Source organism: Pseudomonas sp. HC1(2025) (assembly GCF_058742075.1).
This window is the reverse complement of the sequence record NZ_CP196017.1, coordinates 1,838,665-2,063,769: the sequence shown is the minus strand read 5'-3', so window position 1 is coordinate 2,063,769 and position 225,105 is coordinate 1,838,665. Positions and strand designations below refer to the sequence as shown.

General features: G+C 61.8%; 206 protein-coding genes, 9 tRNA genes and 2 pseudogenes (1 of these 217 only partly in view). 85 read left to right on the top strand and 132 right to left on the bottom strand.

The features are described from left to right. Nucleotides 1-188: 188 nt before the first annotated feature. The 10 genes from ACSSVH_RS09220 to ACSSVH_RS09175 form a co-directional block, all read right to left on the bottom strand. Nucleotides 189-1,019 (bottom strand): hypothetical protein, encoded by an 831-nt coding sequence (locus ACSSVH_RS09220; protein ID WP_262380943.1) that lies wholly within the window; start codon nt 1,017-1,019, stop codon nt 189-191. A gap of 204 nt (nt 1,020-1,223) precedes the next feature. Continuing rightward, nucleotides 1,224-3,629, bottom strand: a complete 2,406-nt coding sequence (locus tag ACSSVH_RS09215; protein ID WP_492634396.1) for a TonB-dependent siderophore receptor — start codon at nt 3,627-3,629, stop codon at nt 1,224-1,226. An 84-nt stretch (nt 3,630-3,713) separates the two neighbouring features. After that, nucleotides 3,714-4,682: a FecR family protein gene (locus ACSSVH_RS09210; protein ID WP_492634707.1), complete on the bottom strand. Its 969-nt coding sequence runs from the start codon at nt 4,680-4,682 to the stop codon at nt 3,714-3,716. A 32-nt stretch (nt 4,683-4,714) separates the two neighbouring features. Further along, a complete protein-coding gene (locus ACSSVH_RS09205; RefSeq protein ID WP_169957014.1) occupies nt 4,715-5,215 on the bottom strand; it encodes a sigma-70 family RNA polymerase sigma factor in 501 nt (166 codons plus the stop codon). 186 nt (nt 5,216-5,401) lie between these two features. Then, nucleotides 5,402-6,268 carry a lipase family protein gene (locus ACSSVH_RS09200; RefSeq protein ID WP_169957013.1) on the bottom strand — a complete coding sequence of 289 codons (867 nt, stop codon included), beginning with the start codon at nt 6,266-6,268 and terminating at the stop codon, nt 5,402-5,404. After that, the gene (locus tag ACSSVH_RS09195) at nt 6,265-7,947 is read right to left on the bottom strand and encodes a caspase family protein (RefSeq protein WP_169957012.1); all 1,683 of its coding nucleotides are present in this window, start codon (nt 7,945-7,947) and stop codon (nt 6,265-6,267) included. Before ACSSVH_RS09195 ends, ACSSVH_RS09200 begins: the two co-directional genes overlap by 4 nt. Nucleotides 7,948-7,998: 51 nt before the next feature. After that, nucleotides 7,999-9,354 (bottom strand): MATE family efflux transporter, encoded by a 1,356-nt coding sequence (locus ACSSVH_RS09190; RefSeq protein WP_492634395.1) that lies wholly within the window; start codon nt 9,352-9,354, stop codon nt 7,999-8,001. Between the two features lie 86 nt (nt 9,355-9,440). After that, nucleotides 9,441-10,736: an NAD(P)/FAD-dependent oxidoreductase gene (locus ACSSVH_RS09185; protein ID WP_492634394.1), complete on the bottom strand. Its 1,296-nt coding sequence runs from the start codon at nt 10,734-10,736 to the stop codon at nt 9,441-9,443. After that, nucleotides 10,733-11,821 carry a polyamine ABC transporter substrate-binding protein gene (locus tag ACSSVH_RS09180; protein WP_492634393.1) on the bottom strand — a complete coding sequence of 363 codons (1,089 nt, stop codon included), beginning with the start codon at nt 11,819-11,821 and terminating at the stop codon, nt 10,733-10,735. The genes ACSSVH_RS09185 and ACSSVH_RS09180 overlap by 4 nt, the downstream gene beginning before the upstream one ends. Before the next feature lie 31 nt (nt 11,822-11,852). Continuing rightward, a complete protein-coding gene (locus ACSSVH_RS09175; protein ID WP_169957335.1) occupies nt 11,853-13,211 on the bottom strand; it encodes a glutamine synthetase family protein in 1,359 nt (452 codons plus the stop codon). Nucleotides 13,212-13,349: 138 nt separating this feature from the next. Here ACSSVH_RS09175 and ACSSVH_RS09170 point away from each other — a divergent pair, with 138 nt between their 5' ends. Then, entirely contained in the window at nt 13,350-14,246 is an 897-nt protein-coding gene (locus tag ACSSVH_RS09170) for a helix-turn-helix domain-containing protein (RefSeq protein ID WP_172314251.1), read from the top strand. A 114-nt stretch (nt 14,247-14,360) separates the two neighbouring features. On the opposite strand, the gene ACSSVH_RS09165 is transcribed toward ACSSVH_RS09170, so the two are convergent. The 3 genes from ACSSVH_RS09165 to ACSSVH_RS09155 are packed head-to-tail and all read right to left on the bottom strand — an operon-like array spanning nt 14,361 to nt 17,484. Further along, the gene (locus tag ACSSVH_RS09165) at nt 14,361-15,464 is read right to left on the bottom strand and encodes an acetoin dehydrogenase dihydrolipoyllysine-residue acetyltransferase subunit (protein ID WP_169957331.1); all 1,104 of its coding nucleotides are present in this window, start codon (nt 15,462-15,464) and stop codon (nt 14,361-14,363) included. After that, nucleotides 15,461-16,480, bottom strand: coding sequence for an alpha-ketoacid dehydrogenase subunit beta (locus ACSSVH_RS09160; RefSeq protein WP_169957330.1), 1,020 nt, complete (start codon nt 16,478-16,480; stop codon nt 15,461-15,463). Before ACSSVH_RS09160 ends, ACSSVH_RS09165 begins: the two co-directional genes overlap by 4 nt. 23 nt (nt 16,481-16,503) lie before the next feature. Next, nucleotides 16,504-17,484, bottom strand: a complete 981-nt coding sequence (locus ACSSVH_RS09155; RefSeq protein WP_057445001.1) for a thiamine pyrophosphate-dependent dehydrogenase E1 component subunit alpha — start codon at nt 17,482-17,484, stop codon at nt 16,504-16,506. Between the two features lie 309 nt (nt 17,485-17,793). On the opposite strand from ACSSVH_RS09155, the gene ACSSVH_RS09150 reads away from it, so the two are divergent. Further along, nucleotides 17,794-19,656: a sigma-54-dependent Fis family transcriptional regulator gene (locus tag ACSSVH_RS09150; protein WP_492634392.1), complete on the top strand. Its 1,863-nt coding sequence runs from the start codon at nt 17,794-17,796 to the stop codon at nt 19,654-19,656. Nucleotides 19,657-20,591: 935 nt separating this feature from the next. On the opposite strand, the gene ACSSVH_RS09145 is transcribed toward ACSSVH_RS09150, so the two are convergent. Then, nucleotides 20,592-21,371, bottom strand: a complete 780-nt coding sequence (locus tag ACSSVH_RS09145; protein WP_492634391.1) for an acetoin reductase — start codon at nt 21,369-21,371, stop codon at nt 20,592-20,594. Nucleotides 21,372-21,563: 192 nt separating this feature from the next. Here ACSSVH_RS09145 and ACSSVH_RS09140 point away from each other — a divergent pair, with 192 nt between their 5' ends. Further along, entirely contained in the window at nt 21,564-23,726 is a 2,163-nt protein-coding gene (locus tag ACSSVH_RS09140) for a TonB-dependent siderophore receptor (RefSeq protein WP_492634390.1), read from the top strand. A gap of 157 nt (nt 23,727-23,883) precedes the next feature. Here ACSSVH_RS09140 and ACSSVH_RS09135 read toward each other — a convergent pair whose 3' ends face one another. The 3 genes from ACSSVH_RS09135 to ACSSVH_RS09125 form a co-directional block, all read right to left on the bottom strand. Then, nucleotides 23,884-24,321 carry a carboxymuconolactone decarboxylase family protein gene (locus tag ACSSVH_RS09135; RefSeq protein ID WP_172314687.1) on the bottom strand — a complete coding sequence of 146 codons (438 nt, stop codon included), beginning with the start codon at nt 24,319-24,321 and terminating at the stop codon, nt 23,884-23,886. A gap of 104 nt (nt 24,322-24,425) precedes the next feature. Beyond that, nucleotides 24,426-25,868: a mechanosensitive ion channel family protein gene (locus tag ACSSVH_RS09130; protein ID WP_169957182.1), complete on the bottom strand. Its 1,443-nt coding sequence runs from the start codon at nt 25,866-25,868 to the stop codon at nt 24,426-24,428. 70 nt (nt 25,869-25,938) lie between these two features. After that, entirely contained in the window at nt 25,939-26,814 is an 876-nt protein-coding gene (locus ACSSVH_RS09125) for a pirin family protein (RefSeq protein ID WP_492634389.1), read from the bottom strand. A 179-nt stretch (nt 26,815-26,993) separates the two neighbouring features. Here ACSSVH_RS09125 and ACSSVH_RS09120 point away from each other — a divergent pair, with 179 nt between their 5' ends. Next, the gene (locus tag ACSSVH_RS09120) at nt 26,994-27,731 is read left to right on the top strand and encodes a response regulator (RefSeq protein ID WP_169957178.1); all 738 of its coding nucleotides are present in this window, start codon (nt 26,994-26,996) and stop codon (nt 27,729-27,731) included. 29 nt (nt 27,732-27,760) lie between these two features. After that, a complete protein-coding gene (locus ACSSVH_RS09115) occupies nt 27,761-29,077 on the top strand; it encodes an ATP-binding protein (RefSeq protein ID WP_492634706.1) in 1,317 nt (438 codons plus the stop codon). On the opposite strand, the gene ACSSVH_RS09110 is transcribed toward ACSSVH_RS09115, so the two are convergent. Further along, nucleotides 29,074-31,014 carry a TonB-dependent receptor domain-containing protein gene (locus ACSSVH_RS09110; RefSeq protein ID WP_492634388.1) on the bottom strand — a complete coding sequence of 647 codons (1,941 nt, stop codon included), beginning with the start codon at nt 31,012-31,014 and terminating at the stop codon, nt 29,074-29,076. The two genes, ACSSVH_RS09115 and ACSSVH_RS09110, sit on opposite strands and share 4 nt — an antisense overlap. Before the next feature lie 287 nt (nt 31,015-31,301). Between ACSSVH_RS09110 and ACSSVH_RS09105 the strand changes: the two genes are divergently transcribed. Both ACSSVH_RS09105 and ACSSVH_RS09100 read left to right on the top strand, forming a co-directional pair. After that, a complete protein-coding gene (locus ACSSVH_RS09105; protein WP_170043531.1) occupies nt 31,302-32,414 on the top strand; it encodes an efflux RND transporter periplasmic adaptor subunit in 1,113 nt (370 codons plus the stop codon). Nucleotides 32,415-32,416: 2 nt separating this feature from the next. Then, nucleotides 32,417-35,479, top strand: coding sequence for an efflux RND transporter permease subunit (locus ACSSVH_RS09100; protein ID WP_492634387.1), 3,063 nt, complete (start codon nt 32,417-32,419; stop codon nt 35,477-35,479). Between the two features lie 61 nt (nt 35,480-35,540). Here ACSSVH_RS09100 and ACSSVH_RS09095 read toward each other — a convergent pair whose 3' ends face one another. Both ACSSVH_RS09095 and ACSSVH_RS09090 read right to left on the bottom strand, forming a co-directional pair. Next, a complete protein-coding gene (locus tag ACSSVH_RS09095) occupies nt 35,541-36,599 on the bottom strand; it encodes a diguanylate cyclase (protein ID WP_169957172.1) in 1,059 nt (352 codons plus the stop codon). 118 nt (nt 36,600-36,717) lie between these two features. Next, entirely contained in the window at nt 36,718-37,353 is a 636-nt protein-coding gene (locus ACSSVH_RS09090; RefSeq protein WP_169957171.1) for a LysE family translocator, read from the bottom strand. A gap of 131 nt (nt 37,354-37,484) precedes the next feature. Here ACSSVH_RS09090 and ACSSVH_RS09085 point away from each other — a divergent pair, with 131 nt between their 5' ends. The 6 genes and pseudogenes from ACSSVH_RS09085 (at nt 37,485) to ACSSVH_RS09060 (ending at nt 45,395) form a co-directional block, all read left to right on the top strand. Continuing rightward, on the top strand, nt 37,485-38,879 hold the full coding sequence (locus tag ACSSVH_RS09085) for an aminotransferase-like domain-containing protein (protein ID WP_492634386.1): 1,395 nt from the start codon (nt 37,485-37,487) through the stop codon (nt 38,877-38,879). 1,302 nt (nt 38,880-40,181) lie between these two features. Further along, on the top strand, nt 40,182-41,570 hold the full coding sequence (locus tag ACSSVH_RS09080) for an amidase (RefSeq protein ID WP_492634385.1): 1,389 nt from the start codon (nt 40,182-40,184) through the stop codon (nt 41,568-41,570). Nucleotides 41,571-41,665: 95 nt separating this feature from the next. After that, the gene (locus ACSSVH_RS09075; RefSeq protein WP_262380942.1) at nt 41,666-43,018 is read left to right on the top strand and encodes a citrate-proton symporter; all 1,353 of its coding nucleotides are present in this window, start codon (nt 41,666-41,668) and stop codon (nt 43,016-43,018) included. Nucleotides 43,019-43,052: 34 nt separating this feature from the next. Further along, nucleotides 43,053-43,142 (top strand): annotated as a pseudogene (locus ACSSVH_RS09070) (outer membrane lipoprotein carrier protein LolA); the annotation flags it as partial. Nucleotides 43,143-43,165: 23 nt separating this feature from the next. Continuing rightward, nucleotides 43,166-44,512 (top strand): OprD family outer membrane porin, encoded by a 1,347-nt coding sequence (locus tag ACSSVH_RS09065; RefSeq protein ID WP_170057882.1) that lies wholly within the window; start codon nt 43,166-43,168, stop codon nt 44,510-44,512. Between the two features lie 187 nt (nt 44,513-44,699). After that, on the top strand, nt 44,700-45,395 hold the full coding sequence (locus ACSSVH_RS09060) for an alpha/beta fold hydrolase (RefSeq protein WP_169956850.1): 696 nt from the start codon (nt 44,700-44,702) through the stop codon (nt 45,393-45,395). On the opposite strand, the gene ACSSVH_RS09055 is transcribed toward ACSSVH_RS09060, so the two are convergent. Continuing rightward, nucleotides 45,392-46,297, bottom strand: a complete 906-nt coding sequence (locus ACSSVH_RS09055; protein ID WP_169956851.1) for a LysR family transcriptional regulator — start codon at nt 46,295-46,297, stop codon at nt 45,392-45,394. The two genes, ACSSVH_RS09060 and ACSSVH_RS09055, sit on opposite strands and share 4 nt — an antisense overlap. Nucleotides 46,298-46,606: 309 nt before the next feature. On the opposite strand from ACSSVH_RS09055, the gene ACSSVH_RS09050 reads away from it, so the two are divergent. The 10 genes from ACSSVH_RS09050 (at nt 46,607) to ACSSVH_RS09005 (ending at nt 57,735) form a co-directional block, all read left to right on the top strand. Next, nucleotides 46,607-47,374, top strand: coding sequence for a FadR/GntR family transcriptional regulator (locus ACSSVH_RS09050; protein WP_057441603.1), 768 nt, complete (start codon nt 46,607-46,609; stop codon nt 47,372-47,374). 207 nt (nt 47,375-47,581) lie between these two features. Continuing rightward, nucleotides 47,582-48,784, top strand: a complete 1,203-nt coding sequence (locus tag ACSSVH_RS09045) for an ABC transporter substrate-binding protein (RefSeq protein ID WP_169956852.1) — start codon at nt 47,582-47,584, stop codon at nt 48,782-48,784. Between the two features lie 68 nt (nt 48,785-48,852). Beyond that, entirely contained in the window at nt 48,853-49,713 is an 861-nt protein-coding gene (locus ACSSVH_RS09040) for a branched-chain amino acid ABC transporter permease (protein WP_169956854.1), read from the top strand. Between the two features lies 1 nt (nt 49,714). Further along, nucleotides 49,715-50,725 (top strand): branched-chain amino acid ABC transporter permease, encoded by a 1,011-nt coding sequence (locus tag ACSSVH_RS09035; protein ID WP_169956855.1) that lies wholly within the window; start codon nt 49,715-49,717, stop codon nt 50,723-50,725. Next, nucleotides 50,722-51,471, top strand: coding sequence for an ABC transporter ATP-binding protein (locus ACSSVH_RS09030; protein ID WP_169956856.1), 750 nt, complete (start codon nt 50,722-50,724; stop codon nt 51,469-51,471). The genes ACSSVH_RS09035 and ACSSVH_RS09030 overlap by 4 nt, the downstream gene beginning before the upstream one ends. Continuing rightward, complete coding sequence (locus tag ACSSVH_RS09025) at nt 51,471-52,166, top strand: ABC transporter ATP-binding protein (protein ID WP_169956857.1); 696 nt, start codon at nt 51,471-51,473, stop codon at nt 52,164-52,166. The genes ACSSVH_RS09030 and ACSSVH_RS09025 overlap by 1 nt, the downstream gene beginning before the upstream one ends. 13 nt (nt 52,167-52,179) lie before the next feature. Beyond that, complete coding sequence (locus tag ACSSVH_RS09020) at nt 52,180-53,451, top strand: Zn-dependent hydrolase (protein WP_492634384.1); 1,272 nt, start codon at nt 52,180-52,182, stop codon at nt 53,449-53,451. Further along, nucleotides 53,448-54,851: an amidase gene (locus ACSSVH_RS09015; RefSeq protein WP_170057878.1), complete on the top strand. Its 1,404-nt coding sequence runs from the start codon at nt 53,448-53,450 to the stop codon at nt 54,849-54,851. Before ACSSVH_RS09020 ends, ACSSVH_RS09015 begins: the two co-directional genes overlap by 4 nt. Before the next feature lie 965 nt (nt 54,852-55,816). Next, nucleotides 55,817-56,680 (top strand): LysR family transcriptional regulator, encoded by an 864-nt coding sequence (locus tag ACSSVH_RS09010; protein ID WP_170043524.1) that lies wholly within the window; start codon nt 55,817-55,819, stop codon nt 56,678-56,680. Nucleotides 56,681-56,730: 50 nt separating this feature from the next. Then, nucleotides 56,731-57,735, top strand: coding sequence for a LacI family DNA-binding transcriptional regulator (locus ACSSVH_RS09005; RefSeq protein ID WP_169956861.1), 1,005 nt, complete (start codon nt 56,731-56,733; stop codon nt 57,733-57,735). On the opposite strand, the gene ACSSVH_RS09000 is transcribed toward ACSSVH_RS09005, so the two are convergent. The 6 genes from ACSSVH_RS09000 to ACSSVH_RS08975 form a co-directional block, all read right to left on the bottom strand. Continuing rightward, on the bottom strand, nt 57,732-58,457 hold the full coding sequence (locus tag ACSSVH_RS09000; protein ID WP_170043523.1) for an SDR family oxidoreductase: 726 nt from the start codon (nt 58,455-58,457) through the stop codon (nt 57,732-57,734). The genes ACSSVH_RS09005 and ACSSVH_RS09000 overlap by 4 nt on opposite strands. Before the next feature lie 137 nt (nt 58,458-58,594). Continuing rightward, complete coding sequence (locus tag ACSSVH_RS08995; protein WP_492634705.1) at nt 58,595-60,127, bottom strand: FGGY-family carbohydrate kinase; 1,533 nt, start codon at nt 60,125-60,127, stop codon at nt 58,595-58,597. A gap of 2 nt (nt 60,128-60,129) precedes the next feature. Continuing rightward, on the bottom strand, nt 60,130-61,209 hold the full coding sequence (locus tag ACSSVH_RS08990; RefSeq protein WP_492634383.1) for an alcohol dehydrogenase catalytic domain-containing protein: 1,080 nt from the start codon (nt 61,207-61,209) through the stop codon (nt 60,130-60,132). Nucleotides 61,210-61,282: 73 nt separating this feature from the next. After that, nucleotides 61,283-62,275, bottom strand: coding sequence for an ABC transporter permease (locus ACSSVH_RS08985; RefSeq protein WP_169956864.1), 993 nt, complete (start codon nt 62,273-62,275; stop codon nt 61,283-61,285). Continuing rightward, nucleotides 62,241-63,749 carry a sugar ABC transporter ATP-binding protein gene (locus tag ACSSVH_RS08980; protein WP_169956865.1) on the bottom strand — a complete coding sequence of 503 codons (1,509 nt, stop codon included), beginning with the start codon at nt 63,747-63,749 and terminating at the stop codon, nt 62,241-62,243. The genes ACSSVH_RS08985 and ACSSVH_RS08980 overlap by 35 nt, the downstream gene beginning before the upstream one ends. A 63-nt stretch (nt 63,750-63,812) precedes the next feature. Beyond that, nucleotides 63,813-64,727, bottom strand: coding sequence for a substrate-binding domain-containing protein (locus ACSSVH_RS08975; RefSeq protein ID WP_169956866.1), 915 nt, complete (start codon nt 64,725-64,727; stop codon nt 63,813-63,815). Nucleotides 64,728-65,012: 285 nt separating this feature from the next. Between ACSSVH_RS08975 and ACSSVH_RS08970 the strand changes: the two genes are divergently transcribed. Both ACSSVH_RS08970 and ACSSVH_RS08965 read left to right on the top strand, forming a co-directional pair. Beyond that, nucleotides 65,013-65,699 (top strand): sterol desaturase family protein, encoded by a 687-nt coding sequence (locus ACSSVH_RS08970; RefSeq protein WP_492634382.1) that lies wholly within the window; start codon nt 65,013-65,015, stop codon nt 65,697-65,699. Next, entirely contained in the window at nt 65,696-66,778 is a 1,083-nt protein-coding gene (locus tag ACSSVH_RS08965) for an SMP-30/gluconolactonase/LRE family protein (RefSeq protein WP_170057862.1), read from the top strand. Before ACSSVH_RS08970 ends, ACSSVH_RS08965 begins: the two co-directional genes overlap by 4 nt. A gap of 40 nt (nt 66,779-66,818) precedes the next feature. Here ACSSVH_RS08965 and ACSSVH_RS08960 read toward each other — a convergent pair whose 3' ends face one another. Further along, the gene (locus ACSSVH_RS08960) at nt 66,819-68,282 is read right to left on the bottom strand and encodes a hypothetical protein (RefSeq protein ID WP_492634381.1); all 1,464 of its coding nucleotides are present in this window, start codon (nt 68,280-68,282) and stop codon (nt 66,819-66,821) included. A 245-nt stretch (nt 68,283-68,527) separates the two neighbouring features. Between ACSSVH_RS08960 and pmrG the strand changes: the two genes are divergently transcribed. Beyond that, complete coding sequence (gene pmrG / locus ACSSVH_RS08955) at nt 68,528-69,178, top strand: lipopolysaccharide core heptose(II)-phosphate phosphatase PmrG (RefSeq protein ID WP_492634704.1); 651 nt, start codon at nt 68,528-68,530, stop codon at nt 69,176-69,178. 3 nt (nt 69,179-69,181) lie between these two features. Here the strand turns inward: pmrG and ACSSVH_RS08950 are convergent, their stop codons facing one another. Continuing rightward, nucleotides 69,182-70,597: a M10 family metallopeptidase C-terminal domain-containing protein gene (locus ACSSVH_RS08950; protein ID WP_492634380.1), complete on the bottom strand. Its 1,416-nt coding sequence runs from the start codon at nt 70,595-70,597 to the stop codon at nt 69,182-69,184. A gap of 161 nt (nt 70,598-70,758) precedes the next feature. Beyond that, a complete protein-coding gene (locus ACSSVH_RS08945) occupies nt 70,759-71,229 on the bottom strand; it encodes an Lrp/AsnC family transcriptional regulator (protein ID WP_169956871.1) in 471 nt (156 codons plus the stop codon). A 123-nt stretch (nt 71,230-71,352) separates the two neighbouring features. Between ACSSVH_RS08945 and ACSSVH_RS08940 the strand changes: the two genes are divergently transcribed. Then, nucleotides 71,353-72,591: a methionine gamma-lyase gene (locus tag ACSSVH_RS08940; RefSeq protein WP_492634379.1), complete on the top strand. Its 1,239-nt coding sequence runs from the start codon at nt 71,353-71,355 to the stop codon at nt 72,589-72,591. 9 nt (nt 72,592-72,600) lie between these two features. Here the strand turns inward: ACSSVH_RS08940 and ACSSVH_RS08935 are convergent, their stop codons facing one another. Both ACSSVH_RS08935 and hpaR (ACSSVH_RS08930) read right to left on the bottom strand, forming a co-directional pair. Continuing rightward, complete coding sequence (locus ACSSVH_RS08935; RefSeq protein WP_432755400.1) at nt 72,601-73,611, bottom strand: GlxA family transcriptional regulator; 1,011 nt, start codon at nt 73,609-73,611, stop codon at nt 72,601-72,603. 52 nt (nt 73,612-73,663) lie between these two features. Then, the gene (gene hpaR, locus ACSSVH_RS08930; protein ID WP_169956874.1) at nt 73,664-74,086 is read right to left on the bottom strand and encodes a homoprotocatechuate degradation operon regulator HpaR; all 423 of its coding nucleotides are present in this window, start codon (nt 74,084-74,086) and stop codon (nt 73,664-73,666) included. A gap of 213 nt (nt 74,087-74,299) precedes the next feature. On the opposite strand from hpaR (ACSSVH_RS08930), the gene ACSSVH_RS08925 reads away from it, so the two are divergent. Beyond that, nucleotides 74,300-75,556 (top strand): OprD family porin, encoded by a 1,257-nt coding sequence (locus ACSSVH_RS08925; protein ID WP_492634378.1) that lies wholly within the window; start codon nt 74,300-74,302, stop codon nt 75,554-75,556. On the opposite strand, the gene hpaA is transcribed toward ACSSVH_RS08925, so the two are convergent. Then, a complete protein-coding gene (gene hpaA, locus ACSSVH_RS08920; RefSeq protein WP_492634377.1) occupies nt 75,557-76,450 on the bottom strand; it encodes a 4-hydroxyphenylacetate catabolism regulatory protein HpaA in 894 nt (297 codons plus the stop codon). A gap of 127 nt (nt 76,451-76,577) precedes the next feature. Between hpaA and ACSSVH_RS08915 the strand changes: the two genes are divergently transcribed. The 8 genes from ACSSVH_RS08915 to hpaI all read left to right on the top strand — a co-directional run bounded on the left by ACSSVH_RS08915 (nt 76,578) and on the right by hpaI (nt 83,960). After that, a complete protein-coding gene (locus ACSSVH_RS08915) occupies nt 76,578-77,243 on the top strand; it encodes a fumarylacetoacetate hydrolase family protein (RefSeq protein WP_169956878.1) in 666 nt (221 codons plus the stop codon). After that, entirely contained in the window at nt 77,240-78,010 is a 771-nt protein-coding gene (locus ACSSVH_RS08910) for a fumarylacetoacetate hydrolase family protein (protein ID WP_492634376.1), read from the top strand. The genes ACSSVH_RS08915 and ACSSVH_RS08910 overlap by 4 nt, the downstream gene beginning before the upstream one ends. A gap of 5 nt (nt 78,011-78,015) precedes the next feature. Continuing rightward, complete coding sequence (hpaE, locus tag ACSSVH_RS08905; RefSeq protein WP_169956881.1) at nt 78,016-79,476, top strand: 5-carboxymethyl-2-hydroxymuconate semialdehyde dehydrogenase; 1,461 nt, start codon at nt 78,016-78,018, stop codon at nt 79,474-79,476. A gap of 147 nt (nt 79,477-79,623) precedes the next feature. Then, on the top strand, nt 79,624-80,481 hold the full coding sequence (gene hpaD / locus ACSSVH_RS08900; RefSeq protein WP_169956882.1) for a 3,4-dihydroxyphenylacetate 2,3-dioxygenase: 858 nt from the start codon (nt 79,624-79,626) through the stop codon (nt 80,479-80,481). Between the two features lie 103 nt (nt 80,482-80,584). Then, nucleotides 80,585-80,977, top strand: coding sequence for a tautomerase family protein (locus ACSSVH_RS08895; protein WP_170043547.1), 393 nt, complete (start codon nt 80,585-80,587; stop codon nt 80,975-80,977). A 43-nt stretch (nt 80,978-81,020) separates the two neighbouring features. After that, nucleotides 81,021-82,325, top strand: a complete 1,305-nt coding sequence (locus ACSSVH_RS08890) for an MFS transporter (RefSeq protein ID WP_432755398.1) — start codon at nt 81,021-81,023, stop codon at nt 82,323-82,325. A 12-nt stretch (nt 82,326-82,337) separates the two neighbouring features. Continuing rightward, a complete protein-coding gene (gene hpaH, locus ACSSVH_RS08885; RefSeq protein WP_169864354.1) occupies nt 82,338-83,141 on the top strand; it encodes a 2-oxo-hept-4-ene-1,7-dioate hydratase in 804 nt (267 codons plus the stop codon). A gap of 18 nt (nt 83,142-83,159) precedes the next feature. Then, entirely contained in the window at nt 83,160-83,960 is an 801-nt protein-coding gene (gene hpaI / locus ACSSVH_RS08880; protein WP_169956107.1) for a 4-hydroxy-2-oxoheptanedioate aldolase, read from the top strand. A gap of 148 nt (nt 83,961-84,108) precedes the next feature. Here hpaI and hpaR (ACSSVH_RS08875) read toward each other — a convergent pair whose 3' ends face one another. Next, nucleotides 84,109-84,531 (bottom strand): homoprotocatechuate degradation operon regulator HpaR, encoded by a 423-nt coding sequence (gene hpaR / locus ACSSVH_RS08875; protein WP_057441661.1) that lies wholly within the window; start codon nt 84,529-84,531, stop codon nt 84,109-84,111. Between the two features lie 206 nt (nt 84,532-84,737). Here hpaR (ACSSVH_RS08875) and ACSSVH_RS08870 point away from each other — a divergent pair, with 206 nt between their 5' ends. From ACSSVH_RS08870 to ACSSVH_RS08850, 5 genes are read left to right on the top strand one after another with little or no spacing between them, the layout of a single operon-like run. Then, complete coding sequence (locus ACSSVH_RS08870) at nt 84,738-86,036, top strand: NAD(P)/FAD-dependent oxidoreductase (protein WP_492634375.1); 1,299 nt, start codon at nt 84,738-84,740, stop codon at nt 86,034-86,036. Nucleotides 86,037-86,066: 30 nt separating this feature from the next. After that, nucleotides 86,067-86,432: a cupin domain-containing protein gene (locus ACSSVH_RS08865; RefSeq protein WP_170057854.1), complete on the top strand. Its 366-nt coding sequence runs from the start codon at nt 86,067-86,069 to the stop codon at nt 86,430-86,432. Between the two features lie 13 nt (nt 86,433-86,445). After that, nucleotides 86,446-87,267, top strand: a complete 822-nt coding sequence (locus ACSSVH_RS08860; protein WP_492634374.1) for a molybdenum cofactor biosynthesis F family protein — start codon at nt 86,446-86,448, stop codon at nt 87,265-87,267. Next, a complete protein-coding gene (locus ACSSVH_RS08855; RefSeq protein ID WP_492634373.1) occupies nt 87,260-88,063 on the top strand; it encodes an SDR family NAD(P)-dependent oxidoreductase in 804 nt (267 codons plus the stop codon). Before ACSSVH_RS08860 ends, ACSSVH_RS08855 begins: the two co-directional genes overlap by 8 nt. Then, nucleotides 88,053-88,808 carry an SDR family oxidoreductase gene (locus tag ACSSVH_RS08850; protein WP_169956097.1) on the top strand — a complete coding sequence of 252 codons (756 nt, stop codon included), beginning with the start codon at nt 88,053-88,055 and terminating at the stop codon, nt 88,806-88,808. Before ACSSVH_RS08855 ends, ACSSVH_RS08850 begins: the two co-directional genes overlap by 11 nt. An 87-nt stretch (nt 88,809-88,895) precedes the next feature. Here the strand turns inward: ACSSVH_RS08850 and feaR are convergent, their stop codons facing one another. The 3 genes from feaR to ACSSVH_RS08835 form a co-directional block, all read right to left on the bottom strand. Next, nucleotides 88,896-89,831, bottom strand: coding sequence for a transcriptional regulator FeaR (gene feaR / locus ACSSVH_RS08845; protein ID WP_172314725.1), 936 nt, complete (start codon nt 89,829-89,831; stop codon nt 88,896-88,898). Between the two features lie 108 nt (nt 89,832-89,939). Next, nucleotides 89,940-90,560: a DUF3156 family protein gene (locus ACSSVH_RS08840; protein ID WP_170043510.1), complete on the bottom strand. Its 621-nt coding sequence runs from the start codon at nt 90,558-90,560 to the stop codon at nt 89,940-89,942. Then, a complete protein-coding gene (locus tag ACSSVH_RS08835; RefSeq protein ID WP_170043509.1) occupies nt 90,505-92,004 on the bottom strand; it encodes an APC family permease in 1,500 nt (499 codons plus the stop codon). The genes ACSSVH_RS08840 and ACSSVH_RS08835 overlap by 56 nt, the downstream gene beginning before the upstream one ends. Between ACSSVH_RS08835 and ACSSVH_RS08830 the strand changes: the two genes are divergently transcribed. From ACSSVH_RS08830 to ACSSVH_RS08820, 3 genes are all read left to right on the top strand, one after another. Then, nucleotides 91,982-92,185 (top strand): hypothetical protein, encoded by a 204-nt coding sequence (locus ACSSVH_RS08830; RefSeq protein ID WP_346266499.1) that lies wholly within the window; start codon nt 91,982-91,984, stop codon nt 92,183-92,185. The two genes, ACSSVH_RS08835 and ACSSVH_RS08830, sit on opposite strands and share 23 nt — an antisense overlap. A 34-nt stretch (nt 92,186-92,219) precedes the next feature. Next, nucleotides 92,220-93,548 carry an alginate export family protein gene (locus ACSSVH_RS08825; RefSeq protein ID WP_169956088.1) on the top strand — a complete coding sequence of 443 codons (1,329 nt, stop codon included), beginning with the start codon at nt 92,220-92,222 and terminating at the stop codon, nt 93,546-93,548. Nucleotides 93,549-93,821: 273 nt separating this feature from the next. Continuing rightward, complete coding sequence (locus tag ACSSVH_RS08820) at nt 93,822-95,309, top strand: aldehyde dehydrogenase family protein (protein ID WP_492634372.1); 1,488 nt, start codon at nt 93,822-93,824, stop codon at nt 95,307-95,309. Here ACSSVH_RS08820 and ACSSVH_RS08815 read toward each other — a convergent pair whose 3' ends face one another. The 5 genes from ACSSVH_RS08815 to ACSSVH_RS08795 all read right to left on the bottom strand — a co-directional run bounded on the left by ACSSVH_RS08815 (nt 95,310) and on the right by ACSSVH_RS08795 (nt 101,234). Further along, complete coding sequence (locus ACSSVH_RS08815; RefSeq protein ID WP_169956084.1) at nt 95,310-95,711, bottom strand: RidA family protein; 402 nt, start codon at nt 95,709-95,711, stop codon at nt 95,310-95,312. A 238-nt stretch (nt 95,712-95,949) separates the two neighbouring features. Next, the gene (locus tag ACSSVH_RS08810; RefSeq protein ID WP_492634371.1) at nt 95,950-96,837 is read right to left on the bottom strand and encodes an alpha/beta hydrolase; all 888 of its coding nucleotides are present in this window, start codon (nt 96,835-96,837) and stop codon (nt 95,950-95,952) included. Then, nucleotides 96,837-99,068 (bottom strand): TonB-dependent siderophore receptor, encoded by a 2,232-nt coding sequence (locus tag ACSSVH_RS08805; protein WP_492634370.1) that lies wholly within the window; start codon nt 99,066-99,068, stop codon nt 96,837-96,839. Before ACSSVH_RS08805 ends, ACSSVH_RS08810 begins: the two co-directional genes overlap by 1 nt. Before the next feature lie 97 nt (nt 99,069-99,165). Then, a complete protein-coding gene (locus ACSSVH_RS08800; protein WP_169956078.1) occupies nt 99,166-100,509 on the bottom strand; it encodes a HAMP domain-containing sensor histidine kinase in 1,344 nt (447 codons plus the stop codon). Continuing rightward, nucleotides 100,509-101,234, bottom strand: a complete 726-nt coding sequence (locus ACSSVH_RS08795; protein ID WP_407073437.1) for a response regulator transcription factor — start codon at nt 101,232-101,234, stop codon at nt 100,509-100,511. Before ACSSVH_RS08795 ends, ACSSVH_RS08800 begins: the two co-directional genes overlap by 1 nt. A 275-nt stretch (nt 101,235-101,509) precedes the next feature. On the opposite strand from ACSSVH_RS08795, the gene ACSSVH_RS08790 reads away from it, so the two are divergent. Continuing rightward, on the top strand, nt 101,510-102,583 hold the full coding sequence (locus ACSSVH_RS08790; protein ID WP_492634369.1) for an L-dopachrome tautomerase-related protein: 1,074 nt from the start codon (nt 101,510-101,512) through the stop codon (nt 102,581-102,583). Between the two features lie 13 nt (nt 102,584-102,596). Here ACSSVH_RS08790 and ACSSVH_RS08785 read toward each other — a convergent pair whose 3' ends face one another. The 11 genes from ACSSVH_RS08785 to ACSSVH_RS08735 all read right to left on the bottom strand — a co-directional run bounded on the left by ACSSVH_RS08785 (nt 102,597) and on the right by ACSSVH_RS08735 (nt 116,479). Continuing rightward, complete coding sequence (locus ACSSVH_RS08785; RefSeq protein ID WP_492634739.1) at nt 102,597-102,956, bottom strand: hypothetical protein; 360 nt, start codon at nt 102,954-102,956, stop codon at nt 102,597-102,599. A gap of 106 nt (nt 102,957-103,062) precedes the next feature. Then, entirely contained in the window at nt 103,063-103,392 is a 330-nt protein-coding gene (locus ACSSVH_RS08780; RefSeq protein WP_492634368.1) for a DUF2388 domain-containing protein, read from the bottom strand. Nucleotides 103,393-103,511: 119 nt separating this feature from the next. After that, on the bottom strand, nt 103,512-104,585 hold the full coding sequence (locus ACSSVH_RS08775) for a class I SAM-dependent methyltransferase (RefSeq protein WP_169956070.1): 1,074 nt from the start codon (nt 104,583-104,585) through the stop codon (nt 103,512-103,514). A gap of 45 nt (nt 104,586-104,630) precedes the next feature. Beyond that, a complete protein-coding gene (locus tag ACSSVH_RS08770) occupies nt 104,631-106,079 on the bottom strand; it encodes a class-II fumarase/aspartase family protein (RefSeq protein ID WP_492634367.1) in 1,449 nt (482 codons plus the stop codon). Beyond that, nucleotides 106,079-107,512 (bottom strand): adenylosuccinate lyase, encoded by a 1,434-nt coding sequence (purB, locus tag ACSSVH_RS08765; protein ID WP_170043471.1) that lies wholly within the window; start codon nt 107,510-107,512, stop codon nt 106,079-106,081. Before purB ends, ACSSVH_RS08770 begins: the two co-directional genes overlap by 1 nt. Nucleotides 107,513-107,541: 29 nt before the next feature. Next, the gene (locus tag ACSSVH_RS08760) at nt 107,542-108,528 is read right to left on the bottom strand and encodes an HOASN domain-containing protein (RefSeq protein WP_492634366.1); all 987 of its coding nucleotides are present in this window, start codon (nt 108,526-108,528) and stop codon (nt 107,542-107,544) included. 39 nt (nt 108,529-108,567) lie between these two features. Next, on the bottom strand, nt 108,568-109,563 hold the full coding sequence (locus ACSSVH_RS08755) for an HOASN domain-containing protein (RefSeq protein ID WP_169956062.1): 996 nt from the start codon (nt 109,561-109,563) through the stop codon (nt 108,568-108,570). A gap of 178 nt (nt 109,564-109,741) precedes the next feature. Next, nucleotides 109,742-110,584: a DUF8832 domain-containing protein gene (locus tag ACSSVH_RS08750; protein WP_169956060.1), complete on the bottom strand. Its 843-nt coding sequence runs from the start codon at nt 110,582-110,584 to the stop codon at nt 109,742-109,744. A gap of 107 nt (nt 110,585-110,691) precedes the next feature. Continuing rightward, nucleotides 110,692-112,143 (bottom strand): efflux transporter outer membrane subunit, encoded by a 1,452-nt coding sequence (locus ACSSVH_RS08745; RefSeq protein WP_170043469.1) that lies wholly within the window; start codon nt 112,141-112,143, stop codon nt 110,692-110,694. Beyond that, on the bottom strand, nt 112,140-115,316 hold the full coding sequence (locus ACSSVH_RS08740) for an efflux RND transporter permease subunit (protein ID WP_492634365.1): 3,177 nt from the start codon (nt 115,314-115,316) through the stop codon (nt 112,140-112,142). Before ACSSVH_RS08740 ends, ACSSVH_RS08745 begins: the two co-directional genes overlap by 4 nt. Then, nucleotides 115,313-116,479 carry an efflux RND transporter periplasmic adaptor subunit gene (locus ACSSVH_RS08735; RefSeq protein WP_170057835.1) on the bottom strand — a complete coding sequence of 389 codons (1,167 nt, stop codon included), beginning with the start codon at nt 116,477-116,479 and terminating at the stop codon, nt 115,313-115,315. The genes ACSSVH_RS08740 and ACSSVH_RS08735 overlap by 4 nt, the downstream gene beginning before the upstream one ends. A 670-nt stretch (nt 116,480-117,149) precedes the next feature. Between ACSSVH_RS08735 and ACSSVH_RS08730 the strand changes: the two genes are divergently transcribed. The 3 genes from ACSSVH_RS08730 (at nt 117,150) to ACSSVH_RS08720 (ending at nt 120,139) form a co-directional block, all read left to right on the top strand. Continuing rightward, nucleotides 117,150-118,775 carry a hypothetical protein gene (locus tag ACSSVH_RS08730; protein ID WP_492634364.1) on the top strand — a complete coding sequence of 542 codons (1,626 nt, stop codon included), beginning with the start codon at nt 117,150-117,152 and terminating at the stop codon, nt 118,773-118,775. Between the two features lie 216 nt (nt 118,776-118,991). Beyond that, nucleotides 118,992-119,573, top strand: coding sequence for an acyltransferase family protein (locus ACSSVH_RS08725; protein WP_492634703.1), 582 nt, complete (start codon nt 118,992-118,994; stop codon nt 119,571-119,573). Next, the gene (locus ACSSVH_RS08720) at nt 119,486-120,139 is read left to right on the top strand and encodes an acyltransferase family protein (protein ID WP_492634363.1); all 654 of its coding nucleotides are present in this window, start codon (nt 119,486-119,488) and stop codon (nt 120,137-120,139) included. Before ACSSVH_RS08725 ends, ACSSVH_RS08720 begins: the two co-directional genes overlap by 88 nt. A gap of 84 nt (nt 120,140-120,223) precedes the next feature. Here ACSSVH_RS08720 and ACSSVH_RS08715 read toward each other — a convergent pair whose 3' ends face one another. Together ACSSVH_RS08715 and ACSSVH_RS08710 are read right to left on the bottom strand one after the other, a co-directional pair. After that, nucleotides 120,224-120,418: a hypothetical protein gene (locus ACSSVH_RS08715; protein WP_492634362.1), complete on the bottom strand. Its 195-nt coding sequence runs from the start codon at nt 120,416-120,418 to the stop codon at nt 120,224-120,226. 49 nt (nt 120,419-120,467) lie between these two features. After that, nucleotides 120,468-120,824 carry a helix-turn-helix domain-containing protein gene (locus tag ACSSVH_RS08710; RefSeq protein ID WP_492634361.1) on the bottom strand — a complete coding sequence of 119 codons (357 nt, stop codon included), beginning with the start codon at nt 120,822-120,824 and terminating at the stop codon, nt 120,468-120,470. A 287-nt stretch (nt 120,825-121,111) separates the two neighbouring features. Between ACSSVH_RS08710 and ACSSVH_RS08705 the strand changes: the two genes are divergently transcribed. From ACSSVH_RS08705 to ACSSVH_RS08695, 3 genes and pseudogenes are all read left to right on the top strand, one after another. Further along, a complete protein-coding gene (locus ACSSVH_RS08705) occupies nt 121,112-121,435 on the top strand; it encodes a hypothetical protein (RefSeq protein WP_492634360.1) in 324 nt (107 codons plus the stop codon). A 592-nt stretch (nt 121,436-122,027) separates the two neighbouring features. After that, nucleotides 122,028-122,429 (top strand): hypothetical protein, encoded by a 402-nt coding sequence (locus ACSSVH_RS08700; protein WP_492634359.1) that lies wholly within the window; start codon nt 122,028-122,030, stop codon nt 122,427-122,429. Then, nucleotides 122,315-123,427, top strand: a pseudogene (locus tag ACSSVH_RS08695) (tyrosine-type recombinase/integrase). Before ACSSVH_RS08700 ends, ACSSVH_RS08695 begins: the two are co-directional and overlap by 115 nt. Nucleotides 123,428-123,496: 69 nt before the next feature. Here the strand turns inward: ACSSVH_RS08695 and ACSSVH_RS08690 are convergent. The 9 genes from ACSSVH_RS08690 to thrS form a co-directional block, all read right to left on the bottom strand. After that, nucleotides 123,497-123,573, bottom strand: a tRNA-Pro gene (locus tag ACSSVH_RS08690). Between the two features lie 90 nt (nt 123,574-123,663). After that, entirely contained in the window at nt 123,664-124,020 is a 357-nt protein-coding gene (locus ACSSVH_RS08685) for a MerR family transcriptional regulator (RefSeq protein WP_003174972.1), read from the bottom strand. Continuing rightward, nucleotides 124,001-124,303, bottom strand: coding sequence for an integration host factor subunit alpha (gene ihfA, locus ACSSVH_RS08680; RefSeq protein WP_002553164.1), 303 nt, complete (start codon nt 124,301-124,303; stop codon nt 124,001-124,003). Before ihfA ends, ACSSVH_RS08685 begins: the two co-directional genes overlap by 20 nt. Before the next feature lie 3 nt (nt 124,304-124,306). Further along, nucleotides 124,307-126,685 (bottom strand): phenylalanine--tRNA ligase subunit beta, encoded by a 2,379-nt coding sequence (gene pheT, locus ACSSVH_RS08675; RefSeq protein ID WP_492634358.1) that lies wholly within the window; start codon nt 126,683-126,685, stop codon nt 124,307-124,309. 26 nt (nt 126,686-126,711) lie between these two features. Continuing rightward, nucleotides 126,712-127,728, bottom strand: a complete 1,017-nt coding sequence (pheS, locus tag ACSSVH_RS08670) for a phenylalanine--tRNA ligase subunit alpha (protein ID WP_169953514.1) — start codon at nt 127,726-127,728, stop codon at nt 126,712-126,714. Nucleotides 127,729-127,836: 108 nt separating this feature from the next. After that, entirely contained in the window at nt 127,837-128,193 is a 357-nt protein-coding gene (rplT, locus tag ACSSVH_RS08665; protein WP_003174975.1) for a 50S ribosomal protein L20, read from the bottom strand. 29 nt (nt 128,194-128,222) lie between these two features. After that, nucleotides 128,223-128,417, bottom strand: coding sequence for a 50S ribosomal protein L35 (rpmI, locus tag ACSSVH_RS08660; protein WP_002553160.1), 195 nt, complete (start codon nt 128,415-128,417; stop codon nt 128,223-128,225). Between the two features lie 60 nt (nt 128,418-128,477). Further along, nucleotides 128,478-129,029, bottom strand: a complete 552-nt coding sequence (gene infC, locus ACSSVH_RS08655) for a translation initiation factor IF-3 (RefSeq protein WP_169851780.1) — start codon at nt 129,027-129,029, stop codon at nt 128,478-128,480. Continuing rightward, complete coding sequence (gene thrS / locus ACSSVH_RS08650) at nt 129,029-130,951, bottom strand: threonine--tRNA ligase (RefSeq protein ID WP_169953513.1); 1,923 nt, start codon at nt 130,949-130,951, stop codon at nt 129,029-129,031. Before thrS ends, infC begins: the two co-directional genes overlap by 1 nt. Before the next feature lie 350 nt (nt 130,952-131,301). On the opposite strand from thrS, the gene ACSSVH_RS08645 reads away from it, so the two are divergent. Both ACSSVH_RS08645 and ACSSVH_RS08640 read left to right on the top strand, forming a co-directional pair. Continuing rightward, nucleotides 131,302-131,613, top strand: coding sequence for a hypothetical protein (locus ACSSVH_RS08645; RefSeq protein WP_169953512.1), 312 nt, complete (start codon nt 131,302-131,304; stop codon nt 131,611-131,613). A gap of 289 nt (nt 131,614-131,902) precedes the next feature. Beyond that, a complete protein-coding gene (locus ACSSVH_RS08640; protein WP_003234260.1) occupies nt 131,903-132,115 on the top strand; it encodes a cold-shock protein in 213 nt (70 codons plus the stop codon). A 71-nt stretch (nt 132,116-132,186) separates the two neighbouring features. On the opposite strand, the gene ACSSVH_RS08635 is transcribed toward ACSSVH_RS08640, so the two are convergent. Together ACSSVH_RS08635 and ACSSVH_RS08630 are read right to left on the bottom strand one after the other, a co-directional pair. Then, nucleotides 132,187-132,501 (bottom strand): I78 family peptidase inhibitor, encoded by a 315-nt coding sequence (locus ACSSVH_RS08635; RefSeq protein WP_169953511.1) that lies wholly within the window; start codon nt 132,499-132,501, stop codon nt 132,187-132,189. A gap of 147 nt (nt 132,502-132,648) precedes the next feature. Beyond that, nucleotides 132,649-132,954, bottom strand: coding sequence for a hypothetical protein (locus ACSSVH_RS08630; protein ID WP_169953510.1), 306 nt, complete (start codon nt 132,952-132,954; stop codon nt 132,649-132,651). Between the two features lie 135 nt (nt 132,955-133,089). Here ACSSVH_RS08630 and ACSSVH_RS08625 point away from each other — a divergent pair, with 135 nt between their 5' ends. Continuing rightward, a complete protein-coding gene (locus ACSSVH_RS08625) occupies nt 133,090-133,302 on the top strand; it encodes a hypothetical protein (protein WP_169953509.1) in 213 nt (70 codons plus the stop codon). Between the two features lie 19 nt (nt 133,303-133,321). On the opposite strand, the gene ACSSVH_RS08620 is transcribed toward ACSSVH_RS08625, so the two are convergent. The 7 genes from ACSSVH_RS08620 to ACSSVH_RS08590 are packed head-to-tail and all read right to left on the bottom strand — an operon-like array spanning nt 133,322 to nt 140,288. Then, entirely contained in the window at nt 133,322-134,350 is a 1,029-nt protein-coding gene (locus ACSSVH_RS08620) for a nucleoside hydrolase (RefSeq protein WP_172314743.1), read from the bottom strand. Nucleotides 134,351-134,378: 28 nt separating this feature from the next. Then, the gene (gene rbsD, locus ACSSVH_RS08615) at nt 134,379-134,780 is read right to left on the bottom strand and encodes a D-ribose pyranase (protein WP_492634357.1); all 402 of its coding nucleotides are present in this window, start codon (nt 134,778-134,780) and stop codon (nt 134,379-134,381) included. Continuing rightward, complete coding sequence (rbsK, locus tag ACSSVH_RS08610; RefSeq protein ID WP_169953504.1) at nt 134,777-135,694, bottom strand: ribokinase; 918 nt, start codon at nt 135,692-135,694, stop codon at nt 134,777-134,779. The genes rbsD and rbsK overlap by 4 nt, the downstream gene beginning before the upstream one ends. Nucleotides 135,695-135,716: 22 nt before the next feature. Then, the gene (locus ACSSVH_RS08605) at nt 135,717-136,739 is read right to left on the bottom strand and encodes a LacI family DNA-binding transcriptional regulator (RefSeq protein ID WP_492634356.1); all 1,023 of its coding nucleotides are present in this window, start codon (nt 136,737-136,739) and stop codon (nt 135,717-135,719) included. 3 nt (nt 136,740-136,742) lie between these two features. Beyond that, the gene (locus ACSSVH_RS08600; protein WP_169953500.1) at nt 136,743-137,720 is read right to left on the bottom strand and encodes an ABC transporter permease; all 978 of its coding nucleotides are present in this window, start codon (nt 137,718-137,720) and stop codon (nt 136,743-136,745) included. Further along, nucleotides 137,717-139,270: a sugar ABC transporter ATP-binding protein gene (locus ACSSVH_RS08595; protein WP_169953498.1), complete on the bottom strand. Its 1,554-nt coding sequence runs from the start codon at nt 139,268-139,270 to the stop codon at nt 137,717-137,719. The genes ACSSVH_RS08600 and ACSSVH_RS08595 overlap by 4 nt, the downstream gene beginning before the upstream one ends. A 58-nt stretch (nt 139,271-139,328) precedes the next feature. After that, on the bottom strand, nt 139,329-140,288 hold the full coding sequence (locus ACSSVH_RS08590) for a sugar ABC transporter substrate-binding protein (protein ID WP_492634355.1): 960 nt from the start codon (nt 140,286-140,288) through the stop codon (nt 139,329-139,331). A 516-nt stretch (nt 140,289-140,804) separates the two neighbouring features. On the opposite strand from ACSSVH_RS08590, the gene ACSSVH_RS08585 reads away from it, so the two are divergent. The 3 genes from ACSSVH_RS08585 to ACSSVH_RS08575 all read left to right on the top strand — a co-directional run bounded on the left by ACSSVH_RS08585 (nt 140,805) and on the right by ACSSVH_RS08575 (nt 143,033). Next, the gene (locus tag ACSSVH_RS08585) at nt 140,805-141,893 is read left to right on the top strand and encodes an asparaginase (RefSeq protein WP_057438625.1); all 1,089 of its coding nucleotides are present in this window, start codon (nt 140,805-140,807) and stop codon (nt 141,891-141,893) included. A gap of 194 nt (nt 141,894-142,087) precedes the next feature. Further along, on the top strand, nt 142,088-142,339 hold the full coding sequence (locus tag ACSSVH_RS08580) for a DUF1654 domain-containing protein (protein ID WP_057438624.1): 252 nt from the start codon (nt 142,088-142,090) through the stop codon (nt 142,337-142,339). Between the two features lie 4 nt (nt 142,340-142,343). Then, a complete protein-coding gene (locus ACSSVH_RS08575) occupies nt 142,344-143,033 on the top strand; it encodes an endonuclease (protein WP_432755309.1) in 690 nt (229 codons plus the stop codon). A 37-nt stretch (nt 143,034-143,070) separates the two neighbouring features. On the opposite strand, the gene ACSSVH_RS08570 is transcribed toward ACSSVH_RS08575, so the two are convergent. Further along, nucleotides 143,071-143,445, bottom strand: a complete 375-nt coding sequence (locus ACSSVH_RS08570) for an SPOR domain-containing protein (RefSeq protein WP_346266867.1) — start codon at nt 143,443-143,445, stop codon at nt 143,071-143,073. Nucleotides 143,446-143,692: 247 nt separating this feature from the next. Here ACSSVH_RS08570 and csrA point away from each other — a divergent pair, with 247 nt between their 5' ends. The 3 genes from csrA (at nt 143,693) to ACSSVH_RS08555 (ending at nt 144,705) form a co-directional block, all read left to right on the top strand. Next, on the top strand, nt 143,693-143,887 hold the full coding sequence (gene csrA, locus ACSSVH_RS08565) for a carbon storage regulator CsrA (protein WP_007920550.1): 195 nt from the start codon (nt 143,693-143,695) through the stop codon (nt 143,885-143,887). Between the two features lie 209 nt (nt 143,888-144,096). Further along, nucleotides 144,097-144,363 carry a hypothetical protein gene (locus ACSSVH_RS08560; protein ID WP_432755308.1) on the top strand — a complete coding sequence of 89 codons (267 nt, stop codon included), beginning with the start codon at nt 144,097-144,099 and terminating at the stop codon, nt 144,361-144,363. Between the two features lie 90 nt (nt 144,364-144,453). Continuing rightward, on the top strand, nt 144,454-144,705 hold the full coding sequence (locus ACSSVH_RS08555; protein ID WP_169953490.1) for a hypothetical protein: 252 nt from the start codon (nt 144,454-144,456) through the stop codon (nt 144,703-144,705). On the opposite strand, the gene ACSSVH_RS08550 is transcribed toward ACSSVH_RS08555, so the two are convergent. From ACSSVH_RS08550 to ACSSVH_RS08510, 9 genes are all read right to left on the bottom strand, one after another. Further along, nucleotides 144,692-145,372 carry an HAD family hydrolase gene (locus ACSSVH_RS08550; RefSeq protein WP_492634354.1) on the bottom strand — a complete coding sequence of 227 codons (681 nt, stop codon included), beginning with the start codon at nt 145,370-145,372 and terminating at the stop codon, nt 144,692-144,694. The two genes, ACSSVH_RS08555 and ACSSVH_RS08550, sit on opposite strands and share 14 nt — an antisense overlap. Nucleotides 145,373-145,465: 93 nt before the next feature. Continuing rightward, complete coding sequence (gene pcp / locus ACSSVH_RS08545; RefSeq protein WP_170043457.1) at nt 145,466-146,104, bottom strand: pyroglutamyl-peptidase I; 639 nt, start codon at nt 146,102-146,104, stop codon at nt 145,466-145,468. 7 nt (nt 146,105-146,111) lie between these two features. After that, nucleotides 146,112-147,062, bottom strand: coding sequence for a DUF979 domain-containing protein (locus ACSSVH_RS08540; protein WP_170043456.1), 951 nt, complete (start codon nt 147,060-147,062; stop codon nt 146,112-146,114). After that, nucleotides 147,059-147,784, bottom strand: a complete 726-nt coding sequence (locus tag ACSSVH_RS08535) for a DUF969 domain-containing protein (protein WP_492634353.1) — start codon at nt 147,782-147,784, stop codon at nt 147,059-147,061. Before ACSSVH_RS08535 ends, ACSSVH_RS08540 begins: the two co-directional genes overlap by 4 nt. Nucleotides 147,785-148,045: 261 nt before the next feature. Further along, nucleotides 148,046-148,882 (bottom strand): 5'-nucleotidase, lipoprotein e(P4) family, encoded by an 837-nt coding sequence (locus tag ACSSVH_RS08530; RefSeq protein ID WP_169953546.1) that lies wholly within the window; start codon nt 148,880-148,882, stop codon nt 148,046-148,048. Nucleotides 148,883-149,021: 139 nt separating this feature from the next. Further along, nucleotides 149,022-151,469, bottom strand: a complete 2,448-nt coding sequence (locus ACSSVH_RS08525) for a TonB-dependent receptor (RefSeq protein WP_492634352.1) — start codon at nt 151,467-151,469, stop codon at nt 149,022-149,024. Nucleotides 151,470-151,545: 76 nt separating this feature from the next. Then, nucleotides 151,546-152,388, bottom strand: a complete 843-nt coding sequence (locus tag ACSSVH_RS08520; protein ID WP_492634351.1) for a FecR family protein — start codon at nt 152,386-152,388, stop codon at nt 151,546-151,548. Further along, the gene (locus ACSSVH_RS08515; protein ID WP_169953477.1) at nt 152,385-152,906 is read right to left on the bottom strand and encodes a sigma-70 family RNA polymerase sigma factor; all 522 of its coding nucleotides are present in this window, start codon (nt 152,904-152,906) and stop codon (nt 152,385-152,387) included. Before ACSSVH_RS08515 ends, ACSSVH_RS08520 begins: the two co-directional genes overlap by 4 nt. A gap of 328 nt (nt 152,907-153,234) precedes the next feature. Then, nucleotides 153,235-153,311 (bottom strand) — tRNA-Val (locus ACSSVH_RS08510). Between the two features lie 184 nt (nt 153,312-153,495). Here ACSSVH_RS08510 and ACSSVH_RS08505 point away from each other — a divergent pair. Then, a complete protein-coding gene (locus tag ACSSVH_RS08505; RefSeq protein WP_492634350.1) occupies nt 153,496-154,779 on the top strand; it encodes an NAD(P)/FAD-dependent oxidoreductase in 1,284 nt (427 codons plus the stop codon). Nucleotides 154,780-154,943: 164 nt separating this feature from the next. Here the strand turns inward: ACSSVH_RS08505 and ACSSVH_RS08500 are convergent. The 19 genes from ACSSVH_RS08500 to leuC form a co-directional block, all read right to left on the bottom strand. Next, a tRNA-Asp gene (locus tag ACSSVH_RS08500) sits at nt 154,944-155,020 on the bottom strand. A 105-nt stretch (nt 155,021-155,125) separates the two neighbouring features. Continuing rightward, nucleotides 155,126-155,202, bottom strand: a tRNA-Asp gene (locus tag ACSSVH_RS08495). Nucleotides 155,203-155,257: 55 nt separating this feature from the next. Then, a tRNA-Val gene (locus ACSSVH_RS08490) sits at nt 155,258-155,333 on the bottom strand. 107 nt (nt 155,334-155,440) lie between these two features. Beyond that, a complete protein-coding gene (locus ACSSVH_RS08485; RefSeq protein ID WP_170043540.1) occupies nt 155,441-156,205 on the bottom strand; it encodes an SDR family oxidoreductase in 765 nt (254 codons plus the stop codon). Between the two features lie 11 nt (nt 156,206-156,216). Beyond that, nucleotides 156,217-157,428: an O-succinylhomoserine sulfhydrylase gene (locus ACSSVH_RS08480; RefSeq protein WP_169953475.1), complete on the bottom strand. Its 1,212-nt coding sequence runs from the start codon at nt 157,426-157,428 to the stop codon at nt 156,217-156,219. A gap of 66 nt (nt 157,429-157,494) precedes the next feature. Further along, the gene (gene purF / locus ACSSVH_RS08475) at nt 157,495-159,000 is read right to left on the bottom strand and encodes an amidophosphoribosyltransferase (protein WP_169953473.1); all 1,506 of its coding nucleotides are present in this window, start codon (nt 158,998-159,000) and stop codon (nt 157,495-157,497) included. A 41-nt stretch (nt 159,001-159,041) separates the two neighbouring features. Then, nucleotides 159,042-159,599, bottom strand: coding sequence for a CvpA family protein (locus tag ACSSVH_RS08470; protein WP_169953471.1), 558 nt, complete (start codon nt 159,597-159,599; stop codon nt 159,042-159,044). Between the two features lie 249 nt (nt 159,600-159,848). After that, complete coding sequence (locus tag ACSSVH_RS08465) at nt 159,849-160,508, bottom strand: SPOR domain-containing protein (protein ID WP_492634349.1); 660 nt, start codon at nt 160,506-160,508, stop codon at nt 159,849-159,851. Continuing rightward, nucleotides 160,492-161,799, bottom strand: coding sequence for a bifunctional tetrahydrofolate synthase/dihydrofolate synthase (gene folC / locus ACSSVH_RS08460; RefSeq protein ID WP_170057808.1), 1,308 nt, complete (start codon nt 161,797-161,799; stop codon nt 160,492-160,494). Before folC ends, ACSSVH_RS08465 begins: the two co-directional genes overlap by 17 nt. Further along, a complete protein-coding gene (accD, locus tag ACSSVH_RS08455) occupies nt 161,796-162,716 on the bottom strand; it encodes an acetyl-CoA carboxylase, carboxyltransferase subunit beta (RefSeq protein WP_172313046.1) in 921 nt (306 codons plus the stop codon). Before accD ends, folC begins: the two co-directional genes overlap by 4 nt. 244 nt (nt 162,717-162,960) lie before the next feature. Then, nucleotides 162,961-163,593: a phosphoribosylanthranilate isomerase gene (locus tag ACSSVH_RS08450; RefSeq protein WP_170043449.1), complete on the bottom strand. Its 633-nt coding sequence runs from the start codon at nt 163,591-163,593 to the stop codon at nt 162,961-162,963. A gap of 64 nt (nt 163,594-163,657) precedes the next feature. Further along, nucleotides 163,658-164,482: a tRNA pseudouridine(38-40) synthase TruA gene (gene truA / locus ACSSVH_RS08445; protein ID WP_492634702.1), complete on the bottom strand. Its 825-nt coding sequence runs from the start codon at nt 164,480-164,482 to the stop codon at nt 163,658-163,660. A 238-nt stretch (nt 164,483-164,720) separates the two neighbouring features. Next, nucleotides 164,721-167,258: a FimV family protein gene (locus ACSSVH_RS08440; RefSeq protein ID WP_170057806.1), complete on the bottom strand. Its 2,538-nt coding sequence runs from the start codon at nt 167,256-167,258 to the stop codon at nt 164,721-164,723. A gap of 162 nt (nt 167,259-167,420) precedes the next feature. Then, a complete protein-coding gene (locus ACSSVH_RS08435) occupies nt 167,421-168,431 on the bottom strand; it encodes an aspartate-semialdehyde dehydrogenase (protein WP_169953461.1) in 1,011 nt (336 codons plus the stop codon). A gap of 239 nt (nt 168,432-168,670) precedes the next feature. Then, nucleotides 168,671-169,783, bottom strand: coding sequence for an aspartate-semialdehyde dehydrogenase (gene asd, locus ACSSVH_RS08430; RefSeq protein WP_169953460.1), 1,113 nt, complete (start codon nt 169,781-169,783; stop codon nt 168,671-168,673). Nucleotides 169,784-169,847: 64 nt separating this feature from the next. Continuing rightward, nucleotides 169,848-170,930 (bottom strand): 3-isopropylmalate dehydrogenase, encoded by a 1,083-nt coding sequence (gene leuB, locus ACSSVH_RS08425; RefSeq protein ID WP_169953458.1) that lies wholly within the window; start codon nt 170,928-170,930, stop codon nt 169,848-169,850. A 51-nt stretch (nt 170,931-170,981) separates the two neighbouring features. After that, the gene (locus ACSSVH_RS08420) at nt 170,982-171,746 is read right to left on the bottom strand and encodes a class I SAM-dependent methyltransferase (protein WP_492634348.1); all 765 of its coding nucleotides are present in this window, start codon (nt 171,744-171,746) and stop codon (nt 170,982-170,984) included. 146 nt (nt 171,747-171,892) lie between these two features. Next, the gene (gene leuD / locus ACSSVH_RS08415) at nt 171,893-172,537 is read right to left on the bottom strand and encodes a 3-isopropylmalate dehydratase small subunit (protein WP_169953454.1); all 645 of its coding nucleotides are present in this window, start codon (nt 172,535-172,537) and stop codon (nt 171,893-171,895) included. A 10-nt stretch (nt 172,538-172,547) separates the two neighbouring features. Further along, nucleotides 172,548-173,966 carry a 3-isopropylmalate dehydratase large subunit gene (gene leuC / locus ACSSVH_RS08410; protein ID WP_169953452.1) on the bottom strand — a complete coding sequence of 473 codons (1,419 nt, stop codon included), beginning with the start codon at nt 173,964-173,966 and terminating at the stop codon, nt 172,548-172,550. A gap of 146 nt (nt 173,967-174,112) precedes the next feature. On the opposite strand from leuC, the gene ACSSVH_RS08405 reads away from it, so the two are divergent. Together ACSSVH_RS08405 and ACSSVH_RS08400 are read left to right on the top strand one after the other, a co-directional pair. Continuing rightward, complete coding sequence (locus ACSSVH_RS08405; RefSeq protein ID WP_169953450.1) at nt 174,113-175,003, top strand: LysR family transcriptional regulator; 891 nt, start codon at nt 174,113-174,115, stop codon at nt 175,001-175,003. Nucleotides 175,004-175,066: 63 nt separating this feature from the next. Then, nucleotides 175,067-178,360, top strand: coding sequence for an EAL domain-containing protein (locus ACSSVH_RS08400; protein WP_169953448.1), 3,294 nt, complete (start codon nt 175,067-175,069; stop codon nt 178,358-178,360). A 28-nt stretch (nt 178,361-178,388) separates the two neighbouring features. Here the strand turns inward: ACSSVH_RS08400 and ACSSVH_RS08395 are convergent, their stop codons facing one another. The 13 genes from ACSSVH_RS08395 to gltX form a co-directional block, all read right to left on the bottom strand. Next, a complete protein-coding gene (locus tag ACSSVH_RS08395) occupies nt 178,389-179,708 on the bottom strand; it encodes a hypothetical protein (protein ID WP_492634347.1) in 1,320 nt (439 codons plus the stop codon). A gap of 169 nt (nt 179,709-179,877) precedes the next feature. Next, a complete protein-coding gene (locus tag ACSSVH_RS08390) occupies nt 179,878-180,630 on the bottom strand; it encodes a beta/alpha barrel domain-containing protein (RefSeq protein ID WP_346266497.1) in 753 nt (250 codons plus the stop codon). 279 nt (nt 180,631-180,909) lie between these two features. Then, complete coding sequence (locus ACSSVH_RS08385) at nt 180,910-182,253, bottom strand: hypothetical protein (RefSeq protein WP_492634346.1); 1,344 nt, start codon at nt 182,251-182,253, stop codon at nt 180,910-180,912. Nucleotides 182,254-182,849: 596 nt separating this feature from the next. Beyond that, the gene (locus ACSSVH_RS08380; protein ID WP_169953444.1) at nt 182,850-183,299 is read right to left on the bottom strand and encodes an Hsp20 family protein; all 450 of its coding nucleotides are present in this window, start codon (nt 183,297-183,299) and stop codon (nt 182,850-182,852) included. A gap of 118 nt (nt 183,300-183,417) precedes the next feature. Next, nucleotides 183,418-184,377, bottom strand: coding sequence for a tRNA dihydrouridine synthase (locus tag ACSSVH_RS08375; protein WP_169953442.1), 960 nt, complete (start codon nt 184,375-184,377; stop codon nt 183,418-183,420). Between the two features lie 67 nt (nt 184,378-184,444). Then, nucleotides 184,445-184,876, bottom strand: coding sequence for an acyl-CoA thioesterase (locus ACSSVH_RS08370; protein ID WP_169953440.1), 432 nt, complete (start codon nt 184,874-184,876; stop codon nt 184,445-184,447). A 55-nt stretch (nt 184,877-184,931) separates the two neighbouring features. Then, nucleotides 184,932-185,765, bottom strand: coding sequence for an alpha/beta hydrolase (locus tag ACSSVH_RS08365; protein ID WP_169953439.1), 834 nt, complete (start codon nt 185,763-185,765; stop codon nt 184,932-184,934). 30 nt (nt 185,766-185,795) lie between these two features. Then, the gene (locus tag ACSSVH_RS08360) at nt 185,796-186,335 is read right to left on the bottom strand and encodes a TetR/AcrR family transcriptional regulator (protein ID WP_169953437.1); all 540 of its coding nucleotides are present in this window, start codon (nt 186,333-186,335) and stop codon (nt 185,796-185,798) included. A 183-nt stretch (nt 186,336-186,518) separates the two neighbouring features. Further along, nucleotides 186,519-186,594 (bottom strand) — tRNA-Glu (locus ACSSVH_RS08355). 78 nt (nt 186,595-186,672) lie between these two features. Then, a tRNA-Ala gene (locus ACSSVH_RS08350) sits at nt 186,673-186,748 on the bottom strand. A gap of 49 nt (nt 186,749-186,797) precedes the next feature. Beyond that, nucleotides 186,798-186,873: transfer RNA gene (locus ACSSVH_RS08345), tRNA-Glu, on the bottom strand. Between the two features lie 77 nt (nt 186,874-186,950). Continuing rightward, nucleotides 186,951-187,026, bottom strand: a tRNA-Ala gene (locus ACSSVH_RS08340). 147 nt (nt 187,027-187,173) lie between these two features. Next, the gene (gene gltX, locus ACSSVH_RS08335; protein WP_492634345.1) at nt 187,174-188,655 is read right to left on the bottom strand and encodes a glutamate--tRNA ligase; all 1,482 of its coding nucleotides are present in this window, start codon (nt 188,653-188,655) and stop codon (nt 187,174-187,176) included. A 198-nt stretch (nt 188,656-188,853) separates the two neighbouring features. Here gltX and ACSSVH_RS08330 point away from each other — a divergent pair, with 198 nt between their 5' ends. After that, complete coding sequence (locus ACSSVH_RS08330) at nt 188,854-189,900, top strand: HlyD family secretion protein (protein ID WP_169953433.1); 1,047 nt, start codon at nt 188,854-188,856, stop codon at nt 189,898-189,900. Beyond that, nucleotides 189,890-191,440 carry an MDR family MFS transporter gene (locus ACSSVH_RS08325; RefSeq protein WP_170057800.1) on the top strand — a complete coding sequence of 517 codons (1,551 nt, stop codon included), beginning with the start codon at nt 189,890-189,892 and terminating at the stop codon, nt 191,438-191,440. Before ACSSVH_RS08330 ends, ACSSVH_RS08325 begins: the two co-directional genes overlap by 11 nt. Before the next feature lie 120 nt (nt 191,441-191,560). Here the strand turns inward: ACSSVH_RS08325 and uvrB are convergent, their stop codons facing one another. After that, entirely contained in the window at nt 191,561-193,576 is a 2,016-nt protein-coding gene (gene uvrB / locus ACSSVH_RS08320) for an excinuclease ABC subunit UvrB (RefSeq protein ID WP_170057799.1), read from the bottom strand. Nucleotides 193,577-193,919: 343 nt separating this feature from the next. Between uvrB and ACSSVH_RS08315 the strand changes: the two genes are divergently transcribed. Then, complete coding sequence (locus ACSSVH_RS08315; RefSeq protein ID WP_170057798.1) at nt 193,920-195,116, top strand: amino acid aminotransferase; 1,197 nt, start codon at nt 193,920-193,922, stop codon at nt 195,114-195,116. Nucleotides 195,117-195,231: 115 nt separating this feature from the next. Continuing rightward, nucleotides 195,232-195,441 carry a hypothetical protein gene (locus ACSSVH_RS08310; protein ID WP_169953425.1) on the top strand — a complete coding sequence of 70 codons (210 nt, stop codon included), beginning with the start codon at nt 195,232-195,234 and terminating at the stop codon, nt 195,439-195,441. Here ACSSVH_RS08310 and ptrR read toward each other — a convergent pair. After that, complete coding sequence (gene ptrR / locus ACSSVH_RS08305; RefSeq protein ID WP_492634344.1) at nt 195,438-196,319, bottom strand: putrescine utilization regulator PtrR; 882 nt, start codon at nt 196,317-196,319, stop codon at nt 195,438-195,440. The two genes, ACSSVH_RS08310 and ptrR, sit on opposite strands and share 4 nt — an antisense overlap. 104 nt (nt 196,320-196,423) lie before the next feature. Here ptrR and ACSSVH_RS08300 point away from each other — a divergent pair, with 104 nt between their 5' ends. Further along, complete coding sequence (locus ACSSVH_RS08300; protein WP_492634343.1) at nt 196,424-197,815, top strand: aldehyde dehydrogenase family protein; 1,392 nt, start codon at nt 196,424-196,426, stop codon at nt 197,813-197,815. Between the two features lie 82 nt (nt 197,816-197,897). Continuing rightward, nucleotides 197,898-198,761, top strand: a complete 864-nt coding sequence (locus tag ACSSVH_RS08295; protein WP_492634342.1) for a diguanylate cyclase domain-containing protein — start codon at nt 197,898-197,900, stop codon at nt 198,759-198,761. Between the two features lie 37 nt (nt 198,762-198,798). Here the strand turns inward: ACSSVH_RS08295 and tspO are convergent, their stop codons facing one another. Together tspO and ACSSVH_RS08285 are read right to left on the bottom strand one after the other, a co-directional pair. Then, nucleotides 198,799-199,239, bottom strand: a complete 441-nt coding sequence (tspO, locus tag ACSSVH_RS08290) for a tryptophan-rich sensory protein TspO (RefSeq protein WP_170043436.1) — start codon at nt 199,237-199,239, stop codon at nt 198,799-198,801. Nucleotides 199,240-199,354: 115 nt separating this feature from the next. Next, on the bottom strand, nt 199,355-199,588 hold the full coding sequence (locus ACSSVH_RS08285; protein WP_170043435.1) for a hypothetical protein: 234 nt from the start codon (nt 199,586-199,588) through the stop codon (nt 199,355-199,357). Nucleotides 199,589-199,804: 216 nt separating this feature from the next. On the opposite strand from ACSSVH_RS08285, the gene ACSSVH_RS08280 reads away from it, so the two are divergent. Further along, a complete protein-coding gene (locus ACSSVH_RS08280; RefSeq protein WP_492634341.1) occupies nt 199,805-200,851 on the top strand; it encodes an NAD(P)/FAD-dependent oxidoreductase in 1,047 nt (348 codons plus the stop codon). A 12-nt stretch (nt 200,852-200,863) separates the two neighbouring features. Here the strand turns inward: ACSSVH_RS08280 and ACSSVH_RS08275 are convergent, their stop codons facing one another. The 3 genes from ACSSVH_RS08275 to ACSSVH_RS08265 are packed head-to-tail and all read right to left on the bottom strand — an operon-like array spanning nt 200,864 to nt 201,610. Then, nucleotides 200,864-201,079, bottom strand: coding sequence for a cytoplasmic protein (locus ACSSVH_RS08275; protein WP_346266496.1), 216 nt, complete (start codon nt 201,077-201,079; stop codon nt 200,864-200,866). A gap of 14 nt (nt 201,080-201,093) precedes the next feature. Next, nucleotides 201,094-201,363, bottom strand: a complete 270-nt coding sequence (locus ACSSVH_RS08270; protein ID WP_492634340.1) for a Rho-binding antiterminator — start codon at nt 201,361-201,363, stop codon at nt 201,094-201,096. A 16-nt stretch (nt 201,364-201,379) separates the two neighbouring features. Further along, a complete protein-coding gene (locus ACSSVH_RS08265) occupies nt 201,380-201,610 on the bottom strand; it encodes a thioredoxin family protein (protein ID WP_169953408.1) in 231 nt (76 codons plus the stop codon). A 115-nt stretch (nt 201,611-201,725) separates the two neighbouring features. Between ACSSVH_RS08265 and ACSSVH_RS08260 the strand changes: the two genes are divergently transcribed. From ACSSVH_RS08260 to ACSSVH_RS08235, 6 genes are all read left to right on the top strand, one after another. Beyond that, complete coding sequence (locus ACSSVH_RS08260) at nt 201,726-202,295, top strand: MarR family winged helix-turn-helix transcriptional regulator (protein WP_492634339.1); 570 nt, start codon at nt 201,726-201,728, stop codon at nt 202,293-202,295. After that, entirely contained in the window at nt 202,292-202,978 is a 687-nt protein-coding gene (locus ACSSVH_RS08255) for an MOSC domain-containing protein (RefSeq protein WP_492634338.1), read from the top strand. The genes ACSSVH_RS08260 and ACSSVH_RS08255 overlap by 4 nt, the downstream gene beginning before the upstream one ends. Before the next feature lie 141 nt (nt 202,979-203,119). Next, nucleotides 203,120-203,287, top strand: a complete 168-nt coding sequence (locus tag ACSSVH_RS08250; protein ID WP_492634337.1) for a DUF2986 domain-containing protein — start codon at nt 203,120-203,122, stop codon at nt 203,285-203,287. 69 nt (nt 203,288-203,356) lie between these two features. Beyond that, the gene (locus ACSSVH_RS08245) at nt 203,357-203,983 is read left to right on the top strand and encodes a glutathione S-transferase family protein (RefSeq protein ID WP_169953401.1); all 627 of its coding nucleotides are present in this window, start codon (nt 203,357-203,359) and stop codon (nt 203,981-203,983) included. Nucleotides 203,984-204,048: 65 nt separating this feature from the next. Beyond that, entirely contained in the window at nt 204,049-204,579 is a 531-nt protein-coding gene (locus ACSSVH_RS08240) for a P-loop NTPase family protein (protein WP_273866837.1), read from the top strand. A 37-nt stretch (nt 204,580-204,616) separates the two neighbouring features. Then, complete coding sequence (locus ACSSVH_RS08235) at nt 204,617-205,237, top strand: LysE family translocator (protein ID WP_492634336.1); 621 nt, start codon at nt 204,617-204,619, stop codon at nt 205,235-205,237. Nucleotides 205,238-205,277: 40 nt separating this feature from the next. On the opposite strand, the gene ACSSVH_RS08230 is transcribed toward ACSSVH_RS08235, so the two are convergent. Genes ACSSVH_RS08230 through ACSSVH_RS08210 form a run of 5 tightly spaced genes read right to left on the bottom strand, consistent with a single transcriptional unit; the run spans nt 205,278 to nt 211,985 of the window. After that, on the bottom strand, nt 205,278-205,574 hold the full coding sequence (locus tag ACSSVH_RS08230) for a DUF3144 domain-containing protein (RefSeq protein WP_170043428.1): 297 nt from the start codon (nt 205,572-205,574) through the stop codon (nt 205,278-205,280). A 57-nt stretch (nt 205,575-205,631) separates the two neighbouring features. Next, nucleotides 205,632-206,342 carry a tRNA (adenine(22)-N(1))-methyltransferase TrmK gene (locus ACSSVH_RS08225; RefSeq protein ID WP_170057786.1) on the bottom strand — a complete coding sequence of 237 codons (711 nt, stop codon included), beginning with the start codon at nt 206,340-206,342 and terminating at the stop codon, nt 205,632-205,634. Further along, the gene (locus tag ACSSVH_RS08220) at nt 206,339-207,796 is read right to left on the bottom strand and encodes an efflux transporter outer membrane subunit (protein WP_492634335.1); all 1,458 of its coding nucleotides are present in this window, start codon (nt 207,794-207,796) and stop codon (nt 206,339-206,341) included. Before ACSSVH_RS08220 ends, ACSSVH_RS08225 begins: the two co-directional genes overlap by 4 nt. Next, the gene (locus ACSSVH_RS08215) at nt 207,793-210,894 is read right to left on the bottom strand and encodes a MexW/MexI family multidrug efflux RND transporter permease subunit (protein WP_492634334.1); all 3,102 of its coding nucleotides are present in this window, start codon (nt 210,892-210,894) and stop codon (nt 207,793-207,795) included. The genes ACSSVH_RS08220 and ACSSVH_RS08215 overlap by 4 nt, the downstream gene beginning before the upstream one ends. After that, a complete protein-coding gene (locus ACSSVH_RS08210) occupies nt 210,891-211,985 on the bottom strand; it encodes an efflux RND transporter periplasmic adaptor subunit (RefSeq protein WP_492634333.1) in 1,095 nt (364 codons plus the stop codon). The genes ACSSVH_RS08215 and ACSSVH_RS08210 overlap by 4 nt, the downstream gene beginning before the upstream one ends. 119 nt (nt 211,986-212,104) lie before the next feature. Here ACSSVH_RS08210 and soxR point away from each other — a divergent pair, with 119 nt between their 5' ends. The 4 genes from soxR (at nt 212,105) to ACSSVH_RS08190 (ending at nt 217,065) form a co-directional block, all read left to right on the top strand. Then, a complete protein-coding gene (gene soxR, locus ACSSVH_RS08205) occupies nt 212,105-212,599 on the top strand; it encodes a redox-sensitive transcriptional activator SoxR (protein WP_492634332.1) in 495 nt (164 codons plus the stop codon). 224 nt (nt 212,600-212,823) lie between these two features. Next, on the top strand, nt 212,824-214,122 hold the full coding sequence (locus tag ACSSVH_RS08200; RefSeq protein ID WP_492634331.1) for an MFS transporter: 1,299 nt from the start codon (nt 212,824-212,826) through the stop codon (nt 214,120-214,122). A 77-nt stretch (nt 214,123-214,199) separates the two neighbouring features. Further along, complete coding sequence (locus ACSSVH_RS08195) at nt 214,200-215,093, top strand: bestrophin family protein (protein WP_170057782.1); 894 nt, start codon at nt 214,200-214,202, stop codon at nt 215,091-215,093. A 112-nt stretch (nt 215,094-215,205) separates the two neighbouring features. Next, a complete protein-coding gene (locus tag ACSSVH_RS08190) occupies nt 215,206-217,065 on the top strand; it encodes a DUF3857 domain-containing transglutaminase family protein (protein WP_172313102.1) in 1,860 nt (619 codons plus the stop codon). Here ACSSVH_RS08190 and ACSSVH_RS08185 read toward each other — a convergent pair. Further along, entirely contained in the window at nt 217,046-217,546 is a 501-nt protein-coding gene (locus tag ACSSVH_RS08185; RefSeq protein ID WP_346266495.1) for a DUF2938 domain-containing protein, read from the bottom strand. The genes ACSSVH_RS08190 and ACSSVH_RS08185 overlap by 20 nt on opposite strands. Nucleotides 217,547-217,657: 111 nt before the next feature. On the opposite strand from ACSSVH_RS08185, the gene ACSSVH_RS08180 reads away from it, so the two are divergent. Beyond that, nucleotides 217,658-218,320 (top strand): ArsR/SmtB family transcription factor, encoded by a 663-nt coding sequence (locus ACSSVH_RS08180; protein ID WP_169953377.1) that lies wholly within the window; start codon nt 217,658-217,660, stop codon nt 218,318-218,320. A gap of 20 nt (nt 218,321-218,340) precedes the next feature. Beyond that, nucleotides 218,341-218,778 carry an N-acetyltransferase gene (locus ACSSVH_RS08175; protein ID WP_172313105.1) on the top strand — a complete coding sequence of 146 codons (438 nt, stop codon included), beginning with the start codon at nt 218,341-218,343 and terminating at the stop codon, nt 218,776-218,778. Here the strand turns inward: ACSSVH_RS08175 and ACSSVH_RS08170 are convergent. Further along, nucleotides 218,772-219,389: a helix-turn-helix domain-containing protein gene (locus ACSSVH_RS08170; RefSeq protein ID WP_172313107.1), complete on the bottom strand. Its 618-nt coding sequence runs from the start codon at nt 219,387-219,389 to the stop codon at nt 218,772-218,774. The genes ACSSVH_RS08175 and ACSSVH_RS08170 overlap by 7 nt on opposite strands. A gap of 142 nt (nt 219,390-219,531) precedes the next feature. Here ACSSVH_RS08170 and ACSSVH_RS08165 point away from each other — a divergent pair, with 142 nt between their 5' ends. From ACSSVH_RS08165 to ACSSVH_RS08155, 3 genes are all read left to right on the top strand, one after another. Further along, nucleotides 219,532-220,668: an NAD(P)/FAD-dependent oxidoreductase gene (locus ACSSVH_RS08165; RefSeq protein ID WP_169953371.1), complete on the top strand. Its 1,137-nt coding sequence runs from the start codon at nt 219,532-219,534 to the stop codon at nt 220,666-220,668. Nucleotides 220,669-220,695: 27 nt separating this feature from the next. Next, nucleotides 220,696-221,082, top strand: a complete 387-nt coding sequence (locus tag ACSSVH_RS08160) for a RidA family protein (RefSeq protein ID WP_170057777.1) — start codon at nt 220,696-220,698, stop codon at nt 221,080-221,082. Between the two features lie 116 nt (nt 221,083-221,198). Next, a complete protein-coding gene (locus ACSSVH_RS08155) occupies nt 221,199-222,260 on the top strand; it encodes a YkvI family membrane protein (protein ID WP_492634330.1) in 1,062 nt (353 codons plus the stop codon). On the opposite strand, the gene ACSSVH_RS08150 is transcribed toward ACSSVH_RS08155, so the two are convergent. The 3 genes in view from ACSSVH_RS08150 to aguB are tightly spaced (at most 20 nt apart) and all read right to left on the bottom strand, a layout consistent with a single transcriptional unit that may run on beyond the window. Then, on the bottom strand, nt 222,257-223,366 hold the full coding sequence (locus tag ACSSVH_RS08150; protein ID WP_492634329.1) for an agmatine deiminase family protein: 1,110 nt from the start codon (nt 223,364-223,366) through the stop codon (nt 222,257-222,259). The genes ACSSVH_RS08155 and ACSSVH_RS08150 overlap by 4 nt on opposite strands. Before the next feature lie 20 nt (nt 223,367-223,386). Beyond that, nucleotides 223,387-224,472, bottom strand: a complete 1,086-nt coding sequence (locus ACSSVH_RS08145) for an extracellular solute-binding protein (RefSeq protein WP_169953363.1) — start codon at nt 224,470-224,472, stop codon at nt 223,387-223,389. Nucleotide 224,473: 1 nt separating this feature from the next. Then, nucleotides 224,474-225,105, bottom strand: the 3' portion of a protein-coding gene (gene aguB / locus ACSSVH_RS08140) for an N-carbamoylputrescine amidase (protein WP_432755283.1). 277 nt of this gene lie beyond the right edge of the window; only the last 632 of its 909 coding nucleotides appear in the window; its start codon lies beyond the right edge, outside the window — the gene reads right to left on this strand; the stop codon is at nt 224,474-224,476.

Sequence of the window (225,105 nt, the reverse complement as noted above, 5' to 3'; positions counted from 1 at the left end):
ATAAAGGCCGTCAGTTACAAGCTATGTGGCAGACCGCTGAAAACAGTTCCTGTTCATTGAAGTGGCAGGCGATGAGCGGACGCTGGCACTTTCAGCCAGCCCTGCCATCGTTAATGGCCGAACCGGGAAACACCGCGTAATACTCGCGGCCCATCCCGGTTCTATGCTTGCGCTGCAATACCCGCGGCTTAACGGGACAACTTCTTCAAGGCTTGTCTGCTGATCCTGCCGTCATAATCGGGGCTGGCCGTATTGTCCATTTGTTGGCGCAGGTTCGAGCGGTTATTGACCTCCCTGGCCAGTTGGGTGAGTTGGTCCCGGTACGGGTCACCCGTCAGCGGGCGCTGGGCCTTGGCATCGAGATCGGCGAACTTGATGTCTTTGTTCCAGAAATTTCCTTTCAACTGATTGAAGTTATTCAGCATGTCCTTGGCCAGCTGTGCGTCGTCCTTGAACTTCAACGGGTTGTCCGAGCGTATGACGTCATAAATGTTTTGTCGGGTGAGTTGGGCATCCAGCGCCCCCGTACGACCGTCACGGTCTAGCGCCTTGAGCAGGTCCGGACGTTTCAGGATCTCCCTGGCCAGCCGGGTGTCCTGATCCTTGCTCGAGTAGCCGGTCAGGGGCATCTGTGCCTTGTCTTTCAGACCTTGGGGCGTGATGTAGGACGGGTTGCTCGGATCCTTGAACGACTGGAAGTTATCCAGCAGTTGCTGGGCCAACTGATCATGGCTGCGTTTTGAGTAGATAGGATCGGGCTTCTGCGCAACAGGCCTTGGCGGCGGCCCCCCATAGGACGCAGGCGCAGCCCCCCGAGCTGCATCGCCCTGTGCCATCGGCTGCGGTGCTGCGAACACCGGCCCCGACTGACTCTGCGGCCCGCTGAAACTGGGCCCCTTGGAGGCTGCCCCGGCGGCCGGCGCCGCAGCGCCCGAGGTGCTGGCCTTTGCCTCAGCCCCTTGCGGTGTGGCGTCATTCGGTAGTTTGACGACAGGCTGATTGAATGCAGTTACCGACATAATGTTCTCCAGTGCGGCTTGTTGACACAGTTCACCTCACGGTCCCAGGCACCCAGACAATGGGTGCCCGCACACGATGAGCTGAAGGTGTGTGGCAGGCCTACGGAGTTCGGTTCCGCAAAGTGCAGAAAATCACAAAATAAAGGTAGGAAACGCGTCCCTACGACCCTTCGCTTTCGTCAGAAGGATCGTAGGAAGCACGCGTCAGAACCCCACGCTCGCCTGCACAAAGAACGTACGGGGCTCACCCAGGTAGATCCCGGAGTTGTTATCGCTGGACCGGGTGTAGTGCTGCTGGTCGAACACGTTTTTCACCCCCACGCCCAGCTTCAGGTTCGACAGTTGCGCGCCAAAGTCATAGCCACTGCGCACGTTGACCGACACATACCCCGGGATATCACCGTACTGGCCGTCCGCAGTCGGCTGGGTGATATAGGTGCTGGTGGTACCTGGCGCCCGCTGCCCGGACTGGGCATACGCATCCAGGTTATGGGTCCAGCGGTTGACCGCATAACGCAGGCCCAGGGTTGCCACTTGCCGCGAGTACAACGGCAGGTCACGACCCTTAAAGGCCACATCACCTTCGGAGGTCGCCTTGGTGTAGGTAAAGCCGGCATTTGCGCTCAGGCCATCCAGGCGCGGGTCAAGGTTGGCCAGGTCGTAGCGGGCAGAGGCTTCGATACCCGCATGCTTGGTGGCGCCCAGGTTGGTCCAGCCCACGTCATTGCTGACGTACTGCAATTCGTCGGAGAAGTCGATGTAGAACAACGTCACTTCGCCGCCCCACACATTGTCGTTGTAGCGGGTGCCGACCTCGTAGGTCTTGGCTTTTTCCGGTTGCAGGCCATTGGCCGTCTGGTCGCCATTACCGCCCTGGCCCAGCTGGAAATACTGCAGGCTGCCGAAGGACGTTTCGTAGTTGGCGAACAGTTTCCAGGCATCGGAGACGTGGTACATCACGCTCAGTGCCGGCAGCGGTTCGTTGTTCTTGATCTCGCGGCGCTTCTCCTGGACGGGAGTGCCATTGAGTGCCAGCACCGGGCGGTCATGCCATTGGGTGCGGATGCTTTCAAAGCGGATACCGGGGGTAATCGTCCATTTGCCCACATCGATCTTGTCATCGATATAGAACGCGTTGGCTTCGGTGCCACCGGTGCGGTCCTGGTACACATGGCCATCACTCTGCGGCCCCGGCGTAGGGACGTTATTGGTCAGGTTCAGGCGTGTGGCCTGTTCGTGCATGCCTTCTTTCAAGTAGCGGTAGCCCACGCTGACTTCCTGGCTGGTGGGCCCCAGGTCAAAGACATGGGACACCTGTGGCTCGATACCGAAGGTGTAGTAGGTACGCGGATAGGAACCGATAGTAGCCAGGTCACGGTTGGCGATGTTGCTGCCACGGAAGCTGTCGGAATAGTAGGTCAGCACTTGCGCCTGGGTACGGTCGTCGATCTGACGGATGTACTTGAACGAAACATCCTTGCGCCGGCCGCTGAAGTTGTCCCAGTCGCGCACCGACTGGTAAGGGTTGGCGTCGAACTGCTTCTGGGTCAGGCCGCCGGGCATGTCGGCAGTGGCGTCGTAGTAATGGAAGTTGAGGGTGAAATCGTCCTGATCGGTCGGCGCCCAGTGGGTCTTGAGGATCACATCGTCGATGTCGTTCCCATTGTTGCTGTCGCGATAACCGTTGCCATTGACCCCGGAATACAGGAGCGCCATGCCAATGCCATTGTCTGCGGTGCCACCGATGAAGGCGTTGTCGACATGTTTCCAGCCACCGTGGGAAGAGGTTTGCAGGGTGGTGCCGACCTCACCGGAAAAGGTCTCGGGGATCGCCCGGGTCACGAAGTTGATCACGCCGCCGACGTTCTGCGGTCCATAACGCACGGAGCCGGCGCCGCGTACCACGTCGATGCTCTCCAGGTTGCCGGCGGAAATCGGTGCCATCGACAACTGGGGCTGGCCATAGGGCGCGAACGCCGCAGGAATACCGTCGATCAGGACCGTGGAGCGTGGCGACAGGCGCGACGTCAGGCCACGTACACCGACGTTGAGGGAAATATCGCTGCCGCCGGTACCGTTGGACTCCTGCACCTGCACCCCGGGAACCCGGCGCAACACGTCGCCGACATTCATCGCGCCCTGCTCCACCATGGCTTCACGCCGGATCACCGTACGCGCGCCGGGATGGTTCTGCACCACTTCGGCATTGGCATCGCCCAGCCAATCACCCACGACCTTGATCGAGGTCGCGCCAAGCTCCAGGGGCGAGCCGGCTTCACCAGTGCCCGTGGCGGCCGGATGCAATGTCACCGAGCCCGAATCGATCTGGTACTCCAGGCCGCTGCCTTGCAGCAACTGGCGCAAGGCCTGTTCCGGCGACAGGTTGCCATCGACGGCCGGGGCTTGTTTGCCTGCCACCATCTGCGGGCTGAAAAACACTTGCAGCGAGGTTTGCTGGCCCAATTGGCTCAGCGCCGCGCCCAAAGGCTGGGCATTGATATGGATGGCATCGTCGGCATAGGCCGCAGGCAGTGCGGCATTGATCGCCAATGCCAGGGCCAGGGGCGCCCAGCGCCAGGTTTTATTGTTGTTCGCAGCGAGTTTTTTCACGTCGTAATCCCAGGAAAGCGCGGCTGTTAATGCAAACCAGTTGCAGTTGGACAAGAAGACGAAGAACTCGGAAAAAACCTGAATCTAACGTGAAATTATTTCCTGGCTGCCGTCCGGCAGCGTGCGCAGAGCCACCGGCAGGATGTGCGGCAAGGCCTTGAGCAAGGCATCGGTGTCGTTGGATTTGAACACGCTGGTCAGGCGCAACTCGCTGGCCGCGGTGCTGACCCGCAAGGGTTTTTCGCGGTAGCGCGAGACTTCCCGCGCCACCTCGGCCAGGCTGACGTCGTTGAACACCAGCTTGCCGGTCTGCCAGGCCAGCAGTGCCTGGGCGTTGACCGGGCGGGCCGCCGCGACCTCGCCCTGGTTGTCGATGGATGTCCCCAGGCCCGCCGTCAGTGTGACCACCGGCTGCGCGGCATGCCCTTGCACCTTGACCGTTCCCGCCTCGACCACCACGCGGGTCTGGTCATCGTCGCGGCGTACATCAAACCGCGTGCCGGTAACCGTCACCTGCCCGGCCCCGGCCCGCACCACAAAAGGCCGGCTGGTGTCGTGCTCGACGCTGAACAGCGCCTGGCCCTGCTTGAGCTCTATCCCACGCCGGCCCTTTTCGTAGTGCACCGCCACCACGCTGCGGCTGTTGAGGTCCATCAGCGAGCCGTCGGGCAACGCCACTTGGCGACGCTCACCCAACACCGTGCTGAACTGCGCGTCGTACACCGCCGGATGATCCAGGCCGCTGAACAGCCCAAGACCCACGGCCACCGCCAGCACACTAGCCGCCATGGCATAGCGCACTGCTCCACGCCGCTTGCGCGGCACAGGCGTATCGACCAGGGCCTGCAAACGGCGCTTGGGCAGCAGGTCGGCGGCGCTCCACAGCCCTTGCAGCACCTCGAATTCGTACTGGTGCGCGGGATGCTCCCCACACCATGTGTCGAAAAGACACTGGTCCGCATCGCTCAGGGGCTGATCCTGCAAACGCACGAACCACAGCGCCGCCTCGTCACGCACCGCTGCGCTGCCACAGGCACACTCACGGGTATCCATCATGGAAGATCCTGTTTCAAAGCGGGCATAGGTCATGGGGCCAGCGCGTCCAGGCGCTCGCGCAGATGCCGCAGGGTGCGGATCATATACTTTTCCACCATGTTTTTAGACAACCCCAGGCGCTCGGCGATTTCCTGTTGGGTCAGGCCCTCGACCTTTTGCCAAATGAAAATCTTGCGGCAATTGAGGGGCAATTCGGCCAGGGCCCGCTCGATGGAGTCCGCCAACTGCACTGCATGCATGAAATGCTCCGGGTCGCCACTTGGCGGCGCACTCTGGTCAAGGCCTTGCAGCTCCATTGCTTCACGCCGGTCGGCACGGCGATAGGCATCCACCGCAATATTGCGCGCCGTCTGGTGCAAATAGGCACGCGGCTGCTCGACCAGCGCCGCCTTGGACTCCAATACCCGCACGAATGTATCGTGGGCCAGGTCCTCGGCCTGCTGGCGATTGCGCAAGCGACGCGTCCAGGTCCCGACCAACTCCTCGTAGTACGCGAAAAAGCCTGGTCTGCGGGGCGGCTGAGGAGTCATCGAGGATGCACTGGGTAGGCGGGGCGTGAATAGTAATGCTTCCTATTAATGGGAGCAATTACTGACCGTCGCCCTGGCTGCGATTGCCGCCAATGTCGATCAGTTATGGTGAGAATCCAACAGACACCGGTAAACCCGGTGGGAGCTGTCGAGCCCCTTGGATTTTCACGAACGTTGACATTGCGCTCACTTAACTAACCGTTGATGCATCCACGTTGCGACGGTTACATCATCAAGGTAGCCCGCAATACCATGCCGATTGGCCATATGGTTACTCACGCCGTTGAAATTCTCGATGCCGGGTGTGATGTTCCAGCGGGTAGCGTCCAGTGGATACAACGCCACCGCATCGCCCGGATCATAGGCATTGAACCACTGCTGCACACCCGCAGGCATCGACAATGCAGGGGGGGTGAGCATCTCGCGTACCGTATTCAGGCCCAGGGGCGAGCCAACCGTCACCAGCCCCACCACGTTGGCTCGACGCCCGAGCTGTTGCAACGCGCGGTACGCAACAATCGATCCCAAGGAGTGGGCCACTATCACACAGGGCTCATCGCCAATGGCCGCCTCTACGATGGCGGTAATGCGGTCCGAGACTACGGGGTAAGCCAGATAGAGATAGACATCACGAGTGAAGCGATCAAGAGCGGCTTCACCCAGGGCGGTGCGCTGATCCACTGCACGTAAAAGCGCCTGAATCCAGGGCGAACTGCCAAGGCCTTTCTCGGTGCTGTCCTCATCGAGAAAAGCCTGGATCTGCGCATCGGTCACGCCATTGGCGGTCGCGATGTCCTGCAAAAATTTTCCACGAAAATCATCCTGCGCCTGTTCATCGCCACGCAGGCGCACCCCACGCGCCAGCGGGGTGCTGAGGGCCCGGGTCAGCTCATCCAGTACGTCGGCGTAAAACGCCATCGTCACAGACAGCCCTTCGGGGAGTGGAAGACCGGACTCCCCCCAGCCGATATACAGCGAGTCCAGCCATAATTTTTCCAGGGCTTCCCGGGTGCTTTCCTGTTGATCTCGCCCGTGGATGAATACCAGTTTCATGGGAAACCCCTACTGAAATATCGTTCTAGAATCGCCGACCCCTTACCGGAGAATGTCGTCCACAGTGACGGCTCCAGATAACGCCCAGCCTCCAGCAACTGCTTGGGCATTGTCTCAGTCAGATTCCCCAGCAACGACCACCCCTGCGCCAGCATGGGCACACCGGGCATGCACTTATGCACGGCCTGCTCCTGATCGGTGCCCGCCCACGCAAGCATTGCCACATCGAAAGGAATGGGTTGCAGGCCATCTGCCATATGCTGGTAAATCCCTCTGACACTCTGCTGATCGCCTGCCTGGTGATAGGCATACGCGGCATAAATGCCCAGCGTTGGGTCCATGCGCCTGAAGAAACGCAGATAACTGGGCAACACAGCTGTTGTATCAGGCAAGTGGAAGCTGCCTTGACGCGCAGCCACCGCGACAAAAGAACGTCGCATATCCAGATAGTGATAGTTACGCATAGGAATACCGGCGGCCGACGGCGTGTAATTGACCGTAGCAATACGCCCATCCTCAATAATCACGGTGCCGATAAATCCGGGAATAACTGACAGCAAGCTACTGGTGCCATTTTTGAAACGCAGGTAAAGCGCCCCTGGCTCCAAACCGCTGATCAGGATGCTCGGCCCATTGCCGCGAAAGGTGATCTGGTTCTGTTTGATTACGTAAATAGCCTCGACTTCGTCGCCCTTGATGTGAAACCCCGTGTGCATGTCCGTCTGTTGGTCATCCATCGCCGCCATTAATCGCTCCATCTCGGCATCCAAAGCCTCGCGGGGCAGCGGTCGACCAGGTTTGGGGATCAGCAGCACCTTCCGATACCACTGCATGCTCCCTCGATCAGGCTCGGGCTCAGTCAGGGCTGTCTTAGCGACATCAATCGCTCGCTCGGCACCGGCATCAATCGTTGCCAGAAACTTGGGCAACGCCGACTCCACCCGCGAGTCCGGGCGCTGGAACAGCGCCACAGACACCGCCGCTGCCGCTCGGGGAATAGCGTCCTCAAGGTGCAGTTTAAGCGGACGTGATGCAACCACATGCTTTTGCACGCCGTCGTCGCTTTTCACGGTTTCGATCACAGTTTCAATATCGCCCCGCAAAGCGGTCAGCATGCAATCGGTCAGCAGCCCATAGTGACGCTTGTCCGCATCGTCAGCCGAGACCTCCAATGCCGGATCTCCCGGCAGCGCTGCATAAAACACATCCACTTCGGGTGCTTTGCCGCTCGAGCGATGAGCAGGAAATATCCGGTAGCCGTCGACCATGCTCACCTGAAGGGTTCCCGCCAGGGACCGGCATGCATCCGAAATGATCACAACGTGTTCGATACCGCACTGACGCGCCAGGCTGATCGAGCCATTGACGTTGATGGCATGGTTGGGATTCCTGCCCACCTCGGACAATAGCCACAACTCACAATCCGGGGCTCTCAATACACCATGGCCGGAAAAGAACACCACCAGTTGAGAGCACGTCCTGCTCTCCACGATCTTACTGATCGCCTCGAATATCTCCTCAGGCCCCACGACCTTGCCGTCAGCATCGGAAAAAACTGTGGTCTCGAAACCTTGTTCCCTGCCCCATTCCCCCACCTGCTCAGCCCCAGAGGCCGCGCCACGCAGTACAGGAAAATGGCCGGCGCGGTCGACGCCGATTGCGATTAATGCTTTTTTCATAGGTCTCTCTCCATGATGACACTATGCCATCCAGCCCCTCGCTGCCTCAACTCACACCAACCGCTTGATCTGCTTATGCCGCCACACCAACCGGTAATAAGCCGTCTGCAACCCCAACATCACCAGATAAGTCACCGGGAACGCCATCCACACCCCTTCCAGGCCAAAGTGTGCATTGAGCAGGTACGCCATCGGCAGCTCCACACCCAGCACGCAGAAGATCGAGATCGCCACCGGCATCAGCACCACGCCGCTGGCGCGCATGATGCCGCCAATCACCGCCTGGAAGCCGAACACCAGAATGCTCCAGAGCATGATGTGCAGCAGGTGTTCGGCCTGGACCCGCGCCTGGTCATCGGTGATGAACAGGCCCAGTAGCCAGTGGGACAACACGTAGCCAAGCACGATCAGGCTCCCGGTCAGGCACAGGTTGATGGCAAGGCCGGTGCGCAGGATCGGCCCGATGCGTTCCAGGCGCCCGGCGCCAATGGCCTGGGCGCCGAGGATCGAGGCGGTGATGGCAATCGACAGCGCCGGGAATTGCACATAGTTGACGATCTGCGTCACCGCGCCATACGCCGCCGTGGCCTGGGAGCCGTGGCCGTTGACCAGTGCCAGGATCACCAGCTCCGACAACGACAGCACCACCATCTGCAAGCCGGTGGGCAGGCCAATGCGCAGGACTTTGCCGAGGATCGCCCGGTCCAGGCGCAAGGCCGCCAACAATGCGCGATCCGGCGCCATCACATGGTTTTTATGGCGCAGGCGCAGCACCAGAAACAGCATGGCCACGGCGTTGGCCACGAGGCCAGCATAGGCCGCGCTCTGGATGCCCATGGGCGCCAGCCCCAGCCAGCCGCGGATCAGGGCCGGGGTCAGCAACAGGCCAACCACCGTCGAGACCATCAGCGCCAGCAGCGGCGACACCGTATCGCTCACGCCCCGCAGCAGTTGGGTGTAGAGGATGAACACCAGCAGCAGCGGCATGATCAGCATCATCACCTGGGCATAGCCGACGGCGTCGTCCAGCACATCCAGCGGCGTGCCCAATGCCTGCATGGCCGGGCGCGCGAACAGGCTGCCGAGCACGGCGGCGAGGATCCCGATCAACGCGCCCAAAGTCAGGGTCGCGCCAGTGATGACTTTGACCAGCGCCGTTTCCCCCGCGCCCCAGGCCTGGCCGATCAGCACCGAAGCGCCCGCCCCCAGGCCGATCACCAGGGCGATAAAAAAGAACACGATGGGAAACATCCCCGACACGGCCGCCAGCGCCTGGGTGCCAAGCATTTGCCCGACATAGATGCCGTTGAGGGTGCCGGAAAAACTCTGGAGGAAGTTGGACAGCACCATCGGCGCAAGAAAGAACAGGTACACCTGCCACAGCGGGCGTTGCAAAGGGTTCTGCATGAAAAGCGGGGCCTCGGAATGACACAGCGACCGAGGGGTTATAGCGTATTGGATCCGATCCTGCTGTGTTTTAAACCGCTACCCACCTATCCCAGCATTTCCCGAAGCCGATACCACAACATGCCCAGCGCCAGTAACGGCGAGCGTAAAGCCTTGCCGCCGGGAAAGGTCATGTGCGGCACCCGGCTAAAGGTGTCCAGGCCCTGGCTGACACCTGCGTGGATCCCCTCGGCCAGCAACCGCGCGCACCAGTGCGTGACATTGAGCCCATGCCCCGAATAACCCTGGGCGTAAAACACGTTGGGGTACTGCTGCAACCGTCCAACCTGGGGGAAACGATTGGCGGTAATCCCGATTTTGCCGCCCCATTGGAAGTCGATGGCGGTGTTGGCCAGTTGCGGGAATACCTTGAGCATCTTCGGCCGCATATACGCAGCGATATCCACCGGATCACGCCCCGAATAATGACAGGCGCCGCCGAACAACAGCCGACGGTCCGCCGAAAGCCGGTAGTAGTCCAGGCCGACTTTCTGGTCGCACAGCGCCAGGTTCTGTGGGATCAACTCGTCGGCGAGCGCAGCCGGCAACGGCTCGGTGGCGATGATATAGCTGCCGGCCGGCAGCACCTTGCCACTCAGGCGTGGCTCCAGTTCGTCGAGGTGTGCATTGCACGCCAACACCAGGCTGCCGGCCCGTACGGTGCCACCGGCGCAGCGCACCTGCACGGTGTCGCCATGGCTCAGTTGCAACGCCGGGCTGTGCTCGAAAATCCGCACGCCCAGCGCCTCGGCCACGCGGGCTTCGCCCAACACCAGGTTCAGCGGATGCAAGTGGCCCGAGCCCATGTCCACCAAACCACCGGCGTACAGGGTTGAGCCGACCACCTGCGCCATGTCCTGCGCCGCCACCAGCCGGGTTTGCGCCATGTAACCCAGGGTGGCCAGGCTGTCCAGCTCGCCCTGGAACGCGGCGAATTGCGCCGGCGTGTTGGCCAACTCGCAAAAGCCCCAGCGCAGGTCGCAGTCGATCCCGTGCTCACGGATGCGCTCACCCACCAAGGCCACCGAATCGATCCCGGCCCGTTGCAGGTAACGCACGCCCTCCTCGCCCACGTACCGGGTAAAACCCGAAACGTCATGGCCAATACCCCGGATCAACTGCCCGCCATTGCGCCCGCTGGCACCCCAGCCAATGCGCCGGGCTTCCAGAAGGATCACCGACAGGCCGCGCTGGGCCAGTTCGATGGCGGTGTTGACGCCGGTAAAGCCGCCGCCGATCACACACACATCGGCACTCAGGTCCGCAGCCAGTGCCGCGCGCTGGGGCATGGCATTGGCCGACGCCAGGTAATAGGAACGGGCATGGTCTTGGGACTGGTTCATCGGTTGGACTTCACTTTGCTCCAGGCCCGGGTCATCACACGCATGATGGCGGGGCTGGGGGTGGTGGAAATGTACAGTTTGTCGAGCACGTCCTGGGGCGGGTACACCTCGGGATTGTTCACCAACTCCGGCGCCATGAAGGCCTTCGCCGCCAGGTTGGGGTTGGCGTAGCCGACGTAGGTACTGACCTTGGCAATCACCTCGGGGTCCAGCAGGTCGTTGATAAACGCGTGGGCCTGTTGCGGGTTGGTGGCGTCTACGGGAATCGCCAGCAAATCGAACCACAGGTTGCTGCCCTCCTTGGGAATCGCATAGGCGATGTTCACGCCGTTCTTGGCTTCCCTGGCGCGGTTGGCCGCCTGGAACACATCGCCGGAGTAACCGAAGGCCACACAGATATCACCGTTGGCCAGGTCCGAGATGTACTTGGAAGAATGGAAATAGGTGATGTATGGGCGCAGCGTCAGCAACTTGGCTTCGGCCTTTTCATAATCGCTGACCTTCTCGCTGCGCGGGTCCATGCCCATATAGTTGAGGATCGCCGGGAATGCTTCATCCGCCGAGTCCAGGAATGCCACGCCGCATTGCTGCAGCTTCTTCAGGTTCTCGGGCTCGAACATCACCGCCCACGAATCAATGTGGTCGATGCCCAGCACTTGCTTGACCTTGTCGACGTTATAGCCAATGCCATTGGTGCCCCACAGGTACGGCACCGCATGGGCATTGCCGGGGTCGTTCTGCTCCAGCAGCTTGAGCAGCTTGGGGTCCAGGTTCGGGTAGTTGGGCAATTGCGCGCGGTCCAATTCAAGAAACGCGCCGGCCTTTACCTGACGCCCCAGAAAGTGATTGGACGGCACCACCACGTCATACCCGGTGCGCCCCGCCAGCAGCTTGCCCTCCAGGGTTTCATTGGAGTCGAACACGTCGTAGACCACCTTGATCCCCGTCTTGGCCTGGAAGTCGGCCAGGGTGGTCTCGCCGATGTAATCGGTCCAGTTGTAGACACTGACCGTCGGCGCGGCATGGCTGGCGCTGCTGAACACCGCAGCCAGGGCCAGTGGGAGAAGCTGTTTGACGAGACGCATATCGACACCTTTTTTATGGTTGATGGTGGAGTCAGACACTCAGCAGCAGGAACTCACGCTCCCAGGAGCTGATCACCCGCTTGAAGTTTTCATGTTCGGCACGCTTCACCGCGACATAGCCCCGCACGAACTTGTCCCCCAAGTACTGCTTGACCGTATCGCAGGCCTCCATGCGCGCCAGGGCATCTTCGATGGTGATCGGCAGGCGCAGGTTGCGGCGCTCATAGGCACGGCCTTCGACCGGGGCGCTCGGTTCGATCTTTTCGATCATCCCCAGGTAGCCGCACAGCAGGCTGGCGGCGATGGCCAGGTAGGGGTTGGCATCGGCCCCCGGCAGACGGTTTTCGACGCGCATCGCCTCGGCGCTGGAGGTCGGCACACGCAGGCCGACGGTGCGGTTTTCTTCGCCCCACTCCACGTTGACCGGGGCCGAGGTGTCGGGCAGGAAGCGGCGGAACGAGTTGACGTTGGGCGCGAACATCGGCAGCAGCATCGGGATGTATTTCTGCAGGCCGCCAATATGATGCAAGAACAGCGGGCTCTTCTGCCCGTCGGCATCGACAAACACCGGCTTGCCCGTGGCGATCTCCACCACGCTCTGGTGCAGGTGCATGGCGCTGCCCGGCTCGTCGGCCACCGGTTTGGCCATGAAGGTCGCGGCCACATTGTGCTTGAGCGCCGCTTCGCGCAGGGTGCGCTTGAACACGGTGATCTGGTCGGCCAGGTCGAGGGCGTCGCCGTGGCGGAAGTTGATTTCCATCTGCGCCGGGCCGTCTTCGTGGATCAGCGTGTCGAGGTCCAGGCCCTGGGCTTCGCACCAGTCATAGACATCTTCAAACAGCGGGTCGAACTCGTTGGCCGCGTCGATGGAGAACGACTGGCGCCCGGTTTCGGCACGCCCGGAACGGCCCACCGGGGTTTTCAACGGCAGGTCCGGGTCTTCGCAGCGCTGGGTCAGGTAAAACTCCATTTCCGGCGCGACAATCGGCTGCCAGCCCTGGTCGGTATACAGTTGCAGGACTTTTTTCAGCACATTGCGCGGCGACAACTCGATGGGGTTGCCCTGCTTGTCGAAGGTGTCGTGGATCACGATGGCGGTGGGTTCGATGGCCCAAGGCACCACGTAGGTGGCGTTGGCCACCGGGCGGCAGATCATGTCGATATCGGCCGGGTCCAGCAGGTCGTAATAGATGTCGTCGTCGACAAAATCCCCAGTTACCGTTTGCAGCAACACACTTTCCGGCAGGCGCATGCCACGCTCATGCAAGAACTTGTTGGTGGGCGCAATCTTGCCGCGGGCAATGCCCGTCAGGTCGCTGATCACGCATTCGACTTCGGTAATCTTGTGTTCTTTCAGCCAGGTGGACAGCTGATCGAAAGGGGCATTCATAAAGACCTCGGCATGGGTTGGGTGCTGCGCCGGCTTGTACTTGCGGCGCATTGAGGTCTATCTTGGGCCAGCCTTACCCAGGCATCTATCCACTTTGCACGACCCACAACGCACCAATAGAGTGCGCACGGATCACCCATGACACAGGCAACCGCTTTGCGCGTACAGGCCTTCACCACCGGTGATGTGGCCGCCCAATGCAGTGCGACACCCGGTTGGGTGCAGCAGTACCAGCAGATGTCCCCGGGGCATTTTGCCGGGCAGATCCGCTACCTCGACCTGCAGGGGGTGCAGGTGTACGAAGAGTGCATGAACACCCGCGTCGAGCAGCACTTCAACGCGCCGCCAGGCGCCCTGGCCTTCTGTTTCGACGGCAGCGACAACGCGCTGTACCTGCTCAATGGCGAAAGCCGCAACACCTGGATCACCCCGGAAAACTACCGGGAAGTGGCGGTGGTGTTCGGCCCGCAGTTCGTGCAACGCCATGGCCTGGATGTGGCCAGGCTCGAAGGCCTGTTCATGGCGCCGTTGACCTGCCAACAGAACGCGCTGTTCAGCCGCTGGCTCAGTGGCACCCTGACGCGCTTGTCCTGCGAGATCGACCCGATCAGCCGCGACGCCCTCACCCGGCAACTGCTCGACGATTGCCTGTTTATCCTCGACAACGCCTGTGTGTGCCTGGACCGCCACTCATTGCAGCGCCGCAGCGAAGAACGCCGGTTGATGGCGCGCATTGGCGCGTGGGCGGCGGATGCGCCGGATGAAACCGTCAACCTGCTGCAACTGGCGCAGATCGCCGGCGTGCCGCTGCGCCAGTTGCAGCAGGGCTTCAAGACCTACACCGGGATGAGCCCGGCGCAGTGGTTGCGCCTGCGCCGGTTGAACGGCGCGCGGCGCGAGTTGTTGAGCTCAGCGGGTTCCACCGTGGCGCAGGTCGCGATGAACTGGTCGTTCTGGCACCTGGGGCGGTTTTCCAACAGCTACCGCGCGTTGTTCAAGGAACTGCCCAGCGAAACCCTCAAGCGTCATGGTTGATACACGCTCAACCCTGTAGGAGCGGGCTTGCTCGCGAAAGCGGTGTGTCAGGCAATGAATGTCTGACTGACCCACCGTATTCGCGGGCAAGCCCGCTCCCACATTTGATTGCTATCAGGCTGGAGATTTGAGGAAGAGGCTCAGCAACTGATTCACCTGCTCCGCCGCCTCCAACTGCACCATATGCCCCTGCCCCGGCAAGATCTCAACCTGGGCCTGCAACCCCTGGGCATGCCGCACCGGAATGATCGCATCGTCACTACCCCAGATCACCAGGCTGGGTTGCTGCCCCACCACTGCACGCAGGTCAAGCATCTGCCGACCGCCATCAAACAGCTTGGCATTGAGTTGCCGCAACGCCTGGTCCACCCCCTCCAGGCGCTTGAACTTGAGCATGTCCTCCAGCATCTGCCGCGTGACCAACGCCGGGTCGCTGAACAGTTGCACCAGTTGCGGCTTGAGCGCGTTGCGGTTGTTGGCTTCGGTGAAGCCTTGCAAGTAGTCACCGTTGATATCCGCACCCAGGCCGGCGCTGGCGATCAATACCAGCGAGGCAACCCGCTGCGGTGCCTGGCGCGCCACCGTCAACGAAACCAATCCGCCCATGGAATGCCCTGCGAGGTGCACGCGTTCAAGCTTGAGGTGATCGAGCAACGCCAGTACCGCCAGGCTCAACTCCTCGGCATCGCCACTGTGCAAGTGCTTGCCCGACTCGCCATGCCCCGGCAGGTCCAGGGCGATCACCCGGCGCTCGGCAGCCAGGGCCGGATGGTTGAACAGCCAGTTGTTCAAGTCGCCACCAAACCCGTGGATCAGCACCAGCGGTATGCCGCCCTCGCCAAGGTCGAGATAACGCAGCAGGCGCCCGCCCAACTCGACTTTCTGCGCACTCGGCCCCGACGCCTGCGCCTCGGCGCTGCTGGAGACAAAGCCGGCATTGAAGCGGTCGATCACCGTATCAATCTCTGCGTCGGTGGCTTCGCCCTCCACCACAATCGCTAGCAATGCGCCGACCGGCAACGTCTCGTCGCTCAGGGCCAAAACCCGGCGCAACACCCCACTGAACGGCGCCTCGACACTGCTGGAGATCTTGTCGGTCTCCACGTCGAGCACTTCCTCGCCCTTCTCTACCCGGTCGCCCGGCTGCTTGAGCCAGACATCGACCCGGCCTTCGGTCATCGACAGCCCCCACTTGGGCATGGTCAAGGTATGGATCATGCCGCAGTCCTCTTGTCAGCGATCTTGCGCACCGCGGCCTCGATCTTCGCCGCGTCGGGGATGTACAGGTCTTCCAGGGCATCGGAAAACGGCACCGGCGTGTGCGGCGCGGTGACCATCTCGATTGGCGCGCGCAGGCAGGAAAATCCGCGCTGGGCCACCAGGGCGCTGATATCCGTGGCGATGGAGCAGCGCGGGTTGGACTCGTCGATCACCACCAGGCGCCCAGTTTTCTCCACGCTCTCGAGGATGCTGTCTTCATCCAGCGGGCTGGTGGTGCGCAGGTCCAGCACTTCGCAGTCGATACCCTGGCGCGCCAGGTTGGCCGCAGCCTCCAGGGCGATATGCACCATGCGCCCGTAGGTCACCAGGGTCACATCGTTGCCTTCGCGCACAAAGTTGGCCTCGCCGAAGGGCACGGTGTACAGCTCCTCCGGCACTTCGCCTTGCAGGCTGTAGAGCATCTTGTGTTCGAGGAAAATCACCGGGTCGTTGTCGCGGATCGCCTGGATCAGCATGCCCTTGGCGTCATAGGGCGTGGCCGGGCACACCACCTTCAAGCCCGGGATGTGCGTCCACATCGAGGTGAGCATCTGCGAATGCTGGGCCGCTGCGCGCAGGCCGGCGCCGTACATGGCGCGTACCACCAACGGCGTGGTGGTCTTGCCGCCGAACATGTAGCGAAACTTGGCGGCCTGGTTGAGCAACTGGTCGAGGCAGCAGCCGATAAAGTCGACGAACATCAACTCGCACACCGGGCGCATGCCCCGGGTGGCGGCGCCGACGGCCATGCCCACGTAACCGACTTCGGACAGCGGCGCATCCAGCACGCGGTCAGGGAACTGCGGGTACAGGCCCTTGGTCACCCCCAGTACGCCGCCCCAGGCATCCTGCTCGCCAGGGGCGCCGGTGCCGCCGGACACGTCCTGGCCGATGATAAAGACACTCTGGTCGCGTCGCATTTCCTGGGCCAGGGCTTCGTTGATTGCCTGCTGATAACTGATTTTACGAGCCATGAAATTCTCTCCGGGTCTTGTTGTTATGAGCGGTAGGCGACGTAGACATCGCTGAGCAGGTCGGCGGCCTGGGGCTTGGGATCGGACTTGGCCAGGCGCACGGCGTCGTCGATCAACTGCGCGACTTCGGCGTCGATGCGCTCGAACTGCGCCGCCTGCAACCAGCCTTCGGCGCTGCAGCGCTGGCGGAACAGCGCCAGGCAATCCTGGGTTTCGCGCAGGTTTTTCACCTCGTCACGGCCGCGATAGGTTTGCGCATCGCCTTCAAAGTGGCCGTAGAAGCGGTGCAACTTGACCTCGACCAGGGTCGGCCCCTCGCCCTGGCGCGCCCGCGCCACCGCCACGCCCAGCGCCGCGTGGACGGCAAAAAAATCATTGCCATCGACAATCACCCCCGGCATGCCAAAACCTACGGCGCGCTCGGCAATGTCCTTGCACGCCACCGACCAGCCGGAACCGGTAGCTTCGGCATAACCGTTGTTCTCGGCGACGAACAGGCATGGCAGCTTCATGATCGCGGCCAGGTTCATCGCCTCGAACACCGCGCCTTCGTTGGAACCGCCGTCGCCAAAAAATGCCACGGCCACGCCCTGGCTGCCCTTGAGCTTGGATGCCAGGGCCGCGCCCGCCGCCAGCGGTGCACCGGCGCCGACAATGCCGTTGGCGCCGAGCATGCCCTTCTCCTGGTCGGCAATGTGCATGGAGCCGCCCTTGCCGCCGCAGACCCCGGTTTTCTTGCCGTAGATCTCGGCCATCATACCGAACACATCCACGCCCTTGGCGATGCAATGGCCGTGGCCACGGTGGTTGGAGGCGATGCAATCTTCATCGTTGAGATGGGCCATGACTCCGGCGGCGCAGGCTTCCTGGCCGGCATACAGGTGCACGAAACCGGGGATCTCGCCGGTGGCGAATTCCACGTGCAGGCGCTCTTCGAAATCACGGATGGTGCGCATCACGGTGTAGGCATGCAGCAGTTGATCGGTGGACAGGTGAGTGGACATCTTGTTGTTCTCCAGGTTGCCTCGACACACAAAAGGCTGGCTGCGGCCAGCTGCAACCTGTTCAGCACAGCCTGTGCCAAGGCGCGGCAAAACCTGGCAAAGCCTTGATCCAGAGCAGTGCCGTGCGGTTGTGCCGGTGCGGCATGCCACCGCACAATGAGACGGCGCATTGCAGCGTGCAGGCTGCGTCTCAGGCAGGATGAGACGTTGCGTCTCAAGGCGGGCAGTTGGTCAGGCCGCCCTTGTCCCCCTGCGCCCGCGGGCGCTTAATGGCGGGCATAACAACAAAGATCGAGAACCGGAGGCCTTATGCTCGCCGCGAACTCCAGAGAGCACGTCGACTGCGTCAGTCGCGTGGTCCGCAATGCCGACCGCCTGCCCCAGGCACCGGTGCCGTCGCTGATTTTCGATTCATGGCGCCGCTCCATGGAACAACACCACCTGGACCCCGGTTCCCTGCAGGGCCCGCGGATCCTCAGCGAGCCGCTGCTCAAGGAATGCCGCGAGCGCGCCGAACTGTTCATGCGCATTGCCAGCGAGCAAGTCAGCCAACTGCACCACCGCGTGCGCCACGCCGACTACTGCGTGATGCTCACCGACGCCCAGGGCCAGACCATCGACCACCGCGTAGACGCGGCCATCCGCAGCGACTGCCGCAAGGCCGGCCTGTACCTGGGCACCTGCTGGTCGGAAGCCGAAGAAGGCACCTGCGGCGTGGCCACGGTGCTGACCAGCAAGGCAGCGGTGACGGTGCACAAACGCGACCACTTCCGCGCCGCCTTTATCAACCTGACCTGCTCCGCCGCGCCGATCTTCGACCCCCAGGGCAACCTGCTGGGGGTGATGGATGCCTCGGCGCTGCAATCCCCGGATGACCGTCGCAGCCAGCACCTGGTGCGGCAGATGGTGGCGCAGAGCGCCCAGGCCATCGAAAACGCCTTCTTCATGCACAGCGCCGCCAAGCACTGGGTGCTTCAGGCCCACAGCACACCAGGTTATGTCGACAGCCAACCCGACCTGCTGCTGGCCTGGGACCACGACGGGCGCCTGCAAGCCTTGAACAGCAAGGCCCGCCAGGCACTGCGCCGGCGTTTTGGCCAGGTGCCGGTGCATATCGGCGAGGTGTTCGACCTCGATGCCCTGCGCGCAATGACCGATCAGTCGGTCCAGCAACTGCAGTGGCTGGGAGAACCTGGGGTGCTGCAAGTGCGCGTCAACACCCCGCGACGCCAACCGGCGCGGGCGCTGCCGAGCTCCCAGGTCGACCCACGCGTGGAAGAACACCTGCGCCTGGCCGTGCGGGTCAAGGATCGCAACCTGCCGGTGCTGGTGCAGGGTGAGACCGGGGCCGGCAAGGAAGTCTTCGCCCGCCAACTGCACGCCCGCAGCGCGCGCCGCGACGGGCCATTCGTGGCGGTGAACTGTGCGGCGATCCCGGAGAACCTGATCGAAAGCGAGTTGTTCGGCTATGTCGCCGGCGCGTTTACCGGGGCGTCCAGCAAGGGCATGACCGGGCTGTTGCAGCAGGCCCACGGCGGCACGCTATTTCTCGATGAAATCGGCGATATGCCCCTGGCCCTGCAAACACGCTTGCTACGGGTGATGGCCGAAGGTGAAGTGGCCCCGCTGGGCGCGGCAAAAACCCGCGCGGTGGATATCCAGGTGATCTGCGCCAGCCACCGCGACCTGGCGACCCTGGTCAGTGACGGGCGTTTCCGTGAAGACCTGTACTTTCGCCTGGGCTGCGCCCGCGTCACCCTGCCGCCCCTGCGCGAGCGCACCGACAAACTGGCGTTGATCAACCGGCTGCTGGAACAGGAGGCCCGCAGCAGCGGGGTCACGGTCGGCATCGGCCAGGCTGCGCTGGAGTTGCTGCTGGGCTATGCCTGGCCGGGCAATGTGCGGCAACTGCGCCATGTGCTGGCGTATGCCTGTGCGGTGTGTGAAGGCGGCACGATCCAACTGGCGGACTTGCCGGTGGAGGTGCGTGGTGAGCGGCTGGAGCTCGAGCTTGAGCAAAGTATGAGCCCGGAGCGGCAAGTGGTGCTGGATGCCCTGGTACGCCATCGCTGGAAGCCATTGCCGGCGGCGCAGGCGCTGGGAATTTCCCGCGCGACCCTGTATCGCCGGGTCAAGCAGCTGGGCATTGATATGCCGGGTAAACACCCCTGACCCAATGCAATCCAAATGTGGCTTGCCAGCGATAGCGGTGGGTCAGCCAACTTCCATCCCAGCAATGCCGCCGCCATCGCAGCCTCGCCAAGGCTCGACAGCTCCTACATTGATCCTCAGGGGTTGGAAGATTGCATTTCACTGCCACCGCAGGATGCATACGGCACTCAATGTACTGAAGATCCAATGTAGGAGCTGGCTTGCCAGCGATAGCGGCGGGTCAGCCAACATCAACTCCAACAATGCCGCCGCCATCGCAGCCTCGCCAAGGCTCGACAGCTCCTACATTGATCCTCAGGGGTTGGAAGATTGCATTTCACTGCCACCGCAGGATGCATACGGTACTCCATGTACTGAAGATCCAATGTAGGAGCTGGCTTGCCAGCGATAGCGGTGGGTCAGCCAACATCAATCCCAGCAATGCCGCCGCCATCGCAGCCTCGCCAAGGCTCGACAGCTCCTACATTGATCCTCAGGGGTTGGAAGATTGCATTTCACTGCCACCGCAGGATGCATACGGTACTCAATGTACGACGATCCAATGTAGGAGCTGGCTTGCCAGCGATAGCGGTGGGTCAGCCAACATCAATCCCAGCAATGCCGCCGCCATCGCAGCCTCGCCAAGGCTCGACAGCTCCTACATTGATCTTCAGGGTCTGGAAGATTGCATTTCAGCTGCCAGTGCAGGATGCATACGGCACTCAATGTACGACGATCCAATGTAGGAGCTGGCTTGCCAGCGATAGCGGTGGGTCAGCCAGCATCAATCCCAGCAATGCCGCCGCTATCGCAGCCTCGCCAAGGCTCGACAGCTCCTACATTGATCCTCAGGGTTTGGAAGATTGCATTTCACTGCCACCGCAGGATGCACACGGTGCTCAATATACGAAGATCCAAGCCCGCTCCCAGATTTTTTACCGAGTCGAGTCTGGGGGTTAGCGGTACACGAGGCCACCGTCGATCAACGGCGCCTGCCCGGTCATGTAGTCCGAATCCGGGCCGGCCAGGTAAGCCACCAGCCCCGCCACATCCTCCGGCGTTTCTGCACGGCCCAGGGCAATCCCATCCACGTACTTCTTGTACGTCGCCCTCACTGGCGCGCCGGTAATCTCGGCCATGCGCTTGTCGATCTCGACCCACATATCGGTGCCCACCACGCCCGGGCAATAAGCATTCACCGTCACCCCCGCGCTTGCCAGTTCCTTGGCCGCCGCCTGGGTCAGGGCGCGCACGGCAAACTTGGTCGCCGAGTACACGCCCAGCAGGGCAAAGCCTTCATGCCCGGCAATCGAGCAGGCATTGATGATCTTGCCCTTCTGCTTGAGCGCCTTGAACTTATTGCCGGCAGCCTGGATGCCCCACAACACGCCCTGCACGTTGATGCCCAGGGTGCGTTCGACCTGTTCCGGAGTCACGTCCAGCAGCGAATCGATCTGCGCCACCCCGGCGTTGTTGACGATGATGTCAAAGCCACCCAGGGTCTGGTGCGCATGCTCGACCGCCGCGACCACCTGTTCACGCTTGGACACGTCGGCGATGAACACCGAGGCCTTGCGCCCAAGTGCCACCACCTCGGCCGCCACGGCTTCGAGCTTGGCGCCATTGATGTCGACCAGCGCGATATCCGCCCCGTCCCGCGCCAGGCGCAGGGCGATGGCCCGGCCAATGCCTTGCCCGGCACCGGTCACCAGTGCAACTTTTCCAGCGATACCCATGATGATCTCCTGCAACGATAAGCGAAGCCTTGTCTATCGCAGGTGTGGGGTCACGCTGTCGAGGCCCGGACGGATTGGCGTGGGGCTTGAGACGCAACGTCTCAAACAGCCAGGCCAAGGCGAGTACTTGTAAAGACGCGCACTTATGCCTAGCTTATGCGCCCCCGCCCCGCGCTTTAAGGCCTTGCCCCCATGGTTTTGCGTTTTCGCCCCGTCGTCACCTCACATTTGGCCTTCGGCCTGCTGCTCAGCGGCGGCATTGGCAACAGCCTGGCGGCTGAGCTGGAACTGCCGGCGCTGAACATCCAGGGCCAGGATGAGTCCGGTTATCGTGCGCAAAGCGCGTCGGTCGGCGGCTTCGATGAGGCGCCGCTGCTCGACACCCCGGCCTCGATCACCGTGATCAATGCCGCGCTGATCAAGGACCAGCAGGCACGCCTGCTCAGCGAAGTGCTGCGCAACGACGCCTCGGTGGGCGAAAGCTACGCACCGATTGGCTACTACGAAAATTTCGTGGTCCGGGGCTTTTCCCTGAATGCCGCCAGCAGCTACAAGATCAACGGCCGCACCATCACCGGCGAGCAGAACGTGGCCCTGGAAAACAAGCAGCGGGTGGAGTTGCTCAAGGGCCTGGCGGGCCTGCAAAGCGGGATTTCCGAGCCCAGCGGCGTGATCAACTACGTGACCAAGCGCCCGGAAGACGTGCGCTCGGTCACGGTGTCCACCGATGATCGCGGCAGCGGCTATATCGCCACCGACGTCGGCGGCTGGTTTGGCAGCGAGCAGCAATTTGGCTTGCGCGCCAACGTCGCCCATGAAGACCTCAATTCCTATGTCGAGCACGCCAATGGCCAGCGGGACTTTGTATCCCTGGCCTTCGACTGGAACATCAGCCCCGACGCCGTGCTGCAACTGGATGCCGAATACCAGGACAAACAACAGCGCTCGGTGCCCGGCTACCAGTTGCTCGGCGGCACCGAAGTGCCCCACGACGCCTCACCGAAAAAACTGCTCGGCCACCAGAGCGGCGCCAAGCAGGTGGGGATCGACTCGCTGAACCTCAACGGCAAGTTCGAGTACCGCTTCAGTGACCAGTGGAAAGGCAGCGTCAGCGCGGCCCGCAGCAAGGTGGTGATTGATGACTACAGTTCGTTTGCCTGGGGTTGCTACGGCTCCCCAAGCTGCGAAGGCGTCAAAGTGCCGAACTACTTCAGCCCGGAAGGCAACTACGATATCGCTGACTACCGCAGCCCTGACGACACCCGGCGCAATGATGAAGTCCAGGCGGCCATGACCGGCCTGTTCAGCACGGCCGGCCTGAGCCATGAACTGACCTTCGGCACCAGCGCTTTTCGCCGGGTGATCGACAAGCGCAAGTCAGTCAATGAATACGTCGGCAGCGGCAATATCGATCAGGACCCGGAAACCTTCCCGCCCACCGACAAGCCCCTGCACGACAGCCACCGGCGCCTCGACAGCCGCCAGTACGGGTTGTTCGTTACCGACCGCATCAGTTTCAACGAGCAATGGCAAACCGTGCTCGGTGGCCGCGAAGTGCGCCTGGATGAAAAAGCCTTCGATCGATATGGCGTGCAGGAGCGTCACACCCAGCAGTACGAGTTCCTGCCCAACGCTGCGCTGATCTACAAGCCAGTGGAAAACATCTCGCTGTACACCAGCTACAGCAAGGGCCTGTCACTGGGCGGTGAGGCACCGTGGTATGCGAGCAACGATGGGGAAATCCTCGCCCCGACCGTCTCGCGGCAGATCGAAGCCGGGGTGAAATACGACTGGCGCCGCATCAGCTTCGCCGCCGCAGTGTTCCAGACGCGCCAGGCCTACCAGTACGCCAAGCCAGACAGCGCCGGCGAATTCACCTACGTGCAGCAGGGCCAGCAGAAGAACACCGGGCTGGAACTGTCCGCCAACGGCTGGGCCACCGAGCGTCTGCAGATCGCCACCAGCGTGGCGGCGATTCGGGCACGGGTGAACGGTAGCGGCACCCCGCAGTACGAAGATCACCAGACAATCAACGTGCCCAAGCTGCGCGCCAGTGTGTACGCCGACTACGCCCTGCCCTGGGTCAACGGCCTGGCAGTGCTCGGCGGCGTGCAATACAGCGCCAGCAAGAACGCCAACCGCACCGGCAATGTGGAAGTGGGGGATTATGCGCTGGTCAACATCGGCAGCCGCTACACCACCAAAGTCGATGGCTATGAAACGGTGTTGCGCCTGAGCGTCGACAACCTGTTCGACAAGCGCTACTGGCGTGATGCGGGCGAATACATGGGCGATGACTACCTGTTCCAGGGTGCACCATTGACGGCGCGCCTGAGTGCTTCCATCAACTTCTAACCCCGATCCAATGGGAAACCTGGCTTATGTGGGAGCTGGCTTGCCAGCGATGGCATCACCTCGGTGCATCTGTAAGACCTAGGCGCCTGCATCGCAGGCAAGCCAGCTCCCACACAAGCCAGCTCCTACATTGGCCAGCGCCTACCCTTGAATGTCGTTACTTGGGCATCTTGCGAAAGCCCACCGCCAGGCGGTTCCAGCTGTTGATGGTGGCGATGGCCACGCTCAGGTCAACCTGCTCGGCGGCGCTGAACTCGGCATTGAGCAACGCATAATCTTCATCCGCCGCGTGGGTCTGGCTGATCAGCGTCAAGCTTTCGGCCCAGGCCAGGGCGGCACGCTCGCGCGGGGTGAAGAACGGCGTTTCGCGCCAGGCCGAGAGGGTGTACAGGCGCCGTTCGGTCTCGCCGCCCTTGCGTGCATCGGCGGTGTGCATGTCCAGGCAGAAGGCGCAGCCGTTGATCTGGGAGACGCGCAGGCGCACCAGTTCGAGCAGCGGCAGTTCAATGGACAGTTTGCCGACGGCGGCTTCCAGGGCGAGCATGGCTTTCATGGCGTCAGGGGACGCGGTGTAGAAATCGGTGCGGGCGTGCATTGTGTGACTCCTGGACAGTGGGAATTGGCGCCCAGCTTAATCACCCCACTGCCTCGCACAAATAGCCAATCCTGACGAAGAACAGGTAGCCAATGCCAGGCGCTTCAGGCCCGGCTGCGCAGCCAATGCAAGAAGCCCTTTTTCACCGGCACGATGGGTGCGTCCTGGGTCAGGTGCTGGGCGGCGTGCAGGCGGAAATCCAGGAGGTTCTGCATGGCCTCGCTGATGTCGTGGCGCGCGTCCAGGCACGGCTTGAGGTATTCCTTTTCGATGCGATAGAGGGTGCAGTAGGTCTTGGCCACAAAGTCCGCGGGCACGCTTTGCTCCCCCAGAATCCCCGCTTCGCCAATCACCTCGCCCGGCCCCATGCGCCCGGCTTCGAATTTGTGCCCGGCCTTGACCAGCATCACCGAAACCACCCCGGACTCAATGATAAACAGGTGATCGCTGACCTCCCCGGTCGGCAGGATCATCTCGCCGGCGCGGAAGGTGTGCAGGGTCATGTTCTGGCTGAAGGTTTCCTTCTCTTCCTGGCGCAGGGTCGAGAAGATATTCGAGCTTTCCAGCAGTGCACGTGCGGGCGTGGTGGCCGGCGAGGTCGGGCTTTCGGCGCTGGACAACAGGCTTACGCCGGCCGCCTGCAAATGCCGGTAGGCCAGGTCATAAAGCTGGTTGCGCACCTCGCGCTTGAGGGCCATGGCCGGCACAAAGCCGCTGATTTCATATTCCACGCCCCCCCCGGTGGAGGTCTTGAACGCCACACTCGGCGCCGGCTTGGCCAGCAATTGCCGGCAACCTTGCATGGCCCGTTCCAGGGCTTCCAATACCGTTTGCGGGCGCGCGTGAGGGCTGACTTGCAGGCTCACCGCCAGGCCGAACATGTCGGCCGGGCGCGAGAAGTTGATGATCTTGGCCTTGGCCGCCAGCGAGTTGGGGATCACCGCCATGCTGCCCTGGGAGGTTTGCAGGCGCGTGGCGCGCCAGTCGATATCCGTCACCCGGCCTTCGGTGCCGTCGATGGAGATCCAGTCATCGAGTTGGTAGGGCTTGGTGGTGTTGAGCACAATCCCGGAGAACACGTCGCTCAAAGTACTTTGCAACGCCAGGCCGACGATGATCGCCACCGCGCCGGAGGTGGCCAGCACGCCCTTGACCGGCAGGTCGAGCACGTAGGCCATGGCCGCGATGATCGCGATCAGGAAGATCACCGCGCCCATCAGGTCTTGCAGCAAGCGCCCGGTGTGGCCGACCCGCTGCATCATCAAGGCCCCGAGCAACACCGTCAGGGTGCGCGCGGCGAACAACCACCAGCCGATCTGCAAGGCGGTGGCGGCCAGGTGCAGTGGGGTGTTGTCGGCATAGGGCGCCAGTTGCATGGGGTTCATGCCGTCGTTGAACAGCACGGCACTGAACACGGCGAAGATGCCCAGGCGCGCGATCAGTTTCCAGTTGCCGGAACTGGCTGAAAACAGACGCCAGACGACGATATCGATAAGGATCAGCGCCAGGGCGCACAGCATCGGGTGAGCGGAGATGAAAGACAGCATCCAGGCGACTCCAGGGCGAATGCCCTGAAGATCGCATGAAATGGCGTTGGCGGGTATAGGACACCCCCAATCAGCGGGAGGCGCCGTGCATTTGGCCGAACTGGCCAGACTGGAAGTCGGCGAAGGCCTGGTGAATCTCTTGCTCGGTGTTCATCACGAACGGGCCGTGACCGACGATGGGCTCGTCGATGGGTTCACCACTGAGCAGCAGCACCATGGCGTCGGCGTTGGACTCCAGGCTGATCTGCGCGCCATCACGCTCGAACAGCACCAATTGCCCTTCGCGTGCCAGTTCCTGACCGTTGACTTGCACGGTGCCTTTGAGCACCACCAGCGCGGTATTGCGCCCGGCGTGCAGGTCCAGGGTCACGGCCTTGCCGCCGTTGAGGCGCAGGTCCCACACGTCAATCGGCGTGAAGGTGCGCGCCGGCCCTGTGCGGCCCGCGAACTCACCGGCGATCAGGCGCAGGCTGCCGGCGCCATTGGCCAGGGGCAACGACGGGATATCGCCGTCGAGGATGGTCTGGTAGCCGGCCTCGCTCATTTTGTCCTTGGCCGGCAGGTTGACCCACAGTTGCACCATTTCCAGGGCCCCGCCCCGTTTGGCGAAGGCTTGGGAATGGAACTCCTCGTGCAGGATCCCTTTGGCCGCAGTCATCCACTGCACATCGCCCGGGCCGATGGTACCGCCGGCGCCGGTGGAATCACGGTGCTCGACTTCGCCTTCGTAGACGATGGTCACGGTTTCAAAGCCGCGATGGGGATGCTGGCCTACGCCACGCCGCTGGTTGGTGGGGGTGAAATCCGCCGGGCCGGCGTGGTCCAGCAGCAGGAACGGGCTGATGTGCTTGCCCATGGTGTCGTAGGAAAACAGCGTGCGAACCGGGAAACCGTCGCCTACCCAGTGGCTGCGTGGGCTGGTGTAGATACCGATGATGTTTTTCATGAGGGTCCTCCAATGTGCATACACCTTAAATCCAATACCAATAAGGCGGTAGACAGCGGATTTGGCTCGCATCGTTCCATACATGGGACGACTTGATGGCGGCGTGTCATAAAATACGTGAATGATAATGACTCGTAGTAATATCCCCGCTCTCCCGCTCAACTCCCCCGAGGGCCGCCATGCCATTTGCCCCTGCGCCTGTAGCGCCGCGCGTCCTGGTGGTGGACGACCACCGCAAGATCCGCGAGCCGCTGGCCATCTATTTGCGTCGCCACACCTTCGAGGTGCGCACCGCTGAAGATGCAGCGGGCATGTGGCAACTGCTCAAGACCCAGGCCTTCGATGTGATCGTGCTGGATGTGCTGCTACCCGATGGCGACGGTTTTGAGCTGTGCAACCAACTGCATCGGCGCAGCAACACCCCGGTGATCCTGTTGACCGCCCGCGACGCCGCCGCCGACCGCATTCGCGGCCTGGACCTGGGCGCCGACGACTACATCACCAAGCCCTTCGAACCCCGTGAACTGGTGGCGCGCATCCACAGCGTGCTGCGCCGCCAGGGCCGCAGCCAGGCCCCCATGGCGCCGGCCAGCCGCAGCTACGGCTTCGCCGGCTGGCACTTCAGCGCCATCAGCGCACTGCTGACCCGCGCAGGCTGCCCGCCGATCCAACTGAGCACCGCCGAAAGCCGGCTGCTGCAAGTGTTCCTCGAGCATCCCAACACCCTGTTGCCCCGCGAGCGCCTGATCGACCTGACCGCCGCCGCCGACAGTGATGTCAGTGACCGCACCATCGACCGCCAGGTCAGCCGCCTGCGCCGCAAACTGGCCCACGACGGCGCGGCGGCGGACCTGTTGCGCACCATCTGGGGCGGCGGCTACCTGCTGGCGGCCGACGTCACCCCGTGCGCCGCTTGAACCGCTGGCGCCGCCTATGGCCGCGCACCCTGGTGCAGCAACTGAGCCTGTTGTTGCTGCTGGCGCTGCTGGCCTCCAACGCCATCGCCATGCTGTTCCTGCAACGCACCGGCAGCCTGATCCACCCGCTGTCGCGCAGTTTCAGCCTGGAACGCCTGGTGATCGCACACCATGCCGCCGGCCTGGGCGGCGAAGAGCCGGCGCACCTGTTGGCCGCGATGAACACCGAGAACGCACGTTTCTGGATCGCCCCCCGGGCCGAAGTCGAGCCGTTTGAACTGCGCCCCGAAGAACGGCGCCTGGCCAACGAACTGCGCCAACACCTGCAACTGCCGCCAGACGTGCCCATCGGCATGCAATTGGAACGCATCAGTGGTGCCAACGCCCGCACCCATGTGTTCAGCCCCGCCGGCTGGGCGCCCTTGCGGTTGCGCAGCAGCATCGCCCTGCCGGACGGCCAGTACCTGAATGCGCTGCAGCATCCCGCCGGGGCGTATGAATGGGGCCGCGTATTGGCCTACAGCCTGCCGGTGACCACGGTGCCGGTGCTGCTGATCGTGATGTTTTTCATCGCGCGGGTGGTGCGCCCGGTGAAAACCCTGGCCCAGGCCACCGAACGGGTCAGCCGGGGCGAATGGATCGCACCGCTGCCCTTGAGCGGCCCCCAGGAAGCCCGTGACTTGACCACCGCCTTCAACACCATGCAGGCCAACCTGGCGCGGCATGTCGAAGGGCGCACGCGGATGTTGGCGGCGATCAGTCACGACCTCAACACCCCGCTCACCGAACTGCGCTTGCAGGTTGAGTTGCTGGAGCCAGGCCCTGAGCGGGACGACATGCTCGACAGCCTCGGCGAGCTGAGCGCCATGGTGCGCGAAACCCTGAACTTCGTGCGCGACGACGCCGTGCAGGAAGCCACCCGCCGAACCTCGTTGAGCGCATTACTGGATGACCTGGCCAAGCGTTACCGGCGCCTGCAACAACCAGTGACCTGGCTGGGCGCCCCGCCGCTGCTGCTCGATTGCCGGCCGCTGGCGCTCAAGCGCGCCCTGGCCAACCTGATCGACAACGCGGTCAAACATGGCGGCGATGCCTGTATCAGCCTCAAGCGCGAGGATACGGGGGTGCTGTGCGTGGAGATTCTCGACCATGGCAGCGGCCTGCCCCAGGACTGGCTGAACAAGGTGTTCGAACCCTTCGTACAGCTGGGCGCCAGCGGCGGTGGCCTGGGGTTGGGCCTGGCGATTGCACGGTCGTGCATCCAGGCCCATGGCGGCGAACTGCTCCTGGAGAACCGCCCACCGGCAGGTCTCTGCGCGGTGGTGCGGTTGCCTGCAGCGCCTTAGAAGTTGAGCGTGGCCCCCATCCACAAGGTGCGCCCGTAGTTCACGGTGCCGTAGGTCTCGTCGTCCAGGCGCTTGTTGGCCAGGTTATTGAGGGAGGCATTGAGGGTCAGGGATTCGGTCGCATCAAAGGAGCCGCCCAGGTCGGCGGTGGTGTAGCCCGGCGCCGGTTTTTCACTGGTGATGGTGTTACCGGTTTCCTCACCGTAATAGCTCAACGAAGCCCAGGCCTGGGCGCGGTCGTTGATACTCCATTCGCTACGCACATTGGCCTTTTGCTTGGGGGTCAAGGCCAGGGGCGCGCCAGCGTTGGCACCGGTTTTCTGTTCGGAATCGGTGTAGGTGTAGTTGGCCTTGAGCAGCACGCTGGGGTTGATATCCCATTGGCCGTTGAGCTCCACGCCCTGGATGATCGCCTTATCGACGTTGACCCGCTCCATGATGGTGTAGCCGTTCCAGCGCTGGTCGGTGGTGACGGTGGACAGCTTGTCCTGGAAGTCGTTGTAGAACAGGGTCGCGCCCGCCGACAGATCGTCACGGTTGCTCCACAGCGCCGAGACTTCGTAGTTGGTGCTGGTTTCCGGCTTGAGGTCGGGGTTGCCGAACATCACGAAACGGTTGCGCCGCAGGTAGGCGTAGTCCGCCACCACCGCGCGGATCTCCGGGGCCTTGAAGCCACGGGCGATGCCGCCCTTGAACGTCCACTGCTCGCTGGCGCGCCACACCCCATACAGCCGTGGGCTGACATGGGCACCGTATTCTTCGTGATGATCCAGGCGCAGGCCGGTGGTCAGGGCGAAGCTATCGGTGACCGACCATTCGTTCTCGGCAAACAGGGCTTTTTGCACCACCGAGAACTCGTAGTCCACACGGTCGCCCAGGCCCTGGTTCCAGTCGGTCAGCTGGCTTTCGTTCCACTGCATGCCCACGGTGCTGACGTTATGGGCCGTGGGCACCACCAACTTGGCGTCGAACACACTGTTCTTGACCTCGGGCTTGCGTCCGAAAATATCGGTTTGGGCCGGCGTGGCGCGGCCTTCGCGGGTGGAAGTTTCCTGGGCAAAGGCAATGTCCGAGGTGGCCCAGCCCCAGCGGCCCTGGTGCGACAGCGACCAGTGATCGCGGTTGTTTTCCTGCTCGCGGGTGGCCCAGTTGGCGCTGATCCCATCGCCGTTTTTCAGGCGCGTGGCGCCGGCTTCAAGAAGAATGTCGTGGTCGATGCCCGGGGTGAAGGCCAGGCGCGCGGTGAGGTCGCGGTGATCGGCTTTACTGAAGCCATTGGTCTGCTCAATATCGTCATCGGCCTGGCGGTCGAGGTAACGGCCCCACACCTGTAAGCCGAGCAGGTCTTCCTTGAGCGGGCCGCTGAGGTAGAACTGGGTCTGGCGCGCATTGCCCTGGTCGCTGTGCTGGCGGGCCGAGTAGTCATAGCCAATGGAGCCGCCCCACTGCGGCGACACCTTGCGCGTGATCACGTTGATCACCCCGCCGATGGCATCGGAACCGTACAGCGACGACATCGGCCCGCGCACCACTTCGATGCGCTCGATGGCGGCCGCCGGCGGCACAAAGCTCTGCTCGTAGCCACTGTTGCCATTGACCCGCGACTCCCGGGCGCTCTGGCGTTTGCCGTCGACCATGATCAGCGTGTAGTCGGCGGGCATGCCACGGATCGAGATGTCGGTTTCATTGGCCCCGCCATTCACCGTGACGCCCTCGACATCCCGCACCGCATCGCCCAGGTCGCGGTACGACTTGCGGCGCAAGGCCTCGCCATCGATCACCGTGACCGAGGCCGGCGCGTCTTCGACATTCTGTGCAAAGCCCGAGGCGGTCACCACCACCTCATTGAGTTGCAGTGACGCAGGCTCATCGGCGTGAGCGTTGAGACTGCCAGCCACCAGCAGGGCCAGCGGCGCAAAACGAAAAGCAGGAAGCATGGGCGTAGACCTTCAGGATTCATCTCAAAAGAGAATCGTAATCATCTACGCCCGGATAACTTGGACAAAGTGTGACAACTGCACCGGCATGCGCTTTTGTAGGCGCTGGCTTGCCAGCGATGGCGGCAGGCCCGCCAATGGATTTATCGACTGATACACCGCGATCGCCGGCAAGCCGGCTCGTACAAAACCTGATCGAGGGCTGGCTTAAATAATATTTCGGTCGTAATATTCATGGAAATATTACGACCGTAATTTTATTCGCCCAGCGCCACCAGGAGCCTGAAATGAGCCCACGCCCTCCCCTTCACCGCCTTTTCCCGCCCCTGGCGCTGTTGATCCTGCTCAGCGGCTGCAACAGCCAGGCCGACCCCAGCGCCAACGCCGCCCCTGCGCGCCCGGTGCTGGCGGCCAAAGTCGAAGCCGCCGCCAGCCAGCAGAATGCCTATACCGGGGTGGTCGCGGCGCGTACCGAAAGTGACCTGGGTTTTCGGGTCAGCGGCAAGGTGATCGAACGCAAGGTCGATCCCGGCCAGCATGTGTCCCGGGGCGACACCCTGCTGGTCCTGGATATCGGCGACTTCGAGCTGGCACTGCGCTCGGCAAAAAACCGCGTCAACGCCGCCCAGGCGCAACTGCGCCAGCGCCGCGATGACGCCAACCGCTATCAACGCCTGGCCAGTACCGGCGCGGTATCACGGCAGATCTTCGACCAGGCCGCGACTAACCTGCAGGTCGCTCAAGCGCAGCTCGCCGCCGCCCAGTCGGATGCCAGCCAGATCGAAAACCGTCGCACCTACTCGGTGCTGCGGGCCGATGGCGATGGGGTGATCACCGATGTGCGGGTGGAACGCGGACAGGTGGTGGCCGAAGGGCAGATCGTCGCGCGCCTGGCCCACGACGGCGCACGGGAAGCGATCATCCACCTGCCGGAAAACCTGCGCGACCGCGCCTCGCAAAAAGCCCTGGCCCTGCCGTTCGGCGCGCCGGACCAGGCTGTCAACGCCACCCTGCGCGAACTGTCGGCCAGCGCCGATCCCGTCACCCGCACTTACCGCGCGCGCTATGTGCTGCACGGCAGGGTTGAGCGTTTCGCCCTCGGTTCCACCATCACCCTGCGCCTGCAAGGCAACGGCCAGCCGCCACACACCCGCGTGCCGATCGGCGCCCTGCACGATGCGGGTAACGGAACCGGCGTGTGGCTGATTGGCGCGGATGACAAAGTCAGCTTCGCCCCGGTCACGGTGGCCAGCCTGGGCCAGGAAGACGCCCTGCTTTGCGGCGGGGTCAGCCCCGACCAACTGATCGTCGCCCTCGGTGCGCACCTGCTGCACCCAGGGGACAGCGTACGCCTGTTGCCCGCCCAGGCACTGACCCTCAATCGCCGCCAGGAACCTTGAGCATGCATGGCCTCAACCTTTCCGCCCTGGCGGTCAAATACCGCGCCGTCACGTTGTTCCTGATCCTGGCGATCCTCGCCGCGGGGATATTTTCCTTCGCCAAGCTGGGGCGCGCCGAAGACCCGCTGTTCACCGTCAAGGTCATGACCATCACCGCTGCCTGGCCCGGCGCCACGGCCCAGGAGATGCAGGAACAAGTGGCCGACCGCCTGGAAAAGCGCCTGCAGGAGCTGGACTACTACGATCGTGTGGAAACCATCGCCCAACCGGGGTTTGTGTCGATGCGCATGACCTTCCTCGAGTCCACGCGCCCCAATGAAATCCAGGACCTATTCTACCAGACCCGCAAAAAACTCAGCGACGAGGCTGCCAAACTGCCCAAGGGCGTGATCGGGCCGTTCTTCAACGATGAATATTCCGATGTGTACTTCGCCCTGTACGCCCTGGAAGCCGAACACCTGCCCCATCGCCAGCAGGTGCAGATGGCCGAAACGATGCGCCAGGACTTCCTCAGGCTGCCAGGGGTGAAGAAGGTCAATATTCTCGGCGAACAGGCGCAGCGGGTGTTTGTCGAGTTTTCCTATGAGCGCCTGGCGACCCTGGGGATCAAGCCCGAGCAGATCTTCACCGCCCTCGCCGCGCAAAACGCCGTGGCGCCGTCGGGGTTTGTCGAAACCGCCGGCCCCCGCGCCTATATCCGTATCGACGGCGCCTTCGACAGCCTGGCGCTGATCGAGAACGTGCCGCTGCCGGTGGACGGCAAAGTGTTGCGCATCGCCGATGTCGCCACCGTCAGCCGTGGCTACGAAGACCCGCCCAGCTACCGTATCCGGCACCAGGGCGACCCGGCCTTGATGCTGGGCATCATCATGGAGAAACACTGGAACGGCCTGGACCTGGACAAGAGCCTCAAGGCCCAGGAGGGCAAAATCCAGGCGGACCTGCCCTTGGGTGTCAACTTCGCAAAAGTCTCCGACCAGGCGAAAAACATCAGCCTGGCGGTCGATGAGTTCATGCTCAAATTCTTCGTCGCCCTGGCCGTGGTGATGGTCATCAGCCTGCTGGCCCTGGGCTTTCGTGTCGGTTTGGTGGTGGCGGCAGCCGTGCCGCTGACCCTGTCCATGGTGTTTGTGATCATGCTGCTGACCGGCCGCGAATTTGACCGCATCACCCTCGGTGCGCTGATCATTTCCCTGGGCCTGCTGGTGGACGACGCGATCATTGCCATTGAGATGATGGTGGTCAAACTCGAAGAAGGTTTCGACCGCATCCATGCTGCCACCTTCGCCTGGAGCTCCACCGCCGCACCGATGCTGACCGGTACCCTGGTGACGATCATCGGCTTTCTGCCGGTGGGTTTTGCCCGTTCGGGCGCGGGCGAGTATGCCGGCAATATCTTCTGGATCGTCGGTTTTGCCCTGATCGCCTCCTGGTTGGTGGCGGTGGTGTTTACCCCGTACCTGGGGGTCAAGCTGCTGCCCAATATCAAGCCGGTGCCCGGCGGCCACGACGCGATTTACGCCGGCCCCTGGTACCAGAAACTGCGCCACCTGGTGCAAACCTGCGTGCGCCGGCGCTGGCTGGTGACCGGGCTGGTGGTGTCGGCCTTTGTACTGTGCGGCTTGGGCCTGGGCGTGGTGAAGAAGCAGTTCTTCCCCAACTCCGACCGCTCCGAGCTGATTCTGGAGGTGTACATGCCGCCGGGCAGTGCCTTCAAAAGCACCGAGGCGGTGGCGGCGCAGTTGGAAAAGGCGCTGCTGCAAGAGCCGCAGACCCGCATGGTCGATACCTATGTGGGCGGCGGTGCACCACGGTTTTTCCTGTCGCTGAACCCCGAGTTACCCGACCCGGCGTTCGCCAAGCTGATCGTACAAACCCCCGACGCCCATGCCCGGGACGCCTTGAAACTGCGTATGCGCGAGCGTATCGCCAGCGGCGAATTCCCCGCCGCGCGGGTGCGGGTCACGCAATTGCTGTTCGGCCCGCCGGTGCCCTTCCCGGTGGTGTTTCGCGTGTCTGGCCCCGACGTGAACGTGTTGCGCAGCCTGTCCGAGGAAGTACGCCAGGTGGTTGCCGCCAACCGCCTGACCAAGGACGCGTTCCTCGACTGGGGCGAGCGCAGCAGCGGTTATCGCCTGGTGCTGGACCAGGATCGCCTGCGCCTGCTGGGTTTCACCCCCAACGAAGTGAAATCCCAGCTCAACGCCCTGCTCAGCGGCAACCCCATCACTGAAGTGCGCGAAGGCAACCGCACCGTGTCGGTGGTGGCCCGCGCCCAGGGCAGCCAGCGTGAAGACCTCGGCAACCTCGACAACATGACCCTGACCAACAGCGCCGGGGTATCGGTGCCCCTGGCCCAGGTCGGGCATTTCCAGGCGGTGATGGAAGAGCCGATCCTCAAGCGTCGCAACCGCGCGAGCACCGTCGAAGTGCGCGCCGACATCATCGACGGCGTGCAACCGCCCGACGTGGAGATGGCGGTCTACAAAGACCTGCAACCCCTGATCGCGCGGCTACCGGCCGGCTATCGCCTGGACATCGGCGGCCCGGTGGAAGAAAGCGCCAAGGCCAACGTGGCCCTGGCGGCACTGTTCCCGATCATGATCCTGCTGACCCTCACGGTGATCATGTTCCAGGTGCGCTCGTTCGGCGTGATGTTGATGGTCTTCGCCACCGCCCCGCTGGGCTTGATCGGCGCGGTGCCGACCTTGCTGCTGTTCAACCAGCCGTTTGGCTTCAATGCGATCCTGGGCCTGATCGGGATTGGCGGGATCCTGATGCGCAACACCCTGATCTTCACCGACCAGATCCGCCAGAACCAGGAACAGGGCATGGCAAGTGGCGAAGCGATCGTCGAAGCCACCGTACGCCGCGCGCGGCCGGTGATCTTGACCGCGCTGGCGGCAGCGTTGGCGTTTATTCCGCTGACCTTGTCGGTGTTCTGGTCGTCCCTGGCGTATGTGCTGATTGGCGGGGTGTTGGTGGGGACGTTATTGACGCTGCTGTTCTTGCCGGCGCTGTGCAGTTTAGTGTTGGGGCGCACGAAAATCCTGCACACATCATAAAAACCCCTGGGTGCGGGCGGGCCGCCGCTGGCGCGCTGAGCGCGGATTCAGTTCCGGCAGTTCAAACCGACCGCACCCACCCGCCCTGCACCGAACGCACCCGATTGCGCCCGCTACTCTTGGCCTCATACAACGCCTGGTCGGCATCATTCAACCAACTGGTCGCATCACCGTGGGACGCTTGATACGGCGCCAGGCCAATGCTCAGGCTGGCGCGCAAGGTCGGATCCTGGGCGTAGCCCAGGGAGCTGAAGCGGTCGCGTAGTGCGTCCATCACTTCGGTGGCGTGGCCCAGGGGCATGTCCGGCAGGATCACGCAGAATTCGTCGCCGCCGTAGCGCCCGGCCAGATCGGTGGCGCGCAGGTTCTGGCGCAGGATCTTGCTCAGTTGGCGCAGCACGATGTCGCCGGTGACGTGACCGTAGGTGTCGTTGATGATCTTGAAATGGTCGATATCGATCAGGGCAATCGCAGCGCCCTGCTGGCCGCCCCGGCAGCGTTCGAACTCGATTTCCAGGTGGTCTTTCCAGGCGCCATGGTTGAGCAGGCCGGACAGGCTGTCGGTGCGGCTCAGGGCCAGTAGTTCACGCTTGTGCCGGGCCAGCGTGATGGCCTGGCGATAACAGATCCAGCCCAGGGCCAGCGGATAGAGCATCAGGATCGGCAAGCAGGCGTAAAGCTGGGCGGGCGTGGTCAGGGCGATGTAAGCCGGGGCGAACAGCAGCAGCGCCACCCCGATGCCCAGTGCCTGGGCCACCCAGCCCATCAACATGAACCGCAGCCCACCGATGGCGACGTTGTTCATGGTCATCATCGACAGCGTGGTGACGCTGGGCAGCGGGTTGAAGTGCATGGCACCGACCCAGAAGCCGCCACAAAACGAGTCCACCAATAGATGACGGCGTTCGGCGCGCAGGGAGTTTTCGGCGCGGCGTGCCAGTTGGTAGGCCAGGTGCGGCCAGGCGAAGGCGTTGAGCAGCATCCAGGCCCAGACCCAGCCTGGCGGATCCAGCGGGTACATGCCGGCCAATACACAGACGAAACCGAGCGTGAGCCCCAGGGTCCGCGATTTGTACAGGCGTCTGGCGAGCGGAAGTCCTTTTCCTCCTGCGGCTGGCATGATCTGGCTGATCCTGGATGAATGCTGGAAGTCTATCAGGGGACCGGCAAATAGCCACTACCGCTCAGAGGGTTATCCCAGGCGCCCATCACCTTGCCAAACCCTTGACGCCAGGCGCCTAGCTGGAGAATCCACGGGCCAGTAACATCGCCACGGCCAGCAGCAACACCGCCGTGACCTTCTGCAACAGCACCCGCTTGCGCGGCGACTCGAGCACATGCTTGATGCGCTGGCCGAAGTAGCAATACAGGCAGCCGCTGGCGAACTGCAGGACCAGGAAGGTCAGGCCGAGGATCGCGATGTCGCCGGCGGCGCTGTCCTGCCCCACGGCTGCAAACTGCGGGAACACTGCGCTGAACAGAATGATCGCCTTGGGGTTGGACAGGCCGGTCAGCAAGCCCTTGCCGAACAGGCCACGGGGCGTCTCTGGCCCTTGCCCGCTGGTGTTGATCTGCACGCCGCTGCTGGTCCACTGTTTGTAGGCCAGGTACAGAATGTAAGCCACGCCCACCAGTTGGATGCCCTGGGTAATCAGCGGGTAGCCCTTGATCAGCTCGGAAAAGCCCACGGCAAAGATCAGGATCGAAATCAGGTACGACACACTGGCCCCGAACTGTGCCGGCAAGGAGTGGCGCAGGCCGTCCTTGAGCCCCAGGCTCAGCAGCAGCAGGGTCATGGGGCCGGGGCTGAAGGCCAGGGTGCTGCACAACACCAGGAAATACAGGAACGAAGACAGCGTAAGGGCAGTGACCATGGTGGGTAATTTCACGGCGGCAAGGAATGTTGCGCAGTCTAGGGCGCAGATCCGGCGCCGGGCAGGTAAACTCGGCGGTTATTCATGCAGGCTTTACCGGTAAAGTGACCGGCAAACTTCAGGACATCGCGATGGCCCTTCCGCAGATCCACTTTCATGAGCGCGCCCCCAAGGTCCAGCAGATCGTCGAGGCGTTCGCCCGTGCCATCGAACAAGGCGAATTGGCCGCTGGCAGCAAACTGCCGTCGGTGCGTGAGCTGGGGCAACAGTTGGGTGTCGGAAAATTCACCGTCAATGAGGCCCTGGACCGCCTGCGCGGCCAACACCTGCTGACCTCGCGCCAGGGCCGCGGGCACTTTGTGGCCCAGCGCCAGACGCAGCCATCGTCCAGCAACTGGGTGGACCTGCTGCCCCAGGATTTGCTCAGTGTGCTGCGCCGGCCGATGCTGACCGGCCAGGGCGAACTGCGCCCCGGTGGCGGCCACCTGCCCGAAGACTGGCTCGATTCCGAGACCATGCGCCAGGCCCTGCGCAGTGTGGTACGGGCCCCGTCCCTGCGGGTTGCCGGCATGGGCACGCCGGCGGGTTTCCTGCCGCTGCGCCAGGCCCTGCAACAAAAACTCCTGGGCGATGGGCTGGCGGTGCCGGTGGAACAGATCATCACCACCCCCAGTACCCTGCAAGGCCTGGACATGTTGATGCGCCTGCTGGCCCGCCCCGGTGACACGGTGCTGCTGGATGCGCCGTGCTATTTCAACTTCCACGCCAACCTGGCGTTGCATGGGGTCAAGGTGGTGACACTGCCGCGCGGCCCGGATGGTTTCGACCTGGCGGCCCTGGAGCAGTTGCTCAGCGAGGAACGGCCCAGCCTGTATGTGACCACCAGCATCCTGCACAACCCCACCGGCCATTCCTTCAGCGCGGCCCAGGCCTTTGGGCTGCTGCAACTGATGCGCCAGTATCACTGCCATATCATCGAGGACGACCTCTACGGCGACCTGCACCCCAACCCGCCGCCCCGCCTGGCGGCACTCGCCGGGCTGGAGCAGGTGACCTATCTGTCGGGCTTCTCGAAAACCCTCAGCGCCAATACCCGGGTCAGCTATGTGGTGGCGGCGCCGCAACTGGCGGCCAACCTGACCAATATGAAGTTGATGAGCGGCGGCGTGACCTCGGAGTTGTTCGAGCAACTGGTCTACCGCCTGCTCAGCGAAGGCAGCTATGCGCGGCACCGCAAGCGCATGGTCCAGCGCCTGCTGGAAGCCGGTGCGCGGGTGGAACAGTGGTTGCGCCGCTGTGGCTGTGAGCTGCCCATGGGGTATGAAGCGGGGATGTTTATCTGGGCGCGCCTGCCGGCCGGGGTCGAGGGTGAACAACTGGCCGAGGCCGGGCTCAAGCGCGGCATGGTGTTGGCGCCGGGGGCACTGTTTGGGTATGAGCCGGGGCTGCATGATTTTATGCGCTTCAATGTGGCGCATTGTGATGATCCACGGGTGTGCAAAGCCATCGAGCAATTGTTGCGCTGATCCAGTGTGGGAGCGGGCTTGCCGTAATGCCGATCAGTCAAGCGAACGCAATGCTCAACGCAGTGAAGATCAAATGTGGGAGCGGGCTTGCTCGCGAAGACGTCGGCCCAGCAAACATTGATGTTGACTGACCCACCGCTTTCGCGAGCATGCCCGCTCCCACAAGGGATCTGCGTCGGGGCAAAAGCTTGGGCCACACCACAAATCAAAGGTAGGAGCTGGCTTGCCTGCGATGACGGTATACCAGCCGCCAAAAACAGTGGCTGAACCACTGCTTTCGCGAGCAAGCCCGCTCCCACAGGGGATGTGCGTCGGGGCAAAAGCTTGGGCCACACCACAAATCAAAGGTAGGAGCTGGCTTGCCTGCGATGGCGGTATACCAGCCGCCACAAATAGTGGCCGAACCGCCGCTTTCGCGAGCAAGCCCGCTCCCACAGGGGATGTGCGTCGGGGCAGTAGTTTGGGCCACACCACAAATCAAAGGTAGGAGCTGGCTTGCCTGCGATGACGGTATACCAGCCGCCACAAATAGTGGCTGAACCACCGCTTTCGCGAGCAAGCCCGCTCCCACAGGGGATGTGCGTCGGGGCAGAAGCTTGGGCCACACCACAAATCAAAGGTAGGAGCTGGCTTGCCTGCGATGGCGGTATACCAGCCGCCACAAATAGTGGCCGAACCGCCGCTTTCGCGAGCAAGCCCGCTCCCACAGGGGATGTGCGTCGGGGCAAAAGCTTGGGCCACACCACAAATCAAAGGTAGGAGCTGGCTTGCCTGCGATGGCGGTATACCAGCCGCCAAAAATAATGGCTGAACCGCCGCTATCGCGGGCAAGCCCGCTCCTACAGGGGATGTGCGTCGGGGCAGTAGTTTGGGCCACACCACAAATCAAAGGTAGGAGCTGGCTTGCCTGCGATGGCGGTATACCGGCCGCCACAAATAGTGGCCGAACCACCGCTTTCGCGAGCAAGCCCGCTCCCACAGGGGATGTGCGTCGGGGCAGTAGTTTGGGCCACACCACAAATCAAAGGTAGGAGCTGGCTTGCCTGCGATGACGGTATACCAGCCGCCACAAATAGTGGCCGAACCGCCGCTATCGCGGGCAAGCCCGCTCCCACAGGGGATCTGCGCTTGACTGACTGGTATTAGGGATTGCCGGCGCCCAGAGTCGTGACAATTGAGTGCACACAAAAACGCAACACTGCACCGCTTCGAATGTGATGGTCGCTGCTGCCCAGGGTTTATATAGTCGGGTCCAACAGCCACCCGCCATGAGCCCCAGGGCCCATCACCAGGAAGCGCTCAATGACCGATCTTCACGACCTCACGGCCACGCAATTGCTGGCGCAGTTCGCCAGCCGCCAGCTCTCCCCCATCGACTACTACGACCACCTGCTGGGCCATATCGACCGCTGGGAGCCGCAGATCCGCGCGCTGTACGCCTTCGATCCACAGCAGTTACGCCGGCAAGCCCAGGCCGCCACCGAGCGCTGGAACAAAGGCCAGCCCAACGGCGTGCTCGATGGTGTGCCCGTGACCATCAAGGAACTGATAGCCACCGAAGGCACGCCGATTCCCCTCGGCAGCGCCGCCACCCGCCTGACCCCGGCCCTCAGGGACGCCCCGCCCGCCGCGCGGATGCGCGAAGCCGGGGCGATTGTGCTGGCCAAGACCACTGTCCCGGATTTCGGCATGCTCTCCTCCGGCTTGTCGAGCTTCCATGGCATCACCCGCAACCCGTGGAACACCGCCAACAACACCGGCGGTTCCAGCTCGGGGGCTGGCGCGGCGGCCGCCGCCGGTTACGGGCCGTTGCATATCGGCACCGATATCGGCGGCTCGGTGCGCCTGCCCGCCGCCTGGTGTGGCCTGGTGGGGTTCAAGCCGACCCTGGGGCGCATCCCGATCGACCCGTACTACACCGGCCGCACCGCCGGGCCCATGACCCGCACGGTGGACGACTGCGTCTTGATGATGCAGCACCTGGCCCGCCCCGATACCCGCGACGCCACCAGCCTGCCGCCGCTCACCAGCGAGTGGAGCAACCAGCCGCTGTCGGTCAGGGGCCTGCGGGTCGGGCTGATGCTCGAGCCAGGTGCCGGCCTGCAACCGGAAGGTTTCGTGTGTGAGGCGGTGGAGCACGCCGCACGCCTGTTCGAAGCCCATGGCGCCAGGGTCACGCTGATCCCGCCGATCATGGACCGCGCCCAGCTCGACGGCCTCGACCAGTTCTGGCGCGCCCGGCAATGGGGCGACTTGTCGGCCTTGAGCAGCGAGCAGTTCGATAAAGTCTTGCCGTACATCCGCGACTGGGCCGCCCCTGGTGCCGACATCAGCGGCGTACAGGCGGTGCAGGGGTTCAACCAGACCTTCGAGATGCGCCGCCGCGCCGCCCAGGCCTTCAGCGACCTGGACCTGATCCTGTCGCCCACCAACCAGGTCAACGCGTTCCCCGCCCAATGGCCATCGCCGAGCAATGACCCGCAATTGCCGTTCGAACACATCGTGTTCACCGTGCCCTGGAACATGGGCGAGCAACCGGCGCTGTCGATCAACTGTGGTTTCGCCGCCGATGGCATGCCCATCGGCCTGCAGATGATCGCCCCCCGCTTTGCCGATATCTGGCTGCTGCAAATCGCAAAAACCTATGAGAGCTGGCGTGGCGCAATCCACCAATGGCCGAACCCGAGCTGACCTTGACGCTGTAACTGAACTGCCCACCCACACGCCCGCTCCCCGGCCACAAGGCCGGGGCCTGGGCGACCTATAACTAAAACCGAGGGGCTGGTATGCACACTGAACAATTGACTCGCGAGGGTCCCGAGCACACACCCGAAACGCCATCGCCGGACGCCGGCCGCAAGAGCATCTTCGCCGTGGTGCTGGGCAATGCCGTGGAGTTTTTCGACTTTGGGGTCTACGCGACCTTCGCGGTGATGATCGGCCACACGTTTTTCCCGTCCGACAGCGCTTTCGTCAGCTTGATGCTCTCGGTCACCGCCTTTGGCATCGGCTTTATCGTGCGGCCCCTGGGCGCGGTGCTGATTGGCGCCTACGCCGACCGCGTCGGACGCAAGCCGGCGATGTTGCTGACCCTGGTGATGATGGCGGTGGGCACCGGCAGTATTGCGATATTGCCCGGCTACGAGACCATCGGGATTGCCGCGCCGATCCTGCTGGTGGTCACCCGCATGATCCAGGGCCTGGCCTGGGGCGGTGAAGCCGGGCCCGCCACCACCTATATCCTGGAAGCCGCGCCAGCGCACAAACGCGGCACCTATGCCTGTTGGCAAGTGGTGGCCCAGGGTGTCGCCGCCATGGCCGCAGGGCTGGTGGGTTATACCCTGACCAAAGTGATGTCCCCCGAAGACCTCAACAGCTGGGGCTGGCGCGTGCCGTTCGTGTTTGGCCTGCTGGTGTTGCCGATTGGGATCTATATCCGCCGTAACCTGGCCGAGACCTTCCACGGCCAGGGCGAAACCACCAGCACCGGCGATCTGGTGCGCGAAGTCTGCGGCAAGCATCGGCGCGCGCTGGTCCTGGGTTTGCTGATCCTCTCGGGCAGCACCATCACCCAGTACTTCCTCAACTACATGACCACCTTTGCCCTGACAGAGCTGAAGTTGCCCACCAGTATTTCCATGCTCTCGACCCTGGTGGCCGGCGCGGCCATGGCAGTGTGCGCGGTGGCCGGCGGCATGTTGTGCGACCGTTTCGGGCGCCGGGTGATCCTGATGACGCCCCGGGTGGTGCTGTTGCTGATCCTGTTCCCGGCCTTGCAATTGATGACCGAACACCCCAGCCCGTCGACCTTCCTCCTGACCCTGGCAGTGCTCTCGGGCCTGCATGGCATGAGCGGCGCGGCGTTGATCGTGCTGTTGGTGGAGAGCTTCCCCAAATCCGTGCGCTCCACCGGTTTCTCCATCGTCTACGCGTTTGGTGTGGCGGCGTTTGGCGGCACTGCGCAGATCATCATCACCTGGTTGATCGGCACCACGGGCGACCCGATGTCACCGGTGTGGTACCTGCTGATCGCCAACCTGGTGTGCCTCACCGCTGCCTGGTTCGCCAAGGAAACCCGGCCCGTGCTGCCCGGCACCCCGGCCCGCGAAACCCGGCTCACAGAAGCCCCGGTTCGCTGAACAGCGCGTATGCACCCTTCATGTAGGAGCGAGCTTGCTCGCGAAGACCGTCAACGATAACGCGCGCATTCTGGATGCACGCGGCGGTCTCCGGCTTTTCGCGAGCAAGCTCGCTCCTACAGTTTCTTCTTTGTGTGGGGATGAACCATGTATCCACGTCTTTTCCTGGCCGCCACCCTGGCGACCGGCACCCAGGCTTATGCGCAAGAAAACGCCCAGGCCAGTGCCCCCGGCTTTATCGAGGGCAGCAGCCTGGACCTGAACCTGCGTCACTACTATTCCAACCAGCACACCCAGCGCAGCACCTACCTGAGCATCAAGAAACCCGGTGGCATCGAACGCACCCGCGTGCGCGAAACCTGGGTGCAGACCGCCATGCTCAAATACAGCTCCGGCTACACCCAGGGTGTGATTGGCGTGGGGGTGGATATCGGCGTATTCAGTGCGGTCAACCTGCAGCGCGGGCATGGCAAGGTGGCCAATGGCGGCGACCGCGTGCTGGTGGACAGCGACGGCGATGCGATCCCGACCTGGAGCCGGCTGGGGGTGGGCGATGTGCGGTTGCGCCTGTCCAATACCGAGCTCAAGGCCGGGCGCCTGATGACCGACAACCCGATCCTGCGCTACAAGGACAACCGCGCCCTGCCCTCCAGCTTCCAGGGCGTGGGCCTGTACAGCAACGAACTGGAATGGCTGTCGATCCAGGGCGGCAGTTTCGACCGGGCCATCCCGCGCACCGGCACCGGCGCCGAGCGCCTGACCACCACCTTCGGCAACCGCGCCTACAGCGGCGCGCGCATCAGTTACCTGGGGGCCACGCTCAAGCCGGGCTACGGCCTGGAAGCCAGCCTCTACGGCTCGCGCTTCGAGGACATGTGGGACCAGTACTACCTGGGGCTGACCCATCGCATCGGCGACAAAAACACACTCGCCCTCAAGACCGCCCTGCACTACTACCACACCGAGGACTCCGGCCAGCAGCGCCTGGGCTACATCGACAACGACGCCGCCAGCCTGGCCGTGACTGCCAACCACCAGGCCCACAGCCTGACCCTGGCCTGGCAACAGGTGTTCGGCAACGAGTACTTCGACTATGTGTGGGAGTCCACCGGCAACTACATGGCCAACTCGCTGTACTCGGACTACAACGGCCCCAACGAAAAATCCTGGCAACTGCGCTACGACCTTGACCTGGCCGCCTACGGCGTGCCCGGCCTGACCGCCAGCCTGTGGCACGCCAAGGGCTGGGGCATCGACGGCACGCACTACGAGGGTGATCGCAACGGCCACAACACCGGCTACAACGTGCGCGGGCTGGACAACGCCAAGCACAACGAAAACGGCTTGATGCTGGCGTATGTGGTGCAATCGGGGAAGTTGAAAAACTCGGTCTTGCGCACCATCGTCTACAACCACCGCGCCAGTGGCGGGCAGATTGACGGCAGCTATGACGAATTCAGGATCGTCGGCAATTTCCCCATCAACCTGTTCTGACACCCGCCCGTCGGCATCAGCAGTTGCCGACGGGTAAAATTCAGAATTCTTACACCCTACATGCGACTGCTCCGGCATTGGCTCGCCGCCGCCCTTGGTAAAAAGCCTGTTCCCTATGGACGGTTACCCAGGAACGCGGATGAAACCTTTGAAAGCAGCAGCGCTTTGCCTCATCAGTGGATGGATGATGCTCTTGAGTTCTCCCGGCCATGCCGCGGCGCCCGGTATCGAATGGTTGGTGGATTGCCCGCGCCTGCCCGGGCGGGCGCTTGACCAGGAGGTGGTGGCGCGTACCCAGTGCGGCATTGTCACCGTGCCGCTGGACCACCAGGCCCCTGACGCACGCACCTACCGCCTGACCCTCACCCGGGTCGGTGCCCAGCAGCCCCTGGAGCGCCGGGGCGTGATCTTCGCGCGACCGGCCACGGCCCAGGCGAATTTGCATGGGGTGTTCGCGGTGCATCTGGCAACCGTCTGGAAGTACTACAACACCGAGGCATACCGCACGCTGACGCGCCTCTACGACGTCGTTGAACTAAGCCCGCGCAAGGGCGTGGCCAATGAACAATCGGCGTGGGACATGGAGTTCGTGCGCCAGCAACTGGGGGAGCAACGCGTCAGCTTCCTGGGCATCGCCCAGGGCAATCTGTTGGGTGCCGAGTACGCCCAATTGTTTGCCGACCGTGTCGAGCGCATGGTGCTGATCGAGCCCGACGCAAGCACCGCCCAGGCATCCGACACGCTGCCCGCCACCCTGCGGCTCAAGGGCCCCTATCTACAGAGCACCACCACCGATGCCAGCCAGTGCGTGAACCGCTGGGCCGGCATCTACCTGGCCCAGGGCAGACAGCCGCCGTCGTCGACCCGTTGCCTGGCCGATTAGTCCACCAGCGCGCAACGCTGCATGGCGCTGGCCAGCATGTCCTGGCATTTGAGGACCGCCACCGAGCGCGGTCGGTTGCGGTAGCCGCACAGGTCAATGCGAATCCGCCCCAGGTGCTCATCGGCAATCGGCACCGCCACCAGGCCATCACCCAGGTCGCGGGCATCGGCATCCACCTGGGGCAGGATCAAGACCGCCGCCCGTTGCCGGGCCAGGCTTTTCTGCACTTCCAGGGAGCTGGTGGTAAACACCGGCTGGATCGTCACCCCACGCTTTTTCGCCGCCGCCTCCAAGGCCTGGCGCACGCCGTACGCCGAGTCGGGAATGGCCAGGGGCTGGCCTTCAAGCTCGCGCAACTCAATGCTGTCGCGCTGGGCAAACGGGTGTTCGGCGCTGACCAGTACGCGGTGCCACAACTCGCATTGCGCGGTGACTTCCACATCGGCCCGCTCCTGCAGATAGAACGCCAGGCCCAGGTCGGCCTCGCCACTGCACAGTGCATCCAGAGTGGCCGAGGCGCTGGCGATCACGATATTGAACGTGACCTTGGGGTGCGCCCGGTAGAACGCCGCGAGTACCGGCGCCAATACCGTGGAAACGATACTTTCTGACACATGAATGCTGATGTTACCCGCCACCTGGCTTTGCCGGCTGGCGATCACATCGCGCACCTGATCGAGGCCGCGCAGGGTACTGGTGACCTGCTCGGCCAGGCACTCGCCCTCTACCGTCAGGCGGATACCGCGCGGGCCGCGCTCAATCAGCGCGGCGCCAAAGAAGTGCTCCAGGTGTTCGATCTGCCGGCTGACGGCAGTGGGCGTGACGTACAAACGCTCGGCCGCCTTACGCAACGAGGCGCAGCGCGCCACCTCGTGAAAATACCGCAAGGCTCGTAATTGCATGCTCGGGTGCTCCTGCACAAAGACTGGAGCACCAAGGCACGCAATTACTGCGCCAGGCTCAATCTGCCTAACTGCACAACTCAACTGTAGGAGCTGGCTTGCCTGCGATAACGGTGGCTCAGGCAATATTTTCTCAGTTGATAAACCGCTATCGCAGGCAAGCCAGCTCCCACAGTTGATTTGAGTTGGCCTGCTAGTCCAAAGGTGGTTTACGACCTGTTTTACCTGAAAACGACCCCCGCCGTTGACGCCCCGTCCCAACCCCTATTAAGTGCTATTTATCCGCATTAATACGATAAATAGAAAACCATGCTCAGCCGCCCCCTGCGACGCAAACGCCAGAAGCTTTCCGATGTGATTGTCGAGTCGGTCAAGCGCTCGATCGTCACCGATGCCTTGAAACCCGGCGACCGCTTGCCCACCGAGCGCGAGCTGATGGAGAGCTTCCAGTGCTCCAAGGGCTCGGCCCGCGAAGCGCTCAAGGCCCTGGAGGTCGAAGGCCTGGTCAGCACCCGCACCGGCCCAACCGGTGGCGCGTACCTGAACCAGGCCGGCACGGAGCCGGCCAGCCGTGCCTTGCGCAACTACCTGCACTTCCAGCACCTGGATGGCGAGCAGGTGTACCAGTTGCGCAAAGTGATCGAGGTGGAGCTGGCCGTGTCGGTGCTGGGACGCCTGAGCGAAGACGACTATCGCGCCCTGCAAGACAACGTGGACTTTTGCAGCGCCCCGGAAGACAGCGAAGCCGGCCAGCGTGAGCAACGCCTGGCGGAACTGGAGTTCCACAATTTGCTGGCCAGGGCCTGCCCCAACCCGCTGCTGAGTTTCATGGCGCAGTTCCTCAACGACCTGCTGCGCGACCTGGTGGTGCTGAAAAAGGCCTACAAGCCCAAGCGCAAGCAGTTCGACGCGGCCAACCTGGACTATCACAAGCAACTGTTGAGCGCGTTTCGTGCCAACGATGAAGCGGCCGTGCGCAGCCTGATGCATGAACACATGTGCGACGCCGAACACCACATGACCGCGCTGGAAGGCCAGGTCAGCCCGCATTTTTTGCTGGAGTTCGACCACTCCTGAACACACCACAAATCCCTGTAGGAGCTGGCTTGCCTGCGATAGCGGTCGGTCAGGCAAATTTTCTCAACTGATCAACCGCTATCGCAGGCAAGCCAGCTCCTACAGTTTCAACCGTGTTTGACTTCAATAAAAAGGCCTGCCCACAGGCCGTGCTCCACCGTATCGCCATTGCCACTCCTGCCAATAACTAAACCAGGGAGTCACCCCATGCAGCGTCGTACGTTGTTGAAAGCCAGCCTCACCGCCGCCGCCGCGCTCAGCCTTCCGCTGAGCGTGCGCGGGGCATTCGCCGCCGAACCGTTTACCTTTTACGGCCTCAAGTCCATGTCTGGCGCCTTTGCCAGCTATGGCAAGTTTGCCGACATGGGTTCACGCCTGGCCGTGGCGCAGTACCCCGAGCTCCTCGGGCGCCCACTGAACTACAAGGTGATCGACACCGAAGGCAACGCCGGCAAGGCGGTGCGCAAGGTCCAGGAGGCGATTGGCCAGGACGGCGCGCGGTTCTTCCAGGGCTGCACCCTGTCGTCCTCGGCGCTGGCGGTGGCCAAGGAAGTCGATAAGGTTGGCGGGGTGTTCATGACCCCGGTAGGCGCCGATGAAGTCACCGGCAAGGACTGCAACGGCGCGACCTTCCGCTGGTCGGTGCCCACCTATGGCGCGATCCGCGAAACCCTGGTGCCGCTGATCAAGCTGCTGCCCGAGGCCAAGCGCTGGTACACCATCACCCCCCAATACGTGTTCGGCGAAGCGTTGCTCGAAGGCGCCAAGAGCGTGCTGGCCGAAAGCGGCCTGGAGCACGTGGGCAACAGCTATCACTCATTGCAGGAACAGGAATTTTCCGGCTACCTGACCAACGCCATCGCCGCCCGGCCCGATGTGCTGGTGTTGCTGAATTTCGGCAGCCAGTCCTCCAACACCCTGCGCCAGGCCGTCAACTTCGGCATCAAGGAGCGCATGAAAGTGCTGTTGGTGTGGTCCGCAGGCCTCGACCAGTTCCAGGAACTGGGCAGCGATGTGCTCGAAGGCGTGTACCTCGGCGCGCAGTACTGGCACCAGGTCGACACCCCGCTCAACCGCGAACTGGTCAAGCTGACCCAGGCCAAGTACGGGATCAACCCCACCTACCCGCTGGCCGCCGACTACATCAGCACCAAGGTCATGCTCGACACCATCAAGGCCACCGGCAGCTTCGACGGCCCCACCGTGGCCAAGGCCATGCAGGGCCTGAGCTACGACGGCCCGACCGGCAAGGAAACGATCCGCGCCGGCGACCACCAGGTGATCAAGGATTACTACCTGCTGGTGGGCAAGGCCACGGGCGACATGGCCGACAAGGATGACCTGGCCAAAGTCCTCAGCGCCGGCCAGTCGTTCCCACCGGTAGAAGCCACGGGCTGCAAGCTCGGCTGATCCGCCCACTTTCACCGGTAACACACGACAGGGCCGTTGACCGCGGCCGCCTGTTGGAGGATTCCTGCATGCTCAATCTTTACCTGTTCCAGATTCTCAACGGCCTGGGCCTGGGGATGATCTACTTTCTGATTGCGGTCGGGCTGACGATCATTTTCGGCCTGTTGAACTTCGTCAACTTCGCCCACGGCGCGTTCTTTTTGCTGGGCGCGTACATCTGCTACACCGTCGTCAGCCTCACCGAAAGCTTCTGGCTGGCCCTGCTGATCGCGCCGCTGGTGGTGGCCGCACTGGCGTGGCTGATCGAGCGATTATTGATCCAGCGCATCTACCACCTGCCGCACATGTTCCAGATCCTCGTGACCCTGGGCATTGCGTTGATCATCCAGGAAGCCAGCGTGATGATCTGGGGCCCGGTGGGCAAGAGCGTCGCCGTGCCGGAACTGCTGCGCGGGGTACTGGTGGTCGGCGACTTCGTGTACCCCTACTACCGCCTGTTTTTGATTGTGTTCTCGGGGCTGGTGGGCCTGGGCCTGTGGCTGCTGCTGGAGCGCACGCGCTTTGGCGCCCTGGTGCGGGCCGGCAGTGAAAGCACCGAGACGGTATCCCTGCTGGGCACCAATATTTTCCGCCTGTTCTCCATGACCTTCGCCCTTGGCGTGGCCCTGGCCGGGATCGCCGGGGTGCTGTTTGCCCCGTTGCGCGGTGCCCAGCCCTTTGTCGGCCCGGAGATCCTCGGCATCGCCTTCGTGGTGGTGGTGATCGGCGGCATGGGTTCGTTCGGCGGCGCCCTGGTGGGCGGCCTGCTGGTGGGCGTGGTGCAGAGCCTGATGACCACCCTGTGGCCCCAAGGCGCGAGCCTGATGATCTACGGCGCCATGGCCGTGGTGATTCTGGTACGCCCTTATGGCCTGTTCGGGAGAGCTTGAGATGAGTGAGAAAAACCCCCTGCCGTTCGCCAAGACCCAATCCAGGGCCATGTTGCTGTGGGTGCTGGCGGTGTTGATCGGCCTGCCGTTGATCCTGCCCTCGGCGACCCTGGCCACCGAGATCCTGATCTTTGCCCTCGCCGCCCTGGCCTGCAACCTGTTGCTGGGCTACACCGGGCTGCTGTCGTTCGGCCAAGGCATCTTCTTCGGCGCCGGTGCCTATTGCGCCGCCTTGCTGATGATCCACCTGCAACTGGGCCTGTTCAGCGCGCTGCTCGGCGCGGCCCTGGTCGGCGGGTTCCTGGCCTTCCTGGTGGGCGCCCTGGCGATCCGCCGCACCGGCATCTACTTCGTGATGCTGACCTTGGCCTTCAGCCAGATGGCCTACTTCCTGGCCTACACCCTGAGCGACTGGACCGGCGGCGACAACGGCCTGCTCAGTGTGCCGCGCCCGGAAATCCGCATCGGTGACACGGTGCTGCTGTCCCTGGCCGACGCCCGGGTGTTCTACGGGTTCGTCGCGGTGCTGTTCCTGCTGATCTTTATCGGCGCACGCCGGGTCATCGCGTCACCGTTCGGCAGCACGCTGATGGCGATCCGCGAAAACGAAACCCGCGCCTCGGCCATCGGCTACGACACGCGCCACTTCAAGATCCTGGTGTTTGTGCTGTCTGGCGCGGTCACCGGGATTGCCGGGGCGCTGTACGCCATGCTCCTGCACTTTGTGCCGCTGTCCAATATCGACCTGGTGATGTCGGAGAACATCCTGATCATGACCATCGTCGGCGGCACCGGCTCGCTGTTCGGCTCATTGCTGGGCGCCGGCTCCATTGTGCTGCTGGGGGACTTTCTCTCCGACCTGTGGCCACGCTGGCTGATGCTGCTGGGGGTGATCCTGATCCTGGTGGTGATCTTTATGCGCGGAGGCTTGTGGGGCGGCCTGTCGGCGCTGTTCGAACGTGTGCGTGGCAGCCGCAAGGCCGCCGCCGTGACCAAGGAGGAGCTGCTATGAGCATCCTGTTGGAAACCAAAGACCTGGAACTGGCCTACGGCGCCTTCCATGCCGTCAACGGCGTCAATCTCAAGGTCGAGGCCGGTACCATCCACACCATCATCGGCCCCAACGGTGCCGGCAAGACCAGCCTGTTTCACTGCCTGACCGGCGAGCGCCAGGCCACCGCAGGCGCAATCCACTTCGACGGCCAGAACCTGATGCGCAAACCGGCCCACGGCCGTGTGGGCCTGGGCATGGCCCGTTCGTTCCAGCTCACCAGCCTGTTCCAGAACCTCAGCGTGCGCGAAAACCTGCGCCTGGCCGCCCAGGGCCGTGACGGCGCACGGGCCCTGAACTTCTGGCGGCGGGTGGATAGCCAGCGCGAACACCTGGAGATGGCCGACCAGGTCCTGGAGCGCCTGCAACTCACCGCCCGCGCCGAGACCCTGGCCGGTGAACTGTCCCACGGCCAGCAACGAGTGCTGGAGGTGGGCATGTCGATCTGCTCCAAGCCCAAGCTGTTGATGCTCGACGAGCCCACGTCGGGCATGGGCATCGATGACATCCCGATCATGACCCAACTGATCAGCGACCTGGGCCGTGACCATACGGTGCTGCTGATCGAGCACAACATGAGCATCGTCATGTCCATCAGCCAACGCATCACGGTGATGAGCCACGGGCAGATCCTGGTCGAAGGCACACCGGAGTTCGTGCGCGCCGACGAACGCGTACGCACTGCTTACCTGGGAGAGGCCGCCTGATGCTGACCGTCGACAATATCCATTCCTACTACGACAAGAGCCACGTCCTGGAGGGCGTGTCCCTGACCGTCAACCCCGGCGAACTGGTGACCCTGCTCGGCCGTAACGGCGCCGGCAAGACCACCACCCTGCGCAGCATCCTGGGGATTATCTGCCCGCGCCAGGGGCAGATTCACTTCAACGGCAAACCGCTGGTGGGGCAGAAAATCTTTGAAATTGCCCGCCAGGGATTAGCGCTGGTGCCGGAGAACCGCGGGATCTTCCGCCTGCTCACGGTGGAAGAAAACCTGCGCATCGCCGTGCGCAAGACCAGCCGTTGGCAAATGGAGGACGTGTACGCGATGTTCCCGCGCCTCAAGGAGCGGCGCAAAAACGCCGGCCATGCGTTGTCCGGGGGCGAACAACAGATGCTGGCCATCGCCCGCGCCCTGCTCAACGATCCCAAGCTGCTGATCCTCGACGAACCCACCGAAGGCCTGGCCCCGGTGATCGTCGACGAACTGGTGAAGATCCTGCGCAAGATCAAGGAGGACGGCCTGCCGGTGTTGCTGGTGGAGCAGAACCTGTTGGTCTGCGACAAGCTTGCCGACCGCCACTACGTGCTCGAACAGGGCCGCGTGGTCTACGAAGGCAGCGCCGAGGCCTTTCGCGCCGACCCCACGATCAAGAACCGCTACCTGGCCCTGAGTGCCTGACCGGAGACTGCTGATGAATAGTTTTGCGCAACCGCTCAAGAGCAACGCCCCGCTGATCAACCGCGACCGCCTGTGGCAGTCGCTGATGGACCTGGCCCAACTCGGCGTCACGGCCAAGGGCGGCGTGTGCCGCCTGGCCCTGACCGACCTCGACCGCCAGGCCCGCGACCTGTTTGTGCAGTGGTGTACGGCGGCCGGGTGCAGCGTCACTGTGGATGCGATCGGCAATATTTTTGCCCGCCGCGCCGGACTTAACCCGGACCTGCCACCGGTGATGACCGGCAGCCATATCGACACCCAGCCCACCGGCGGCAAGTTCGACGGCTGCTATGGGGTGATGGCCGGCCTGGAAGTGATCCGCACCCTGAATGACTTGCAGATCCAGACCCAAGCGCCGATTGAAGTGGTGGTGTGGACCAACGAAGAAGGCTCGCGCTTCCCGCCGTGCATGATGGGTTCGGGAGTGTTTGCCGGCAAATTCGACCTCCAGGAGACCCTCGACAAGCAGGACGAGCAAGGCCTGTCGGTGGGCGCCGAGTTGCAGCGCATTGGCTACGCCGGCCCGCGCGCGGTACTCGGGCACCCGGTGGGCGCCTATTTCGAGGCGCATATCGAGCAGGGCCCGGTGCTGGAAGATCAGGCCATCACCCTTGGCGTGGTCATGGGCTGCCTGGGCCAGAAGTGGTTCGACCTGACGCTCACCGGCGTCGAGGCCCACGCCGGCCCCACGCCCATGCGCCTGCGCAAGGATGCTTTGGTGGGTGCCGCGCAGGTGGTCAGCGCGGTCAACCGCATTGCCCATCAACAGCAACCTCACGCCTGCGGCACGGTCGGCTGCCTGACCCTGCATCCGGGCTCGCGCAACGTGATCCCAGGCCAAGTGCAGATGACCATCGACCTGCGCCACCTGCATGCCGACAAGCTGCAGGCCATGGTCGATGAAGTGCGCCAGGTGATCGAGGCCACAGCCCAGCAGCATGGCTTGAGCTATGAACTGACGCCCACCGCCGACTTCCCACCGCTGGACTTTCATCCCACCTGCGTCAACGCCGTGCGCGATGCCGCCCAGGTGCTGGGCCTGAGCCACATGGACATTGTCAGCGGCGCCGGGCACGACGCAATTTTTGTCGCTGAACTGGGCCCGGCCGGGATGATTTTTGTGCCGTGCGAAGGCGGCATCAGCCACAACGAAATCGAAAATGCCGCGCCGGATGATTTGGCCGCCGGCTGCGCGGTGTTACTGCGGGCCATGGTCAACGCAGCCCAGGGAGGTCCCGCGGCATGACTGATATCGCCAACCTGACGGCCGTGCAACTGCTGGCACGCTACCGCGATAAAAGCCTGTCGCCGGTGGAAGTGACCGAAGACACGTTGCTGCGTATCGAGCGCTACAACCCGGTGGTCAACGCGTACTGCCACGTCGACCCCGAGGGCGCCTTGAACGCCGCACGGGCCTCGGAACAGCGCTGGTTCAAGGGCCAACCCTGCGGTGCGCTGGACGGAGTGCCGGCGTCGATCAAGGATTTGACCCTGACGGCCGGCATGCCCACGCGCAAGGGCTCACGCACCTCATCCGCCACCGGGCCGTGGGACGTCGATGCGCCTTTTTCGGCGTTTATGCGCAAGGCCGGTGCAGTGTTGCTGGGCAAGACCACCACCCCGGAATTCGGCTGGAAAGGCGTGACCGACAACCCGCTGTACGGCATCACCCGCAACCCCTGGGACACGCGCACCACGGCCGGTGGTTCGTCCGGCGGCGCGGGCGCGGCGGCGGCGCTGAACCTTGGCGTATTGCACCAGGGCAGCGATGCCGGCGGCTCGATCCGCATTCCCTGCGCCTTTACCGGCACCTTCGGCATCAAGCCGACCTTTGGCTACGTGCCGCAATGGCCGGCCAGCTCGATGACGATCCTCTCGCACCTGGGACCGATGACCCGCACCGTGGAAGATGCCGTGCTGATGCTACAAACCGTGGCCCAACCGGATGCCCGGGACGGCCTGATCGGCGCCCCGCGCAGCACGCCGTGGCTCACGCCGGGCACGGACCTCAAGGGCCTGCGCATCGCCTACAGCCCTGATTTTGGCTACGTGGACGTCGATCCGCAGGTGGCCAAGGTGGTCGCGCAGGCAGTCGCGGGCCTGGTGCAACTCGGGGCGCATGTGGAACAGATCGACCCGGGGTTCAGCGACCCGCTGGAGGTGTTCAACACCCTGTGGTTCGCCGGCGCGGCGCGCCTGACCGGGCAGTTGAGCGGCGCCCAGTGCGACCTGCTCGACCCCGGCCTGCTGCGCATTGCGCAACAGGGCGAACGCCTCAGCCTGGGCGACTTCAACGCGGCCCTGGAAGCCCGGGCGGCATTGGTGGCGCGCATGGCGGCGTTTCATGAGCACTACGACCTACTGGTCTCGCCGATGCTGCCGATCACCGCCTTTGATGCCGGGCATAACGTGCCACCGGGCTCTGGGCTGGGCGAATGGATGGAGTGGACGCCGTTCAGCTATCCGTTCAACCTCACCCAGCAGCCGGCGGCCTCGGTGCCGTGCGGGTTGGCGGCCAATGGATTGCCGGTGGGCTTGCATGTGGTGGGTGCGCGGTTTGCCGATGAGCAGGTGTTGCGGGTGTGCCAGGTATACGCCCAGGCATTCCCGACCCAGCACTTGCAGGCGCCGAAAGACTTGGGCTGACTCCCAAGCAAATGGGGGGGCTGGCTTGGCTGCGATGCGCATGGGTATCTACACAATTTTTTGATGGTTCTTGGGGTTGTGTACATATCCGTTGCTGCGGTCACGGCCACTTAGGGTTCCGCTCTTACAGCGGCTCACTTTTGAAGAGCGCAAAAGTAAGCAAAACGCTCTTGCCCCACCACTCGGTGCCTCGCCTAGGCTCGGCATGCCCGCAGTCAGGCATTGCTCCGTGGGCCCGCCGCGATCGGCCATCCATGGCCGTGTCGCGGCTACCCCGGCATCCTGCCGGGGTGCCCACTGCGCAATACCTGCCTGCGGCCATCGTGGTTTGACGGGGCGCCTGAGATCAAAAGCCAGATCAAAAGCAGGGCAACAGCAAAGCCAGAGCGCGAAGCTGCATTCCCCTGTAGGAGCGGGCTTGCCTGCGATGACGGCAGGTCAGCCAACAGATTCATCGACTGATACACCGCCATCGCAGGCAAGCCAGCTCCTACAGGGTACGCGTACGCTTCGACGATCAGGTCGGCTGTCAGGCCGCCTCGCGTTGCTTGTGATTTTGATCTTAGGCGCCCCGTCAAACCACGCTGGCCGTCATCCGATATTGATTTGGGGGGTAAACCGGCAGGACGCCGGTTTAGCCGCGCTGGGCCATGGATGGCCCATCGCGGCGGCCCCCCAAATCAATGTCGGATGACGGGCACACCGAGCCTAGGCGAGGTGCCGAGTGGTGGGGCAAGAGCCCTTTGCTTACTTTGGGGCTTTTCCAAAGTGAGCCGCCGTAAGGGCGGAACCCTAAGTGGCCATGACCGCAGCAACGGATATGTACACACACCCAAAAGTGCGAGCGGCGTAGAGACTCATGCCCATCGCAGCCAAGCCAAACCAGCTCCCACATTGAAGCGCATTTCACAGACCGATATGCGATTGTCACACTACAATGCCCCTCCACCCCCTCCGGAGCCGACATGGACATCGAACTGGCACGCACTTTCCTCGAAATCACCCGCTGCGGCAGCCTGGCCGCAGCCGCCGAGAAGCTGCACGTCACCCAGACCGCCATCACCGCTCGCGTGCAAAAGCTCGAAAGCCAGCTCGACAGCACCCTGTTTGTGCGCAACCGCGCCGGGGCGCGGTTGACGGCCGATGGCGAGGCGTTTGTGGTGTATGCCAATCAACTGGTGCAAACCTGGGAAGCGGCGCGCCGTGACCTGCCGTTGCCCGAGGGTTATCGCAATGTGCTGCATATCGGCGGCGAAGTCAGCCTGTGCAACCCGTTGATGCTCGGTTGGGCCAAGGCCCTGCGCGAACACATCCCCAGCCATGCGCTGCGCACCGAAGTGCGTGACGGTGAATACCTGTTGCGCCAGCTGGAGTTGGGCGTGCTGGACGCCGCGCTGGTGTTCCAGCCGCAGTACTGGCCGGGGTTGCAGGTGGAGCAGGTGCTGGAGGAAAAACTGATCCTGGTGCGCCTGGCCAGCCGTACCGATCCCTATGTGTATATCGACTGGGGCCCGGGCTTTCGCCAGCAACACGACGCCGCCCTACCGGACAAGGCCCGTGCCGCCGTGAGTTTCAACCTCGGGCCGCTGGCCTTGCAGTACATCCTGGAGAATGGCGGCAGCGGTTATTTCCGCACGCGGGTGGTGCAGAGTTACCTTGAAAGCGGGGTGATGGAACGCGTGCCCAAGGCCCCGGAGTTCAGTTTCCCGACTTACCTTGTGTACTCGCGCGAGCGTGATTCGGCGATCCTGCAACAGGCCCTGGTGCTGCTGCGCGGGGTGGTCAAGGCCGAGAGCGATTGGTCACAGCGTTGGGATCCGGTGCTTTGAACCGGTGCCCATGTTAGCCTCCTGATGTTTTCTCCTGGTCCCACCTGCCGATGAACAAGAAAAAATCCGTCACCATCAGCGACATCGCCAAACGGGTCAACATGACCACCATCACGGTGTCGCGGGCGTTGAGCAAACCCGACCTGGTCAAGCCCGCCACCCTGGCGCGGATCCTTGAGGTGGCGCGCGAGCTGGACTACGTGCCCAACGCCTTCGCCCGCGGTCTCAAGCGCAGTGAAAGCCTGATCATCGGGGTGATCACCGCGTCAGTGGACAACCCGTTCTACAGCGAAATGATCAAGGCGATTTCCCGCGAGGCGAAAAAGCACGGCTACACCATCATGCTGGTGGACACCGACGAGCTGGAGGAATTGGAAAGCAAGGCCGTGGACACCCTGCTCGGTTATCGCGTGGCGGGGATCATCCTCTCGCCGGTCTCCGACGAGCCCGACTACCAGCCCGATTACCTGGAGCGCCTGGGCAACGGCAAGACCCCGGTGGTGCTGCTCGACCGCACGATCCACGACAGCCCGTTCAGCCGCGTGGTGCTGGACAACTACCACAGCGGGATCGAGGCCGCGCAGTACCTGTTGCGCCACAACCCCGCGCTCAAGCGCCTGCTGGTGCTGACCGGGCCCGAGCATTCGCGCATCACCGTAGAGCGCCTCAAGGGCCTGCGCGAAGTGCTCGCCGAGCATCCCCAGGTGCAGGTCCAAGTGTGCGCCGGCGACTACACCTTGATGCCCTCCTACCTGCACACCCTCGACTACCTGGCCGCCCACTGCGCGCCGGATGCGATCATGGGCTTCAACCAGTTGATCACCCTGGGCGCCCTGCGCGCCTTGCGCATGCACAATATCCCCCACGACAGCCTGACCATCTGCGGCATCGACCGCCTGCCGTTTGCCGATATCTTCGGCGTGCCGATTGCCTGCGTGGCCCACGATGCGTCGCTGGCCGGCAGCAGTGCGGTGCGCCTGTTGCTCGACCGCCTGCAAGACCCGTACAAACCCCGGGACAAGGTGGTGATCGCCGGCAAGCTGGAGAACGGCTAGCGGCTGGTGTAGCCGCCATCGATCGGCAGGCTGACCCCGCTGATCATGCTCGCCGCGTCACTCAACAAAAACAGCACCGGTAACGCCACTTCCCGGGGTTGGGCAAAGCGCCCCAGGGGAATCGCCGCCAGGGCCGGGTCGCGCTTGGCCGGGTCGGCCCAGGCCTGTTGCGCCATGGGCGTGAGGGTCACGGTGGGGTTGACGCTGTTGACCCGGATCCCGAAACGCCCCCATTCGGCACATTGCACACGGGTGATCGCATCCAGGGCGGCCTTGGACGCGCAATAGCCCAGATGATCGTCCAGCGCCACCAGCGAGGCCTGGCTGGAGACGTTGACGATACTGCCGGCGATGCCTGCCGCGATCATCGCCGCCGCCACCCGGCTGGCGACTTGCGCGGCGGCGCGGGCGTTGACGTTCATCACGTGGTCGAAGGCGGCGCTGCTGATCGCCGCTGCCGGTTCCAGGCGCGAGATCCCGGCGCAATTGACCAGGCCGTGCATCGGCGGCAGGTCCTTGAGGGCCAGGTCCAGGGCGGCGCTGTTGGCGATGTCCAGGCACAGGGTTTCACAGCCCAATAGGGACAGGGCCTGGGCGTCACGGCCGATGGCGCAGACCTGGGCGCCGCTGGCGATCAGTTGCAGGGCGATTTCCCGGCCAATGCCGCTGGTGGCGCCCGTGACGAGGATGCGTTGGTGGGTGAAATCGAAGGTGGTGGTCATCAATGAATATCCCAAAGCAATAGAGAGCCCATGTGGGAGCTGGCTTGCCGGCGATGGCGGCGTGTGCGCCAACACATTGGTGACCGATACACCGCTATCGCAGGCAAGCCAGCTCTCACATTTTGGTCCGTGTTCACTTAACTCGTTTGCAGGCTGTGCATCACCGGCTTGAGTGCCGGATACAGCTTCAGGTAGTCCGCAAACGCCCGGTCATACGCCTGTACATTCTCAGCCCCAGGCTCAGCCCGCAGCTCCAACTGCACCCACCCCTGCGCCATCTGCCCCTCGTCCACCAACCCCACCGCATGCGCCGCCAACAACGCCGCGCCCAGCGCCGCCTCCACTTCCTGGACGATGGTGTACACCGGGTAACGGGTGACATCCGCGATAATCTGCATCCACAAATCCGAATGGCTCGCGCCACCCACCACGATCAGCCGAGGGTCCAGTGAATGGGCGCCGCGCATGCCCGCCTCGATGTTGTGCCGCAGGGCAAAACTCACGCCTTCGAGCACCGCGCGGTACAGGTGGATGCGGCTGTGATACAGGTTCAGGCCGACAAAACTGCCGCTGGCCTGGTCATCCCACACCGGGCTGCGCTCACCCATCAGGTACGGCAAAAACAACAGCCCTTCACTGCCCGCCGGGATCTGGCGCGCGCTCTGTTCCAGCAGCCACAGGCTGTCCTGGCCGGTGTCCCGCGCCTGTTGCTCCTCGGCCTGGCAGAACTGCTCGCGAAACCAGCTCACCGAGGCCCCGGCGGTAATCGCGCCGCCAAAGATGTACAGGTCCTGCTGGCCGTTGTAGACATGGGGCATGCTCACCAGGCCATGCCGGGCATCCACCTGCTGGTTGAGGTAGCCCCAGCACATGCTGGTGCCGATCATCGCCACGTGGTTGCCCGGCTGGGTGACACCGGCCGCCAGGGTCGCCATGGCCGCATCGACGCCCCCGGCCAGCACCGGCATGCCCGCCGCCAGGCCCAGGCGTTGTGCCCATTCCGGCAGCAGGCCGCCCACCACTTCGCCCGAATACAGCAGGTGCTCGGGCATCATCGCCAACGGGATATCCAGCGCCGCCAGCATCTCGGCCGACCAGCCGCGCGCGGCCACATCGTAGACCCCACCGATATTGCCGGCGCTGCTGTGATCCACCGCCACCTCACCGGTCAGGCAGTAATTGATGTAGCTGTTGGGCGGCAACAGGTAGCGGGTGTTGGCCCAGACCTCGGGCTGGTGCTGCTTGAGCCAGAGCATTTTGGTGAAACCGTAGTAGCTGTCCAGCGAGTTGCCGGTGACCGCGAACAGGCGCTCCAGGTCGACCTGCTCGCGCACCCAGGCCACCTGATCGCCGGCGCGGCGGTCCATCCAGATCAGGCAGGGGTGCAACGGTTTCATGGCGCCATCCACGGCTATCCCCGAGCCGCCGTACAGGCTGCTGATGCACAGCGCCTTGACCTGTTCTTTGGCGACCCCGGACTTGCCCATGCACTCGGCCACGCAGACCTGCACCGCGTCCAGCCAGACCTGTGGCCATTGCTCGGCCCAGCGCACTTTTGGCGTGTCCACGCGATAGCCCTGGCTGTGCTGGGCGATGATCCGCCCCTCGCCATCCACTAACAGCGCCTTGGTGCTCTGGGTGCCAATGTCCACGCCAATCACGTATTTCATACTCATTGCCCCGGCTTGAGCAGCACCTTGATCGACTTCACCGAGTTGGCCAGGTCGAACGCTTCGGCCCAGTTATCCAGGGGGAAGTCATGGGTGACGATGCCCTTGGACGTCACCAGGCCACGCTCGAACAGGTCGATGGCCACCGGGTAGCAATACGGCCCCAGGTGCGCGCCGCGTACGTCCAGTTCCTTGCGGTCGCCAATGATTGACCAGTCGGCACTGGTCTCGGCGCCGAACACGCTGAACTCGACAAAACGCCCCAGCTTGCGGATCAACTCCAGGCCCTGGGTCACGCCGGCCGGCACGCCGGTGGTCTCGATATACACGTCGCAGCCGTAGTTGTCGGTCAGGCCATTGATGATCGCGCGGGCGTCGTCCCGGGCGGGGTTGATCACTACATCGGCGCCGTATTTTTTCGCCAACTCCAGGCGTTCGTCGACCATGTCGATCACTACCAGTTTTTTCGGGGTCTTCAGCGCGGCCACCTGCACCATGCACAGGCCCAGGGTGCCGGCGCCGGCGATCACCACCACGTCATCGAGTTGCAGGTCGCCACGGTTGACCGTATGGATCGCGCAGGCCATGGGCTCGATCAACGCCGAATCCTCCAGGGACACCGCCTCGGGAATCTTGTGCACGATGGCGGTCTTGGGGATGCGCATGTACTGGGCCATGCCGCCTTCGGCCACTTCGCGCTGGAAGCCGAAGATGTTGTGCACCTCGCACATCCAGTACTTGCCGGACTTGCAGAAGCGGCACTTGCCACAGGGCACGATCTGCTCGGCGATCACCTTGTCGCCGACCTTGACCTCGAAGTGTTCCTCGGCGCCCTCGCCCACTTGCTCCACATAGCCGAAAAACTCGTGCCCCGGCACCACCGGCGCCTTGACCCACGGGTTGTCGCCGCCCCAGAACATCGCCGCGCCCGAGTGGCATTTGCAGTCACTGGCGCAGATCCCGCAGGCGGCAATGCGGATCACCAGTTCATTGGGCCGCGCCTGGGGTTTGCTGATGCGCTCCAGGCGGTAGTCTTTGGGGCCGTGGCAGACGACGGCTTGCATTTGGCTGTGCTTTTCCATGAGGTACTGACCTTTATTGAAGATGAGAGAGCCCGTCGCGGCCACGGCGGCCGCGTTGAGGTACTGCGTTTTTTTACTTGTGGCGCTGACGGCTGATAAAGATCGCCAGCAAAATAATTGCGCCCTTGATCACGCTCTGCACATAGGGCGAGACCCCGAGCATGTTCAGGCCATTGTTCAACACGCCCAGCAGCATGGCGCCAAGCAAGGTGCCGACAATCACCCCGCGCCCACCGGCAATCGAGGCACCGCCCAGGACCACCGCGGCAATCGCATCCAGCTCAAAACCGATGCCGGCGTTGGGCTGGCCGCTCATCAGGCGTGAGGTCAGCACCAGCCCGGCAATCGCTGCGGTCAAGCCGCTGATGCCATACACCAGCAATTTGAAACGCGCCGCGCGCACCCCGGACAGGCGCACCGCTTCTTCGTTGCCGCCAATGGCGTAGATGTAGCGACCGATGCGCGTGTGTTGCAGCAGCACATAGGCCACGAGGTAGGTGACCAGCATGATCAGGATCGGCACCTGGATCCCCAGCAGGCTGGCGCGACCAAAGAAGCCGAACCACTCCGGCAGCCCGGAAATCGGGTAGCCATCGGTGTACATCAGGCCAAAACCCCGGGCGATGCCCATGGTCGCCAGGGTGACGATGATCGGCGGCATATGCAGGTACGCCACGAACAACCCGTTGCCGATACCAAACGCCACGCCAATCAGCAGCCCGGCGCCAATCGCCAGGCCCGGCGGCAGGCCCGCGACCATCAGCCCGGCGGTCAAGGTGCCGGACAAGGCCATCACCGGCCCCACCGACAAGTCGATGCCACCGGTGAGGATCACGCAGGTCATGCCCACCGCGATGATCGCGTTGATCGACACCTGGCGGGCGATGTTGGACAGGTTGCTGGCGGTGAGGAAGTTGTCGCTGGCCACGATCATCACCGCCGTGACCAGCAACAGCCCGATAAACGGATAAAACGCCGGCGAGCGCACCAGCCGCGCCAGGTTCGGGCGTAGCCCCTGGGTGCCTGCGCGGTTAATGGACGTATTCACTTGAGCCCCCTGTTGCATGGCGCATGACCTCTTGTGGGTTGACGGCAGACGCTTCCAGTACCTTGACGATGGCGCCCTTGTGGAACACGGCGACGCGGTCGCACATGCCGATGATTTCCGGCAGTTCGGAGGAAATCATGATGATTGCGTAGCCTTGCTCGGTGAGTTTGCGCATCAGCGCGTAGATCTGCGCCTTGGCGCCGACGTCGATGCCACGGGTGGGTTCGTCGAACACCAGCACGTCGCAGTGATGGTTGATCCAGCGCGCGATCACCACTTTTTGCTGGTTGCCGCCACTGAGGTTGAATACCCGGCTTTCGCCGCTCGGCGCCTTGATCGACAGCTGCTGCATCAGCTCATCGACACTGGCGCACTCCTTGCCCTTGTCGATCAGGCCGCTGGCGCCCTGGTACTTGTGCAGGTTGTTGATGGAGATGTTTTCACGAATGCTGAAATCGGTGATCAGGCCCTCGCTCTTGCGGCTTTCCGGCAACAGGCCGATCCCATGGGCCAGGGCCTGGGCCGGGTCGTCGAGGCTGACCTTTACCCCGCGCAGCCAGACGTCCTTGGTCACCGACGCCAGCGCGCCCATCATGCCCAGGGCCAGCTCGGTGCGGCCCGAGCCGACCAGCCCGGCAAAACCGAGGATCTCGCCCTGGTGCAGTTGGAAGCTATTGTGCGGGCCATTGCGCTTGAGCTGGATGTCCTTGACCTCCAGCAGCAATGGCCCGCGCTCGGTGCTGGGTTTGGCTGGGAAACTGCACTCCAGGCGCCGGCCGACCATCATTTCCACCAAGCGGTCGATGTCGCTGTCGGCCACGTCGGTGACGCCGGCATTGCCGCCGTCGCGCAACACGCTGATGCGGTCGCACACCTGGAAAATTTCTTCCAGGTGATGGGAGATGAAAATCACCGCCACACCCTGGCGCTTGAGTTCGCGCATGATCTCGAACAGCAGTTCGGCCTCGCTTGGCGTGAGGGTCGCGGTGGGTTCATCGAGCACCAGCAGCCGCGCATCCAGGGCCAGGGCCTTGGCGATCTCGACAAACTGCTGCTCGGCCACGCTCAGGTGCTTGACCGGGCATTGCAGGTCGATGCTCACCCCAAGCCGTTGGAACAGTGCCTGGGCGGCTTGCTGCATATCGCGCTTGCGCAGCAGGCCGAAGCGGTTGTTCAGTTCATGGCCGAGGAAGATGTTTTCTACCGCCGTGAGGTAGGGAATCAGGCTGAACTCCTGGAACACAATGCCGATGCCGGCGGCAATCGCATCACGATAGGTCGCGAACTGCTGCGCCTGGCCATCGATCAGGATGCGCCCTTCGTCCTGGTGCTCGACCCCGCCGAGGATTTTCATCAGGGTCGATTTACCCGCGCCATTTTCCCCGAGCAAGGCATGAATCTCGCCACGCTCCACTTGCAGGTTGATGGACTTGAGGGCCTGCACCCCGGGGTAGCGTTTACAGATGTTTTCCAGTTGCAAAAGACTGCTCATGCCGCCGACCTCTCGTTCAGAAGGGAGCCCCGCGCCCCACGATTGACGCGGGGCGTGGACGGTTTACCAGCTGAAGTCCTTGGCCTTGGCCTGGTCGATCAGGGCGATATCCACCGGGATACTGGCGGGCACGTGTGAGCCCCACTTCTTGGCCAGGGCAATGCCCAGGGCCAGGCGGATCTGGTCGCGCGGGTACTGCGCCGAGGTGGCGATGAACTTGCTGCCCGGCTTGAGGATGGCCTTGATCGCTTCCGGCGCACCATCGACGCTGACCAGCTTGACGTCCATGCCGCTGGCCTCGATGGCCGACAGTGCGCCGAGGGAGCCGTTGTCATTGACGCTGAAAATCCCCTTGAGGGTGGGCTGGGCCTGGAGCATGTTTTCGGTGACGGTCAGCGCCTGGTCACGCTCTTGCTTGCCGTTCTGGATGCTGACGATCTTGATATCCGGATGCTTGGCCACGGCCTCCTTGCAGCCGCGGACCCGCTCCAGGATCGGCACCACGGCAATGCCGTCGAGGATCGCGATATTGCCTTTGTCACCGATGTTCTTGGCCAGGTATTCACAGGCCTGGAAACCGGCGTCGAAGTTCTTTGAGCCGACGAAGGAATCCAGCGGGCCATCGGCCTGGGCATCCACCGCCACCACCACGACACCTGCTGCGTGGGCCGACTTGACGGCGGACTGCACGCCAACCGAATCCGTGGGGTTGATCAGCAGGATGTCGATGCCCTTTTGCAGCATGTCCTCGACGTCACTGACTTGCTTGGACACATCGTGGCGGGCATCGGTGATGATCAATTGCGCACCGATGGTCGCCGCCGCTTCTTGCAGGGCGTCTTTCATGGTGACGAAGTACGGGTTGTTGATTTCCTGGAAGGATGCGCCGATGCGCATGGGGGCAGGTTTGGTGTCGGCCAGGGCGACGGTGGAGATGCTTAAAGCCAACAAACACAGGGTTTTGCGAAGCATTTTCATGGCGTGGGTCTCTGTTTTGTTTTTATTTTTAGAGCAAATGTTATCGTTAACATTTTGCCAGAAGCTAACAAGGAAATGAGGCTGGCGCAAGCCCCTTGCGCTTTCCCTGTAGGAGCCGGCTTGCCGGCGATGGTCTTTCACGATGACGGGGCATTATTTGACGTTGTGGGTGTTCTGGCTGGCGCCATCGCCGGCAAGCCGACTCCTACAGGGGCAAGCTCAGTTCGCAAAATCGGCAGGCCGGGCTAAGCTCACTCACCAATAAAAAATATAACAGGCTGCGCCATGACCCATCCCACCGAGGCCTTTCGCCACCGCTACCGTGCCGCGGTCCACCCGCGCTACAACCCGTGGCTGCATGCCGGTTTTGTGCTGATCTACGGTTTGTCCTGCATCCTCCTGGCCTGGGGCAGCACCCAGCACATCCAGGCCTGGGAATGGCTGACCATTCCCCTGACACTGGTGTTTTTCAATCTGTGCATCTACCTCGTCCACCGTCACCTCGGCCATCATAAACACGGCCTCGCCAAGCTGTTCTATGCGCGCCATACCGGCGACCACCACAGCTTTTTCACCCCAAGCCATATGACCTATGGCAGCCCCAGGGACTGGCGGGTGATCCTGTTTCCGGCCTGGTTGATCGTCCTCCACAGCCTGGCCATCACCCTCCCCGCCTGGTGGCTGCTCAAGCAGTTCAACCCCAACGTCGCCGGGTTGTTCGCCGGGTGCATGATCCTCGGTTACCTGCTCTACGAAACCTTCCACGCCTGCGAGCACCTGCCTGCCGCGCATCCCCTGGCCCGCTTGCCGTGGATCCGGCACATGCACCAGCTGCACGCACTGCATCACCGCCGTGAGTTGATGCAAGGGCGCAACTTCAACATCGTGCTGCCGCTGATGGACTATCTGTTCGGCACGTTGCACTGGGAGCCCGCCACACCCTCCTCCAAAGACCCGCGGGAAGCACCATGAGCCAAACAATCCGTCATCTGCTGTTGCTGGTGTTGATCCTTGTCGCCGCCTTTTTGCTGCTGATGCCCACCGAGGTGCAGCCAGTCAATTGGGCTGCGCCCAAGGCGCCATCCATGCGGGATGGGCCCTACAGCGAAAACCAGCGCCTGAAGGATGTCCAGCGGGTTGGCGCCCAGGGCATCGCCGGGCCCGAGGCGTTGCTGGTGGATGCCCAGGGTTTACTGGTCACCGGCCTGCATGACGGGCGAATCATCCGCACCGCGCCAGACAGCAACACCCTGGACGTGCTGGTCAACACCGGCGGCCGCCCGCTGGGCCTGGCGCAACACCCGGACGGGCGCCTGATCATTGCCGATGGGGTCAAGGGCCTGCTGGCATTGGACGGCCAGCGCCAACTGAGCACCCTGAGCACCAGTGCCAATGGCCTGCCCTTCGGCTTTACCGATGATGTAACGGTGGATGCTGCCGGGCGCTACGCCTACTTCAGCGACGCGTCGAGCCGCTGGGGCTATGGCCAGGATGGTGAAGCGGTGATCGAGCATGGTGGCGATGGCCGGTTGTTGCGTTATGACTTCAGCAACGGCCAGACCGAGGTGCTGCTGGACCACCTGCAATTTGCCAACGGCGTGGCGCTGGGGCCAGATGAAAGCTATGTGCTGGTCAATGAAACCGGGGCCTATCGCATCAGCCGCTTTTGGCTCAAGGGCGACAAGGCTGGCACCCACGATCTGTTTATCGACAACCTGCCGGGGCTGCCGGACAACCTCACCTTCAACGGCCGGGATCGGTTCTGGGTGGCGCTGTATTCGCCGCGTAACCCCCTGCTCGACGGCTTGGCCGGTTACCCCGCGATACGCAAGATGATGGTGCGGGCGCTGATGGTGGTGCCCAAGCCCATCGAGCGCAAAGCCTTTGTGCTGGGGTTGGATGTGCATGGCCAGGTGGTCGCCAACCTGCAGGATGGCAGCGCGGGCAACTACTCACCCATTACCAGCGCCCGCGAACACGGCGAATGGCTGTACCTGGGCTCACTGAAGAACACCAGCATGGCCCGCTTGCCGCTGAAACTGGCCCTGTAGAAGCTGGCTTGCCGGCGGGCGCCGGCAAGCCGCTTTCTGGTTAGCGCACGATGGTCTGGCTGCAGATATGCCCCAGGCTTACGTACTGCGTGATATTGCCGCCTACACCAACACCCGGGAACTCCTTGAGCTCGATGCGCCAGCCGCCCATGTTGAACCAGGTCCGCCAGTTGTACGTCTGGCCGGACGAGCTGTCCGGGTAGACCACATTCAGATCGCCGGAGCAGGTGCCCAGGTCGACGTTGCCGGAAGCCGCGCCGGTGATACCGGTCTTGGCCTCGTAGTCGACCCAGTGGTAGTTGATGGTGTTATCGAAGCGTTTGTCGACCCGCAGCACCGGGGTCACGCCGCGCAGCGGCTCACCGGTGCTGTCCGACCATTGGGTGCTCCAGCTCAGGCTACGGGAGGCCTGGGTGGCCAGTTGCATGATCGAACTGGGAATGCGCACCACGTTGTCGCCATTCACATTGTTCTGGTTCAGTCGTGGTGCCGAGCCAAAGGACAAGATGTATCGCGCCTGCGGGTTGAGCGCCACTGCCGGGTTGGCCCGTACCCGCACCTTGACGGTGTAGCCAGGCGTGAGGTTGGGGTACGTGGAGGTGTTGTTTGGCTGGATCACCACCCAGTTATTGCCATCGAAGCGCTCGAAAATCCACTGGTTGCGGGTGCCCGCACCGTCATCGCCAAGGAACATGCCCACGCCCTGGCCGCGCAGCGCGGTGAAGTCGAAGTAATCGACATCGTTGACGCTGTCGAGGTTGCCGGCCACCTGGTTCAGCGCATCTGGCAAGGCGAACGCGGTTTGCGCGGTGTCGTTGGGCTCGAAGGCGTCGATGTTGCTGTCCACCGCCACGCCAAAACTGAACTGCGAATTGCTCGCGGTGTTGGCCACCATGTACCAGTAGTAATCGCCGGCAGGCATCACGCCGTTGAGGTATTCATCGGCGCTGCCGGCGTTATCAGAGGTGCCCGCCAGCGTCAGGTTACCCTGGCCGTCGTCATGGAACAGGCTCAACGACATATCGGTACCAGCGCTCTGGTTCAGCAGCTGAACCTGGATGCGCGCGCTTTGCGCGAGGTTGAAGTGGTAGGCCACTTGCGCCCCGGTTTCCACACCGCTGACGGTGTACAGGGTGTTGATATCCAGGGTTGGGAACAAGGGAGTGAAAGCGGCAATCGCTGCACCTTGCAACTGCTTCTCGCCAGGTTTTTTCAGCTCATCAACCCGCGTGTCCACCGGCACGCTGCTGGCTGCGGCCTTGCTTGCCAGCGCCTTGGCCTTACCCGCCTTGGCCGCCTTGAGTTTTTGCGTAAGTTCGGCCGAAAGCTTCGAGGACTCAACCTTGCCCCCCACTTTAAGCGCCTGGTCCACCGCTTGCTTGACCGCCTGGGCGGACAGTTTGGCGGGGGCTTGCGAAGGGTACTGCTCGGCCAGGGCAAAGGCCGAAACGAAGCAGGAGGCCGCCATGGCCGCGCCCAGCATAAAGGCTTTTTTCGATTTCATTTTTTATCCATCCATAGTTAAAAAATTGTGGCGTCGGTGCGCGGTGAAATCCGTTCACCTGGGATGGACTGTAGGATATGACTGTATATTTGTACAGTATTTTTTAAGATGAATGTGCGAAAGACCGTCACCGCCAAGGCAATTTTTTCACATCGATTTCACTGGCCGACCACGCCCCTGCCCCTACATTGCCCGGCAACACAAACAGCTGTACCTCAGGTGCCAGGGTGAAGAGCGTGGTTGAAATGAATTGCCCGGATGAACGCCGGGCGAAAACCCTCAAGCAGTCAGGGCTGCGTTTCGGTGCGCTGATCGCCCTGAGCCTTGTGGTGATGGGCGCCATGCTCTGGCCCACCACGCCGCAGAACCTGGGCGTCGACAATCGCCTGGTCACTTCCGGGGCCCTGGCAGCCTGGCGCAGTGGCAACCTGATCGTGCTGGTGCGCCATGAAGAACGCTGCGACCGCTCCAGCAACCCGTGCCTGGGCCCTGTCGATGGCTTGACCCGCCCCGGCAGTGTCTCGGCAGTGGCGGTGGGTAGCGCATTCCATACCCTGGGCATGTCCCACAGCGATGTGTTGAGCAGCCCCACCACGCGTACCGTGCAAACTTCGCAGTTCATGTTCGGCGACGTCCACGTGTTACCCGACCGCTTGACCTTGTGTGGCACCGCCCTCGCGCATGACCTGCCGGCACGCAAGATTGCCGGGCGCAACCTTTTGCTGGTCACCCATAGCGAATGCATCGGCGACCTGGAGCGGGTGCTGGGCTACCCCCACGCCGACGGTGCCGAATACGGCAGCTCGCTGTTTGTCCGGGTCGGCACCAACGGCAAGCTCAAGGTACTGGGCGTCTTGAACAGCCAGGACTGGGCCGCCGCCCTTGGCCACCTCTAGCGGTCAGCTCACAATATCGCTGCGCCGCAACTCTCCCTGCACCTGCAGCATGAAGGGCGCCTCGCTGGGCTTTCCAGCAATCTGCAACGTGCTCATGTTCGACTGGCGGTCATAACTGACGATGGCTTCGCCGCTCGCCCCAGAAAACCTGCTGACAAACTGCAACGGTCTGCCGCCCAACTGCGCGGTGATCCCTGACACATCGACTTTGTCCTGGCCACTGACAAAGTCCTGGACCCGGTCCGGTGCCGCAGCATTGGACTCGTTGATTTTTCCATAGACGAAGGTGTCGTTGCCCTTGCCGCCCCACAGCGTGTCGGCACCTTCAGCGCCGTAGAGCACATCGTTCCCGTCACCACCGCGCAACTGGTTATTCGCTGCGTTGCCCACCAGCCAATCGTTGCCTTTGCCACCCGTGGCATGCTCGATCGTGACGCCATAAGCAATGCAAACGTTGCCTTTAAGGCCACCCACATCGGAAAACGTCCCCGCCTTGAGGCTGATTTTCTGGTCCTGCTCATAACCCGAAAAGTCCAGCGTGTCGGTCCCGCCGCCATCCCAAATAGCAGCGACCATCTTGTCGTTCTTGCTGTGGATACTCAGGAAGTCACGCTGGGTATTGGAGTTGAAACCGTAGGTGGTGTCGTCATTGCGCGTCTTGAGATTGGCGCCATATCGGGACTGGTAAGCCGTTATATCGTCCAATTGTGGCGCCGATGAACGAAAGCCGTCATGCCGCATGTAGGCGGTGCGCTCGCCCCTGTAGCTCATGCCGGTGTGGCTTTGCGAATCTTCGTGGGAGTCGAGTTGGTTGCGCGTGAAGCTGCCGTCATAGCGCCCAGGATGCTGTAACCCCATCGCATGCCCCAGTTCATGGACAATCGTGTGCCGGCCGGCATCGCCAAGGGCTGCGTTGGCAACGCTGTGCTCCTCAGGCGTGCTTACAAACCACACCTCACCCCCACGGCCACTGCCCGGCAGCACCGCATGGGGGTTACCGCTCTGGGAACGGCCGTTGCGGTCGACCTTTTGCCCATAGTTGCCAATGCTGATATGCCCTTCGCTTTTTGCCGTCCTGGGCCCTTCGCTGAACTTCACGTTCGCCACATCTGCAATCGACTCAAGGCTGCGCCGGGTCTGCTGCCTCTGGTTCTCGAGGATATGGCTGAACCCGGTCTTGTTCTGCCAAACCTGCTTGGGGTCGGCGGGCGGGGCGCGGAACTCGTAGGAAACCAAGCGCGTGCCATCAGCGTTCGTGTCCGGCCAGCCCGAACTGGAACGCCACAGCGACTTGGCCGCATCCCCCGTGGTCTTGGACGCCAGCCCATTGTGCTGGATGCCATTGCCACGATCATCGCGATGGCGAAACTGATCAATCGTCTGGAACAGTGGACTTCCTTGCATTGCGGGGGTCGACATGGCTCTGGCTCCTGGGTCGTTTCAGATCCGAGAGGCACCGTTGCGTGCGCTCTACCGGCCGAACCTTGAAGGAGCCTGGCTGGCTGCGGTATCACGAAAAGTCTGCATTTGTTATGGGAAACAGCGACGCGCAGGCTGGTTGTTTCAAACAAAGACCGTCGTCACCCCGGCAACGGAATCACCCGCAACGGCCTGACCGACTTGTAGGAAAAGCTCGAATAGATTTCCTTCACACACGGCAATGTCTGCAACACCTCCCGGGCAAATTCGCCGAAGGACTCCAGGTCCTTGGCCACCACTTCCAGCAAAAAATCATAGCGCCCGGACACGTTATGGCAGGCGACGATTTCCGGGATGTCCAGCAACCGCTGTTCAAACGCCCGGGCGATTTCCTTGGAGTGGGTGTCCATCATGATGCTGACAAACGCCGTGACCCCATAGCCCAGGGCCTTGGGCGAGAGAATCGCCTGGTAGCCGCCGATCACGCCGCTGTCTTCCAGGTTCTTGATCCGGCGCCAGCACGGCGAGGTGGTCAGGGAAACGCGCTCGGCCAGTTCGGCAACGGTCAGGCGCGCGTTGCCTTGCAGGGCGTTTAACAGGGCTTTGTCGGTACGGTCCAGGCTGCTGGGCATGTCTTGCCTCAAATTGTTATTTTTATGGGACTTCATCCTTCGCCAGCGGTTTTTCTCGGCAAAGTAGGCAACGTTCGGCCTCGGTTATGAGCATAGCATTGTAGGAAATAAGGAGCGTCCGACATGCACAATAAACACAATACATTCGGCTTTTCTACCCGCGCCATTCACTACGGCTACGATGCGCAAGACCATCACGGGGCCCTGGTGCCGCCGATCTACCTGTCGGCGACCTTTGCCTTCCCGACCGCCGAATACGGCGCGGGGTGTTTTGCCGGTGAAGAAAGCGGGCACTTCTACACGCGCATTTCCAACCCGACCCTGGCGCTGCTGGAGTCACGCATGGCCACCCTGGAGGGCGGCGAGGCAGCAGTGGCATTCAGTTCCGGCATGGGCGCGATTGCCGCGACCTTCTGGACCCTGCTGCGCCCCGGCGATGAGGTGATCGTCAGCCAGACCTTGTACGGCTGCACTTTCTCCCTGCTGCACCATGGCATCGGCCAGTTCGGCGTCAAGGTGCGCCATGTCGACCTGTCGGACCTCGACGCCCTGCGCGCCGCACTCTCCCCCGCGACCCGCATGATCTACTGCGAAACCCCGGCCAACCCCAACCTGCAATTGATCGACATTGCCGCCGTGGCCAAGATCGCTCACCAGCAACCCAACATTACTGTGGTCATCGATAACACCTACTGCACCCCGTACCTGCAACGCCCGCTGGAAATGGGCGCCGATGTGGTGGTGCATTCGGCCACCAAGTACCTCAGCGGGCATGGCGATATCACCGCCGGGATCGCCGTCAGCCGCCATGACCTGGCACAACGCATCCGCCTGCAAGGCTTGAAGGACCTGACCGGTGCCGTCCTGTCGCCCCAGGACGCCTTTTTATTGATGCGCGGCCTCAAGACCCTGGCCCTGCGCATGGATCGCCATTGCAGCAATGCCCAGGCCGTGGCCGAAGCCTTGCAGGCGCACCCGGCGGTCGCGTCGGTAACCTACCCCAGCCTGCGCTCCTTCCCACAATACGAGTTGGCGGCGCGGCAGATGAAACTCTCGGGTGGCATGATTGCCTTTGAACTCAAGGGCGGCATCGCCACCGGCAAGCGCTTCATGAACGCGCTCAAGCTGTTCAGCCGCGCGGTCAGCCTGGGCGACGCCGAATCCCTGGCCCAGCACCCGGCGAGCATGACCCATTCCACCTACACCCCAGAGGAACGTGCCCAACACGGAATTGCCGAAGGGCTGGTGCGCTTGTCGGTAGGGCTGGAGGATATTGCAGACCTGCTGGCCGATATCCAGCAGGCGCTGGCGCATTGCGTCAAGCGTGCGCCGGCGAGCAAACCGGCGACCCATTCTGTGTAGGAATGGGGGTCACTTCACCAGCCGGGTTTCCTTCGAAGGCCGGTAGCCGAAGTAGGCGCTGTAGCATTTGCTGAAGTGGCTGGGCGACACGAACCCGCAGGCCACCAGCACATCGACCTGGGACAGTTCGGTGTGCTGCAGCAGGCGCCGGGCCTCGGTGATGCGCAACTCCATGTAATAGCGCTGCGGTGTGGTGCCCAACTGCTCGCGAAACAGGCGCTCCAGCTGGCGCCGCGAACGCCCGGCATACACCGCCAGTTGCTCCAGGGCCAGGGGTTCTTCGAGGTTGGCATCCATCAGGCGCACCACCTCGCGCAGCGGCGCACTGACGCAGATATTTTCAGCGGGCTTGATCCGCCGGTAACGCGACTCCTCGAACGCCAGGATATCTTCGATACCTTCCACCAGCGCCTTGTCGTGCAGGCTCTTGATCCAGTCCAGGGCCATATGGAACGCACCGGATGGGCTGGATGCGCTGAGACGGTCACGATCGATCACATAGGGCTCGCTGCTGACTTCGGTGGCCTTGGCGATTTCCGTCAGGGCCGGGCGATGCTCCGGGTGGATGGCACAGCGATAGCCATCCAGCACCCCGGCCTTGCCCAGGAACCACGCCCCGTTCCATAGCCCGGCGAGGATCACGCCCTGCTGCGCGGCGGCCTTGAGCAGTTCGATAAAGCTTTCACCGGCCTTGAGCTGGGTCCGATAGCCACCGCAGATCACCAGCAGGTCGAGCTCAGCCAGCGCGCTGTGCTCAAGGCGCGCGTCCGGGCGAATCACCAGGCCCAGGTCGCTGATCACCTCCTGCTCGTCCAGGCCGAAGGTGCGCGAGGTGAACAGCCCAGGACGCAGCAGGTTGGCGGTGATCAGAGTGTCCAGCGCCTGGGTGAAGGCCGGCAGGGAAAAATGTTCCAACAGCACAAACCCCGCGCGAACCAGGCGTGGGGCCTGGCCCGGGGTTTCGTTCAGGTAGCGCAGGTTCTTGCCTTTCATCCCGCCGCTAAATTGCCGTCTTTCCATGAGTGTTCAACCTGTCTGCGGCGCTGTATGAGGCGCCATCGCCGGCAACAGCTTAGGGCTTGATGTTTTTCAACTGGTTGAGCAATTCGAGCAGTTGCTGCAATTGCTCTTCGCCGAACTGTTCCTGGATCTTCTGGTAGTTGCTTTCCATCCCCGCGCTCATCTCGACGAAGCACTGTTGCCCCTGCTCGGTGAGGTTCACGAACACGCGGCGCTGGTCTTCGCTGGACTTGCGTCGGCGCACGATGCCGTCGCGTTCCAGGCGCGTCAGCACGCCCGTCATGCTCGGCTTGAGGATGCAGGCCAGGTGCGCCAGTTGATGGCTCTCCAGTTCGCCTTGCTGGCGCAGGATCCGAATCACCCGCCACTGCTGTTCGGTCAATTGATGTTCATTGAGCAACGGGCGGAAAAACGCCATGGCGGCTTCACGGGCCTGCAGCAGGGTCAGCGTCAGGGAAGGTCTGGGAGTGGACATGGCTCACGCGCATAAGAGATCGAAGCGTCGAAGCTTAGGGTCGGCTCCACGGGCATGCAAGCCGGCCGCCGTACAAACTCGTTAATCTCGATACGAATTATTTTATGACGACGCAAATTGTCTACCCAGAATAAATATAACATGTTAACAATATGCCACTCCCTTCAGTGATCCGAAGGGCGATACCTACAAAAACAACAAAAGGAATCTGTCATGCATTTGCGCCTCCTTCCCCTGGCGGCCAGCGCGGGCCTGTGCGCTACGTTCAGCCCCCTGAGCGCCTACGCCGAGTTTATCCAGGACAGCAAGGCCAGCCTCGACCTGCGCAATTTCTATATGAACCGCGACTTTCGCCAGACAAACGCGCCGCAGAACAAGGCCGATGAGTGGGCCCAGGGCTTTGTGCTGCGCCTGGAGTCGGGCTACACCGAAGGCCGGGTGGGCTTTGGCGTGGATGCCCTGGGTGAACTGGGGGTCAAGCTCGATTCCAGCCGTGACCGTCGTGGCACCGGCCTGCTGCCGTATGGCGCCAGCCAACAGCCCGTCGACAACTACAGTGAACTGGGCCTGACGGCCAAGGTGCGAGTGTCGAAAACCGTGCTCAAGGCCGGCACCCTGCAGCCGCAGCTGCCGGTGGCCGCCTACAACGACACCCGGCTCCTGCCCTCGACCTATACCGGCGAGTTGCTCACCTCCCAGGACATCGCCGGCCTGACCCTGAACCTGGGCCGCCTGGAAAAACAAAACCTGCGCGATTCTTCCAGCAACGACCAGATGAGCTACGCCGGCGTCGACAGCAGCCACCTGGACCTGGCCGGCGGCACCTATGCAATCACCCCGCAGTTGGCGACGACTTACTACTACGCACAGATGCAGGACATCTACCGCCAGCACTTCATCGGCCTGGTGCACGACCTGCCGCTGGGCAACGGCATGAGCCTGCGCAGCGACCTGCGTTACTTCGATACCCACGAGCAAGGCAGCCATGATTTGCGCGGGGCATCGCGAGTGGACGGCGGGCGCATCGACAACCGGTTCTTCAACGGCATGCTGAGCCTGTCGGCGGGGGCCCACAAGTTTGGCCTGGGCTATCAGAACCTCTCGGGCGACGGCGATTTCGCCTACCCCGGCATGGACCCCTATTCGGTCAACCTGGTAACCATCAACGTCTTCACCAAGGCCCAGACCGATGCCTGGCAGGCGCGTTACGACTACAACTTCGCCGCCCTCGGCCTGCCGGGGCTGACCTTCATGACCCGCTATGTGGATGGCAGCCACGTGCAGACCGCCAGCGTGCGTAATGGCCGCGAATGGGAGCGCGATACCGACCTGACCTACACCGTGCAGAGTGGGCCACTGAAAAACGTCAACGTCAGGCTGCGTAACGCGACCCTGCGTTCGAGCAACGGCCTGACCAGCGATATCGACGAAAGCCGCATCATCGTCGGCTACAGCCTGGCGCTGTGGTGATCAACGCAGGCCTGCCTGGCGCAGGCGGTACTCCCCCGGTGTCATGTGCGCATAGCGCTGGAAGAACCGGCTGAAATAAGCCGGGTCCTTGAACCCCAACTGATAGCAGATTTCATTGGCTGAACCGCCGGTAAACAGCAGCAGGCGCTTGGCTTCCTGCATCAGCCGTTCAAGCACCAGGCGCTTGGACGGCAGGTCGGCAATGCGCCGGCATACGTCGTTGAGCCGCGCCTCGGTCACGCCGATTTGTTCGGCGTACGCCGACAGCGGCCAATGCCGCAAATAGTGGTCTTCGATCAGCTCATTGAAGCGGTGGAAGATGCGCAGGTCTTCATGGCGCGCCGGGCGTGCTTGCAGGGAGTTGGCGCACAGGCGCAGCAGGCTGATCATGATCAACCGCGTCAGGCTTTCCAGGGCCGCCGCCCGCCCCGCGCCGGTGCTGTTGATCTCGCCGCTCAACTCGTCGAACAGCCAGTCCAGCCGCTTGATCTCGGGCTCAAACACAGGTGCCAGGCGGGCCAGCGCCACGCAGGCGGGTGGGATCTGTGGGCCTGGCGCCAGGCTCGGGTCGGCATCGACCAGCGCCCGCACCCACTGCTGGCGCACGGTCAGTACGTGGCCATCGGCGTCGGCTTCAGTGACAAAGGCATGGGCCACCGTGGGCGGCGTGAGGAAAAACATCGGCCCCGATTCCAGGTACTGCTGATCGTCGAGGTAGACCCGCACGGCGCCGCTCTTGACGTAATGCACCTGGAAGAACCGGTCATGCCGATGCACGGGCATGTTGCGCCCGAAAAAACCCGCCAGGTTGCCGAGCCGATCGTAATGCACGTCGGCATCGCTGTAGCGCTGGTCGTAGACCTGGCCGATGTTGATGTTGGGGATCGGTTTCACAGGCTTCTCTTTATTGTTTTTTGCACCCGATGATTTTGCCACGCTTGACGGTAGTTAACATATTAATTATAACGTTAACACATTAACGAACTGCCTCCAGAGCAGTCGCCATCGCCAGGAGAAATCCATGAGCCGTACCCTGCATGATGTTGCCAGCGGCACCCTGTTCGGCGTCGCGCTGAACTACCAGGGCTTGCTGAACCAGCGTCTCGCCGAATTCGAGCAGCCGCCGTACCAGAAGCCCCCGGTCAAGCCGGTGCTGTTTATCAAGACCCCCAACACCCGCAACAGCCATGACGGCATCGTGCACCAGCCCCACGGCGAGCGCCTGCAACCGGGCCCGGCCCTGGGCGTGGTGATCGGCAAAAGCGCCAGCCGCGTCAGCGTGGAAAATGCCCTGGAGCATGTGGCGGGCTATGTCATCGTCAATGAGTTCAGCCTGCCGGAAGACAGCTACTACCGCCCCGCCGTCAAAGCCAAGTGCCGCGACGGGTTCTGCGCCCTGGGCCCTGAACTGGTGGCCCGCGAACAGATCGCCAACCCCCATCAGTTGAGCCTCAAGCTGTTGGTCAACGGCGAGTTGCGCCAGCAGAACACCACGGCCAATTTTGTCCGCGACATTCCCCGGCTGATCGCCGAAATCAGCGAATTCATGACCCTGCATGCAGGCGATGTGCTGATCACCGGCACGCCCGAAGGCCGGGTGGATGTGCAGCCCGGCGACACCGTCGAAGTCCAGATCAGCGGCCTGGGCCGCCTGGTCAACCACATCCAGGCCGAGGAACAGCCATGAAGCACGCGCGTATCCGTTTTGAAGGCCAGATCCATCAGGTCCACGTCGAAGAGTTCAATGCTGTGCGCCTGGCCGATGGTCGGTTGCTGGCCGAAGACCAGGTGCAGTGGCTGCCACCGGCCACCGGCAATATGTTCGCCCTGGGCCTGAACTACGCCGACCATGCCGCCGAACTTGCCTTCGCCCCGCCGACCGAGCCGCTGGCATTCATCAAGTCGCCGGGCACCTACACCGGGCACAACCAAATCACCTGGCGCCCGGACAACATCGCCTACATGCACTACGAGTGCGAGTTGGTGGCGGTGATCGGCAAGCCGGCGCGCAACGTCAAGCGCGAGGACGCCCTGGAGTACCTGGCCGGCTACACCGTGTGCAACGACTACGCGATCCGCGACTACCTGGAAAACTACTACCGCCCCAACCTGCGGGTGAAAAACCGCGACGCCACGACCCCGGTCGGCCCGTGGATCGTCGACGTGGCCGATGTGCCGGACCCAGGCAACCTGACCCTGCGCACCTGGATCAACGGTGAGTTGCGCCAGGAAGGCAGCACCCGCGACATGATTTTCGATATCCCCTACCTGATCGAATACCTGTCCAGCTTCATGACCCTGCAACCCGGCGACATGATCGCCACCGGCACCCCCGAAGGCCTGGCCGACGTGGTGCCAGGGGATGAAGTGGTGGTGGAAGTGCAAGGCGTCGGCCGCCTGGTCAACCGAATTGTCAGCGAGGCGGACTTTTTCGCCGCCCGGAAAGAGGCTTGAACCCCATGATCAAACACTGGATCAACGGCCGTGAGGTCGAAAGCAAAGACACCTTCATCAACTACAACCCCGCCACCGGCGAGGCGATTGGCGAAGTGGCCAGCGGTGGCGCCGAAGAAGTCGCCCAGGCCGTGGCTGCGGCCAAGGAAGCCTTCCCCAAGTGGGCCAACACCCCGGCCAAGGAGCGCGCGCGCCTGATGCGCAAGCTCGGTGAGCTGATCGAGCAGAACGTGCCGCACCTGGCCGAACTGGAAACCCTGGACACCGGCCTGCCGATCCACCAGACCAAGAACGTGCTGATCCCACGGGCTTCGCACAACTTCGATTTCTTCGCCGAAGTCTGCACGCGCATGGACGGCCACAGCTACCCGGTGGACGACCAGATGCTCAACTACACCCTGTACCAACCGGTGGGTGTGTGCGCGCTGGTATCGCCGTGGAACGTGCCGTTCATGACCGCCACCTGGAAGACCGCACCGTGCCTGGCCCTGGGCAACACGGCGGTACTGAAGATGTCCGAGCTGTCGCCTTTGACTGCCAACGAACTGGGGCGCCTGGCCCTGGAAGCGGGGATTCCCAAGGGCGTGCTCAACGTGATCCAGGGCTACGGCGCCACCGCCGGCGATGCCCTGGTGCGTCACCCGGATGTGCGGGCGATTTCCTTTACCGGCGGCACCGCCACCGGCAAGAAAATCATGCAGACCGCCGGCCTGAAAAAGTACTCCATGGAGCTGGGCGGCAAGTCACCGGTGCTGATTTTTGAAGACGCCGACCTCGAACGGGCCCTGGATGCCGCGCTGTTCACCATCTTCTCGCTGAACGGCGAGCGCTGCACCGCCGGCAGCCGGGTGTTCATCCAGCAGAGCGTGTACCCGCAGTTCGTCGCCGAGTTCGCCGCCCGCGCCAAACGCCTGATAGTCGGTGACCCGCAAGACCCGAACACCCAGGTGGGCTCGATGATCACACAAGCCCACTATGACAAAGTCACCGGTTACATCAAGATTGGCCTCGAAGAAGGCGCCAACCTGGTGGCAGGCGGCCTGGAGCGGCCGGCTAACCTGCCGGCGCACCTGGCACGCGGGCAGTTTATCCAGCCGACCGTGTTCGCCGACGTCAACAACAACATGCGCATCGCCCAGGAAGAAATTTTCGGCCCGGTGGTGTGCCTGATTCCCTTCAAGGACGAAGCCGAGGCCCTGCAACTGGCCAACGATACCGAATATGGCCTGGCGTCCTACATCTGGACCCAGGACATCGGCAAGGCTCATCGCCTGGCCCGTGGCATCGAGGCCGGCATGGTGTTTATCAACAGCCAGAACGTGCGCGACCTGCGTCAGCCGTTCGGCGGGGTAAAGGGCTCGGGGACCGGTCGCGAAGGCGGCCAGTACAGCTTCGAAGTGTTCGCAGAAATCAAGAACGTGTGCATCTCCATGGGCAGCCATCACATCCCGCGCTGGGGCGTGTAACTGTGGAAGCGGGCTTGCCCGCGATGCTCGTCAACGATAACGCTGACTTTCAGGGTTAACGCGCTGACCTTGGGTTTTTCGCGAGCAAGCTCGCTCCTACACAGTCCGTAGCGCACCAACAAGAATAATGAAATCAGGAGAATGATCATGGGTGAAGTAGTCCTGGCGGCGAAAATCTGCCACGTGCCTTCCATGTACCTGTCGGAACTGCCGGGCAAGCACCACGGTTGCCGCGCAGCAGCGATTGCCGGGCACAAGGAAATCGGGCGCCGCGCCCGTGAACTGGGGGCCGACACCGCCGTGGTATTCGACGTGCACTGGCTGGTCAACAGCGGTTACCACGTCAACAGTGGCGAGCGATTCCAGGGCACCTACACCAGCAACGAACTGCCGCACTTCATCAAGAACATGGAGTACGCCTACCCCGGCTGCCCGCAGCTGGGCGAGCTGATTGCCGCCGAGGCCAACCTGGCCGGGGTGCGCACCATGGCCCACAACATCCCGAGCCTGGAGCTGGAATACGGCACCCTAGTGCCCATGCGCTATATGCACATGGACGTGCCCCAGGAGCAGAAATTCAAGGTGATCTCCATCGCCGCCTGGTGCGCCTGGCATCGCCTGGAAGACAGCTTTGCCTTCGGTGCCGCCGTGCGCCGGGCCATCGAGAAGAGTGATCGCAAGGTGCTGGTGCTGGCCTCCGGCTCCCTGTCGCACCGCTTCTCCGACGACCGCGAAGCCGAAGCCAACATCCACAACTGGACCCGCGAGTTCGACAAGCAAGTGGACATGCACGTGGTGCAGATGTGGCGCGAAGGCCGCTTCAAGGAGTTCTGCGCGATGCTCCCGGACTACGCCGAACACTGCTTTGGCGAGGGCAAGATGCACGACACCGCGATGCTCCTGGGCTTGCTCGGCGGGCCTGAGTACAACCGCCCGGCAGAGATCATCACCGAGCCGTTCGGCAGCTCCGGCACTGGCCAGATCAACGCCATTTTCCCGATTTAACACGGTAGGAGCCGGCTTGCCGGCGATCGCGGTGTGCCTGGCACCCACGCGCCTGCAGTCCGGCCGCCATCGCCGGCAAGCCGGCTCCTACAAGGAGAGCAAAATGCCGCATTTCATCGCCGAATACACCGACAACCTCGAACACCAGGCCGACCTGCCGGGGCTGTTTGCAAAGGTCCACCAGGTGCTGGGAGACAGTGGCGTGTTCCCTCTCGGCGGCATCCGCAGCCGCGCGGTGCGCCTGGACACCTGGCGCATGGCCGATGGCAAGCACGACTACGCCTTCGTCCACATGACCCTCAAGGTCGGCCACGGTCGCGACCTGCCTACCCGTCAGGCGGTGGCTGAAACCCTGTTCAGGGTGATCACCGAGCACTTCGCCACCCTGCAGGCACAACGGCTGCTGGCCCTGTCCTTCGAGATGGTCGAGCTGCACCCGCAGTTGAATTTCAAACAGAACAACGTCCACGCGTTTTTAAGCAACCAGGCGGGTTGACCCCGCCTCCCCCAACGGCCTCTCAGACAAAAAGTACAACATCATGAGCACAGCCAATACCGCCCACAGCGTCACCCTTGCCGAGCATGATCGCACCCACAGCACCGTCACCTGGCGCCTGATGCCGTTGCTGCTGATCTGTTACCTGTTTGCCCACCTGGACCGGATCAACATCGGGTTCGCCAAGATGCAGATGAGCAGCGACCTGCACTTCAGCGACACGGTGTATGGCTTCGGTGCCGGCCTGTTCTTTATCGCCTACGCGCTGTTCGGCGTGCCCAGCAATATCGCCCTGGACCGCGTCGGGCCACGGCGCTGGATCGCCTGCCTGATGGTGGTGTGGGGCATCCTGTCCACCAGCATGCTGTGGATCGAAAGTTCCACCGGCTTCTATGTCCTGCGTTTTTTGCTGGGCGTGGCCGAGGCGGGTTTCTTCCCGGGGATCCTGGTGTTTCTCAACCGCTGGTACCCGGCGCGCCGACGCGCGCAGATCACCGCCCTGTTCGCCATCGCCGTGCCCATGGCCGGGGTGATTGGCGGGCCGCTCTCGGGGGCGATCCTGGAAAACTTCCACGACTTTGGCGGCATGCGCGGCTGGCAGTGGATGTTCCTCATCGAAGGCGCCCCCGTGGTGCTGCTGGGCCTGGTGGTGCTCAAGTACCTGCCGGACAGTTTTGAAACGGTGAAGTGGCTGGAACCTGCGCAAAAGCAACAATTGCGCGAGCAACTGAGCACCGAGGAACAGCGCAAGTCCATCACCTCCTTCGGCGGCATCCTGCGCGACCCGCAAGTGTGGCTGCTGGTGGCGATTTACTTTGCGGTGATGCTGGCGGTCAACACCCTGGCGTTCTGGATGCCCACCCTGATCCATGGCGCCGGCATCGGCCGCGACAGCCAGGTCGGCCTGCTGAGCGCCGTGCCGTATCTGGCCGGCTGCTTCTTCATGATCGGCTGCGGGCGCTCTTCGGACCGCAACCGCGAACGCCGCTGGCACTTGTGCGTGCCGCTGCTGATGGCCGCCGCCGGGATTGCCGTGGCTGGCCTGGCACCGGGCAACTCGCTGGTGGTGATGGGCGGCCTGATCGTCGCCGGCATGGGCGCCAGCGCCGCGCTGCCGATGTTCTGGCAACTGCCGCCGGCCTTCCTGTCCAACTGCACCCAGGCGGCCGGGATCGCCATGATCAGCTCGTTTGGCAGCATCGCCTCGTTCCTTGCGCCCTACCTGATCGGCTGGATGCGCGACACCACCCAAAGCGCCAGCCTCGCCCTGTACGTGCTGGCGCTGTTTATCGCCCTTGGCGGCCTGCTGGTGTTGCGCACCAACGCCGCCATCGTCAACCCTCAGTAAGAGACCCTTGTCATGCTCGATCCACAGCTCATCCTGCAAGCCGCTGCCCAACTGGACCATGCCGAACGCAGCCGCGAACAGGTACGCCAGTTTTCCCTCGATCATCCGGCGATCACGATCGAGGACGCCTACGCCATCCAGCGCGCCTGGGTCGCCCAGAAGATCAAGGGCGGGCGCAAGTTGGTCGGGCACAAGATCGGCCTGACCTCGCGGGCGATGCAGGTGTCGTCGAACATCACCGAACCGGACTACGGTGCGCTGCTCGATGACATGCTGTTTGAGGAAGGCACCGACATTCCGTTCGAGCGCTTTATCGTGCCGCGGGTCGAGGTCGAACTGGCCTTCATCCTCGGCAAGCCGCTCAAGGGCCCCAACTGCACGATTTTCGATGTGCTCGACGCCACCGAGTGGGTGATCCCGGCCCTGGAGATCATCGACGCGCGCATCCAGCAGGTCGACCCGCACACCAAGGCCACGCGCAAGGTGTTCGACACCATCTCCGACAACGCCGCGAATGCCGGCGTGGTCATGGGCGGCCGCGCGGTGCGGCCAACCGAGATCGACCTGCGCAAAGTGCCGGCGGTGCTGTACCGCAACGGCGTGATCGAAGAGTCCGGGGTCTCGGCCGCCGTGCTCAACCACCCGGCCAAGGGCGTGGCGTGGCTGGCGAACAAGCTGGCGCCCTACGACGTCACCTTGCTGCCAGGGCAGATCATCCTCGGCGGCTCGTTTACCCGGCCGGTGGCCGCCAGCCCGGGCGATACCTTCCATGTCGACTACGACATGCTCGGCTCGATTTCCTGCCGCTTCGTCTGACACCTGGAGAACTGATTCATGGACATGCCTGTCAACCGCTTCAAACAGCGGCTCACCTGCGGGGAGCCGCAGATCGGCCTGTGGCTGGGCCTGGCGCACGCGTACTGCGCGGAACTGGCGGCCAATGCCGGTTTCGATTGGCTGCTGATCGACGGTGAACACGCCCCCAACGACTTGCGCGGCATGCTCGGCCAATTGCAGGCCGTGGCGCCCTACGCCAGCGAGGCGGTGATTCGTCCGGTCATTGGCGACACCGCATTGATCAAGCAGGTGCTGGATATCGGCGCGCAAACCTTGTTGGTGCCGATGGTCGAAAGCGCCGCCCAGGCCCGGGAACTGGTGCGCGCCATGCGCTATCCACCCCAGGGCATCCGCGGCGTGGGCAGCGCCCTGGCGCGGGCTTCACGCTGGAACAGCATCGACGGCTACCTGGACCAGGCCGACGCACAGATGTGCCTGCTGGTGCAGATCGAAAGCTTGCAAGGGCTGGCCAACCTCGACGCGATAGCGGCTGTCGAAGGCGTGGATGGCGTGTTTATCGGCCCGGCGGACTTGAGTGCATCCATGGGCCACCGGGGCAATCCGGGGCACCCTGACGTGCAAGCGGCAATCGAAGATGCCATTGCGCGGATCCGCCAGGCGGGCAAGGCGGCGGGGATTCTCAGTGCCGATGAGAAACTCGCCCGGCGGTACATCGAGCTGGGCGCGGGGTTTGTCGCAGTGGGGGTGGATACCACGGTGCTGATGCGTGGGTTGCAGGGGTTGGTGGGCAAGTTCAAAGACAAACCCGCGCCAGCGAGCACTGGCGGCGTGTACTAATCACCTTCAAACGCCGCAGGACCCAATGTGGGAGCGGGCTTGCTCGCGAAAGCGGTGTGTCAGTCAATATATTCGGTGACTGAACCACTGCTTTCGCGAGCAAGCCCGCTCCCACATTTTGGATGTGTGGTGTTTGAGAGATCGTGTTTCAGCGCCTGATGTTTTTCAGCTCATCGAGCAACCCCAGCAAGGTCTGCAACTTCTCCTCCCCCAACTGCTCCTGCAAACGCTGGTAGTTGGCCTCCATGCACTGGCTCATGGACGCAAAACTCGCCCGGCCCTTGTCCGCCAGGGTCACCAGTACCCGTCGCTGATCCTGCTCGGCCTTGCGCCGATGGATCATCCCCGCCGCTTCCATGCGTACCAGCACGCCAGTCATGCTCGGCTTGAGGATGCAGGCCAGTTCCGCCAGTTGGTAAATCTCCAGTTCGTCGTGTTGATTGAGGATGCGGATCACCCGCCATTGCTGCTCGGTCAGGCCGTGTTCGTTCAGCGAGGGGCGGAAAAAACTCATGGCCGCTTCGCGGGCCTGTAACAGGGTGAGGGTCAGGGACTGCCGGGGTTTGAGCATAGAGTCAGGGTCACGTGATATTTAGTTAATGTTTTAACGAAACTCTAACATCCCCGCTCCACGCTCGCGCTATAACTTAAGGGTCGCGCACGTCCATGGCGCGCTGAATCAAAAGCCCCGGCAGGCAGGATCAAGACATTGATCGCGCCAAGGCCCCTAATGAAGACATCTGCTTTAGAGCCTTCCTTCACTTTTCAGGCTGCGCCATGATCACTATTGAAACCCCCACGTATTACACCGCTACCAAGAAGTACAACCTGAGCTTTCCCACCCTGGAACAGGACATCGAGGCCGACGTCGTGGTAATTGGCGGCGGCTTTTCCGGGATCAACACGGCTCTGGAACTGGCAGAAAAGGGCATCACCAATATCGTCGTACTGGAGGCGCGCTACCTGGGTTTTGGCGGCACCGGGCGCAATGGCGGGCAGATCATGGCCGGCATTGGCCACGACCTCGAGAAGATCAAGCAAGACGTCGGCAAGGACGGCCTGCGCCAGGTGTTCGAGATCAGCGACCTGGGCGCCGACATCATCAAAGACCGGATCGCCAAGTACAACATCGATGCCGACTTTTGCCACGGCTACGGCTATATGGGCTTCAACGCCCGCCAGGAAAAAACCCTGCGGGCCTGGGAAAAAGACTTCAAGTCGATCAACAGCAAGCACGAAATCCGCTTCCTCGGCGGCTCCGACGTGAAGCAGATCATCGGCTCCGACGCCTACGGCAGCGCCCTGTTGCACATGGGCGGCGGGCATGTGCATTCGCTGAACCTGCTGCTGGGCGAAGCCACCGCCCTGGCCGGCCATGGCGTGCGGATCTTCGAGAACAGCCCGGCGCTGGAAGTCCGCTATGGCGAGCGCATCACCGTGCGCACCGGGCGCGGCTCGGTCAAGGCCAGCAAGCTGTTGTGGGCGTGTGACAGTTTTCTCAACAAGCTGGAGCCGGAGCTGCATCGCTCGACCATCAACACCTACGCGTTCCAGATGATGACCGAGCCGTTGAGCGAAGAGCTGATCCAGCGGATAAGCCCGATTCGCGGGGCCTACAGCGATATCCGCCCGGTGATCGACTACTATCGCGTGACCAATGAAAACCGCCTGCTGTTCGGCGCCGCCACGCCATTGGTCGAGCACATTCCCGGCGATTTGAAAGCCTGGAACCGCAAGCTGATGCTGAAGATTTTCCCCTACCTCAAGGACGTGAAGATCGACCTCGCCTGGGGCGGCCCGATGGCCTGCAGCCCCAACCTGTTCCCACAGATCGGCACCTTGCCGGGGCGCAGCAATGCGTTCTTTGTCCAGGGTTACTCGGGCTTTGGCGTCACCCCCAGCCACATCATCTGCAAGGTCCTGGCCGAAGGCATGAGCGAAGGCTCGGCGCGCTATGACCTGGTCAGTTCGATCCACCGTCCGACGATCATCGGCAAGGACGCAATCCGCCCCTTGCTGCTGACCGCCGGCAAATCCTGGCACCAACTGTCCGGTTACTGGAATGGTCGCCGCTAACCCCGTTTTTATCCCTATGGAGCAACTGCCATGACCCTCGTCACCCTCAAGAAAGATATCCAACTGTCTGAACTCGATGCCTGGGGCACCGTTGCCGATCTCGGCAGCGAAATCCTCGCCGGCGAACTCAAGGCCTTCGGCAAAATGACCTTCGGCGCGCCGACCGACCCGGTCAGCAGCGCCTACTTCGGCACCACCCAGGGCACGTTCCGCATGGTCTACCCCTTTAACGAACAGGCCACCGTGGTCACCGGCGAGGTGCGCCTGACCGACGAGTCCAGCGGCCAAACCACCACCTATAAGGCGGGCGACAGCTGGTTCGTGACCAAGGGCACGCCAGTGCTGTGGGAAGTGCTCAGCGCAAGTTTCGTCAAACACTACTTCGCGGTCGTATGAACGGAGGCCGGTGATGACTCACCCATCTGACTGGATCACCGTCGGCGCCCTCGCCGACGGCTTTGCCCCCCAGGCCTTTATCCTCCCCAACCTGGCAGACCTGGACGGCAAGATGTTCACCCTGCACTTCGCCAATGGCTGGCAGATAGCGCATCATTTCGCTCAGCAGAGCCTGTCCTGGAGCGCCCTGGACGGGCACTCCAGCGGCACGGCGCCCTACCGTGCCACGTCGATCCGCCCCGGCCTGTACCTGGTGGACTTCATCAAGCATGAAGGCGGGCAGGACTGGTCCATCAGCCTGGTGCTCGACACCCACAGTGCCTCGTTCACCGCCGTCATCGGCCGCCTGCCCTCCCCGGCAGACACCGCCGAGGGCCTGTACAGCCGCGCCCTGGCGGGCAAGCCGTTAACCGCGGTGGCCGTGGACTTCCTGCATGGCAGCCTCGACCGCCCGTGGCAGGAAGGCTTGTGCCCCCACACGCCGACACGCGAGTTGGTGGGCCTGCGCAACCAATACCGCTACAGCCCGAGCGAGGTCTACGAGCACCTCTACCTCAACGACCAGTTCTATGCCTGGCAGTGCCTCAAGGGTGTCGAGCAAGGCCTGTGCGACACCGATCGCTGCCATTACTACAAGATTGCCGATGAGCTGTACCTATTTGTCTGGCGCGAAAAAATCATTCCCACCCTGGGCCTGGTGCTGATTGACCTGCAACAGCACCGCAGCGACGGCAAGATCTTCGGCTACGCCGGTTCCTCGTTCGATGCGCTGTCGAACTTCCCCATCAGTTCCTATTGCCAGGTGCTCAACCGCACGGAGTATGCCGATGACTGAGCCACGCACGGTGCTGATCACCGGGGCCGGCACCGGTATCGGCGCCGCGTGTGCCCGGCTGTATGCGGGCGAAAAGGCACAACTGGTACTGATCGGCCGGCGTCGCGAACCGCTGGAGCAGGTGGCCGCAGACACCGGCGGGCTGATCCTGGTGGGCGACGCGGCCTGCCCCGTGACCTGGGAAGGGTTCATCACGCAGATCCGCCAGCGCTATGGGCGTCTCGATGTGCTGCTGGCCTGCGCCGGCGGCCATGGCGTGGGCAGTGCCACGCAAACCCCACCGGCCACCTGGGAAACAGCGTTGCGCAGCAATCTCGACAGCGCCTTCTACAGCGCGCGGGCCTGCCTGCCGCTGTTGCTGGAAAGCGCCGGCAATATTGTGCTGATCGGCTCCATCGCCTCACTAGCGGCAGGCCCCGAGGTGTGCGGCTACACCACCGCCAAACATGCGCTGCTGGGGCTCAACCGCTCGTTGGCCCGGGATTACGGGCCGCGCGGGGTGCGGGTCAATGCGGTGTGTCCGGGCTGGGTGCGCACGCCCATGGCGGATCAGGAAATGCAGCCGTTGATGCAGGCCTATGACGAGAGCCTGCAGCAAGCCTATGCCCGCGTGTGCGCCGATGTACCGCTGCGCCGCCCGGCCAGTGCCGACGAGATCGCCAAGGTCTGTCGCTTCCTGGCATCGGCTGACGCGTCGATCATCACCGGCGCAGCCCTGGTGGCCGACGGCGGTTCAAGCATTGTCGATGTGCCGACACTGGCCTTCGCCCATCTGGAGCCCACTCATGCCCCATGACCTGGACTTCAGCGGCCAAGTGGTTCTGGTCACTGGCGGCGCCCAGGGCATCGGTCGTGGGATTGTCGAAGGGTTTGCCAGGCGCGGCGCCCAGGTGCTGATTGCCGACCGTCAAGTCGCCACGGCCCAGGCCCTGGCTGACGAACTTATAGCCCATGGTTGCCAAGTCGCGGCCGTTGGTATCGACCTGGCGGATGCCAGCGCGGTGTTCGCGCTGATGCAACGCCAGGAACGACTCGACGTACTGGTCCACAACGCCGGGTACTTCCCGCTGACCTGCTTTGAGGACATCACCCCGGCCATTCTCGAACGCACCCTGGCGGTGAATCTCTCGGCCCTGTTCTGGCTGACCCAAGGCGCCCTGCCGATGTTCCGCCGCCAGGGCCACGGCTGCGTACTGGTGACTTCATCAGTGACCGGCCCCAGGGTGGCGTACCCCGGGCTGAGCCACTATGCGGCGTCCAAGGCCGGGGTCAACGGCTTCATTCGCAATGCTGCGCTGGAACTGGCGGGGTTGAATGTACGGGTCAACGGGGTTGAACCGGGCATGATCGCGACACCGGCAATGAGCAACCTGGGAGATGGCCAACTCAACGCCAGTATTGCCAGCCGCGTGCCGTTGGGACGCTTGGGCAGCGCCGCCGATATCGCCGGGGCCATGCTGTTTCTGGCTTCGGGGCTGGCCACCTATATCACCGGGCAAACGCTGGTGGTAGATGGCGGCTCAACCCTGCCGGAAGTCTGAAACCCAACCTGTAGGAGCCGGCTTGCCGGTGATGGCAGTCTGTCAGCCGGCTCCTACGTTCAATCTACTGGGCGGGTCAGATCCTGTTCAGGCCATTCGGCTGGATCGAAACGCCTTGGGTGACTGCTCGAACTGCTTCTTGAACGAGCGGCTGAAATGCGCCGAATCGGTAAAACCCCACTTATAGGCAATCGAGGTAATCGATTCGCTACGCAGGAACGGGTTGGTCAAGTCATCGGCGCTGCGCTTGAGCCTTGCGCGCTGGATGTAGCGGCAGACGCTATCGTCCTGTTCTTCGAACAGCCGGTACAAATGGCGTACCGAGATGTTCAAGCGGCTGGCCAGGCCGACGGGGCTCAGGCCAGGCTGGCTGAGGGACTCATCAATGACCTTCTGCACGTAGCTGCGCAGGTTGTTACCTTGCAACGCGCCGGTGTCATCGCGCGCGTCGTCGTCCTGCTCCAGGGCTGAGCCCAGCAGCGACACAAAGGCACACTGCAACGCCTCGACCTCATCCTCGGCACCTTCGCCGCCCTTGCACAATTGGTCCATCAACACATGCAGCATGCGCCCACAGGCTTTGCTGGAGGAAATCTTGCCAAAGGTTTTTGCTTGGCTGCCCATCTGCTTGCACACCTGGGCGCGCGGCAACGACAGCGAGATATGTTCGATCAAGCCGAACGGGGTGATTTCAATGGAGCCCACCGAGTCCATCAGCAGCAGTTCGCCAGGGGCCAGTTGTACGCGCTGGCCGTTCTGCACGACCTGCGAATAGCCGCTGCGCTGGCTGACCAAAAAGCAATCCTGGTCATTGTCATGGTCGGGGTTGCTGACCTGGCGCTTGATCAGGCCGGCGTTGGTACGCAGGCTGGCCAGGGGCAACCCGCCGTTTGAAAGCATGGAAAACTCGCCGATAAACAGCGAACGGTTAAAGGCCAGTTCGGTGTCGAAGTGGCCGCACATCGCACGCAAGTCGCGGTTCCAGGTGTCGAGCCCCTGTTGTGCACTCTGTTGGATACCCATGGGTGTCTCCACAATGGCTTATTGTTTTTGTCGGGCAATAGTTAACATGTTATCTATATGCGCGCAACAAGTACCTGTCCACCCTTGTGTTTGCACTAATGATGCCAATCAGAGCGTGCGCAATACGCGCTGCAAGCCGAGCAGCGCTGCCAGCAGCACGTCCCGCTGTTCGCGGCTCAGGGCGATGTAGCGGCGAAAGGCAGGCATGCGGTTGACCACCTCGCTGCCGCCCATGTGTTCCAGGCGCACGTGCCAGTGCCGGGCGTGCAATTCAATGTGCAGGCGCTTGAAATCCAGGGGCATCAATGCCTGGTGCAAGGCACTGTCCTGTTGCAAGCGCACCTGCAGCTGCCCCAGCAATGCACCCTCGCCCGAGCGTTGCCGGCAGCGGATCCCGGTACGTCGAACGGCCCCGCCATGGTGCAATTCAAAGCGTGCCGCGCCCTCTGTCGAGGCGGGCAGGCACAAGCTGAACTCGGTCATGACCAGGTGCATCAACAGCTGCGATTCGGTGCGCTCGCGGATTTCCAGGTGCAGGCTGCCGTCGTCCAGGGCAGCCCGCGCCAAGGTCGGCGACACCTGCTCGAAACGCGCCAGCCCCAAATTGCGCCGCAGTTGCCCCAGGGTGCGCCCCGGCTGATAGCCCGCTGGCGCCCGTTGTGCGCTGAACAGCTCAGACAGCTTTTGCCGCAGTGCTGACATAGCCGTTGTGAGAGTGACCCGGTTCATTGGCAAACTCCTTGGCCAGCACGTCTTCCACCGACGCCGGCGTGAATGGATTGACCTTCTGCACCACCAGGGTCCAGAACAGCGCATACACCGCAGTGCCGCCCAGCATCACGCCGAACGGGACATAAATATCCGCCGGGTCCATCCCCGGCGGTGTGATAAACCACATCCCCAGCAGGATGCCGGCGCTGGACAGCAGCTGCGGCAGCGGGAACCACGGCGAGCGGTAGGCCCGTGGCAAGTCGGGACGGCGAATGCGCAGGATCACCACCGACACCGTGACCAACAGGTAAGCGAAGCTCCACGCACACACCGCCGCCAGCACCAGGTGCATGATGTTGTCGGTGTTGCCGCCCAGGTACAGCGCGTGCAGGCAGGGAATCAGCATCGCCACCAGGATGCACAGCACCGGGGTCTTGAAGCGTGGGTGCAGGTAGGTGAATACCTTGGGCAACGCGCCATCCACCGCCATGCCGTAGAGAATCCTTGGCACGCCGGCCATCAAGGTATTGATGGTGGCGGCGCCGGCAAACAGAAAGCCGATCCCCAGCCACAGCGGCCCGACCTGCCCCATCACCTGCTCGGCAAAGCGTGGAATGGCCATGGGCGTATCCAGCAAATGCACGCCGCTGGCCGCGTCCAGCACTACGTTTTGCACCTGGCGCTTCATGGCCGCGCCGTAGATGAACATGCACGTCGCCACCCCCATCAGGCCGAGCATCATCGCCCGCGGCATGACCTTGGCCGACTGGCGCAGGTCCGGGGCCAGCGGGGTGACGAATTCGCAGCCGACAAACATGAACATCGCCATGCCCACCAGGGACAACACCGTCACCAGGTCGCTGCCCACCATGGACTGGCCAAACCAGCCGTCCAGTTGTACCGCTGGCGCGGCGATCAGGCCGAGCACGCCAAACACCATCAAGGTGGTCCACATGCCGAAAGTGAGGATGATCTCGGCGCGGCCAAAGGCACTGACGCCAAACACATTGAGCAGGCCGAACACCAGCACGAAGCCCACCCCCAGCAACCAGGAGCCACCGGCGGATTCGGCCAGGGTATTGAGGTGTTCAAAGTTCACCAGGGCCATGACCCCGGCCAGGATGGTTTCGGCGGTGCCGGCAAACACGTGCACGATCAAATAGGCCGACAAGGTGCCGGTGATCGCAAAAAAACGCCCCATGCCGCAATTGATGTAGTCGTACACCGAGCCGGTGGTGGGCAGTATCGAGGCGGCCTCGGCGAAGGTCGTGGCCTGGGCCAGCATCATCACCACGGCAATCAGCATGGCCAGCGCAAACGCGCTGCCGCCGATGCCAAAGCCCATGGTCGCGGTAAGGATCACCGGGCTTGCCATGATCAGGCCAATGGTGCTGGCCAATGCGGTGGGGAAACCCACCGTACCCCGGTTCAGGTGCGCGGTGAGTCTGTCATTGATCGACATGGTGCAGATCCTCGAAAGGGATTTTTTAGAAGTGTTTGCACTGTGCGCCCCGCCCAACCTGATCGTCTTGCCCCTGGCTGCCGCCGGTTTTGTTGCTCCCTGCCAAGGCCTGCGGCCTGGCGGCCAGGATCAATTGCCTGGCACGCAGGTGAAAGACTTGCGCCGCCGACGCTCGCCCTAATGCGCCCTCAACTTAACCCTTGGGGACTATAACAATGGAGCACACACTAAAAACCCGCCACCTGCGCCCGGCTGTCGGCCTGGGTCTTGCGCTGTTGATCGGCCAACCGGCGGCCCAGGCGATTGAACTGTATGCCGACGACGACACCACCGTCACCGGCAACTTCCTGGCCGTTTACGGCATGTTCAATAGCCGCAAGAACTACGAAGGCAGCCAGGGCGGTTCGACCTGGCGTGAAGGCTTCATCAAGTACGGCTTGAGCATCGACCAGACCCTGGCTGGCCTGGGCAGTGTGTACGGCACCGCCAACCTGGTGAGCTCCGGCACCTGGGGCGATGGCGATGCCTCCCGCGTGACCGACGGCAGCGAGCGCACCACCAAGTTCGAGGAAGCCTTTGCCGGCTGGCGCTCCGGGGACCTGTTGCCAGCACTGGGCAAGGATGGCCTGGACCTGTCGTACGGGCGCCAGATCATTACCGTGGGCGACGGTTTTATCATCAACGACGACGGCCCGAACCTGGGCAATGGCGTGGCCGACGGTCAGTTCGACCGTGGCGGTGCCTATTACATCGCGGCCCGGCATGCCTTCGACAAGGCAGCCGTGGTACGCCTGGGCGGCAAGGACGGCCTGCATGGCAGCCTGATGTGGATCGAGTCCGACAACCGCGCCCAGGCCCTGACCGAAATGGCCATCGGCACCCTGGAGTACAGCGCTGCGCCAGGCACCCTGGGCCTGACCTACCTGCATGGCATCGATGTGGATGAGCGCTTTGCCAACGACCTGCAAAAGCAACGCAAGGGCATGAATCTCTACAGCCTGCGCGGCACCGGCAACGCCGGGATCGACAACGCGCACTTCTCGTTCGAGTACGCCTGGCAAGACAAGGACCCCGGCCCGGAAAAAGCCTGGTACGCCGAGGCCGGCTATACCTTCGCCGACCTGCCCTGGTCGCCGGACCTGACCTACCGTTATGCGCGCTACTCGAAAAACTGGGACGCGCTGTTCGCTGGCTTCAATCGAGGGTTTGGCACCTGGGTCCAGGGCGAAGTGGCGGGCAACTACTCCGGGCCCTACAACAGCAACACCTCGGTGCAGCACGTGGCGCTCAAGGTCAAGCCGCTGGACAACCTGACCCTCGGCGCGCTGTTCTTCGACTACCAGACCGTCAGCAAGCGCAACATGCTCGACCTCGATGGCCGCGAGCTGGACCTGTATGCCGAATGGGCGGTGAACGAGCACCTGATCATCACGCCATTGATTGGCCTGTACCAACCGGACAAGGACCAGGACACCGGCGGCAACCAGGTCGGTGGCAACGGCACCAACGTCTATAGCCAGTTGGTGGTGGCGGTGCCGTTCTAAGACGTGGGTTGCCCCTGAACCACCGCACTTCCCCTGTAGGAGCGGGCTTGCCCGCGATAGCGGTAGTTCATCCGCCGAATGTATCGACTGACACTCAGCCATCGCGGGCAAGCCCGCTCCTACAGGGGATCCGCGCTTAACTGAATGGCATAAGGCCAGCCCGCTCCCACAGGGGCATGGCAGCCACAGACATACGCCCCGGCAGGCACAGTCAAGCTCTAGCTACCCGCGTTGGTTAGCCTCGGGTTTTCCTTTCTGATCAGGAACACCCCCATGAGCGATATCGCGCTGCTGCCCACCGTCGAAGCCTTCTTGCGTCGAGACCACGGCCTGTTTATCGACGGTGGCTACGTCCCCAGCCAGTCCAGCCAGACCCTGGAGGTGATCAACCCAGCCACCGGCCAGGCCATCGCCACGGTCGCCGATGCGCAAGCCAGTGATTTCGAGCGGGCCGTGGCCTCGGCGCGGCGCGGCTTCAAACAGTGGTCGCAGACCGCTCCGGCGGTCCGTGGCAATGTGCTGCTCAAACTCGCCGACCTGCTGGAGCGCAACCGCGAGGAACTGGCGCAGATCGAGACCTGCCAGTCAGGCAAGATCATCCAGATTTCCCGCGCCTTTGAAGTGGACCAGGCCGCGCATTTTTTGCGTTATTACGCGGGCTGGGCAACCAAGATCAGCGGCCAGACCCTCACCCCGTCACTGCCCTCGTTTGCCGGCGAGCGCTACAGCGCCTTCACCCTGCGCGAACCGGTGGGCGTGGTGGTGGGCATCGTGCCGTGGAATTTCTCGACCATGATCGCCATCTGGAAACTCGCCTCGGCCCTGGTGACCGGTTGCAGCATCATCATCAAGCCCAGCGAATTCACGCCGCTGACCCTGCTGCGCATTGCCGAACTGGCGGTGCAAGCCGGCCTGCCCGCTGGGGTACTGAACGTGCTGACCGGCGGCGGCCAGGTGGGCAAGGGGCTGATCGAACACCCAGGCACTGACAAGGTGTCGTTCACCGGCTCGGTGCCCACCGGCATTGCGGTCGGCCGCGCGGCCATGGGCGCCGGCCTGACGCGCGCGACCCTGGAGTTGGGTGGCAAGAACGCGGCGGCGTTCCTGCGCGATGTGAAGCTGGAAACCGCCGTCAACGGCATTATCGAAGCGGGTTTCCTGCACTCGGGGCAAATCTGCGCGGCGGCCGAGCGGTTTTTCGTCCACCGCTCGCAGATCAACCCGGTCATGGAAGCCCTGGCCCAGCGTTTGAGCCGCCTGAATATCGGCTCGCCACTGGATGAGCGCACCGAGTTTGGCCCGGTTACCCATCGCCAGCACCAATTGAAGCTGGAAGGTTTTTTTGCCACCGCCCGCGCCGAAAACAACACGATCATCCACGGCGGCCAACCGATGGAGCGGCCCGGTTGCTATGTGCAACCCACGATCATTCTCGCCAACAGCATCAACGACACGCTGCTCACCGAAGAAACCTTCGGCCCCATCGCCACGTTCCTGCCCTACGACGACGAGGACGAGTTGCTGGCGTTGATGAACCACACCGCCAGCGGCCTCAGCGCCAGCCTGTGGACCAACGACCTGGGCAAGGCCCTGCGCATGGTCCCGGCGATCAACGCCGGCACGGTGTGGGTGAACATGCACACCCTGCTCGACCCCGCCGTGCCGTTCGGTGGCAACAAGTCCTCGGGGATTGGCCGGGAGTTCGGCAGCGCCTTTATCGAGGACTACACCGAGCTCAAGTCGGTGATGATGCGTTACTGATCACTGCGGGATCAGCGCCTCCGCCTCGATCTCGATCAACCATTCAGGCAGTGACAAGCCGCTGACGATGATCCACGACGAGGGCGGCGGGTTTTCGGGAAACCGCTCGCGCAATGCGGCAGCGATAGGCTCCTGCTGATCGCGGGCGGACTCGACGATATACAGGCGCAGCATGATCACATGGGACAGATCGCCCTCGGCCGCCGCCAGGACTTTTTCGATATTGTCCAGGGCGGTCGCGGTCTGTTCGGCGATGCCAGGGCCGACGGTGCGCTCGTCAGCGTCCACGCCCACCTGGCCGGACAGCAGAATCCGCCGACCATCGCGCACTTCCATGGCCTGGCTGAAACCGTATTGCAGGGAGTTGAAGACGGTCGGAGGGTTGAGGGTTTTTCGCTGCATGACGACTCCTTGTTATCTGTAGGAAACAAGGCTACCCCAAGGGTTTTGCCAACTCCTGGAGAAACTGCACATTTCAACATCCAGAAACAGAACGCCTTGCAATCAACCGTGCAAGGGCCGCGCCCAGGACATGCCTGCAGACCTCATCACCACGACTCCCAACCTTAAAGCGCGCAAGGTTTGTGCAAGCAGGTCGTGCCCGGCCACTTGCTGACGCGGGCGTGCCAACCTGGCGAGGCTAACGCCCCTGGCTGAGCATCTGCAGGGTATAGCGCAAGGACGCCGGCAACATCAGCCCATGCCCCAACCCGGCAAAGGTCAGGTGGCGCACCTGTAGCCCATCCACCTGATGCAGTGTGCCCAGCAGCGCCTTGAATGCCGTGTCACTGGCCTCTTTGGCCGGCGCCGCGGCGGCCGGGCTGGCCGGTTCCTGGTCGCCACGCATCAGCAGCAAGCGGGGCTGGCTGCCCCGCAGGCGTTGCGCCAGGCCGTGGGCCTCTGCCGTCACCACCCCTCGGTTCCACCACAACGAAGGGCTCGCCGCCGCGTAGTCATCAAAGGCATGCGGGCGTGTCATCAACGCATGCAGCACCAGCAAACCGCCGTAGGAGTGGCCCCACAGCAATTGCCGCTGCGGGGTGATGCCCAGGCGCTGATTGACCAGCGGGCGAATGTTCTGCGTGAGCAAGTCAAGAAACACATCCGCACCGCCACTGGGCACCGCAGTCAACGGGTCCCGTTGTTCCACGGCGCTGCCGACGCTTGGCGTGTAGTCAAAGGTGCGCGCCGTGCGCTCGATCCGCAGTGGCGTGGCATAGCCCACGGCAACCAGCACCGGCGGCGCCACACTGTGCGCCAGTTGCTCCAGGCCCTGGTGGTCCAGCGCGGCTATCGCGGCGTTGCCATCGAGCAAGTACGCCACCGGGGTGGCCGCACTCACGGCAGGCGGCTGCCCCAGCCAGATCCGGTAATGGCGCGCGCCATCGGCCGAATCCAGCTCCAGGGTGCTGAAGCTATAGGCGCTGGCTTCGCGCAACACCTTCGCATCCATCAACTGGTCCGGCGCAGGCCGGGCGACGGCGGCCTGGGCGATCAACAGCAGCGCCAGGCTGATTAAGCGCCCCATCAGAAGGATGCCGTCAGGCTGGTGTACAAGGTACGGCCGGACTGGTTATAGGTCGCGGCCCCCGCCCCTTCGATATTGGCCACGCCCTGGGCGTTGCCTTCACGCCACAGGCGTTTGTCGAATAGGTTATCGACGCCGGCCGTCAGGCTCAGGTTCTTGCTCAAAGCGTACGTTCCGCTGACGCCGGCGATGGCATAGGGCGACAGCTGGTTATTGCCCGAACCCGTCACGCGGTTGCCGTGGTAATCGTATTTTTTCGGGGTTTGCTTGCCGTACCAGGCCACGCTCATTTGCAAGGACAGGTCATCTGTGGCCTGCCAGTCGAGCATCGAGTTCAGGGTGTACTTGGGCGCGACGGACAGCACATCGCCGGTCTGCTTGTTTTTCGATTGCAGCATGTAGGTGAAGTTGTTGGTCCAGTTCAGCTGCTCGGTCAGTGGCAGGGCCAGGGTGCCTTCCAGCCCTTCGACCAGAGCCTTGGGCACGTTCTCCCAGCGGAAGATGCTGGCGTTGGCCGTGCTGCCGGTGCCGCCGCTGGCGTTGCCGACCGGGGTCAGGCCCGACTCGATTTTGTTTTTGTAGTCATTACGAAAGTACGTCAGGCCGGCCACGACCCCGTCATTGCGGTACTCGATTCCCAGCTCCTTGTTGACGCTGGTTTCGGCGTCCAGCTCGGCATTGCCTTGCAGGTAGCAACTGGTGGTCTGCCCGTAGCAACCCTGGCCGTTGCTGTACAGCAGGTAGTTGGGGTTGAGCTGGTAGAGGTTGGGCGCCTTGTAGGAGCGGGCGATCCCGGCTTTCAGGGTCAGGGTGTCGGTGAGCACCTGGGACAGGTTCAGCGACGGGCTCCAGTTGTCGCCCACGATGTCGTGGTGATCCAGGCGCAGGCCGGGGGTCAGGCGTGTGCCGGGGCGCAGTTCGATATTGTCCTCGACAAATACCGAGAAGATCCGCGCAGAGGACGAGCTGCTGCGGTTGGTCCCGGCAAGCCCGGCGACGTTGCCGCCGGCAGTGGTGGTTTGCCCGTTGGAGCTTGGGTCATCGAGTTGCTGCTCGACCCACTCGGTGCCCACGGTCAGCACCTGGTCCACCCCGGCATGCAACGGCAGGCTGACTTCGCCATGGGCGGTCAGGTCGCGCAACACCGTGGTGTTGAAATTGCTGCTGGAGAAGATCCCTTCGGTACCGCCCGCCAGGCCCTCGCTGATCCGGCTGTTGCGGGTCTTTTCGTATTGCAGGTAGGCCAGGCTGGTGCCCAGCTCCCAGTCGCCGCGATGGGTCACGGCGTAGGTCTCGCGGTACAGCACATTGGTCTCGTGGCCGAGCAGTTTTTTCACGTTGGCGTTGCTGTTGGTGTTCTGCGTATCGCCGGTATAAATGTTGCCCTGGCGGCTGAAACCGGCTTCCAGGTCGAGGGTTTGTTCGGGCGTGATCTTCCAGCTCAACAGGCCGTTGATGTCCTTGTTGCGCACCCCTTCGCGCCCCGCAGGCAAGGTGCCGATCTGGTTCCCGGTGCGTTTGGATTCATGGCCGCTGTTGATATCGGCGTCGTCGGCATTGGTTTTCGCCACATTGCCGTACACCCGGTAGCTGAGGGTGTCGGTGAGCGGGCCGTTCAGGCCGAAGTTCATGCGCTCGGTCTCGCCTTCGGCGCTGTGCTGGGCGAAGTTGTGATAGATCGTCGCCGAGCCGTGGGTCTCGGTGCCGGGTTGCTGGGTGATGATGTTCACCACGCCACCGGCGGCGCCGTTACCGTAACGGGCGGCAGCCGGGCCACGGATGACCTCGATACGCTCGACCTGGTCGGCCGGCACCCAGTTGCTGTCGCCACGGCTGTCACGCTCGCCGCGCCAGCCATAGCGCACGGAGTTGCGGCTGCCCACCGGCTTGCCATCGATCAGGATCAGGGTGTTTTCCGGGCCCATGCCACGGATATCGATCTGCCGGTTGTTGCCTCGCTGGCCGCTGCTGGAATTGCCCGTGAGGTTGACGCCGGGCATGGTGCGGATGATGTCCGACAGGTCGTTGGCCGGTGGGCGCTTCTTGATGTCTTCGGCGGTGATGATCGACACACCGGGCGCCTGCTTGATCTCTTCCTGCGCCGTGCCCAGGACGGTCTGGGTTTGCAGTTCAAGACGCGCAGGGGTCTCGGGCTCGGCAGCAAAGCCGCTGGCGGGCAGCAGGCTGCAAATACTCAGGGCAAGCAGGGACAGGGGCGGCAGGCGGTGCATGAGGTATCTCCGAAACGTCAAGCCCACCGATAGCGGTAGGCCAGCAAAGATCGCAGATGATAATCAGATGCAATTGCGAGTAAAGAACATTAACTTTCTAAACATTTGCCGCCGCCACCCGCAGGTTCATGCGCAAACCCTGCGTGCCGTGGCTGGCCCATAGCTGCCCGCCCTGCAACTGGAGGGCGCGGCGGGCAATGCTCAAGCCCAGGCCAAAGCCAGTGCCGGGTGCGCCGTCCAGGCGCAGGTAGGGTTCAAAAATCCGCTCCAGATCGGCTTCATCGACGCCCGGGCCCTGGTCCTCGACGGTCAACAGCCACGTATCCCCTTCACGCTCGCCGCTCAAGCGGATGACGCCCCCTGGAGGTGAATGGCGGATCGCGTTGCGCAAGACGTTTTCCAGGGCCTGGGCGAAACTGTTGAGATGGACCCTGATTTCACAATCACCGCCGACTTCGCACACCAGCGCCTGCAATGGCCAGTCCGTTTCGAAATGCGCGTCCTGCACCAGCGCTTCCCACACCGAGGCCACCCGCACGTCCTCAGACTGCAACCGGGGCTTTTCGGTATCCAGCCAGGCCAGGTTGAGGGAGTCATCCACCAGGCGCCGCATCTCCTCGACTTCCCGCGCCAGCCGTTGCTCCAACTGCTGGCGCGCCAGGCCGCTTTCGCTGGCGATTTTCAAACGGGCCAAGGGCGTGCGGATTTCATGGGACAGGGTGCGCAGCAGTTGGCGTTGCTGCTGCAGGCTCTGGCGCAGGCGTTCGGCCATGTGCTCGTAGGCTCGCGCCAACTCACCCAGCTCATCGCCGCGTCGGGTCACCGAACTGCTGGCCAGCGGCGCCAGGTCACCGGCACTCAGGGCGTTCGCGCGCTCGCGCAATTCGTTCAATGGCAACACCAGGTGGCGATACAGCAACAGCCCCAGGCCCAAGGCCAACACCACCGGCACCACGCCGTGGGTAAACAGGTGCGTCCAAGGCGTGAGCCCCGGTGGCAGCAAGCGCTCGGGCAACTGCATGACCAAACGGCCGCGCTCCGGGTGCTGGGGGAAGGCGATGCTGACATAGGGCAGTTCATCCTCCAGACGCTTGCTCATGGGCCAACTGGGCTTGCGCATAAAGGTCAGGTGACTGACTTCGGCCGCCGTCAGCGGTTGGGTGCCGAGGCTTTGCAGGAACGGATCGAGCACACCGACCCAGGTCTGCTCGCGCTGTTGCAGGGCGAGTCGCCATTGCTCCACGGCCCGGGCATCGCCGGTGGCGGCCACCTCTTCGGCCTGGGCGGCGTAGGCACTCAGGGCATCGCGGTCGGGTTGTTCAAGAAAGTAAGTACTGCGCTCGACCTGCAAGCCCCAGCCCCACACCAACCACACCAGCAGCAGGCAGAAACACACTTGCAGCAGTGCCATTTTCCACAGCAGTGGGTGCCGGCGCTGCATCAGCTCAAGCCTTCGCACAGCAACACATACCCCTGATGCCGCACCGCTTCGATGCGCACCCCTTGCAGGTTGATCGCCGCGAGCTTGCGCCGCACATTGCACACATGCACATCCAGGCCGCGATCCAGCCGGGTATAGGCGCGGTGCAACACATGCTGGTACAGGAACGCCTTGGACAAGGGTTCGCCGGCGTGTTCATGCAGGGTGCACAGCAAGCGGAACTCCGAACCGGTCAGGCCTGCCGGGCAGCCGTTGAACATGAGATCCCGGGCGCCTGCATCCAGGTCCAGCAATGGCGGCCTGCTGGCGGGTGCGCCGCGATCAAGTGCCACACGCCGCAGCAACGCGTCGATACGCACATCCAGTTCGGCGAGGCTGAAAGGCTTGGGCAGGTAGTCGTCCGCGCCCTGGCTGAAACCGGTGATGCGATCCTGCTCGGCGCCCAGTGCCGACATCAGAATCACCGGCGTACCCCGCTCGCTGCGCAAGCGCGCCAGTACTTTCAGGCCGTTTTCGTTGGGCAGCATGATATCCAGCAGGACCAGCTCGACCGCTGGATCCAGGGCCATGCTCAAGCCTTCATCGCCACGATGAGCACTGCTCAAAATGAAGCCGCGCCGGCTCAGATGGCTACAAAGGTGGGCGCACAGTTCGACGTCATCCTCGATGACCAGGATGCGTGCGGAAGAAGATGGTTTAGGTAGTGGATGATAACTGTTCACAATTAGGCCAGTTTCTCATCCGGAGAAACATTGCGCAACGAACGTTGCGTGTTGAGCTGCTTGGGCGCGGATTATCAATATTTTGAAGAAACTGAATCCGTGGAACCTGGGCTTTTTCAGTTAAACACCAACAATCAAGCTATCTCCTCGTTAGGTCACTTCACCGGATGCAGGAGAATCATCATGTCCAAAGCCACCGTCAGCCAGTTCATGCACACCCTCCATCAACGTCTCACCGAGTTGTGGGATACCTGTGCCCGCGCAGGGGGCGCTCGCTCATGACCCGCTTGCTGCTGGGCGCCGCCATGCTGGCACTGCTTGCCGGGTGCGCCACCGTCAAACAGCCCGAGCTGGACGTTGCGGTCCAAAGCTCCGGGCAGATCTGGAACGCCGTAGCGCACTACAGCGGCCGCACGTTTCTCTCTGGGCCACGCTGGACCGGGACCCAGGGGCCACAACTGACGGCAATCGACCAAAATGGCCAGCGCGCTGCCTATCCAAGCGGTGCCTGGAACAGCTGGGCACCAGGGCGGGATGCTGCCAACGTCTTCGTGAACATCAATGCCCTGCGCCTGGAAGGCGACAAACTGTGGGTCGTGGACACCGGCTCGCCCGAGTTCGGCGGCAACCCCGTCAGCCAGGGTGCGAAACTGGTGTGTATCGACCTGCGTACCAACCAGGTGGTTCGCACCTACTTCTTCGGGCCGGATATCGCCATGGCCGGCAGCTACGTGGATGACGTCCGCTTCAGCGCCGGTAAGGCCTTCCTCACCGATGCGGGCAATGCCGGCATTATTGTCGTCGACCTGGAGACCGGCGCGGCCCGACGCGTGCTGGACCAACACGCCTCAGTGGTCGCCCGGCCTGACCGGGACTTGATCCTCAGCAACCAGGTAGTCAAGGCCCCCGACGGCCAACCCCTGCGCGTCAACGCCGACCCGCTGGAAGTCAGCATTGACGGCGTCTGGCTGTATTACGGCGCGCTGCAAGGCCCGTGGTTCAAGGTGCGGATCCAAGACCTTACGAACCCGGCCCTGCCCCCGGAACAACTGGCTGCACGGGTGGAGTTCTTTGCCGACATCCCGGCAACCGGCGGGTCGGTCATGGATGCACAGGGCAACCTGTACTTTTCCGACCTGGCCCACGACGCCATGCGGGTACGCCGACCTGACGGACAGATCGACACCCTGATCGTGGACGAGCGCCTGCATTGGGTTGATGCCCCCTTCCTGGACAAGGATGGGACGTTGTGGCTACCCACCCCACAGATGGACCGGGTAGCGCTGTTCAACAAGGGTAAATCCCTGGTGCAGTGGCCAGTGGGGGTTTATCGCTTATCGACACAGCGCTGATCGCCTAGCGCTTTCACATCCCTTTCACAGTCGGGCGCCTAGGGTGGTCCCAGCTCCTAGTGAAACCCTTTAAGCCCGCACTCCCCATCGCGGGCTTTTCTTTGTCTGTAGGGTTTGGCTGAAAGCTGGGTGAACCGTCGCCGGCATGGGCCAGCCTGGCGGTGACTACCTCGCTGTAGATTGCACAAAACTCACCGATCACCATCAACCCTAGAGCAAAAACTCCGAGTAGTTCTTTGGACATATCAAAAACTCCTTCGTATTCAGCGCAATGTTTTTCAGCTCCCAGCGCGCGATGCCGCTCACCAGGGAGTTGTTGCAGTGATACGAAGCAGCCTTGAACAGGCCTGGAACTACCGAAGTGCTTTTCCATGCCCATGTCCTTCAATGGGTGTGAGTCGGCGCAGCCCTAACAAAGGACGGCTGGCTCAGCGATCATACGTTCCGTTGAGCGGCGTGAACAACCAGCACTAGAGCGCCTATAGCGGTGAAGCTGCGATCGCCAGGGCCAGTTGTGCGTCGGACATCAGCGGTGGCGTGTAGGTCGAGCGGTAAAACCTGCACGCCTGCTCGAACTGTGCTCCACGGATCTCGCCATCGGAGCCGATGAACGCCAGGGCATCGCTTTTGGATGATTTGAAAAGCTCTGGAATGTATGAAGTTCCTGCGGTGGCACCCGAGGTAATCACGAAGGGCGCTACCGAGGTGAGCATAAGCGCCCCCTGGAACGGGTTGTTGTTTTCCGCGGCTACCGCCAGATTGCCAACCGATACCAGTAGGACGATTGCCAGGGATTTGCGCAAATGCATGGGTGATTGCTTCCTTGCGTTCAGAGGGGCGCCACGATAACAGAGTTGGGCCATCCACCACGCAGGAGTCGCAGGAGCATGCCCGGGAACGTGTACGACACGCCCCCGGGCACGCTAGATCACGGCTTGAGTTCAAACAACGCCGGCATCGGCGGCCATTCGGAAGGTACCTTGCGAAAGTGGCTGAACCCGGCGGCTTGCGCCATTTGCCGTGCGCGCTTCTCGCCCATGAACGCCCCCAGCCCTGCCCCGCCGTGGGACAGTGAACAGGTCATGCAGTACAGGGTGCTCTGCGGGTACATCACTCGACCGAACAGGTTCATGTTCTCGTGAAGCTCATCGGACAGGTTGAGCTCAACCATCAGGTAGGTGCCGTCTTCGGCCGTCGCTGCGCGCAGGTCCTTGAGCATCTGCTGGGGATCGGTGGCATCGTGGATCACCACAAAGGTGGTCACAAAGTCGAATTGCTGGCCTCGCAGGGCATCCGAATCGTTCACTTCAAATTGCACCCGGTCACCGACCCCGGCGGCCTTGGCGTTGGCACGTGCCAGTTCGATGGAAGGCAGGTGGAAGTCGCAGCCGACAATACGGGCCTCGGGGTACGCCTTGGCCATGGTGATCGCCGCCAGGCCAGCGCCACAGCCGAAATCCAGCACGCTGCCGCCGGTCTTGAGTTTTTCTTCAACGCCGTCCAGGGAGGGAATCCAGTGCTGGACCAGGTAGTGCTTGTACCAAGGCATGGTCATGCGTTCCATGCCTTTCCAGGTTTCCAGCGGAAACGCCTCTTCGGCGCAACCACCGCCATGACGAAAGGCTTCGATGACCTTGGGCGCCATGCTCACGAACGGCACACTCAGCTGGATGATCCCCCCGGCAAAATACGGCGAGTCTTCGTCGGCGAGTACCGGCACAAACTCGGCGGGCATCTGGTAGCGGCGGGTTTGCGCGTCGTACGTCACATAATTGCCGGTAACCATGCTGCCCAGCCATTCGCGCAAATAGCGTTGGTTGTAGCCACTCTTTTGCGCCAGTTGCTCCAGGGTCACGGCCTCGCCGTCGGCCAGTGTCTTGAACAAGCCAAGCTGGTCGCCGATGTAGAGCATCGCACCGCGCAGCGTGTTGCCGTAATCCTCCATGATCCGTGCGGAAAACTGCTGGACCTTGGCTTTATCAACTTCCATAACGTTTGACATCTGTCTCTCCTTGATAAGATTGCAAGCCTTCTCAGTAAGCAATAGTCAGCGGGCCGTCACGTTGGACAGCACGTTATCGACAATGCGTTCGGACATCCCCAGATGGCTTCGGGGCTCGAACAGCCGCGCCAGGACGCCCGCATCCATGACAGCGACAACCCGGGCATCGGCCTCGATCGCCGTGCGAATCGACACGTGATCGCGCTGGCTCGCCTGGGACACTTCGAAGATGATCTGGTAGGCACTGCTCTTGCCGAGCTTGCGGGCCATTTCGAACACCACGGCTTCGGTGCAGATCGCATCGCCATAGGCCTGGGCGGTGCATTCCATCTTCTTGACGTTAACGGTCAGCCCGTCGATGGTCTCGGTCAGGATCGAGAGTGCCATCAACGCATAGTGCGAAACGTCCGCCACCGCACACCATTCCAGGCGTGTGCCACGGTAATCGCGCTCGTGTTCGAGGATCATCGCATCCAGCGCCAGCATGACCTGGGCCTTGGCCAACCGCGCAAGGACCACGACCTGCTCGCAGCCTTCGGGGTTGCGCTTGTGGGGCATGGTGCTGCTGCCAATCTGCTGGTCGCTCCAGCCCACTTCAACTTCGCCGATTTCCCAGCGATTGAGCGTGCGGATTTCGTCGGCCACGCGGGCCAGCGATGCCGTGACCATGGCCAAGGTGCTGACGAACTCTGCGACACGGTCTCGGGACACATGCCATCCCGCCAGGGGCACTTGCAGCGACAAGCGCTGCGCGAAGCGCTCAAGCATAGGCATCGCGTGCGGACCAAACGCTGCCATCGTGCCCACCCCACCAAACAGCTGCACCACCAGCACTCGCTGGCGGGCCTCGGACAGGCGCTGGCGGTGGCGCAACAGTTCGTCGATCCAGCCGGCGACCTTGAGTCCGAAGGTGGTCGGCAACGCAGGGATCGAATGGGTCCTGGCGACCATCAGCGAATCCCGGTGCGCATCGGCCAGCGTCGACAGTTTGCCCAGCAAGGTCTCCAGGGCCAGGTCCATCGCGTCGAGGACGTCGCGCATTTCCAGGGACTGGGCGGTGTCCTGGATGTCTTGGGTGGTGGCGCCGTAGTGCACGAATTCACGGGCACTCGGGCTGCAGTTTTTTTGCAGGGCGCTCAGCAATGGCATCAGCGAATGGCCGGTGGCAGCCACGCCCTCGGCCAGCTGGCGCACATTGATACCCGACAGCAAGGCGGCTTTTTCGATTTCCAGGGCCGCCTCGCGCGGGATGATATTGACATCGGCCTGGGCCATGGCCAGCGCGGCTTCCACATCCAGCCAGCGCTGCAAGCGGCAGTGACTGCAGAAAATCTTGCGGCTCTGCGGGCCGGCATAGCCTGAGCCATGGGTTTTCGAGTCGAGAATGTGGCTGTGTTCGTGGCGGCATTGCTCGCCGTCATGACCAAGGCCGAGGTGTTCCGAACGTGCGGTGCAAGACGCACGGGCTGCCATTTCCATCGTTTGCGAATCCATCACATACCCTCCATCGCGTACTGGGGCTGACCGGGGTTTCCTTGGGTTGCCATCACCGCTTCAAGGCCTTCGCTTGAACAGCGGGGTATTGCTTTGTTCGCCACCAGGTCGACCATCTGTGCTGCAAGCCCGGTGTAAGTGGTCGGGTCGAGCAGGTCGTCGAGCGCTTGGCGGGTAAAACAGCCGTGCAGACGCTTGTCGTTGAGCAGGGCCTGGCGAAAAGAAGCGCCCGCGCCCTGGGCCTGCTGGGCGATTTCGTGGACCAGGTGATGGGCCGTCTGCTTGCCCAAGCGAGGCGCCAGCGCGAGCATCACCCGTTCCGACAGGATCAGCCCGCCCAGCAAATCCAGGTTGCTGCGCATGCGCGCTTCGCGTACATCCAGCCCGGCCAGCAGCACGCCCTCCATACGGGCGAGCAAGGCACCGGCGTAGATGAACAGCTCCGGCAAGGCCGCCCATTCGATGCGCCACGTGGTGCCGTCGCGTTCATGCAGTTGGAACGCCGCATCGGTCAGCGCGAGCATCTGTGCGCGCACCAGCCGCGAAAGCGCGCTGATCAGATCCACCGTCGACGGGTTTTGCTTGTGGGGCATGGTGCTGCTGCCCACCTGCCCTGCCCGGCGGCCTTCGCGCACTTCATCAATCTCGGTGCGCTGCAGGTGGTAGATCTCATTGGCGACCCGGCCCAAGGTCGCCGAAGCCTGGACCAGCAGCCAGGCCGCCTCCAGGATCCGGTCGCGGGCGCTGTGCCAACTGCTCAACGGCGCCCCCAGGCCAAGGCTTTCCAGGGTCCGGCGCTGCACCTCAAGCCCCTGTGGGCCAAACGCCGCCAGGGTGCCCACCGCGCCGGTCAGGTTGCCCACCATTACCCGGGCATAGGCCTCATCGAAGCGCTCAAGGTGTCGATCGATTTCATCGACCCACACCGCGACCTTGTAGCCGAACGTGGTGGGCAGTGCTTGCTGCCCGTGGGTCCTGGCGACCATCGGAGTGTGCTTGTGCCGCAGGGCGAGCGTGAGCAAATGCCCACGAATCCCCCGCAGGCGCTGCAACACCAGGCCCCAGGCATCGCGGACCTGCAAGATAAGCCCGGTGTCGAGGATGTCCTGGGTGGTCACGCCGTAATGCACGTACTCACCCAAGCCATCGGCACACAAGGCCTCCAGGGCGCGAATGGTCGGCACCAGGATGTGCCCGGTTTCCATGCTCTCGCGACCCAAGGCGTCAAGGTCGAGCAGCTCCACACTGGCCACCCGGGCGATTTCCCGTGCCGCTTCGTGGGGGATGATGCCCATCTGCGCCTGGGTCGCCGCCAGCGCGGTTTCAACATCGAGCCACTTCTGCACCTGATTGGCATCAGAGAAGATCGCGGCAAATTCCGGGGACGAGTAAGCGCCCCCGTGGATACGGGACTCTGTTATATGACTCGGCATGTCTGGGTACTCGCGTTGTCCAGGGAGGGCTACTTAACGCGCTGCACGTGTGCCCAGACAGCGTCGTAATAGGCCCTCTCGAGCCGGAAATGCTGGGCCAGGGAGGTCAGGAATGAATTCTGGAACGCGAGGTCCGGAATACGCCGTGAGATCAGCGCCCACTCACGCTTGGCCCGCGGCGGGACCAGGCTGATATGCACCTCGTAGTACTCCGCGTCGTCCTGGCTCAGGCCAGCGTTGCGCAAGGCGTTGTACAGCTTGCCGTGATTGCCGGGGACCACCAGCTCGGTGATGTAGAACACCGCCAGGCCCCAGCCGACATCCGGGTTGCGAAAGCATCGGGCCCGGTTGTTCAGGTAGGCGACTTCCTCGGGCATGCTCGAGATGGCCTCGAAATCGGCAGACAAGCCCACGGCGCCGAGGAGCTTGGCCAACAGCCGGGGGTGGGAGCGCTGCTCGTCCTCTTCGCCCAGCTCGCCGTACAGGTAACGGCCAAGCGCGGCCGCCTCGTCCACGTCGGTCAGGTTGACCAGCAGGTCCGCGGCATCGCGGTACAGGCGGAAGGTGCGGAACCACTGGTGATGCAGGAACACCTGCAGTTGATCACGGGAGGCCTTGCCTTCAAATATGTACTGCGACATCGGGTGGTTTTCCCGCGACTGCGCGGCGATCTCTTCTTCCAGGCGCTGCTGGAAACCGGCTTCGGACAGGGGCGATGCCAGGTCCACAGACGGCATGAAGCGCTCTTGCACGCTATAGATGGCATTGGCCAGCCAGCGCCGGGTCGAGGCTGTCGCAACGTCATCGCTCAGCGACAGGATGTACAACAGTTGCTGGCACTGCGCGGCGTTCGCAGCATCGCCCTGGTGGCCCGATTCACACAGGGCGCGCAGCATATTGGCAGCGATTTCGATGCGGTTGAACGTCGCATCGGGTTTGAGCGCCTCGGCCAACAGGCGGGCTTCAGCGGTGTGAATATTCTGCAATTGCGGCAACGAGAAATTACGTGGGCTCATCATGTGCTCCATTTTTTTGTTCTGGGGTCGCTGGGAGGATCACGCGGACAGGCGTTGTGCCTGCATCTGCTGCCACAGGCTGTCGAAGTAGGCCTTGTTGATCTCGAAGTGACGCTTGAGCGCACGCATGAACGTGCGCTGGAAGCCGTCGTCGCTGGCGAACTTGGCAATCAGAGCCCACATTTCCTCGGTATCGATCTCATCCTGGGTGCCGTGCAGGCGGTGGAATTCACTAGGCCCCTCTGGCACATCGAGGCGCTGCAACAGCTCATAGATGCGCCGATGGTTGACGCAACTGACCGACTCGACGGCGTACAGCAGCGCCAGTCCCCAGGCCACATCGGTGTGGCGCACACAACGAATGCGATTGTTCAGGTAGGCCTTTTCCAGGGGATGCAGTGCCGGGAAATCGATTGCCAACGGAATATCGAAATACTCCATGAGGTGGGCCAGCATCGCCGGGTGCGAGCGCTCAGGTGTCTCCGCCCCCGCTTCGCCGTAGAGGTTGCGGTAAAACACCGAGGCGTCCTCGATGGCTTCGAAGCGAAAGGCCAGTTCCGCCAACAGGCTGTAGAAGTTGTAGGAACGGGTCCAGTGGTGTTCCAGGAAGAAACGCACGTCTTGCGCAGGCGGCGTGCCCTGGAACAGGTGCAGCGACATGGGGTGGTTGACCCGGCTGCGAGCGGCGATTTCAGCGTCGACCTGCTTGCGGAACTCATCCACCGGCAGCGCGGTGAAACTTGGCAGGTCGGCGGCGAACTCATCTTCGACGCGGTACACCTCACTGGCCATCCAGCGCCGGGTCGGCTCGGTGCGCGGATCGCCGGGAATGTGCAGTTGCAGCAGTGCTGACTGGTAGTGGGCGTAAGCGCCGGTGTCTCCCGACAGGCCTTGGCGGGTCAGGGCGAGCAGCGCGTCCAGCGCGCCAGTGACTTGGGCGTATTGCGCGCCGGGCTTTAAAGCATCAGCCATCAGCGCCGAAGCGTTGTTGCACTGATGGGCGTCCGAGCGTTGTTGCAGGGTAGCAGTATCCATTGATAACCCCTTGATCCTTGTTTTTATGATTTTTTGCGTACTCGAAAAAAAAGCCTAAAGGTTCCTCCAGTGGCAAGGTCAATACCTGTAGGACAATTCTTTTTAATAGAGTTGAAACAGCCAGCATCCATTGGTGATTCACTCGCCGATGGCTGACCAACGGCGAGGTGAACAGGCTTCAGGACGCCGCGGGAACCGTCACAAGAAATGGCACGGTACGAATCTGATCGCCGCCCTTGAATTGAATCCACAGGGCGTAAGGGCCCGCATGCGCAGGTTTGGCATGCAGCATCAACTGCGCCGACACCGCGCCTGGCTCGCCATGCCCGGCGTGTGCGGCCTGCCCTGGCATTGGCGCCGCCATGGCATGCGCGTGCACGTAGTCCAGCTCATCGGTACTGACGAACACCGCATGGGCCGCCACCCCCAGGTAGGTGTCCAGGTCCTGGGCCGGCTTGCCATCCTTGAGCACCGTCAGCGACATCATGCTTTCGCTGCCGGCACGCAGGGCCGAAGTGTCCAACTTGACCGTGTAGGGCCCATCGCTACCTTGCTCCGGTTTGGCCGGCGCCTGGGCCACCGCCTCGGTGGCGCCCTGCACCGGCACCTCGAAGCGCACCACCTGCTGGCCGAGCCCGCTCGGTACGGCATCGGCATAGACGTAATAGGTGCCCGGCCGAGGAAACTTCATCGCGACCTTGAAACGACCGTCAGCGCCCAGCTTGGCCGCATGCTCATGGATAAAGCTGGTGAAATGGCTGTCGGTCGCCAGCACATGAAGGCGCTGGGTCAGTTCTTCGTCAAACTGCACAATCGGTTGCCCGGTGGCCTTGTCGGTAAAGGCGATCGACAACTCACGTGTCAGCGGCCCGGTTTCCTTGACGATCAGCGCTCCCACGGCCTTTTCACTCTCGCCGGGCAAGGCGAACGTGCCTTTGATGCTTTCCTGGGCAGCCATCGACGGCATTGCCGCCGCGCCTAGCACTGCCAGGCCAACGGTCAGAACCTGCTTGGTATCCATATGGGTGACTCCTCATTCGATAAATGGTGGCCTGCGCCAGGAAATCTGCCGCCTAGCCGTCCTTCGCCGAACACCGCAAGCACAGCGCTTGCGTACAACAACGGCGTCTAACGCAGCGCCGCAGCACCGCTGCACACCTGCCCCGCCTGCTCGCAGATCTGCCAGCCACCGCCGAGCGCCTTGTAGATGCCGACCACCGCCAAGCGCTGCTCGGTGCGCGCCACGGTCAGTGCGCGGCGGCTGGTGAAGTCCGCGCGCTCTGCCTCCAGTACGTCCAGGTACACCCCCTCACCGTCCGTGAAGCGCGTGCGGGCCAACCTCGCCGCCTCGCGATTGGCCGCCGCCTCCAGCAGTCGCAGGCCCAGGGTGCTGCCCGCCGCACTGTTGGCCTGGAACGCGTCATCGGTTTCCTGCAGGGCGCGTAATACGGTCTGGTCGTAGCTGATCAATGCCGCCTGGGTGCGCGCCTCGCTGGCGGCAATCCGCGCACGTACGCGCCCAGTGTCCAGCAGCGACCAGCGAATGACTGGTGCAATAAAGTTCGACTGCATGCCCGAATCGCCCAAGGCGCCGAGGCTTCCGGCCAGCAGGCCGATGGAGCCCTGCACCTGGATGTCCGGATACAGACCGGCTGTTTCCACGCCGATCTGCGCGGTCTCGGCCGCCAGCACACGTTCGGCTGCGGCGATATCGGCGCGCCGGGCCAGCAAGCCGGCCGGGTCGCCCACCTGCAGGGTGCGCAGGTTCAAGGTCTCACGACCGGGCCTGGCCTGCGGTGGCTTGAACCCTTGCGGCGCCTGCCCCAGCAAGACCGCCAGTGCATTGGTAGTGGTTGCGCGACGCCGCTCAAGGCCGGGGGCGACCGCCTCGACATTGCGCAGCAAGGCCTCGGCTCGCAGCCGATCGAACTCGGTGGCGGCCCCCACACTGACCAAGTGCTCCACCAGGCCCAGGCTGTCGCGCTGGCTTTGACTGATGTCCGCCACCACCGCCTGCTCGGCTTCGACTCCTTGCAGCTCGAACCAGGTCGCGGCAACCGTGGCGGCAACGCTCGCCTGTACGCTGCGTAGCAACGCCTGGCGCGAGCCCGCCTGGGCCTGCGCGGCCTCCACCGAGCGCCGGACGCGGCCAAACAAGTCGATTTCCCAGGCGGCATCCAGCGCTGCGCGCGTGGTTTCAAGGGAGCGCTGCTGGCCGGACGGCGTCTCGACTTCGCTGCGCTGTCGGTGCTCATACCCTAACGCGGCACCGCCGCTGGGCAAGAAGCCCTGGCGGCTCTCGCGCAGCATCGCCTTGGCTTCGTCGAGCCGCGCGGTGGCGATGCCGATATCGTGGTTGGCCGCCAGCGCCTGCTGGATCAGTTGGCTGAGGGCCGGCTCATCGAACACACGCCACCACTGCACCTCGACATCGCCCGTACCGAGACCGGCGATGGGTGCGCCGAAGCTCGCCGGCCGTTGCGCGGCGGGCAGCACCGGCGCGGAATAATCGGGCCCGACTGCGGTGCAGCCAGTCACCAGGAGCGACGACAACAGAAACGCTTGATAGGCCAATCTCATGACGCGCTCTCCTCCAATTGCAGCTTGGGACTCGCGCCCTTGCGCTGCAAACGCAGGGCAAGGCTGCGCATCACCACATAGAACACCGGCGTCAGGAACAGACCGAACAGCGTCACCCCCAGCATCCCGGCAAACACCGCAACCCCCATGGCATGGCGCATCTCGGCCCCGGCTCCGCTGGCAAATACCAGCGGCACCACGCCAGCGATGAACGCCAGCGAGGTCATCAGGATCGGCCGCAAACGCAGTTGGCACGCGTGGATAACCGCTTCCAGCGGGCTGGCGCCTTCGGCTTCAAGGCTGCGGGCAAACTCGACAATCAGGATCGCGTTTTTCGCCGCCAGCCCCACCAGCACCACCAGCCCGATCTGCACGAACACGTTGTTGTCGCCGTCCACCAACCAGACGCCAATGATCGCGCTGAGCAGACACATGGGCACAATCAGCAAGACCGCCAGGGGCAGCAGCCAGCTGTTGTACTGCGCGGCCAGGATCAGGTAGGCCAGCAACACACACAGCGGGAAAATAAACAGGGCCGATGACCCGGCGAGCTTTTGCTGGTAGGTCAAGTCCGTCCATTCAAAGGTCACGCCCTCGGGCAGCACCTCCTGCGCCAGGCGCTCCATGAGCGCGACGGCCTGCCCCGAACTGACCCCCGGCATCGCTCCGCCGGAGATGTCGGCCGAGGGGTAGCCGTTGTAGTGAATCACCCGATCGGGTCCGGAACTCGGTGTGACGGTGACAAACGCCGACAACGGCAGCATGTCCCCGGCCGCGTTGCGCACTTGCAGGCGGCCGATGGCTTCGGCCTGCATGCGATGGTCCGCGTCGGCCTGGGCCGTCACCTTGTAGGTGCGGCCGAAACGGTTGAAGTCGTTGACATACAGCGAACCGAGGTAGACCTGCAAGGACTCGAACACATCGGCCAGCCGCACCCCCTGGCTCTTGACCTGGGTGCGGTCGATATCGACATTCAACTGAGGCGCGTTGACGTCAAGGCTGGTCATCAACCCAGCGACCTGGCCCGACTCGGTGGCTTTGGTCATCAGCACCTGGGTCTGCTGCACCAGAGCCTGGAGCCCGACCCCGCCACGGTCCTCGACCTGCAGCTTGAAGCCGCCGGTCACCCCAAGGCCGGGCACTGGCGGCGGTGGGAATACGCCGAGGAAACCGTCGGGAATGTTTGCGAACTTGGCTTGCAGGCGCCCGGCGATGGCAACCGCCGCCATGTCCGCAGAGGTACGCTCTTTGAACGGATCAAGCATGATGAACATCACGGCGGCATTCGGTACGTTAACGAAACCGTTGACCGACAACCCAGGGAATGCCACCACGCTTTCGACCCCTGGTTCATCCAGGGCGATTTTCGACATTTGCCGCACCACTGCGTCGGTACGATCCAGGGAGGCCGCGTTGGGCAATTGGGCGATGCCTACCAGGTAGTACTTGTCTTGCATCGGTACGAAGCCCGCCGGTACAGCACTGAAGCCGAACCAGGTCAGCGCCAGCAACCCACCATAAACCAACAGCGCCACGCCGCGACGGCCCACCACCTTGCGCACCGTGTTGCCATACGCCTGCGGTGCCCGCTGGAACGGCCGGCTCAGCACCTGCACCAGGTGCGCGGCACGGCCGCGCAGGCTACGCGGGTCATGTACCACGGCGGCACCGCGCGGGCGCAGCAACAGTCCGGCGAGTGCCGGGCTGAGGGTCAGGGAGTTGACCGCCGACAGGATCGTGGAAATCGCGATGGTCAGCGCGAACTGCCGATAAAACTCACCTTGCAAGCCACTGAGGAAGGCCGTGGGGATGAACACCGCAGCCAGTACCGAGGTGATCGCAATGATCGGCCCGGTCACCTCGCCCATCGCTCGTCGCGCAGCCTGCGTCGGCTCCTCGCCGTTCTCGATATGCCGCTCGACGTTCTCCACCACCACGATTGCATCGTCGACCACGATCCCGATGGACAGCACCAGGCCGAACAACGACAGGGTATTGAGGGAAAAGCCCATCAGATGCATGACTGCGAAGGTGCCGATAATCGACACCGGCACGGCCATCAACGGGATCAGGGATGCGCGCAAGTTACGCAGGAACACCACCACCACCAGGACCACCAGCAGGATCGCTTCCATCAGGGTGATGGCCACTGACTCCAGCGATGCACGCACAAACACTGTCGGGTCATAGGCAATCCGCGACACCATCCCCTCGGGGAAGTTGGCCTCCAGGCGCTGCATGGTATCGCGCACCGCCTGCGCCACATCGAGCGCGTTGGCGCCCGGGCTCTGGATGATCTGCAAGGCAACGGCCGGCTCGCCATCCAACAGGCTGCGCAACGCGTACGCATCGGCGCCCATTTCCACACGGGCCACATCGCGCAGGCGCGTCACCTGGCCGTTATCGCCGGTGCGGATGATGATGTCGCCAAACTGCTCCTCGTCCGTCAGGCGCCCGAGGGTATTGACCGTGACCTGGAATGCCGCACTGGAGTCAGGCGCCTGGCCGACCGAGCCGGCCGCCACTTGCACGTTCTGCTCACGCACGGCGCTGATCACGTCGCCTGCGGTCAAGCCACGGGCGGCGATCAGGTCCGGGTCGAGCCACAGACGCATGCTGTACTCGCCCGCACCCCACACCAGCACGTCGTTGATCCCCGGAATCCGCGACAGCTCATCGCGCACCTGGAGGTAGGCATAGTTGGAGATATAGAGCGGGTCGTAACGTTGGTCGGGCGACAGCAGGTGGACCACCATGAGGATGTCCGGGGAGGTCTTCTGCGTGACCACGCCGAGGCGCTGTACCTCTTCGGGCAAACGCGGCAGGGCCCGCGAGACGCGGTTTTGCACCTGGATCTGCGCCATGTCCGCGTTGGTGCCCTGGGCAAAGGTTGCGGTCAGGATCATGCGGCCATCGGTCGCCGATTGCGACGTCATGTACAGCATGCCCTCGACCCCGGTGATCACCTGCTCAAGTGGCGCCGCCACCGTCTCGGCGATCACCTGGGGGTTGGCGCCCGGATAGGATGCGGTCACTTGCACGGTGGGCGGCGTCACGGCGGGGTATTCGCTGAGCGGCAAATGAAAGAAGGCCACGATGCCAGCGATCATCATCAACACCGACAGCACGATGGCGAAGATCGGCCGGTCAATGAAAAAGCGTGGGAAGCTCATTGCACGCCCCCCATGACCAGCGGTGCATCCAACGGCGCGCCGTCGATGTTGGCGGCCAGCGGCGTCACCTGCATGCCGGGGCGCACCAGCCCCTTGACCACAATGCGCTCACCCGGCTGCAGGCCCTGCTCAATCACCCGCAGGCCGTTGGCCATCGGCCCCAGCTCGACGGGGCGGTATTCGGTCTTGTCGCCTGCGCCGACCACCAATACATAGCGGCGACCCTGGTCAGTGCCGATGGAGTGGTCGGCCACCAACACCCGGGGTTGCGGCGCGCCGGTGTCCAGCTTGACCTTGGCGAACAGCCCCGGCGTCAGGCGCCCGTCGGGGTTATCGACCACTGCACGCGCACGCACTGTGCCGGTCTTGCGGTCGGCCGCATTCGCCAGGAAGTCCACCCGCCCGGCCCGCGCATAGTTTGCATCGTTAAGCATCGCCACCATGACCTTGGCGGCCTTTTCCCCCTTGGACGCGGCATCCTCCCGAGTCGCGGCGAGCGAGCGCAGGTAGGTGCGTTCATCGACATCGAAATACACATGCAACGGGTCAATGGAGACGATCGTCGTCAGCGGCGTCACCCCACGGGTGACGTAGTTGCCCTCCGTGACCAGGGCACGGTCCACGCGACCGCTGATGGGCGCGGTGACACGGGTGTAACTCAAATCCAGTTGGGCGGCGTCCAGCGCTGCCCTGGCGGCATCAACCTGGGCCCTGCCGGCGTTCAGCGAAGCAATGGCAGTGTCGAGCCGATCACGCGCCACCACTTTTTTGGCGAACAGTTGCTCGGCTCGGCCATGCTCGGCCTGGGCCAGCAATGCGTTGGCCTGCGCCTCACGCAAGCGCCCCTTGGCAGCGTTCAGCGCGGCCTGGAATTCCCGTGGGTCAATCACAAACAAAAGACTGCCCTTGGCCACGGATTGGCCTTCGGGCACGCTGACCTGTTGCAGGTAACCACTGACACGCGGGCGCAGCTCAACCTGCTCAATCGCGGTCAAGGAACCGGTGTATTCGACAAACGGAGTCACCGGCTGCGCAACCACCTCGGCCACCGGCACACCAGGCGGCTTGGCGGCATCAGCCACAGGCGCGCTCTCCTTACAGCCACCCAGCGTGAACACGACAGCTATCGCCACGGCGCCCAGGGTTATTCGCTTGCCGTACATCGTGTACCTCCTTGTAATTTTCAGGACAAACCAACACTTGAGGTTTTATCCGGCTTGCCATGAGGGGAAGGTCAAGTGTTATGAAAATGACAGGTGGGGTTTGTTTGAGGCTTGAGCGTGCGGGGTGATTTTCGAGCACATGCAATCTCGGGTGCGCGGCTGCAGGGGCTAGACGCAGATCGATGAGAGATATCTGACGCGCGCGCTCAAGGAGGATCGGGAGGAGGCGGTTGTTATAAGGGATGGAAGGCTCAAGAGATGCCGGATAGTTTTGCGCGGGTTTTGCGCAGGCACAAAAAAGCCGATCTAGCTGATCGGCTTAAGTGTCTGACTTTAGTCAGGAAATATGGTCGGGACGGAGTGATTCGAACACTCGACCCCTAGCACCCATGCTGGCGGGAGTCATGAAAACCCTTAAATAGCAACGCCTTAGGTGGACGCCCACTGCAATCGACGTCTAACAAGGTAGGGCAAGGCTTCATAAATCCCCGCAAAACTCCCTACTGACTTTCAGTCAGAAAGTCCCTACGCCCCGGCGTTCTGCCGAACTATCCCCCCCTAAATCGTATCAACCCTGACATCCCTATCGTTCGCTTGTAGAATCCGCCGAAATCAAAATCGAAGCCCTGGCAGCCAATCAAGGGACTTTCTTCACAACATGGAGCCATAAATGCAGAGCCGCTACAGAGACTTAATTTCCAGCACCAGGGCGGTATCAGTCCTTGGCGTTATCGCAATGCTCGTTGTTGCAGGGCTGGTCCTGACGCTCAGGAACCTTGAGCCGCTGACAAACAACATTGCCTACACAGAGGATGGGGTATGGCTCGGGACGGCCATGACCAAGGGCTGGTGGTACACCATAGTCAATGCCAAGACAGACTACTTTGTCTGGGGCAACCTGCTGTTCGTTTACCTGGCGACCCTGGCATCTGATGTTTTCTGTGGTGACAAGCTGGCCTGCTACCCACAAGCACTATCCTTCTGGTCTTACTTTTTCTACGCCTCAGTAAGCGTCCTTTGCTACTACGTCACGAAAGGGTTTCTGCCGACAGCAATCCGTTGGGTGGTGTTTCTCCCCACGCTGATGATCCCGCTGGGGGATTCTTCGGGCGAGGTGTTCGGAAAGATATCGAACATTGGGTTCTACTTTGTGTTCATCACTACGCTGCTGATGTTCGCAAAAAGCAGAAGCACCAAAGCGACCCCAATTACAGATATAGCACTGCTGCTCTGCGCCTCGACGAACCCGGTGTGCCTGGTGCTGACCCTGGCGTTTTCTGTTTTCACGCTGATTGATCGTGATATCAAGAAGTGGATCAAGAAGTATGGCGCTGTAACGGCTGGCTGCCTTGTCATTGGCGCTCTCATCTTTTTTAGAATGATTGCCTCACCAGCCAAAGGCGTTATCGGCAACTTTAGATTTGAAAGCCTGATCGAGGTCAGCCTTGCGCGGTCTTTCATATATCCGTTCGTGTTTCCTTTCTACAACCAGCTCACCGACACCATCGTTGTGATTTTGTCGTTGCTGCTACTAGCGTTGTTCGCCGTCTTGCTGACAAAGGAAAAGTCCAGAGAGGTCAAAAGCCTCATTTCCATGTGTGCAATTGCATACGTGATTTATGCATTCTTCACCGTGTATATGCGCAAAAACCTGACAGAAGTTCTTGGGGGTTACGCGGGAACATTCCCAGACCGCTACTTCATGGGGCTGAACATAATCGTTACCTTCTCCTTCCTGGTGCTCGCCGGCTCGGCTCTGCGCGGCAGCAAGGCAGTTCGTGTTCTGGGCGCACTGTGCCTGGCTTCGTTCGCCGCGCTGTACCTGGCCAACATCGGCTGGTTGTTTGAAGGCAAGACGACCCGCACATCAATCGCTGGTGCAGAGAGCTTTCAGGATCAGCTTTGCTCGGCATCGCTGCTGCCTGCGGATGCTGCGGGGAATGTCACCGTTGCTCTGTACCCGATAGGCTGGGCTGCATTGTTTCCGAAAGACATGGTGACGGCCTCGGCGGGAACGGTCACATGTATGCAAGAAGACACGTCCTACTATGTCACCGACCCTAACTGGGCAAACGGCATTGCAAGGCGGTGGCCGGGGTTCTTCCTGCACAACACGCCTGAAAATGCTGCTGCCTACAAGATCGGGAACACCGTTCAGTTCGCCGACAAGACGACACGCAAAATCACAAACACATCAATCACCGATGACCGGCTAAACGTGTTCGTGGAAGGCGAAATACTGCAAGCAAAAAATACCGGGTTCCCATTCAGGTTCACGGTAATAGAGAAAGAATAAAGCCCCGCAAAAAAGGGCCCAGGCATTTCAGCCTGGGCCCTTCGCATTATCCCTCTTCATCCCGTTCGCGCCTTGCTAAAACGCTACCCAAGAAACGCGTCCCCCCTGACACAGGATAGTATTCGCTTGGAGAATTCGGCTCGATATCAATTTGCCCCCGGTTACGCCGGAGAAAGGGAAGTCATGTAAACCAAAAATACAGGCTTCAGGTCTGACATAAGCGGCCTGCGCGCCATAGCGGTCATTGCCGTGGTCCTATACCACTTTGGTGTTAAGGGCTTTTCTGGCGGGTTCGCCGGGGTAGATATCTTCTTCGTGATATCCGGCTTCCTCATGACCGGTATTATCTTCCGGCAGACCGACGCTGGGAAATTTCGCCTTATCGGCTTTTACCTGTCGCGCGCCAAGCGGATCATCCCCGCCCTAGCCGTGCTGTGCCTGGCACTACTAGTTGGCGGATGGTTCCTGCTGATCCCGAGCGACTATAAAGAGCTGGGCAAGCACGGGGCATCGAGCATCGCCTTTCTATCGAACATGGTTTACTGGAAGGATGCCGGCTACTTCGATACGGCGTCACATGAGAAATGGTTGCTTCATACCTGGTCACTGTCCGTTGAATGGCAGTTCTACATGGTATACCCACTGATCATCCTTGCAGCCCGCAAGCGTTCAACTTCAACACCACCAGGATCCTACTGGTTGCGCTCGGCGTGGGCTCATTCGCACTTTGCCTATACGCAAGCACGCACTACCCGAACACGGCTTTCTATACCCTCCCTGCCCGCGCCTGGGAAATGATCGTTGGTGGCCTTGTCTACTTGTTCCCTGTGCAAATGAAGCAATCTCACAAGCAGTCGGCCAGCATCATTGGCCTGATCATGATCGCGGCCAGTGTCTGGTTTTTCACAGCGGCAGATGTTTGGCCCGGCTGGCTGGCGCTACTCCCGGTGCTGGGTACCGCCCTGATGGTCTGCGCGGCAGATCAAACCTCGATCGTCACCAACAACAAAATAGCAGGCTGGATCGGTGAAGCATCGTATTCAATCTACCTTTGGCATTGGCCGGTTGTGGTTTTGATCGGCTACTACGGCATGGCGAACAACGCCCCAGTCGTAGCCGCGGGGATTGCTGCGTCTGTGATTCTTGGTTTTGCGTCTCTGTACCTGGTGGAAAAGCCTTCTCGGACCATCAAGGTACCGCTCTCTCAATTGCCGCACCTCGCCTGCTACGCGGCCCTGGTTCTTATAGTTGGCGCCTCGGCCTCGCTTGTATTCGTCAAGTGCGGGGTTGAATCCCGGGTCAGCGACATGGTTGCGGCAGCGGATCGAGAGCGAACCAACCCTCGGGACTTGTCAATTGAATGATGTTTGTCATGATTCGTCTCGCTGAGGTGCTGTAGAAAAAGCCACCCTCGTCCGGTAGTTTTTTTGTGCCTGGAATTTGGTGTTTCAGTGCTTCTTGCGGAACGCTTGAATCGTTCCTGTCATGGCTCTTGGTCTGGTCCGTCTGGTCAGCTCCTGCTGGATTCCAAGCTTTGCCAGCTCTGCGGGGTTCATTCCCCGTTTCGCCGCCTCGGCTTCCAACAGTCGAATCTCATCTGGATCAAGTAACTCCCCAAGCTTCATGCCTTTTTCTTCTGGCATATCGCCTCCAGTCCCTACGCGGTCCCTACTGAGTACCTACGGTTTCGCTTCAAGCTGCGCGGTCGTCGCGGATAGAATTACCAACAAGGTCAAGCAGCCAGGACTTGAAGACTTCACACGCCAGCACGGATTTTTTCGTGCCGTGGATCTGCACGGCGTAGTCCAGAAGGCCGAGATACTTTTCATCCAGCAGGACTTTCATCTGGTTGACGTGTTTTTCGTTTAAGCGATCTTCATCTGCCATTGGTAATGGCTCCTTGGCGTATTGGGTTTCGCCTGTGTACTCGGTGCGCGGCAATGCGTCGGCAACAAGCCACTTGTAGATAGCGCGCGGAGTTTTCCCGCAGGCCAAGGCCACAGACGGAACACCACCAGCATCGTCAATCGATTTCTTGAGCGGCCGCATAAGGCCTCCGCGCCAAATATGAACTTGCGGTACACTTTGTGCCAGAACTGAAAGTACATACTCGCCATGCAGAGCCAGTCAAAAGGAACGATCGTTAAGCGCTTGGTTAAGTCTGATTTTGATGGATGGATCATCCGTAGCGACAACCCCGACAAGACGCGCTATGGCGATGAAACGCTGCGCGATGGCGAAATAAACGAAGTACGTATCATTGGGCGGGTTGTTTGGCGAGGCGGTATGCTATGAGCCATCTTCGTGCCGCATGGAATGCTGTTTAAGGAATTTTGATGATCAATCGCACCAACCAGTCTGGAGCAAGTCGCGTTTCGGGGACAGCTATCAGCCAGTCGCCGGGCCAGGGTAAAAAACCGAAATGGCTCTTGGGGATCGTCGCGACCGTCGCCCTTTTTGGTGTCATTTTTGCGGTCGCATGGATTTCTGGACCAATGTCCGATCAAGAACATGCGCAGCACGAGATAGAGCTTTGCTGGGGAGACCGCGATGCTAATCCAGTACCGGCGGTTAGGGACAATATCCAGTGGACGTGCCTGGACATGCTCTATAAGTACGAATCCAAATACGGGAAATTAGCAGGCGCGAGACGCGGCTGACCCACCACACAGCATAAGCAAGCCCGCCACTGAGCGGGCTTTTTTGTGCCTACGATAAAACATGTACTTTTGATACTTGACCGATATGAACCATTGGCACGTATTCACTCCATCGCAGCGCTTCAGGGGCTGCGATGGGCCTCACAAGACCCGCCGCTCTTTAACAGCACGGGAACCTCGCAGATCGATCCCCAGTAATGGGCATAGCACTCGCGACTTGCCGGACTAAACCCGCTACTTCATTCCAGTAGGCACTCATGGAATCTCTCCTTTACCTGCTGACAAATGAACAAACAAGCAGCGAGGCGCCAAGCCCAAGCAGGGTTGGCCATGTGAACAACAAACCAAGAACCAAAGCAGGTACACCAACCCAAAACCATGGATCTATAAAAAAACTTAGCAACTTCATCAACGCACTCCGTAGCGATCGATGAAGTTTACTAACCGATCGGCACAGACTTAAAGAAAGTTAGCCGGTTTTCAATTCCCGATGGACTCTGGCGCCAGCTATCTGCACAGCCGAGACCACCCCAACTCAACACCTAACCACTCACAACAGCACCAGCCGGCGACAGCCTGGTGAGGTATTTCTATGGCCAACACAAAGCTGGCGACGGTCCTAGAGACCGCGCCGCGTTTCATCCGCGCTTCCGCAGCACCCGCATATCTCGGCCTGTGCCGAGAGGTTTTCAAAAACACCGTCCGCCCTCACGTCCGTGAATTCCCCATTGGAAAACAGGCCGCTGGCTTTGACCGCCACGAGCTGGACCAGTGGGCAGACGCCTACGTCGAAGCCATGGCGATTGAAAAACAGGTCGATCAGGACAACAATCCGCCCCGCAGTGGGCGCCAAGGAGCAAAACAATGGCGCGAAAAACAATGTCGGGCCTCTACGAGAGGAACGGGATTTGGCACATCGACAGAGTCGTCAGAGGTTGCCGACTTCAAGAAAGCACTGGAACAAGTGAGAGGGAAGAAGCCGAGCAGTACTTGATCCATCGGCTGGAAAAGCTGCGCCAGGAGAAGGTTTACGGCGTGCGCGAGGTTCGTACCTGGCGCGCAGCCACAACCCGACTCCTAGTTGAGTACAAAGATCAGGCGTCGATTGCGCTATCCATATCGCACATTGAACAGCTCGACCCGTACATCGGCGATCTGCCGACCAGGACAGCACAGGGAAAGGTCAAGCCAGGCGTATCGAACAGGACGGTGAACATCGCCCTACAACGAGTCGTCAGGATCTTGAACCTATGCCACCGCAAGTAGCGGGATGCAGAAAAGCGGCCGTGGCTGGAAAGCGTGCCGATGATATCGATGATGGAAGAAAAGAAGTCCAGCAGGAAACCTTACCCGCTGTCATGGGATGAGCAGTCAATGCTGTTCGCCGAGCTGCCGGACCACCTTTTGAGGATAGCCCTCTACAAAGTGAACACCGGGGAAGTCTGCAAATTGCGGTGGGATTGGGAGATACGCGTGCCGGCGCTGAACACCAGCGTGTTTCTGATACCTGCCGGGTTCGGCGGGCGGAGTGAGAAAGCTGGGGTGGAGAATGGCGATGACCGCCTGGTGATTCTGAACAAGGTGGCCATGTCGATCATCGACAAGCAGCGCGGCCTGCACAAAGACCTGGTGTTCCCGAACGGGCAACCAGATCAGTCCGGGCCAACGGCAATGCATCGCATGAATGACTCGGCCTGGAAGAAAGCCAGGGGGCGCGCAGCGGACAAGTGGGAAAAGAACCACCAGGCGCCAGCACACCCTGGGTTCAGATCGATCAGGATGCACGACTTGAAACACACCTTTGGCAGAAGGCTACGTGCAGCAAGCATGACAGAGGAAGATCGCAAAGCGTTGTTGGGGCATAAGAACGGCAGCATTACGAGCCACTATTCTACCCCGGAGCTGCAGCATCTGATTGAAGCTGCGAACAAAGTATCTGCAACCGACTCTCGCGGGCCGGCGCTGACAATCTTGAGGAGAAAAACGGGATGATCCCCCGCAAAAGTCCCTACGCATGAAAAAGCCCAACTCGCTAAAGTTGGGCTAAGTCATTGAAAAATATGGTCGGGACGGAGTGATTCGAACACTCGACCCCTAGCACCCCATGCTAGTGCGCTACCGGACTGCGCTACGCCCCGACTAGGCGTGAAACTGGGTTCGCTTCATAACGAAGCGATCAGGAATATACCGCAAGCATTTGAAATGTGGAAGTATTTTAAAGGCTTGTTTCACTTTTTCAAAACCACCAGTACATCTTCCAATTCGGAGATCATCTGGCGGATCAGTTGCTTGTATTGGGTGGTGTCGTCTTTGGCTTCATCACCAGACATACGCTGGCGTGCGCCGCTGATGGTGAACCCTTGGTCGTACAGCAACGCGCGGATCTGTCGGATCATCAGCACATCCTGTCGCTGATAATACCGACGGTTCCCGGTGCGTTTGACGGGGTTGAGTTGAGGAAACTCCTGCTCCCAATAGCGCAACACATGCGGTTTTACCGCACAGAGCTCGCTGACTTCACCAATGGTGAAGTAGCGTTTGCCTGGGATGACGGGTAGCTCGTCGTTATGACTTGGTTCCAGCATAAGCCTCAACTCGGGCCTTCAACTTCTGCCCTGGACGAAAGGTGACCACACGGCGAGCCGTGATCGGGATTTCTTCTCCCGTTTTTGGATTGCGGCCAGGCCGCTGGCGTTTGTCCCGCAGGTCAAAATTGCCGAAACCGGACAATTTGACCTGTTCGTTGTCTTCCAGAGCGTGCCTGATTTCTTCAAAAAACAGCTCGACCAATTCCTTGGCCTCGCGCTTGTTCAGACCCAACTCTTCGTACAGACGTTCCGCCATCTCAGCTTTCGTCAAAGCCCCCATACGTCACTTCCTTAACGTGGCGTTCAACCTTTGTTCGAGCGAGGTGAGGATATTTTGCGTCGTGGTATTCACCTCATCGTCATTAAGAGTGCGCGATGGATGCTGCCAGGTCAAGCCAACTGCAAGGCTTTTTCTATGCGGATCAATGCCTTTACCCTGATAGACGTCAAATAGCCTGAGGTCCGTCAGCCATTCGCCTGCATTTTCTCGGATTACTTGCAGCACGGCGCTGGCCGCGACATCACGATCCGCCACCAGGGCCAGGTCACGACGCACTTCCGGGAAACGCGACAGCTCGCTGAATTTAGGCATCTTGCCCACAGCGACTTCAGCCAACACCAACTCGAAGACGAACACAGGACGGTCGAGACCGAGGGTTTTCGACAGTTCAGGATGGATCGCACCGACGAAACCGACCAGGCGACCTTCGCGCTCGATGCGCGCAGTCTGGCCTGGATGCAAGGCCGGGTGGCTGCCAGGGACAAACGCGAAGGCATCCAGCGCGCCGGCAAAGCCCAGCACCGCTTCCACGTCCGCCTTGACATCAAAGAAGTCCACTGGGTCGCGACCCTGCGCCCAACCTTCCGGCAAACGGCTGCCGCAGACCACACCAGCCAGCATCGGCTCTTGCTTCAGGCCGTCCAGTTGGCCGACAAAGCGCAGGCCGCTTTCGAACATGCGCACGCGGTCCTGCTGACGGTTCAGGTTGTGGGAAAGTGCTTTCACCAGGCCTGGCCACAGGGACGAGCGCATGGCTGCCATGTCGTTGGAGATCGGGTTGGCCAGTAACAGCGGCTCGACACCCGGGGTGAACAGTTCGAACTGCTTGGGATCAATGAAGCTGTAGGTCACCGCTTCCTGATAACCACGGGCGACCAGCAGGCGACGCAGCTCAGGCAGGTGTGCACGGGCTTCGGTCTTGGGTTGCGGGGCCAGGCGCGCTTGCGGGTAACGAACCGGAAGGCGATTGTAGCCGTACAGACGGGCCAGCTCTTCGATCAGGTCGACTTCAAGGCTGATATCGAAGCGATGGCTTGGCACTTCTACACGCCATTGCCCTTCCCCATCAGCGCTGATGCCCAGGCCCAGACCGGTCAGCAGGCGCACGATTTGCGCCTCTTCAATCACCAGGCCGAGCATTTGCTCGACGCGCTGAGCGCGCAACGTCACCGGTGCAATCGACGGCAAATACTGCTCGCTGACCGTCTCGATGATCGGGCCAGCTTCACCGCCGGTGATTTCCAGCAGCAGGCCGGTGGCGCGCTCCATGGCTTCACGGGCCAGTTGCCAGTCCACGCCACGCTCGTAGCGGTGCGAGGCATCGGTGTGCAAGCCGTAAGAACGAGCCTTGCCTGCCACAGCGATCTGGTCGAAGAACGCGCTTTCAAGGAACACGTCACGGGTCGTCGCGGACACACCACTGTGCTCACCGCCCATCACACCGGCAATGGCCAGGGCGCGGGAATGATCAGCAATCACCAGGGTATCGCTGCGCAGGGTGACTTCCTGACCATCGAGCAAGACCAGCTTTTCGCCTTCCTCGGCCATACGCACGCGGATCCCACCGTTGATCTCGGCCAGATCGAAGGCGTGCAGCGGTTGACCCAGCTCCAGCATCACGTAGTTGGTAATGTCGACAGCGGCATCGATGCTGCGCACGTCGGCACGACGCAGGCGCTCGACCATCCACAGCGGGGTCGGCCGGGACAGGTCGACATTGCGAATGACACGACCCAGGTAGCGCGGGCATGCGTTTGGTGCCAGCACTTCGATGGAACGCACTTCGTCGTGGACTGCCGGGACCGCTGTCACTACCGGACGCGTGACAGGCACGCCGTACAGCGCACCGACTTCACGGGCCAGGCCCGCCAGGGACAGGCAGTCGCCGCGGTTCGGAGTCAGGTCGACTTCGATGCTGGCGTCTTCCAGGTCCAGATAGACACGGATGTCCTGGCCCACTGGCGCATCAGCCGGCAGCTCCATCAAGCCATCGTTGCCTTCGCCAACCTGCAACTCCGACTGGGAGCACAGCATGCCGTTGGACTCGACGCCACGCAGCTTGGCTTTCTTGATCTTGAAGTCACCGGGCAGCTCGGCACCGATCATCGCAAACGGGATTTTCAGGCCCGGGCGCACGTTTGGCGCACCGCACACGACCTGGAAAGTTTCCGCGCCATTGCTGACCTGGCACACACGCAGCTTGTCGGCGTCCGGGTGCTGCTCGGTGCTCAGCACCTCGCCCACTACCACGCCACTGAAAACACCGGCGGCCGGCGTAACGCTATCGACCTCAAGACCGGCCATCGACAGACGAGCAACCAGCTCATCGCGATTTACCTGCGGGCTTACCCAACCACGCAGCCATTGTTCACTGAATTTCATCCTGCTCTCCTAAAGGTTCGTTACGACTAGCGAAATTGCGCGAGGAACCGCAAGTCGTTGTCGAAGAACAGGCGCAAGTCGTTCACGCCGTAACGCAGCATGGCCAGACGCTCGACGCCCATGCCGAAGGCAAAGCCCGAGAATTCTTCTGGATCGATCCCGGACATGCGCAGCACGTTGGGGTGAACCATGCCGCAGCCCATGACTTCCAGCCAGCCAGTCTGCTTGCAGACCCGGCAGCCTTTACCGCTGCACATCACACACTCCATATCAACTTCGGCGGATGGCTCGGTGAACGGGAAGTAGGACGGGCGGAAACGTACCGCCAGCTCTTTTTCGAAGAACACCCGCAGGAATTCTTCGATGGTGCCTTTGAGGTCGGCGAAATTGATATCGCGATCAACCAGCAGGCCTTCGACCTGGTGGAACATCGGCGAGTGGGTGATATCGGAGTCGCTACGGTACACACGGCCTGGGCAGACGATGCGGATCGGCGGCTGCTGCGATTCCATGGTGCGGACCTGTACCGGCGAGGTATGGGTGCGCAACAGCATGTTCGCATTGAAATAGAAGGTGTCGTGCATCGACCGGGCCGGGTGATGGCCTGGGATGTTGAGCGCCTCGAAGTTGTGATAGTCGTCTTCGACCTCAGGGCCTTCGGCAATGCCGTAGCCGATGTGGGTAAAGAACTGCTCGATACGTTCCAGAGTCCGGGTAACCGGATGCAGACCGCCAGAGGTCTGGCCGCGGCCAGGCAGGGTCACGTCAATGGACTCGGCGGCGAGCTTGGCCGCAAGATCGGCCTCCTCGAACAACGCCTTGCGCGCATTGAGAACCTCTGTGACACGCTCCTTGGCAACGTTGATCAGCGCGCCGACTTGCGGGCGCTGTTCGGCCGGCAGATTGCCCAGGGTCTTCATCACCTGAGTCAATTCACCTTTTTTGCCAAGGTAGTGAACCCGGATTTGCTCCAGGGCATTGATATCTTCAGCGCTTTGCACAGCCTCAAGAGCTTGAGCGACCAGCGCGTCCAGGTTTTCCATGTACAGACTCCAGATACAAAATAGGGGAAGAGCTTGAAGGCTCTTCCCCTATTTATGACGTTTACCACCTTGGACTACGGCGTAGCCCAGGGTGACTGTCGGGGGTACTTAAGCCAAGGTGGCTTTAGCTTTCTCGACAATCGCAGCAAACACCGCTTTTTCGTTCACGGCCAGTTCAGCCAGAACCTTACGGTCGATTTCGATGGACGCTTTTTTCAGGCCAGCGATGAAACGGCTGTAGGACAGACCGTTAACACGAGCACCAGCATTGATACGAGCGATCCACAGAGCGCGGAACTGACGTTTTTTCTGACGACGGTCACGGTAGGCGTATTGGCCTGCCTTGATTACCGCTTGCTTGGCAACACGGAATACGCGTGAACGCGCGCCGTAGTAGCCTTTAGCGAGTTTCAGAATTTTTTTGTGACGCTTACGGGCAATGACGCCACGCTTTACACGAGCCATGAGTTACTTCCTCTATTCTTGATCCAAAATTAACGAAGGCGCAGCATGCGCTCGACTTTTGCCACGTCAGACGGATGCAGCAAGCTGCTACCGCGCAGTTGACGCTTACGCTTGGTCGACATTTTGGTCAGGATGTGGCTCTTGAAAGCGTGCTTGTGCTTGATACCGTTAGCAGTTTTCAGAAACCGCTTAGCAGCACCACTTTTAGTCTTCATCTTTGGCATGTTCGGATACTCCGCATTCAGTTGATAAACATAATCAGAAGGCCTGCCGTGCCCTATTGATTACTTCTTCTTTTTCGGGGCGATGACCATGATCAGCTGGCGTCCTTCCATCTTAGGATGCTGTTCGACGGAACCGTACTCCAGCAGGTCAGCTTCAACCCGCTTGAGGAGTTCCATACCCAGCTCCTGGTGGGCCATCTCACGGCCGCGGAATCGCAAGGATACCTTGGCCCTGTCCCCATCACTCAGGAAACGTACCAGGTTGCGCAGTTTTACCTGGTAATCCCCTTCCTCCGTCCCTGGACGAAACTTGATTTCTTTAACCTGGATCTGCTTCTGGTTCTTCTTGGCTGCGGCAATCTGCTTCTTCTTTTCGAAGATCGATTTGCCGTAGTCCATCAGCTTGCAGACAGGAGGTACAGCATCGGCGGAAATCTCCACCAAATCGAGCTTGGCTTCTTCAGCCTTAAGAAGCGCGTCTTCAATTGACACAATCCCAAGCTGCTCACCCTCAGCCCCAATTAACCGAACCTCGCGTGCCGAGATATTCTCGTTGATCGGGGCTTTCGGTGCAGCTCGTTTATCTTGTCTCATTTCACGCTTAATAATAATTACTCCGAATCTGGGCGACCACGCCGGGAAACCGCTTGCGCGAGGAACTCAGCGAACTGGGCGACGGGCATCGAGCCCAGGTCAGCACCTTCACGAGTACGCACAGCGACAGTCTGCATCTCGACTTCCCGATCTCCGATAACCAAAAGATAGGGAACCTTGAGCAAAGTATGCTCGCGGATTTTAAAGCCGATCTTTTCATTTCTCAAGTCGGACTTGGCACGAAATCCGCTTTCGTTGAGTGTTTTTTCAACTTCAGCGGCAAAATCGGCCTGTTTATCAGTGATATTCATGATCACTGCCTGGGTCGGAGCCAACCACGCAGGGAAAGCGCCCTCGTAGTGCTCGATCAGGATCCCGACGAACCGTTCGAACGAACCGAGGATCGCCCGGTGCAGCATAACCGGGTGTTTACGGCTGTTGTCTTCGGAGACGTATTCGGCTCCCAAACGGATCGGCAGGTTAAAATCGAGCTGCAAGGTACCACATTGCCAGACACGGCCAAGGCAATCTTTCAGCGAGAACTCGATTTTAGGACCGTAGAACGCGCCCTCGCCCGGCTGCAGATCGTACGCAAGGCCCGCACTGTCTAGCGCTGCGGCCAGTGCAGCTTCGGCGCGATCCCACAGCTCGTCGGAGCCAACGCGTTTTTCCGGACGAGTGGACAGTTTCATTTCCACTTCGGTAAAGCCGAAATCGCGATAAACGTCCATGGTCAGCTTGATGAACGCGGCGGACTCGGCCTGCATCTGCTCTTCAGTGCAGAAGATGTGGGCGTCGTCCTGGGTGAAGCCGCGCACGCGCATGATGCCGTGCAGCGCACCTGATGGCTCGTTACGGTGGCAGGCACCGAATTCGGCCAGGCGCATCGGCAGCTCGCGGTAGCTCTTCAGGCCCTGGTTGAACACCTGCACATGGCACGGGCAGTTCATCGGCTTGATGGCGTAGTCGCGGTTTTCCGACTGGGTCGTGAACATGTTGTCGGCGTAGTTGGCCCAGTGCCCGGACTTTTCCCACAGGCTACGGTCAACGACCTGCGGAGTCTTGATCTCCAGGTAGCCGTTTTCGCGCTGAACCTTGCGCATGTATTGCTCAAGCACCTGGTACAGGGTCCAGCCGTTCGGGTGCCAGAACACCATGCCCGGCGCTTCTTCCTGGAGGTGGAACAGGTTCAGGCGCTTGCCGATCTTGCGATGGTCACGTTTTTCGGCTTCTTCGATGCGCTGGATGTAGGCAGCCAGCTGCTTCTTGTCAGCCCAGGCAGTGCCGTAGATCCGCTGCAGTTGCTCGTTCTTCGCATCGCCGCGCCAGTAGGCACCGGACAACTTGGTCAGTTTGAACGACTTGAGGAAGCGCGTGTTCGGCACGTGCGGACCCCGGCACATGTCGACATATTCTTCGTGGTAATACAGGCCCATGGCCTGCTCGTCCGGCATGTCTTCCACCAGACGCAGCTTGTAGTCCTCGCCACGGGCGGTGAACACGTCGATCACCTCGGCGCGCGGCGTGACTTTCTTGATGACGTCGTAATCTTTCTCGATCAGTGCGTGCATGCGCTGTTCGATGGCTGCCAGGTCGTCCGGAGTGAAAGGACGCTCGTAGGCGATGTCGTAATAGAAGCCTTCGTCGATGACCGGGCCGATCACCATCTTCGCGGTGGGGTACAGCTGCTTGACCGCATGGCCAATCAGGTGCGCGCAAGAGTGGCGAATGATCTCCAGCCCCTCTTGATCCTTGGGCGTGATGATTTGCAGGCTGGCATCGGAGGTGACCAGGTCGCTGGCATCAACCAGCTTGCCGTCGACCTTGCCGGCCACGGTGGCCTTGGCCAGGCCTGCACCGATGGATGCGGCGACCTCGGCTACGGAAACCGGATGATCGAATGAACGTTGACTGCCGTCGGGAAGAGTAATAGTTGGCATGGCGCCTCCTCTCCTAGTGGTGACCCCTACCAAAGGTCACGTGGGTTGGGATGAGCCAGTACAAGATCCAACACCAGGCCGCTCATTGCTGAGCGCCTGCCTTACAGCGGCAGGAGCCTTTCGGCCAACCGATAATCGAACCAGAGTGACTGGAGTTAAACAAAAGAAGCCTGGCATGAAAAAAGCCAGGTCGTGGATGCTAGCACAGATGAACGGTCATGGCGCTGCCCTACCGCCTTGTAGCGACAAACTCCAGGCTTTTGCAGCCAAAAGTGAACTTGGGCTGTACGACGGGCCTCAAACACACTGAAAATCGCCGTTCGTCATATCGACTCAAGGAGCATCTAACCATGCGCAGCACCTCGATCTTCGCCCTTGCCGCTTCCCTGGCCCTGTTCTCCATCGGCGCACAAGCCGCCGCGCCCTCCAACTGGCCTGCCGGCGCCCGGGACAGCTTTGTTCAGGACTGCAGCGCTGCTGCAAGCCAGAACGTTGATGCCAAAACCGCCAAAGCCCATTGCGAATGTGGCGCGGACAAGATCAACGCAGAATTGAGCACCGCGGAAATCAAGGAGCTGATGACCAACCAGAACGCCAGCCCGGAGCTTAGAAACAAAGCAGTCGCGGCTATTTCGTCCTGCAAGGTCGTAAAGAAAAAGTAAGCACGACGAGAATTCAGTCCATCAAAAAGACCTGAAAACCCTGTGAAAACTGCTATTTCGCACAATTTACACAGCTTTTACGGCTTTTTTTACTAGCGGATATTTCGTGCTAAAGCCCCGTAAACCGGGGCTTACAGCCAGCCAGGGCACTGAAGAAAACGCGATTGATTAGCAAACAGTGCCTTGGGGGGGCTCCCAAGCCGAACATTTCGACTATGATAGCCCAGTGTGCCCAGTTGGCCTGAGCAGCACAGTACTACTGAAAATATATGTTTCTTGGAGATACACCATGTCTAATCGCCAAACCGGCACCGTTAAATGGTTCAACGATGAAAAAGGCTTCGGCTTCATCACTCCTCAAGGTGGCGGTGACGACCTGTTCGTACACTTCAAAGCTATCGAAAGCGACGGTTTCAAAAGCCTGAAAGAAGGCCAAACCGTTTCCTTCGTGGCTGAGAAAGGCCAAAAGGGTATGCAAGCTGCACAGGTTCGCGGCGAGTAATTCTCCGCTGAGCTAAAAAACCCCGTCCATGTGACGGGGTTTTTTATGGGCGATACAAAAGCGCTGCGTTATCAGCCGCAGTTGACGCGGGTGATCACCAGGTTGTCATCGGTATTGAGGTTCAGGCGATCGGAGCGGTATTCAAGGGTGATCATATCGTTGGGCTTGAGAATGCGTGCATTCTGCGCACCTGCGCGGGTACGGGCCTGCTCCAGCAATTGCGGCGAGGCTTTCTGCCCGATTGCAAACTCCGCAGCCTTCGATTCACAGCGTGTATGAACAGCCGCAGCCGTGTCTTTGGCCGGCTCAGAGGTACCCGAAGTGCTGCAGCCCGCCAGGACGGTTGCCGCCAACAAAGTACCGAATGATGCGAGCTTCCAAGGCATGAAGCCTCCTATGATAAAAATGGACAGAGATCGTGCGACCGTGATTTGGCCAATAGGTTTCAGAATTGTCACAATTGGCCGTAAGCGAGTCTGCCTGACTCGGCCCTACGGCCGGATGAATCATTCGTCACCAGATATGAACAAGTGTCAGTAGACGTCGATGTAGTCAAACGGCGGATTCGGCCAATTCTGTTTCAGCGCGTTATAAATCTGTGTCACCCATACCTCATCACTGGCCGCTATCCGGCCCACATAGCCAGACCCTGCCGCCCAGGTCTCCAGGCGAAACAACAGGCCGTTGACGTCCATCCCGCCCACCACGCAGGAGGAGATATAGGCGATACCAGCCTTGGTCACCCGCAATTGGGTGTGCTGGTCGTCGCTGGCACTGGCAATCATTTGGCGAACGGCTTCCAATGTGAGGCTCTTGGGGTTGGTCAAATCGATGTGCACGTGGCTTGTCCTGGCAATTAAACAAAGTACCAGTGTCGCACAGCCCTCCCCTCATGCCTAAGTAGCAGTGCCAAACGCGGCGCAAGATGGTTAACTCTGCAGGCCATTCCAGCCTTTGCGAACCGCGAGAACCCGATGACCATCGTTACCATCAATGCCGATATCAAAGCCAAGTGGCCCCAAGGGCAAAGCTCCTACAGCCCAGGCAGCCCGGAAGAATTGGCAATCATCGGCATAGACCTGCTGGTCAAGGAACTGGGCACCCAGGCCGCACAAGCCTTTATCGGCCAGATATTCGAAAAATACCCGGCCGACCATATGGGCGTCGAAGACCCCCAGCGCGAATAGAAACCCGCCAACAGGCCGCTTACTTCAGGCGCGCCAGGCGTTCGGTGAGCAGGTCGAAGAAGCCCTGGGCATCGCCGCTTTCCACCCAGAACACGTTCTTGTCGTGCTTGAGGCCATCGTACCAATCGACGATGGTCTGGCCGAACGTCGGGCCTTCGCGGCTATCGACCACCATATTGGCCTGGCGCCCGGTGAACAGCTCAGGCTTGAGCAGGTAGCCGATCACGGTGGCATCATGCACCGGGCCGCCGCTCATACCGTAGTGCTCCATATCGCCTTTGACGTATTCATTGAGAATATCGCCCACCACTTTGCTGGCGTTGTTGTTCAGGTCGGCGATCTTCTTCAGGCGCGCGTCGCTGGTGAGTATCTTGTGGGTCACGTCCAGCGGCAGGTAGGTCAGCTTGACGCCACTTTTGAGGACAATTTCAGCAGCCGCCGGATCGGCAAACAGGTTGAACTCGGCCACCGGGGTAATGTTGCCGCCATTAAAATGCGCGCCGCCCATGACCACCACCTCCTTGATGCCCTGGGTGATTTGCGGCGCCTGGGTCAGTGCCAGCGCCAGGTTGGTCTGCGGGCCGAGCATGGCAATGGTGATGCTATGGGGCTTGGCGGTGCTCAGGGTCTTGATCAGGTAGTCCACCGCATTGCCTTCGGCCAGGCCTTTTTTCGGCTCATGTACGGTAACCCCGGAAATGCCTTCCTTGCCATGGATATTCTCGGCATAGATCGGCGTGCGCAGCAGCGGCTGCGGCGCGCCGGCATACACCGGAATCTCTTCACGGCCCGCCCACTCACGGGCCAACCGGGCATTGCGCGAGGTCTTGTCCAGGCGCACGTTGCCGGCCACGGTGGTCAATGCCCGGATATTCAGTTCCTGTGGCGACGCCATCGCAAACAGCAGCGCGACCACATCGTCTGCACCCGGATCGGTATCAATGATCAGGTCGATTTTTTCCGCCGCCTGGGCGCTTGCAGCAGTTAGCACGGACAAAAGCAGCACACTCCGAAACAGGTGTCGCAGGGTTGGGGTTCTACGTTGCATGACGCACTCCTTGTCATTGTGGGAAATGTTAGAAAGTCACGCCAGACACCAGCGCGATATTACAGTAGGGCTGGCACTCGCCTGTACGCACCACCGCGCGCGCCTTGTGGCTGAGCAACTTGAATTGTTCATGACTGAACAGGCGACGCTCACCCAGGCCACCCTGGTCGAGCGCGTTGAGATCCGCCAGCGCCGGCGGCTGCTTGAGCAGGATTTCCTCGGCCAATACGTGGCTTTCAACCTGCATCTCGCTGAGCACCACGCGCAGGGTGCTGATGAAATCGGGAATGCCCTGGGTCAGCGCCAGATCGATCAGTTCCACGCCCGGCGGCACTGGCAGACCGGCATCACCGATCACCAGGATGTCGCCGTGGCCAAGAGAGGCGATCAGCCGCGACAGGGCAATGTTGAGCAATGGAGTCTTTTTCATGGGCGAGCAACGCCTTGAACGTCATGCAGTGTAGGAATGGAGGGTTGCGCTCCGGCACGGGTGACCGACAGGGCCGCCGCGACCTGGCCGAAACGAATGGCCTCGGCCTCACCCTGACCATTGGCCAGTGCCGCGGCAAAACCACCGACAAAGGTGTCGCCCGCCGCTGTGGTATCCACGGCCTGCACCTTGGGCGCCAGCAAATGCTCGAAGCCCTGGCCATCGGCGAACAGTGCGCCCTGCGAGCCAAGGGTCACAATGACCTTGCCTGCCCCGGCTTTTAGCAAATGGGCAGCTGCGACCTTGGCTGTTTCCAGCGAGTCCACCGGCACACCGCTCAAGGCCGACGCTTCACTCTCGTTGGGGATCAGGTAATCGATCGCGGCGTACCAGTCTGCCGGTAACGGGCCACTGGCGGGCGCGGGGTTGAGGATTACCGTCTTGCCCAGTTCACGACCGCGCTTGAGGGCATACCCCACGGTATCCATCGGCACTTCGAGCTGGCAGACAATCACCTGCGCCGCTTGCAGCACGGCGTCGAACGCCAGCAGCGACGCGGGTGTCAGCTGGCCGTTGCTACCAGCGACAATCACAATCGCATTCTGGCTACTATCATCGACCACAATCAGCGCGACGCCACTGGAGCCCTGCACCTCACTGACCGCCTGGCAGTCGATACCCTCCACCACCAGCGCATCGCGCAGTTGGGCGCCGTAGGCATCACTGCCCACACAGCCAATCATCGCAACGTCAGCCCCCAGACGCGCCGCAGCGACCGCCTGATTGGCGCCCTTGCCGCCCGGCACCGTGGCAAACGACTGGCCCACCAGGGTTTCACCGCCGCGAGGCAGCCTGCTGGCCCGGGTCACCAGGTCCATGTTCAAACTGCCTACTACCACTACTGTTGCTGGCATACATCAATACTCATCAATTCGTTCAGCGGTTTGAGGCAAACACGCCAGCCAACGGCGCCGTTGACTCACGCAAGACAATGCTCGGCGTGACAATGCGCTGGTCAGCCGGCAATTGTGGTGTCGCAATCCGTCGCAATAACAACTCCGCCGCCGTTTCCCCCAATTGCAGGATCGACTGGCCCACGGTGGTCAACGCGGGGTACACATAGCGGCTCATTTGAATGTCATCAAAACCTATCACCGACAGCTCGGCAGGCACCCGCAGGCTGCGCTCGGCGGCCGCGCGCAGCACACCGAAACCGATCATGTCGTTGCCGGCGAATATCGCGCTGGGCGGTTGGTCCGCCAACAACTGCACCGCCGCCGCATAGCCGCCGGTACTGGTAAAATCGCTCTCCAGCACGCGACTGGCAGACACGACAATCCCGGCCTCCTGCAACGCACGCTGGTAACCGGCCAGGCGCATCTGCGCGACACGCGTGTGCGCGGGCCCACCGATACAGGCGATATCCCGGTGCCCCAGCTCCAGCAAATGCCGGGTTGCCAGGTACGCGCCCTGCTCGTGATCGATGCGCACCAGATCCACATCAACGCCCTCCAGGCCCCGGTCGACAATGACCATGGGCGTGCGCACCGCCTTGAGGCCCGTGGCCAGGCCACTGTCATCACCGCCGACCGAGGTGACGATCAAGCCGTCGACACGCTTCTCCAGCAGCACCCGCAAATAATTGCGCTGCTTCTCGGCGTTATCGTCGGAATTGCACAGGATCACGCAGTAGCCATTGCGCTCGCAGTAGTCCTCGATGCCCCTGGCCAGCTCAGCGAAATACGGGTTGAGGCTGTTGGGCACCAGCAAGCCGATGGTCGCGGTGGTCTTGGCCTTCAGCGAGCGGGCGACCGCACTGGGTACATAGTCCAGCTGCTTGATCGCAGCTTCGACCTTGAGCCGCACGGGCTCGCTGACCGGACGGGTCCTGTTCACCACATGGGATACCGTGGTGTAGGAAATGCCCGCCAGCGCCGCCACATCCTTGATGGTTGCCATGGCTCAGCCCCGCCGACTGGCGCGTTGACTGCGGTAGGTGTCGAGCACCACTGCAATCACGATCACGGCGCCGGTAATGATGCGCTTGGTCGGTTCGGTCGCGCCGATCTGCGCCAGGCCGGCCGCCAATACCGAAATGATCAGCACCCCGAAGAACGTGCTGATCACCGAGCCACGCCCGCCCATCAGGCTGGTGCCGCCGATCACCACTGCGGCAATCACCTGCAGCTCCAGGCCGGAGCCCGCATTCGGGTCAGCCGCTTCCAGGCGGGAAATCTGGAACAATGCTGCCACCCCAGCCAACAGCCCCATCAGGCTGAACACCAGGATCTTGTAGGGTTTTGGATTGATCCCCGCCAGACGCACCGCTTCTTCATTGGTGCCGATGCCGATCAGGTAGCGCCCAAAGACGGTACGCGTCAGCACTGCCTGGGCGACGATAATCACCAGCAGCGCAATGATGAATGATGGTGAGATACCAAAGGCCACCGGGTTGGACAGCCAGGCGAAAGAGTCGCCGATATAGGCAGTGCGCGACCCGGTCATCTGGTAGGCCGCGCCACGGGCCATTTCCAGCACGCCCAGGGACACAATGAACGACGGAATCCGCCAGGCCACGGTGATCGAGCCGGTGATGGTCCCCGCCAGTGCCGCGCAACCCATGCCGAGCAGCGCTGCCGGGACCACGCTCCAGCCCCAGCCGAGGATCGCCACGCTGACCGCAGACGCGGCCAGGGCCAGCACCGAACCCACCGACAGGTCGATGCCGCCAATGATCAGGATGAACGTCATGCCCACCGCCAGCACCATCAGGTCGGGAATCTGGTTGGCGATGGTGCTGAACGTGTCATAGGACCAAAAGTGGCTGCTCAGAGCCGAGAACAGCGCGATCATGGCCAGCAAGGCGCCGGCCAGGCCCAGGTAAGTGCCCAGGCCGTAGAAATTACCGCCGGCTTTTGCGGTTGGAGTAGCTGTTTTCATGGGGTTGTCCTGGGCGCCGCTTCATTGAGCAGCGCATCACGTTTCTGATAGCCGGCAAATGCGGCGGCAAGCAATTCGTCCTGGGTCCAGCTGTCCCGCTCAAAGGTCTCGATCAGGCGCCCGGCAGACAGCACCCCGATGCGGTCGCAGATCAGCATCAGCTCGCGCAGGTCACTGGACACCACCACCAGCGCCTTGCCCTGGCGGGTCAAGTCACCAAGCAGCGCATAGATATCGAACTTGGCGCCCACGTCGATGCCACGGGTCGGTTCATCAAACAGCATCACCGCACAATCGCGCTCCAGCCAGCGGCCAATCACCACCTTTTGCTGATTGCCGCCCGACAACTCGGACACCAATTGCGCCGGGCTGGAACTGCGGATACGCATCGCGTCGATCTGGCGCTTGGCCAGGGCCGCTTCATCGCGGCCATTGACCAGGCCGGCGCTGGACACTTTGGCCATATTGCCCAGGGCCGTGTTGGCGCTGATGGACTGGCTGAGCAACAGGCCCTCGCCCTTGCGATCCTCGGTGATCAGCGCAATGCCATGCCCCACCGCGTCCACCGGCGAGCGAATGCTCACCACCCGCGCCGGCGAGCCAAGGGCGACCGTGCCACTGTCGGCCAGGTCGGCACCAAAGATCAGGCGCAGCAACTCAGTACGGCCGGCGCCGATCAACCCAGAGATGCCGTAGATTTCACCGGCCCGCACTTCAAAGGACACATCACGAACCTTGTCCGAACGGGTCAGGCCCGTCACCGTCAAGGCCGGCGCGCCGATGGTGCGCGGGCCGAGGTCGATGTGCTCGCCCAGTTCGCGACCGACCATCAACGTGACCAGTTGCTCGCTGTTGTAATTGGCCATCGGCTCGACACATACCAACTGGCCGTCACGCAGCACCGCAATGCGCTGGGCTACCCGCGCCAGTTCTTCCAGCCGATGGGAAATATAGATAATTGCCACACCCCGGGCCTGCAGGCGGGTGATTTGTTCAAACAGCATCTCGACTTCACGGGCGGTGAGCATCGCGGTCGGCTCGTCGAGGATCAGCACATGACAGTCGCCGATCAGGTTACGGGCGATCTCGACCATCTGTTGATGGCCGATGCCCAGGCTGCCGACCAGGGTGTCTGGATCGATGGCATCCAGGCCCACTTGCGCCATGGCCTCGATCGCGGCCTTGCGCAGTTGCTTGCGGCTGATCCAGCCACCACGGCTGGGCAGGTTGTCGAGGAACAGGTTTTCGGCCACGGTCAGGGTCGGCAGCAGGTTGAGCTCCTGCATCACCATGCGGACCCCCTGCTTTTCTGCCTGGGTGCGGCTGGCCGGGGCATAGTCCTGGCCGTTGAACTGCATCTGCCCAGTGGTTGGCGTGACCAGGCCACCGATGATCTTCGACAGGGTGCTTTTGCCCGCGCCATTCTCGCCGGTCAGTGCCAGCACCTCGCCGCGATTGAGCGTCAGGGTGATGTCGGACAGGACGGGCTGGGCATAGGTCTTACCGATACCGCTGACCGAGAGGACAGTGGCCGGTGCGGAAGATGACATAGGAAAATCTCCAGGCGCCCGCTCGACCTGAGCGGGCGCTGTAGTGCGCCGCCAGGGATTATTGCTTGAGGACGAGTTCAACCGGTGTTTCGATCACACCGTCCACGGACTCGACTTTTTCACCCTTGACCAGCTTCAGCGCATTCTGGATACCAAACACTGCTTGTTGTGCAGCCGCCTGGTCGGCGGTAGCCAGGACGCGACCGTCGTTGAGCATCGGCTTGATCGCGGCAATGTTGTCGTAGCCAACCACCTGCACCTTGCCCGCCTTGCCCGCCGCGCGCACCGCAGAAACGGCGCCCAAAGCCATATTGTCGTTACCGGCCAGCAGTGCCTTGAGGTCCGGGTATTCGCTCAACATGGCCGCCGCGACCTTGTTGCCCTGGTCAATTTCCCAGTTACCGGACTGCACGGAGACAATCTTCATGCCGGCCGCATCCATCGCATCCTTGAACCCGGCGGTGCGTTGCTGGGCGTTGGTGGTGGTCGGCACACCTTCGATGATCCCAACCTTGTCACCGCTCGCCAGTTGCTTGGCCAGGTACTCGCCGACCAGGCGCGAACCCTTGCGGTTATCCGGACCGACAAAGGGAACGTCGAGGTTTTTGCTTCTCAGCACTTCAGGGTCGAGGCGGTTATCGATGTTGACCACCTTGATCCCGCCGTCGGAGGCTTTCTTCAGCACGTTGACCAACGCCTTGGAGTCGGCGGGCGCGATGACGATGGCGTTGACTTTGGCGAGAATCATTTGGTTGACGATATCGATCTGCGCCGAGGTATCGGTTTCGTTCTTGATGCCGTTGGTGATCATGTCGAAATCAGCGGCGTGGGCTTTCTGATAGTCCTTGGCACCGTCTTGCATGGTGACGAAAAACTCGTTGGCCAAAGACTTCATCACCAGGCCGACCTTGGGTTTGACGGCGGTGTCATCAGCGAATGCAGAGGAGAGAGGCAGGGTAGCGGATGCGGCAGCCAGCACAGCGGCAGCCAGTAAACGTCCAGCGAATGGCAGCTTCATGGGTTCACTCCGATCTTATGATTATTGTGAGCAACGCCTGCACCTTCACCTCACTCATGGAGTGCTCGTGAAACAGCTCGCAAACGTTTGCGCTAAACAAACTATGCGAAGACTGCTGAATTTTGTCAACGAGAGAAATGTGCTTTTCCTGCGCAGGCTCTAGCGCCTGCCTTACAACTTGACCGCGTGCGGGCTAAACATTCGGGTTGGGTAATCGTTCTCCAAAACGACAGTTGCGCAGGAACACTTCAGGAGGGTGACGCTGATTTTTCCAGGGTGATTTTCGGACAACCGAACGCCGAAGCCGCCAGCGTTCGGAAATTCGGACACGAGTTAAAGCCAGCAAATTTTCTAAATGTAAAAAAATGATTTAAATCAATAAGTTAAAATCAAACTTAGAACAAAATCCGCCTGGTACAAATCCTGCTCTTAAACAGCACCTTGTGGCGCTCAGCGCAGCCCTGGGTGTTCTGGATGAACCTGCACACGCACTCATCAAAACTAGAGAGAAAAATAATGAAATCTGCACTCAAGAACTTTGTTCCGGGCGCCTTAGCCCTGCTGCTGCTCTTCCCGGTTGCCGCCCAGGCCAAGGAAGTTGAATCCAAGACCAAGCTGTCCAACGTGGTCGTGCTGGCCACTGGCGGCACCATCGCCGGCGCCGGCGCCAGCGCTGCCAACAGCGCCACCTACCAGGCCGCCAAAGTCGGTATCGAACAACTGATCGCCGGCATTCCCGAGCTCAGCCAGATCGCCAACGTGCGTGGTGAGCAGGTGATGCAGATTGCTTCCGAAAGCATCACCAACGAAAACCTGCTGCAACTGGGTCGTCGTGTCGCCGAACTTGCCGACAGCAAGGACGTGGACGGTATCGTGATCACCCACGGCACCGACACCCTTGAAGAAACCGCCTACTTCCTCAACCTGGTGGAAAAAACCGACAAGCCAATCGTAGTCGTGGGCTCCATGCGTCCAGGCACTGCCATGTCTGCCGATGGCATGCTCAACCTGTACAACGCCGTGGCTGTAGCCGGTAGCAAAGACGCACGCGGCAAAGGCGTACTGGTGACCATGAACGACGAGATCCAGTCGGGTCGCGACGTCAGCAAAATGATCAACATCAAGACCGAAGCCTTCAAAAGCGCCTGGGGCCCACTGGGCATGGTTGTAGAAGGCAAGTCCTACTGGTTCCGCCAGCCGGCCAAGCGTCACACCATGAACTCTGAGTTCGATATCAAGAACATCAAGAGCCTGCCGGATGTTGAAATTGCCTACGGCTATGGCAACGTCAGCGACACCGCCTACAAAGCCCTGGCCCAGGCTGGCGCCAAAGCCATCATCCATGCCGGCACCGGCAATGGCTCGGTACCGGCCAAGGTAGTACCTGCCCTGCAGGAACTGCGTAAGGAAGGCGTGCAAATCATTCGCTCTTCCCACGTCAATGCCGGCGGTTTCGTTCTGCGCAACGCCGAACAGCCTGACGACAAATACGACTGGGTCGTGGCTCATGACCTGAACCCGCAAAAAGCCCGCATCCTGGCCATGGTCGCCCTGACCAAGACCCAGGACAGCAAAGAACTGCAACGCATGTTCTGGGAATACTGAGTCACTGATATAACCCTTGCCGGCGATGGTGGTCCCAGGGATGCCATCGCCGGCAAGCCGGCTCCTACAAAAAATCCTCGCTGTACACCAATCCGCGTAAACCGTTGTCACACGGACTTCTTGAATTTTAAGCAGTTGCGAATTTCCTCACAGTTAAATACTGTATGTTCGTACAGCTAATTAAGGACTCCTCCGTGGCCAAGCCCTCCTCCGCAGCACCGACACCTCCCGACGCCTATCAACGCCTGGCGATCCGCGTGCAAAAAATCATCAATTCCACCAACGCGCAAAAAAACAAGGCCGCGCTGATTTTTCGCCTGCCCGAGGAACCCGAGGACGAATGGGCACGACTACTGGAGGAAATCGCAGAAAACGACAACGTCACCCTCGCCTATCGCGATGATGGCGGCGTGCAGATTTTCTGGGTCGTACCGAAGGAAGATTGAGTCAATGAGTGTCCGTTTTATCGCCCTGCTCTGTGTGTTTTTTGCCACCACCGCCCACGCCCAAGCCCCACGCACCTTCAGTGAAGCCAAGAAAATCGCCTGGAAACTCTACGCCCCGCAATCCACGGAGTTTTATTGCGGCTGCAAATACACGGGTAACCGGGTAGACCTGAAAGCCTGCGGCTACATTCCCCGTAAAAACGCCAACCGCGCGGCGCGCATCGAGTGGGAGCACATTGTCCCGGCGTGGCAGATCGGCCATCAACGCCAGTGCTGGCAGGACGGTGGTCGCAAGAACTGCACACGTACCGATAGCGTCTTCAAACGCGCCGAAGCTGACCTGCACAACCTGGTGCCGAGCATCGGCGAGGTCAATGGTGACCGCAACAACTTCAGTTTTGGCTGGTTGCCGGTGCAGGGTGGGCAATATGGTTCATGCCTGACCCAGGTGGACTTCAAGGCCAAGAAGGTCATGCCCAGGCCATCCATCCGCGGCATGATTGCCCGGACGTACTTTTACATGAGCAAACAATACGGCCTGCGCCTGTCGAAACAGGACCGCCAGTTGTATGAAGCCTGGAACCGTACCTATCCCGTTCAGCCCTGGGAGCGCCAGCGCAATCAGACCGTGGCCTGCGTGATGGGGCGTGGCAATGAGTTCGTCGGCCCGGTGAACCTCAAGGCCTGCGGATAAACGCGAGCGGGATCCACGGATCCCGCCAACCACCGTATTACGGGCGGGCCTTGTGCTCGATCACCAGCGACTCGGCGTCAGTTTTCTTCTTTTTCACCAGCCTTTCCTGCAATTGGGCCTGCTTTGCTTCGGCCTCGGCCTTGCTGGCGAACGGCCCTAACAGCACCAGGTCCTTGCCGTCTTCCTTGGCCAGATAGAACGTGAAGCCGTTTTCCAGCAACCAGGCGGTCAGGTCACTCAGCGCCTGCAGCTTGTTGTCGGGCGAGCGCACCAGGATGTCCCACTGCACAGCGGCAACCGCAGGAGCCTGGGCCTTGGCGGCTTCAGCCTTGTCTCGGGGGGTGTCGAGATTGGGCCCGTCACCGCATCCGGCCAACGCCAATACCACAATTGCCATCGCTACTTTACGCACTGCCCTGCCCCTTTAAGGATCAAAGAGGCAACTTTATCATTCACTGTCTATTCTGGCCGTCATAAACGTTGGCTTAAACATTGCGAAGGATGTTTCCCAGACCTGTATGATGGCGCCATGGGAATTAATGCCGCCTCCATGCGTCCTAAAGAGGCAGCCACAGGGAAGCGCTTCACAGTAAGCTACACACAACCGACATCCGCCCTGTTAGAAACATGCGTCCTTCAAAGCAATCAAGGAGAAGTCCATGCTGATACTCACCCGCAAAGTCGGTGAAAGCATAAATATCGGTGATGACATTACTATCACCATTCTGGGCGTTAGCGGCCAGCAAGTAAGAATCGGCATCAATGCTCCCAAGGATGTTGCCGTGCATCGCGAAGAGATTTACCAGCGCATCCAGGCAGGCCTGACTGCACCGGACAAACGCGAAACACCTTGAAGCCTCCCCAGTAGCCAGCCCGCTCGCCCCTGTAACGGCTGGCGAAAGCCCCTTGGCCTGCCCACGGAATCCCGTGATCCGCGCAACTTGCGCCAGGCCCCGCCACCAGTGGTCAGCACACAGGTTCAGCCACGGAACTTGCTGCACATTTAGCAGACAAATCTCTCCAGGAACGTAACAAAACCTTACGGTGCATTCGGAGCGCGTTGATGAGGCGATCCCTCAAAGAGCCTTATGCCTACAAATCCTGGATGATTGCCCTACTGATTGCCCTGGCTTTCGTGACAATCGGATACGGCCTCAGGTTTTACATGGAAGGCAGTACCCCCGCGCAGGATGCCGATTCTTGGCCTGACCTGGCGCTGTTTCTCGGTGGCTATCTGTTCTGCTTCTGCCTCAAGCCCCTCCAGGCTGCGATCCAGCGCAAACTCAACCGCCGCGCATTTGGGCGTGATCGCCAGAAAACCCCCTCTTGAAGCACCGATTGGATCCTATATTCAAACTATGAGGAACTATCCACGTCGGTAGCACCCATACCCATATCTTTCATAAAAAACATTATCGATATGGACATAGAACATAACGCCAAGCACCTACAGTCCCTGATCGAACAACTCTCGGTAGATAACCCGAAATCCTCCAGCGAACTGCGGGGCAAGCCCGAAGAAATCCTCGCAGGCCTGCGCGAGCTTTATCTGCTGAAACTGATCACGGGCACCTTCACCCTTGGGCACATTGTCGACCCTCTGGGCCACCAGTGGATTGGCGCGCAAAACATCCTGCTGACCCGGCGCGGCATGGCATTCAAGCCGTTGTAGACGGCAGCAGGCGCAGCCGGCCATCAGCATCGCACTGGGCACGCACGTCGTCATAATTTGCAATAGTCCCATGCTCCGTCAGCATCGGCTCGCCATGGGTGGACGTCACCACTACCACGTCCGCGCCCGCCGCCTCGCCTGCACGAATGCCCGCCGCTGCATCCTCGAACACCAGGCACTCGCCTATCGGCACTCCCAAACGCTGCGCGCCGAGCAGATAACAGGTCGGGGCCGGCTTGCCATTGGTCACATCCTCAGCCGTAACCATGACGGCCGGCGGGACCAGGCCTGCGGCGTGCATACGGCTCAACGCAAGGGCCTTGGGCGCAGAAGTGACCACGGCCCAGCAGTGCGCAGGCAAGCTCTGCAAAAAGGCCACGGCACCCGGGATTGCCACCACGCCCTCCACGTCCTCGATCTCTGCCTCGGTAATAGCGCGCGCTTGCGCTTGCGCGTCCACCCCTGGCAAGGCCTGGCGGCTGATCGTGTCGATAGCCCGCACGCCATGGATGGTGGTCAGGAACGCCTCGACGTCCAGGCCATGGCGCAGCGCCCAGGCAGCCCAGACCCGCTCTGCGGCGGCGATGGAGTTAAGGAGCGTGCCATCCATATCAAACAGAAATGCACGGTACTGGCGATCAAATACGGCCGGATGTTTGGCGGACACTGCTGGGTTTCCTCGTGCGCTCGTCGCCCGTGGTTGGGCCGTGATGCAATCTACGGATCAGCCCAGGCGTTGTAAACGGCGGATCGGCCGTCATCAGCAGACCTGGCCAGCGCTCTCGGCGATGTCACGTGGCGTATTCCAGGCGGCCAGGATTGCCACCCGCAGCCCTTCAACCGTTGTCGCCAACGCCATCGAGGGCTGAGGCTCGGCCGCCTGCCCTGGCAGAAAAGGCACATGGATAAACCCACTGCGCACTCCTGACCCCGCCAACGCATGCTGCAAGCTGTAGAACACCTGATTGCATACGAAAGTGCCCGCTGTGTGCGAGACCGAGGCGGCAATTCCGGCCGTGCGTAGCGCCTTGACCATGGCCTTGACCGGCAAGGTGCTGAAGTAGGCAGCAGGCCCCCCAGGAATCACTGCCGTATCCACGGGCTGGGCACCGAGGTTGTCCGGGATCCGTGCATCGTTGAGATTGATCGCAACCCGCTCGATGGAAATATCACTGCGCCCAGGCCCCAGCCCGGTAGCAATCACCAGTTGCGGTCGATGCTCGGCCAATAACTGTTCCAGGCAGGCGCCGGCAGTGGCGAAGGCACAGGGCAATTGGCGGGCGACGATTGTCACCCCGTCTTGCAGTTGCACCCCATCCAGCAGGCGCACTGCCTCCCAGGACGGGTTGATCAGGTCTTGATCGAACGGCTCGAAACCCGTCAGCAGCACAGTCCCCATCACCACCTCACATCAATACATAAAGAAGGACGATATTGACCAGCAACATCATCAACGCCGTGGGCATCTGCGCCTTGATCACCGCGTTTTTGTCCGGCAACTCCAGGAGCGCCGCAGGCACAATATTGAAGTTCGCCGCCATCGGGGTCATCAGCGTGCCGCAGTACCCGGAAAACATGCCGATGGCCGCCATCACCGCCGGGTTGCCGCCATAAATGCCCACCAGTACCGGCACGCCAACCCCGCCGGTCATGACCGGGAAGGCGGCGAAGCCGTTACCCATGATCACGGTGAACAGCGCCATGCCCAGCACGTAGACCATCACCGCCACCAACTTGTAATCCAGGTTGATGTAGGTGGTGGTGACATGAGCCACGGCCGTGCCAACGCCGGCTTCGTTGAACAGCAGGCCGAGCATGGCCAGCATCTGCGGCAGCACCATGGCCCAGCCCAGGGCTTCGGTCAGGCGTCGCGATTCACGCAAGGCCTGCACCGGCGTATCGCGGGTCAGCCAGCAGGCCAACCCCAGGGCAATCAGGCAACCGAGCCCCAGGGACACGAACGTGGTGTTCTTCGGATCCAACAGCGGCACGCCACCAATCTCGGTGTGCTTGAGCAGCACCGAGCCAATCACCGTGGTCAACGGAATGGCCAGGGCCGGAATAAATAGTTTATGGCCCAGCCGGCCAGCGCTGGCGCGGGACGCCTTGTCATGCAACTCGGCATGGGTGCCACGCCCTACCCCGCCGAGCCCGGCGATCAGTGCCATCAGCACCACGCCAACACCCACCACCACCGACGGCAGGTGCTCGCCCACCAAAAACGGAATGGCGAACAGCAACCAGAACAACGCGCTTGACCAACGCTTGGGATGGGTCCGGTCAGCCAGGATCATGCCCGCCGTAATCAGCAACAAAACGCCGGCGAGCCAGTACAGGTATTGGATGGAAATGATCATTGCGCGGCCTCCGACTGAGCGGTGACTGGCGCAGTGGCCGTCAGTTCACGCGTCAGCCTTCGGTCAAAGCGATACAAGCGTATGGCATGCACAATGAACGCACAAATCGCCGTGGGGATGCCCCACACCGCAATATGCAGCGGCTCGACATCAATACCCGAACCCAGCAGGAAGGTATGCATCAGGGCAATCGCACCAAAGGCCACGAAGATGTCTTCACCAAAAAACAGCCCCACGTTGTCTGTGGCGGCGCACATCGCCAGGACCTTGTGCCGCACCTTGTCCGGCAGTTTTCCGAAGCGTTTCTCGGCAGCGCCTTCCGCCATGGGCGCCAGCAACGGGCGCACCATTTGCGGGTGCCCGCCAAGGCTGGTCAGGCCCATGGCCGCCGTGGACTCACGAACAAACAGATAGATGATCAGCAGGCGCCCGACGGTGGCGCGCTCGAAGCGCGCAATCCAGTTCTGCGCGTGCAGGCGCAGGCCATGGCGCTCCAGCAGGCCGATAACGGCCAGGGGCAGCAACAGGATCAGTTGCAAGGCGCGGGTCTGCAGGAAGCCATCGCCCATGGTGGCGAGGATTTTTTCCAGGGGGAAGTGCGCAGCAAATCCGGTGGCAATCGCCGCCGCCGTTACCACCAGCAACGGATTGAAGCGCAACACAAAGCCGACCACGATGACGAGCACGCCAATCAGCGGCCACAGGTTCACAACAGTTTGCATGGCGTTGAGTCCTTGATTGCGTGCTGCGACGCCTGCATCGCCGATAAACGATAACGGGCAGCCCGACGCGGATTTTTATTATTGACCGGGTAGGTCGAGGGTCACTGGCGGGCATCTTTGCCGCTTGGAGCGGAGGGTGTCCAACAAGAAAAATTGTTGCTGCAAATCAATAAAGTTTGTGAGGGGATGTAATCCAATCAGGGCTTGCCACGATGTGCAAGGCTCAAACCGTGGCAAGCCCTTTTGGGTCAACCTGCTTGATCAGGGCTGCCAAGCCTTGGAGCCGGCTGCAGCCTTGAATTTGGCGCTGTTTTGCGGTGTGGCGGGCGGCTCGGAATCACCAAAGATGGCTTTGAGCCAATGCCCATCGGTGGGGTTGGGGAAGAGAATAAACTTGCGCCCGAACTGTTGTTTATCCTCGGTCATCAACGCCATGCGTTGCTGCACATCAGACACGTAGTACTTGCGTTTGAAGTCATTGAGGTTGTCGCCCAGCATCACGACCACCTCATAATCCTTGGCAATTTCTATCTGCCGGGGCTCTTTATTGGAAGAGTCGCGATAAACCGTCAGGTGCTTTTCATCGGCAAAGGGCAGCTTGTTCTTACGCAGGTTGGCCAAGGCGTACTCATAGGTTTTTTCGCCCTGGTCACGGCTCGTGACGTAGAAAACCTCGACCCCTTTGGCTTGCGCATAACTCAAGAACTCCACTGCACCGGGGGTGGCCACCGGGCCGTTTTCAGCCACCCATTGGTCCCAGGCGGCATCATCGAAGAACTCTTTGTCCGAATTGATCATGTAGCCCCAATAGCTATTGCTGCTCAACACGGTGTCGTCGATGTCACTGATGATCGCCAACGGCCGATCACCGGCCTTATGCGCTTGCAGAGCGCTGTCCAGGCGCATCTTGGCGACGTTGAAACCTTGATAGTAGAGCGCCTCGAATTCAGCAGCCGTCTGCCTCCAGGCAACGGCTGCCGTCAAATCATTGGAAACAGCGCCTGTGACTTGCCCGGACCATGCGGGCGCGCACTGAAGCATCAAAAGCGAGAAGAGAATGGGAGCGGCCAGGATCTTGTTGGTTTTCTCTACTTTCATTTTCAAACCCATAGTTAAGCTCTAGACAGCCTCAGCAGGCACTGCAAGGGTGTTGTTCTATAACACCCGGCAGGCCGGCTCAATATGGGTGTCGCGATCATGGATCAATCAGACGCAACTTGCGCACACACTGTGCGGTTTACCACTGATGTGTGTAGCTCGCCGTCAGTACGGTACCTGGCGCAGGCAGGTGGCTGGTGTTGTTGCTGCTACGCATCAGTTGACTGTAAAGCGGGTAGTAACTGCGATTGAACAGGTTCTGGATCCCCATGCTGACCTGATCATTTTCACTGAATTGGTACTGGCTGATCATATCGACGGTGGTGTAACTGTCGACCTTGCGCCGCCCAAAGCTGGCAACACCATCCAGGCGATAGTCGGCGCCGTCAAAAAAGTTGGCCTGCAAGCGGTTGCTCCAGGCTTCAGTCGGCTTGAACTCCAGGTACGCGGTCAGTTTGAGCGGCGGGATGCGATACCCGGTCATGTCTTGCCAGCCACGGCCTTCGGGCTGCTCCCGGCCTTTGATCCAGGTAAAGGTGCCGCCGGCGCCCCAGCGCTCATCGTCGGTCAGCCAGTCGGCACTGCCTTCCACACCGTAGATTCGCTCTTGGGTGCGGGTCAGGATCAGGCCATTGTTGAAACTCTGCACATCCCCAAGCTTGGACGTGGTGTAGAACACGGCCAGCGAGGCCAATGTCTGCTCGCCCAGCGCGCCGCGCCAGCCCAGTTCGTAGTTGTTGGTTTTCACCGGCTCAAGGTTGGAGGAGCCGATATCGAATCCACGCCGGGCATTGCGCATTTGCACCCCGATATCGGGCAGCTGGAAGCCCTGGCTGAACGCCGCGTAGACCTCCTGGCCCGCTACCGGCGAGTAGGTCAGGCTGATGTTGGACAGCACCGAATCATAATGCACCTTGCCCCCGCGAACAGTGGCCGGCTGGGTCGCTGCCGACTCCGAGAGCGGGATAAAGTCATCGTACTGGGCAGTGGCATATTCGTAGCGTACGCCGCCTTCCACCGACCATTGTTCGTTGAGCTTATGCTGCAACTGCGCAAAGCCGCCAAGGCTGCGGGTTGTCAGGTCGGGCATGTAGGTGAGCTTGCCGATCTTGTCAAACACCCTGCCGCCGCTGGCGTCAAAGGCTCGCGGGTCGAAGATGTCGATGGGCATGTCGCTGCGCTCCTGGTTGAAGTCAGCGCCCCATAACAACTCTGTGTTGCCCTGGCTCCCCAGCGGCGTGCGTAGCGTGACCCGGCTGCCAAACACTTCACTGTTCTGCATGACCTGGTCGACATTGCGTCCACGGGTCGCCACTGCGCGGGCATCGAACGGCGTGAACCGGGTGAAGTAGTCCCGGTAGTAGATCTGCGCATTGAGCGTGCCGCCCAGCACGTCGGCATGGGCGTACTCCAGGTTGAGCAGGGTGTTTTTGATCTGGTTCTGCTCCTCCAACGAAAGGCCGGACAACGGGCGCGCAGGCACCGAGCCCGCAGGAAGCCTGGCCACGGACGGGTCGGAGGTGTAGTCGCTGTTTTGCTCGGCGTTGTAATGGCTGGCAGAAAGCTGGATGCGCTGCACATCATCAAGGCGCAAGCCCAACTTGCCGCCGACATTGAAGGTATTGGAGTCGAACAGATCGCCCTGGCTTGGCTCTGGCGCAAGGCGGTGCCCCTTGGCGTCGTAGGAGGCGCCAATGTGGCGGGCACCAAAGTCCAGTGCGTAATCCACCCGGCCCTGGGACCCGGCAACATGATGCTGCAACTGGCCGCCCAGGCCATCGCTACCCAGTTTGCTCAAGGGCGAGACGGCGCTCAGGCTGGTGGTCGCTCGCGGCTCGCCGCCTGCCGGACGCGTCGTGATGGAGATGATGCCTCCAGTCGCACCGGCGCCGTAGATCGCACTGCTGCCACGGATCACTTCGATACGCTCGATCAGCGCGGGGTCGATGTTCGCCAGGTTGCGCGAGGAATCGCGGTTGGTATTGAGCGGAACACCGTCGACCAGCACCAGCATCGTCCGCCCGCGCAAGGTTTGCCCGTAGTCGGTAATGGTCCGGCTTGAGTCGGCCATGCCCGGGATGCTCTTGGCCAGCAAGGTGGCCAGGCTGTCCGAGCCCTGGCGCAGTTGCTCCAACTGTTTGTGTTCGATGACATTGACCTGGCGAGCCTGGGGCACCAGGTCGCTGTCGAGCCGCGAGGCGCTGATGGTCAGGCTGGACAGCTCCATTGTGCCTGGCGTGGGGGCCGGCGCCTGGGAGGTGTTGGCGGTATGCCCCTGGACCACCAGGAACGTTTGCTCATCACGCGCCTGCACCGTCAGCCCGCTTTGGCCGAGCAACCGTTCAAGCGCTTCCTGCAATGTGTAGCGCCCGCGCAAGGCCGGTGCGGTCTTGCCGGCCGTGATTTCACTGGCGAACAGGATCTGTGCCGAAGATTGCCGGGCTACGGCATTCAGGGATTTCTCCAGCGATGCGGCCGGGACATCGAAATCAACCGGTGCAGATTCTGCCAACGACCATTGGCTCAGGAGCAAGCTGCTGGCCAGCAAGGACATGCGCACCGGCGCGCGCAGGAAGGACTGACTCACGTTTTTATTCTCCACGAAGTAGGGTTACAGGGAGATAGCCGTCAGCACTGCGGCGCAACCCTACCTCGGTTGAAGATTATTTTTTCTGGCCGGGGGAATCGATCAGGACCGAGCCATCGGCCGCAGTGGAAACGCGCACCGGCAGGATCCCGGGCAACAGCGCCAGCAAGCGATCAACGTGACCACTGTCAAACACACCGGAAACCGGCAGGCGCGCAAGCCTGGGGTCCATGAGCCTTATGGGCTGGCGGTGATAGCGCTGCAGTGTGTCGATGACGTCTTCGAGCGGAGTGCTTTCAAAGACCAGCCGGCTTTGTTGCCAGGCGGTGACGTCATCCACGTCCACCCGTCCCAACCGAGCCTCTTGCCCCTTATGCACACGCAACTGCTGCCCGGGCTCCAGCGCAGCCACTGCCCCCGTAGCGGCCGCACGCACGGCGACCCTGCCTTCAGCCACCGTGACCTGCACATCCTGTTCCTGGCGCCTGACGTTAAAACGGGTGCCCACCACTCGCACCACAGCCAACCCGGCATCGACCAGAAACGGCCGGTAGACCATCGGCGACACTTCAAACAACGCCTGCCCCGCCTTCAGCTCGACCTGGCGGCTGCGCAGGTGCCAACTGATCGTCATCTCGGTGTTGCTGTCGAGCAACACCTGAGTGCCATCAGCCAGCAGCAGCGCCTGGCGCTGCCCTACCTGGCTGGCAACATGCTCGCTGCGGTAGGCAGGATCAATCCAGGCCACACCTGCAACAATCGCCAACAGCAGCAGCCCGAGGGTTTTTCCTGCCGGGCGTTTGTTTTTCGCGGGCGTCGGCGGGGGCAACGGAAATCGTTGCTTGAGGTCCTCACGAACCCGTGCGATGGCCTCGTCTTCCTGGCTGAAGTCCTTGCTCTTGTGCGGGTCGCGACTCATGGCAAGACCTCCGAGCCTAGATGTGCGCGGCACATCCCCATGCCCAGGCGCAGGTGCTTTTCGACGGTTTTCAGGGAAATACCCAGGCGCGCAGCCACTTCGGCCTGGGGCAGTTCATGCACTTTGTGCATGACAAACACCATTTGGCAGCGCGGCGGCAGACTGGCAATCGCCTCGGTCAGCAGCTCCAGGGCCCTTTCCCCATCAAGATGACGCTCCTGGCTCGGCGCACCGCAGACCACTTGTGGCAACACCGAAACACCGACCACCCAACCCTGGCGCCGACGCTCGCTGCGATACCGGCTGATCGCCATATCGCTGGCGATCTTGCGCAACAAGGCCACTGGCGTGCGCACACCTTGCTTTTCATCCTGCTCAAGCAACTGCAGGCACAAGTCGTGTATCACCTCACGAGCGAAAATCCGTTCGCCAAAACGCCGGCGCACATGATCCACCAACTCGTCGTAGTGCCGAACCAATGCTGCCAACAGTGTGGGTTTTGGAGGGTCGGCCTGCACAATGACCTGCGCGATGAGAGGAACGGGAGACCTGGAGAAAGGTGCGATTGCGCGCAGTATAAATGCGAATGTTTTACATTTGAAGCGTAGAGATGGACCTTTAGGCGCAATCGCTAAGCGGGTCAGAAATGGCAAATTTCTCGGGATGAGCAACGCTACCTCCACCGGGTAGGTCGTCGGCCTTCAAGCGCAGAAACATGAAGCTGAAAGCCGACCTGAAGGTGCAGTGCAATTGTCGGCGCGAAGCTTTGCATGAAATCCCAGGCAACAAAAAAGGGCCCACCTTTCGGTGAGCCCTTCTAGACCGCCCAGCAGAGCGGATTTTGTTTGGTAGGCGCGATTGGACTCGAACCAACGACCCCCACCATGTCAAGGTGGTGCTCTAACCAACTGAGCTACGTGCCTGCTGTGAGGCGGCATTCTACGGAATTCCCGAGGGGTGTCAACACCTTTTTTGCAGCTAAGCCTATGAATATGCGAATTTTTTATTTTTTATTGGCGCCGCTGCTTTTTCCGGGTGGCTGGCAGGGCATTTTCAACTGAGGTAGGATCGGCGCACTCGTAAAAAATATAAAACAGAGGTTCCAGTATGGCGAACACCCCCTACCCCCAGTCCTATTACGCCGCGTCCGCCAATGCGGTACCTCCCCGGCCAGTGCTGCAAGGTGAAGTCGAAACCGATGTATGCGTGATCGGTGCGGGCTATACCGGGTTGTCGAGCGCGCTGTTCCTGCTGGAGAACGGCTTTCGTGTGACGGTGCTGGAAGCCGCGAAGGTAGGTTTCGGTGCATCCGGGCGCAATGGTGGCCAGATCGTCAACAGCTACAGCCGTGATATCGATGTGATCGAGCGTAGCGTCGGTGCGCAGCAGGCACAGCTATTGGGGCAAATGGCATTCGAGGGCGGCAGGATCATTCGTGAGCGGGTCGCCAAGTACCAGATCCAGTGCGATTTGAAGGACGGCGGTGTATTCGCCGCGCTCAATAGCAAGCACATGGGCCACCTGGAGTCGCAGAAGCGCTTGTGGGAACGCTACGGCCATACTCAATTGGAACTGCTCGACGAGCGGCGCATCCGCGAGGTGGTGGCCTGTGAGAACTACGTGGGCGGCCTGCTGGACATGAGTAGCGGGCATATCCATCCGCTCAACCTGGCATTGGGTGAAGCGGCAGCCGTGGAGTCCCTGGGTGGCACGATCTACGAACAGTCCGCCGCCGTGCGCATCGAGCGTGGCGCCAACCCTGTCGTCCACACCGCCCAAGGCAAGGTGAAGGCCAAATTCATCATCGTCGCCGGCAATGCCTACCTGGGCAACCTGGTGCCCGAGTTGGCGGCCAAGTCGATGCCTTGCGGCACACAAGTGATTACCACAGCGCCCCTGGGTGATGAGCTGGCTAAAAGCCTGCTGCCCCAGGACTTCTGCGTCGAAGATTGCAACTACTTGCTCGACTACTACCGACTGACCAGCGACAAGCGCCTGATCTTCGGCGGTGGCGTGGTGTATGGCGCGCGGGACCCGGCGAACATCGAAGCGATCATCCGGCCGAAGATGCTCAAGGCCTTTCCACAATTGAAGGATGTAAAAATCGACTACGCCTGGACCGGCAACTTCCTGCTAACCCTCTCGCGCCTGCCCCAGGTCGGCCGCATCGGCGACAACATCTACTACTCCCAAGGCTGTAGCGGCCACGGCGTGACGTATACGCACCTGGCAGGCAAGGTACTGGCCGAAGCCCTCAGAGGCCAGGCAGAACGTTTTGATGCGTTTGCCGACCTGCCGCACTACCCGTTCCCGGGCGGCCAACTGCTGCGCACGCCATTTGCGGCGCTGGGCGCGTGGTACTACGGGCTGCGGGACAAGCTGGGTTTCTGATCGATACCCTGTAGGAGCCGGCAAGCCGGCTCCTACAAGTTGCATCATCAAATCGCAGACACAAAAAACCCCGGTCTTTCGACCAGGGTCTTTGCTATCGATCCAATCAAGCATAAAGCTCTTCTTGGCGCTCTCAGGGTGTTCAGTGGACCCTGGAACAGATATGGCGCAGCGGACGGGACTCGAACCCGCGACCCCCGGCGTGACAGGCCGGTATTCTAACCGACTGAACTACCGCTGCGTATCGCTCAGACTGCCGAAGTGTCACCTTCAACCGCCTTCAAACATCTGACTGAGCAGCCTTGGCTGTTCAATCTCAAATCCGAAACATCGGACCTGGAAAATATGGCGCAGCGGACGGGACTCGAACCCGCGACCCCCGGCGTGACAGGCCGGTATTCTAACCGACTGAACTACCGCTGCGCGTCGGTGCAACCTTTAACGTTGCGTCTTGCCCTAGGGCAAAACTCTCAAGAAGTGGTGGGTGATGACGGGATCGAACCGCCGACCCTCTGCTTGTAAGGCAGATGCTCTCCCAGCTGAGCTAATCACCCTTTGCTTCGTTGAGGCCGCGAAATTTACGCAGGTAGCGGACCTAAGTCAAGAGCCTGCTTGAAGTTTTTCTGAAAAAGACAAAATCGCTTCAAGACCGCTCCCCGCTCTACTCGCTGTAAATCATCTTCTTGCTCATGCCACCATCCACCACGAACTCTTGCCCGGTGACAAACCCCGCGCTACGCGACAGCAGCCATGCCACCATAGCCGCCACATCCTCAACCGTGCCTACCCGGCCCGCAGGATGCTGCGCATGATCGGCGTCACTCAGTGGCTCTGCACGGCGCGCAGCGGGATCACGGGCGTCGATCCAGCCAGGGCTGACGGCGTTGACCCGCACCTCCGGCCCAAGACTGATGGCCAGCGCGTGCGTCAGGGCTAACAGGCCGCCCTTGCTCGCCGCATAGGCCTCGGTGTCCGGCTCCGACTGCCGGGCCCGGGTCGAGGCCAGGTTGACGATGGAGCCACCATGGGCCCGCAGATAAGGTGCGCAGTGCTTGGCCAGCAACATCGGCCCACTGAGGTTCACCGCCAGCACCCGGTTCCAGTACGCCAGGTCCAGGCTATCCAGCGTGATATTGCGCGGATCAGCCACAGCAGCATTGCACACCAGCGCATCCAGGCGCCCGAACTGGCCCAGCACCTCGGCAACTCCCAGCGCCACCTGCTGCTCATCGGCCACATCCATGGTGATAAACCAGGCGTTATCGCCCAGCACCTTGGACACCTTGGCGCCCCGCTCGCGATCCAGATCGGCCAACACCACTTGCCAGCCTTCGCTGACCAACCAGGCCGCGATCCCCAGGCCGATACCCCGCGCCGCACCTGTCACCAACGCGACCCTGCCATTACTGGCGCCAGCCGCCTCCAGGGACCACTCGATCACAAGGCAGCCAGCCCGCGAGCCAGGTCGGCCTGCAAGTCAGCCACGTCTTCCAGCCCCACCGCAACGCGGATCAGGCTGTCGCGGATACCGGCCGCCTCACGCTCCTGAGGGGCCAGGCGGCCATGGGAAGTGGTGCTTGGATGGGTAATGGTGGTCTTGCTATCACCCAGGTTGGCGGTGATGGAAATCAGGCGCGTGGCGTCGATAAAGCGCCATGCGCCCTCCTTGCCACCCTTGACCTCGAAACTGACCACCGCACCGAACCCACGCTGCTGACGCTGGGCCAGTTCGTGTTGCGGATGGCTCTTCAAGCCGGCGTAGTGGACTTTCTCGATGCCGTCCTGCTGCTCCAGCCACTCGGCCAGGGCCTGGGCGTTGGCGCAATGGGCCTTCATCCGCAGGCTGAGGGTTTCCAGGCCCTTGAGGAAAATCCAGGCATTGAACGGGCTCAGAGTCGGGCCAGCGGTACGCAAGAAACCCACTACTTCCTTCATTTGCTCGCCACGGCCGGCCACCACGCCGCCCATGCAACGCCCCTGGCCGTCGATGAACTTGGTGGCCGAATGCACCACAATATCTGCGCCCAGCTTCAGCGGCTGCTGCAAGGCAGGCGTGCAGAAGCAGTTATCCACCACCAACATCGCACCTTTGGCGTGGGCCACTTCGGCGAGGGCGGCGATATCCACCAGCTCTGCCAACGGGTTGGACGGCGATTCGACGAACAGCAATTTGGTATTGGCCTTGATGGCCCCATCCCAGGCAGAAAGGTCCGCCAGCGGCACGTAGTCGACTTCAATGCCAAAGCGCTTGAAGTACTTCTCGAAGAGACTGATGGTCGAACCAAACACACTGCGCGACACCAACACGTGGTCACCGGCACTGCACAGGCTCATGACCACCGCGAGGATGGCCGCCATGCCAGTTGCCGTGGCGACGGCCTGCTCTGCCCCCTCCAGTGCCGCGATGCGCTCTTCGAAAGCGCGTACCGTCGGGTTGGTGTAGCGGGAATAGACGTTACCCGGCACTTCGCCAGCAAAGCGTGCCGCCGCGTCTGCCGCAGTGCGGAACACGTAGCTGGAGGTGAAGAACATCGGGTCACCATGCTCACCTTCCGGCGTGCGGTGCTGGCCGGCGCGCACAGCCAGGGTATCGAAAGCCACGCCATCGAGGTCGCTGTCCAACCGACCGGCATCCCATTCCTGACTCATGCTGCCACTCCTTCACTCAATTCTTTATTTAAGATACAAAACCGGCCCCTCAGGGCCGGTAGTTACTCAGTTGTTGTACAGATCGATGATCGCGCTGACCGCCTGGGTCTTGATCTTGGAGGAGTCGTTACGCGCCTGCTCGATCTTGTTCAGGTAAGCCTCGTCGACATCACCGGTCACGTACTTGCCATCGAAAACTGCGCAATCGAAATGCTCGATCTTGATCTTGCCGCCGCCAACCGCTTCGATCAAGTCAGGAAGATCCTGATAGATCAGCCAATCAGCGCCGATCAGGTCAGCCACATCCTGGGTCGAACGATTGTGCGCAATCAACTCGTGGGCGCTCGGCATGTCGATGCCGTACACGTTCGGGTACCGCACCGCAGGCGCAGCGGAACAGAAGTACACGTTCTTCGCCCCGGCTTCACGGGCCATCTGGATGATCTGCTTGCACGTGGTACCCCGCACGATGGAGTCATCCACCAGCATCACGTTCTTGCCGCGGAACTCCAGCTCGATGGCGTTGAGCTTCTGGCGTACCGACTTCTTGCGAGCCGCCTGGCCCGGCATGATGAAGGTGCGGCCGATGTAGCGGTTCTTGACGAAACCTTCGCGGAACTTGACGCCCAGGCGAGTGGCCAGCTCCAGCGCGGCGGTACGGCTGGTATCCGGGATCGGGATGACCACGTCAATGTCGTGCTCCGGACGCTCGCGCAGGATCTTCTCGGCGAGCTTCTCACCCATGCGCAGGCGCGCCTTGTACACCGAGACACCGTCGATGATCGAATCCGGACGCGCCAGGTAGACGTGCTCGAAGATGCATGGGGTGAGTTTCGGGTTGATCGCGCACTGACGGGTATGCAGCTTGCCATCTTCGGTGATGTACACCGCTTCGCCCGGCGCCAGGTCACGCACCAGGGTGAAACCCAGCACATCCAGGGACACGCTTTCGGAGGCGATCATGTACTCGACGCCTTCGTCGGTATGGCGCTGGCCGAACACGATCGGGCGGATGCCGTGGGGGTCGCGGAAACCGACGATCCCGTAGCCGGTGATCATTGCCACGACCGCGTAGCCACCCACGCAGCGGTTGTGCACGTCTGTCACGGCGGCGAACACGTCTTCTTCGGTCGGCTGCAACTTGCCGCGCTGGGCCAGTTCGTGGGCGAACACGTTAAGCAGCACTTCCGAGTCGGAATTGGTGTTGACGTGGCGCAGGTCAGATTCGTAAATCTCCTTGGCCAGTTGCTCAACGTTGGTCAGGTTGCCGTTGTGCGCCAAGGTAATGCCGTATGGCGAGTTGACGTAAAACGGTTGAGCTTCGGCCGAAGTCGAGCTACCGGCAGTCGGATAACGCACATGGCCAATGCCCATGTGCCCGACCAGGCGCTGCATGTGACGCTGATGGAACACGTCACGTACCAGGCCATTGTCCTTGCGCAGGAATAACCGGCCGTCGTGGCTGGTCACAATACCGGCAGCGTCCTGGCCGCGGTGCTGGAGGACGGTTAGCGCGTCATACAGCGCCTGATTGACGTTCGACTTACCGACGATACCGACGATGCCACACATGCGACGCAACCCCTACTTAATGAATCTTGACTGAACACTACTTACTGCGGCGTGTTGCCCGGCAAGAGGTGCTCCTTGAACGGAAGATCAGCGGGTACGCTGATTCCGCTGGCCAGCCACTGACTGCTCCACCCCAATATGAGGTTCTTGGACCAGTCTGCAACTAATAGAAATTTTGGCACGAGACTCGACTCCTGCCACCACGAATCCTGCTGTACCGGGCCCAGGCTCAACAGCCCGACCGCAATAACCACCAGCAGCGCGCCACGCGCGGCACCGAAGGCCATGCCGAGAAATCGATCGGTCCCGGAGAGGCCGGTGACACGTATCAATTCGCCGATAAGATAATTGACCATTGCTCCCACCAGCAGCGTGGCGATGAACATGATGGCGCAGCCCGCGATGACACGAGCCGAAGGTGTTTCGATATAACCGGCCAGGTAAACGGCCAGGGATCCGCCGAACATCCAGGCGACGACTCCTGCAACGATCCAGGTCAGCAGCGATAATGCTTCTTTGACGAAGCCGCGGCTTAGACTGATCAATGCGGAGATGGCGATGATGGCTACGATCGCCCAATCAACCCAGGTAAATGGCACAGTGCAGCCTACAGACGGATAAGGCGGCGCATTTTAGCAGAGCGCCGGGCTATCGGTAAGCGGTGTTTGGTGGTCCATTGCAAATCAATGGGTTGTGGCAAGCTACGACCATCTCAAGACAGGCACAAACCAATGTGGGAGCGGGCTTGCCCGCGAAAGAGGTGTGCCAGCCAACTAAAATATCTGCTGATGCACCGCTATCGCGGGCAAGCCCGCTCCCACACAAGCACGCACAGTGTATTGGCAGAATCAGCCGCGCTCTGGCTGGAAGCGCACCACAAAACCTTTCAGGTTCTGCTGGCGACCCAACAGGTCACGCAGGCGGTCCGCCTCGGCGCGCTCGATCAGCGGCCCGACAAATACCCGGTTCTTGCCATCGGCAGTCCGGATATACGCGTTATAACCCTGGCTGCGCAGGGTTTTCTGCAAGGCTTCGGCACTTTCGCGATTGGACAGGCTGGCGAGTTGCACCGACCAACTGATCGGCAGGCCGTTAGGATCGATGCGACTTTGCCCCACATCAGGCTTGCCCGGGGCTGCCGGCTGCGGCGCAACTGGCTTCGGGGCCGGAGCAGGTGTAGCAGGCTTGGCCGCCACCACCGGTGCAGGAGCAGGCTTTACCACCGGCACACTCGGCTGGATCGGCGCCGAAGATGCTTGCTGTTCGGCAATTTCCGTATCAGTCGGCACCGGCTCTTCCTCGGGCAACGCCTGCGGCTCAGGCACCACCACTGGCTCGACCTGGACCTGCGGCATCACCGGGGCCTGAGGCGCGGCCGGGGCCTCAACCGTGACCTGGCGCTGCTCGTCCTGGCGAGAAAACAGCATCGGCAGGAAAATCACCGCCAATGCCACCAACACCAGGGCTCCGACCATTCGCTGCTTGTATGCGCTATCCAGTAATGCCATGTGCAGCTTCCTCCGTGGAGCGCCGGGCCAACCACTCAAGCGCCTCGGCAACACAATAAAATGATCCGAACAACAGAATTTCGTCCTCGGCCGTTGCCACCGCGCATTGAGCCTCCAATGCAGCGGTTACGCTTGCATGGGACGTCACCGTCGCGCCAAGGTTCTGCAACACCGCCTGCACATCATCGGCCGTACGGGTGCGCGGCGTATCCAGCGGGGCGACTGCCCAGGACTGCACACTGCTCAGCAAAGGCGCGACCACACCGTCCAGGTCCTTGTCCGCCAGCAGGCCGAATACCGCCAGGCGCCGACCCGCTGGCACCTGGCCGGCCAAACGGCGTGCCAGGTACTGTGCAGCATGCGGGTTGTGCCCAACATCCAGCAACAGGTTCAAGCGCTTGCCTTGCCATTCGAACGAACGACGATCCAGGCGCCCGACCACCTGCGTACGCTGCAAAGTATCGGCGATCTGCGCGCCATTCCACGGCAGATCCAGCAACAAATAGGCCTGCAGCGCGAGTGCCGCGTTTTCCATGGGAAGGTTCAGCAGCGGCAGGCCGTGCAACTCGACGCCCTGGCCCCGCGTATCGACACCGCGCCACGACCATTGGTCACCAGACACCTCCAGGGCAAAATCACGGCCCCGCAGGAAAAACGGGCAATCCAGCTCGCGCACCTTGTCCAGCAAGGTATGCGGCGGGTCCAGGTCACCACACAAAGCCGGCTTGCCCTGACGGAAGATCCCGGCTTTTTCATAGGCCACGGATTCGCGGGTATCGCCCAGGTAATCGGCATGATCCACACCAATACTGGTGACCAACGCCAGGTCGGCATCCACCACATTGACGGTATCCAGGCGACCACCGAGGCCGACTTCCAGCACCACCGCATCCAGCTGTTCACGCTCGAACAGCCAGAACGCGGCCAGGGTGCCCATCTCGAAATAGGTCAGGGAAATTTCGCCACGCCCGGCATCCAGCGCCGCAAAGGCTTCGCACAACTGCTCGTCAGTGGCTTCGACGCCGTTGAGTTGCACGCGCTCGTTGTAGCGCAGCAGGTGTGGCGAGCTGTAGACGCCAACCTTCAAGCCCTGGGCCTGCAGCAACGCCGCGACAAAGGCGCAGGTAGAGCCTTTGCCATTGGTGCCTGTGACCGTGATCACCCGTGGCGCAGGCCGACCCAACCCAAGGCGGGCCGCTACCTGTTGCGAGCGCTCCAGGCCCATGTCGATGGCTGACGGATGCAACTGCTCAAGGTAGGCGAGCCATTCGCCCAGGGTTCGTTGGGTCATAGGTTTGCAGGCACCGGCGGCACAACGATGGGTTCGACCTTGGGCGCGACGTACACCGGTGTCGGCAAGCCCATCATCTGTGCCAGCAGGCTGCCCAGACGCGGACGCAGTTCGGAACGGGCGATGATCATGTCGATGGCGCCGTGTTCCAGCAGGAACTCGCTACGCTGGAAGCCTTCGGGCAGCTTTTCACGCACGGTCTGCTCGATCACGCGTGGGCCGGCAAAACCGATCAGCGCCTTGGGCTCGCCGACGATTACGTCGCCCAGCATCGCCAGGCTGGCGGAAACGCCGCCGTAGACCGGATCGGTCAGCACCGAGATGAACGGGATGCCCTCTTCACGCAGACGCGCCAGCACCGCAGAGGTCTTGGCCATCTGCATCAGCGAGATCAGCGCTTCCTGCATCCGTGCACCACCGGAGGCGGCGAAGCAGATCATCGGGCAACGGTTTTCCAGGGCGTAGTTGGCGGCGCGTACAAAGCGCTCACCGACAATGGCGCCCATGGAGCCACCCATGAAGGAAAACTCAAACGCCGACACCACTACGGGCATGCCCAGCAGCTTGCCACTGACGGAAATCAGCGCGTCTTTCTCGCCGGTCTGCTTTTGCGCAGCGGTCAGGCGGTCCTTGTACTTCTTGCCGTCGCGAAACTTGAGGCGGTCCACCGGCTCCAGGTCAGCGCCCAGCTCGGCACGGCCATCGGCGTCGAGGAAGATGTCGATACGGGCGCGGGCGCCGATACGCATGTGGTGGTTGCACTTGGGGCAAACGTCCAGGGTCTTTTCCAGCTCCGGGCGGTACAACACCGCGTCGCAGGATGGGCACTTGTGCCATAGACCTTCAGGAACCGAGCTTTTCTTCACCTCGGAACGCATGATCGAGGGGATCAGTTTGTCTACTAACCAGTTGCTCATGCTTTCTTTCTCCAGTACCGGTGGCTTGAACACAGCCCCGCGTATGCCCTTGAGCTAAATTCATTGATGTGGCGATAACAATCACAGGACGGGGTCAGACGTTCGACCAGCCATTTCCTGCACCTGCCCTCAGCCTTCCAGACAACCCGCCAGTGCGTGGCTGCCACTTCATTGGCGCCGCCCGAGGGCAACGCCGGCCTGTTTTACACAGTGGTAGTTACTGACGGCGGCAGACTGCCAGCCGTCACATCGCGCCACTGCTGCTGCGCACTGCCTGCATGAATGCGTGAATCTTGCCAGGATCCTTGATGCCCTTGGCCTGCTCCACCCCGCCGCTGACGTCGACGGCATACGGGCGAACCTGGGCAATGGCCTGCGCCACATTGCCAGCGTTCAAACCGCCCGCCAGGATGATCGGCTTGCTCAAGCCCTGGGGAATCAGCGCCCAATCGAAAGCCTCGCCTGTACCACCGGGAATGCCCTCGACATAGGCATCGAGCAATATCCCACTGGCCCCGGCGTAGGCGGCGCAACTGGCGGCGATATCGTCACCGGCCTTGACCCGCAACGCCTTGATATACGGGCGATGGTAGCCGGCGCAGTCCTCCGGGGTTTCGTCGCCATGGAACTGCAACAGGTCCAGCGGCACGGCATCCAGGGTTTCATTGAGCTCGCAGGCGCTGGCGTTGACGAACAGCCCCACCGTGGTCACGAACGGCGGCAAGCCGGCAATGATCGCCCGGGCCTGCTGCACCGACACCGCGCGCGGGCTCTTGGCATAAAACACAAAACCAATAGCGTCAGCCCCCGCCTCGACTGCCGACAGCGCGTCTTCCATGCGGGTAATCCCGCAAATCTTGCTGCGAACGCCTGACATATCGTCAAAACCTCAGGGGGCTGTCCAGGAAAGTCCCGGATGGTAACAAATGCTTTTCCGGGCGTCAGCCGCCAAGTTCAGTGAAACCTGTGAGGAAGTGTGGCCCGATGAAACGCTGCGGCAGCTCGAACTCATCTCGGTACTCCACATCCACCAGATACAGGCCGAACGGGTGCGCCGTCACCCCGCCGGTCCGCCGCACCCGGCTCTCCAGCACTTCCCTGGCCCACTCCACCGGGCGCTCGCCAGTACCAATGGTCATCAGCACCCCGGCGATATTACGCACCATATGGTGCAGGAACGCCCCGGCGCGGATATCCAGGACAATCATCTTGCCGTGACGTGTCACCCGCAGGTGGTGGACTTCCTTGATCGGCGACTTCGCTTGGCACTGCCCGGCGCGAAAGGCGCTGAAATCGTGGATCCCCACCAGATGCTGGGCCGCCGCGGCCATGCGCTCGGCGTCCAGCGGGCGGTGGTTCCAGGTGATTTCTTCGTTCAAGTGCGCCGGACGGATCTGATCGTTGTAGATCACATAGCGGTAACGCCGGGCAATGGCCTTGAACCGCGCATGGAAGTGCGCCGGCATGACTTTGGCCCAACTGACGCTGACATCGTGGGGCAGATTGATATTGGCGCCCATGACCCACGCCTTCATCGAACGCTCGGCCTGGGTGTCAAAATGCACCACTTGCCCGCAGGCATGCACGCCCGCGTCGGTGCGCCCTGCGCACATCAATGAAACCGGCGAGTCGGCGACCTTCGACAGGGCCTTCTCCAGGGTTTCCTGCACAGTCGGCACGCCAGAGGCCTGGCGCTGCCAGCCGCGATAGCGCGAACCTTTGTATTCCACGCCCAGGGCGATTCTGAAAAAGCCGGCGGCCGCCATTTCGGCGGCCGCGTTATCTATATTTGCCAAGAGCTGAGAGCCTGATAGTTGCGCAAAGGCGGCCATTATAAAGTGCCGGGCCTGGTCCTGGGGCATTTTGTGGGAGCTGGCTGGCCTGCGATAGCCTCGCCTCAATTCTACCGAAGGACCGAGTCGCCTCTATCGCGGCCAAGCCCGGCTCCCACCTTTGAATGCAAAACGGCGACCCGAAGGCCGCCGCTGCGTTAATTGCCAGTAATCACGCCAGGCGGCTAAGCATTTCCTTGGCTTCGCTGCGTTGGCCGTCGTCGCCTTCGGTGAGGACTTCGGCCAGGATGTCACGTGCACCACCCTCATCGCCCATGTCGATATAGGCCTGGGCCAGGTCGAGCTTGGTGGCAACTTCGTCGGTGCCCGACAGGAAGTCGAACTCCGGCTCATCGTCGCCCTTGGCGGCATCTTCAGCGGTGAAGCTCGGCTCGATCGACGGGCTTTCCAGGCTCTGGGACAGGCGCTCCAGCTCGGCGTTGACATCGTCAAGCTCGGAGGTGAACGCATCAGGCTTGTCCGATGGCGCAGGTTCGTCGGCCAGGGACAGGTCGAAGTCTTCCGGCAGGTCAAAATCTTCCAGCGCGGCGGGTGTCAGGGTCGGCGGCTCTACCGGTGGCAGGTCCTTCATCTCTTCTTCCAGGCCCGAGAGGAAGTCGTCGTCGGACTGGGAAGCCGGTGCATCCAGTTGCAAGTCGAGATCAAAGTCAGACAAGTCGTCCTCGCTGGCCTTGGCTTCGGTCTGCTGCTGCAAGACCGAGTCGAAGCTCAGGTCATCGACCTCGGGGGCGACCACCGCCGGCGACGCCGCCTCCAGGTCGTCCAGGCTCAGGTCGAAGTCGGTGTCGAACGCATCGGTTTGAGGCGTGGCGGCAGGCGCCGGTTCTTCCTGGAGCAGATCCTTGACGTACTGCGCATCCAGCGCGGCAGCGGCGACTGCAGCACTCACGCCCGCAGCCAGCACGGCCATGGCCGGGTAGCGATTTTTCAACAGTTCGACCTGGGCGTGGTTCTCGCCATTGGCGACCAGTTGGCGCTCCTGGGTCACGAAACCATCCTTGTCGCCCTGCTGGCCGTAGACCTCCAGGAGTTTGAGGCGCAGATCGCTGCGCTTGGGCTCCAGCTTGATCGCTTCTTCCAGCACCGCAGCGGCCTGGTTCAAGTGACCACGGTCCAGATGGGACTGGGCCTGGGCCAGGGCATCAGAGGAACCGGGCTCGATGATGGGCTTGCTCGGCGGCGCCATGCTGGTCGCAACTGCAGCTACAGGCGCCACGGCAACCGGAGCTGGAGCTGGAGCTGGAGCTGGAGCCAGCTTGACGTTTGCCGCCGGGACTTCAAGGCCTTCGAAGCTATCGAGCGACAAGTCTTGTTCAAGTTTTGCGGAAAACTCTGGCTCTTCCGCCAGCGCCCGCGCCATGCGCAGGTGTTTTTCCTCTTCCAGGCGCGCATTGCGATGACGTGCCCACAGCAGCAGGAGCAACAGCACCAAGAGGCCGGCAGCGCCGCCGATCACCCCGAGAACAATGGGGTTGGTCAGCAGGTCATTGAATTTGCCTTCGGCGCTGGCCTCGGGCGCAGGCTCAGCGGGGATTTGCACGGGCGCAACCACCGGCGTTTCGGCCGCCGGAGCAGGCGCAGTCGGCGCCGCAGCCAGTTCGGCAGGTATTACCGCCGGTTGCGCCGGGGCGCCGCCTTCGGCCTGCAATTTGGCCAATTGGTTGTTCTTCAGTTCGATCAGCCGCTGCAGCTTGTCCAACTGACTTTGCAGGTCAGACATGCGGCTTTTGAGTTCTTCGTTTTCGCGGCGGGTCGAATCCAGGCTTTCCTGGGTCACGGCCAACTTGTTGTTCAGGGCCTTGCTGTCACCTGCGGCGCCTTTGACGCCGGCCTTGGCAGCCTCAGCCGAGACAAGGCTCAGGTTGTCCTTGGCGGCCGTTTGCGACGGCGCTGCGCCAGCCTGGGCGCGCTTGGTGGCGTCCAGTTGCTGACGCCCCGCTGCTTGATTAGCGGCACCGCGACGCCCCTGGCGCCAAGCCGCATTCTGCGCGGTCACTTCGGCAATCGCCTGGGGTTGCGGCAGGCTGGTGCTTTGTACCGGATCCGGCAGGCGCAATACCTGGCCGGTCTTCATACGGTTGATATTGCCGTCGACAAAGGCGTCCGGGTTCAGCGCCTGGATCGCCAGCATGGTCTGCTGGATCGAGCCGCCATTGCGGTTTTTCGCGGCGATTTCCCACAGGGTGTCGCGAGAAGTCGTGGTGTGTTCAGCCGCCTTGGTCACGCTGGCAGCAGCCGGCGTGGCAAGGCGCGGCGCTGGGGCAATGACCTCTGGAGCCTTTTGCTCGAACTTGGCCGGGTCCAGCAAGACGCTGTAGTCCCGCATCAACCGGCCATTGGGCCATTGCACCTGCAACAAGAAGCGTACGTAGGAGTCGGGCAACGGCTTGCTGGAGGTGACGCGCACCACACTGCGGCCACTGGGGTTGAGCACCGGGGTAAAGGTCAGCTCATCGAGGAACGCCTGGCGATCGACACCCGCATCCACAAAGGCCTGGGAAGACGCGAGGCTGGGCACGATATCGGAGGCGCTGAGCCCGCCCACATCGAGCAGCTCGATCTCCACCGACAACGGCTGGTTCAACTTCGACTTGAGGGTCATCTCCCCAAGTTGCAGCGCTTGCGCCATACCGGAGGACAGCGCCGAGACGGCCGCTATTGCTAACACCAGTTTGCGAACTTGAACCATAGCCTCATCCTTTGTTTGAACACTCCTCGGCCCGCGAGAAGGTTGGGTACCGCTGCCATTCGGCATGGCGAGCCGATAGGTCACCGACGCGCAACTTTTCCTGCATGGGGCCAAGCATAGCGCTTGGCTAGAATCAATCTACAAATTGCCGCCAAGTATCTTTTACACAAGGTGTTTTATCAACAACTGTGCCAGTTGCACCGCGTTAAGCGCCGCGCCTTTGCGTACGTTATCTGACGTCAGCCACAAGTTTAGTTCCGCCGGGTCATCAATACCGGCCCGCACCCGACCCACGTAGACCACGTCCTGACCGACCGCATCCCCAACAGCGGTGGGGTAATCGCCCTCTTCCACCAGTTCGATGCCCGGCGCCGCCTCCAACACGCGATTGACTGCGCCAAGGTCCACGGCCCCCGCCAGTTGCAGGGACACGCTCAGGCTATCGCCAAAAAACACCGGAGCTTGAACGCAGGTTGCGGAAATCTTCAGTAAAGGTAATTCAAGCAGGCTACGCAGTTCGTGGACCAGGCGTTTTTCCAGGGCGGTGTGGCCCTGCGCATCCGGCGTGCCGACCTGGGCCAGCAGGTTGAAGGCCATCTGCCGATCAAAGAACTTGGGCTCCAGGGGCCGCACATTCAGTAGCTCGGCGGTTTGCCGGGCCAGTTCGCTGACGGCTTCACGGCCCTGGGCAGACACGGCCAGGTTGGCGGTGACGCTCACGCGCTGGATGTCCAACAGGCCGCGCAACGGTGCGAGCACCACCGCCAGGTGGGTGGCGCAAGGGCTTGGGCTGCCCACCTGGAACGGCTTTTTCAAGCCGTCCAGTACCTGGGCATTGGCTTCCGGCACCACTTGGGGCGCCTGTTCGGCCGGCAGGGCGCCGGACAGGTCGATCAATGAGCAACCGGCTGCCGTGGCGCGCGGCGCGAAACTCAGGGTGACCGCCGGGCCTGCGGCGAAGAAGGCCAGTTGCACCTTGCTGAAATCGAACTCATCGACTTCCCGTACCCGCACGTTTTTGCCGCGAAACGGCACCGACGCGCCGGCCGACTCGCTGCTGGCCAGCAGGTGCAGGGCGCCTACCGGGAACTCAAGTTCTTCGAGGATCTGCACCAGGGTTTCGCCCACCGTGCCGGTGGCGCCGATCACGGCGATATCAAAGGTCTGGGTCATGGAGGCTGCCTCGGGCATTGCGGGGGGAGCGGCACTTTACCGGGTGGTGGGGGGTGAGGCAATTGGCCTGGGGTTTGTGGTGTGGCGCGGGCCGTCATCGCGGGCAAGCCCGCTCCCACATTTGGATTTGTGAACACATTCAAGTGTGGGAGCGGGCTTGCCAGAGATGATGGCCTCAGGCGCAATAAAAAACCCGCGCCTGTCACCAGAACGCGGGTTTCTTCAACACCACTAAGCGATCAACGCTCCAGCAGAATCCGCAACATCCGACGCAGCGGCTCGGCCGCGCCCCACAGCAATTGGTCACCTACAGTGAAGGCGCCCAGGTACTGGGTGCCCATGTTCAGCTTGCGCAGACGGCCCACCGGTACATTCAGGGTGCCGGTGACCTTGGTCGGGCTCAGCTCCTGCATACTGATATCACGGCTGTTGGGCACCAGCTTGACCCATGGGTTGTGCTGGCTGATCAGCCCTTCGATATCGGCGATCGGCACGTCTTTATTGAGCTTGATGGTCAGCGCCTGGCTGTGGCAGCGCATGGCGCCGATCCGCACGCAAATACCGTCCACCGGGATCGGGTTCTTGAAGCGCCCGAGGATCTTGTTGGTCTCGGCCTGGGCTTTCCACTCTTCGCGGCTCTGGCCGTTCGGCAGTTCCTTGTCGATCCATGGGATCAGGCTGCCGGCCAAGGGCACGCCGAAGTTCTCGGTCGGGTAGGCTTCGCTGCGCATGGCCTCGGCCACACGGCGGTCGATATCGAGGATCGCACTGGCCGGGTCGGCCAGTTGATCGGCGACGGCCGCGTGAGTCGCGCCCATCTGCTTGATCAGCTCGCGCATGTTCTGCGCGCCGGCACCGGAGGCCGCCTGGTAGGTCATGGCACTCATCCACTCCACCAGCCCGGCTTCGAACAGGCCACCCAGGCCCATCAGCATCAGGCTGACGGTGCAGTTGCCACCGACATAGTTCTTGGTGCCGGCGTCAAGTTGCTGGTCGATGACCTTGCGGTTGACCGGGTCGAGGATGATCACCGCGTCGTCCTGCATACGCAGGCTGGACGCTGCATCGATCCAGTAGCCCTGCCAGCCGGCTTCGCGCAGCTTGGGGAAGACTTCACTGGTGTAGTCGCCGCCCTGGCAGGTCAGAATGACGTCGAGGGTCTTGAGCTCTTCAATGTTGTAGGCGTCCTTGAGCGGGGCGATATCCTTGCCCACGGACGGCCCTTGGCCACCGACATTCGAAGTGGTGAAAAACACCGGCTCAATAAGATCGAAATCCTGCTCTTCCAGCATCCGCTGCATGAGCACGGAACCGACCATACCGCGCCAACCGATCAGACCTACACGTTTCATCGCAACTACACCTTGTTAAAAAGTGGGCCGCCTTGCAGCAACAACTGCAAGCGGGCCCGAGAGATTACAGATTCCGCAGCGCGGCGACTACTGCGTCGCCCATTTCCTGCGTCCCGACCTTGGTGCAACCCTGCGACCAGATGTCGCCGGTACGCAGGCCCTGGTCCAGCACCAGGCTCACCGCTTGCTCGATGGCATCCGCCGCTTCGCTGAGGTTGAAGCTGTAGCGCAGCATCATCGACACCGACAAAATCGTCGCCAGCGGGTTGGCAATGCCCTGGCCCGCGATGTCTGGCGCCGAACCGTGGCATGGCTCGTACATGCCCTTATTGTTGGTGTCCAGGGACGCCGACGGCAGCATGCCGATGGAACCGGTGAGCATCGAGGCCTGGTCGGACAGGATGTCGCCGAACAGGTTGTCGGTGACGATTACGTCGAACTGCTTGGGCGCACGCACCAACTGCATGGCGGCGTTGTCGACGTACATGTGGCTGAGTTCGACGTCCGGATAGTCCTTGGCCACTTCTTCGACGATCTCGCGCCACAGCTGGCTGGAGGCCAGGACGTTAGCCTTGTCCACCGAGCAGACCTTTTTGCCGCGCACGCGGGCCATGTCGAAACCGACACGGGCGATACGGCGGATTTCACTCTCGCTGTACGGCAGGGTGTCGTAGGCCTGGCGCTCGCCATTTTCCAACTCACGCACGCCCCGTGGCGAGCCAAAGTAGATACCGCCGGTCAGCTCACGCACGATCAGGATATCCAGGCCCGCCACCACTTCCGGCTTGAGGCTCGACGCGTCGGCCAGTTGCGGGTAGAGGATTGCCGGGCGCAGGTTGCCGAACAGGCCCAGTTGCGCACGGATTTTCAGCAGGCCGCGCTCCGGACGGATGTCACGTTCGATCTTGTCCCATTTCGGCCCACCCACGGCGCCGAGCAGCACCGCGTCGGCAGCACGGGCACGGTCCAGGGTTTCGTCGGCCAGGGGCACGCCATGCTTGTCGATGGCAGCGCCGCCGATCACGTCGTGACTCAGTTCAAAGCCCAGGCTGTACTTGCTGTTGGCCAATTCCAGGACCTTGACCGCTTCGGCCATGATTTCCGGACCAATGCCGTCGCCAGGGAGAATCAGAATCTGCTTGCTCATGGGTTCCTCATTTCATCAAGCGACCCGCCCTCGGGCAGGTCGGGAAAATTATTAGCGTTCGGCCCAGACCACCAGCACGTCGGTGCTGAAGGTGCCATCGGCTTGAATCTCAAAATAATCGCGCACTTCCTGGCCCATCGCCTTTTGCAACTCCAGGATCGCGGCGCGCAATACCTCTGGCGTGCGCATGCGCTCGACCCACGAGGTGTATTCCAGGCGCAGGCGCTGGCGATTGCTGTTACGTACATGCAGGCCGGCTTCGCTGAGCTGGCGCATCCACTCGCCGGCGGAATAATCGCGCACATGGCTGGTGTCGCGCAGCACCTCGACGGTTTGCAGGTAAGTGTCCAACAGCGGGCTGCCCGGTGACAAGACATCGACAAACGCCGCTACGCCGCCCGGCTTGAGCACCCGGCGCACTTCGCGCAAGGCCTGGCCCAGGTCGCTCCAGTGATGGGCCGAGTAGCGGCTGAACACGAAGTCGAACTCGCCATCGGCGAATGGCAGGCGCTCGGCGGCGCCGTGCCGGGTACGAATATTGTCCAGGCCACGCTCTGTGGCAGCGGCGGCGACCACGTCGAGCATCTGCTGCGACAGGTCGTAGGCCACCACTTCCTTGACCAGCGGTGCTACGTGGAAACTCACGTGACCGGCGCCACAGCCCAGGTCCAGCAGTCGTGCAGCGCCCTGCCCGGCCAGTTCGGCCTGCAGCAGTGCGAATTCGCTGCCCTGGGCGTGCACGGCACTGCTCAGGTAGGCCGAGGCCTGTTCGCCGAATTGTTTTTGCACGACTTGGGTGTGGGCGGTGTTGGTCATGGTGATGTTCCTGGCTTTTGTGGTGTTCATACAGGCCCTTTCGCGAGCAAGCCCGCTCCCACATTCGACCGAGTTCCTTCAGTTGAAATGCGCTCAAATGTGGGAGCGGGCTTGCTCGCGAAGGGGCCAGTCCAGCCTACATAGAATTACGCATCACGAAACAACCAAGGCTGGCTGGCCCGGTGCTTGGCTTCAAACGCGGCAATTGCCTCGCCGTCCTGCAAGGTCAGGCCGATGTCGTCCAGGCCGTTGATCAGGCAGTGTTTACGGAAGGCATCCACTTCAAAGTGGTACACCTTGCCATCCGGACGGGTCACGGTCTGTGCAGCCAGGTCGACGGTCAACTGGTAGCCCACGTTGGCTTCCACTTGCCCGAACAACTCGTCCACTTCGGCATCGCTCAGGATGATCGGCAACAAGCCATTCTTGAAGCTGTTATTGAAGAAGATATCGGCGTAGCTCGGCGCGATGATGCTGCGAAAACCATATTCTTCCAGGGCCCACGGCGCGTGTTCGCGGCTGGAGCCGCAACCGAAGTTTTCCCGGGCCAGCAACACGCTGGCGCCCTGGTAGCGCTCGGCGTTGAGTACGAAATCCTTGTTCAACGGGCGCTTGGAGTTGTCCTGGTAGGCGTAGCCCACGTCCAGGTAGCGCCACTCATCGAACAGATTGGGGCCAAAGCCGGTGCGCTTGATCGACTTCAAGAACTGCTTGGGGATGATCTGGTCAGTGTCCACGTTGGCACGGTCCAACGGCGCGACCAGACCTGTGTGTTGGGTAAAAGCTCTCATCGGGTATTCCTCAGATCAATTCGCGAACGTCGATGAAACGACCGTTGACGGCAGCCGCAGCGGCCATGGCCGGGCTGACCAGGTGAGTACGACCACCGGCGCCCTGACGCCCTTCGAAGTTACGGTTGGAGGTGGACGCGCAATGCTCGCCGGACTCCAAACGGTCCGGGTTCATCGCCAGGCACATCGAGCAGCCCGGCTCGCGCCATTCAAAGCCGGCTTCGAGGAAGATTTTGTCCAGGCCTTCGGCTTCCGCCTGGGCCTTCACCAGGCCCGAACCTGGCACCACAATGGCCTGCTTGATGGTCGAGGCCACCTTGCGGCCCTTGGCGATCACCGCCGCGGCGCGCAGGTCTTCGATCCGCGAGTTGGTGCAGGAACCGATAAACACACGGTCCAACTGGATGTCAGTGATCGCCTGGTTGGCTTTCAACCCCATGTACTTCAAGGCGCGCTCGATGGAGCCGCGCTTGACCAGGTCGGCTTCCTTGGCCGGGTCCGGCACGTTCTGGTCAACGGCCAGGACCATTTCCGGCGAGGTGCCCCAGCTGACTTGCGGCTTGATCTGGGCCGCGTCGAGTTCAACCACCGTATCGAACACCGCATCCTTGTCGGACACCAGGTCTTTCCAGGCTTCTACGGCGGCATCCCAATCGGCGCCCGCCGGTGCAAACGGACGACCCTTGACGTATTCGACGGTTTTTTCATCCGCCGCCACCATGCCCACGCGGGCACCGGCCTCGATGGACATGTTGCAGATGGTCATGCGGCCTTCGATGGACAGGTCGCGAATGGCGCTGCCGGCGAATTCGATGGCATGGCCGTTGCCGCCGGCGGTGCCGATCTTGCCGATCACCGCGAGCACGATGTCCTTGGCGGTGACACCAAAGGGCAAGGTGCCTTCGACCAGCACCAGCATGTTCTTCATTTTTTTAGCAACCAGGCACTGGGTGGCGAACACATGTTCCACCTCGGAAGTGCCAATACCGTGGGCCAGGGCGCCGAACGCGCCGTGGGTCGAGGTATGGGAGTCGCCGCAGACCACGGTCATGCCCGGCAAGGTCGCGCCCTGCTCCGGGCCGATTACGTGGACGATGCCCTGGCGCACGTCATTCATCTTGAATTCGGTGATGCCGTACTCGTCGCAATAGTCGTCGAGGGTCTGGACCTGCAAACGCGAGACCTGGTCGGCAATGGCTTCGATACCGCCCTTGCGCTCCGGGGTGGTCGGCACGTTGTGGTCTGGGGTGGCGATGATCGAGTCGACGCGCCATGGCTTGCGCCCGGCCAGTCGCAGGCCTTCGAACGCTTGGGGCGAGGTCACTTCGTGGATGATGTGACGGTCGATGTAGATCAGCGACGAGCCATCATCGCGCCGTTTCACTTCATGGGAATCCCAGAGTTTGTCGTAAAGCGTTTTGCCGGCCATCAGTCGGTCCTCATCAGCGTCTTTCTATGCCCTGGGCGTTGAACGATTCAATAACCCTTTGGCTTGTGAGGCTGATGCTATGGCGTTACATTAAATAACTCAAATTCATATTTTTCATGCTTTGGATAACCAACTGGAATACTACCATGGACCTGGCCAACCTCAATGCTTTTATTGCCATCGCCGAAACCGGCAGCTTCTCCGGGGCCGGGGAACGCCTGCACTTGACGCAACCGGCAATCAGCAAGCGCATCGCCGGCCTTGAGCAACAACTGAAGGTGCGCCTGTTTGATCGACTGGGCCGGGAAGTGGGCCTGACAGAGGCCGGGCGTGCCCTGCTGCCCCGCGCCTATCAGATCCTCAATGTGCTGGATGACACCCGCCGCGCCTTGACCAACCTGACTGGCGAAGTCAGCGGACGCCTGACCCTGGCGACCAGCCATCACATCGGCCTGCACCGCCTGCCCCCGGTGTTGCGCACGTTCACCCGGGAATACCCGAACGTGGCACTGGATATTCAGTTCCTGGATTCGGAAGTCGCCTACGAGGAAATCCTCCATGGCCGTGCCGAAGTGGCCGTCATCACCCTGGCCCCGGAGCCCCACAGCCTGGTGCGGGCCACCCCGGTGTGGGACGACCCCCTGGATTTCGTGGTGGCGCCCGAACATAGCCTGGCCAGCAACGCCAGCATCAGCCTGGCCGACATTGCCCGGCACCCGGCGGTATTCCCCGGTGGCAACACCTTTACCCATCATATCGTGCACCGGCTGTTCGAGGCCCAGGGCCTGACACCGAACATCGCCATGAGCACCAACTACCTGGAAACCATCAAGATGATGGTCTCCATCGGCCTGGCCTGGAGCGTGTTGCCGCGCACCATGCTCGATGATCAAGTGGCCAGTATCGCTTTACCGGGCATACAGCTCAGTCGCCAGCTAGGCTATATCGTGCACACCGAAAGGACGCTGTCGAACGCTGCGCGGGCTTTCATGAGCCTATTGGATGCACAGGTCGATCCGGCTGGGATGCCGGCATGAGGCCGTGCGGCCTGTAGACCCTGCTCCCGCGCCGAACGCCCATCGAGCCAAGGCCCCTTGATAATGCCCAACCCTGTCGATCCCGTGCCGCCGCTGCCGCGCATTCACGCCCTGGACCCCCAGCAGGCGGAACAAAGCTGGGAAAACGCCCCGCAACTGCTGGCGGCGCTCAATGCCGCACGGCTTGGCGCCTGGAGCTGGGATATCGACAGCGGGCGGATCAGTTGGTCGCGCGGCACCCAGGCGCTGTTCGGCTTCGACCCCCGGCAGCCATTGCCCAAGGACCTGGACTACCTCGACCTGCTGGCCGCCGAGGACCGCGGCCGCGTGATCCGGGCGTTTCACGCGGTCCTGGCCGGCGCACCCTTCGAACAAGCCATGCATCACCGCATCCAGTGGCCGGACGGCAGCCTGCACTGGCTGGAAATCAATGGCAGCCTGCTGCCGGATGCGTCCGGGCGCCGGCGCATGATCGGGGTGATCCGCGAAACCACCCAGCAGCGCGAACGCGAACATGCCCTGGGCCACTCCGAAAAACGCTTCGCCACGCTGTTCCACCTGTGCCCGAACATGGTCCTGCTGACCCGCCAGGAAGATGGCCTGATCAGCGAAGCCAACCAGTATTTTGAAAGCCTGTTCGGCTGGCCGGTGGCCGATGCCATTGGCCGCACCACCCTCGACCTGGGGCTGTGGGTCCACCCGGAGCAACGGGCCCTGTTGGTCAGGGCGACCCAGCGCAAGGGCGAGCCCATCACCATGGAGGTGCAATTTCGCGCCAGCAACGGGCAAATCCATGACGGCACCCTCAGCGCACAAAAGGTCGAGCTCGAGGGCCAGGCCTACCTGATCAGCACCTTCCTCGACACCACCGAACGCAAGAACGCCGAGCAGGCCCTCAAGGACAGCCAGGAACGCCTGGACCTGGCCCTGGACTCGGCCCAGTTGGGCACCTGGGACTGGCATATCCCCAGCGGCATGCTCTACGGCTCGGCGCGGGCCGCGCAGTTGCACGGCCTGGATCCGCACCCGTTCCATGAGTCGTTCGACGCGTTTTTTGAAGGCATGCCCGATGAAGAGCGCGCCAGCATGCGCGATGCCTATCGCACCTTGCGTGAGGGGCCGGCGGGCAACTACCAACTGACCTACCGCGTGCAACTGGAAGACGGCAGCTCGCGCTACCTGGAAAGCCGCGCCCGCCTCTACCGTGACGCCCAGGGCACGCCGGTGCGCATGGCCGGCACCTTGCTGGATATCACCGACCAGGTGGAACGCGAACAGCGCCTGAGTGCCTCTGAAGAGAAATTCGCCAGCCTGTTCCTCGCCAGCCCCGACCCGATCTGCGTCACACGCCTGGCCAGCGGCGAGTTCATCGAAATCAACCCCAGTTTCAGCCAGACCTTTGGCTGGGCCGCCGCCGAAGTCATCAACCACACCGCCGAGCAGATCGGCCTGTGGGATCAGCCAACCCAGCGCCTGCAGCGCATCGAGCAGGTGATCCGCGAGCAGGCGCTGAACAACGTGGCGATCATCGTCCACCACAAGAACGGCCAGCGCCTGACCTGCATGATTTCCAGCCGGCTGATCAAGGTCGGCAACCAGCCCTGTGTGGTCACCACCCTGCGCGATATCACCCAGCAACAGCGCTCGGAGGCGGCGCTCAAGGCCAGTGAGGAGAAATTCGCCAAGGCCTTCCATTCCAGCCCCGATGCGGTGTCCATTACCGAGCGCGACACCGGGCGCTATGTGGAGGTCAATGACGGCTTCTGCCGCCTGACCGGCTACCGCGCCGAAGAAGCCATTGGCCTGACCCTGTACCAGATCGGCATCTGGGCCGATGAAAACCAGCGCGCCGCGCTGTTGGCCGAATTGCAGATCAAGGGCCGCATCCATCACCTGGACATGCTCTGGCACAACAAGCGTGGCGAGTTGCTGGCGGTGGAAGTGTCGGTCGAGCCGATTACCCTCAATGAAACCCCGTGCCTGCTGCTGACCGCACGGGATGTCAGCCTGCTCAAGAGCGCGCAGGCGCAGATCCGCCATTTGGCCTATCACGACCCGCTGACCAACCTGCCCAATCGCGCCTTGCTGATGGACCGCCTGAGCCAGCAGATCGCCCTGCTTAAACGCCACAACCTGCGGGGTGCGCTGCTGTTTCTGGACCTGGATCACTTCAAGCACATCAACGATTCCCTCGGCCACCCGGTGGGCGACACCGTGCTGAAAATCGTCACTGCGCGCCTGGAGGCCAGCGTGCGCATGGAGGACACCGTGGCGCGCCTGGGAGGGGACGAATTCGTGGTGCTGCTCAGCGGGCTGGAAGGTACTCGGTTAGAGGTCAGCAAGCAGGTGCAGTTGCTGTCCGACACCCTGCGCGAACTGTTGTCCGAGCCGATGTTTCTCGATGGCCAGCGCTTGCAGGTCACCCCCAGCATCGGCGTGGCGCTGATTCCCGACCACGGCTCGACCCCGGCCGACCTGCTCAAGCGCGCGGATATTGCCCTGTACCGGGCCAAGGATTCGGGGCGCAATACCACGCAGATGTTCCATAACAGCATGCAACGCACCGCCAGCGAGCGCCTGCGCATGGAGACAGACCTGCGCCTGGCGTTGTCGCGGGGCGAGTTCAGTGTGCATTACCAACCCCAGGTCGATGCCCGGGGCAATCGCATTGTCGGCGCCGAGGCCCTGGTGCGCTGGCAGCATCCGCAGTTGGGTGCGCAATCGCCGACGGAGTTCATCAAGGTTCTGGAAGACAGCGGGCTGATTCTCGAGGTGGGCACCTGGATCCTCGACGAAGCCTGTGGTGCCTTTGCCCGGCTGATCGCCGAAGGCCTGGTGGAGCCGGACGGCTTCAGCCTGTGCGTGAATATCAGCCCCCGGCAGTTTCGCCAGAACGATTTTGTCGAACGGGTAGAGCGCAGCCTCAAGCAGCATCAACTGCCGTTCACCTTGCTGAAACTGGAAATCACCGAAGGCATCGTGATCCAGAACCTGGACGACACCATCGGCAAAATGCGCCGCCTGAAAAAACTCGGGGTCAGCTTCGCCATGGACGATTTCGGCACCGGTTATTCGTCATTGACCTACCTCAAGCGCCTGCCAGTCGATGCCTTGAAGATCGATCAATCGTTTGTGAGGGACGCCACCCACGACCCGAACGACGCCGAGATCATCCGCGCGATCGTGGCCATGGCGCGCAGCCTGAACCTGGAGGTGATTGCCGAAGGCGTAGAAACGCCCGAGCAACTGGCGTTCCTGCAGGGGCTGGGTTGCCATCTGTATCAGGGTTATTTGCACAGCCGGCCGTTACCCCTGGATGCATTTATAGAGCTGTTACGGCCAGGCGCCGGGACCTGAAGAGCGCTCTGGGTCCCTGCGCCGGGTATCACACTAATTTCAATGCCCGGTGGAAGTGCCCCTGCCAGTGCGAGTTTTCCAGGCTGAGTTTTTGCCCATACAGGTCCAGCTTGCCGTCGATCACCGCCACCGAGTGGTAGGTGTTGGCCAAGGTGCCCGTGGTGCCACGAGCCAGCTCTTCCACCGTGCTTTCACGGATATAGGCAAACAACCCAAGCCGACGCAATGCGGCGCCGGGGTATTCACCGTCGTTGAGTGTTGCCATGGCAACCTCGTAACTTTGGTTGCCACGCGAATCGTTGTTTTCCACCTGGGCCCGCTTGGCACTCACGGCGTACAAGAAGTTGGCATCGTCCAGCAGCGCCGGATTGCTACCCTTCAAGTTGGAGGCAGCCTTGGCCTGTTTCAGTTCATCGTGGGTCAGGGTCAGCTTGAAGGAATCCCTCATGAGCACTTCATAACCCTCAGCCGTGGCGGTGATCTTTTTAAAGATGCCTTGGGGATTTTGTCCAAACCGCATCATGGCCGCCTTGATCGCTGACACGGTGACACAGTTGCCTTCTGCCCCCTGGTAAAAACCGTTCCAGATATCTGCGGGCTGGGTGCCTATGGGCACACTGGATAATTTCAGGTCAGGTAAATCGACGGTTGCGGGCGATACGCAAGGCACAGTCTGGTCATTGAACAACATATAACCGTAACTTCTATCAACCCGCTGTTTTTGCCCATAATTATGTTGGGTATTGTCCATGACAAACGCGGAGCCAAAATTATGGGTTTCCACCACACCTACGGCGCCGCTGGCGGCCATGTAAGTGGCAGGCACAAACTGGGCAAAACCAATCATCCCCATGCCCCGCAGGCAGTTCTGCATCGTTTCACCCTCAAGGCTCTTGTGCAGGACCTTGTCGAAACTGTCATAGCCACCTGCTTGTTGTTTGCGCTTGGCAAAAGCGGCGAGTACAACGTTGGCGTCGTTGATGGCTGATTGGTCGTTGCCGGAAAATCGCGAGGCCTGCGCCGTAAGTTTTAGTTCATCATGGGACACATGAACCTTAAACTCATCTTTCATCGTAATGTCATAACCATCACCGGTCGATTTAATCTCATCAAACATATCGCGGGGGCTTTGACCAAAGGTCATCATCATCATTTTGATAACAGCCGCATGGGTACTATTGTCAAAATGCTCACCGAATCCACGGGGGGTGGCGGTAAAGGCATTCACGATATCTTGGGGCTTCTCCCCGCTACTAGTTGAAAAAACGTCAGCAGAAACAGCATTGACAGGTTTATCACCCAGCCTATAACTGTCAGTAAATGACCGATTGAGCATATTCACATTCATGACAACCTCCTAACCACAGACTTATTAAAAGTATGACAAGCAAGACATCGCGCAAACCCGCGCATGCCAAGCATCAGGAAAACCCAAAGTAAAATTAACGTTAAAAACCTGCGCAGGAAAACAACAGCCACTCTTATAATTTAAAACGACAACTACACAACACTACTGATCACCCGATTAACGCCACTGCATCCCCATACCGCGGCGCCCTGCCTTTTCGACCCCATAACTCTTCCTTGCCGTCGATCACTGCGACCGAATGCCGGGCACGGTTGACCATCCCGACCTGGCCGCGGGCCAAGGTATTTACCGGGACATTTTTTATATGCTTCTTTAAGCCCAAGCGCTCGAACCCTTCCCCTGCGCCACGCTCATCTTCACCATCATTGAGACTGCGGATGGCCGCGCTGAAACTTCTCGCCGCTCGACCATCGTTGTTTTCTATCTGCGCACGCTTGGCACTGGCAGCAAACAAAAACTCAGCGTCCTTGAGCATGCCCCTGTCGCGCCCAAAAAAACGTGCGCCCGCTGCCGCCTGTTTCAACTCCTGGCTGGTCAACGTCAAATGAAAACCGTCACGCATCGTCACGTCATAGCCGCGCTCGGTTTTACTGACATTTTTGTAGATATCAGTGGGGCTTTGTCCAAACTTGTGCATGGCGGCCTTGATCGCTGAAACCGTTACGCAATTGCCATCCGGCCCTTGGCGAAAACCACCCCAGATATCATCGCATTTGGCCCCATTGCGCTTGGTCGACAAATCCGGAAGAGGTGTCTGGGGCTTTGGCACTAACGGTAAGGGCTTGATTTCAGGCGTGACAGGCGCGGGAACAACCTTGGCTTTATCAAGCTCCTTGCCACCCGACAGCAGCGCTGTAATTTGGCTCATGAACGTACTGAACATTGAAATGATGGTTTGCAAGTCCGCCGCCTGGTTTGCCCCACAGCCGTCCAGTTCAGCGACATGCCTAGGCGAGTGCTGATGGGAAAACCTGCTGACAGCCGAGCCCTGTAGCGAGGGGCTAGCGGTCTCAATACTAAAGGCTCCTGCCAAGTACCCGGAACCATTACACATGACGCTGGAAGCACGGTTAACGCTTGAAACAGACATGTTTTTTCTCGCACAAAGTGCCCCTCCGGCCGATCACTGACCGGAGAAGCAACTGATTGAAGTTAGAGGTCTATTGGCCCAAGAGGCGCGTTAAAACCGGCGATAGGGACGCGCCGACCACCCCATTTCATCAGGGCGGCATTCCGGCCCCGCAGCGGTCACATCCGGCTCAGGCCCAGGCTTATCCGGTAGCACTTCAGGGTTTGGCAGCGGGGATACCTCAGGCTTTACGCGGCTGTCATTCGGGACGGTCGGTTCAGGCACCGCGTCGGGTGTCACCGCTGCAACACGGTTGGGCACCAAGCCCGGCCTCGCCCGACCATCACTCCCAGGCACCTGGGTATCAGGCGTCACCTTCGCATCGTTATCGGGCACTACCGTCGGCTTGGACTGCGGGCCAGGCCTCACCTGAGCGTCGTGGCGTATCACCACACCTGGCTCGGGTTCGAAACGAGGCGTCACTGTGACGCCGCCGCGCGGGCTGGGTGGCTGGTGAGTCGATGGGCAGTGGCAGTTGTTCACATTCACGTTCACCTGCACATGGTTGTCCGACGACACCTTGGCCTGCGCTTCTGGAGTCCCTGGCATAACCTTGACCTGCGGCAGCACCACAGGTTGTTTGCCGCCATCCAACATTACCTTGACTTCTTTGCCGGGAGTCGCGGGCTTGGTGTCCGTGTCCAGTTTTTGCTCGGGCTTCTTATCGGTATCAACCAGGACCTTGGCGTCCTTGCCCGCAGGCACGGGCTTGCTTTCGGCGTCCGGTTTTAGCTCGGGTTTCTTGTCGCTATCAACCAGGACCTTGGCGTCCTTGCCCGCAGGCACGGGCTTGCTTTCGGCGTCCGGTTTTAGCTCCGGTTTCTTGTCGCTATCAACCAGGACCTTGGCGTCCTTGCCCGCAGGCACGGGCTTGCTCTCGGCGTCCGGTTTTAGCTGGGGCTTCTTGTCTGTATCAAGCAGTAGTTTGGTGTCGTTGCTCGCAATCGCAGGCTTGCTCTCAGTGTCGGGTTTCTTCTCGGCTAGCTTGTCCGCATCGAGCTGCTTTTTTAAAGCCTGGCCTGAAATCAACAGTTTGCCGGTGGTCTGCGGTGTGTGCGTAGTAGGTTTGTCTCCACCCACCTGTGCCTTTGCATCCTTAGTGGTAATGGCGGCTCTGTCCCCAAGAGCGGGTTTGGTTTCAGACGGTTTATCCGCCGTGGGCAAGGCCTCGGAAGGATGCTTTTTACCCGACAACACATCTCGCATTGCCTTGAAGAGCAGTTCGAACATATCCAGCAGCTTTGCAAGAGCATCCGTACTGACAGTTGTATTTTCCCGCCCAACTTCAACATGCCGAGTGTGTTCCGGCACTACGCTCGACTTAGTATTTAACAACTTACTCACATCACCACTTCCAGGCGGCGCGACCAGATCAAGCTGATGATTAGCAATCATTGACGCTCGGAGGATTATTAACAGACAGATAAGACATTATTCATCCCTCTTTCAGAAAAGCACCAGGACGTTCAGACGCCCATGACAAACACTGTTTTTTTATGACTTGAAACGGCAGCGACCGTATCGAAGTCACTGGATTCGTGGGGAAATAAGCGTTCTGGTTCCAGATATCGCGGAAAACATAAGGACACTAAAAGGTAACTTAGGACTTTTACCCATGGACTTCTGCCGAAAACCTGCTTTTCTACGGCTTGTGCCTGATAAAAACACGTCATACCCGTTAATAAACTGCTGCGAGGAAAAAAACCGTTATGATTCACCGAGTGTGCATGACAGCGCCCATGATATTTCCCGCGCGACTAAGACTGCTGCCATGCCTCCAAACAAAGAAACACTCTAACTATGCAAACACGCATCAAACCAAGAAAGTTACACACACCTGCTAGCAAACAAATAAAACAACACACCCTCAACTAAACAAAACTCCCCTCGCTATCGATTAAAACACCTGCAACCTCCTTCAAGACCCTAAACAAAAAAAGGGCGCCAGAGGCGCCCTTTTTGCAGATGATGAAAGATTTAAAAATATGCGCTTAGTGTTGCAGCGCCGGCTTCTGCGCCCCATTGATCGGGATACGCTTGGCCTTTGCTTCTTCCGGCACGACCCGCAACAGATCGATGCTCAGCAAACCGTTACTCAGGTCCGCAGCCTTGATCTCGATATGGTCCGCCAAGCGGAATGACAGCTTGAAGGCCCGCTGGGCAATGCCTTGATGCAGATAGGTGACACTCTCAGCCCTGGTGTCGCGCTTGCCGCCGCTGACGGTCAACACGCCCTTCTCCACCTGCAACTCCAGATCGTCTTCCTGGAAACCGGCGGCCGCGATCACAATGCGGTATTGGTCTTCGCCGTGTTTCTCGACGTTATAAGGTGGGTAGCTGCTGCCCGGCTCATTGCGCAATGCGGTCTCGAACAGGTCGTTGAAACGGTCGAAACCCACGGAAGAGCGGAACAACGGCGCCAAGGAAAATGCGGTACTCATAGGTCAAATCTCCTGAAATATCAGCAAGGTTCTTTATCTCCACGACCCGAGTTCGGCATCGTGTAATCCCTAGATAAGGACCACCCATTACATTTCAAGAGAGGCTGTAAGAAAAATTTCAGGCCGCTTGCGGGTGAGGCATACCGAGCAAACGACTGACCTGCAGCAGATCGGTTTCCCGGCGCAGCGCGGTAAACAGCTCCACGGCTTGCGGGTAATTGCGCGTCAGCATCGCCAGCCACTGCTTCAAGCGGCCAGGAGCCTGGCGCTCAGTCAGTTGCGCTACAGACTGCGTCCAGAACTCCCGGAGCATGGGCTGCATCTCCTCCCAAGTCATCTCTACCACCTCCTCACCTGCACGCGCAGCGGCGATTTGCCGGGCCAGGTCGGGACGCGCTACCAGGCCGCGGCCGAGCATGATGTCTTCGACCCCACTGATCTCGCGGCAACGCCGCCAGTCCTCGACGCTCCAGATATCACCGTTGGCAAATACCGGCACCTTGACCACGTCCTGCACGCGCGGGATCCATTCCCAATGGGCGGGGGGCTTGTAGCCATCGGCTTTGGTCCGCGCATGCACCACGATGTGCGCCGCGCCACCTTCGGCCAGGGCCGTGGCGCACACCAGCGCGCCATCCGGGCTGTCGAAGCCCAGGCGCATCTTGGCGGTCACCGGGATATGCGCCGGCACCGCACGACGCACGTGCTCGACGATCTGGTTGAGCAGCTCCGGCTCCTTGAGCAGCACCGCACCGCCACGGGATTTGTTGACGGTCTTGGCCGGGCAGCCGAAGTTCAGGTCGATTACCTGCGAACCCAGCTCGCAGGCCAGCGCGGCGTTTTCCGCCAGGCACACGGGGTCGGAACCAAGCAACTGCACGCGCAACGGCACGCCCGCAGCGGTCTTGGCGCCGTGCAGCAGTTCAGGGGCAAGCTTGTGGAAATAGGCCGGGGTCAGCAGGCGGTCGTTGACCCGGATAAATTCGGTCACGCACCAATCGATACCGCCCACCTGGGTCAGCACATCCCGCAGGATGTTGTCGACCAACCCCTCCATGGGCGCCAAGGCAATTTGCATGGAAAACACTCAACGAAAAACGTGGCGCAGTTTACTGGGTTTCCCACAGTAACCGTTAACCCCCTTGTCAGATGTGCAACGCCACGCCATAGCCCTCGATAAACTCCGCCGGCATGCGCTTGGGCTTGCCACTGGAGAGTTCGATACAGACAAAGGTGGTTTGTGCACGCAGCAAGGTGGTGCCATCACTGGGGCGTATCAGTTGGAAGCGCCGGGTCATTTTCAGGCGCTGGTCCCAATCGACGATCCAGGTCGCCAATTGCAACTCATCACCTTCGTAGCCCGCCGCCAGGTAATCGATTTCATGGCGCACTACCGCCATGGCCCGATCCAGGCGCCGGTACTCGCTGAGGTCCAGGCCCAGGCGCTGGGAATGGCGCCAGGCGCAACGCTCCAGCCAGGAAACGTAGACGGCATTATTGGCATGCCCCAGGCCGTCGATATCCTCAGGGGCCACCTGCAGATCGATGATAAACGGCTTTGCCAAGTCCCAGCCCATGCCCTGCTCCCGGTCGATTAGTGTCGGCGGCGAGCAGTGTAACCCATCGTTCGGCTCAAGCGGTTTGCCGCGCTGGTTCACGACAGCCGGCCAGTAGCGCCAGTACGCCTTCGACCACCCGGGGATCGGCCAGGACTTTCTGGTGCCCGCCTTGCTCCAGGCGCAACAGGCGGCTGTCGAACCAGGCCTCGTGGATCATCTGCGAAGCTTTGACCGGGACGAAGGTATCGTCTTCGGCATGCACGATCAGGCCCGGGATGTTCATTTGATAGTGCGCCACATCCAGGTGCTTGAGCGGGATGCCCAGGGAGTACTCGACCTCCTGGATAAACGCCGCCCGTGCCCGCGCCGGCATGCCGACCACTCCGGCAAAGCCGCGCAATACATCGAGCAAGCGGGAAGGCGCGGCAATGCTCACCAACGCATTGGTGCGCAGGCCCAACTGGATGGCCAGCATCGCACTGGCGCCGCCCATGGAGTGGCCGACCACCGCGTGCAACGGCGGCAACTCAGCGGCAGCCTCCAGCATCGCCCGGGCAAACAGCACCACGTGGGCCTCGCGGCCCGGCGAGCGGCCATGGGCCGGACCGTCGAGGGCAATCACCGAGTAGCCGGCACCCACCAATGCGTTGATCAGGCTGGCGAACTGCGTCGGGCGCCCTTCCCAGCCATGCATCATCAGCACCGCCGGGCCCTGGCCCCAGCGCAGGGCCGACAGGCCAAAGCGCAAGGTGATGCGCTCGGCCTGCGCCAGCAGCGGCAATTCCCAATCACGCGGCGGCAGGTCCCGCGGCGTCATGAAAGCGCGACGCATCTGGTTGGCGATGGTCTGCGGCGCCAGCCTGCCCACGGTGCCGTTGACACGACGAATCCAGCTCAAGGTGCTCATCCATTCACTCCCCAGGCCCGCAAGCCTTGTTCAGCGCACTGCCGACTTGGAGGCGCGTAATACACGGTCCGACAATTCGCCAGGCCCCAGCGCCCGGGCCAATGCCAGACCACCAATCATCAAGGCCATGTCGGCCAGGGCCTTATCGGTGTCTTCCGGGCTGGCAGCCAGTTGTGCGGCCATCAGTTCGACGTGCCGGTTCAATACATCGCGAAATTCATCTGGCAGGCGGCTCATCTCGCCGACCGTGGCCGGGATCGGACAGGCCTGGGCGGTGGAATCACGGTGCTTGCGCGACAGGTAGAACGCCGCCACCAGGGCTCGGCGCTCTTCGCCTGTCAGGCTGGGGTCCATATCGTCGATAGACGCCCGACGCGTGGCCAATAGCTGCTCGAACGCCTCCAGCATCAAGGCGTCCTTGCTTTCAAAGTGGGCGTAGAAGCCACCAACGGTCAGCCCCGCCGCTCCCATGACTTCACCCACACTCGGTTCGGCCGGGCCACGCTGGATCAGCGCGGAGCTGGCGGCCTGCAAAATACGTTCACGGGTTTGCGCTTTCTTATCGCTCATGACGGCCTCCGAATATTACGGTTAAAATATTATCTTCATAATAATTTTTAGCAAGCACTGAATTCGACCGTTGGTCAGAAGAAGTTCTTTGAAAGAGGGAGGGAGAAAACCCAAACGCCAGACAAACAAAAGGGCCATTCAATAATTGAATGACCCTTAAAAATCCCGCAGAGCGGGTAATCGTGGCGTCCCCTAGGGGACTCGAACCCCTGTTACCGCCGTGAAAGGGCGGTGTCCTAGGCCACTAGACGAAGGGGACACAAACCTTCTATACAACTGATCAGGCTGAACCTGATCGATCCAAGGACGGTGTGGCCGGAACCTTGAACCTGTAAATTGGTGGAGCTAAACGGGATCGAACCGTTGACCTCTTGCATGCCATGCAAGCGCTCTCCCAGCTGAGCTATAGCCCCGATTTTTCGCCTGGCGGCGCAGCAGACCTTGCGAGCTGCTTGTTGAAACTGGCGTCCCCTAGGGGACTCGAACCCCTGTTACCGCCGTGAAAGGGCGGTGTCCTAGGCCACTAGACGAAGGGGACAAAACCTTCTGTACAACATGATCAAGCTGGGCCTGATCGATTCAAGGACGGTGTGGCCAGACCTTGGACCTGTAAATTGGTGGAGCTAAACGGGATCGAACCGTTGACCTCTTGCATGCCATGCAAGCGCTCTCCCAGCTGAGCTATAGCCCCTCATCGGTGAGGACGGGGCGAATCTTAATGGCGCTTTGAAAGGCTGTCAAATTTATTTTCAACAATTTCCAAAATTTTTTGCCGGGATAACAATCACTTACCGTCAAAACCCCGCAAAGCCGGGGTTTTGCCCTCACCAGCGCTTAACTAAGCGATAGCAGCCAGCAGCTTTTCCCATTCCTTGTTTTCTTTCTTTGATACACCGCCAAGCAAATCAAGGGCTTGGCGCAGACGGAAACGGGTCAGGTCCGGACCGAGGATTTCCATCGCATCGAGTACCGACACCGAGCTGGCTTGCCCGGTAATTGCGGCAAACATCAGCGGCATGGCATCGCGCAGCTTCAGTTCCAGGGATTCGACCACGGCCTGGATGGTCGCGGTGATGGCCTCTTTTTCCCACTGGCGCAGGCTTTCGAGCTTCCACAGGATCAACTGCATCAACTGGCGAACCTGGTCAGCCGAGAGTTTTTTCGACTCGAACAGCTTGGCATCCGGGTTCACGCCACCGGCAAAGAAGAAGCTGGCCAGCGGGGCGACCTGGCTGAAAGTCTCCACCCTGCCCTGCACCAGCGGTGCGATCTTCATCATGTACTCGGGGTTCAACGCCCACTGCTGCACACGGCTGGCGAACTCTTCCACCGGCAGGTCACGCAGCCATTGGCCATTGAGCCACGACAGCTTCTCGATATCGAAAATCGGCCCACCCAGCGAGACACGGGACAGGTCGAAGTTATCGACCATCTCCTGCAGCGAGAACTTCTCGCGCTCGTCCGGCATCGACCAGCCCATGCGGCCCAGGTAGTTGAGCATCGCTTCAGGCATGAAGCCCATACGCTCGTAGAAGGTCACCGAAGTCGGGTTCTTGCGCTTGGACAGCTTGCTCTTGTCCGGGTTACGCAGCAGCGGCATGTAGCACAGCTGCGGCTGTTCCCAGCCGAAATATTCGTAAAGCAGGATCAGCTTGGGTGCCGACGGCAACCATTCTTCACCACGCAACACGTGGGTGATGCCCATCAAGTGGTCGTCGACCACGTTGGCCAGGAAGTACGTCGGCAGGCCGTCGGTCTTCATCAGCACTTGCATGTCCATGCGGTCCCACGGGATCTCCACGTCGCCACGCAACATGTCCGGCACCACGCACACGCCTTCGCTCGGCACTTTCATACGGATCACGTGCGGCTCACCGGCGGCCAGGCGCGCGGCCACTTCGTCCTTGGACAGCAGCAGCGCGCGGCCGTCGTAGCGCGGGGTTTCGCCGCGGGCCTGTTGCTCGGCGCGCATCTGGTCCAGTTCTTCGGCAGTGCAGAAGCACGGGAAGGCGTGGCCCATATCAACCAGTTGCTGGGTGTATTGCTTATAGATGTCGCTGCGCTCGCTCTGGCGATACGGGCCGTGCGGGCCGCCAACATCCGGGCCTTCAGCCCAAGTGATGCCCAACCAGCGCAGGGCATCGAAAATCTGCTGTTCCGACTCACGGGTCGAACGCACCTGGTCCGTGTCTTCGATCCGCAGGATGAATTCACCGCCGTGCTGCTTGGCAAAGCAGTAGTTGAACAAGGCGATGTAGGCAGTACCGACGTGGGGATCCCCAGTAGGCGATGGCGCGATGCGCGTGCGGACGGTGGTCATGGCGGGTCTCGAATGGGCAAAAAAGCTGAAAATAAAACAAGGGGCGAATGGTAACAGCCCCAAGCCCCCTGGCTCCAGCGTAGGCCGATCAACAAAGGGCATATAAGCCAAGGTTGGGGCTGGAACCTCGACATGGCTATTTGCCAGATCGTTAGCTGGCTATATTCCATTACCTTTTGTAACTGACACTGCGCCGCCATGCCTGCCCAACTCAAACGCCGCCTGTTTATCTTCCTGTTTATCGTCGCCCTGGTCGCCGCGGGCTTCTTTGCCCATTGGTTCTTCAAGGGACGTTTTTATGAAAGTACCGATAACGCCTACGTGCAGGGCGAGATCACCCGGGTCTCCAGCCAGCTTGGCGCGCGCATCGCCGAGGTGAAAGTGGGCGATAACCAGCACGTAGAAAAAGGCCAGTTGCTGGTCATCCTGGAGCAGGACGACTTCCTGCTGGCCATCGACCGCGCCAACGCCGCCCTCGCCACCCGCGAAGCCGAGCGTTTGCAGGCCACGAGCAAGCTGACCCAACAAGCCAGCCTGATCGCGGCCGCCGATGCCCAGGTGGCGTCCAGCCAGGCGACCCTGGGCCGCGCGCAGATCGACTTGTCCCGCGCGCAAACCCTGCGCAAGCCCGGCTATGTCTCGGAAGAACGCGTCACCACCCTGTCTGCCGACAACCACATCGCCCGCTCCCAGGTCGCCAAGGCCCAGGCTGACTCCCAAGGCCAGCGCCAGCAAGTCAGCGCCCTGAACGCCGAGATCAAGCGCCTCGACGCGCAGATCGCCAATGCCCGCGCCGACATCGCCCAGGCCGAACTGAACCTGACCCGCAGCGAAATCCACGCGCCCATCAGCGGCCTGGTTGGCCAGCGCGCCGCGCGCAACGGCCAGTATGTGCAGGCCGGCGCGTACCTGCTGTCCATCGTTCCCGACCAGGACATCTGGATCCAGGCCAACTTCAAGGAAACCCAGATCGGCCATATGGCCCCTGGGCAGACGGCCGAGTTGACCTTCGATGCCTACGGCGATACCCCCATCGAGGCGCGGGTCGACAGCCTGTTCGCCGCCTCCGGCGCGCAGTTCAGCCTGCTGCCGCCAGACAATGCCACCGGCAACTTCACCAAAGTCGTACAACGGATCCCGGTAAAACTCACCTTTGCCGCCGACAACCCACTGCACGGCAAGATCCGCCCTGGCATGTCGGTGACCGTCAAAGTGAAGATCCAAGACCCTGACCATGGCCGGTGATCAACTGCTGCGCCCGGTCGGCGAACCGACCCGGCGCGACTGGATCGCGGTAATGAGCGTCATGCTCGGCGCCTTCATGGCGGTGCTCGACATCCAGATCACCAACTCCTCGCTCAAGGACATCCAGGGCGCGCTGTCGGCCACCCTGGAAGAAGGCTCGTGGATTTCCACCTCCTACCTTGTAGCCGAAATCATCATGATCCCCCTCACCGCCTGGCTGGTGCAGTTGCTGTCGGCACGGCGCCTGGCGGTGTGGGTCTCGGTGGGGTTCCTCATCGCTTCGCTGATGTGTTCCATGGCCTGGAGCCTGGAAAGCATGATCGTGTTCCGCGCCCTGCAAGGCTTTACCGGCGGTGCGCTGATCCCCCTGGCCTTCACCCTGACCCTGATCAAGCTGCCCGAACACCATCGCGCCAAGGGCATGGCGATGTTCGCCATGACGGCCACCTTTGCCCCCTCCATCGGCCCGACCATTGGCGGCTGGCTCACGGAAAACTGGGGCTGGGAATACATCTTCTATATCAACGTACCGCCAGGGCTGCTGATGATCGCCGGCCTGCTGTATGGCCTGGAGAAAAAGGCCGCGCACTGGGAATTGCTCAAAAGCACCGACTACATGGGCATCCTCACCTTGGCCGTGGGCCTGGGCTGTTTGCAGGTATTTCTTGAAGAGGGGCATCGCAAGGACTGGCTGGAATCGAGCCTGATCGTCAGCCTGGGCAGCATTGCCCTGTTGAGCCTGATCACCTTCGTCATCGTGCAGTTGTCCAAGCCCAACCCGCTGATCAACCTGGGCATCCTCGCCAACCGCAACTTTGGGCTTTCAAGCATTTCCAGCCTGGGCATGGGCGTGGGGCTGTATGGCTCGATCTACCTGCTGCCGCTGTACCTGGCGCAGATCCAGAACTACAACGCCCTGCAAATCGGCGAAGTGATCATGTGGATGGGGGTGCCGCAGTTGTTCCTGATCCCGCTGGTGCCGAAACTGATGAAATACGTGTCGCCGAAGTGGCTTTGCGCGGTGGGATTTGGCCTGTTTGGCTTTGCGAGTTTTTCCTCGGGCGTGCTCAACCCGGACTTTGCCGGCAGCCAGTTCAACCAGATCCAGATCATCCGTGCCCTCGGCCAGCCGCTGATCATGGTCACCATTTCGCTGATCGCCACCGCGTACATCCTGCCCCAGGACGCGGGCTCGGCGTCGAGCCTGTTCAATATCCTGCGTAACCTGGGCGGCGCCATCGGTATTGCGCTGCTGGCGACGTTACTGGATGCGCGGACCAAGACCTATTTTGACTACCTACGCGAAGCCATTGTGCCGACCAACCCGCAGGTGGCCGAGCGCATGGCGATGCTGACCCAGAAGTTTGGCAATGAGACGGCAGCGCTGGGCAAGCTCAGTGAGATTGCGCATCAACAGGCGCAGATCATGGCCTACAACGATGCGTTTCACTTCGTGGGGTTGGCGTTGGCGGTGAGCATGCTGGCGATCTTTTTGACCAGGGCGTTGCCGGCGGGGCTCAAGGCTGGGGAAGCCCACTAGACCGAGTTGCCCCTATCGCGAGCAAGCTCGCTCCCACATTCGACTGCATTCCAAAGGTGGAACTCGATCAAATGTGGCAGCTGGCTTGCCTGCGATGAGGCCCGAGCAGTCACTGCAAATTCAGACCGCCAGCAACCGCTCGCGCAACTTGCCAATCTCATCGCGCGTCTGCGCTGCCGCTTCAAACTCCAGGTCCCGCGCCAACTGGTACATCTTCTCTTCCAACTGGCGGATACGCTTGGTGATTTCACTCGGCGAGCGCAATTCGTTTTCGTACTTGGCGCTTTCCTCGGCAGCCTTGGCCATGCCTTTGCGCTTCTTGCTGCGCGAACCCGGTACGGTGGCGCCTTCCATAATGTCGGCGACGTCCTTGAACACGCCCTTGGGGGTGATGCCATTGGCCAGGTTGAACGCAATCTGCTTGTCGCGGCGGCGCTCGGTCTCGCCGATGGCGCGTTCCATGGAGCCGGTGATGCGGTCGGCGTACAGGATCGCGCGGCCGTTGAGGTTACGCGCCGCACGGCCGATGGTCTGGATCAACGAGCGCTCGGAGCGTAGGAAACCTTCCTTGTCCGCATCCAGGATTGCCACCAGCGACACCTCGGGCATGTCCAGGCCTTCACGCAGCAGGTTGATGCCCACCAGCACATCGAAGGTGCCCAGGCGCAGGTCGCGGATGATTTCCACGCGCTCCACGGTGTCGATGTCCGAGTGCAGGTAACGCACGCGCACGCCGTGGTCGGCCAGGTAATCGGTAAGGTCTTCGGACATGCGCTTGGTCAGCGTGGTGACCAGCACCCGCTCTTCCAGGGCCACGCGCTTGGTGATTTCCGACAGCAGGTCATCGACCTGGGTCAGGGCCGGACGGATCTCGATTTGCGGGTCGACCAGGCCGGTGGGGCGCACCAGTTGCTCGATCACCCGGCCCGCATGCTCGGCCTCGTAGTTGCCCGGCGTGGCGGACACAAAGATGGTCTGCGGGCTGATGCTTTCCCATTCGTCAAAGCGCATCGGCCGGTTATCCAGCGCCGAAGGCAGGCGGAAGCCGTATTCCACCAGGGTTTCCTTGCGCGAGCGGTCGCCTTTATACATGGCGCCGACTTGCGGCACGCTGACGTGGGATTCGTCGATCACCAGCAAAGCATCCGCCGGCAGGTAGTCGTAGAGGGTCGGCGGCGGCGCACCGGACTCACGGCCCGACAGGTAGCGCGAGTAGTTTTCGATGCCGTTGCAGTAGCCCAGCTCGAGAATCATCTCCAGGTCAAAACGCGTGCGCTGCTCCAGGCGCTGGGCTTCCACCAGCTTGTTGTTGGCGCGCAGGTATTCGAGGCGCTCGGCCAGCTCGGCCTTGATCCCTTCCATGGCATCCAAAAGGGTTTCACGGGGCGTCACATAGTGGCTTTTTGGATAGAAGGTAAAGCGCGGCAGTTTGCGGATCACTTCGCCGGTCAACGGGTCGAAGGCCGACAGGCTCTCGACTTCATCGTCGAACAGCTCGATCCGGATCGCTTCCAGGTCCGACTCTGCCGGGTAAATGTCGATCACATCCCCACGCACGCGGAAGGTCGCGCGGGCAAAGTCCATGTCGTTGCGGGTGTACTGCAAATCCGCCAGGCGTCGCAGCAAGGCGCGCTGGTCGAGTTTGTCGCCGCGATCGACGTGCAGCACCATCTTCAGATAGGTTTCCGGGCTGCCCAGGCCGTAGATGCACGAGACCGTAGTGACGATGATCGCGTCCTTGCGTTCCAGCAGCGCCTTGGTCGCCGACAGCCGCATCTGCTCGATATGGTCGTTGATCGACGCATCCTTCTCGATAAAGGTATCGGAGGACGGCACATAGGCTTCCGGCTGGTAGTAGTCGTAGTAGGAAACGAAGTACTCCACCGCGTTGTTCGGGAAGAACGCCTTGAACTCCCCATACAACTGCGCGGCCAGGGTCTTGTTTGGCGCCAGCACCAGGGTCGGGCGGTTGATCTGCGCGATCACGTTGGCGATGCTGAAGGTCTTGCCCGAACCGGTCACCCCGAGCAACGTCTGGTGAGCCAGGCCGGCCTCGATGCCTTCGACCATCAGGCGGATGGCCTCGGGCTGGTCGCCAGCAGGTTCAAAGCGGGTGACTAGTTGGAAATCCGACATAACGTACCTCTTGAAGTCACCCCAGACTGTAAACCCGTCGGGGACGAAAAAGACCACAGCCCGCGAAGTTTCAGAGCAGACCGTAGGAAAAAACCATGATAGCTGTAGAAGTGGAGGCGAATGTGACGGGTTTCAAGGCACTCGCCCTACATGCCTGTGGCCATCAATGTTGCAATAAGACTAACGGTCGATAAATAAACCGAAAAACTTGGCCGAAAAGCCGTTTCGGCTGTCGCCGCGAGCGGTGTTGGCCTCTATACTAGCTCCCCGTTTGTGCACCGCTCTAGTGCATTCGGCTGGAGCGCGACACGTCCCTCCATTCCCCCATAGAGCTGCCGCAAAAATGAGCCTGTTCTCCGCTGTCGAAATGGCACCACGCGATCCTATCCTGGGCCTCAACGAAGCATTCAACGCCGATACCCGTACTACCAAGGTCAACCTTGGCGTAGGCGTTTACTGCAACGAGGAGGGGAAGATTCCACTCCTGCGTGCCGTTGCCGAAGCGGAAGCCATTCGCGTGGCGCAACACGCCGCTCGTGGCTACCTGCCGATCGATGGCATTGCCGCCTACGACCTGGCCGTACAAAAGCTGCTGTTTGGCGCCGAGTCGCCACTGCTGAGCGCTGGCCGGGTGATCACCGCCCAGGCCGTTGGCGGCACCGGCGCGCTGAAAATCGGTGCCGATTTCCTCAAGCAGTTGCTGCCCAATGCCGTGGTTGCCATCAGCGACCCGAGCTGGGAAAACCACCAGGCGCTGTTTGAAAAAGCCGGCTTCCCGGTGCAGACCTATCGTTACTACGATGCCGCCACCCACGACGTGAACCGCGCCGGCCTGCTGGAAGACCTCAACGCCCTGCCCGCCCAGTCCATCGTCGTGCTGCACGCCTGCTGCCACAACCCGACCGGCGTCGACCTGAGCCCGGCCGACTGGAAAGACGTGCTGGAAGTGGTCAAGGCCAAGAACCTGGTGCCGTTCCTCGACATGGCCTACCAGGGCTTTGGCGACGGTATCGACGAAGATGCCGCCGCCGTGCGCCTGTTCGCCGAGTCGGGCCTGACCTTCTTTGTGTCCAGCTCGTTCTCCAAATCGTTCTCGCTGTACGGCGAGCGCGTGGGCGCACTGTCGATCGTCAGCGAGTCGAAAGAAGAAAGCGCGCGCATCCTGTCCCAGGTCAAGCGCGTGATCCGCACCAACTACTCCAACCCGCCGACCCACGGCGCGGCGATTGTGGCGGCGGTGCTCAACAACCCAGAGCTGCGCGCCCAGTGGGAAGCGGAACTGGCCGAAATGCGCCTGCGCATCCGCGGCATGCGCGAGCAGATGGTCAGCGAGCTGGCCAAGGCAGCGCCGGGCCATGACTTCAGCTTCGTCGGTCGCCAGCGCGGGATGTTCTCCTACTCCGGCCTGACCGTAGAGCAAGTCACCCGCCTGCGTAGCGAGTTCGGCATCTACGCCCTCGACACCGGCCGCATCTGCGTGGCGGCGTTGAACCAGGCGAACATCGCTGCCGTGACCAAGGCGATTGTGCAGGTGCTGTAAGCCTGAGCGCGGGGTACGAAGGGGGAAGCCAATGGCTTCCCCTTTTTTGTGCGAGACTCTGTAGGAGCCGGCTCCTACAGAGGCCGTGTTCCTTCACCATTGATATGAGCCGCCTATGAGAAACGACGACCTGGACCTGCGTGCCGACCGCGACGAACTGGACCACTTCACCCCGCGCACGCCCCCAGCCAAGCGGCCAAAAAGCCTGGTCCTGCAAGTCGCCCTGGGCGTCTTCCTCGGCGGCCTGGCCCTGTGGCTGGTACAGCTGGGCGCCACGGCGCTGATGGCGAAACTGGCGATGGGCACCCTGCAATTTGGTGGCTAGCTTGCCGCCTCCTGCAGAGGAATGCGTTCCTCCAGCAGTTGCACAAAGCTGTCCAGACTCTGCGACACCGTGCCCCGGCGCCAGATCAGCCAGGTGTTGAGCAGGCGGAACTCGTCCGCCAACGGCCACACGCTGACCGTGGTAAACCCCGGCATACTCTCCAGCATACTGCGTGGCATCAGCGCCAAACCGGCGCCGGCGCTGACGCAGGCGAGCATGCCGTGGTACGACTCCATCTCGAAAATCTTCCCCGGCACCGCGCCATCCTGGGAAAACCAACGCTCAAAGTGATGCCGGTACGAGCAGTTGGAGCGAAAGGTATAGATGCTCGCCCCGTTCACATCCTGCCCACGGGTGATCGGCCCGTGATGCAACGGCGCAATCACCACCATTTCCTCTTCAAACACCGCCACGCCTTCCAAGGTGGGGTGCAACACCGGGCCGTCGACAAATGCCGCCGCCAGTCGGCCCGATAGCACGCCTTCGATCATCGTCCCCGAGGGCCCGGTGGTCAGGTCCAGCTCGACCTTGGCGTGTTTCTGGTTGTAGGCCGCAAGCAACGCCGGGATGCGCACGGCGGCGGTACTTTCCAGCGACCCCAGGGCAAATGGCCCCTGGGGTTCCTCCCCCGCCACGGTGGCGCGAGCCTCTTGCACCAGGTCGAGGATGCGCCGCGCATAGCCGAGGAAATTCCAGCCGGCAGGCGACAGGCGCAGGCGACTTTTCTCACGGATAAACAACTCCACACCCAGGTCCTGCTCCAGTTGCTTGATACGCGTGGTCAGGTTCGACGGCACCCGATGAATCAATTGTGCGGCAGCGCTGATGCTGCCTTGCTCGGCCACGGCCTTGAAAATCTCCAGTTGCACCAGATCCAAGTCATTCTCCAATCGTGAACGTATTGCTTAATATTATTCAGTTCCCGGAAAAGATACAGCCCCGTACGCTGGGCATCTTCTCCAACACTGCGCAGGACGGTGCCATGACCGCTATTTCTCACCAGACCCATGCCTTGTCGATCAACCCCGCCAATGGCGAAACCGTCGGCAGCTACCCGTACGAATCCGCCGCACAACTGGACGCCGCCCTCACCCGCGCCAGCACCGCCTTTCGCAAGGGTCGCCATACACCTGTGGCACAGCGCGCCGAATTGCTCCTGGCCCTGGCCGGCGCTCTGCGCGAACAAGCTGAAGAAATGGCGCAAATGATCACCCTGGAAATGGGCAAGCCCATCGCCCAGGCCCGTGGTGAAATCGAGAAATGCGCCTTGCTGGCCGAGTGGTACGCCGCCCACGGGCCGGCCATGCTCGCGCCGGAGCCGACCCTGGTCGACAACGGTAGCGCCCGGATTGAATATCGCCCGCTGGGCCCGATCCTCGCCGTAATGCCGTGGAACTTCCCGGTCTGGCAGGTACTGCGCGGTGCCGTGCCGACCATGCTCAGCGGCAACACCTACGTGCTCAAGCACGCGCCCAACGTGATGGGCAGCGCCTACCTGATGCAACGGGCCTTCCACACAGCCGGTTTCGCCGAAGGCTTGTTTGAAGTAATCAACGTCACCGCGCACGGTGTGTCCCAGGCCATCGCCGACCCGCGCATCGCCGCCGTGACCCTGACCGGCAGCGTGCGCGCGGGTATCGCCATCGGCTCCCAGGCCGGCGCTGCGTTGAAAAAATGTGTGCTGGAACTGGGCGGCTCCGACCCCTTCATCGTGCTCAACGACGCCGATCTCGATGCCGCCGTGCAAGCCGCCGTGACCGGCCGCTTCCAGAATTCCGGCCAGGTCTGCGCCGCCGCCAAGCGCCTGATCATCGAGCAAGGCGTGGTCGAGGCCTTCACCGCCAAATTTCTTGAAGCCAGCCGGCAACTGGTGATGGGCGACCCGACATCGAACGACACCTATATCGGCCCCATGGCCCGCTTCGACCTGCGCGACGAACTGCACGCACAAGTCCAGGCGACCCTGGCCGAAGGCGCCAGCCTGCTGCTGGGCGGCCACCCCATCGACGGGCCAGGCAACTATTACGCCCCCACCGTCCTGGCCGATGTCACCGACCAGATGACCTCGTTCAAGCAGGAACTGTTCGGCCCCGTCGCCTCGATCATCACCGCCCGCGACGCCGACCACGCCGTGGCCCTGGCCAACGACAGCGAGTTCGGCCTCACCGCCAGCGTCTTTACCCGCGACCCGGCCAAGGCACGCGAGATCGCCAACCAGTTGGAAACCGGCGGCATCTTTATCAACGCCTACAGCGTGTCCGATCCTCGGGTGGCGTTTGGCGGGGTGAAAAAGAGTGGGTTTGGCCGCGAATTGTCACATTTCGGCGTGCGCGAATTCTGCAATGCGCAGACGGTATGGGTAGATCGGCGGTAGGCCGATCATCAAGATTCCTCATTGCCAGCTTGCGGGTTCAGGATATGATCAGGCCGTTATTTGAACCGGACTGCACTGACCCATGCCCGTTGACCTGCAAGCGCTCTATCCCAAACTGATCCATCTGATGCTGGATACGGTTTTCGTGGTCGACAGGGACAACCAGATTGCATTTGTCAGCGACGCCTGCGAGGCACTGCTCGGCTACCGTGCCGACGAGCTGACCGGCAGCCTGATCACCGACTACATGCACCCCCAAGACCTGGCAGCCACCCGGGCCTCGATTATTCGGGTGATGAACGGCCAGCCCCACGTGGATTTCCGTAACCGCTATATCCGCAAGGATGGCAGCCTCGTCCATATCCTGTGGGCGGCGTTCTGGTCCGAGGATGTCGGCGCGCGGATCGGCGTGGCACGGGACATCACCGCCCTCACCCAGGCCGAGGAAGAACTGCGCTTCCTCGCCCATCACGACCCGCTGACCGCCCTGACCAACCGCTCGCTGTTCAATGATCGCCTCGATTCGGCCCTGCGCAACGCGCGCCGGCAGAAGAGCACGCTGGCGCTGCTGTTCCTGGATATCAATGACTTCAAAGGCATCAACGATGTGCATGGGCATGTCGCCGGCGACCGCGTGCTGTGCACCATCGCCAGGCGCCTGGAAGCCTGTGCGCGCGAGACCGACACGGTGGCGCGAATGGGTGGCGATGAGTTCACCGTGCTGTTGACCGACCTTCATTGCGAAAACGCCGTGGCCGAGAAGGTGCAGCAGATCCTCGCCATCATGGCCGCCCCCCTTGGCCCTGAGTTTGGCCCGGTGAAAATGCCGTCGTGCAGTATCGGCGTGGCGCGTTACCCGGATGACGGGGAAGATGCCGACACCCTACTCAGCCATGCCGATGGCGATATGTACCGGGTGAAAAAACTGCACCGCGCGGCGGGGTGAAAGTCGCCCCTGCCCTGGCGATTACCCACGCTGGCCATCAACGGTTACTGCGCAGGATCGAAAAATTCAACGCCACGGCAACACACAGCCACGCCAGGTAAGGGAACAGGATCAACCCGGTTATCAGGTCTAGGCGCACCGCCAGCACCACCATGGCCGCCACGGTGAGCCAAAGCAGGGTGATAACCACCATCGCGGCGAAAATCCGATGTGCGCCGAAAAACACCGGCGTCCACAGGGTATTCAACGCAATCTGCGCCGCCCACAAGGCCAGCACTGTTTGACTGCCGGGGATCAGGCTCAGGCGATAACCGGCCCAGGCGAGCAGCAGGTAAATCAGCGTCCAGGCCACCGGGAACAGCCAGTTGGGCGGGGTGAAGCGGGGTTTGACCAGGGACTCATACCAGGCACCGGGCTTGAACATGATGCCGGTGCTGGCAGCGGCGGCGCAGGCGAGCAGGAAGATAAAGAAGGTCATTGGCGGTCCTTGGCTCAAGTCAGCAATCTGGAAAGTGTCCCAGGATTGGACGCCCCGGGGGCCCTGAAAAGTTCAGTATTTCCCGGTACGACAATCTGAACCGCAACCGTACTGGCTAGCCCTTCAACTCGCCGGCGCGATTACTCGCGGCGTCGTCATAAGCCACATACAGCGACTCGGCGATCTGGCTCTTGATGGCCTTGCTGGCCTCCAGCCCCAACACAAAGCCTTCGGCCTTGCCGCCAGCGCGGTTCAGGTCTTCGGCGGTGCTGGCGCCAGTGATCGCGTCCAGCAACTTGGTAGCGTGCGGGCCAACGCCCTTGGGCAGGCTGATCTGGTCGATGCTCATTGCGCCACCTCGCAGAAGGTTGGGGATGGGGTGCTGCGGGTAAACGAGGTCATATGCGATACCTTGATGGCTTGGGGCCGATAGCGCGTGGAACCACTGCCGGGCAGGCATGGTAGACCGGGACGGAGGAAAAGGGTTGTATAAACGATCAGGCGCCGATGCTGTAGGATCTTTCACCTTTCGTCGCATCGCCAAGGTAATGGAGCGCAGGTCTAAATGGAAAACCCGCAGGGCAAACGAGTCGTGGTGATTGGCGCCGGTATCGTCGGCGCATCCCTGGCCTATCACCTGGCGGAAAAGGGCGCGCAGGTCAGCCTGGTCGAGGCGCATGAGATTGCGTCAGGCGTCACCGCCACGTCATTCGCCTGGCTCCACGCCACCCATCCGGGGCCCGACCCCATTGCCCAATTACGCGGCGCCGCCATCCAGGAATACCACCGCCTCCAACCCCAACTGCCCGGCTTGCAGATCCAATGGACGGGCGCCTTGTCTTACGATGGCTCGCCACCGGCCTCGACAAACCGGGTATCACGCGCGCAGATTCTTGAGCTTGAGCCCAACCTCAAGCAGCCCCCTGACTATGCAACGTACGTAGCCGAAGAAGGTGCCCTCGACGCAGTGGCGGCAACCCATGCGCTGGTCGCCGGCGCCCAGGTGCATGGCGCGAAGCTGCTCACTCAGACGCCGGTGCTGGGGTTTGTCACCGAGGGCCAACAGGTGACCGGCGTCGAAACCTCACGGGGCATCATCCACGCCGATATCGTTGTACTGGCAGCCGGGACAGGCACCACCAGGCTGACAGACATGTTGCACGTATCCCTGCCGATAACCGCATCGCCGTCCATCTTCATCCGCTACAAGCCACAACCCAAGCTTGTGCACACCCTCATTTCCAACCCGCACATGGAAGTGCGGCAAAACGCGGATGGCGCATTGCTGGCAGCCGAGGATTACCTGGGCGACGCCGAGGAAAACCGGGCAGACGCGATAGCACTACGCACAGCCAAGGCGATCGACCATGAGCTCAATGGGCTGGTGTGCCTTGAGCCGGAGTTGGCCTGTGTCGGGCTCAGGCCAATTGCTGCCGATGGCATCCCGATCATTGGCTATCTGCCCCAGGTGGCAGGTGTGTACGTTTGCACCATGCACCCTGGGGTCGCACTGGCTGCGATCGTGGGTCGGCTTGCCAGTGAAGAGATGCTTGAAGACAAGCCAGCAGAGGCGCTTGGGGGATGTCGTCCGGGTCGATTTTTCCGCGGGTAGGCGCCGGCTTGCCTAGGGCAAGGTCGCGCTCTTGAAAATCGGTTCGCTGTGCAGCACTCGCACCCCATCCGGACCGCTTTCAAGCAGCCGGCGCTCGCTATCGGCGACCAGCAGTTCAAGGCCGTACCCTGCAGCCGCCAGGCACCGCGCGATTTCCTGCGCGGCGTCGTGCGCCCACGGGGTGGCGGATTCGAAATGCCCCAGCAGCCTGTCGTTGCTACTAATCATGAGTCGGTATCTATTCATTCTGTTCTCACACGTTCAATGCGGCCAAAACTGACGTTAAGGCCAAGCGGGGAAATGGCCAGCAATTGGTCAAGTCGCACCTCACACTGGCCACTGTCGCGGGCCAGCAGCAAAAACTCTTCCTTGCTCGCCGCAGTTCGCGTAGTCAGCGCCCTGGCCACGAAGCTGCGCCCGTCGATCAGTTCTACCTGCAGGCGGTAACGGTGCATGCAGGCGATCTCCAGGTAGTCATGCACATCGCAGTTCAGGGGCTGATACGCGGTCATGATATTTTCCAGCGCCTTATTTCAGGTCATCGATGGACGCACCGAAATTCAGGTGCAACACCTGGCCGTCGTGAACAAACGCAGGGACTGACTTGACCCCGGCCAGTTCGGCTTCGCCAATGCGCTGGGGTTGTTGGCCAAGGTGGACGACCTCGACCTTGAGTGCCGGGTCCAGCAGGTTGAGCAAGGTCTGCTCAGCGGAAATACAGACGGAGCAACCAGCATGGTAGAAGCGTGCGTTAGACATTTTGCGTCTCCTTCATTGAGTTGGTATCGATTCGATACCTAATCAAGAATTACCCGCGCGTCGCTATTTGTCAATATAGTATTTAATCGATACTATATGTCGACAGGAGTGACTCATGTCCGACACAACCCTTTTCGAGCTGCTTGAACGGCTTGCCAGCCTCAGCCGCATCTGGTTCCGCCAGCACCCGTTGCTGGCCGATTTGCAACCCATCCAGTTGAGCGCGCTGATGTACCTTTCGCGCTGCAACCGCTACTCCAATACACCGTTGGGCGTGACTGACTATTTGGGCCTGACCAAAGGCACAGTGTCGCAGTCACTCAAGGCGCTGGAGGCCAAGGGGCTGATCGTCAAAACCCAGGATGTGCACGACAAGCGCAGCGTGCATCTGCAGTTGACGGACACGGCGCGCGGCCTGCTGGACGCATTGTTGCCGCCGGACTTCCTCGCCGCCGGTGAGGCACGCATAGGCGCGCGCGGCGGGCAACTGCAGACACTGCTTGGCGAGTTGCTGCGCGAAGTGCAGCGCAGCGCGGACGTGCCCAGCTTTGGCCTGTGCCGCACCTGCCGCTTCCATCAGCACGTCGACGATCTGCCGTTCTGCGGCCTGACCCAGGAACCCCTGGCGCCGAGCGATGCCGTGCTGATCTGTCGTGAACATCAACCCCCGCAGGTGCCTGCATGAGCCTGACCACGATTCGCCTCGACACCCTGCTCACCGGGCGTGCGCAGCCTTTCACCCGGCCCGGCTCCCGCAGCGCCATCGACAAACAGCCGCGACCCGGCCCCCTGAAGGTCGCCACCCTGGGCCTCAGTGGCGACGAACAGGGCGACCTGCGCATCCATGGCGGAATAGAAAAAGCCATCCACCACTACCCGCTCGAGCATTACGCCCGCTGGGCCGAGGAATTGGGGGCCCATCCATTGCTCGCCCAGCCGGGAGCCTTTGGCGAGAACTTCAGCACCACCGGCTGGAGCGAGCATGACGTCTGCCTGGGCGATCGCATCCGGGCCGGGACAGCGTTGCTTGAGGTGTCCCAGGGGCGTATGCCGTGCTGGAAACTCAGCGACCGCTTCGCCGTGGCCGAACTGGCCCTGCGCGTGCAGCAGTCGGGGCGCACCGGCTGGTACTACCGGGTGCTGGAGGAAGGTGTGGTGAGCGCCGGCGACAGCCTGCAACTGGTCGAGCGGCAATTTGCCGACTGGTCATTGGCACGCTTGTCCGCTGTGCTGTTCGACAAGCGAATGGAGAGCGAACTGTTGCGCGAATGCCTGGCGCTGCCGTTGGTGCCGTCATGGCGGCGCACGCTGGAGCGGCGCCTGGAAAAAGGCATGACCGAAGACTGGGGGCCCCGCCTGTTGGGTTGAAGCGCGGCGCGGGAGCTAGTGCTGCTGCCCCGCCAGATTGTGCGAACAACCCGGCAGATGCCCAGGTTTTTCGCCGCAAAGCCGGCGCCTACTGGGGGTTGAGCTGATATCATCCAGGCATTAACGCGCTGAGTAGAAAGCATGAACCGTCGTAAGAAACTCAATCAGATATTGAAAGCCAACGCCAAAAAGGCCAATGCCAAACTGGCCCCCAAAAGCAAAGAGAAGTACATCAGCAAGGCCGATCGCCTGAAACTGGAGACCGAGCCCGCTCAGGACGCGCCGATTTCCTCTGACACGCCCAACTGATTCAGGGCACTCTACGCCGGCGCAGCAGTCTGCTTACAGACACCCCACTCTCGCCCGGCGGAGCTTCCCATGATGATTGTTCACCACCTCAACAACTCACGCTCGCAGCGCATTCTCTGGCTGCTCGAAGAACTCGGCCTGCCCTACGCGCTCAAGCTCTACCAGCGCGACCCAAAAACCAACCTCGCCCCACCGGAGCTCAAGGCGATCAACGCGTTGGGCAAATCGCCGGTGCTTGAAGACGGCACCCGCGTGGTGATCGAGTCCGGCGCCATTGTCGACTACCTGATCCGCCGCCATGGCCAGGGCCGCCTGCAACCAGACCCCGCCACGGCCGCCTACGACAGCTACGTGCAATGGCTGCACTTTGCCGAAGGCTCGGCCATGCTGCCGCTGATGCTCAACCTGTACGTCGGCCGCCTGGGTGAAGCCGGCGCGCCGTTGCACCCGCGGATCGAATCGGAACTGGCCAACTACCTGGGTTACCTGAACGACGCCCTGGCGCAGTCGCCATACCTGCTGGGCGAGGAACTGAGCGGCGCGGATATCCAGATGAGCTTTATTGGCGAAATCGCCAAGGCCCAGGGCAAGTTGCCGGCGTACCCGAACCTGGCCGCGTGGGTCCAGCGGTTCCAGGCCCGGCCGGCCTATCGCAAGGCGCTGGAGAAGGGTGGGGAATACGCGTTTGCCCAGTAAATCACCGGGCGTTTGACTCCTCTTCCAGAGCCGGCATAATTGCCGGCTTTTTTCGGGACGTCCCCATGCAACGGATTGTAATTCTGGGCAACGCCGGCAGCGGCAAATCCACCCTCGCCCGCGCCCTTGGCCAGCGCCTCGGCCTGCCCGTCGTGCACCTGGACACCCTGTTCTGGGAACCCAACTGGGTCGAGACCGACGCCGAACAATTCCGCACACGGGTACGCGAAGCCGTCGCGTCGGACACCTGGGTGTGTGAAGGCAACTACGCCCGACGCACCTTCGACCTGCGCCTGCCCCGTGCCGACCTGATCATCTGGCTGGATACACCGCGACTCACCTGTTTCACCCGGGTACTGATACGCAGCGCCATGAAACGCCCTCGCGCGGATCGGCCCGTGGGGTGTACCGACAAGCTCGACCGGGAGTTCCTGACGTTTCTGGACTTTGTATGGAATTTTGATCGCGGCTATCGGCCGGGTATCGAGGCGATGCGCCTGGCAGTGGGGCCGGATGTTCCGACAGTGCATTTGCGCGGTAACCGGCAGGTGGCAGATTTTCTCGACCGCTTGCCTGGCCTTGCCATCGGCGTGTGATAACGTGCCCCAGGCCCACTGTGCAGGCACCCGCCCCATGCCCATCGCCGATAATCTGCTCGCCTTTACCCTCGCCGCCACCCTACTGACCCTCACTCCCGGGCTCGACACCGCGCTGGTGTTGCGTACCGCCACGGTGGAGGGCAAGCAGCAAGCATTGCGCGCAGCGCTGGGGATCAATGCGGGCTGTTTCTTATGGGGTGCGGCGGTGGCCTTTGGCTTGGGGGCGTTGATCGCAGTATCGGAGCTGGCGTTCAACCTGTTGAAGTACTGCGGCGCCGCTTACCTGGCCTGGCTGGGGCTGAATATGCTGCTGCGCCCACGTACTTCCCTGACGGTCGGCGACGCCCATGCCACACCCGGCACCCGCTGGTTCTTGAAAGGCATGCTGGGCAATGTGCTCAACCCCAAGATCGGGATTTTCTATGTGTCGTTCCTGCCGCAGTTCATTCCCCAGGGCCATTCGTTGATCGCCTGGACATTCGGCCTGGTGAGCATCCATGTGGTGCTCGGCCTGGCATGGTCCTTGACCCTGATCGGCGCTACCCAGCCACTGGCCGCAGTGCTGCGCCGGGGCAAGGTGATCACCTGGATGGACCGCAGCACCGGCCTGCTCTTTGTGCTGTTCGCGGCCCGCCTGGCATTGAGCAAACGCTAATCAGGGCTTGGACAAAGATCCAGCTGGGCGCTGGGGATCACTACGGCTTCGGGGCCGTCATGTACTGGCTGAAGTTGTTGATGTGATCATCCAGATTGTCTTCGAGCATCATCCGGTACTGCTCACAGAAGTACTTGAGCATCGCTTCTCGCGCCTCGGCCATCTCGGCGCCGGACTTGAAGTTGCGCGCACTCGCCCAGGCGTTGAAACGGGTGGTGCCGAACATCATCGAGGCGCTGACCTGGCCCAGGTTCTCGAGGGTTTTGAGTTGCTCGTTCGACAGCTCGATGTGCGCGTCGGCGCGGTCGTAGAAGGCTTGGTCGGTAGCGTCTGGCATGGTGGAACACCTGGGTTGGATAAATGAGTCATTGAAACATTTGCAGCAGGCAAGACCCTAGACCGGGTGCGTCGCCTCCAGCAACTGGGTAATCCAGCGCACCTCTTGCGCCAGTTCCTGCACTTTCTGTTCGGGCAGCGCCTGTCGCGCCTCGGCGAGCTGGCCCAACGTGCGTTGTTTGTAGCGCAACAGGCGCTGCCACTTGGCCAGGAAGGCCGGACTGCGCGCCTGCATCTGCAAGGGGCCGAAGTACAGTTGCTCGGCGCTGTAGCTCACCGGCCCGCTGCGCTCGGCGACGATGATTTCGTAGTCGAAGCGGTTTTCCCGCAGCAACTCCTCGCAAAGGATGCGGTAGCCGTTGTCCATCAGCCACACACGCAACGGTTGTTCGCCGCCGTTGGGTTGCAGGATCAGGCGTTCCCGGCCGCTGAGATGCGCCTTGCCGCGCTCGAGGATGTCGCGGATGGTCTCGCCGCCCATGCCGCAGATACTCACCGCATCGAGCAGGTCGGCCGGTTCGATAGCCGCCAGGCCATCGGCCAGGCGCACGTGGATGTGCAGTTCGTGGCCGTTGTCGCACACGGTGCGCTGGGCCGCGCGAAATGGCGTCAACGCCACCTCGCCGGCCACTGCCGCGACAATCGCGCCGCGGTTCATCAACGCTACCGGCAGGTAGGCGTGATCCGAGCCGATGTCGGCCAGGCGCGCACCGGCTGGCACCTGCGCCGCCACGCGCTCCAGGCGCTTGGACAATGTGTTGTGGTTCAACTGCTGTTCCTTTTCAAGGCACCGTTGGCCTCGCTGAGGGCCGCAGGGTAAAGCCTCGGCGCCCGCCAGGCCAGCGCCTTGTACAGGTCCACCGCATTGCCATAGGACGCAGCCTGCGCCTGGGCAATGGCCTGGCGCAGGTTGAGCAGGTCGCGCAGGCTTTGCTGCACCGACAGGTAACTGCCGGAACCCGCGCCATAACGTCGCTGGGCGATGTCCAGTGCAGCTTCGGCATGCCGTGCCGATTGCACCAGGTTGAGCAGGTGTCGCTGATGCTCGGCCAGTTGGGTGATGGCACCCTCCACTTCTTCCACGGCCACCAGCAGCACCTGTTCAAAGTGCGCGGTCTCGCGCTGCGATAGCGCCTGGGCGCCCCGCAGGCGCGCACGCACGGTGCCCAGGTTGAGTGCCGGCCAGGTCAGGCCTGGGGTCAGCTCGAATGCCCGGGATGCACTGCCCAGGTCACCGTCGCGCAAGGCGAAAAAACCGACAAACCCACCCAGGTTCAAGCGCGGGTACAGGTCGGCAGTCGCCGCGCCCACATCCTCGACACGCGCCGCCAGCAGCCGCTCGGCCTGCACCACGTCCGGTCGATTGCGAATCAACTGGTCGACATCTCCCAACGGCAATTGTCGCGCTACAGGCCCCGGCGCCAGGGCGTCGAGGTCGACGCTAAAACTGCCCGGCCGCTGCCCCGCCAACACCTGCAAGCGGTACAGGCTGCGTTGCAGCTGGCTTTGCAGCGGCGCAATCGCCGCTTGGGCGCGCAGCGCATTGCCGCGGGCGCTCTCCAACTCTTCAGGCAAGCCACTGCCGGCCTGGCTTTGCGCCTCGGTCAGGGCCACCGTCTCTTGCCAACTGCGCACCGCATCCTGTGCCAACCGTAGTTGTTCGCGCTGGCCCTGCGCCGCGTAATAGGCATGGGCCACTTGCGCGGCAATGCTCAATTGCACCTGCTCAAGGTCAGCCTGCGAAGCCTCGGCACGGGATTGCGCGGCACGGTTCAAGTGATCGAGACGGCCAAACAGATCCAGCTCCCATTGCAGGTCCAGGCCGGCACGCCAGGACTCGGACAAGCTGCGGCTCGGCCGCGCGCCCGTCACCGCCTGCTGCTCCAGGCTGCGCTGGTACGCCGCCGTACTGGTGACCGTGGGCAGGCGCTGCAACGCTTGCTCGTCGACATACGCGCGAGCCAGCAGCAGGTTTGCGCGCGCCTGGCGCACATCGTGGTTGTGGGCCACGGCGCTATCGATCAGGCGCGCCAGTTGGGCGTCGTCGAAAAAAGTCCACCACGCGGCCACCGGCTGCACCGCAGGCCCGGAGAATTCCCGGGCCTGCGGGCTGGCCAGTTGAATCGGCGCGATCTCGGGCACGCGGTAGTGTGGCCCCACCGAACACCCGCCCAGGCCGGCCAACGCGCCAAGCAACAGCGGGTAATGGATAAACGTCTTCATGGGCGTACCTCGACATGCCCGGGCGCCAGGTACTGCTCGGCATCGGCCAATTGTTGCTGGCGCAGGCCCCGCACCCGGTGATCACGGGCCAGCCAGGCATAAATAGTGGGAAGGACAAACAGCGTAAACAACGTACCAACCAGCATCCCGCAGACGATCACCACGCCCAGGCCAAAGCGGCTATTGGCCCCGGCACCGTTGGCGAACAGCAGCGGCAGCACGCCGAAGGTCATCGCCGCCGTGGTCATCAGCACTGGCCGCAGACGGATCTGCGCGGCGCGGATGATCGCGCTGGCGCGGTCGAGGTTCTCGCGCACCTGGAGCTCATTGGCGAACTCCACCATCAGGATCCCGTGTTTGCTGATCAGGCCGATCAAGGTCACGAGCCCGATCTGCGTGTAGATATTCAATGTGGCCCAGCCCAGCGCCAACGGAATCAACGCGCCGCAAATGGATAAGGGCACGGTGACCAGAATGATCAACGGATCGACCAGGCTCTCGTACTGCGCCGCGAGCACCAGATAAATCACCACCAGGGCGGCGAGAAACGCCAGCACCAGCGCACTGCCCTCCTGCACGTATTGGCGCGACTCGGACTGCCAGTCGTGGCTGAACCCCGGCGGCAATTCGCCGGCCAGTTGCTCCAGCAGGGCTACCGCCTGCCCCTGGGAAACGCCCGGCGCCGGAATGGCTTGCAAGGTGCTGGCGTTCTGCTGATCGAACTGCAGCAAGCGGTTCGGCGCCACCGTGATATCCAGGTGCACCAGCGCCGACAGCGGGATCAACTGCCCGCCTTCGGTGCGCACATACTGGCGGGCCAGGGCCTGCGGGGTCAGGCGCTGCTCCTCGGTGCTTTGCGCAATCACATCATAAGAGCGTCCATACAAAGCGAAGCGGTTGATGTACTGCTCGCCCACCAGCACCGCCAGCGAATCGCCGATATCGCGCATGCCAATGCCCAGGCTCGCGGCCTTGGCCCGATCGACCGTGACTTTGACCACCGGGTTGTTGTAGTCCAGGTCGCTGTCGACCACGGCAAACAGGCCGCTGTCACGGGCACGCTGCTTGAGGGTTTCCATGGTCTGGTACAGCACCGGGTAGTCCTGGGCGCTGCGCAGCACCATCTGCACCGGCAGGCCGCCGCTGGAGCCGGGTAGCGCCGCCACCTGGAAGGCAAAGATGCTGCTGCCCTCGACCTCGCCCACGGCCTGCTGCAACTGGGCCTGGACCTGCTCGGCCGAGCGCTCGCGGGCCTGCCAGGCGCTGAGGTTGATCCCGCCGAAACTGGCCGCCGGCCCGTCGGTACCATTGATGATCCAGGTGTCGGTGGTTTCCGGCAGGCTTTCCATGACCCGATTGAGCTTGCTCGCAAAGCGTTCGGCGTAGTCGAGGTTGGCGTACTGCGGTGACTTGATGGCGGTCAATATCGCCGCCTGGTCCTCGGGCGGCGCCAGTTCGCGCTGCGGTAGCGTGTACAACCACGGCAGGCTCAGGCACACCAGCACGGCGACGCCGCCGCTGATCCAGCGTCGCGCCAGGGAGTAGCCCAACACCCGGCCATAGGTCGCGGCCAGTGCGCCAAACACCCGCTCGGCCAACTTGGCCATGCGCCCTTCTTGCTGCCCGGGCTTGAGCAGCAGCGAGCTCATCACCGGCGACAGGGTCAAGGCGACCACGCCCGAGACAATCACCGCCCCTGCCAGGGTCAGGGCAAATTCGCGGAACAGCGTGCCGGTCAGCCCGCCGATCAGGCCGATGGGCGCATACACCGCCGCCAGCGTCAGAGTCATGGCAATCACCGGCCCGGCGATCTCGCGGGCGCCGACCAACGCGGCGGCCACCGGCGTCAGGCCTTCTTCGATATGCCGGTGGACGTTTTCCACCACCACAATCGCGTCGTCCACCACCAGGCCGATGGCCAATACCATCGCCAGCAGGGTCAGCAGGTTGAGGCTGAAGCCGAAGAGCAGCATCAAGGCCGCCGCGCCGAGCATCGACAACGGAATCGCCAGCACCGGAATCGCCACGCTGCGCAGCGAGCCCAGGCACAACCAGATCACCAGCACCACGATCAGCATGGCCTCGAGCAAGGTATGCAGCACCTCCTCGATGGACGCCTCGATAAACCGTGCGGTCTCGTAGGCCAGGGCCACATTGACCCCCGGTGGCAGGGTCTGCTGGATTTGCGGCAGCAGTTTGCGGATCCCATCAACGATCACCAAGGGGTTGCCCGAAGGCGTGGGGAATAACCCCAGGTGCACCGCCGGGCGGCCATTCATGGTGGCGCTGGTCTGGGTTGCCGCAGCGCCCAGCTCCACGGTGCCGACATCGCGCAGGCGTACCAGGGCCGTGCCATCGTTGCGAATCACCAGGTCACGGAAGGCCTCGACGCTGGTCAGGTCGGTGTCGATGTGAATGTCGGCCAGCACGAACTGGCCACGGATCTGCCCCGGCGTGGCCTGGTAGTTATTGCGGCGCACCGCTTGCGCCACGTCGGCGGCGGTGACTCCGCGCCCGGCCATGCGATCACTGTCCAGCCACAGGCGCATCGCCAGGTTCTGCCCGCCGAAGGTCTGCACCTTGGCTACCCCGTCGATCCCGGACAGCTGCGGTTCGACCACCCGCGACAGGTAGTCGCTGAGCTCGGGAATCGACAGCGTGTCACTGGCAAACCCCACGTAGGCCACGGCGGTGGAGTCGCCGGCCGACAGCTCGACCACCGGGTCGTAGGCATCGTCGGGCAAGCGGTAACGCACCTGATTGACCTTGGCCATGGTCTCGGCCAGCGCCTGGGTCGAATCGCGGTTGAGGGTCATGCGCAGGGTGATCACGCTGCGCCCCTGGACCGACGACGACGCCAGGTAGTCGATGCCCTCTACCGACGACACGGCCTGGGTGATCGGCTGGGTGACGAAGCCTTGCATCAATTCGGCCGAGGCGCCGGGGTACTCGGTGCTGACGGTGATGGTCGAGCTTTCCAGCAGCGGGTACTGGCGTACCGGCAACTGGCCGAGGGCAAACAGGCCGGCGAGGACGATCAGGCTGCTGACCACCAGCGCCAGCACCGGGCGCCGCACAAAACTGTCGGTGAAGCTCATGAGGCGGGTTTCCCTTCAACGTCCAGGGTGTTTTGCTCGACCGCTTCGACGGGCATGCCGTCGCTGAGCTTGAGCTGCCCGGAGACCACCACCTGGTCGTCCAGCGCCAGGCCCGAGGTGACTTCCACCACGCCCTGCCAACGCTCCCCGGTAGTCACCTGGCTGCGACGCACACTCAAGGCGCCGGCCGGACCGGCATTGGCGACAAACACGGTCTGCCCGTAGGCGGTATAGGTGATGGCCGTTTCCGGCACCACCAGCACCCTGGGCGACTGCACCGCCGACAGGCGCACGCTGGCATACATGCCGGCCTGCAACGGCCCGCCGGGGTTGGCCAGGGTCGCTTGCACCCGCACCGAGCGTGACTGGCCGATCAGCGGGTCAATGGCGTTGATCTGCGCCGAAAAATGCTGGCCGGGCAAGGCATCCACCGTGAGTTCGGCGGTCTGGCCGATGCTCAAGCCTGGGGCCGACTGTTCACTCAGGGCGAAATTCACGTGCAGGCGCTGGGCATCCACCAGGCTGGCGATGGCTTCGCCGGTCTGCAGGTATTGGCCTTGATGCACACGGCGGATGCCCAGTTGCCCGGCGAACGGCGCGCGGATGGCTTTTTGCGCAATCCGCGCGTCGACCTGTTGCAGCTCGCCCTTGGCCATGTCCAGGGCGGCGGTGGCGTTGTCCAGTTGCTCCTGGGTCGCGACATTCACGGCCTCAAGCTTTTGAATGCGCTGGAACAGAGTCTGGGCATTGCGCAGTTGCGCGTGCAGGCGCAAGCGGTCGGCCTGCTCGGGGGCGTCATTGAGCTGCACCAGCAACTGCCCGGCCTTGACCGCTTGCCCGGACTCGAACGCGATCCGCGTGATCCGCCCTGGGGTTTCCGCCGCCACCTGCACCTGGTTGGCCGCTTCCAGTTCCCCGGCGGCAAAGGCCTGGCGAGGCGCCTCGCCCTGGCGCACCTTGGCCAGCGCCACCTTGGCTACCGGCCACGCCGCTGCTGCCTGGGTTGAGGATTGATTGCCCCATAACGTGATAACCAGGGCCAGCACCGCTACCGCTGCCACGCCCCCGCCCACTAGCATCCTTCTGCCCATGCCCTGCTCCGCTGATTTGTGGTGTGTTCGCTGCCGCTCCACCCCACACAGGCGCAAAGCGGTTGCAGCAAAGATCGGGCAGGACTATAAAACCTCAACTTAACTTGAGGGCAACCCCCATGGCAGCAGAAAAGCACCCGGACGGCGTGCGCTCACTCACCATCGGCGAGGTGGCCAAGCGCAGCGGCGTACCGATCTCCACCTTGCACTTCTACGAGTCCAAGGGCTTGATCGCCAGCACCCGCAACGCGGGCAACCAACGGCGCTTCCCGTCGCTGGTGCTGCGCAGCATCGCGATTATCAAAGTGGCGCAACGTACCGGCATCCCTCTGGAAGAGATCAAGCGCGCCCTGGGCCGCTATCCGCCGAACAGCAAACTGACCGCCGCGCAATGGTCAGAAATGTCCTCGGCCTGGCGCGACAACCTCAACGAACGCATCCGAACCCTGCAAGCCCTGCGCGACAGCCTGGACAACTGTATTGGCTGCGGTTGCCTGTCGCTTAACGACTGCCCGTTGCGCAACCCCGGCGATACCTTGAGCCAGGAAGGACCGGGCCCGAGGATCCTCGAGCGCGCCGCTAGCGCATCTGAAATGCAATCATCCAATCCCTGAAGATCAAGGTGGGAGCTGTCGAGCCTTGGCGAGGCTGCGATGGCGGCGGCATTGCTGGGGTTGATGTTGGCTGACCCACCGCTATCGCTGGCAAGCCAGCCACATTTGATCTTCAGGGCCTTGCCAGGTCGGTGCTGACTACGCCGATGACACTTTTGAAGTAAGCCGCCCCGGGCGCTTTCCCGATAATCGAGGGCTTACTGACAAAATGCCGAGGCCCCGCCATGACGCGCGCATCTACCGAACAGGTCCCGCCGCAAACCCTGAGAAAAGTCATCGTCGCCGCCGGTATCGGCAATTTTGTCGAGTGGTTCGACTTCGCCGTGTATGGCTTTCTCGCCACCACTATCGCGCAACAGTTTTTCCCCAGTGGCGATGCCAGCGCGGCGTTGCTCAAGACGTTCGCGGTGTTTGCCGTGGCTTTTGCCTTTCGGCCCCTGGGCGGGATTTTTTTCGGCATGCTGGGCGATCGCATCGGCCGCAAGCGCACCCTGGCGATGACGATTTTGCTGATGGCCGGGGCCACCACCCTGATCGGCCTGCTACCCACGTATGCCGCGATTGGCGTTACCGCGCCGATCCTGCTGTCGTTGATCCGCTGCGCCCAGGGCTTTTCCGCCGGCGGTGAATACGCCGGCGCCTGCGCCTACCTGATGGAACACGCGCCCAGCGATAAACGGGCGTGGTACGGCAGCTTTATCCCGGTGTCGACCTTTGCCGCCTTCGCCTCGGCGGCGGTGGTGGCCTATGCGTTGGAGGCCTCGCTGTCGGCCGAAGCCATGGGCAGCTGGGGCTGGCGCCTGCCGTTCCTGATTGCCGCACCACTGGGCCTGGTTGGCCTGTACCTGCGCTGGCGGCTGGATGAGACCCCGGCGTTCCAGGCGGTGAAGCAGGAGCATGCGGTGGCCCATTCGCCGCTCAAGGAAACCCTGCGCAACCATGGCGCGGCGATCTGCTGCCTGGGCGCCTTTGTGTCGCTGACGGCGCTGTCGTTTTATATGTTCACCACCTACTTTGCCACGTACCTGCAAGTGGCCGGTGGCCTGAGCCGGGCGACGGCGTTGCTGGTGTCGCTGATTGCACTGATCTTCGCTGCGGCAATGTGCCCGCTGGCCGGCTGGTATTCCGACCGCGTCGGGCGGCGCGTCACGGTGATGACCGCCTGCGGGCTGTTGATGGTGGTGGTGTATCCCTCGTTCCTGATGGCCAGTTCCGGCTCGTTCGCCGCGTCCATCGTCGGCGTGATGCTGCTGGCGGTGGGCGCGGTGTTGTGCGGTGTGGTCACGGCGGCCCTGCTCTCGGAAACCTTCCCGACCCGCACGCGCTACACCGCCTCGGCGATTACCTACAACATGGCCTACACGATCTTTGGCGGCACTGCGCCACTAGTGGCGACGTGGCTGATCAGCACCACCGGCAGCAACCTGTCCCCGGCGTTTTACCTGATTGCCGTGGCCCTGCTCGCGCTGGCCGGGGGCCTGGCCTTGCCGGAGACCTCGCGCATTTCCCTGCACGACGCGTAAGGCGCGGCGAACCTTTCTTGCGCAAACACCGTCCGAGCTAGGGCACTGATGCTTTTCGCCCGCTCGGAGGTTTGTGTTTGAAAGCTGCCATCGTCAAAAAGTACCGCCTGATTATCAAGACCATGGGTTATGTCGGCTGGGCACTGTTCTGGCTGCTGCTTTGGGATATCGCGGTCACCGTGGACTTCATGCTGTTTCTCAACGCCAAGATCAACCTACCGCTGATGCCCCTGACGCTGCTCGGTTCAGCGCTGGTGGTGCTGATCAGTTTTCGTAACACCAGCGCCTACAACCGCTGGTGGGAAGCGCGCACGCTGTGGGGCGCGATGGTCAACAATTCGCGCAGCTTTGCGCGGCAGGTGCTGACGTTGCTCGATGACCCAGGCAGCGAGGTCAACCCGATCAAGTCGACCCTGCTGCGCCGCCACGTGGCCTATGTGAACTGCCTGGCGGCGCACCTGCGGGGCGAGCCGTGCCCGGAGGAAGTGCGGGCGTTTATTCCTGGGGATGAGTTTGCGCGCAACGGTGCTACCAACAACTTTGCCAACGACATCCTGACCGGCTCCGCCGCCCTGCTGGCGCGCGAGTACAAGGCCGGGCGCCTGGACAGTATTCGCCTGGCGCGGCTCGAATCAACCATGGTGGACTTGTCCAACAGCCAGGGCGGCATGGAGCGCATTGCCAATACGCCACTGCCCTACCCGTATGTGTATTTTCCACGGCTGTTTATCTCGCTGTTCTGCCTGATCGTGCCGGTGGGGCTGGTGGAGTCCCTGGGCTGGTTCACCCCGCTGGCATCGACGGTGGTGGGGTTTATGCTGCTGGCCATCGAACGTATCGGCACTGACCTGCAAAGCCCGTTTCGCTCCAGCGAACACCAGATCCAGACCGAAGCCATCTGCGAAACCATCGAGAAAAACCTGCAGTCGATGCAGCGTGATTCGTTGGGGGATGTTCGCAGGGACCACTAAAAAGCCTGCATTTTTCGAGCATCTATATAATAATGCGTCGCATTAAACGATTCGTTTATCACACCGCGCTCTTCCCCGCCGAGTGAGCGTCGCATTAGTCAGAAGGATCTCTATGCAAGGCTTTTACCTGCCCTCTGTGCGCCTGCTGGGCGCACTGTTTTTGGCTGTCTGTTCGCTGATGACCCAGGCCGCTACCGATGAAACCGACCACTCGGCCACCTTCGAAAAAAACCAACAGTCCTACGTGATCAATGCCGATGGCAGTTTCGTCCAGACCATCGAGCTGGTCACGCGGATCAACGAAGAACGGGCGATCAAGCACAACGCGCAACGTTCGCTGAGCTACAACCGCTCCCTGGAAAACCTCGAAGTGCTGCAAGCCTTCACCCAGAAACCCGATGGCCGCAAGGTGAAGGTGGGCGCCGAACAGATCAAGGAGCAGCAGGAAACTGCCTCTTCCCAGGCGCCGATGTTCCAGGACTCGCGGGTCAAGGTGGTGATTTTTCCAGAGGTGGCGGTCGGTGACCGGCTGGTCCTGCGCTACCAGCGCCAGCGCACTACGGCGCTGTTCCCGCAGCAGTTCGAAGACTTCTTCGTGCCGGACTTCTACGATGCCGAGCAGTTGAGCCTGAGCTACGACTTGCCAGCCGACAAGCCGCTGTTCGTCGATGCCCGGGGCTTCAAGGCCAGCACCCCGGCCGCGGCAGCCGGGCGCAAGGTGTACCGTTGGGACTACGTACCGCAGGAAAAAGCTCGCATGGAAACCGGCGCGGTGTCCTATGTCGATTACGGCCAATTCCTCGCGGTCTCGACGTTCGCCAGCTACAAGGACTTCGCCCAGGCCTATGAGGCCAGGGCCCAGGTCGAAGTGACGCCGGCCATTGCCGCCCTGGCCAAGGAACTCACGGCCAACCTGAGCACCCCGCGCAGCAAAGCCCTGGCCCTGAGCGACTGGGTGCGTAAGAACATTCGTTATGTCGCGGTGTATGTCGGCGCGGGCGGCGTAGTACCGCATCCAGCCCAGGCCGTGCTGGACAACCGCTATGGCGACTGCAAGGACCATGTGGCCCTGCTGGAAGCCATGCTGCGCGCAGTAGCGATCGAGAGTTCGCCGGTGCTGGTCAACCTGGGTAACAGCTACACCCTGGCCAAAGTACCCACCCTGGGCGTGCTCAACCATGCGATCACGTATGTGCCGGCCCTGGATCTGTACCTGGACTCTACCGCCACGGCCATCGCCGCCGGCTACCTGCCGATCCCGGTGCTGGGCAAGCCGGTGCTGTTGACGCAATCGGGCGAACTGGCCAAGACCCCGGCCGCGCAAACCGGCAAGGTTACCAACGACCTGCTATTCAAGGTCGACAGCAACGGCGCGGCGGACTTTGTGCATGCCACCACCGTGGAAGGCTGGGGCTCGGAGTTCAATCGCTACCTGCTCAATGCGATGAAACCGGCTGACCGCGACTCGATGATCCGCAACGTCCTCGGCTGGTACGGGCAAACGGGCCAGGGCACGTTCAAAAGCGACTCCCTGCAGGATGAAGGCAACCCGTTCAAGAACACCCTTGAAGGGCGCACCGACAACCTGGTCAACCTTCCAGGCCCCACCGGCGTGCCAGCGCTCAGCAGCCTGGTCGGCGGCATTGCGCAGAACGTGTTTGCCTTCGCCTCCGAGAAAGACCGCACCCAAGGCTTCGGTTGCCTCTCCGGAGAAACCCAGGAGCAGGCCCGCTTCGAGTTCCCCAAGGAAGTCACCGTGCTCGCCGTGCCCAAGCCGCAGTCCCTGCAACAGGCCGGCTTTGACTACCAGGCCACCTACGCCAAGGAAGGCAACACGGTGCTGATCACCCGCCACTTCAAGTTCGCCCATGCCAATACGGTGTGCAGCCCCGAGGACTTCAAGGCGATGAAGCCGGTGATCGAAAGCATGGTCAACGACCTCAAGAGCCAGATCATCGTGCAGACCCTGTAAGCAGGAGCAGCGCCCAGGCGGCCAGATACAGACCCACCCCAAACACCCCATGGGCCACCGTGCTGCGCAACCGCGCAGTATTGGGCCTGGGGGTTCTGGACGCTGCGATGCCGGCACCCATCGCCGGTTGCAAGATGAAGAACGGCGCGACCACCGATAGCACACCGAAGGTCAGGGCCGGCAGCAACGTAGGCTGTCGCGCCCATTCAAGACCCACCATCAACAGCAGCAACGCCGCAAAGAACACCCCGATCAGGTAATGGGTGACCCAACCCAGCAGCCCCTCCCCCGGCACGGGTGATGATTGGGCGATACCGGCATGCATCCAGCGCCCACGCGGCAGGTGGCCGACCCAACGACCGACCATGGAAAAATCCAGGGACGGCATGCCAAGGCAGCGCTTGAGCAACAACGCCCAAAGATCCATGACCAGGGTCGCACCGGCCCCGATAAACACCGAAAACCCAACAAACTCAAGCACGTCCCTACTCCCTTTGACCATTGGCGGTGAGCGCAGCAGCGGTGCTGAAGCGCCAGCAAAAAAACATTCAATTAATTGATTGAATGTTTGGCCGATGCTAGGATCTTTGCCATGAAACCGTCAAGCCCCTTATTCCCCGCCGATCACTTCATCGCCCTGGCCGACATTGCCCGGACCCTGGGCCACGCCCATCGCCTGGCGCTGCTTGAACACATTGCCCAGGAGGAGCGCTCTGTCGAACAACTGGCGCAACTGTCCGGCGTGTCTGTGGCCAATGCTTCGCAGCATTTGCAGCAACTCAAGCGCGCGGGCATCGTGCAGACGCGCCGTGATGGCAAACGGGTGCTGTACAGCCTGGGGGCCGGTCCGGTGGCGCCTTTGCTGGAAGCATTGCGTGGCTACCTGGCGTTCCAGCATGCCGAGATACGCGAGGTAGCCCTCGATAGCCTGTCGCGACGTGACCGCCTGGAGGGTATATCCATCGAGGAGTTGCTGCTGCAGATGCAAAGCCAGAGCGTGGTGCTACTGGATGTGCGCCCCGAAGACGAGTTCGCTTCAGGGCACTTGCCAGGCGCGCTCAACATCCCGGCTGAGGCCCTGCAACAGCGTTTGGCAGAGCTGCCCAAAGGCAAGCACGTGGTCGCCTACTGCCGCGGGCCTTATTGCGTGCTGTCCACCGATGCCATCAACACCTTGCACGCCCATGGCTTGCCCGCACGCCGGCTGCGCGCCGGGTTTGACGACTGGAAAGCGGCCGGCCTGAGCGTCGAATAACCCATCGCAAGACTTAAAAAATGATCAGACCCCTTGACCCCAAAGACCTCGATTGCGTCCTGCAGATCTGGCTGGATGCCTCGCTCATAGCCCACGACTTTATCGACGCCGCCTTCTGGCAGTCGCAGGTCGAGAACATGCGCAACCTGTACCTCCCTGCATCCCAGACCTTCGTCATTGAGCGTCAATCGACGGTGGTGGGGTTTTACTCGTTGCTCGAGCAGCAGATGGCCGCGCTGTTTGTCGCCCCCGACTGCCAGGGCCAGGGCCTCGGCAAACAGCTGGTGGCGCACGCCAGGAAGCAGCAGCCCGTACTGACCTTGGCGGTTTATAAAAACAACAGCGCCAGTTACCAGTTCTACCTGTCACAAGGGTTTGTGGTCACCCATGAGGAGATCGATGAGCACAGCGGCCAAGCGCAATACTGGATGAACAGCGTCGCCAGCACACCTCAGTAATCCGTCATCACCACCATCACTTCAGCGTCCACCTCGCTTTCGGCGAGGTAGATATGGCCGATGCCGCTATTGAAATAAGCGGTTTCGCGACAGCCAATGCTGATGGACTCGCCCGTTTCGAATTGAATCCGCACCCGTCCGGACAGCACCACCGCGAACTCCTGGCCGGGGTGGCGGATGTAGTCGTCAAACTGGGTCAGTTCACGGGCGAAGATGCGTGCGTACATCGGCGTCATGCGCCGCCCGGGGAAGTCCCCGGCCATCGGGTGATAGTCATAATTGCCCGTGCTGTAGCCCGCCGCGCTATCTATGGCGGTGCTGACCACGGTGGGCTGGACCTGGTTGGGCGCGGTCGTTTCCGGGATGAATAACTGCGCAATATCCACGCCCAGCGCCCGCGCCGCCGCCGCCAGTTTTTCGTAGCTCACCGATACCTGCGCCAGTTCCATCTTCGACAAGGTCGACAGCGCCACGCCCGAACGCTCAGACAATTGCTTGAGCGTCAGCTGCTGGTTTTTGCGGATCCCCCGCAGGCGGGCGCCTACCTGGCTGCGATCTATCAGCGGATGGGCCGTGGAACACGAAGCGGGCGCTGTCTGATCGGAACTCATGCTGACTCTCTGTCGTGGACCAAGCCCGGAATATTAACCCACGAGGAAGGCTTGACTGGGAAATTCTCATACCCTACATTTCTCTTATGTGAGAATTATCAAAAACGAGAAAAACCCATTCGCACACAGAAGGTACTCAGGCATGCAGGACCGCGATTGTTTCGATTTCGCCATTATCGGCGGGGGCATTGCAGGCGCTTCACTGGCCTATCGCCTGGCAAGTGAGGCCAGTGTGGTGGTGCTCGAGCGTGAGAGCCAGCCGGGTTATCACGCCACTGGCCGTTCTGCCGCCATGTTCATGGAAACCTACGGCACCCCGCAGATTCAAGCGCTGACCCGCGCCAGCCGGGCCTTCTACGAGCAACCACCGGCAGACTTTACCGAGCACGCACTGCTTGAACCTCGCGGCTGCCTGTATGTTGCCAATCACGGACAGCAGCCATTGCTGAAAAAAACCTTCGACAGCCACTTGGCTACCGCAGCCAATGTGTCGCTGATCGATCGCGAACAGGCGCTGTCACTGGTGCCTTGCCTGCGCCCGGAGGCGATCGCCGGTGCCATGCTTGAAACCGAGGCCCGTGACCTGGATGTGCATGCGCTACACCAGGGTTTCCTGCGGGCGATGCGCCGTGCCGGTGGGGTCTTGCAGTGCAACGCGCAGTTGAGTGGCGCCACCCGCCAGGGCCGTTACTGGCTGCTGACATTGGCCGACGGTCGGCAAATACGCGCACGTAACCTGGTCAACGCCGCTGGCGCCTGGGCCGACCAGGTTGCACAGCTATGCGGCGTAGCACCGGTCGGCTTGCAAGCGTGCCGCCGTACCGCATTCACCTTCGATGGCCCCGAGGGCGTCGACTTTTCACGCTGGCCCGCCGTTATCGGTATCGATGAAAGCTTCTACTTCAAACCCGACGCCGGCCAACTGCTGGGCTCACCGGCCAACGCCGACCCGGTCCCGCCACAGGACGTGATGCCCGAAGAGCTGGATGTTGCCACCGGGATTTATCACATCGAAGCCGCCACTTCCCTGAGCATTCGACGGCCACGCCACAGCTGGGCCGGCCTGCGCTCATTCGTGGCCGATGGCGACCTGGTGGTCGGCTGGGACGAACAGTGTGAAGGCTTCTTCTGGCTCGCCGCCCAGGGCGGTTATGGCATCCAGTCGGCGGCAGGCGTCTCGCAACTGGCCTGCGCCCTATTGCTCGATCAACCCTTGCCTGAAGCGCTGCGGCGCCAGGGCGTAGAACCACAGCGCCTGGCTGCGGCCCGCTTGCGCTGATCATTCACTCTGCCGAGGTTCCTTGTCATGCCAGAAAGTCTCCAGCGTTATCCCAGTCACCTGCCCTACCCGTTCTCCAAAGCCATTCGGGCGGGCGATCTGCTGTACCTCTCCGGGCAAGTGCCCATGGACCCAAAGGGCGAAGTGGTACGCGGTGATATCCAACTGCAAACCGAAGCCGTCATGAGCCGCATCGGCGAAACCCTGGCCGAATGCGGTGCCGGGTTTGACCAGGTGGTGAAGGCCACGGTGTGGCTATCAGATATGCAGCATTTCGCCGGTTTCAACGAGGTGTACGCACGCCACTTCAAGCAGGGATTCCCGGTGCGCTCCACGGTCGGTGGTACGCAACTGGCGCTGGGGGTCGATGTAGAAATCGAAGTCCAGGCCTGGGTCGGCCCGCCTACCCGCTGATAGTTCGCCACAAACCTCAAGGCAACGCGTTGGTTCAAGGACTGCGCGTTACGCCTGCGGTGTTTCACAAGCAAGCTCGCACGCCCCTTAACAAAAACAATTCAAGGGAAGTCGTCATGAAAGAGAGTCTGAAGATTGCCGGTGCATTTGTCGGCGTGATCGTTGGTGCGGGATTCGCCTCGGGTCGGGAACTGTTGCTGATGTTCGTCGATTTCGGCGTATGGGGATTGCTCGGCGCAGTGCTCAGCGCGGCATTGTTCACCTTCCTTGGGATGGCGCTGGCGGGCATGGGAAACCGCCTGCGCGCCACCTCCCATAAAGATGTGGTGTATGCGTTATGCGGGCGGCACCTGGGGGTGCTGGTCGACCTGATGATCACCTTTTTCATGTTTGCGGTAACGGTGGTGATGCTCGCGGGCGGCGGCGCATTACTGGAACAGCAGTTCGGCATCCCGGCCACCCTGGGCAGCGTGGCGGTCACCCTGGTGGTGATCATTATTGTGTGCCTGGACGTGCACAAGGTCATCGGCCTGATCGGCTCGGTCACCCCGTTCTTGATCCTCACGGCAGTCGGCGTGGCGCTGTACGGCGTTGCCTCCCGAGGCCTGAGCTTCCCTGAGCTGAACCAACTGGCCGCCCGCCAGAGTGCCGGCGCCAGCCATTGGCTGCTCGGCGCATTGCTGTACGTGTCCTACAACATTGTGGCCGGCGTACCGATCCTGGCAATCATGGGCGGCGCGGCGAAAAGCGAAAAACAGGCGGTCTGGGGCGGAATTCTCGGCGGTGCCATATTGGGCCTGCTGATGCTGGTCATGAGCCTGGGGTTGTTGTCGCGCCTGGACAGCGTGGCGGATCTGCCGATGCCGATGCTGTCCATCGCCAGCGAAGTCTCGCCGGCGCTCGGGCTGCTGATGGCGGTGATTATCTTCCTGATGATCCTCAATACCGCCGTCGGCACTTTGTACTCCTTCTCGGCCCGCCTGCTGCCACCCGGCACCCGTACATTCCGGGTCGGTTCGGCGGCCTTTGCCACACTGGCCTTTGCCGGCAGCCTGATCGGTTTTATCAGCCTGGTCGGCCAGGTTTACCCGCTGTTTGGCTACCTGGGTTTCTTGCTGATCGCGGCCGTGTTGATTGGCTGGTTGCGCCTCGGGCGCCTGGCCGGGGCCACAAGCTAAACCCAAGGCTGATGGCTGGTCACGCAGTGAATGCCACCACCGCCGGCCGCAATGGCGTCGATATCCAGCTGCACCACCTTGCGTCCCGGATAGAGCCGGGACAGCAGGTCGAATGCCTTGCGGTCGGCGGCCTTGTCGCCAAACTGCGGGGCGATCACGGCGCCATTGATCACGAAGTAGTTGATGTAGCCGGCGGCGTAGTCCGGATTGTCACGGCTGAAACGGTTGCTGCGCGGGTTGAGCGGCGGCGATACGGTGTGTATTTGCAACGGCCGGCCATCGGCATCGGTGGCCTGCTTGAGAATATCCAGGTGGGCCAAGGTCACCTGGTGGTCGTAGGACTGGGGGTCGGTGTCCAGGTTGGCGATGACCACGCCCGGCGAGACAAAGCGTGCGTAAAAGTCGACATGGGCGTCGGTAATGTCCTTGCCCTTGATGCCCGGCAACCAGATGATCTTGCGCAAGCCCAGCCGGCTCTTCAGTTCGGCCTCGACGTCGGCCTTGCTCCAGCCGGGGTTGCGGTTGGTATTGATCCAACTGCTTTCGGTCATGATCCCGGTGCCGTGGCCGTCCACTTCGATGGCACCGCCCTCGCCCACCAGTTCGCTGCGGATATAGGTGGCGCCTGCCAGCTCGGCAACGTGAGCTGCCAGTTCGGCATCGTCGGCGTGCTGCTGCTTGTTGCCCCAGCCGTTGAAGTTGAAGTCCACCGCGCCCAACTGGCCATTATCATCCACGACAAAGTTGGCGCCGGTGTCACGCATCCAGATGTCATCCAGTTCGGTGTGCACGAAGGTGATGTTGCGGGTGCCGCATTTTTCTTCGGCCAGCTCACGCTCTTCTTCGCGGCAGAACACCGTGACCGGCTCGTACGCGGCAATCGCCCGGGCGATACGGCCCAGGGCGTCCTGCACAGCGGGGGTAAAGTCCTGGTGAATCGCCTCCTGGGCGCCGAAGGCGATAAAGGCACGCTGGTGTTTCTCACCCTCGTCGGGCATGAACCAGCGGCCCAGGAGTGCCGCCTGCACGGGCAGCCCCATGGAGGCGGCGGCGCCCAGGCTGGCCACCACCGCGGCCTGTTTGATGAATTGGCGACGTGTGCTCATGTGTACCTCTGTAGGTGCCGTCATTGACCGACGGCCGTCTTGAATTTAGTCCAAACCCGCATGCGTGCGCGCATATCGGCCTGGGGAATATCCTGGCCGGCCACCAGTCGCTTGAAGGTGGCGTCGTCCGGGTAAATGTCCGGGTTGTTGCCCATGGCCGGATCCACGCTGGCGCGGGCCTTGGCATTGGCCGTGGGGTAGCCGGTGAAATTGCTGATGGCCGCCATGTTCTCCGGGCGCATGACAAAGTTGATAAACGCGTAGGCATATTCCGGATGCCGCGCATCCACGGGGATGGCCATGGTGTCCATCCATACCGTCGTGCCCTCGCGGGGGATGTGGTATTGGAAGCGCGCCTTTTTACCCGCCGCATCCGCCGCCCGTTGCGCCTGGGTCATGTCGCCGCTGTAGCCCAGGGACAGGCACAGGTTGCCATTGACCAGGTCAGTCACCGGCTGCGACTGGAACTTGCGGATGTATGGCCGCAGCTTGAGCAACAGGGCGCTGGCCGCGGCCAGGTCTTCGGGCTTGGCACTGCGCGGTTCGCGCCCCAGGTAAATCAGCGCGACGGCCAGTACTTCGTCGGGCGAGTCGATCAGCGAGATGCCGCAATCGGCAAATTGGCGCGCCAGTTCCGGCTTGAACAACAGGTCCAGGCTATTGACCGGCGCATTCGGCATGCGCTGTAGGATTTGCTCGGCGTTATAGGTCAGGCCAATCGTGCCCCAGGTGTAGGGCACTGTGGCCTGATTGGACGCGCGGTAATGACTGCGCAGTTGTTGCAGGCCTGGTTCGATATCCTCCAGCGCCGCAAGTTTCGCCGGATCCAGCGGTTGCAGGCTGCCGGCGCGCATCAAGCGCTCGCCCACCGTATCGCCGGGGAAGATCAGGTCATAGCCACTGCCACCGGCCATCAGCTTGGCCTCCAGGGTCTCGCTGCCATCCATCACGTCGTAGATCACCTGGATCCCGGTTTCGGCAGTAAAGCGAGCCAGGGTGTCTTCGGCAAAATAGTCGGCCCAGTTGTACAGGCGCAGGATCTTTTCGTCGGCCTGTACCGTCGGGATGACGATGCTCAGGGCCAGGGTGCAGTGGATCAGCTTCATGTCATACCCCTTGGGTCTGCCAGCGTGGATGCAGATGGCGACCGTCCTGGGTCAGCAAGCCGCCATACATGTCCGGGCGGCGGTCGCGGTAGATGCCCCAGGTCAGGCGCTCTTCGGCCATGGCCGCCAGGTCCAGGCACTGGAGCAGCACGCCGCTGCTGGCGCGGTCGGCCTCGGCCAGCAGTGCGCCTTTGTGGTTGCAGATAAACGACGAGCCGTAGAATGCCATCTGCAAGGCCGGGTCGCTGGTCGCCACTTCCCGGCCGACACGATTGGCCGCCACCACCGGCAACAGATTGGCGGCGGCGTGCCCGCGCATGGTCATCTGCCAGTGATCACGGGAGTCCAGGCTGGCACAACCCGGCTCGGAGCCGATGGCGGTGGGAAACAGCAACACCTCGGCGCCCAGCAACGCCAGGCAACGCGCGGTCTCGGGGAACCACTGGTCCCAGCAGATACCCACGCCGAGGCGGCCGAACGCGGTGTCCCAGACCTTGAAGCCAGTGTCGCCGGGGCTGAAGTATTCCTTCTCCTGATAGCCAATGGCGTTGGGAATATGGGTCTTGCGATACACCCCCAGCAGTTGCCCGTCGGCATCGGCCACGCTCAGAGAATTGAAGTAGGCGTTACCGG

What these genes read in the sequence shown, in the direction of transcription:
- ACSSVH_RS09220 (WP_262380943.1), bottom strand. Translation starts at nt 1,019, where the DNA reads ATGTCGGTAACTGCATTCAATCAGCCTGTCGTCAAACTACCGAATGAC.
- ACSSVH_RS09210 (WP_492634707.1), bottom strand. Translation starts at nt 4,682, where the DNA reads ATGGATACCCGTGAGTGTGCCTGTGGCAGCGCAGCGGTGCGTGACGAG.
- ACSSVH_RS09205 (WP_169957014.1), bottom strand. Translation starts at nt 5,215, where the DNA reads ATGACTCCTCAGCCGCCCCGCAGACCAGGCTTTTTCGCGTACTACGAG.
- ACSSVH_RS09200 (WP_169957013.1), bottom strand. Translation starts at nt 6,268, where the DNA reads ATGAAACTGGTATTCATCCACGGGCGAGATCAACAGGAAAGCACCCGG.
- ACSSVH_RS09195 (WP_169957012.1), bottom strand. Translation starts at nt 7,947, where the DNA reads ATGAAAAAAGCATTAATCGCAATCGGCGTCGACCGCGCCGGCCATTTT.
- ACSSVH_RS09190 (WP_492634395.1), bottom strand. Translation starts at nt 9,354, where the DNA reads ATGCAGAACCCTTTGCAACGCCCGCTGTGGCAGGTGTACCTGTTCTTT.
- ACSSVH_RS09185 (WP_492634394.1), bottom strand. Translation starts at nt 10,736, where the DNA reads ATGAACCAGTCCCAAGACCATGCCCGTTCCTATTACCTGGCGTCGGCC.
- ACSSVH_RS09180 (WP_492634393.1), bottom strand. Translation starts at nt 11,821, where the DNA reads ATGCGTCTCGTCAAACAGCTTCTCCCACTGGCCCTGGCTGCGGTGTTC.
- ACSSVH_RS09175 (WP_169957335.1), bottom strand. Translation starts at nt 13,211, where the DNA reads ATGAATGCCCCTTTCGATCAGCTGTCCACCTGGCTGAAAGAACACAAG.
- ACSSVH_RS09170 (WP_172314251.1), top strand. Translation starts at nt 13,350, where the DNA reads ATGACACAGGCAACCGCTTTGCGCGTACAGGCCTTCACCACCGGTGAT.
- ACSSVH_RS09165 (WP_169957331.1), bottom strand. Translation starts at nt 15,464, where the DNA reads ATGATCCATACCTTGACCATGCCCAAGTGGGGGCTGTCGATGACCGAA.
- ACSSVH_RS09160 (WP_169957330.1), bottom strand. Translation starts at nt 16,480, where the DNA reads ATGGCTCGTAAAATCAGTTATCAGCAGGCAATCAACGAAGCCCTGGCC.
- ACSSVH_RS09155 (WP_057445001.1), bottom strand. Translation starts at nt 17,484, where the DNA reads ATGTCCACTCACCTGTCCACCGATCAACTGCTGCATGCCTACACCGTG.
- ACSSVH_RS09150 (WP_492634392.1), top strand. Translation starts at nt 17,794, where the DNA reads ATGCTCGCCGCGAACTCCAGAGAGCACGTCGACTGCGTCAGTCGCGTG.
- ACSSVH_RS09145 (WP_492634391.1), bottom strand. Translation starts at nt 21,371, where the DNA reads ATGGGTATCGCTGGAAAAGTTGCACTGGTGACCGGTGCCGGGCAAGGC.
- ACSSVH_RS09140 (WP_492634390.1), top strand. Translation starts at nt 21,564, where the DNA reads ATGGTTTTGCGTTTTCGCCCCGTCGTCACCTCACATTTGGCCTTCGGC.
- ACSSVH_RS09135 (WP_172314687.1), bottom strand. Translation starts at nt 24,321, where the DNA reads ATGCACGCCCGCACCGATTTCTACACCGCGTCCCCTGACGCCATGAAA.
- ACSSVH_RS09130 (WP_169957182.1), bottom strand. Translation starts at nt 25,868, where the DNA reads ATGCTGTCTTTCATCTCCGCTCACCCGATGCTGTGCGCCCTGGCGCTG.
- ACSSVH_RS09125 (WP_492634389.1), bottom strand. Translation starts at nt 26,814, where the DNA reads ATGAAAAACATCATCGGTATCTACACCAGCCCACGCAGCCACTGGGTA.
- ACSSVH_RS09120 (WP_169957178.1), top strand. Translation starts at nt 26,994, where the DNA reads ATGCCATTTGCCCCTGCGCCTGTAGCGCCGCGCGTCCTGGTGGTGGAC.
- ACSSVH_RS09110 (WP_492634388.1), bottom strand. Translation starts at nt 31,014, where the DNA reads ATGCTTCCTGCTTTTCGTTTTGCGCCGCTGGCCCTGCTGGTGGCTGGC.
- ACSSVH_RS09105 (WP_170043531.1), top strand. Translation starts at nt 31,302, where the DNA reads ATGAGCCCACGCCCTCCCCTTCACCGCCTTTTCCCGCCCCTGGCGCTG.
- ACSSVH_RS09100 (WP_492634387.1), top strand. Translation starts at nt 32,417, where the DNA reads ATGCATGGCCTCAACCTTTCCGCCCTGGCGGTCAAATACCGCGCCGTC.
- ACSSVH_RS09095 (WP_169957172.1), bottom strand. Translation starts at nt 36,599, where the DNA reads ATGCCAGCCGCAGGAGGAAAAGGACTTCCGCTCGCCAGACGCCTGTAC.
- ACSSVH_RS09090 (WP_169957171.1), bottom strand. Translation starts at nt 37,353, where the DNA reads ATGGTCACTGCCCTTACGCTGTCTTCGTTCCTGTATTTCCTGGTGTTG.
- ACSSVH_RS09085 (WP_492634386.1), top strand. Translation starts at nt 37,485, where the DNA reads ATGGCCCTTCCGCAGATCCACTTTCATGAGCGCGCCCCCAAGGTCCAG.
- ACSSVH_RS09080 (WP_492634385.1), top strand. Translation starts at nt 40,182, where the DNA reads ATGACCGATCTTCACGACCTCACGGCCACGCAATTGCTGGCGCAGTTC.
- ACSSVH_RS09075 (WP_262380942.1), top strand. Translation starts at nt 41,666, where the DNA reads ATGCACACTGAACAATTGACTCGCGAGGGTCCCGAGCACACACCCGAA.
- ACSSVH_RS09065 (WP_170057882.1), top strand. Translation starts at nt 43,166, where the DNA reads ATGTATCCACGTCTTTTCCTGGCCGCCACCCTGGCGACCGGCACCCAG.
- ACSSVH_RS09060 (WP_169956850.1), top strand. Translation starts at nt 44,700, where the DNA reads ATGCTCTTGAGTTCTCCCGGCCATGCCGCGGCGCCCGGTATCGAATGG.
- ACSSVH_RS09055 (WP_169956851.1), bottom strand. Translation starts at nt 46,297, where the DNA reads ATGCAATTACGAGCCTTGCGGTATTTTCACGAGGTGGCGCGCTGCGCC.
- ACSSVH_RS09050 (WP_057441603.1), top strand. Translation starts at nt 46,607, where the DNA reads ATGCTCAGCCGCCCCCTGCGACGCAAACGCCAGAAGCTTTCCGATGTG.
- ACSSVH_RS09045 (WP_169956852.1), top strand. Translation starts at nt 47,582, where the DNA reads ATGCAGCGTCGTACGTTGTTGAAAGCCAGCCTCACCGCCGCCGCCGCG.
- ACSSVH_RS09040 (WP_169956854.1), top strand. Translation starts at nt 48,853, where the DNA reads ATGCTCAATCTTTACCTGTTCCAGATTCTCAACGGCCTGGGCCTGGGG.
- ACSSVH_RS09035 (WP_169956855.1), top strand. Translation starts at nt 49,715, where the DNA reads ATGAGTGAGAAAAACCCCCTGCCGTTCGCCAAGACCCAATCCAGGGCC.
- ACSSVH_RS09030 (WP_169956856.1), top strand. Translation starts at nt 50,722, where the DNA reads ATGAGCATCCTGTTGGAAACCAAAGACCTGGAACTGGCCTACGGCGCC.
- ACSSVH_RS09025 (WP_169956857.1), top strand. Translation starts at nt 51,471, where the DNA reads ATGCTGACCGTCGACAATATCCATTCCTACTACGACAAGAGCCACGTC.
- ACSSVH_RS09020 (WP_492634384.1), top strand. Translation starts at nt 52,180, where the DNA reads ATGAATAGTTTTGCGCAACCGCTCAAGAGCAACGCCCCGCTGATCAAC.
- ACSSVH_RS09015 (WP_170057878.1), top strand. Translation starts at nt 53,448, where the DNA reads ATGACTGATATCGCCAACCTGACGGCCGTGCAACTGCTGGCACGCTAC.
- ACSSVH_RS09010 (WP_170043524.1), top strand. Translation starts at nt 55,817, where the DNA reads ATGGACATCGAACTGGCACGCACTTTCCTCGAAATCACCCGCTGCGGC.
- ACSSVH_RS09005 (WP_169956861.1), top strand. Translation starts at nt 56,731, where the DNA reads ATGAACAAGAAAAAATCCGTCACCATCAGCGACATCGCCAAACGGGTC.
- ACSSVH_RS09000 (WP_170043523.1), bottom strand. Translation starts at nt 58,457, where the DNA reads ATGACCACCACCTTCGATTTCACCCACCAACGCATCCTCGTCACGGGC.
- ACSSVH_RS08995 (WP_492634705.1), bottom strand. Translation starts at nt 60,127, where the DNA reads ATGAAATACGTGATTGGCGTGGACATTGGCACCCAGAGCACCAAGGCG.
- ACSSVH_RS08990 (WP_492634383.1), bottom strand. Translation starts at nt 61,209, where the DNA reads ATGGAAAAGCACAGCCAAATGCAAGCCGTCGTCTGCCACGGCCCCAAA.
- ACSSVH_RS08985 (WP_169956864.1), bottom strand. Translation starts at nt 62,275, where the DNA reads ATGCAACAGGGGGCTCAAGTGAATACGTCCATTAACCGCGCAGGCACC.
- ACSSVH_RS08980 (WP_169956865.1), bottom strand. Translation starts at nt 63,749, where the DNA reads ATGAGCAGTCTTTTGCAACTGGAAAACATCTGTAAACGCTACCCCGGG.
- ACSSVH_RS08975 (WP_169956866.1), bottom strand. Translation starts at nt 64,727, where the DNA reads ATGAAAATGCTTCGCAAAACCCTGTGTTTGTTGGCTTTAAGCATCTCC.
- ACSSVH_RS08970 (WP_492634382.1), top strand. Translation starts at nt 65,013, where the DNA reads ATGACCCATCCCACCGAGGCCTTTCGCCACCGCTACCGTGCCGCGGTC.
- ACSSVH_RS08965 (WP_170057862.1), top strand. Translation starts at nt 65,696, where the DNA reads ATGAGCCAAACAATCCGTCATCTGCTGTTGCTGGTGTTGATCCTTGTC.
- ACSSVH_RS08960 (WP_492634381.1), bottom strand. Translation starts at nt 68,282, where the DNA reads ATGAAATCGAAAAAAGCCTTTATGCTGGGCGCGGCCATGGCGGCCTCC.
- pmrG (WP_492634704.1), top strand. Translation starts at nt 68,528, where the DNA reads ATGAATTGCCCGGATGAACGCCGGGCGAAAACCCTCAAGCAGTCAGGG.
- ACSSVH_RS08950 (WP_492634380.1), bottom strand. Translation starts at nt 70,597, where the DNA reads ATGTCGACCCCCGCAATGCAAGGAAGTCCACTGTTCCAGACGATTGAT.
- ACSSVH_RS08945 (WP_169956871.1), bottom strand. Translation starts at nt 71,229, where the DNA reads ATGCCCAGCAGCCTGGACCGTACCGACAAAGCCCTGTTAAACGCCCTG.
- ACSSVH_RS08940 (WP_492634379.1), top strand. Translation starts at nt 71,353, where the DNA reads ATGCACAATAAACACAATACATTCGGCTTTTCTACCCGCGCCATTCAC.
- ACSSVH_RS08935 (WP_432755400.1), bottom strand. Translation starts at nt 73,611, where the DNA reads ATGGAAAGACGGCAATTTAGCGGCGGGATGAAAGGCAAGAACCTGCGC.
- hpaR (WP_169956874.1), bottom strand. Translation starts at nt 74,086, where the DNA reads ATGTCCACTCCCAGACCTTCCCTGACGCTGACCCTGCTGCAGGCCCGT.
- ACSSVH_RS08925 (WP_492634378.1), top strand. Translation starts at nt 74,300, where the DNA reads ATGCATTTGCGCCTCCTTCCCCTGGCGGCCAGCGCGGGCCTGTGCGCT.
- ACSSVH_RS08915 (WP_169956878.1), top strand. Translation starts at nt 76,578, where the DNA reads ATGAGCCGTACCCTGCATGATGTTGCCAGCGGCACCCTGTTCGGCGTC.
- ACSSVH_RS08910 (WP_492634376.1), top strand. Translation starts at nt 77,240, where the DNA reads ATGAAGCACGCGCGTATCCGTTTTGAAGGCCAGATCCATCAGGTCCAC.
- hpaE (WP_169956881.1), top strand. Translation starts at nt 78,016, where the DNA reads ATGATCAAACACTGGATCAACGGCCGTGAGGTCGAAAGCAAAGACACC.
- hpaD (WP_169956882.1), top strand. Translation starts at nt 79,624, where the DNA reads ATGGGTGAAGTAGTCCTGGCGGCGAAAATCTGCCACGTGCCTTCCATG.
- ACSSVH_RS08895 (WP_170043547.1), top strand. Translation starts at nt 80,585, where the DNA reads ATGCCGCATTTCATCGCCGAATACACCGACAACCTCGAACACCAGGCC.
- ACSSVH_RS08890 (WP_432755398.1), top strand. Translation starts at nt 81,021, where the DNA reads ATGAGCACAGCCAATACCGCCCACAGCGTCACCCTTGCCGAGCATGAT.
- hpaH (WP_169864354.1), top strand. Translation starts at nt 82,338, where the DNA reads ATGCTCGATCCACAGCTCATCCTGCAAGCCGCTGCCCAACTGGACCAT.
- hpaI (WP_169956107.1), top strand. Translation starts at nt 83,160, where the DNA reads ATGGACATGCCTGTCAACCGCTTCAAACAGCGGCTCACCTGCGGGGAG.
- hpaR (WP_057441661.1), bottom strand. Translation starts at nt 84,531, where the DNA reads ATGCTCAAACCCCGGCAGTCCCTGACCCTCACCCTGTTACAGGCCCGC.
- ACSSVH_RS08870 (WP_492634375.1), top strand. Translation starts at nt 84,738, where the DNA reads ATGATCACTATTGAAACCCCCACGTATTACACCGCTACCAAGAAGTAC.
- ACSSVH_RS08865 (WP_170057854.1), top strand. Translation starts at nt 86,067, where the DNA reads ATGACCCTCGTCACCCTCAAGAAAGATATCCAACTGTCTGAACTCGAT.
- ACSSVH_RS08860 (WP_492634374.1), top strand. Translation starts at nt 86,446, where the DNA reads ATGACTCACCCATCTGACTGGATCACCGTCGGCGCCCTCGCCGACGGC.
- ACSSVH_RS08855 (WP_492634373.1), top strand. Translation starts at nt 87,260, where the DNA reads ATGACTGAGCCACGCACGGTGCTGATCACCGGGGCCGGCACCGGTATC.
- ACSSVH_RS08850 (WP_169956097.1), top strand. Translation starts at nt 88,053, where the DNA reads ATGCCCCATGACCTGGACTTCAGCGGCCAAGTGGTTCTGGTCACTGGC.
- feaR (WP_172314725.1), bottom strand. Translation starts at nt 89,831, where the DNA reads ATGGGTATCCAACAGAGTGCACAACAGGGGCTCGACACCTGGAACCGC.
- ACSSVH_RS08840 (WP_170043510.1), bottom strand. Translation starts at nt 90,560, where the DNA reads ATGAACCGGGTCACTCTCACAACGGCTATGTCAGCACTGCGGCAAAAG.
- ACSSVH_RS08835 (WP_170043509.1), bottom strand. Translation starts at nt 92,004, where the DNA reads ATGTCGATCAATGACAGACTCACCGCGCACCTGAACCGGGGTACGGTG.
- ACSSVH_RS08825 (WP_169956088.1), top strand. Translation starts at nt 92,220, where the DNA reads ATGGAGCACACACTAAAAACCCGCCACCTGCGCCCGGCTGTCGGCCTG.
- ACSSVH_RS08820 (WP_492634372.1), top strand. Translation starts at nt 93,822, where the DNA reads ATGAGCGATATCGCGCTGCTGCCCACCGTCGAAGCCTTCTTGCGTCGA.
- ACSSVH_RS08815 (WP_169956084.1), bottom strand. Translation starts at nt 95,711, where the DNA reads ATGCAGCGAAAAACCCTCAACCCTCCGACCGTCTTCAACTCCCTGCAA.
- ACSSVH_RS08810 (WP_492634371.1), bottom strand. Translation starts at nt 96,837, where the DNA reads ATGGGGCGCTTAATCAGCCTGGCGCTGCTGTTGATCGCCCAGGCCGCC.
- ACSSVH_RS08805 (WP_492634370.1), bottom strand. Translation starts at nt 99,068, where the DNA reads ATGCACCGCCTGCCGCCCCTGTCCCTGCTTGCCCTGAGTATTTGCAGC.
- ACSSVH_RS08800 (WP_169956078.1), bottom strand. Translation starts at nt 100,509, where the DNA reads ATGCAGCGCCGGCACCCACTGCTGTGGAAAATGGCACTGCTGCAAGTG.
- ACSSVH_RS08790 (WP_492634369.1), top strand. Translation starts at nt 101,510, where the DNA reads ATGACCCGCTTGCTGCTGGGCGCCGCCATGCTGGCACTGCTTGCCGGG.
- ACSSVH_RS08785 (WP_492634739.1), bottom strand. Translation starts at nt 102,956, where the DNA reads ATGGAAAAGCACTTCGGTAGTTCCAGGCCTGTTCAAGGCTGCTTCGTA.
- ACSSVH_RS08780 (WP_492634368.1), bottom strand. Translation starts at nt 103,392, where the DNA reads ATGCATTTGCGCAAATCCCTGGCAATCGTCCTACTGGTATCGGTTGGC.
- ACSSVH_RS08775 (WP_169956070.1), bottom strand. Translation starts at nt 104,585, where the DNA reads ATGTCAAACGTTATGGAAGTTGATAAAGCCAAGGTCCAGCAGTTTTCC.
- ACSSVH_RS08770 (WP_492634367.1), bottom strand. Translation starts at nt 106,079, where the DNA reads ATGGATTCGCAAACGATGGAAATGGCAGCCCGTGCGTCTTGCACCGCA.
- purB (WP_170043471.1), bottom strand. Translation starts at nt 107,512, where the DNA reads ATGCCGAGTCATATAACAGAGTCCCGTATCCACGGGGGCGCTTACTCG.
- ACSSVH_RS08760 (WP_492634366.1), bottom strand. Translation starts at nt 108,528, where the DNA reads ATGAGCCCACGTAATTTCTCGTTGCCGCAATTGCAGAATATTCACACC.
- ACSSVH_RS08755 (WP_169956062.1), bottom strand. Translation starts at nt 109,563, where the DNA reads ATGGATACTGCTACCCTGCAACAACGCTCGGACGCCCATCAGTGCAAC.
- ACSSVH_RS08750 (WP_169956060.1), bottom strand. Translation starts at nt 110,584, where the DNA reads ATGGATACCAAGCAGGTTCTGACCGTTGGCCTGGCAGTGCTAGGCGCG.
- ACSSVH_RS08745 (WP_170043469.1), bottom strand. Translation starts at nt 112,143, where the DNA reads ATGAGATTGGCCTATCAAGCGTTTCTGTTGTCGTCGCTCCTGGTGACT.
- ACSSVH_RS08740 (WP_492634365.1), bottom strand. Translation starts at nt 115,316, where the DNA reads ATGAGCTTCCCACGCTTTTTCATTGACCGGCCGATCTTCGCCATCGTG.
- ACSSVH_RS08735 (WP_170057835.1), bottom strand. Translation starts at nt 116,479, where the DNA reads ATGTACGGCAAGCGAATAACCCTGGGCGCCGTGGCGATAGCTGTCGTG.
- ACSSVH_RS08730 (WP_492634364.1), top strand. Translation starts at nt 117,150, where the DNA reads ATGCAGAGCCGCTACAGAGACTTAATTTCCAGCACCAGGGCGGTATCA.
- ACSSVH_RS08715 (WP_492634362.1), bottom strand. Translation starts at nt 120,418, where the DNA reads ATGCCAGAAGAAAAAGGCATGAAGCTTGGGGAGTTACTTGATCCAGAT.
- ACSSVH_RS08710 (WP_492634361.1), bottom strand. Translation starts at nt 120,824, where the DNA reads ATGCGGCCGCTCAAGAAATCGATTGACGATGCTGGTGGTGTTCCGTCT.
- ACSSVH_RS08705 (WP_492634360.1), top strand. Translation starts at nt 121,112, where the DNA reads ATGATCAATCGCACCAACCAGTCTGGAGCAAGTCGCGTTTCGGGGACA.
- ACSSVH_RS08700 (WP_492634359.1), top strand. Translation starts at nt 122,028, where the DNA reads ATGGCCAACACAAAGCTGGCGACGGTCCTAGAGACCGCGCCGCGTTTC.
- ACSSVH_RS08685 (WP_003174972.1), bottom strand. Translation starts at nt 124,020, where the DNA reads ATGCTGGAACCAAGTCATAACGACGAGCTACCCGTCATCCCAGGCAAA.
- ihfA (WP_002553164.1), bottom strand. Translation starts at nt 124,303, where the DNA reads ATGGGGGCTTTGACGAAAGCTGAGATGGCGGAACGTCTGTACGAAGAG.
- pheT (WP_492634358.1), bottom strand. Translation starts at nt 126,685, where the DNA reads ATGAAATTCAGTGAACAATGGCTGCGTGGTTGGGTAAGCCCGCAGGTA.
- pheS (WP_169953514.1), bottom strand. Translation starts at nt 127,728, where the DNA reads ATGGAAAACCTGGACGCGCTGGTCGCTCAAGCTCTTGAGGCTGTGCAA.
- rplT (WP_003174975.1), bottom strand. Translation starts at nt 128,193, where the DNA reads ATGGCTCGTGTAAAGCGTGGCGTCATTGCCCGTAAGCGTCACAAAAAA.
- rpmI (WP_002553160.1), bottom strand. Translation starts at nt 128,417, where the DNA reads ATGCCAAAGATGAAGACTAAAAGTGGTGCTGCTAAGCGGTTTCTGAAA.
- thrS (WP_169953513.1), bottom strand. Translation starts at nt 130,951, where the DNA reads ATGCCAACTATTACTCTTCCCGACGGCAGTCAACGTTCATTCGATCAT.
- ACSSVH_RS08645 (WP_169953512.1), top strand. Translation starts at nt 131,302, where the DNA reads ATGCGCAGCACCTCGATCTTCGCCCTTGCCGCTTCCCTGGCCCTGTTC.
- ACSSVH_RS08640 (WP_003234260.1), top strand. Translation starts at nt 131,903, where the DNA reads ATGTCTAATCGCCAAACCGGCACCGTTAAATGGTTCAACGATGAAAAA.
- ACSSVH_RS08635 (WP_169953511.1), bottom strand. Translation starts at nt 132,501, where the DNA reads ATGCCTTGGAAGCTCGCATCATTCGGTACTTTGTTGGCGGCAACCGTC.
- ACSSVH_RS08625 (WP_169953509.1), top strand. Translation starts at nt 133,090, where the DNA reads ATGACCATCGTTACCATCAATGCCGATATCAAAGCCAAGTGGCCCCAA.
- ACSSVH_RS08620 (WP_172314743.1), bottom strand. Translation starts at nt 134,350, where the DNA reads ATGCAACGTAGAACCCCAACCCTGCGACACCTGTTTCGGAGTGTGCTG.
- rbsD (WP_492634357.1), bottom strand. Translation starts at nt 134,780, where the DNA reads ATGAAAAAGACTCCATTGCTCAACATTGCCCTGTCGCGGCTGATCGCC.
- rbsK (WP_169953504.1), bottom strand. Translation starts at nt 135,694, where the DNA reads ATGCCAGCAACAGTAGTGGTAGTAGGCAGTTTGAACATGGACCTGGTG.
- ACSSVH_RS08605 (WP_492634356.1), bottom strand. Translation starts at nt 136,739, where the DNA reads ATGGCAACCATCAAGGATGTGGCGGCGCTGGCGGGCATTTCCTACACC.
- ACSSVH_RS08600 (WP_169953500.1), bottom strand. Translation starts at nt 137,720, where the DNA reads ATGAAAACAGCTACTCCAACCGCAAAAGCCGGCGGTAATTTCTACGGC.
- ACSSVH_RS08595 (WP_169953498.1), bottom strand. Translation starts at nt 139,270, where the DNA reads ATGTCATCTTCCGCACCGGCCACTGTCCTCTCGGTCAGCGGTATCGGT.
- ACSSVH_RS08590 (WP_492634355.1), bottom strand. Translation starts at nt 140,288, where the DNA reads ATGAAGCTGCCATTCGCTGGACGTTTACTGGCTGCCGCTGTGCTGGCT.
- ACSSVH_RS08585 (WP_057438625.1), top strand. Translation starts at nt 140,805, where the DNA reads ATGAAATCTGCACTCAAGAACTTTGTTCCGGGCGCCTTAGCCCTGCTG.
- ACSSVH_RS08575 (WP_432755309.1), top strand. Translation starts at nt 142,344, where the DNA reads ATGAGTGTCCGTTTTATCGCCCTGCTCTGTGTGTTTTTTGCCACCACC.
- csrA (WP_007920550.1), top strand. Translation starts at nt 143,693, where the DNA reads ATGCTGATACTCACCCGCAAAGTCGGTGAAAGCATAAATATCGGTGAT.
- ACSSVH_RS08560 (WP_432755308.1), top strand. Translation starts at nt 144,097, where the DNA reads ATGAGGCGATCCCTCAAAGAGCCTTATGCCTACAAATCCTGGATGATT.
- ACSSVH_RS08555 (WP_169953490.1), top strand. Translation starts at nt 144,454, where the DNA reads ATGGACATAGAACATAACGCCAAGCACCTACAGTCCCTGATCGAACAA.
- pcp (WP_170043457.1), bottom strand. Translation starts at nt 146,104, where the DNA reads ATGGGGACTGTGCTGCTGACGGGTTTCGAGCCGTTCGATCAAGACCTG.
- ACSSVH_RS08540 (WP_170043456.1), bottom strand. Translation starts at nt 147,062, where the DNA reads ATGATCATTTCCATCCAATACCTGTACTGGCTCGCCGGCGTTTTGTTG.
- ACSSVH_RS08535 (WP_492634353.1), bottom strand. Translation starts at nt 147,784, where the DNA reads ATGCAAACTGTTGTGAACCTGTGGCCGCTGATTGGCGTGCTCGTCATC.
- ACSSVH_RS08530 (WP_169953546.1), bottom strand. Translation starts at nt 148,882, where the DNA reads ATGAAAGTAGAGAAAACCAACAAGATCCTGGCCGCTCCCATTCTCTTC.
- ACSSVH_RS08520 (WP_492634351.1), bottom strand. Translation starts at nt 152,388, where the DNA reads ATGAGTCGCGACCCGCACAAGAGCAAGGACTTCAGCCAGGAAGACGAG.
- ACSSVH_RS08505 (WP_492634350.1), top strand. Translation starts at nt 153,496, where the DNA reads ATGGCGAACACCCCCTACCCCCAGTCCTATTACGCCGCGTCCGCCAAT.
- ACSSVH_RS08480 (WP_169953475.1), bottom strand. Translation starts at nt 157,428, where the DNA reads ATGAGTCAGGAATGGGATGCCGGTCGGTTGGACAGCGACCTCGATGGC.
- purF (WP_169953473.1), bottom strand. Translation starts at nt 159,000, where the DNA reads ATGTGTGGCATCGTCGGTATCGTCGGTAAGTCGAACGTCAATCAGGCG.
- ACSSVH_RS08465 (WP_492634349.1), bottom strand. Translation starts at nt 160,508, where the DNA reads ATGGCATTACTGGATAGCGCATACAAGCAGCGAATGGTCGGAGCCCTG.
- folC (WP_170057808.1), bottom strand. Translation starts at nt 161,799, where the DNA reads ATGACCCAACGAACCCTGGGCGAATGGCTCGCCTACCTTGAGCAGTTG.
- accD (WP_172313046.1), bottom strand. Translation starts at nt 162,716, where the DNA reads ATGAGCAACTGGTTAGTAGACAAACTGATCCCCTCGATCATGCGTTCC.
- ACSSVH_RS08450 (WP_170043449.1), bottom strand. Translation starts at nt 163,593, where the DNA reads ATGTCAGGCGTTCGCAGCAAGATTTGCGGGATTACCCGCATGGAAGAC.
- truA (WP_492634702.1), bottom strand. Translation starts at nt 164,482, where the DNA reads ATGGCGGCCGCCGGCTTTTTCAGAATCGCCCTGGGCGTGGAATACAAA.
- ACSSVH_RS08440 (WP_170057806.1), bottom strand. Translation starts at nt 167,258, where the DNA reads ATGGTTCAAGTTCGCAAACTGGTGTTAGCAATAGCGGCCGTCTCGGCG.
- ACSSVH_RS08435 (WP_169953461.1), bottom strand. Translation starts at nt 168,431, where the DNA reads ATGACCCAGACCTTTGATATCGCCGTGATCGGCGCCACCGGCACGGTG.
- asd (WP_169953460.1), bottom strand. Translation starts at nt 169,783, where the DNA reads ATGAAACGTGTAGGTCTGATCGGTTGGCGCGGTATGGTCGGTTCCGTG.
- leuB (WP_169953458.1), bottom strand. Translation starts at nt 170,930, where the DNA reads ATGAGCAAGCAGATTCTGATTCTCCCTGGCGACGGCATTGGTCCGGAA.
- ACSSVH_RS08420 (WP_492634348.1), bottom strand. Translation starts at nt 171,746, where the DNA reads ATGACCAACACCGCCCACACCCAAGTCGTGCAAAAACAATTCGGCGAA.
- leuD (WP_169953454.1), bottom strand. Translation starts at nt 172,537, where the DNA reads ATGAGAGCTTTTACCCAACACACAGGTCTGGTCGCGCCGTTGGACCGT.
- leuC (WP_169953452.1), bottom strand. Translation starts at nt 173,966, where the DNA reads ATGGCCGGCAAAACGCTTTACGACAAACTCTGGGATTCCCATGAAGTG.
- ACSSVH_RS08405 (WP_169953450.1), top strand. Translation starts at nt 174,113, where the DNA reads ATGGACCTGGCCAACCTCAATGCTTTTATTGCCATCGCCGAAACCGGC.
- ACSSVH_RS08400 (WP_169953448.1), top strand. Translation starts at nt 175,067, where the DNA reads ATGCCCAACCCTGTCGATCCCGTGCCGCCGCTGCCGCGCATTCACGCC.
- ACSSVH_RS08395 (WP_492634347.1), bottom strand. Translation starts at nt 179,708, where the DNA reads ATGAATGTGAATATGCTCAATCGGTCATTTACTGACAGTTATAGGCTG.
- ACSSVH_RS08385 (WP_492634346.1), bottom strand. Translation starts at nt 182,253, where the DNA reads ATGATTGCTAATCATCAGCTTGATCTGGTCGCGCCGCCTGGAAGTGGT.
- ACSSVH_RS08380 (WP_169953444.1), bottom strand. Translation starts at nt 183,299, where the DNA reads ATGAGTACCGCATTTTCCTTGGCGCCGTTGTTCCGCTCTTCCGTGGGT.
- ACSSVH_RS08375 (WP_169953442.1), bottom strand. Translation starts at nt 184,377, where the DNA reads ATGCAAATTGCCTTGGCGCCCATGGAGGGGTTGGTCGACAACATCCTG.
- ACSSVH_RS08370 (WP_169953440.1), bottom strand. Translation starts at nt 184,876, where the DNA reads ATGGGCTGGGACTTGGCAAAGCCGTTTATCATCGATCTGCAGGTGGCC.
- ACSSVH_RS08365 (WP_169953439.1), bottom strand. Translation starts at nt 185,765, where the DNA reads ATGAGCACCTTGAGCTGGATTCGTCGTGTCAACGGCACCGTGGGCAGG.
- ACSSVH_RS08360 (WP_169953437.1), bottom strand. Translation starts at nt 186,335, where the DNA reads ATGAGCGATAAGAAAGCGCAAACCCGTGAACGTATTTTGCAGGCCGCC.
- gltX (WP_492634345.1), bottom strand. Translation starts at nt 188,655, where the DNA reads ATGACCACCGTCCGCACGCGCATCGCGCCATCGCCTACTGGGGATCCC.
- ACSSVH_RS08330 (WP_169953433.1), top strand. Translation starts at nt 188,854, where the DNA reads ATGCCTGCCCAACTCAAACGCCGCCTGTTTATCTTCCTGTTTATCGTC.
- ACSSVH_RS08325 (WP_170057800.1), top strand. Translation starts at nt 189,890, where the DNA reads ATGGCCGGTGATCAACTGCTGCGCCCGGTCGGCGAACCGACCCGGCGC.
- uvrB (WP_170057799.1), bottom strand. Translation starts at nt 193,576, where the DNA reads ATGTCGGATTTCCAACTAGTCACCCGCTTTGAACCTGCTGGCGACCAG.
- ACSSVH_RS08315 (WP_170057798.1), top strand. Translation starts at nt 193,920, where the DNA reads ATGAGCCTGTTCTCCGCTGTCGAAATGGCACCACGCGATCCTATCCTG.
- ACSSVH_RS08310 (WP_169953425.1), top strand. Translation starts at nt 195,232, where the DNA reads ATGAGAAACGACGACCTGGACCTGCGTGCCGACCGCGACGAACTGGAC.
- ACSSVH_RS08300 (WP_492634343.1), top strand. Translation starts at nt 196,424, where the DNA reads ATGACCGCTATTTCTCACCAGACCCATGCCTTGTCGATCAACCCCGCC.
- ACSSVH_RS08295 (WP_492634342.1), top strand. Translation starts at nt 197,898, where the DNA reads ATGCCCGTTGACCTGCAAGCGCTCTATCCCAAACTGATCCATCTGATG.
- tspO (WP_170043436.1), bottom strand. Translation starts at nt 199,239, where the DNA reads ATGACCTTCTTTATCTTCCTGCTCGCCTGCGCCGCCGCTGCCAGCACC.
- ACSSVH_RS08285 (WP_170043435.1), bottom strand. Translation starts at nt 199,588, where the DNA reads ATGAGCATCGACCAGATCAGCCTGCCCAAGGGCGTTGGCCCGCACGCT.
- ACSSVH_RS08280 (WP_492634341.1), top strand. Translation starts at nt 199,805, where the DNA reads ATGGAAAACCCGCAGGGCAAACGAGTCGTGGTGATTGGCGCCGGTATC.
- ACSSVH_RS08275 (WP_346266496.1), bottom strand. Translation starts at nt 201,079, where the DNA reads ATGATTAGTAGCAACGACAGGCTGCTGGGGCATTTCGAATCCGCCACC.
- ACSSVH_RS08270 (WP_492634340.1), bottom strand. Translation starts at nt 201,363, where the DNA reads ATGACCGCGTATCAGCCCCTGAACTGCGATGTGCATGACTACCTGGAG.
- ACSSVH_RS08265 (WP_169953408.1), bottom strand. Translation starts at nt 201,610, where the DNA reads ATGTCTAACGCACGCTTCTACCATGCTGGTTGCTCCGTCTGTATTTCC.
- ACSSVH_RS08260 (WP_492634339.1), top strand. Translation starts at nt 201,726, where the DNA reads ATGTCCGACACAACCCTTTTCGAGCTGCTTGAACGGCTTGCCAGCCTC.
- ACSSVH_RS08255 (WP_492634338.1), top strand. Translation starts at nt 202,292, where the DNA reads ATGAGCCTGACCACGATTCGCCTCGACACCCTGCTCACCGGGCGTGCG.
- ACSSVH_RS08250 (WP_492634337.1), top strand. Translation starts at nt 203,120, where the DNA reads ATGAACCGTCGTAAGAAACTCAATCAGATATTGAAAGCCAACGCCAAA.
- ACSSVH_RS08245 (WP_169953401.1), top strand. Translation starts at nt 203,357, where the DNA reads ATGATGATTGTTCACCACCTCAACAACTCACGCTCGCAGCGCATTCTC.
- ACSSVH_RS08240 (WP_273866837.1), top strand. Translation starts at nt 204,049, where the DNA reads ATGCAACGGATTGTAATTCTGGGCAACGCCGGCAGCGGCAAATCCACC.
- ACSSVH_RS08235 (WP_492634336.1), top strand. Translation starts at nt 204,617, where the DNA reads ATGCCCATCGCCGATAATCTGCTCGCCTTTACCCTCGCCGCCACCCTA.
- ACSSVH_RS08230 (WP_170043428.1), bottom strand. Translation starts at nt 205,574, where the DNA reads ATGCCAGACGCTACCGACCAAGCCTTCTACGACCGCGCCGACGCGCAC.
- ACSSVH_RS08220 (WP_492634335.1), bottom strand. Translation starts at nt 207,796, where the DNA reads ATGAAGACGTTTATCCATTACCCGCTGTTGCTTGGCGCGTTGGCCGGC.
- ACSSVH_RS08215 (WP_492634334.1), bottom strand. Translation starts at nt 210,894, where the DNA reads ATGAGCTTCACCGACAGTTTTGTGCGGCGCCCGGTGCTGGCGCTGGTG.
- ACSSVH_RS08210 (WP_492634333.1), bottom strand. Translation starts at nt 211,985, where the DNA reads ATGGGCAGAAGGATGCTAGTGGGCGGGGGCGTGGCAGCGGTAGCGGTG.
- soxR (WP_492634332.1), top strand. Translation starts at nt 212,105, where the DNA reads ATGGCAGCAGAAAAGCACCCGGACGGCGTGCGCTCACTCACCATCGGC.
- ACSSVH_RS08200 (WP_492634331.1), top strand. Translation starts at nt 212,824, where the DNA reads ATGACGCGCGCATCTACCGAACAGGTCCCGCCGCAAACCCTGAGAAAA.
- ACSSVH_RS08190 (WP_172313102.1), top strand. Translation starts at nt 215,206, where the DNA reads ATGCAAGGCTTTTACCTGCCCTCTGTGCGCCTGCTGGGCGCACTGTTT.
- ACSSVH_RS08180 (WP_169953377.1), top strand. Translation starts at nt 217,658, where the DNA reads ATGAAACCGTCAAGCCCCTTATTCCCCGCCGATCACTTCATCGCCCTG.
- ACSSVH_RS08175 (WP_172313105.1), top strand. Translation starts at nt 218,341, where the DNA reads ATGATCAGACCCCTTGACCCCAAAGACCTCGATTGCGTCCTGCAGATC.
- ACSSVH_RS08170 (WP_172313107.1), bottom strand. Translation starts at nt 219,389, where the DNA reads ATGAGTTCCGATCAGACAGCGCCCGCTTCGTGTTCCACGGCCCATCCG.
- ACSSVH_RS08165 (WP_169953371.1), top strand. Translation starts at nt 219,532, where the DNA reads ATGCAGGACCGCGATTGTTTCGATTTCGCCATTATCGGCGGGGGCATT.
- ACSSVH_RS08160 (WP_170057777.1), top strand. Translation starts at nt 220,696, where the DNA reads ATGCCAGAAAGTCTCCAGCGTTATCCCAGTCACCTGCCCTACCCGTTC.
- ACSSVH_RS08155 (WP_492634330.1), top strand. Translation starts at nt 221,199, where the DNA reads ATGAAAGAGAGTCTGAAGATTGCCGGTGCATTTGTCGGCGTGATCGTT.
- ACSSVH_RS08150 (WP_492634329.1), bottom strand. Translation starts at nt 223,366, where the DNA reads ATGAGCACACGTCGCCAATTCATCAAACAGGCCGCGGTGGTGGCCAGC.
- ACSSVH_RS08145 (WP_169953363.1), bottom strand. Translation starts at nt 224,472, where the DNA reads ATGAAGCTGATCCACTGCACCCTGGCCCTGAGCATCGTCATCCCGACG.